This is a genomic window from Methylorubrum sp. POS3 (assembly GCF_043352485.1).
Lineage (GTDB): Bacteria > Pseudomonadota > Alphaproteobacteria > Rhizobiales > Beijerinckiaceae > Methylobacterium > Methylobacterium suomiense.
This window is the reverse complement of sequence record NZ_JAPRBT010000001.1, coordinates 2,653,296-2,883,981: the sequence shown is the minus strand read 5'-3', so window position 1 is coordinate 2,883,981 and position 230,686 is coordinate 2,653,296. Positions and strand designations below refer to the sequence as shown.

The following is a 230,686-nucleotide window of genomic DNA, read 5'->3' as shown; positions in this document are numbered from 1 at the left end:
CGGCGACGCCTGCGAAGGTCACCTGCAGGATCGGCTCGTGATACGGGATGTCCGCGAGCGTCAGGCGCCCGAAGAGAAGCTTCTGGAGGTCCGTGTCAGAGAACATGGGATCGTCTCGTTAGGGGACTTGGCGTCGCCGACGGATCAGTTGTTGAGCTGGTTGGGCGCGGGCGAGTTCTCGCCCTTGCCGTGAGGACCGTGGTCCTTGGATTCGGACGGCTTGTCGCTGCGCGGCGCGTGGTGCGAGGCGGGGCCGTTGGCACCCGGTGCCTCGTCGCCGCGCTCGGCGTGGCGGTTGTCGTATTGCAGCCGCTCGACGTTCTCGCGGCTGTCCTTGCCGGCACCGCCCTTGGCGTCGATGGCCATCATCTCGTGCATGCACATCTTCCCGGGGATGGCGCACATGCCGAGGATCGAGCCGAATAGGCCGTCGGCGACCGAGGAATAGTAGGTCACGGGCACCTGCTCGCTCGGGCGCTCCAGCTCGAGATAGGCATCGCGCGACAGGTCCTTGCCCTCGCTCTTCACCTTGGCGATCCACTTGTCGAAGCCATCGTTTTCGAGGCCGTGGAACTTGAAGGTCATCCGCGAGAAACCCGTGCCGCTATAGTGCGACGACAGGCCGTTATACTCGCCTTCCTTGTTGATCACCGAGTGCAGCTTGGTCTCCATGCCGGGCATGGCGTAGATCATGCCAGCGAGCGCGGGGATGTAGAACGCGTTCATGACCGAGGAGGCGGTGATCCTGAAGGTGATCGGCCGGTTCACCGGCGCCGCCGCCTCGTTGACGACCGCCACACCGTATTCTGGGTAGAAGAACAGCCATTTCCAATCGAGTGCGACGACCTGGACCTCGAGCGGCTTGGTCTCGGCCGGGACCGGCTTGCCGGGCTCCAGACGCGAGAGCGGCCGGAACGGATCGAGGGTGTGGGTGCTGATCCAGGTGAGAGCGCCCAGCGCGATGATGATCATCAGCGGCGCGGTCCAGATCACCACCTCGAGCGCGGTCGAGTGGTCCCAATCGGGATCGTGGCGGGCCGCCGTGTTCGAGGCGCGATAGCGCCACGCGAACAGCAGGGTCAGCGCGATCACCGGCAGGATGATGAGGAGCATCAGGCCGGTCGAGGCCACGACGAGATTGCGCTGCTGCATCGCCACGTCGCCCGAGGGGAACATGACCTGCAGGTTGCAGCCCGCGAGCAGCGGCAGCAGCGGCAGCAGCAGCAGGCCGCGCAGGAGCCGACGGGCGCCGCGTCCGGGGCGGCGGGAAGTCTGCATGGCCGAGGGTATCACCGAGGGTCCTGCCACGGGTCTTCGTTCCATCTCATGGGTCGCGCCGCGGCGACCGCGTTCGGTTCGTCCCGGCGCCAGGGCCGGGACGGGATCATCACATCTGCCGCATTTCGGAGCGGTCGAGGGACAGCGCCAGCAGCGTCGCGAGCGCGCCCGACAGCAGGTACACGCCGACGACGGCGAGGCCGTACTCGTTGGAGAGATACAGCACGACCAGGGGCGCGAAGCCCGCGCCGAACAGCCAGGCCAGATCGGAGGTCAGGGCCGCGCCGGTGTAGCGGTAGCGGGTGCCGAGCCGCGACGTCACGGCGCCCGCGGTCTGACCATAGGACAGGCCGAGCAGCATGAAGCCGATATTGACGTAGATGGTCTGGCCGATGGCGTTCTCGCCGAAGATCAGCGGCGCCAGGATCGAGCCGAAGGCGAAGGCGGCGATGAGGCCGGCGGTGATGATGAGGATGTTGCGCCGTCCGATCTGATCGGCGATCAGCCCCGAGGCAGCGACCGCGCCGGCGCAGATGATGGCGCCGGAGAACTGCACCATCAGGAAGTCGCCCGCCGAGCGATCGCTGTGCAGGGTGTTCCAGGCGATCGGGAAGATCGTCACGAGGTGGAACAGGGCGAAGCTCGCCAGCGGCACGAAGGCGCCGATCCACACATCGAGGGCATGGTGCCGGGCGAGATCGACGATGCCGACGGGCTGGAGATGGCCCTTGTCGAGGAGCCGCGTGAATTCGGGCGTCGCGATCAGGCGCAGGCGCGCGAACAGTGCCACGACGTTGATGGTGAAGGCGCAGAAGAACGGGAAGCGCCAGCCCCAGTCGAGGAAGTCGTCCGTCGTCAGGTTGACGACGAAGAAGGAGAACAGGGCGCTCGACACCATAAACCCGATCGGCGCGCCGAGCTGCGGGATCATGGCGTACCAGCCGCGCCGCTCGCGCGGGGCATTGAGGGCGAGCAGCGAGGCGAGCCCGTCCCAGGCGCCGCCCAGCGCCAGGCCCTGGAGGATGCGCAGGAAGGCCAGGAGTTCGATCGATACTTGGCCAATGGAGTTGTAGCTCGGCAGGAAGCTGACCGCCGCGGTCGAGCCGCCGAGCAGGAACAGGGCGCTGGTGAGCTTCACGCCGCGGCCGTAGCGGGCGTGGATCCTCATGAATAGGATCGAGCCGATCGGCCGGGTGATGAAGGCCAGCGAGAAGATGGCGAACGAATAGAGCGTGCCGGTGAGCGGGTCGGCGAAGGGGAAGAACACCTTCGGGAACACCAGCACCGAGGCGATGCCGAACACGAAGAAGTCGAAGTATTCGGAAGCGCGCCCGATCACCACGCCGAGCAACCGCGACCTGCTCTACGTGTCGAGCGCGCCGTTCTCCGAGGTGGCCAAGGTGCTCAGCGTCGTCTCCACCATCGCATCCCCCGTCGGATCCGCCGCCTCCATCTACACCGTCACGCGGTAATCGCCGTGTCGCCCCGAGCCGAGGCTGTCGTGCTCGCGGTGGCGGGCCTCGCGCGCGAGGCCCGCATCGCCGACGGACCGGGCGTCGAGGCGCTTCAGGCCGGCGGCCGGCCGGACCGGCTGCGGGCGCTCCTCGACGGACGTTCCGTCGACGGCGTGCGGGCCATCGTCAGTTTCGGTATCGCGGGCGGCCTCGACCCGGCTCTGGTGCCGGGCGATGTCGTCGTGGCGGCCGGCATATGGACGGAATCCGGGGCGGGGCCCCGGCGGTTGCCCGCCTCCGAGCCCATCATCGCCGGCTTTCGGGCACGGTTGTCCGGCCTCGGATCACGGGTGGTCGTGGCCGATCTCGCCGGTGTCGAGGCGGCGGTGATGACGCCGGAGGCCAAGGCCGCGCTGAGGGCCCGCACCGGGGCGGCGGCGGTCGATATGGAAAGCCAGGTGGCGGCGGCCTACGCGGCGGCCCACGAACTGCCCTTCGCGGCGCTCCGTGTGGTGTGCGATCCGGCGGAACGGGCCCTGCCGGCCTTCGCGGCCAAGGCCCTCAAGCCGAACGGCGATCCGGATATCGGGGCGGTGCTCGGCGCCCTTTTGCGGCGCGAGGCCGGGATCGGCGCCTTGGTCCGCCTCGCCCGGGATTCGGGCGAGGCGTTCCGGTCCTTAGGCCGCGCTCGCGCGCTTCTGGGTCTCGCGCTTGGTGTCGACGCCTGACGCTTTGATCTCGGACAGCTTCTGGGCGACGTTGCGGGAGAAGACGAATTCCGCCGGGCGCTGGTTCTCGAGGGAGATTTCCGGCGCCATGTCGCCTTCCGTCTTGATGCCGCGGATCGCGTGCACCAGCGGCTTCCAGGGCTTGCGGACGGAATCGACCACCGAGGACGCCTCGTAGCCCGAATGGACCATGCAATCGGCGCACTTCTCGTAGTTGCCGGTGCCGTAGGCGTCCCAATCGGTCTCTTCCATCAACTCCTTGAAGGTCGCCGCGTAGCCCTCGCCCAGCAGGTAGCAGGGCTTCTGCCAGCCGAACACGGTGCGGGTCGGGTTGCCCCAGGGCGTGCAATGGTAGCTCTGGTTCCCGGCCAGGAAGTCGAGGAACAGGCCCGATTGCTGGAAGGTCCACTTCTCGCGGCCCTTCTCCTTGCCGTGGCGGAACACGCCGCGGAACAGGTCCTTCGTCGCCTTGCGGTTGAGGAAGTGCTTCTGGTCCGGCGCGCGCTCGTAGGCGTAGCCCGGCGAGACGGTGATGCCGTCGATGCCCATGCGGGTCACCGAGTCGAAGAAATCGGCGATCTTGTCGGCGGAGGAGTTGTTGAAGAAGGTGCAGTTGATGGTGACCCGGAAGCCCATCTCCTTGGCCTTCTTGATCGCCGCCACGGCCTTGTCATAGACGCCGCGCTGGCAGACCGACTGGTCGTGCATCTCCTTGTCGCCGTCGAGATGGATCGACCACGTGAAGTAGGGCGACGGCTTGTAGTCCTTGATCTTCTTCTCAAGCAGCAGCGCGTTGGTGCAAACGATCGCGAACTTCTTCTGCGCGATGATGCCCTGGACGATCTGCGGCAGATCCTTGTGGAGAAGCGGCTCGCCGCCCGCGATCACCACCACGGGCGCGCCGCATTCGCGCACGGATTCGAGCGCGTCTTCGACGGGCAGGCGCTTGTTGAGGATCTCGTCGGGATAGTCGATCTTTCCGCAACCGGCACAGGCGAGATTGCAGCGGAACAGCGGCTCCATCATCATGACGAGCGGGTAGCGCTTCCGCCCGGTGAGGTGCTGCTTGAGGATGTAGCCGCCGATTTTCGCGACATACCGGATGGGGATTCCCAAGGCGCGGCTCCTTTGTTCTGGCCCCAGACTTTGCCGGGTTGCTTAGCGAAAGAAGAACTGGAATTCCAGTGATCTAGGCTGGAACCGTTCGGATTTGGCGCCACGCGGAACGTAAAAAACCTGACTGTGGCAAGCCGGTTTCTCCATCCTCCCATGCGTGAGGGGGAGGACGCCCGCGTGCAGTCTGCGGAACGAGGAAGACCTGCTGTTTTCGCGGCTCTGCGGCGGATGTTGGGCTGCTTGGCCGTTTCGAGGTCTTGTTTCATCCTCGACTTGGGGTGCGGTGCGGTATCGCACCGCATGGGGCGCCGGGCTCGCATCGTGGCGTGATTCTGCGCTCGCGTTGCATTCCGGGACCAGGGCCGGTACGAAGCGCCCCAAAGGCACGGATGTCCGGCGGCACGCCATCGGATCCCGTTCGTGTCCACCGGGTCCGCCCGGTCATTCCATTCCGAGGGCTCGTACGGAGCTCGCGAACCGAACTCGATCCGGAAACGCCGCCTGCCGGGAACGCAGGACGCTTCCCGCACCGTTACGGGAGGGGCGCGGCCCGGATCGTCAGGGCAGGCAGGGTTCTACGTGATCGAAGGTCTCGTCGCGTTTTCCGTCAGGCGTCGCTGGCTGGTCCTGATCACGGCGGCAATCCTCACGATCGTGGGCGTGGCGGCCGCGGCCCACCTGTTCCGCATCAACACCGATGTCGAGCGGCTGATCGATCCGAGCGTCTCCTGGCGCAAGGACGAGATCGCCTTCGAGAAGGCGTTCCCGCAGCGCACGAACCTCGTCGCTGCGGTGATCGACGGGCAGACGCCCGAGATCGCCGAGGAGGCGGCCGCGCGCTTCGCCGACGCCCTCAAGACCCACCGCTCGGAGATCGAGACGGTCTATCGCCCCGATGGCGGCCCGTTCTTCGACCGCAACGGCCTGCTGCTGATGTCGCAGCAGGAACTGGAGCAGACCACCGAGCGCCTCGTCCAGCAGCAGGGCCTGCTCGGGCCGCTCGCCGCCGACCCCTCCCTGCGCGGCGTGATGCGGGTGCTGAGCCTCGGCGTGAAGGGCGTGAAGAGCGGCGACGCCAAGATCGAGGATCTGGCGGAGCCGATGACCCAGATCGACGACACCCTGCGCAAGGTCCTGAATGGCGAGCGCGCCCGGATGTCGTGGCAGACGCTGCTGGCCGGCGGCAAGACTGAGGTCACGGACACCCGTAAGTTCGTGATGATCCAGCCGGTTCTCGACTACAACGCCCTGGAGCCGGGCCGCGAGGCGACCCAGCTGATCCGTCGGATCGCCGCCGAGCAGAACATCGATTCGGCCCACGGCCTGCGCATTCGCCTGACCGGCCCGGTGGCGGTGGCCGACGACGAGTTCGCGACGCTGGCCGACGACGCGTTCCTCAACTATTCGCTGACGACCGCCGCGATCGTGCTGTTCCTGGGGCTGGCCCTGCACTCGGCCCCCCTGGTGGTCGCCGTGCTGATCACGACCTTCGCCGGCCTCGTCGTCACCGCCGCGCTCGGCCTAGCGATGGTCGGCGAGCTGAATCCGATCTCGGTGGCCTTCGCCGCCCTGTTCGTCGGGCTGGGCATCGATTTCGGCATCCAGTTCGCCGTGCGCTACCGGGCCGATCGCTACGAGACCGGCGAGGTCGAGAGCGCGATCCGCGCCGCTTCCCGCGGGGTCGGCTGGTCGCTGACGCTCGCGGCGGTGTCGCTGCTCGCCGGCTTCTTCGCCTTCCTGCCCACCCAGTTCCGCGGCGTGTCCGAGCTCGGCCTGATCGCGGGCGTCGGCATGATCGTCGCCTACCTGTTCTCGCTGACGCTGCTGCCGGCGCTGATCGCGGTGTTCAACCCGCGCGGCGAGAAGCGCGCGGTCGAGACGACGTGGATGGCCGGCGTCGATCACTGGATCATCGAGCACCGCAAATGGGTGCTGATCGGCGTCGGGCTGCTGACGCTCGCGGGCATCCCGCTCCTGCTGAAGCTGCCCTTCGATTCCAACCCGATGCACCTGCGCAGCCCGAAGGTGGAGTCGATCGCGACCTATCTCGATCTGATCAAGGATCCGGCGACGAGCCCGAACACCATCGACGTGCTGGCCCCGGACGTTGCCGCCGTGCCGGCCCTGACCGACCGGCTGCTGAAGCTCGACACGGTGGCCAGGGTCCACTCCATCGACACCTTCGTGCCCCGCGATCAGGACCAGAAGCTCGCCACCATTCAGGAGACGGCACAGCTCCTGGCGCCCGCGCTCAATCCGGGACGCAAGCCGCCGCCGCCGACGGACGCCGACAACGTGAAGGCGATCCGCGAGACCGCCGCGGCCCTGAAGACCGTCGCCGGCGGCAACGAGCCGGGCAACAAGGCGGCGGACAAGCTCTCGGGCACCCTGGAAACCCTCGCTTCGGCTCCGGCCGAGAAGCGGGAGGCGGCGAGCGTGGCGCTGACCACCGATCTCAAGACGCTGATCAGCCGCCTCGGCGGCCTGCTCGACCCGAAGAAGATCACCCTCGACAACCTGCCCAAGCAGCTCAAGGCCGAATGGGTGACCGCCGACGGACGCGCCCGCATCGAGGTGCATCCGAAGGGCGATTCGAACAACGACGAGGTGCTGCGCCGCTTCGCCAAGGAGGTGCAGACGGTGGACCCGCATGCCACCGGTGCGCCCATCGCCACGACCGAATCGAGCTACACGATCCTCGGCGCCTTCGTGCAGGCGGGCATCACCGCCCTTGTCCTGATCTTCATCATCCTCTCGGTCGCGCTCCGCAAACCCTGGGACGTGGCGATGACCCTCGGGCCGCTGGTGCTGGCGACCCTGTGGACCTTGATGGCGCTCAAGATCATTGGCATGCCCCTCAACTTCGCCAACATCATCGCGCTGCCGCTGATGCTCGCGGTGGGCGTGGCCTTCCACATCTACTACGTGATCGCGTGGCGGGCGGGCGTGGTCGACATGCTGGCCTCCAGCCTGACGCGGGCGATCTTCTTCTCCGCGCTCACCACGGGCACGGCCTTCGGCTCCCTGATGCTGTCGAGCCATCCGGGTACGGCGAGCATGGGCGAGTTGCTCGCGCTGTCGCTGTTCTTCACCCTGATCGCGGCGTTCTTCGTGGTGCCGGCCTTCCTCGGGCCGCCGCCGAAGCGCCCCGATGCCAATCGCCCGGAAGGCGACCATGCGGCGCCCGCGACGGGTCACGTGGCGCGCGAAGCCGCGGCGGTGAAGTAGGCCGCTCGAACAGCGTCGCCCCGAAGCCGGACAGCCGGCCTCGGGGCGATGTTCAGGGCCGTGGGTCGTGTCGGCCGACCCGAGCGATGTGAGAGATCAGGAGGCCGACTTGGCCGGCGCCGGAACGGGCTGCGGCGCAGCGGCTGTGCCCGGATTGGACTTCATCCCGTCCATCGCCGCCGCCGGGTGGGATTGGGTGTCCTTGGTCGGAGCGACGCGGCCCGCCTCGGGCTTCGACGGTGTCGCCATCTGCGCCGTCGCCGCGGCCGTGTCCGGCACCATCGCGAGATCGGCCACATCGAAGCGCATCCGGTCCTCGGCCTGTTTCAGGACGGCGTTGGCCTCGTAGTACTTGCCCTGATCGATCAGACCGGCCGCGCGCTGCACATCCTCCGTCGTTTTCGCGAGCGGCAGGACCGCGACGGTGGTGTTCACGTTGATGCCCGCGAGCCGCAGGGTCTCGGTGGCGGCCTTCCGGTCGCCGCTCCGGAGGCTGTGATCGGCATCGGCGATGGCGGCGTTCTTCTCCGGCGTGGGCACGAAATCCTCGCCGAGGGTCAGCTGGCTGTCGACGGGCAGCCACGCGACGGCCTTCTCGGCGCTGTCCGATGTCGTGTCCCGCGTCTCAGTCCGCGCCTTGGCGTTCGCGGGCTGGTGCAGGGCGGCCTCGGCTCTGGTGAAGACGGCGTCGTCGGATTTGGCCTTGGCCAGGGCGGACTGCGCCCGTTCGATGAACGTCTTCGCCCGGCTCGGCTCGACCTCGAACAGGGCCAGGCGTGCGCTGCCCATATCGCGGTAGGCCGCCGCGCCATCGGCGGAGAGCTTGATGACATCCCGGTCGACCGACTTCTGAGCCGGAGATTCGGTGAGGGGCGCTTGCGCCGTCATGGGCGGGGCGGCGTGCTCGGCGGCGTAGGCCGCGCCGCCGAGGGCCGTCGTGGCGACGAGAATGCCGGCGAGGAGGGAATGACGTGTCATGACCGGATCTCCTGATGAGAGCCTGTCCGGCTTCGGCGGTCCCACTGCGTGATCGTCGGCCTCGGCTCTGACGAAAGAACAGTTCAGGAAGGACTGTGTTGCGTTACATTTCGGACATGATCCGGATAGCGACCGGACAGGATTGATGAGGCGCGACTTCGACCAGTCATCGCCCCGATACCATGATGTCGTCCGTCCTGGGCCCGGTTCAGGCCGAGAAGTCGGAGAAGCCGCCGCTCGACGCGCCGGAGCGTGCCAGCGCATCCCGTGTCGCCACGGCAACCAGCGCGTCGCGCTCGGCGGCGTAGGCGTAGCCCGGGGCTTCGCCGGGGAAGCCGCCCGCGGTGGCGGGATGGGTGTAGAGTTCGGTCAATCCCTCCGGCAGATGACACAGGAGGCCCGCGACGCGCTCCGGCGTCATCGCCCCGGACCAAGCCAGGCCGAGCGTCCGGTCGGGGATGAGGAGGCCGGCCTGGCGGGCGCGCACGGCGAGCAGCGCCGACCAGGGGGCGATATCGAGGGCGGGGCGCGGCCGGGTGCCGGGTTCGGCGCGACGCAGCAGGTCACGGGGCTCGCGGGGCACGCGCAGCGCCCTCATGCCGTAGCGGGCGCCGATGGCCAGCACCGCGCCCGCGATGAGCGGATGCACGTGGAAGTGCTTGTGCGCGTTGACGTGGTCGAGGGGCAGGCCCGTCGCCCGATAGGCCTCGAACTGCGCGGCGATCTCGGCGGCGAGCTGGCGGCGGGCGGCGGGCTTGGCGGCGAGATCGAAGCCGAGGCGACCCATATCGGCGCGCATCAGGCCGTTCGCATCGGTGAGGTCGGGCAAATCCGCTGCGGGCAGGGTCGGCCACGCCTCGACGAGCACGAGATGCAGTCCGACCCGCAGGGACGGCATCCGGCGCGCCCGCTCGACGGCGTCGGCGGCGGCGGGCGCGGAGACCATCAGGCTCGCGGCGGTGAGGATTCCGTCGCGATGGGTCTGCTCGACGGCCTCGTTGACCTCGCGGCTCAGGCCGAAATCGTCGGCGGTCACGACCAATCGTTTCAAGCGCCATCCCCCGTCATGGGTGTCGAGCGGGCAAGCCCTCTCGCGGGTCCAGGGCGGAGCCCTGAAAACGAAGAAGGCCGGGCTCGCGCCCGGCCGTCTTCGTCGCGCGAATGCCGCGCTGCAAGCGTTACGCGGCGGCCTTACGGTCGCGCAGGAAGTGCCAGAACTCGACGCCCTCGCGCAGGCGGCGCTTCATCATGTCGGGCGAGCGCACCATCTCGCTGACGATGGAGGCGATCTTCGGGGCGCGGAAGTAGAACTTCTTGTAGAACTCCTCGACCGCCGAGAAGATCTCCGAGTGCGACAGGTGCGGGTAGTGGAGCGGCGCGATCTGCACGCCGTTCTCGTCGACGAGCTCGGCGTTCTCGACGTCGAGCCAGCCGTTCTCGACCGCCTGCTTGTACAGGAAGGTGCCCGGATAGGGAGCGGCCAGCGACACCTGAATGGTGTGCGGGTTGATGCGCTTGGCGAAGGCGATCGTCTCCTGGATCGTCTCCTTGGTCTCGCCCGGCAGGCCGACGATGAAGGTGCCGTGGATGGCGATGCCGAGGTCGTGGCAATCCTTGGTGAACTTCTCGGCCACCTCGACGCGCATGCCCTTCTTGATGTTGTTCAGGATCTTCTGGTTGCCGGACTCGTAACCGACGAGAAGCAGGCGCAGACCATTCTCCTTGAGGACCTTCAGGGTCTCGCGCGGCACGTTGGCCTTGGCGTTGCACGACCAAGTCACGCCGAGCTTGCCGAGCTCGCGCGCGATCTCTTCGGCGCGCGGAAGGTTGTCCGTGAAGGTGTCGTCGTCGAAGAAGAATTCCTTCGTCTGCGGGAATTCCTTCAGGCAGTACTTGATCTCCTCGATCACGTGGGCGACCGAGCGAGTGCGGTAGGTATGGCCGCCGACCGTCTGCGGCCAGAGGCAGAAGGTGCAGCGGCTCTTGCAGCCACGACCGGAATAGAAGGAGATGTACGGGTGCTTGAGGTACCCGATGAAGTACTTCTCCATCTCGAGGTCGCGCTTGTAGACGCTCGTGACGAAGGGCAGCTGGTCCATGTCCGTCATGATCTCGCGGTCCTCGTTGTGGACCACGACACCGTTGGCATCACGATAGGACAGGCCCTTAATCTGGGCCATCGGCACGCCTTCGGCGACTTCCTTCACGGTGAAGTCGAACTCGTTGCGGGCGACGAAATCGACCACCGGCGCCTGCGCCATCGAGCCGGCGGCGTCGACCGCGACCTTGGCGCCGATCAGGCCGGCGATGAGCTTCGGGTTGGCGGCCTTCAGGGCCTCGATGCACTTCACGTCCGACTTGAAGGACGGAACCGAGGTGTGGAGCACCACGAGGTCGAAATCCTTGGCCTGCGCCACGACTTCGTCGAGCTTGATGTTGTGGGGCGGGGCGTCGATCAGCTTCGAATTCGGCACCAGGGCGGCCGGCTGGGCCAGCCAGGTCGGGTACCAGAACGACTTGATCTCGCGCTTGGCCTGGTAACGGGAGCCCGCGCCGCCATCGAAGCCGTCGAAGGTGGGGGCCTGCAGGAAGAGCGTGCGCATGGGGTTCAAGGCCTCAAGGCTCGGGCGGTTGAATCAGTAAAGGGGCGAATGGAGCGAAGCTCAGACCGAGGTCGCGCCGGTCTCGTGGCCGAGGCCGTGCTCCGGGATCAACGTACCGTCCGCAACCACACGGTAATCGTGACCTTTCCATGTCACCGCACCCGAGACGAAGCTCCAGGTGAAGTTGATGAAGGTCAGCATGTCGCGAATCGGCAACAGCCAGTAGGCGTGGGGCGCCAGGCCGAAGGCCCGCTCGATGCGCAGGCAGAGCAGGATGCGACAGGCGAGCGCGAGCGCGGCCACCGCGAGCGCCGCCGTTCCGGCGCCCGGCAACAGGGCGGCGATGAGCGCCAGCGGAAAGGCATGGGTGACGAAGGAGCCGGCATAGCCCGCCGGATCGACGTTGCGGATGGTGCGGTTCCACCGCAGCTCGTGCCGCCATAGGCCGGACAGCTCGGTATCCACGCAGGCATGCCCGATGGTGAAGGCCGGGATCGCGACGATCCCGCCATCCCGGCGCAGGGCCTCGCCGATCATGTAATCGTCGGCGAGATCGTCCTTGAAGGCGCGGAAACCGCCGATCCGCTCCAGCGATTCGCGGGTCATCGCGATGGTGGAGCCGAAGCAGGGCTTGGCGAGGCCGAGGCTGGTGCCGACCAGGACGTTGGGCATGAACTGCACGTCGATGGCCAAAGCCGAGAGCTGGGCGCACAGGCCCCGCTCTGCCGGCTCGCCGTGATAGAGGCAGGTCACGCCGGTCACGCCCGGGCGGGACAGCTCGGCGACGATCCGCTCCAGGTAGTCGGGCCGCACCGACATGTCGCTGTCGGCGAGCACCACCGTCTCGTGGGCGATGAGGCCCGACATGTTGATGAGGTTGGAGACCTTGCGGTTCGAGCCGTGCTGGCTCGCATCGATCACGAGGTCGAGGCGCAAGCCCGGATAGGCGGCCGCCAAGCGCTCGACCACGGCGATGGCCGGATCGGCCGCGTTCTGGACGCCGAACACCACCTGGATCGGCCCGGCATAGGTCTGGCGGCAGAAGGTCTCGAGGTTCTCGTACAGGTCCGGCTCGATGCCGCAGAGCGGCTTGAGGATGCTCACGCCGGGGCGGGGCGCGTCGGGCGCGAGCCGGGGCGGCGTGCGGGCGGCGAAGCGGCCGGCGAGGATGGCGGCCAGCACGGCATAGAGGCAGCCGGCGAGCGCCGGCACGAGGAAGAGCGACGAGATCCAGGCCGTCATCTCGGTCAGGTCCATGGCGCGCCGTCGCTCTTGTCGTTCGTTATGGGCCGCCGGAGCGGAGTTGTGTCGTGAGCCGCGAGGCCCGATTCTCGGCGGGTGCCTATTTGGAGCCCTTGGCCAGCATGCCGTCCGTGCGCTCGCGCATGAACTTCAGCAGGCCGTCGGCCCCGCCGGTCTTGAGCGGCTCGGCGAAGCCCGCCCGCAGGGAGGCGACTTCGCTGACATTGCCGTTGAGCAGCACGTCCTGCACGCGGTTCTCCGCGTTGACGACGTAGTCGACGTCCGAATCGTCGCCGTCCTTGTTGGAGACGCGGGTCGAGACCACGCGGTTGGGGCCCTTGACCTCGCTCTGTGGCTTGATCTCGAACTTGCCGCCCGCGGCCTGGGACAGGCGATTGGCGTAGAGCGTGACGAAGTACTGGCCGAACGCCTCCGTGAGGGCGGCCTGCTGCTCCGGCTTGAAGGTCTTCCATTTCGGGCCGACGGCGGTGGCCACCATGGCGGGCGTATCGAAGGTGGCCGCCAGGGTGTCGCCGACGGCGGCGAGCCGGGTCTTCAGGTCGCCCGCGCCGTTCTTCAGCGCATCCTCGAACTTGGCGTAGAGCTTGGTGATCGGCGCCACGGCCGGATCCTCGGCGGCCCGCACGTCGCGCGGAGATCCGGCGAGGGCGAGCACCGCGGCGGCGGCGAGGAGGGTGCGGCGGTTCAGGCGCACTTCTGGAACGCTCCAGGCTCGTTGTCGGGGGCGAGGGCGGCCGCGCGGCCACCGGGGAAGCCGTAGGCGGTCGCCAGCGGCGCAGCAAGGGGAGCCGAAATCGGTGCGGCGGCCGGCACGGATTGGTCCGTCCGCCGGCCAAGTCGGGCCCGGATCGCGCCGAGACCGGCGGCGACGGTGTCCGTGGCGGCGGGCGTGCCGCGCTCCATCCCATGCCACAGGGCGAGGCTGGGCAGGCCGACGGCGAGGTCGGCGACGCGCTTGACCAGGGAAAGCGCGAGCGCGGCCTCCGCCGGGATGCCGAACAGGGCGCAGAGCGCGATCAGGCCGCCCTCCTGCGCGCCGATGGCGCCGGGCACCACGAAGGCGGCACCGCGAACGGCCTGGGCGAGGCTCTCGATCACCAACGCCTCGACGAAGGTCACCGGGTGACCCATGGCGTTGAGCGCGATCCAGACCTCGAGCGTCCCGATGATCCAGCCGACGAGATGGATCAGGATGGCGGCACTCACCCGCGCCCGGTTGCCGTAGAGGCGGCGCAGGTTGTCGTAGAGCACGTCGATGGCGCCGAGCGCCCGCCACTCGCGGGCGGCGGCGAAGCGCGAGAGCGCCGCCTCGATCAGGCGATGGCCGCTCCTGCGCTGGATCACGTAGAAGGCGGCGAGCGCCGGGATCGCGATGATGACGCCGCCCGCCACCGTGCGCACCACCGGGCCGTCACCGGTGAAGTGGACGAGGAGCGCGAGGCCCGCCACCGTGAACAGGAGCTGGGTCAGCGCCTGCGTCATCAGGTCGACGAACATGCTGGCGCCGGCCATGCCGCCGGGCGTGCCGCGCCGCGTCAGCAGGCGCGCGCCGATCAGGTCGCCGCCGACCTGCGCCACGGGGAGCAGGGTATTGATGCCCTCGCGCACGAAGCGCAGCGAGATGCAGTCGCGCAGGGTCGGGCCGGCGCCGCGGGGGAAGACGACGTGCCAGCCGAAGCCCGCCCAGGCGACCGCGACGAAGCGGGCGACCACGACGGCGAGCGCGCCCCAGCCCGCGCCGACGAGGGCGCCGGCGACGTCCGTCACGCCGGAGGACAGGAACAGCGCCAGCGCCGTGACCAGTCCTACGATCGACGCCAATGTGGTGAGACGCTTCATCAGCCTCTTTCGACCTTCGCGATCTTCGTCGAGGGGCTTGTGTTGTCGAAATCCCACCGCGTCCGGACTTTGAAAGCGTGGCGGCAGCAGGAAGTGTCTCGGCAGGTTGCAGCTTTACCCTGCCCTGTCTATCACCCGATTGACACACCGGGGAGCAAAGCGGCGCCCGCGGTGGACGTGAGCGACGATTGTCGCCGGACGCCGCTTCTATGGAGCCGAGAATGGATCGCGAGCCGCAGATCACGGCGGAATCCGCCCTGATCGACGACCCGTCGACGCGGGGCTTTGACGGCCAGGGAACGGGCGGCGGCGCCCCCGCCCCGCGCAGCCCGGTGATGGCCTGGAACGAGTGGGACCCGCTGGAAGAGGTCATCGTCGGCTCGCTCGACGGCGCCACGATCCCGACCCACCACTTGACCGTGATCTTCAACCTGCCGCGGGCGGCCCAGCCGTTCTACCGCTTCGCCTCCGGCTGGAAATACCCGAAGTTCATGAAGAAGCTGGCCCAGCAGGAGCTGGACAACTTCATCTCGATCCTGGCGGGCGAGGGCGTGAAGGTCCGCCGCCCCGACACGGTCGATTTCTCCAAGAAGTTCAAGGCGCCGCGCTGGACCTCCCGCGGCTTCTGCGTCGCCTGTCCGCGCGACCCCTACCTCGTCATCGGCGACGAGATCATCGAGAGCCCGATGTGCTGGCGCTCGCGCTACTTCGAGGGCGACGCCTACCGCTCGCTGTTCAAGGAATATTTCCGCGCCGGCGCCCGCTGGACCTCGGCTCCGCGGCCGCAGCTGACCGACGATCTCTACAACTACGACTACCGGGTGCCGAACCTGAAGGCCGGCGAGCCGATGCAGTTCACGGTCAACGAGTTCGAGCCGGTCTTCGACGCGGCCGATTTCGTGCGCTGCGGCCGCGACCTGTTCGTGACCCGCTCCAACGTGACCAACCTGATGGGCATCGAGTGGCTGCGCCGCCATCTCGGCCCCGGCTTCCGCATTCACGAGATCGAGAGCCGCTGCCCGCAGCCGATGCACATCGATTCGTCGTTCATGCCGCTGGCGCCGGGCAAGGTGCTGGTCAATCCCGACTATATCGATGTCGAGAAGCTTCCGGCGGTGCTCAAGAAGTGGGACGTGCTGATTGCGCCACGCCCCGACCCAGTGACGGGCTTCATGAGCAAGATCTCGATGTGCTCGCCCTGGACCTCGATCAACGTGCTCGCCATCGACGAGAAGAAGATCGTCGTCGACCAGAGCCAGCCGACCCTGATCAAGGCTCTCAAGGATTGGGGCTTCGACCCGATCCCGGCGCCGTTCCTCAGCTACGGCCCGTTCGGCGGCTCGTTCCACTGCGCCACGCTCGACGTGCGCCGCCGCGGTGTCCTGAAGTCGTACTTCTGATCACCGGACGCGACTTTCCGCGCAAATCTCGAAGCGTGCCCTGGAGACGGGGCACGCTTTTTTCGTGCGGGTCCCCTGATGGCCGAAGCGAACCATCAAAGGTGACGGCGGTCAGCCGTCATATTCTGTGCGATAGTGCACAATCGCAGGACTTCGGCCCGGCACGCCTGTGATTGAGAGCCCGTGCGCTCCCGCCCGACGCAAGGAAGCGAGGCGCGCGATGCCGCGATACTACTTCCACATCCATGACGGCCACTCGATCATCGACAAGGACGGGATGGTGCTCGCCGACACGAGCGAAGCCCGTCGCAAGGCGATTCGCATCTCTGGGCAATATCTCGACAACGACGCGGATGTCGTCTCGCTCGGCGAGGAATGGCGCATGGAGGTCACGGACGAGCGCGGGCTGATCCTGTTCAGGCTCGATTTCGTCGTGACGGATGCTGCCTCGGTCGGCGGATCGTTCAAGGGGTAAGGATCGAGCGTTCGGCCGCCCACCTTCGTCGCATGGGACGGCGGTGCCGACCCTCGGCGCAGGATGGCGGGACGCATGCGAACTGCGTCAGGGAATCCAGATCCCGAGCCGAAGCCGCTCGACCCGCTTGCGCAGGGGCAGGTTGGCGCGGAACGAATCGGGGGAATGCGGGACGCCGTGCTGGTCCTCGATGCGGATGTCCGAGCATCCGTCCTCCGCCCAGTCGTCGGCGAGGCACATGGCGCTCGCCGGATTGCAACGGGTCGCCGTGCGGGGTTCGCCCCCGCAGGCGGCCGAGATTTTGTAGGGAATGGTGGAAGGAGACATTTCTGAACCTCACCGGTTCGTGAATGTCATAAGCCAACGTCCGAGGCCGTATCCCGTGCCGTCGAAATGTAAGGTTTCATTCATTTCACGCGGCGGGACCTGGGCTGCCACCGCCCGGAGCGCGAGACGCCACCGGGGCCTCGGCGCTGATCACATTATTCGCCCGTGACAGGCCGGTGCCGGATCGCCCGACGATAGGTGGCGCCGGCCACCATCAGGGCGCCGCCATATTGCAGAAACCCGCCCTCCGCGAGGCTGTCGGGCGCCAGATGCGCTTGCAGGGCCAAGCGGGTCAGGGCGTTGAGGGCGAGCAGCGCGAGGCAGAACAGGGCGGAAGCGAGGAGGGCGGCGACGAAATCGGGCATGGCGAAGCCTCCGACGGGAGCCGGCAAAGCTTAGCAAGGGGCGGACCAGATTCGCCGTTGCCGCCCTGACGCGCATCGGCCCGAAAGGTGAGTTCCGGTTTTTGGGCCGATGCGGCTCAGGATGGTCGAGGGCTGGGTCAGCCTGCCGGCGGGCGGGTCGCCACCATCGAGGGACGCTCGCCGATCCGGGCGAACCAGACGGCCAATTCCGGCGCGTCGTCGCGCCACGCGATGTCGGAGAAGCGGAGGTCGAGATAGCCGAGGGCGCAGGCGAGCGCGACCGTCCCGATATCGATGCGCTCGCCGAGATCTCCGGCCCGCTCCTCGAACCACGCCAGGGTGGTCTCGATCTTGGCGGTCTGTCCCTTGATCCAGGCGGCGGAGCGCTCGGCCTCCGGACGGGCGGTCAACTCGTAGCGGATCAGCAGGGCCGCATCGAGGATGCCGTCGGCCGCCGACTGCTCGTTGAGGGCGCGCCAGCGCGCGGCACCCTCCCGGGGAAACATCCCGCCGCCGGCCAGCGCATCGAGATATTCGCAGATCACCCGGCTGTCGGCCAGCGCCTGACCATCGGCGTCGATCAGAGTCGGCACCTGGGCGAGCGGGTGCTGCGCCAGCACCGTGCGGTCGCGCTCGACCGGATGCACCTTGCTCGGCAGCAGTGCGATGCGCTCGGCCAGCCCGAGTTCATGGGCGACGACCATCACCTTCCGGACGAAGGGCGAGGCGTGCGAGTGGAACAGCTTCATCGGCGACCGGGAACTCGTTTGCGAACGGGGGATGTATCAGCGCCGCGCGGCGGCATTGCCGGCGGCGTTGACGGGATTGCTTCCGGCCGCGGCGGGGCTCGCCGGGCTGTGCGCTTTCGGCACTTCGACGCCGAGGCGCTTCACCGGCCAGCCATCGCTCCAGCGCTGCATGTCGCTGAAGGCCGGGTTGGCCTTGAGGCTCGCCGCGTCCTTGCCGGTGAAGGCCGCGGCCGCCGCCATGTCGAAGCTGCGCCAATAGGCGAGGAAATCGAGGCTGTCGGTGCGGGCATTGTTGATCTGGGCGACCAACTGCGTCTGCTCGCCCGAGAGCGCCATGTCGGCCGACCAGCGGAACGGCGGCGGCTTCTCGCCGGGCGGGTCGGGCGGCAGCTTGATCGGCCCGGAATCGTAGGCTGCGTCGAGCCCCGCCGGAGAGGTCAGCGTGGCGGTGAGCGCCGGGAAGCCGTGATCGTCGGAGAGGGCGCGGACGAACAGCTTGCGCTCCGGTGGCACCGAACTCGCGTCGCGCAGGATCTTGCGCGCAGCGGCGTCGGCGGCGCGGGCATCCTTGTCGCCGATCATGGTGACGAGGAGCGTCCCGGCATCGATCGTCCCGAGCTCGCCGAGCGGGATGCCGCGGGACTTGGCGTCCTGGGCGATACCGCCCGGCATCACCGCAAAGACCAGTTTCGGCGCGGGCAGGCCGGTGCCGGCGGCGTCCGCGGCGATGTGGACCGCGAGCGGTGCGCCGGCCAAGTGCCCGATCAGGGCGGTGCGGCCGGTATCGGGCTTGGCGTCGGCATCGGCCGCGAGCTCGGCGAGCGCCGATTTGATCAGGCGCGCGGCGATGGCCGGAGCGTCGGAGGGCTTAGTGCGATTCACTTCCTGGAAGCGGGGGAACAGCACCAGCCAATCGTTGCGGACGAGGTGGTCGATCCAGGCGCCGTAGGCCTGCGGATTGGGCGCGCCCCAGGCATGAAGGAACACCGCCACCGGACGTCCGCCCGAGGGGGCCGGCCCGGCCTTGTGAAACAGGTAGGTCGGTGCGCTCGCCCGTCCGACCGCGCGCTTGACGATGGTCGCGGCCTTGTCGCCGACGCCGCCCGGACCTTCGGCGGGCTGCCCCGGCGGTGTGGCGGCGCGCACCGGCTCCGCGGCGGCAAGAGCGGCCAGCATGCCCAGAACGATGGGCATGGCGGCAAGGCCGGGACCGGGTTTCGGGCGCATCTCTCTCTCGAACGGCACGATCGGATCGGCCCCGCGGGGCCGTGACCGCCTGAATAGCAGATTCTGAGAGAGAGGCGACCGATAGACCCGCTACCGAGCCTCCTCATCCTGAGGTGCGGAGCGTCGCGGAGTCTGGGAGCTGGGCTCAAGGGATCGCGCGAGGGACACGGGACCCCTCCTTCGAGGCCCGCTCACGCAGGTGCCTCAGGATGAGGGGAGCGGGTGGGAGGAGGCGACGCGCGCCCCGCAACCGCTACGGCGCGTCCTTCACCCGCCGGCATTCCGTCTTGAGGTAGCTCGTCTTGCCGACCTCGTCGCGCAGATCCGTGCGGGCGATGATCTCCTGCCAGCCACTGGTGCAGCCGAGTTCGTTCGCCACCCGCACCTTGCGCACCTCGCTCGCCCGGTCGTCGGTGCAGGCCTCCTGCGGCACGGAATTGGCGCAGACGAGGACGACGGCGATGAAGACGCTCACGGGACGACCTCCGGGTTCTTGTCGTTGAAACCCGTCTTCGGCGGGTCGGACAGTTCTACGCGCGGAGGCGCATCCGGGTTTCAGCCGACCTCGGCGAAGAGGTCGTTCCGAAATGTTGTTCCCTCGACCGGATTGGCGATCCAGCGTGTGCGCCCGATCCGCATGTCGTGCCCGGCGTGGAAATGGCCCGAGAACCAGAGGTCGGGCCGCTCCGCGTCCGTGAGATCGTCGAGCACGGTGGTGGCGTAGAAGGCCGGCACCCACCACGGCACGCCGGGCGCATCGCGAAAGGCGTCGGCGGCGAGCGGGCTCGGGGGATGATGCGTCACCGCCACGGTCGGACCCGCATGGGGCTGTGCGAGCGCCGCGAGGAAGGCGGCCTTCTCGCTCGCATGCGCCGCCATGGCGTCCTCGGGCGACCATGCCGACCGGTCGGCCCGGCGGATCGAGCCGCGATATTCCCGCGAGCCGGTGACCGGATCGGTCATCCGCGCCGCCGCGTAGGCGACCGGGTCGGCGGGTCGGTCGGGCGTGTCGGCGGTGAGCCAGCGGCCGGCAAGGGACCAGTCGCTCCAGAGCGTAGTGCCGACGAAGCGCACGCCGTCGATCACGACCGCCTGTCCGCCTTGGAGCAGGTGGATGCGCGCGCCCTCCCCGTTGCGCCGGGCGACCGCCCGTTCGAGCGCCGCGAGCAGTTCCGGTGCCGTGCGCCCGTCGCCCGTCGGCGCGTAATGCTCGTGATTGCCCGGCACCAGCACGATGGGCCGCCCGTCGGCCAGCGACAGGAGAACATCCACCCCCTTTTCGGGATGGCCCTCGTGCAGGTCCCCGGCGCAGACCAGTATGTCGAAGGACCCTTCTGGGCGCGGGATCGCCTCGGGCCGGCGGCGTTCGAGATGCAGGTCGGAGAGGGGGAAGAGGCGCAACGCGAAAAGTCCGTCGAGGATGTCAGGCGCGGATCTCGGCCGCCGCCTGACGCTCGCGGCGGGCGGCCTTGAGGATGTCGAAGGCGGAATCGGCATTGATCACGGCGATGCCGAGGGCTGCGACGAGATCGGGCCAGGGCGAGAGGGTCGCGGCGGTGAGGAGGCCCGCAAGGATGATCGCCACGTTGGCGGCGACGTCGTTGCGGGCCGAGAGATAGGCGGCCCGCGTCAGGCTGCCGTGGCCATCGCGGTGGCGGGCGAGCATCAGGGCGCAGGTGAGATTGACGAGAAGCGCGCCGAGCCCCGTGACCGTCAGGGGAACCGGAGCGGGGGCGACGAAATCGGCGAACTTCTCGTAGGCCGCCCAGGCGGTGGCGAGGCCCGGCACGAGGATGATGAAGGCCAGCCCCGTGCCCAGCCGCGCCCGGTTGCGCAGGCTCCAGCCGAGCCCGGCGAAGATCAGCAGGTTGATCGCCGCGTCTTCCATGAAGTCGAGGCTGTCGGCGATGAGCGCCACCGAGCCGATGGCGAGCGCCACCGTGATTTCGACCCCGAAATAGCCGAGATTCAGCGCCGCCACGCGGGCGACGACCGGGCGAAGGGACGGGGCGGGAAGCGGACGAGGCACCGGGCGGCGTTTCCCTGGTCGGCGGCGACGGCGCTGATTGCCCCGCGGCTCGCGCGCTGTCGAGGGGCACCCCAGGGTTCCGGAGCGACGCCTCCGCCCAACGGGCATCTGGATTTGCGTGCGCGCCTGTGCAAGGCGAAAGCTTTGCCGCGCCGTCCGTCGCGCGGCGCTCCGGATCGTGGCCGGACCTTGAGGAGGCTCCAGATGTTGCCCGAACTGCGCGTGCTCTATTTCGAGGATCTCGAAGTCGGGCTGACCGAGATCCTGCTGAAGGAGATCTCCTCGTCCGACGTGGTGGGCTTCGCCGAGATCACCGGCGACCGGAATCCGATCCACCTCTCGGAGCATTTCGCGGCCCGCACGCCCTTCGGCACCCGCATCGCCCACGGTCTCTACACGGCCGGCCTGATTTCGGCGGTGCTGGGCACCCGCCTGCCGGGCCCCGGCGCGGTCTACATCTCGCAGACGCTGAACTTCCGCGCGCCGGTGCGCATCGGCGACACCGTCGAGGTGAAGGTCGAAGTTGCGGAGCTGATCCCCGAGCGCCGCCGCGCCCGCCTGAAATGCACCTGCTCCGTCGGCGCCGAAGTGGTGCTCGACGGCGAGGCCCTGGTGAAGGTGCCGAAGAAGGAGGAAGCGGATCCGCTCGCCATGCGCATGGGCGGCGGACGTCCGGCCTGAGGACTTGGCTGGGCCGCTCCTCCTCGACGACGCGGACGACCCGCGCCTCGCGCCCTACCGGGCGATGCGCGAGCGCGACCTCGTCGGGCGGCAGGGCCGCTTCATCGTCGAGGGCGAGGTGACCCTGCGCCTGCTGTTCTCGCGCGGCGCGCGCTTCCGCGCGGAATCGGTGCTGCTGGCGCCGGAGCGCTGGCCGGGGCTGAAGCCCTTCCTCCGGGGGACCGACCGAGACGACGCCCCGCCGGTCTATCTCGCCGGGAAGGACGTGATGTCCGCCGTGACGGGCTTTCCGATCCACCGCGGCGTGCTGGCGGTGGGGCTGCGCGGCGGGGATCCCGAGCCCGATGCGCTGATCCCGCCCGCGCCGGCCCCGGCGCTGGTCCTCGGCCTGGTCGGCCTGACCAACCACGACAATGTCGGAGGCCTGTTCCGCAACGCCGCCGCCTTCGGCGCCGACGCGGTGCTGCTCGATTCCGCCTGCTGCGACCCGCTCTACCGCAAGGCGATCCGGGTCTCGGCGGGCGCGGCACTGACGGTGCCCTTCGCCCGCACCGGGAGCGGCGCGGCCCTGCTCGACCTCGCCGAGCGCCACGCGCTGACCCCCTTCGCCCTCACCCCCGGCGGCGGCGAGGCGCTGGAGACGCTGCAGCCCCCTGCCCGCGCGCTGCTGCTGCTGGGCACCGAGGGGCCCGGCCTGCCGGAGGCCGTGATGGAACGGGCGCGCCGCGTCCGCATCGCCATGGCGCCGGGTTTCGACTCGCTCAACGTGGCGACCGCCGGGGCGATCGCCCTGCATCGGCTGGCGGGGGACCGGTTGGCTCGGACCTGACGCCCGCCTGTGGACGGCGGCGCTCTTCCGGCGACCGATCGTTCCGTCGGCGTGTTAAGGGAGCAGGACGCCGCCAGCGGGGAATGGGATGGGTTACGAGATCGACCTGGGGCGGGCCGGCGAGCGGCCGGCCATGATGGACCTCACCGAGCTGCTGGCGACCCGCCTCCTCGTCCAGGGCAATTCCGGCTCCGGCAAATCGCACCTGCTGCGCCGCCTCCTAGAGCAGAGCGCTGGCCTCGTGCAGCAGGCGATCATCGATCCGGAAGGCGATTTCGTCACCCTCGCCGAGCGCTACGGCCATGTCGTGGTCGAGGCCGACGGCAACGAGAGCGAGCTGCTGCGCATCGCCGCCCGCGTGCGCGAGCACCGCGTCTCGGTGGTGCTGTCGCTCGAAGGTCTCGACGCCGAGGACCAGATGCGCGCGGCCGCGGCCTTCCTCGGCGGGCTGTTCGATGCCGACCGCTCGCTCTGGTACCCGATGCTCGTCGTCGTGGACGAGGCGCAGCTCTTCGCCCCGGCCGCCGCGGGCGATGTTTCGGACGAGGCCCGCCGCCTCTCGCTCGGCGCCATGACCAACCTGATGTGCCGCGGCCGCAAGCGCGGACTGGCCGGCATCATCGCCACGCAGCGTCTGGCCAAGCTCGCCAAGAACGTCGCGGCGGAAGCCTCGAACTTCCTGATGGGCCGCACCTTCCTCGACATCGACATGGCCCGCGCCGCCGACCTTCTGGGCCTGGACCGCCGCCAGGCCGAGATGTTCCGCGACCTCCCCCGCGGCCACTTCGTCGGCCTCGGCCCCGCCCTCTCCAAGCGGCCGCTGCCGATCGCGGTGGGTGCGACCGAGACCGAGAGCCGCAACGCGGCCCCTGCCCTGCTGCCGCTGCCCGAGATGGGCGAGGCGGCCCGCGCCCTGATCCTCACCGCCGCCCCCGGCGAGGAGGACAGGCCCCTGCCCGCGCCGCGGCCCAAGCCCGCCCGACCGGCGAGCCCCGACGTGCTGGTCCAGCTCGCGAGCTATCGTCCGCCGGTGCGCGAGGATTTCTCCGAGCCCGAGCCCCTCGATCCGGCGGAGCGCGAGGCGGCGATGGCTGAGATCCTCGCCTCGGTCCTGGCCGATTCCGACGCCGCCGCCTGCACGCCGGCGACGCTCTATCAAGATTTCACGGTTCGCTGCCGCATCCGCCGGATCGGCGGCGAGGCGATGAGCCTGTCCGAGTTCAAGCGGCGGCTCGCGGTGGCGCGGGCCGGCGTCGGCGGTGCCACCGCCGAGGGGCCGGAATGGGAGCGGGCGCAGGCGATCGCGGCGACGCTTCCCGATGACCTTGCCGGCCTGTTCCTGCTCATCGCGCGAACCGCCATCGAGGGTGCCCCCTGCCCCTCCGACGCGTCGCTGGCCCAGGCCTACGGCACCTCCTCGGCGGGCCGCGCCCGGCGGATGCTCGCCTATCTCGAGGAGCGGGGCGCCATCGTGCTGCGCCGCGACCTGCGCGGGGCGCCGATCATCGCCGTGCCCGATCTCGACGCCGAGACCGGGCCGCAGATCGGCGCCGCCGCGGTGGTGCCGCTCCGGCGACGTTAAGGACGGCGCACGGCCGGACGGCGCGCGACAATCCGCACCCCTTGCCGGCTGGGCGGATAAGGCCAAGATTGCCGGCACGATACGGTGTATGGGAGCCGCAGGGCGTTGCTTCAGTCGCGGGATGGTTTGCGGGCGCTGACTGGGCGTCGCGTCGTCGTCGTCGGGGCCGGTCCCGGCGGTCTTGCCTCCGCCCTGTTGCTGGCGAAAGCAGGCCTGCATGTCACGGTGATCGAGCGTGATCCGGTGGTCGGCGGCCGGACGAAGACCGTCGAGGCGCCGGGCGGCTACCGCTTCGATATCGGCCCGACCTTCTTCCTCTATCCGCAGATCCTGGCCGACATCTTCGAGTCCTGCGGCGAGCGGCTGGAGGACCACGTCAAGCTCGAACGGCTCGACCCCCAATACCATCTCGTCTTCGAGGGCGAGAACGGCGTGTCCGGACAGATCCGCGCCACCGGCGACGTACCCCGGCTGAAGGAGGAGATCGCCCGTCTCGCGCCGGCCGATGCCGAGAACGTCGAGCGGTTCTTCGCCGAGAACCGGACCAAGCTCGACTATTTCAAGCCGGTTCTGGAGCAGCCCTTCGACAATTTCCTGTCGATGGCGAGCCCGGCGATGCTCGCCGCCCTGCCCCATCTCCATCCTGGCCGCAGCGTCGATCGCGACCTCCGGCGCTACTTCGCCGATCCGCGGGTGCGCCTCGCCTTCTCGTTCCAGACCAAATATCTCGGAATGAGCCCGTTCCGCTGCCCGAGCCTGTTCACCATCCTGTCGTTCCTCGAATACGAGCACGGGGTCTACCATCCGGTCGGTGGATGCGGGGCCGTCTCGGAGGCGATGGCGGGTCTGGCCCGCCGCATGGGCGTCGATATCCGCCTCAACACATCCGTCGAGCGGGTGCTCTACGAGGGCAAGCGCGCCTGCGGCGTGGTGGCAGGGGGCGAGACGCTCAAGGCCGATGCGGTGATGATCAACGGCGACTTCGCCAAGACCATCCGCGAGCTCGTCCCGGAAGAGCGACGCCCGCGCTGGCGCGACGCCAAGATCGACAAGGCCCGGCTCTCCTGCTCGACCTTCATGCTCTATCTCGGCATCGAGGGGAAAATGCCCGAGAGCCTCGGCCATCACACGATCCTGTTGTCCAAGGAATACGAGCGCAACATCAACGAGATCACCGGCGGCATCCTGCCGATGGAGCCGTCGATCTACGTCCAGCATGCGGGCTTCACCGATGGCGGGATGGCGCCTCCCGGCCACACCGCGCTCTACGTGCTGGTGCCCGTGCCGAACCTGAAATCGGGCATCGACTGGGAAAGCGTGGCGCCGACCTATCGCCGGCTGATTTTGGAGCGGCTGAAGCTGCTCGGTCTGCACGACATCGAGGACCGCATCCGCTACGAGCGCGTGATCGATCCCCGCGGCTGGCGCGACGACTTCGCGGTGCACGAGGGCGCGACCTTCAACCTCGCCCACGATCTGCTGCAGATGCTGTGGTTCCGGCCGCATAATCGCTTCGGGCCGGGCCTCTATCTCGTCGGCGGCGGCACCCATCCGGGATCCGGCTTGCCCGTGATCTACGAGGGTGCGCGCATCTCGGCGCGCCTGCTGATCGAGGATCTGGCCCGCGAGAAGGCACCCGCGATCCTGGCGGAATTGCCGACCACCTCGCCGCTCGCGACGCAGGGCGAGCCCCATTGATGCGTGCGCCCCTCCGCGCCGCATCCTTCGTCGTCGGGCTGGTGGCTCTGGCTGGATCGGCCCAGGCGGCAAATGTGGAAGTCGTCATCGAGGGGGCCGAGCCCGGCGCGGGTGCGGTCTACGTCACGCTCTGCCAGAACAATCTGACCGAGACCGGCTGTCGCCTCGGCCAGGACGCGCCGGCGCGCGGCGGCAGCCAGCGCTTCCTGTTCCGCGACGTGCCCCCCGGCGCCTGGGCCGTGGCGGCGTACCAGGATCTGGACGGCGACGGCCGGCTCGGGCGCACGCCGCTCGGACTGCCGCTGGAGCCCTACGGCTTTTCCGGCGCGGTCGGGCGTCGCGCCCGGCCCGAATTCCGCGAGGCAGGGTTCCTGCTCGCCGAGCCCGGCGCGACCGTGCGGGTACGCCTCGCCCGCGCCCTGCCCCGGCGCTGACCCGGTCCGTGAGCGCTCCACCGCCCCTCGTCCATGTCGAAGGGGCCGCCCTCGCCTTTCGCGGTCGGCCGGCCCTGCGCGGCCTCGACCTGACGGTCCAGGCGGGCACGACGCTCGCGCTGCTCGGTCCGAACGGGGCTGGCAAGTCCAGTCTGATCCGCCTGCTCGCCGGGCGCCTCGCCCCGGATGGCGGACGTGTCCGGGTGCTCGGCGGTGATCCGCATGCCGACAGGGCGGTGCGGAGCCGCATCGGCTACGTGCCCCAGGAGATCGCGCTCTACCCGCGACTGAGCGTGGCCGAGAACCTCGATGTCTTCGCCCGCCTCGCCGGGCTCGGGCGCGGCGCCCGCCGCGCGGCGGTCGAGGCGGTGGTCGGGCGCTGCGCCCTCGAAGAGGTCGCCCGGCGGCCGGTCGGCACGCTCTCGGGCGGCTACCAGCGCCGGGCCAACATCGCCGCGAGTCTGCTGGCCGCGCCGGACCTGATCCTGCTCGACGAGCCGACCCAGGGCGTGGATCTCGACGCCCGCGCCGCGATCCACACGGTGCTGGGAAGCCTGCGGGCGGCGGGCGCGGGCGTGATCGTCAGCACCCACGATTTCTCGGAGGCCGAGCGCTTGGCCGATCGCGTCGCCGTGCTGAGCGACGGCCGCCTGCGCCTCGCGGGGGATCTGGCCGCGCTGATGCGCCCGCTCGCCGCCGCCCCGCCGGAGCACGAGGCGGTGCTGGAGGGGGTTCCCGACCCGGAGGCGCAAGCGGCGCTCCGCGAAGCGGGCTTCGCGCCGGAGGCGGGCGATCCACGGCTCTGGCGGGCCGATCACGGCGCCGCGGGCGGGCTCGACGGTGCGGCGCTCCTCGCGACTCTGCGTGGACGAGGCGTGCCCGCGGGCGAGATCCGCGTGCGCCGTCCCGGCCTGGAGACGCTCTATCGCGACGCCCTCAACGGATCGGCGGGGGCCGCGGCGTGATCGCGGCGGCGTTCCGGGTGATGTGGCTCTCGCTCCTGCGCGACCGCGCGGCGCTGACCATGGCCTTCGTGCTGCCGACGGTGATTTTTTCGATCTTCGCCGCGATCTTTTCCGGCGCCCTGGGCGACCGTGTCCGCATCCATCTCGGGCTCGCCGACCTCGCCCGGACTGCCACGACCCAGCGCCTCGTCACTGCTTTGGAGGCGGAGCCCAGCCTGCGGGTCGAGCTGCTGCGCGTCGCCGATGTCGAGGGCGCGGTCGCCGCCGTCCGCCGCGGCGACGTCGATGTCGCGCTGGTGCTGCGGGGTGAACTCGCCGCGCAGACCGGCGCCGCGCCCGCCGACCAGCCGGTGGTGCTGGTCGAGAGCCCGGCCCGCGCCCTGGCCAGCCCGATCGCCCTCGGTCAACTCCAGCGCGCGCTGAACGGAGCCTTGCCCGACGTGGTGCTGTCGCGCATCGTCGCCGATGTCGAGCGCTCCGGAAAGATCGGCGCCGACGAGCGGGCGTTCCTCGACGAGGCCTTTGCTGAGCAGCGCGCGAAGAAGGAGCCGTTCTCCTTCGCCAACCTCGTCGAGACCCGCAGCGCGGCCTCGGGCCGGGGCAACGAGCGCATCAGCTACTATGCCGGCGCGATCGCCGCCGTGTTCCTGCTCTTCGCCGCGATGCAGGGCGCCCTCTCCCTGGTGGACGAGCGCGAGGGGGGGCTCGCCGACCGCCTCGCCGCCGGCCCCGGCGGCCTTCGGGTGATCGTGCTCGGCAAATTCCTGTTCCTGCTCCTGCAGGGCGTCGTGCAGGCCGGTCTGATCTTCACGGCGGCCGCTCTGCTCCACGGCGTCGACGTGTCGGGCCACTGGCTCGGCTGGCTCGTCACCTCGGCGCTGGTCTCGGCCATGGCGGCCGGGCTCGGCCTCGCCGCCTGTGCCCTGTCCTCCACCCGGCAGCAGGCGCATCTCGCCGCAACCTTCGGCGTGCTGCTTCTCTCGGCGGTGGGGGGCAGCATGGTGCCCCGCTTCCTCATGCCCCCCTGGCTGCAGCAGGCCGGATGGCTCACCCCCAACGCCTGGGCGATCGAGGCCTATCAGACCGCCCTCGGCGAGGGGGCCGCCGCCGCGCTCCCGGCCTGGGGCGTGCTTTTCGGGCTCGCCTTGGCGGGGCTTGGTGGAGCGCTGGCGCTGGTCGGGCGGCGGACGCGCTGAGGCGGCGGTCGCGCGTGAGGCGTATCGCCCTGCGGCGGCCCGCCCCCGCGACCGGGGCGGGAGGATCTGCCACAGCCGTCCGCCGAGCCCCTCCGCGCTCGGTCGAGCCGGATGACGAATGCGATGCCGCGCCTGCTGATCGCCGACGGGAACGACCGCGCCGGCCGCGACAAGCGCCGCGAGGCGCTGGGGCGGACCACCGCGCAAGCCTTCGCTGCCGTCGTGACCGCCCTGGCCCCCTCGGCGGAATGCGTGCTGATCGAGCCCGCCGATGCGGAGGGCGGCCTGCCCAAGGGTCTCGGGCTGCACGAAGCGGACGGGTTGCTCTTCACCGGCTCGACCCTCCGCCTGACCGAAGGTGGGCCCGCGGTCGAGCGCCAGCTCGACCTGATGCGCGCCGCCTTCGCGGCCGGGCTGCCGACCTTCGGATCCTGCTGGGGCATCCATGTCGCCGCCGCGGCGGCGGGTGGTCGGGTCGGGGCCAATCCCCGCGGCCCCGAATACGGCTTCGCCCGGCGCCTTGCCGCGACCTCCGAGGGTGCGGCCCATCCGTTGCTCGCCGGTCGCGGTCGAGCCTGGGATGCGCCCGCGATCCACACCGATTCGGTCTTGGAGCCGCCGCCCGGGGCGCGGGTGCTGGCGGCCAATTCGGTCCTCGACGTTCAGGCGATCGAGATCCGCCACGGGAACGGGCTGTTCTGGGGCACGCAGTATCATCCGGAGGTCGACCCCGACGAACTCGCCGCCATGCTGACGCTCAGCGCCGAGGGAGTCGTGGACGCGGGTCTGGCCGCGGACCGTGCCGAGGTCGAGGCCTATGCCGACGAGATCCGAGCCCTGGGTGAGACCGATCCGAACGCCCGTCAACGCCTCGCGTGGCGCCACGGTGTCGGCGCCGAATTGCTCGAGGCCGGCCAGCGGCGCCGAGAGATCGCGAATTTCCTGGCACACTTATCCACGCTTCGGCACACATTTGCGGGAGAGCGCGACGGGGTGGCACGTTGACCCGATGCGTGCTGCATCTAGCTTCGCCGTGAAGGCCGGCGCCTCAGCCCGGCGGAGATGCAGTTTCGATGAGCCAGGATTCCTCGGTCGCGGTGGTCGGCAGCGGGCTCGGCGGGCTGGCCGCCGCTTGCGTGGCGGCGGCCCGCGGGCATCGCGTCACCGTCTACGACAAGAACGCCTGGATGGGCGGCAAGGCAGCGGTGCTGCACGAGGGCGGCTTCCGCTTCGACATGGGGCCGACGATCCTCACGGTGCCCCGCGTCTTGGAGCGCGTCTTCAGCGAGGCCGGCAAGTCGGTCCATGACTACATGGATCTGCGCCGCCTCGATCCGCAGTGGCGCTGCTTCTTCGACGACGGCTCCCGCATCGACCTGATCGAGGATGTCGATGCCATGGCCACGGCCATGGACCGTTTCGCGCCCGGCCAAGGCGTCGGCGAGGGGTACAAGAAATTCATCGCGGTCTCCGAGCATCTGCACGGGGTCTCGGAACGCTTCTTCTTCTGGAAGGCCGTGCAGGACCTGTTCGACACGATCGACATTCGCGCCAACATGAATCCGGGCACCCTGCGCGACGTGTTGTCCCTGCGCATGCACGCCACCGTCGCGAGCACCATCCGCGGCAAGGTGAAGGATGCCCGCCTCGCGCAGATGCTCGACCACTTCGTCCAGTATGTCGGCTCCTCGCCCTACGGCGCCCCCGCCGTGCTCTGCGCCATCGCCCATATGCAGACCGCCGAGGGCGTCTGGTACCCGATGGGCGGCACCCGCGCGGTGGCGGAAGGGCTGATGAAGCTCGCGACCGAACTCGGTGCGATCCTCAAATCCTCCGACGAGGTGACCGGCCTCGACATCGCCGACGGCGCGATCCGCGGCGTGCGGACGGCGAGCGGCACCGACCGCTTCGATGCCGTGATCTCGAACATGGACGCGGTGCGCACCTACCGCGAACTCGTCGGCGGGGATGTCGGCAAGACCTACGACAAGAAGAGCTTCGAGCCGGCTTGTTCCGGCGTGGTCCTCTATCTCGGCCTCAACAAGCGCTACGAGCACCTCGCCCACCACGATTTCGTCTTCTCCCGCGATCCCGAGGAGGAGTTCGACTTCATCTACCGCAAGGGCGAGCCGGCCCCCGACCCGACCGCCTATCTCGCGGCGCCGTCCTCCACCGATCCGAGCGTCGCACCGGAGGGCGGCGAGGCGCTCTACGTCCTCGTCCACACGCCGTATCTGCGCCCGCACCACGATTGGTCGAAGATGTTTCCGGCCTATCGCCGGACCATTCTGGAGAAGTTGAAGCGTACCGGCGGCATGCCAGATCTCGAGGAGCGCATCGTCGTCGAGCGCCACCTCACCCCCCAGGACATCCACGACCGCTACAAGGTCCTCAACGGCGCGATCTACGGACTGGCCTCGCACGGGCGCATGATGGGCGCCTTCAAGCCGGGCAACCGCTCCCGCGAGGTGCGCGGCCTCTACCTCGCGGGCGGCGCCGCCCATCCCGGGCCCGGCATGCCGATGGTGATGATGTCGGGCTGGATCGCGGCGGACGCCCTCGATCAGGATGCCCGGAGCCGGGCCGCCCCGGAGCTGCGCGCGAGCGCGTGACGCCGCCCGAGATCGCCGTCGGCGAACCCTCCGGGCGTGATTCCGCGATGCGCGCGGGCAGGATCGCTCGGGCGATGCCGGCTTCCGTCTCGCCCTTGCGGGGCGAAGCCTACGGCCGGCGCCGGAGCGGACGCCCCGGCGGTGTCCCGACCCGCAACGCGATCGCTCCTCCCGAGGCGGAGGAAGCCCGCGCGCCCTCTCGCCCGGGCAGCGTCGCCCGGCGATCCGTGCCATTCAGAGCCGGCATCGGCCGGAAGGTCGCCCCGTGACGCCCGCACCCGTTCTCCCCGAGCGCTCGCCCTTCGTCTGGCGCTTCATGGCGCGCTATCTCGACCGCTTCGTGCGCCGCCATATGAACGCCCTGCGTCTCGCCCGCTGGGGCGTTCCGGCGCGGATCGAGGCGGGGACCCCGCTCGTTGTCTATTGCAATCATCCGGCTTGGTGGGACGCGGCGATCCTCATCGTGATCGGCGACCGTCTGTTCTCCGACAGAGCCTGCTACGCGCCGTTCGACGCGGCCATGCTGGAGCGTTACGGCATCTTCCGTCGCATCGGCGCCTTCCCGGTCGATCTGGAGAGCCGCCGGGGCGCGACGCAGTTCCTGGCCGCCTCGCGGGCCATCCTCGCAGGACCGGGCCGCGCCCTGTGGATCACCGCGCAGGGGCGCTTCAGCGATTCCCGTGCCCGCCCGCTCGGTCTCAAGCCCGGTATCGTCCGGCTGCCGGAGATCGCCCCGACGACGCTGTTCCTGCCGCTCGCTCTCGAATACGCCTTCTGGGAGGAGCGGGGGGCGGAAGCCTTCTGCGCCTTCGGCGCGCCGATCCCGGCCGCGGACCTCCTCGCCCTCCCGCGCCACGAGCGCCTCGCCCGGATGGAGACGGCGCTGACCGACACCCTCGACCGGCTCTCCGCCGACGTCATCAGTCGTGACGCCGGACGGTTCGAGACGCTGGTCTCGGGCCGGCGCGGCATCGGCGGGGTCTATGACGGTTGGCGGCGATTCGCGTCGATGCTGACCGGGCAGCGCTTCGAATCCGGACATCGCCCCGAACTGCAGCGCGCTTTGCCGCGCCAGGAGCCCGAGACGTGATGCTGGCGCTCGCCCTCCTCTGCTTGGCGCTGGCCCTGCTCCCGGCCTGCCTCGCGGCGGTCAATCTCGGGATCCTGCGGACCCCCGAGCCGGAGGCCGAGGAGCCCGGCCTCGTCTCGATCCTGATCCCGGCCCGCAACGAGGCCGCGGTGATCGAGGGGACGGTTCGGGCCGCCCTGGCGAGCGCCGGGATCGCCATCGAGGTGCTGGTCGGTGACGATCATTCCACCGACGACACCGCCGCCATCGTCCGTGGCATCGCCGCGGCCGATCCGCGTCTGCGCCTCGTGACCGTGCCCGACCTGCCGGAGGGCTGGACCGGTAAGAACCACACCTGCTCCGTGCTCGCCCGCGAGGCCCGCGGCGACCGGCTCCTCTTCCTCGACGCGGACGTCACGCTGGCGCCCAACGGCGCCGCCGGCCTCGCGGCCCATGCAAGGCGTTCGGGCGCCGATCTCGTCAGCGGCGTGCCGCGTCAGACGATGGGAACCCTCGGCGAGCGCCTGACCGTGCCGATGATCGATTTCCTGCTCATCGGCTATCTGCCCATGGCGCTGATGCGGCTCCTGCCCGATCCTTCGCTCGGCGCCGCCTGCGGTCAGATGATCCTGATGCGGGCCGAGAGCTACGCCGCCAGTGGCGGCCACGGGGCGATCCGCACCTCGCTCCATGACGGCGTGCGCCTGCCGCGTCTGTTCCGGGAGCAAGGTCTGCGCACCGATCTCGTCGCCGGCCACGCCCTGGCGACCTGCCGGATGTACCGCGATTTCCGGCAAAGCTGGGCCGGCTTCTCGAAGAACGCCCGCGAGGGCATGGCCACGTCTCGGGCCCTCCCGGTCTGGACGCTGCTCCTGTTCGGCGGCCACGTGCTGCCCTGGCTCCTGCTGGTTCTCGCCCTGCTCGTCGGCGACAGGCCGGCGGCCTGGGTCGCGGCGGGCGCGGCCCTGGTCTCGCTCGCCACGCGCGCCGCGATCACCCTCGTGGTCCGCGAACCGGCCGCGACCGTGCCGCTGCATCCGGCGACCATCTGCACCGCCCTGGCGATCCAGTGGAACGCGCTGCTGCGCCCGGACCGGGCCGGGGCATCGGTGTGGAAGGGGCGGCGCTATCCCCTCGCCCCGCCGGGCAGCCCGCCCCACCAGGGCTCGTGACGCGCGGGCCCACGTTCTCGGACGCCCGCCGAACTTGCGGCAAATCGTGCGGCGCCGACGATCGAGCCTTTGCAGTTGCCCGACAACGCCTGTAGCTTCGGTGCCACGATGGTCCGGCGTGTCGCCGCGACCGCGTGCGTTCAGGAAGCCCGGCAGCGTCCATGAGGGATGAGAGCGCCGCCGCCTTGTCGGCCCGCCCCGCCGCCGACCCGCATCCCCCGCGGGATGGCGCCCGCACGGTCACGGGCGGCCGATCGATCGAGCCTTATCCGGAGCGCTACGAGCCGGGCCGCGGCGGGCGTCGCGATGCCTATGCCGCCCTCGATCTCGGCACCAACAATTGCCGCCTGCTCGTCGCCGAGCCGACGCCCAACGGCTTCCGCGTCATCGACGCGTTCTCGCGGATCGTTCGCCTCGGCGAGGGCCTGGGCAATTCGAACCGCCTGACCGAGGCCGCCATCGAGCGCACGGTGGAGGCGCTGCGGATCTGCAAGGCCAAGATGAAGGCCCGGGGCGTGGCCCGCTCCAAGGTCATCGCCACGGAAGCCTGTCGGCTCGCCGTCAACGGCGCCGAGTTCGTCGCCCGCGTGCGGGCCGAGGTCGGCCTCGATCTCGAGATCGTCGACCGCCAGACCGAGGCCTATCTCGCGGTCACGGGCTGCGCGGCGCTCGCCGATCCGCGGGCGGAATCGGTGGTGATCTTCGATATCGGCGGCGGCTCCACCGAGATCGCGTGGCTCGACGGCGCGGCGGCCAACCCCTCGACCGACCCGACGCTCCGGATCCGCGCCTGGGATTCGCTGCCCGTCGGCGTGGTGACGCTGGCCGAGCGCCATGGCGGCACCGAGGTGACGCGGCTGACCTTCGAGGGCATGGTCGAGGAGGTCGGCGACCTTATTTCCCCCTTCGCCATCCGGGCGGCCGCCGCCGCGACCGCCCCCTCGTTCCACCTGCTCGGGACCTCCGGCACGGTGACGACGCTCGCCGCCATGCATCTGCGCCTCGCCCGCTACGAGCGGCGCCGGGTCGACGGTCTGTGGATGAGCGATTTCGAGGTCAGCGACGCCATCGAGGATCTGCTCGACACCCGCCTGGAGCAGCGGGCCGACAATCCCTGCATCGGCCGCGACCGGGCCGACCTCGTGCTCGCCGGCTGCGCCATCCTGGAGGCGATCCGCCGGGTCTTCCCGTCGGAGCGCCTGCGCATCGCTGATCGCGGCCTGCGCGAGGGGCTGCTGATGAACATGATGCGCGAGGACGGCGTCTGGCGCCGGGGACGCTCCCGCTGACGGCGCCCGTGTGGGGGCGCCGCCGATCACGGATCAGACCGCCTCGATCGCCTTCGAGGAATGGTGCCCGGTGATGAGCCAGCGCCCGCCGATCTCCTCGAAGGTGAAGAGGAAGCGGGCCGGCACCACCTCGTCCCGGCCGTCCTTGAGCATCGTGAAGGTGTAGAGCCCGCCGATCACGACGGTGCCGAGTTTCCGGCTCACCCGCTTCTTCTGGACGGTGATGCCGCAGCGGATGCGTTCGCTCGCCAGGAAGCTCTCGAAATAGGCCCGCCGGTCGTCCTCGCGCCCCCGCACGTCGTCCGACATGGTCGGGACCAGGATGGCGTCGGGAGCGTAGAGCGCCAGCACGGCATCGACGTCCCGGGTTCCGATCGTCTCGGCCCAGCGCAGGAGCACCTTTCCGGCCTCGGTCAGGCAGGACGCCGCGTCCCGCTCCGGCATCGTCTCAGCTTCGGTTTCGGAGCGCATCGTCGGAAGGTCGTCGAAGTTCATGCTCGCCTCTTTGAAAAGGAAGATGCCCGATCCCGTCAGCGCCGACCGCGGGCTGTCCTGGGGCCTGTCGGGCCGCATCGGATCGGGCGTTCAATAATGTTATAACGTTTCATTTGGATCCGTCATCCGCGTGTTGCGGCTGGTCCGCGTCCTGCGCGGCTTCACGGGCCTCGCGCGGCGGGTTAGAGCATCGTCATGCGAGAGGCGGGCCGGCCCTCGAAAAGACGACGCGAAAACAAGAGCCTGGACCATCGCCACCGAGGCGCTGCCCGTTCGATCGGGCCGGCGACGGGGCTTCGGGACGGGTCGAGAGAGGAACGGCGATGAGCGACCGGCGAGGCGGATCGGGCGGCCTGCGCGGCGACCTGAAGCAGCGGGTGAAGACCGGGCGCGGGCGCACGCTCTCGCAGAAGCGCTGGCTGGAGCGTCAGCTCAACGATCCCTACGTGGCCCGCGCCAAGCGCGAGGGCTACCGTTCACGGGCGGCCTTCAAGCTCGTGGAGATCGACGAACGCTTCAAGCTGCTCAAGCCGGGGCAGAAGGTGCTCGATCTCGGTGCCGCACCGGGGGGCTGGGCGCAGGTCGCGGTCAAGACGGTGGGCGAGACCGGCCGGGTCGTCGGCATCGATCTCCTCGACATCGAGCCGATGGCGGGCGCGACCTTCATCACCCTCGACTTCCTCGACCCGTCCGCGCCTGAGCGGCTGACCGAGTTGCTGGGCGGCCGGGCCGACCTCGTGCTGTCGGACATGGCCGCCAACACCACCGGCCACAAGAAGACCGACCACCTGCGCATCATCGGGTTGGCCGAGACCGCGGCGGCCTTCGCCCGCGAGATCCTGGCACCGGGCGGCGCCTATCTTGCCAAGGTCTTCCAGGGCGGCACCGAGGGCGGCCTGCTCGCCGACCTCAAGCGCGACTTCGCGACCGTGCGCCACGTGAAGCCCGCCGCGAGCCGGGCGGATTCGAGCGAGCTCTACGTTCTGGCCACCGGTTTCCGAGGCCAGACCGAGGCCGAGGACCCCGACGAGGAGGCGTAAGCCGCTCCGGCCCGTCCGAGGTTTCGAAAGGACGCGTCCTTTCGCGGGTCCAGGGCGGAGCCCTGGGAAGAAAGCGGGGCTCCGCCCCGCACCCCGCCAAAGGACTCGTCCTGTGGGATCCCGTCAGAAGAACAGCGTCGTGTTGAGGTAGCCGTAGAAGGTGTTGCCGGTGTCCGGCGCGTTGGGGGCGTTTCGCAAGAAGTCGCCCTTGATGAGGTAGGCGACGCCGGTATCGAGGATCATCGCGTCGGGGACGATCCAGTATCGGATCCGGCCCTCGATCTGCTGGCCGGCATAGCGGCCCGAGCGTCCGCTTCGGTCGCGGACCAGCGTCGCCCCGAAGCTGTCGGTGGGGCTCTCTAGGAAGAGCGGCCGATAGGCCACGAAGGCGTCCCAGATCGGGCTCGGGGTCACTTCGAGGCGCAGGCCCGGCGAGATCAGGTTGGCGCGCTGCACCGGTCCGTAGAGACCGGTCGGGCCGTAATCGAAGCGCCGGGCACCGAAGAGCGTGTCGAAGCGGTTGAAGCGGTTCGGATTGCGGCCGTCGCCGCTGGCATGGTCGTATTGCAGCGCGACCCGCGGCCGCCACGGCGCGTCGAAGGTGTAGCCGGCCTCCGCGTGGAGGAAATAGGCGGCCACGTTCAGGTCGGTCCGGTCGGTCTCGGCCGCCGTCTCGCGGGCGCGACCGGTCTGGTAGATGGCCTCGAGATCGTAATCGAACGCGCCGGTCTTCGGCGCCCGCGCCAGCCGGACGCCGGGGGTGAACAGGCGCCGGTCGCGGGTCTGGACCGAGCGCAGGCCGGTGCCGGAATCCCGCTCCATCAGGCCGTAGCCGTAGACCTCGAAGGTGCCGCCGAGCACGCCCGCCTTGGTGTAGGACGCGCCGAAGAGCTGCAGGTCGAGGCTCTCGCGGTCGAAGGCGATCGCGTTGTCGAGGATGCCCGGCGTGTCGTCGGGCAGCCGCGTGTGCGGCAGGGCCCAGAGAAGCGTGAGCCGGTCCTTCCCGGCATTCTGCCAGTCGTAGGACAGGCCGGTATAGGCGTTGATGGTGTTGCGGAACTGCTGGCGCGAGACGAGGCGGCGCGAGCCGATATTCTTGGTGAAGCGGCCGACGGTCAGGCTGCTCTTGGTGCCCTCCCCGGCCCCGTCGCCCAGGTCGAGGGCGAGATAGGCCTGCCCCGGCTCCAGGGCGTTGATCTCGGTGGTGAAGGCCGAGGAGTTGCGCTGCTGGAAATAGCCGCGACTGTCGAACAACTCGCCGCCGATCCGCAGGGGGCCGGTCTCGTACTCGACGAAAAGGGTGGTCAGGTACGCGTTGAGAATGTCGTTGCGGGCGAAGGTCTCGGGCCGGAACTGACCGGCGATCCCCTCGACGCGCGGCCGGAACGAGCCGCTGATGCGCAGGTTCGCCGGGCTGCCCAATGCTTCGTGGAGGAGGAAGCGCGGCTTGGTCGGCGCCGCGGAGAAGATCGGTCCGCTCTGCGCGATGGCGAGGCTGGGGATGACGGCGGCGAGCAGGCACGCCGGCAGCACGGATCGTTTCAAGACATCATCCTTGGCCTGATGCGGGATGGAACGATCAGGGTGAGACGAGGCCCGATCTTCTAAGCCAACGCTCAAGCAGGACGTGTTATTCCGTCAGATTTGATCAGGATCCGGTCTTGATCCCTCTCGATGCACATCGTTGCCTTGCTGGGACGATCGCTCGAGAAATATGCTTCCTTGTGCCGGCAGTAGGATTAAGGCGCGATCTGGTTCAGGGAGTTGCTGGCTCGATCGCGCAGGCTCGCGCCAGCCGCGAGAGGCTGGCGCCTCGCCCGATCACCGGCCGACGGATCGTTCGAAGCTCCGCCTTGCCATCACGGGCGAAAGTCCGACGGGATCAGGCGGGGGCGTCGGGCAGCGCCTGCACCAAGGCCCGGAACCGGTCGCCGCGGACCTCGAAATTCGGAAACTGGTCGTAGGAGGCGCAGGCTGGCGACAGCAGCACCACGGGCTCCGGCGCGGCGGAGGCGGCGGCCGCCTTCGCCGCCGCCTCGGTCGCGGCTTCGAGGGTTCCGCAGCGCGTGTACGGCACCCGCCCGTCCAGCATCTCGGCGAAGGCCTCGCTCGACGCGCCGATGAGATAGGCATGGGCGACCCGGTCGAACAGCGGGCTCAAGGGTTCGATGCCGCCCTCCTTGGCCTTGCCGCCGACGATCCAGTGGATGTCGCGGAAGGCGAGCAGCGCCTTCTCGGTCGAGTCGGCGTTGGTGGCCTTGGAATCGTTGACGAACAGCACCCGGCCCCGCCGGCCCAGGCCCTCCATCCGATGGGCGAGCCCCGGGAAGCTCGTCAGCCCCGCCGCGAGGGTCGCGCCGTCGATCCCGAGGGCGCGGGCCACCGCCACGGCCACCGCCGCGTTCTGCCCGTTATGGGCGCCGCGCAGGGAGCCGATGCCGGTCAGATCGGCGCGTTGGGCCCCGCCCGCCTCGACGATGCGGGCGCCCTGCACGATCAGGTCGCCCGCCGCCTCGCCGTGGCCCTCCACATGGATGCGCACCCGCGGTGCACCCCGCCGATCCGCGATGGCCGCGCAATAGGCGTCGTCCACGCCGATGACGGCGAGGCCGGCCCCCGAGACCACCCGTTCCTTGATGGCGGCGTAGTTCTCCATGCTGCCGTGGCGGTCGAGATGGTCCGGCGTCAGGTTGAGCAGGATGCCGATGCTGGGGGCCAGCGAGGGCGTGAGATCGATCTGGAAGGTCGAGAGCTCGATGACGTGGATGCGGCCCGGCGCGGGCGGCTCCAGCGAGAGGATGGCGGTGCCGATATTGCCGCCCATCTGCACGTCGCGGCCGGCTTCCCGCAGGACATGGGCGGTCAGCGCCGTCGTGGTCGACTTGCCGTTGGTGCCGGTGATGGCGACGAAGGGCGCGTCGGGCGCGAGCGCCGCGCGCTCGCGACAGAAAATCTCGATGTCGCCGATGATCGCGACGCCGGCGCCTTTCGCCAGCGGCACCGTCCAGTGGGGCTCGGGATGGGTGAGCGGCACGCCGGGGGCCAGCACCAGCGCGGAAAAGCCCGTCCAATCGGCCTCGCGCAGGTCGGCCACCGTGATGCCCTGTGCGCGCGCGCGGTCGCGGCTCGCCGCATTGTCGTCCCAGGCCAGCACGTCGGCCCCGCCCGCCAGCAGCGAGCGGACGGTGGCGAGCCCGGAGCCGCCGAGGCCGAACAGGGCGACCTTTTGACCGGCGAAAGTGGTGGCTGGGGTCATGGCGAACGGCCTTTCACGACGACGCGACGCTTGGCCCATCCATCTCCCTCATTCTGAGGTGTGAAGCGAAGCGGAGCCTCGAAGGAGGGCTCCAGGGATCGCAGTGCTCTCTGGAGCCCTCCTTCGAGGCCGCTTCGCGGCACCTCAGGATGAGGGGGATGGATCGGGACGAGGTTGCGACGCGCCTCCTAACACAGCTCAGCGCAGCTTGAGCGTGGCGAGCCCGACGAGGGCCAGGATGACGGCGATGATCCAGAAGCGGATCACGACCTGCGGCTCCTTCCAGCCCTTCTGCTCGAAATGGTGGTGGATCGGCGCCATGCGGAAGACGCGCTTGCCGGTCAGCTTGAACGAGGCGACCTGGATGATCACCGAGAGGATCTCCAGCACGAACAGGCCGCCGACGATGGCGAGGACGATCTCGTGCTTGGCGGCGACCGCGATGGTGCCGAGAAGGCCGCCCAACGCCAGAGAACCGGTGTCGCCCATGAAGATCTGCGCGGGCGGCGCGTTGAACCAGAGGAAGCCGAGTCCCGCCCCGATCACCGCGCCGCAGACCACGGCGAGTTCGCCGGTGTCGCGAACGTAGTTCACCTGCAGGTATCCGGCGGTGAAGGAATTGCCGACGAGGTAGGCGATGACGCCGAAGGTGCCGCAGGCGATCATGACCGGGACGATCGCGAGGCCGTCGAGCCCGTCGGTGATGTTGACCGCGTTGCCCGCCCCCACGATCACGAAGGCGGCGAACGGGACCCAGAACCAGCCGAGATTCAGGAGCGCGTCCTTGAAGACCGGGAAGGCCAGCTGGTTCTGGAGCGCGACCGGCGAGTAGATCGAGATCAGCAGGCAGGCCGAGCCCGCGATGGCGGCTTCCAGCAGAAGGCGGAACTTGCCCGAGAATCCCTTGTGCGACTGCTTCGTGACCTTGAGGTAGTCGTCGTAGAAGCCGATCGCGCCGAAGCCCAGGGTGACCGCGAGCGTCACCCAGACATAGTGGTTGCGCGGGTTCGCCCAGAGCAGCACCGAGACGACGGCGCCGGCGAGGATCATGAGCCCGCCCATGGTCGGCGTGCCGCGCTTGGTCAGGTGGGTGGCCGGGCCGTCCTCGCGGATCGGCTGGCCCTTGCCCTGACGGATGCGCAGGAGCGAGATGATCCAGGGGCCGAACCAGAACACGAAGAAGCCCGCCGTGAACAGCGCGCCGCCGGTGCGGAAGGTGATATAACGGAACACGTTGAGCGGCGTGAGAGTGCCGCTCAGTTCCGACAGGAGATAGAGCATCCGTTGGTCCGCCCGCGGCAAAATCTTCTTCGGCATCGGCCGCGTCGGGTGCGGCCGGTCTCACGTGGGGTGGGCGAGAAGCGGCCCGACCGTGACGACGCTCAGCGAACCGCCCTGAGCGAGGCGTCGCGCTGGTCCGGGGGCAGCGCGTAGCGGGCTTTGACCGCTTCGACAATCCGAACCATGCGCATGGAGTTCGAGCCCTTGACCATCACGGCGTCGCCCGGGCGCAGCACCGCGACCACGGCGTCGGTCAGCTCGTCGGCGCTCAGCGCCGCGACGCCGCGGCTCTCGATCGGCAGCGCCTCGAACAGGTGGCGCATCAGCGGCCCGGCGGTGAAGACGAGATCGATTCCGTTCGCACGCACGGCCTCGGCGAGGTCGCGATGCAGGCTCTCGCCCGCCTCGCCCAGCTCCTTCATGTCGCCGAGCACGGCGATGCGGCGGCCCTTCGCCCCGGTATCGATCCCCTTCAGCGTGGCGAGGGATGCCCGGATCGAGGCCGGGTTGGCGTTGTAGCTCTCGTCAACCAGGTAGGCGTCGCCGTCATCGATCCGCAGGGCCGTGCGCTCGCCGCGCCCGACCGGGGGCTTCAGCCCCGCCAGGGACAGGGCGGCGCGGGCGAGGTCGGCCCCGAGCGCGTGGATGCAGGCGAGCACCCCGAGCGAGTTCATGGCGACGTGCCGGCCCGGCGTCCCGAGCTGGTAGGTGACGGGCACGCCCATCACGGTCGCGTCCACCACGGACATGTCGGGGCGGGTCAGGATGCGGTGCGCCCGCACATCCGCGTCCTCGTGCTCGCCGAAGGTGATGACCCGACCGGCCTTCGAGGCCTGGGCATGGGCGAGGAGGCGGGGAAAATTCGGGTTGTCGCGGTTGATCACGGCCACCCCGCCGGGACTGAGCCCGGCAAAAATCTCGCCCTTGGCGTCGGCGATGGCCGAGAGCGAGGGGAAGTGCTCGATATGAACCGGCTCGACCGTGGTGATCAGCGCCACGTCCGGTCGTACCTGGGCGGTGAGCGGCAGGATCTCGGCGGCGTGGTTCATGCCGATCTCGAACACGCCGTAGCGGCTGGTGTCCGGCATCCGGGCGAGCGTCAGCGGCACGCCCCAGTGATTGTTGTAGGAAGCGACCGAGGCATGGGTCTCCCCCTGCGCACCGAGGACGTGGCGCAGGGCCTCCTTGGTGCCGGTCTTGCCGACGGAGCCTGTCACCGCGACGATGGCCGCCTTCGTGCGGGCGCGGGCGGCGGCGCCGATGCGGCGCATCGCGTCGAGGACGGGATCGTCGGAGCCCTCCGGCACCCCGAGAACCGGGCCGAAGGCGGAGAGTTCGTCGGCCCGCGATTGCGCGACCACGGCGGCTCCCGCGCCCTTCTCGAGGGCGGTGCGCACGAAGTCGTGGCCGTCGCGGGCCTCGCCCCGGATCGCGAAGAACAGGTCGCCCGGTTGGAGGGTGCGGGTGTCGATCGAGGCGCCCTCGATCGGGCGCGCCGCGCCGATGAGGCGTCCGCCGGTGGCGGCTTCGAGCTCGGCCTGGGTCCAGAGGGGGGCGGTCATCGGTTCACCTCAGCGATCGCGGCGCGCAGGGCCTCGTGATCCGAGAACGGGAGCACGCTTGTCCCCACGATCTGGCCGGTTTCATGGCCCTTGCCGGCCACCACCAGCACGTCGCCGGCGGCGAGGCCGCGCACGCCCGTGCGGATCGCCTCCGCGCGATCGCCGATCTCCTCCGCCCCCGGTGCGGCGGCCAGGATCGCGGCGCGGATCGCCGTCGCCGCCTCGGTGCGGGGATTGTCGTCGGTGACGATGACCCGGTCGGCCAAGCGTTGCGCGATGGCGCCCATGATCGGGCGCTTGCCTCGGTCGCGGTCGCCGCCGCAGCCGAACACCACGACGAGCCGCCCGGACGCGAAGGGCCGCAACGCCGTCAGCACGTGTTCGAGCGCCTCCGGCTTGTGGGCGTAATCGACGAGGCACAGGCCCCCCTTCGCCTCGCCGATCCGCTCCATCCGGCCGGGTACGCCCGTGAGATGGTCGAGGGCGGCGAAGACCGCGGCCGGGTCCTTCTCACCCGCCGGCGTGGAGAGCGCGAGGCCCGCCGCGACCAGAGCGTTCTCGACCTGGAAGCCGCCGACGAGCGGGAGCCGCACCGCGTATGTGTCGCGTCCGTGCACGAGCGTCAGAGCCTGCGAAAAGCCCTCCGTCCGGGCTTCGATCAGGCGGATGAAGTCGCCGTTGCGGCCGGTGGTGCGCAGCGCGTGACCGGCGGCGTCGGCGACGCCGATCACCCGCTCGGCATAGGCGCCGTCGGCATTGACGACGGCGGGGGATCCCTTCGGCAGCAGGGTGGTGAACAGGCGCAGCTTGGCGTCGAGATAATCCTCGATGGTCGGATGATAATCGAGATGATCGCGGCCGAGATTGGTGAAGGCCGCCGCCCGCAGGACGACGCCGTCGAGCCGGCGCTGCTCGATGCCGTGGGACGAGGCCTCCATGGCCAGATCCGTGATGCCCTCGTCGGCGAGGCGGGCCAGCGTCTGGTGCAGGGTGACCGGATCGGGCGTCGTCAGCGAGCCGTAGGCGGCGCCGCGATTCGTGACGATGCCCACCGTGCCGAGGCTCGCGGCGTCACAACCGATCCGCGACAGGATCTGGCGCACGAAATCGGCGACCGAACTCTTCCCGCTCGTGCCGGTGACGGCCACCACGGTCCCGGGCTGGCGACCCGACAGGCGGGCGGCGGCGAGCGCCAGGGCGCGGCGGGCGTCGGGCACGGCGATCCAGGCGGTGGCGTCCGGCAGATCGGCCGGGCGCTCGCCCTCGCCGACGACCGCGACCGCCCCGGCCTCGGACGCCTTCGCGGCGAACAGCCGTCCGTCGGCCACGGTGCCGGGCACGGCGACGAACACGCCGCCCGGCATGACCTTGCGGCTATCGGCGGTGAGGCCGGCGACGGGCTTTCCCGCGTGATCGGTTGCGGCGTCCCCGAAGAGGTGGCCGAGGGTGGGCTGGCTCATGCGAGGCTCCCGCTGCCTGTCGCGTCTCCATCCCTGGCCCTCACCCCGCGATGCCGCGCAGCGGCCTCGCAGGAGGGTCCGGTCCCGCAGGGCGAACGGGAGCCCTCCTTCGAGGCCTCCGCTGCGCTCCGGCACCTCAGGATGAGGGCATGGGTGGGATGAAGGGTTCCTGTGTTTCGGGCAAGGCCAGGGCTTACGGCCCGCCGACCTGCGTGGCGTGATACGCCCCGAGCTTGACCATCAGCGGGAACGGCTTGGCCGGCGCCTCGAATTTCGGCGGCAGGCCCAGCACCGGAGCCGTGCGTTCGATGATCTTGCCGGTGACCACGCCCGAGTTCCAGGCGGCGGTGGCGTAGCCGCCGCTCTCCGGCAGACCCTGCGGCTCGTCCATGATCGTGACGAAGAGGTATTTCGGCTTGTCCATCGGCGCGGCGGCGGTGAAGGTCGTGAACAGGCGGTTCTTGACGTAGCGCCCGTTGATGACCTTCTCGGCCGTGCCGGTCTTGCCGCCGACGTAGTAGAGCGGGATCGCCGACTTCTTGGCCGAACCCTCGACGGCGTTGAGGCGCATGATGAAGCGCATCGCCTCGCTGGTCTCGGGCTTGATCACCCGCGTCGCCTTGGCATGGGCCTCGGCTTCCGTGGTCTTGAGGAAGGTCGGCGTCATCAGCTCGCCGCCGTTGACGATGGCGGCCACCGCCGCCGCCGCCTGGAGCGGCGCGACCGCGAGGCCGTGGCCGAAGGCGATGGTGATCGTGTTGATCTCGGTCCAGCGCGGCGGGATAATCGGCATGGCCGATTCCGGCAGTTCCGTGCGCAGCCGGTCGAGCAGGCCCATCTTCTTGAGGAAGGCCTTGTGGCCGGGCACGCCGACGCCGAGCGCCATCTTGGCCGAGCCGATGTTGGAGGAGTGGGTGAACACCTCCGGCATGGTGATGACCCGGTTGGTGCCGTGGTATTCGTGGATCTTCTGCCGGCCCCAATGCAGCACGCCGCCGCGGGTGTCGAAGGTCGAGTTGACGTTGTACTTGCCGGAATCGAGCGCCATGGCGAGCGTCATCGCCTTGAAGGTCGATCCCATCTCGTAGACGCCGACATTCATCCGGTTAATGCGGTCGTCCGAGAGCGCGTCCTTGGGCTCGTTGGGATCGAAATCCGGGTAGGAGGCGAGCGCGACGATCTCGCCGGTGTTCACGTCCATGATCATCGACGCGCCGGCCTTGGCCTTGAAGTGCTCGACGCCCTTCACGAGCTCGTCGCGCACGGCGAATTGGGCGCGCAGGTCGATGGAGAGCTGGACCGGCTTCAGATCGGTCTGCTTGGTGGCCAGCCCGAACTCGTTGAGCGCCCGGTTGCCCTGCGTGTCGATGTATTTCTCGATGCCGGCGATGCCGACATTGTCGAGATTCGTCACGCCGAGGATGTGGGCCGCGGCGGTGCCGTTCGGGTAGACCCGCTTGTGATCGGGCAGGAAGCCGACGCCGGGGATGCCCAGGCGGTGGACTTCGAGCTGCTGCTTCGGCGTGATCTCGCGCTTGATCCAGACGAAGCCCTTCTTCGACGAGAGCTTGGCGCGCAATTCGGCGGCGTTGAGTTCCGGCAGCACGGCGGTGAGCAGCTCGACCGCCTCGTCCTTGTCGAAGGTGCGGGCCATCCGGGTCGGCTCGGCGAAGACCGAGACGGTGCGGATGTCGGTGGCCAGCATCTCGCCGTTGCGGTCGATGATGTCGGGCCGCACCGCCGTGGTCGCGGCGGCGGCCACCCGGTGATCGTCGCTGTTGTTGGCGGGCGTCGCCGCCACCACGATCAAGCGCAGGGAGATCGCCCCGAACACCGCGGCGAAGGCGAGGCCGACGATGGCGACGCGGGAATGCGAGCGCTCGATGGCGAGGCGCAGCATCGTCCGGGTGAAGCGGGTCAGCGCGGAGGCCGGCGGCTCGCTCGCGATCACCCGCTCGGGGCCGACACTCCCGGCCTGCGCCGATTCCGGCGAAGCCTCCGGCAATGCCTCTTGCACCGATCCCTGCAACGGCTCTTCCAAGGATTCCTGCGAAGACTCTCGCGACGACTCGTGCGACACGGGACGCTACCTCGAAGCCGGCGGGCGGGTGGAAACGGTGCGGGTGGCGACGGAGCCGGTCGTGCGCGGCTCGTCGCGGGCATTGAGCGGTTTGTCCTTGGGCGTCGCGGTCGGCGTCGCTGTCGAGGCGAGCAGCCGGCCGATCTCGTCGCCGCGGTCGGGCCGGGCCGGCAGGTCGGACAGGCGGGCGAGGTGCTCGTCGCCGATCAGCTCCAGGGCGAGATGGCGCTCGACCGCTGCCTGAAGCCGGTCGGGTCGGGTCAGGAGCTGCCACTCGGCCCGCAACACGGCGATGGCTTGCCGCTCCTTGTGGAGCGCGCTCTTGAGCTTCGACACCTGCCCCGCCTGATAGAGCGTGTCGTACTTGATCGAGTAGGCGTAGATCGCCGAGCCGATCAGGCCGACGATGGCCAGCACGTTGAGAAGCCGGATCACCGCCGCGTTCCCTTCTGCGCCGCCGGCAGGCTCGCCAGCGCCTGAATCGCCGAGAGCGGCGGGGGCGGAGCCGCCTCGGTCCGCTCGGCCGCCCGCAGCTTCGCCGAGCGGGCGCGCGGATTGCCCTCGGTCTCCGCCTCGGTGGGCAGGACCGGGCCCTTGGTGACGAGCCGGAAGCTCTTGGGCGTGGGCGCCTCGACGCCCGGCATGTGGCGCGAGCCCTGTGCCGCACGGCCGCTGCGGGCCGAGAAGAACTGCTTGACGATGCGATCCTCAAGGGAGTGGAACGTCACCACCCCGAGCCGCCCGCCGGGCTTCAGGAGCCGCTCGGCGGCGTGCAGGCCGCGCACCAGCTCGCCGAGTTCGTCGTTCACCGCGATCCGCAGGCCCTGGAAGGCGCGGGTCGCCGGATGGATCGGGCTGCCGGGCTCGGGCCGCACCACGCTCGCCACGAGGTCGGCGAGCTGCGCCGTGGTCTCGATCCGGCCGCGCCGGCGGGTCTCCAGGATCGCGCGGGCGACCGCGCGGGAGCGGCGCTCCTCGCCGAAATGATAGAGGATGTCGGCGAGCGTCGTCTCGTCCGCCTCGTTGACGAGATCGGCCGCCGACGGGCCGTCCCCGCCCATGCGCATGTCGAGGGGGCCGTCCTGGCGGAAGGAGAAGCCGCGCTCCGCCTGGTCGAGCTGCATCGACGACACGCCGATATCGAGGACCACCCAATCGGCTTGCGCCTCGCCGATTCCGGCGAGCAGCGCGTCCATATCGCCGAAGCGGCCGCTCACGAGGCGAAGCCGTCCCGCGGAGGTCCGCACCAGATCGCCTCCGGCGGCGATGGCGGTCGGATCGCGATCGATGGCGACGACCCGTAAGTCGGGCTGGGCGTCGAGCAGGGCGCGGGTATAGCCGCCGGCCCCGAAGGTGCCGTCCACGGCGAGGCCGGCGCGGCTCAGATCGAGCGAGGCAAGAACCTCGGCGAGGAGGACGGGGACGTGGCGGGCATGATCGCCCTGCGGCCGGCGTGGCGGACGGCTCATCGGCAGGCCTCCACGGAAAGGGTGAGTCGTGGTGCGCGGGGGCCGTGAGCGGCTCCGACGGTCTCCGGCTCGGGAGAATGCATGATGGCCTGCTGCGTGGACGGACCACACAGCCGCGGCCCGGACGATGTTGGCGTTGCCGGTTCGTCGGCCCAGGACACGCGCACGAACCCTCGTCAGGCAACCTGAGCGAGTGTCGGCCGATCCGGTATCGGGCATCAACGGGATGGCGCGGGGTAACATAGGCCCTCGAAACGCGTCAACGAGCTCGGCCTTGCGGGCGACCCGGATCAGACCTCAGCAAGGTTAACCGAGCGTCAATGACGGATGGAAAACCGGAGGCTCTCCGGGGCGGGCCCTGCGCCGCGCCGGTCGAGAGACGGTGCGAGAACGCGTCTTCCCGTTTCGGAGGGGTGGATCAGCCGGCCTGTAAGCCGGGTTCTGTAGAGCCCGAGCGACTCGAGGAGTCGCCCGGACGTGGCAGCCATTCCTCTGGGACGGTCGTTGCCGACCGCCTCGAGCAACCAACCCGGGCGACGGGCCTGGAGAGCGGGCCTGCCCTTCCCTAGCGGGAAAAGCGTGTCGCCCCTATTCGGTTTTGCTCCCGGTGGGGTTTGCCGTGCCGTCCACGTTGCCGCGTCCGCGGTGCGCTCTTACCGCACCCTTTCACCCTTACCTTGCGTGGGGTGAACCCCTGCAAGGCGGTCTGCTCTCTGTGGCACTGTCCCTGGGGTCGCCCCCGCCGGAGGTTATCCGGCACCGCCTCTCCATGGAGCCCGGACTTTCCTCCCCGCATGACGCGGAGCGGCTGCCCGGCCGGCTGATCCGGCGCCGGACTTGCGCCGGGCGGCGGCCGGGGTCAAGCCTGCGCCAGCATCCCCAGCCATTCGTCCTCCGACACCACCGTCACCCCGTGCCGTTCGGCGTCCTTGAGCTTCGAGCCGGCGCCGGGGCCGGCGACGACGAGATCGGTCTTGGCCGAGACCGAGCCCGAGACCTTGGCACCGAGGCGTTCGGCGGTGGCCTTGGCCTCGCTGCGGGTCATCTTTTCCAGCGTGCCGGTGAAGACCACGGTCTTTCCGGCGAAGGCCGCGGCCGAGGCGGCGGTTTCGAGCGGGGTGGTCTCGACCTGTTCGAGGAGCGCCAGCACCGCGTCCCGGTTGTGCTTCTCGGAGAAGAACTGAATCAGCGAATCCGTGGCGACGGGGCCGACCTCGCCGTCATCGGCGAAGACCCGGTAGGCCTCGCCCGGTTTCTGGCCTGAAGCCCGTTCGAGGGCGGCCTCCGCGTCCGCCTCGCTGCCGTAATGGGCGAGCACCGCCTCCCGCTGGGACGGCGTCAGCCGCGCCCGCAGGCGCGCACCGAGGCTGAGCCCCTCGATCTGCTCGCCGGGTGTCGGGTCGAGGGCCTCGAACAGCTTGTCGCGGGTGCCGGGACCGATCCGCGGCAGGGCCGAGAGTTCCAGCCAGTCGCGGCCGGCCTGGGCTTGGGCGCCGGCGTCGAGGGCCGCCATCAGGGCCTGCATGTCGGGGAAGCGCTTCGCCAGCGCCTTGGCCGTCGACTCGCCGATCTGCGGGATGCCGAGGGCGAACAGGAACCGGTTGAGCGCGATCTTCCGGCGCGCGTCGAGCGAGGCGAGGAGGTTGTGGATCGCCTTGTCCTCCTCCTCGCCCTTCTTCTTGGTGGCCTTTTTCGGGGCCTGCTCGCCCTCCGCGCGGCGCTGGGCCGACAGGGCCTCGCGCCGGGCGACGATCGCGGCCTTCAGCGGCTCGAATTCCAGCCGGAACAGGTCGGCGGGCTGTCTCACGAGACCGGCCTCGAACAGCACCTCGATATAGGTCTGCCCGAACCCTTCGAGATCGAAGCCGTTGCGCGAGACGAAGTGCTTGAGCCGCTCCAGCCCCTGCGCCGGGCAGATCAGCCCGCCGGTGCAGCGCCGGACCGCGTCGATCTTCTTGGTGCGCGGGTTCAGCTCCCGAACCGCCTTGCTGCCGCAGGCCGGGCAGGTCTCGGGGAAGACGTAAGGGACGGCGTCGGCCGGGCGCTTGTCGAGCACCACGTCCATGACCTTGGGGATCACGTCGCCGGCCCGCACGACGATCACCGTGTCGCCGACGCGGATGTCGCGGCCCTCGCGGATCGGCTCGCCGTCGCCGCCGACGCCCTGCACGTAGCCCTCGTTGTGGAGCGTGGCGTTCGACACCACGACGCCGCCGACGGTGACGGGCTTCAGGCGCGCCAGCGGGTTGAGCGAGCCGGTGCGCCCAACATTGATGTCGATGGCCAGCAACTGCGTGATCGCCTCCTGGGCGGCGAACTTGTGGGCGAGCGCCCAGCGCGGGGCGCGGGAGACGAAGCCCAAGCGCTTCTGCAAGCCGAGGTCGTCGACCTTGTAGACGACGCCGTCGATGTCGTAGCCGAGATCGGCGCGCTCGGCCTCGATCGCGCGGTAATGCGCGATCATGTCGGCGGCGCTTCGGCACAGCTTCGTGCGCGGGTTCACCGGCAGGCCCCAGCCCCGGAACCGCTCCAGCACCGCCGATTGCGTGTCGGCGAAGGGCTCCGACACCTCGCCCCAGGCATAGGCGAAGAAGCGCAGCGGACGCGAGGCGGTGATCGCGGCATCCTTCTGCCGCAGCGAGCCGGCGGCGGCGTTGCGCGGGTTGGCGAAGGTCGCGAGCCCCTCCGCCTCCTGCCGCGCGTTGATGGCGGCGAAGTCGGCGTGCGAGAGATAGACCTCCCCGCGCACCTCCAGCACCGCGGGCCAGCCGGAGCCGGACAAGGTTTCGGGAATGTCCTTCACGGTCAGGGCGTTGGCGGTGACCTTCTCGCCGACCTCGCCGTCGCCGCGGGTCGCGGCGGTGACGAGCCTGCCGTCCTCGTAGCGCAGCGACAGGGACAGCCCGTCGATCTTCGGCTCGGCGGTGAAGGCCACGGGCTCGTCGGCCCCGAGGTTGAGGAAGCGGCGCACGCGGGCGACGAATTCCTCCACCTCTTCGTCGGCGAAGGCATTGCCGAGGGAGAGCATCGGCACCGCGTGCCGGACCTTCTCGAAGCGGCTCGACGGCTTGGCGCCGACGGAGGCACTAGCCCGGCCCGTGCCGGCCAGCGCCGGGAAGCGGGCCTCGATCAGCTCCAATTCCCGACGCAGGGCGTCATATTCCGCATCCGAGATCTCGGGCGCATCCTCGCCGTGATAGAGCCGATCGGCCTCGGCAATCTCCTCCGAGAGGGCAGTGTGGCGGGCGCTGGCCGCCTCCTCGCTGAGGGCGTCGATGGTGGCGGGGATCGGGGAGCGCGACATGGGTCGCGTTCTAGCGCATGGCCAACCGGCCGACACCGGCATTTGCTGCCCATCCCCCTCATCCCGGCAATTCCCTCATCCCGAGGCGCCCGCGCGAGCGGGCCTCGAAGGAGGCCTCCTTCGAGACTTCGCTCCGCACCTCAGGATGAGGGGGACGGGTTGGGATTCGCAGGGGAAATACAGAAGCAGAACAAAGGCTTGGTGCCGCATCCTCGATCCAGGAATCGAAAACACGGCTCCAAGCCCCGGATCTGACCCGTTTCGTTAACGCGCGCCGCCAACCGCCTCGTGCGCAACTATTTTCGCTATTCCGCCGGCACCGAATGACCGTGACCCTGCACATGCGTCGCGCCCGGCGCGGCCTCCGCGTTCTCGCCCGCGGCGACCTCCTTCGATTTGAAGAGACGCATCACCACCACGAAGAAGACGGGCACGAAGAACACCGCCAGCACGGTGGCCGAGATCATGCCGCCCATCACGCCGGTGCCGATGGCCTGCTGGCTCTTCGAGGCGGCGCCGGTGGCGATGGCGAGCGGCACCACGCCGAAGATGAAGGCGAGCGAGGTCATGACGATCGGGCGGAAGCGGAGCGTCGCCGCCTGGAGCGTCGCGTGGACGATGTCGGTCCCGGGCTTCCAGAGATCCTTGGCGAATTCCACGATCAGGATCGCGTTCTTGGCCGAGAGACCGATGATCGTGATGAGTCCGATCTTGAAATAGACGTCGTTGGGCATCTCCCGCAGATAGACCGCCGCCACCGAGCCGATCACGCCGAGCGGGATCACGAGCAGCACCGAGAACGGGATCGACCAGCTCTCGTAGAGCGCGGCCAGGCACAGGAACACGATCAGCACCGAGAGCGCCAGCAGCAGCGAGGCCTGGCTTCCGGCCTGCTTCTCCTGCAGCGACTGGCCGGTCCAGACATGGCCGAAGCCCTTGGGCAGTTGCTGCATCAGCCGCTCCATCTCGGCGATGGCGTCGCCGGAGGTGTAGCCGGCCCGCGGTTCGCCGGTGAAGCGCACCGATTGATAGCCGTTGAAGCCGACGATCTGGCTCGGCCCCATGCTCCATCGCAGGTCGGCGAAGGAGGACATCGGCACCATGGTGCCCTGGCTGTTCTTCACGGCGTAGTTCAGCAGATCGGTCGCCTGCATGCGCTGGAACTGCTCGGCCTGAACGTAGACGCGCTGCATCTTGCCGCGGTTCGGGAAGTCGTTGGTGTAGACCGAGCCGAGATTGACTTGGATCGCGGCGTTGATGTCCTCGAACTTGACGCCGAGGGCGGCCGCCTTCTCGCGGTCGATGATGAGTTCGGCCTGGGGCGTGGGCGGCAGGCCCTCGATCTTCACCGCCTTCAGGATCGGACTCTGCTTGGCGAGCGCGAGCAACTGCGCCTCCGCTGCCGTGAGGGCCGAATAGCCCTTCTGGGCGCGGTCCTGCAGGCGGAACGAGAAGCCCGCTGCGTTGCCGAGATTGTCCACCGGCGGCGGTTCCTGGGCGTCGATCACCGCGTCGCGATAGCCGCCGAGCGCCGCGTTGGTGCCGGCCACCAGGGCGGCGGCGGAATTGGAGGCGTTGCGCTCGGACCAGGGCTTCAGGGTGACGAAGGCCTGGGCGAGGTTCGGGCCCTGACCGGAGAACGAGAAGCCGTTGAGCATCGTCACCGTGGCGACGCCTTCCTGCGCCATCAGATGCTCCTCGACCTTGCGCACGGCCCCCTGCGTCCGGTTGAACGAGGCGCCGGGCGGGGTCTGGATATCGACGGTGAAGAAGCCCTGATCCTCCACCGGCAGGAAGCCTTCCGGCAGACGCAGGAAGGCGAAGGCGGTGCCGGCGACCAGCGCGACGTAGATCATCATGACGCGACCGGACTTCTTGATGCACCACGCGGTGCCGCGTCCGTAGCGGGCGGTCTCCCGGTCGACGATCCGATTGAACCAGCCGAAGAAGCCCTTCTTGGCGTGGCCGTGACCCTTCTCGATGGGCTTCAGGAAGGTGGCGCAGAGAGCGGGCGTCAGCGACAGGGCGAGCAGCGCCGAGAAGCCGATCGAGGTCACCATCGCGATCGAGAACTGGCGATAGATGATGCCGACCGAGCCCGGGAAGAACGCCATCGGGATGAACACCGCGACCAGCACCAGCGTGATGCCGATGATCGCCCCGGTGATCTGACCCATCGCCTTGCGGGTGGCTTCCTTGGGCGGCAGCCCCTCCTCGGCCATGATGCGCTCGACGTTCTCGACCACGACGATGGCGTCGTCGACGAGGATGCCGATGGCGAGCACCATGCCGAACATGGTCAGCACGTTCACCGAGAAACCGGCGAGCAGCATCACCGTCACCGTGCCCATCAGGGCGATCGGCACGACGATAGTCGGGATGAGGGTGTAGCGGATGTTCTGCAGGAACAGGAACATCACGATGAACACCAGCACCACCGCCTCGACCAGGGTCATCATGACCTTCTTGATCGAGGCCTTCACGGCGGGGGTGATGTCGTAGGGGATGTCCCACTTGAGGCCCGGCGGGAAGAACTGGGACAGCTCCTCCATCTTGGCGCGGATGGCGCCCGCCGTCTCCAGCGCGTTGCCGTCGGGAGCCAGGGTGACCGAGATGCCGGCGGCCTCGCCGCCGTTCAGGCGGGTCGAGAATTGGTAGGCGTCGCCGCCGAGTTCGATCCGGGCGACGTCGCGCAGGCGCACGTTCGAGCCGTCGGAATTGGCGCGCAGCACGATGGCGCCGAAATCGTCCACGGTGCTGAGCTGGCCCTTGACGATGATCGGCGCGAAGGTCGCGTGATCGACCGGGCTCGGCTGGGCGCCGACGGCGCCGGAGGCGATCTGGATGTTCTGGTTGCGGATCGCGTCGGTCACGTCGTCGGGGGTGAGCGAGAGACCCCGCAGCTTGTCCGGATCGATCCAGACGCGCAGGGAGCGCTCGGTGGAGTAGAGCGTCGCGCGGCCGACGCCGGGGATGCGCCGGATCTCGTTCAGCACGTTGCGCATCAGGAAGTCGCCGAGCCCGATCTCGTCCATCTTCCCGTCGGTCGAGACCAGGGTGATGATGTTGAGGGTCGCGGCGGAGGCCTCCTCCACGAGGATGCCGTTCTGGCGGACCTCCGCGGGCAGGCGCGCCTCGACGCGCTTCAGGCGGTTCTGCACCTCGACGGAGGCCAGGGCCGGATCGGTGCCGGGCTGGAAGGTCGCGGTGATGTTGATCGAGCCGAACGAGTCGGTGGTCGACTCGAAGCTCATGATGTTGGCCGCGCCGTTCAGCTCGTCCTCGATGAGGCGGGTCGTGCCGGTATAGAGGCTCTCCACCGAGGCGCCGGGGAAGGCGGTCGACAGGGCGATCGAGGGCGGGGCGATCACCGGATACTGCGCCACCGGCAGCATCGGGATCGAGAGCGCGCCGCCCAGAATGATGAACAGCGCGACGACCCAGGCGAAGACCGGGCGATCGATGAAGAAGCGGGCCATGGGGCTCGGTGCGTCCTGTCGATTTTTTCCAGAGCGGCGGACCCGTGGGTCCGCCGAGGGCGCTCATTCCTCCATCCACTCCGCCTCATCCTGAGGTGCTGAGCGTCAGCTCAGCCTCGAAGGAGGGCTCCAGAAGTCGCAGCGATTCCTGGAGCCCTCCTTCGAGGGCGCCGCTTCGCGTCGCCACCTCAGGATGAGGGGAATGGGTGGGAGGTCATTGGACGAATAGCCGCGAAAGGGAATCAGTCCTGGAACTGATGGGCGACCGGCCGGGCGACCGATCCGGTGGCGGCCTCTTTGTCGCTCAGCTTTTCCTGGCCGTCGGTGTCGTGGCTGTCGGCATCGATCGGCTTGCCGGCGTCGGGCGAGGCCTCGGTCTTCCAGCGGACCTGCTTCACCTCGGTGCCGGCGACGATCTTCTGGAAGCCCTCGACCACGACCTTCTGGCCGGATTCGAGGCCCTCGCGGATCAGCCAGTTGCCGCCCACCACCGGGCCGACCTCGACCGGCTGGAGCATGACGCGGTTGTCGTCCTTGACCACCCAGACCTCGGGCTTGCCGTCGTTGGAGCGCTGGATCGCCTGCTGCGGCACCGCGATGGCGTCGGAATCGATGCCCTGCTTGATCCGCGCGCGGACATACATGCCGGGGAACAGCTCGTCGTGCGGGTTGGGGAACTGCACCCGCAGGGTGACCTGTCCGGTGCTCGGATCGGCGGTCACGTCGGAGAACAGCAGGCGACCGGCCGAGCCGTAGAGCGTACCGTCATCCATGATCAGATGGACGTTGGCGGTGTCGTGGGACAGCTTCGACAACTCGCCCGAGGCGATGTCGCGGCGCAGCTTGTTCAGCTCGCCGACCGACTGGGTGATGTCGACATAGATCGGATCGAGCTGCTGGATGGTGGCGAGAACGCCGGTCGAGCCGGACTCGATCAGCGTGCCCTCGGTGAGCAGCGCCCGGCCGATGCGGCCCGAGATCGGCGCCCGCACATCGGTCCAGGACAGGTTGAGCTTGGCCCGGTCGCGGGCGGCCCGGGCGCCGGCGACCTCCGCCTCGGCCTGCTTCTTGCCGGCGAAGGCGGTGTCGTACTGCGCCTGGCTCGCGGTGTTGCGGGCGAGCAGGGTCTCCAGGCGTTCGGCCTGCTGGTTGGCGAGCACCAGCGCCGCCTCGCGGTTGGCGAGCGTCGCCTCCTGGCTGGCGAGTTCGACCTGATAGGGGGCCGGATCGATCTTGTAGAGGATGTCGCCCTCGTTGACCTGGCTGCCCTGCTCGAACAGCCGTTTGACCACGAGGCCGGAGACGCGGGAGCGCACCTCGGCGATCCGCATCGGCGCGACGCGGCCCGGCAGATCGCGCACGTAGGGGATCGGCTGCGGCTTGACCGTGACGACGCTCACCTCGGGCGGCGGTGCAGGTACCGCGGCGGCGGTCTTCTGCTCGTTACAGGCCGAGACCGCGACCATCACGGCGCTGACCAGCAGGGTGGCCGGGATCGTCCAGCGGGAGCGGAGGCGTCCGGCCTCGTGCCCGGCGGGACCGGAGAGGAGTTCGGGCGTCTGGGGGGACGGCGTCACGATGGGGTCGCTCCTACGATACGCTCGACGCGCGCCGTCTCCCGCCGAACGGGAGGCGCCTCGTCTTAGGAATCACGGCCGGCCGCGAAGGGGGGCGGTCGGTCGTGGCAATCGCCGGGCCAAGGGGCGATCAAGGGGGGCGATCACGGGATGATCGCGCGAGGCGCATGCCTCGTGGCCCGTACGGATGGATGCCAAGGGGCATCCGTGAAAGACGGCCACCGATCGTAGCCGGTCACGGCCGAGGGCATCCTGAGGACGAAGTTTGGCATTCCCACGACGGGCGGGGAGGCCAAGGGTCCGAAAACGACGCCGCGCGGCGATCGCTCAGGCGCGAGGGGGACGCTCGAGGAGCGGATGGTCGGTCCCATCGGGCGAATGGTCGGAGCGCGGGCGACCGCCCGCGGACGACAGAGTCGGCACCGGGCTCGGAAGCGACGGACCGAACCGCAGATGCGTTTCCGACTCGTCGAGGTCGATCGCCGCGTGATCGATGCGCGAACCCGTCGACGGCTCGGCCGCGTTCGGCTGCTCGAAGGCGGTCTCGTAACGGTGACCTCCGACGCCGAAGGCCGCGTTGGCCGGCGATGCCAGGACGACGAGCAGGCCCAGGAGCCCGGCCAGAGCGGACAGGACGAGGCGTGTCGGAAGGCCTGCGGTCGCGCGGCCGGAACGGGCTGTGCTGTTGAAAAGCGTCACGGTGACCCGAGTGTGGGGGAGGATTCCGTTCCGTTCAATCGCCTGCGACATTCTGGCCGGAGTGGGTCGAGAGAGAAGCACCATCTCCGGAATGACATGGGAACGCATGAACTTGCCGGCTCAGCATCGCCGCAGCCGGTAAACGGAACGTCATCGTCCCCGCGCATGGCGGTGTCCCATTCGCGGCGGGTGTTGCCCGATTCCCACGCTTTCGCCTTCCTCCTGCCCCGTCCCGCGGCCCAGAACCGGGCATGGTCCCCCCTGAAGCGGGGTCGGACCGACCCTTCGAGGAGGATCGACTTGCCGAACCGTCATTCGCGACTGCCGCACCTCGCCGCGTTGCTGGCCCTGGGCGGCGCCGTCGCCGCCGCCATGCCGGCCCGCGCCAACCCGCTCGACAGCGGGCCGCTCGCCGACTTCATCAACGTCTTCAAGACCCAGGCCATTCCCCGGGAAACGGTCGCCTATGCCGGCAAGGAGAAGCCCGGCACCATCGTGGTCTCGACCTCGCAGCGACGGCTCTACTACGTGCTCGGCGGCGGCGCGGCGATCCGCTACGGCGTCGGTGTCGGGCGGCAGGGTTTCTCGTGGTCCGGCACCAAGACGGTGACGGGCAAGAAGGAATGGCCGGCTTGGCGCCCGCCGGCGCAGATGCTCGCCCGCCGCCCCGATCTGCCGCGCTACATGGCCGGCGGCCAGGACAACCCGCTCGGTGCGCGCGCCATGTATCTCGGCTCCTCGCTCTACCGGATCCACGGGTCCAACGAGCCGGAAACCATGGGCGCCGCCGTGTCCTCGGGCTGCATCCGGATGACCAACAAGGACGTGGTCGATCTCTATGATCGCGTCCGCGTCGGCACCAAGGTGGTCGTCAAGGACTGATCGTTCGGCGCCCGCGGACGATCCGGATCCGCGGGCGCACCATATCGGACCGCCCTGCCGGTCCTGTCGGCCGCGCGTCCTCCCTCGATTGTCCCCCGTCGCCCGAGTGGCGGGGAAGCGCTGCGCGTCACGCCACGGCACGAGCGATGATTGGTCCGAGGCATTCCTGCCGCGCCGTGCGGCCGATGGCGGGCGGTGTCCGCTGACGCGTTCTCATCCGGGCCATGCCGCCGCTGGCCGCGGCGATTTGAGGCTGTGGCGTCGTTGCCACAATCCCCCGCCTTCGCCCGTAAGTTTAGAACCAATAAAGTGTAATACAGGTCGAGTTTAAAATTATTATAATCAATCATCCGCGCCCTATTATGGCACAAGCTTGACGGTCGATCAGACTGCGTCGTAGCGGCCGTTCTCGTGACGTGCCGAGACGAGCGACTGCGGACATGATTTGTAAAAACAAGAAGAAAACAATCCAAAAATTTGGAAATTCAATACTTCTCTCGGTTGTGGTCGGTGGTGGAGCCGGCGTGTCGGGGACGGCGGCATTGGCCCAGCAGGCCGCGGATGCTAGCCAGGAAGTCCAGCTCGAAGAGCTCGCGGTCGCTGGCGATGGTCGCGGCGCGGGTGTCGGGGCCGGCAGCGGGGCGGGCGTTCCGCGGCTGAAGGCGGACGGCTACCTGGCGCGGGACAGCGTGAGCGCGACGCGCACGCAGACTCCTTTGCGCGAGGTTCCGCAGACGGTCGTCGTCGTGCCGGCGCAGACACTCACGGATGCGGCGGCGACGCGCATCGACAGCGCGCTCGACCTCGCCGGCGTGGGCCGGGCCAACAATTTCGGCGGTCTCGGCCTGTCGGAATTCACGATCCGCGGCCTCTCCACCGGCGAGTATTACCGCAACGGCTTCCCGATCAATCGTGGCTACGCGAACTCGCCCGACATCGTGTCGATCGAGCGCGTCGAGGTGCTCAAGGGCCCGTCCGCCTTCCTCTACGGCCGGGGCGATCCCGGCGGCACGTTCAACATCGTCACAAAGCAGCCGCTGCCCGAGCGCTCGCTGACGGTGGGCCAGCAGATCGGCAGCTTCAACAGCAAGCGCACCACCTTCGATGCCAGCACGGGCGCGCTCGACGCGAACGGGCAGGTGTTCGCCCGCATCACCGGCGCCTTCGAGGACAATGGCAGCTTCCGCGACTTCGTATCCAGCGACCGCTACTACATCGCCCCCGTCATCGCCTGGAAACCCAGCGCCGACACCACGATCACCCTGGAGGGCGAGTTCCTCAGCACCGCCCAGCCCCTCGACCGGGGCGTCGTGCCGATCAACCGCGACATCCGGGTTCTGCCGCGCAACCGCTTCATCGGCGAGCCGGCCATCGGGCCGAATTACAACGACAACGCCCTCGGCCAGCTGCGCGTCGAGCACAAGATCGACCCGAACTGGGTCGTCACCGCCGGGGCGCAGCTCCTCGGCGGCAACATTCGCGGCAACGCCGTCGGGACGCTCGGTGGGTTCCTGACCCAGCCTGTCGTCAACCGCGCCTACGAATTCCGTGACCTGACTTGGTCGGACATCAACCTGCAGCTCAACCTTGCGGGCAAGTTCGAGACCGGTCCGTTCCGCCACACCCTGCTCGCGGGTCTCGAATACGACCGCCTCCGCTATCGCGAAGTCTTCACACGGTCGAACGTGAACAACTTCCCGTTCAGGCTCAACCTGCTGTCGCCGAGCTACGGCCAGACCCTTCCGCCGATCACGAACACGGTCACCAACTTCCTCCAGCACACCGAGAGCTTCGCGGGCTACATCCAGGATCAGATCGACATCACGCCGCGCCTGCATGCGCTGGTCGGCGTGCGGGTCGAGGGGCTCGAGCTCTCCACCACCACCTACAACCCGCCCGCCACCCAGAGGACCAACCCGGCCAGCCGCGACGCAACGGTCGCGACACCGCGCTTCGGCCTCGTCTACGACGTGACCGAGGCCGTCTCGGTCTACGGCAATTACGCCCGCTCGTTCCGGCCCAACAACGGCGTCGACCGGAACGCGCAGCCCCTGCCCTTCCAAGGGGGCGAAGGCATCGAGGCGGGCGCCAAGGTCGCGCTTCTCGATGGGCGCCTGAACCTGAATGCGGCCGTGTTCGACATCCGGCGCACCAACGTTCAAGCCACCGACCCGACCAACACGAATTTCTCCGTCGCCGCAGGCGAGGTGCGCAGCCGCGGATTCGACCTGAGCGTCGCGGGCTATCTCGCGCCGGGCTGGCGGGTGATCGGCACCTACGCCTATGTCGATGCCGCCGTGACCCGCGACACCACGATCCCGGTCGGAACCCGGCTGGCGAACGTGCCGATGAACAGTCTCGGGCTGCAGAGCGTCTACGAGTTCCAGGGCGGCGCCCTGCGCGGGCTCGGGCTCGGCGGCGGTGTGACCTATGTCGGCGCCCGCAACGCCGCGACGGTGGCGTCGACCTTCCGGTTGCCCGAATACACGACGGTCAACCTGATCTCCTATTACTGGATCACGCCCGAGGTGAAGATCTACCTCAACGTCGAGAACCTGTTCGACAAGGTCTATTACGACCGCGCGTTCCAGAACCGCTACGCCACGCCGGGCACGCCTCGCGCGATCATGGGCGGCGTTTCGGCGCGGTTCTGAGGTCGCGATGCCGGCGGTGACGTGGCCCCACCCGGAGGGGAGCCTCGTCCGCCGCTTGAGCCGCCGCGTCGAGGCGTGTACGGCGCAAGCGTCATGCCTTCGCCTCATTCGAGGGGAAAGCAGGCCGCCCGCTCGTCCGGACGAGGATCGCGCCGGGCCCGCCTTGCGCGGCGCGGCGCAGTTCGGACAAGGGGCTCCGCGGGGTCCCGTCGCCGCGACGAGCCGGGCCGCATTTTCGTAAGACCGGTGCGCATCCTTCAAAAGGCGCTACGTCAACGTTCCAGGCGCCATCCGTCAAAGGGGTCATAACGCCGATGTTCCTTGCCAAGTCTTCCATGGCCAAGCCCTCCGCGCGCCCGCTTCGCGTGGCCGCCTTCCTCGCCATGGCGGGCCTCGGGGCCGGCTTCGGCGCGACGGCCTTCGCGCAGGCGCCTGCCAAGAAGCCAGCGGCCCCTGCCCCGACGCCGGCCCCCGCCCAGGCCCAGCCGGCGGCGCCCGCCGGGCAGCAGGCTCAGCAGACCGGCCCGCAGATCATCAACGTGAAGTCCGAGCCGAGCCAGGCCGACTGGACCAAGGTCTGCGGCAAGGACAACGGGTCGGGGACCGACGTCTGCTACACCACCCGCGACTTCGTGTCGGATTCGGGCCAGCCGGTGATGGCGGTCGCGCTCTACGACATGAAGAACGCGGCGGCGAAGCAGGAGGTGAAGGTCGTCCGCTTCCTCCTCCCGCTCGGCCTGATGCTCGCCCCGGGCATCCGCTTCAGCGTGGACGGCAAGGAGGCGACCGCCGGCAAGTTCGCCGTCTGCTTCCCCAATGGCTGCTTCGCCGAGGCCCCGAGCATCTCCCCCGAGCTGCTCGCCGCTTTCAAGAAGGGCACCACGCTCAACGTCTCGGTCCAGAACCAGACCCAGCGCGAGGTCGTGTTCGCCGTGCCGCTCGCCGGCTTCGGCAAGTCCTTCGACGGCCCGGCCATCGATCCGAAGGTGCTGGAGGAGCAGCAGAAGAAGCTGCAGGCCGAGATGGAGAAGCGCAGCGACGAGATGCGCAAGAAGCTGGAACAGCAGCAGGGTGGAGCCCCCGCTCCCGCCGCTCCGGCGCCCAGCGCCGCGCCGAAGTAAGCGCCGAGCCCGGCCCTTCGCTCTGGACATTCCCGTATCGCCCCGCCGCGGACCTCCGCGGCGGGGTTTTGCGTGTCTCGGGTCCGCCCCATCATCGCACGGACGATGCGGTCGGCCGGATCGCGTCCGTGGTGCGCGGATCAGCGGCAAGCCGCAGCGCCCTGGGGCGGTGGTGGTAGGTCCCGCCCGCTCCGGGCCGGCCCGCATCGAAGGGGGCGGTGCATCTCCACGCGGACGCTCGATCGCCCGTGGGTCCCCGCCTGATCCCGTTCGGCGGCGTGCAGGTGATGTCGGGGGCCACATCGCCCCCTGTGACGAGCTTGGCCACGGGGTTCCGTGGCCGACAGCGCCTCGAGCGGCCGGCCTATGACATCGCTGGTGCAAGCTTGGTTGCAGTTATCCGTCGGCCGTTCGGGAGTGGGCGGATGCCGAGACTCGGCGGACCCAGCGAGGCTGAGGGCCGCGTAGAGGCGGATGACAGGTTGGCTTCGGTCGCGTCGGCGAGCCGGCCTACTCCACGACCGTCGGTCCCGCCTCCGCCACCTCCACCACGGCGTCGGCACCGCGCACCACCTCGGCGGCGGCGGCCTCGGCGAGCAGGGCGTATCCGCCATCGGCCATGTGCAGGCCGTCCTTGGCGAAGAGTTCGGAGCGGGTGAGACGGCTCTGGGCGATCCAGCCGCGCATCAGGTCCGAGCGGCGGATCACCGGCACGCCGAGTTCCGCGCCGATGTCCCGCACGGCATCGCGAAACCGGTAGGCCCCCGGCGTCGCATCGAGCGTCGGGCACCATTGCGGTTCCATCAGCACCACGTCGATGCCGGCCGCGCGGATGCGGGCCACCGCCGCCTCCGTGGCCTCGCGGAAATGCGCCAGCGAGATCCCGCGCAGGGGATCGTTGCTGCCGGTCTGCCAGATCACCAGGTCGGGCGCGGGCGTGATCACGTCGCGGTCGAGGCGAGCCAGCATCTCGTCCACCGCCTCGCCACCGATACCGCGATTGTCGACGAGGATGTCGCCGGCGAGCTGCGGCAGGGCGCGGCGCAGCAGCGCCTCGAGGCGGGCCGGATAAGAGGCCGAGCGGGTGCTGGCGCCGATCCCCTCCGTCGAGGAAGAGCCGAAGGCGACGATCCGCAACGGCTCGCCCGCGGCGATGCGGCGGGCCACCCGCGGCAGGCTCCCCGGGGCGGGGGCGGGCTCGTCGTCGAACAGGCCGAGGTCGAGACCGGCCGGCAGCAGGTCGGCATAGGCGAGGACGGCGGTGGAGGACAGGCTGAGGGCGAGCCCGAAGATCGCCGCCCGCGTGAGCCGCTGGCCGGCGGGACGGCCCCGATTTCCGAAGAGCATCCGCATCACGGTCGCGACGTCCTGCACCCCACGGCGTCCGGTCAAAGACCTGGGCGACCGGCAGGCCGAGAGATGCGGAAGCCGATCTGCGCCTGCGGCAGGCCGGTCCGGGGCGATATCGCCCGGTTCTGGGGAGCGGGAAGATCGCGGCCGGCCCGGAGGGACCGTTGGAACCGGTGCCCACGACGCCGATCCCCTGCTCCGGTGGGGATTTAACGGAGGGCCCAAGATCCGGGCAAATGAAATAAATTGCGCAAAGGTTAACTGCCCCTAATGTGAATTGTGCGCAAAATGGGTGTTGCACCGGGCCGCCGGGGCGGAGCCCGCTCACCCCCGTGACCGCAGCGAGACCGAGCCGCTGCCGTGACGCTCGATCCAGCCCGACAGTTCGAGTTCCATGAGCAGGGACTGGACGACCCGCACCGGCAGTCCGGTGGCGCGGGCGAGCAGGTCGGTGCCGACGGGGGTTGGGCTCAGGGCCGCGAGAAGGCGTGCATGGGCATCGCCGGCTTCGGAGGGTCCAGATGCATCGAGGGCCGTCAAGGAGGGCGGCTCCTCGCACAGCGCGCCATGGGCGGGGCGACGGTCGCCGCCGTCGAGGTCGATCTCGTCCCAGTAATCCAGCGGTTCTGCCTCCGGTCGGTCGTTGACGCCGCCGCCCGGTACCGTACCGCCGGAGATCAGCGGTTCGATCACGGCCAGCACGTGCTCGACCTCCGCCACCAGCGTCGCGCCCTGGCGGATCAGATCGTTGGTGCCCTCCGCCCGCGGATCGAGGGGCGATCCGGGTACGGCGAACACCTCCCGCCCCTGTTCGAGGGCGAAGCGCGCGGTGATGAGCGAGCCGGAGCGCCGCGCCGCCTCGATCACGACGGTGCCGAGGCTGAGTCCCGAGATGATGCGGTTGCGCCGGGGGAAATCGCGCCCGCGCGGCACCCAGCCCATCGGCATCTCGGCGACGAGCGCCCCGCCCGCCCCGAGGATCTCCTCGACGAGACTCCTGTGGTTGTCGGGGTAGATCTTGTCGTGGCCGCCCGCCAGCGCCGCCACGGTGCCGCCGCCGAGGGAGGCACGGTGGGCGCTGGCATCGATGCCGCGGGCGAGACCGGACACGACGACGAGGCCCGCCTCGCTCAAGCCGCGGGCGAGCCGCTCGGTGAAGGCGAGGCCGGCGCTCGAGGCGTTGCGCGAGCCGACGAGGGCGACCGACGGTTTCAGGATCGCACCGACTTCGCCGCGCAGGGCGATCAGGGGCGGCGCCGTATCGGTGGCGTGCAGGCTCTTGGGATAGTCCGGTTCGCCCATGGCGAGGTAGCGCACGCCGAGCCGTGCGGCGGCGGCCATCTCCCGCTCGGCCAGGGTCTTCGAGGCCGGCACGGTCGGCTTGCCCGTGCGCCGGGTCAGGTCCGGCAGGGCATCGAGGGCGGCAGCGGCGCTGCCGAAGCGGTTGATGAGGCCGCGGAAGGTGCGCGGACCGACCCCCTCCGTGCGAATCAGACGCAGCCAATCGAGGCGCTGCGCGTCGGTGAGCTGCATCGCGTACCCCCATGTCCGGGAGTCGGTGTCAGCCCTTCTGCCCGATCCGCCCCTCGGTGCCCGCGGCGAGCCTGCGGATATTGGGAGCGTGCTTCCACCATAGCAAAGCCGCGAGAACGAGGAAGAGCGCTGCAACGTCTCCGTGTCCCAGGGCCCACAGGACCAGCGGCGTCGCGGCGGAGGCCGCGAGGGCGGCCAAGGAGGAATATTTCAGCGCGAAGGCGAGGCCGAGCCAGATCGCCGCGAAGGCGAGCAGAGTCGGCGGGCTGAGGGCGATGAGAATGCCGATGAAGGTCGCCACTCCCTTGCCGCCCTTGAAGCCGAGCCAGACCGGGAAGAGATGGCCGAGGAAGGCCCCGAGCCCGGCCGCCAAGGCCGGCCCCTCGCCCCATAAGCCTGCGATTAGCACCGCGGCGGTGCCCTTGAGGGCGTCGCCCAGTAGCGTCGCGGCGGCGAGTCCCTTACGGCCGGTGCGCAGGACGTTGGTCGCCCCGATATTGCCCGAGCCGATCGCCCGCACGTCGCCGAGCCCGGCGATCCTGGTGAAGATCAGCCCGAACGGGATCGAGCCGAGGAGATAGCCGAAGGCGAGCGCCGCGAGCAGCAGCGGCCAGCCGGCTTCGAGAAGAGCGTTCATGCGGCGACTTCGAACAGGTCGGAGCGATGGACGATCCGGCCGCCGACGACCGTCAGGACCGCCGCCCCCTGGAGCCGGGCCTCGTCGAACGGCGAGTTCTTGGAGCGCGATTTGAGCTGCCTCTTGTCGAGGACGTAGGGCAGATCGGGATCGATCAACACGAGGTCGGCGGGCGCGCCGGCTGCCAAGCGGCCGGCTTCGCGCCCGAGGAGCTTCGCGGGATTGGCCGAGAGCGCGGCCAGGAGCCGGGGCAGCGGAACGTCGCCGGTATGGAGGAGGCGGAACGCGGCGCCGAGCAGGGTCTCGATGCCGAGCGCGCCGTCGGCGGCTTCGGCGAAGGGCAGACGCTTGGTCTCCACGTCCTGGGGATTGTGATCGGAGACGATCACGTCGATCACGCCCTCGTTCAGCGCGGCGATCACCGCCTGCCGATCGTCCTCGCGGCGCAGCGGCGGGGAGAGCTTGCAGAAGGTGCGATAGTGGCCGATGTCGCCCTCGTTCAGCACGAGGTTGTTGACCGACACGCCGCAGGTGACCGGCAGGCCCGCCTCCTTCGCCCGCCGCACGATCTCGACGGAATCGGCACACGAGATCATCGCCGCGTGGTAGCGCCCGCCGGTCAGGCGCACGAGGCGGATGTCGCGCTCCAGCATGATCGTCTCGGCTTCCCGGGGCACGCCCAGCAGGCCGAGGCGGGAGGCCATTTCGCCCTCGTTCATGACGCCGTCCGCCGCGAGATCCGGCTCCTCGACATGCTGCATGAGGAGCGCGCCGAAATCGCGGGCATAGGTGAGCGCGCGGCGCATCACCTGGGCGTTGGTCACCGCCTTGAGCCCATCGGTGAAGGCGACGGCGCCGGCCTCCTGCAGCAGGCCGAACTCGGTCATCTCGCGGCCCGCCAGACCCTTGGTGATGGCGGCGGCCGGCAGGACGTTGACGCTCGCCGTGTCGCGGGCGCGGCGCAGCACGAAATCGACGATGGGCGGGCCATCGATGACCGGGTTGGTGTCCGGCATGCAGACCAGGGTGGTCACGCCTCCCGCGGCGGCGGCGGCGCTCGCCGAGGCCAGGGTCTCGCGGTGTTCCGCGCCGGGCTCGCCGACGAAGGCGCGCAGATCGATCAGGCCGGGGGTCAGCACGTGCCCGCCGCAATCGATCCGGGTCGCCTGATCCGGCGCGCCGGGGGCGGCGCCCCAGGCCACGTCGTCGATGCGGCCGTCGCGCACCAAGACGGCGCCGGGACCCGCGCGGCCCGTGGCCGGGTCGAGGAGCTGCGCGTTCGTGAGGAGGAGCGGAGCGACTGTCATCGGCCGAGTTCGACGATTCCCCATGCACCCGGCCGAGCCTGGGCCGGGCGCCGCGCATGTCGGTAAACCAGTGTCGAGGCCAGAACCAGAGCCTCCGCACCGGGCGCAGGAGCCCGAAGGCGGTTCGCCGGGGTTTCGCCGCCTGTACGTTGCGAGAAGCGCACGGGAGGTCCGCCGGCTCACCGGGAGGTCGCGGGCGCCCGGGAAAGCCGGGCGCGGTCCTGTCACCCTGGGGGCGACGCCTGCGGCAACGCGCGAGCCCCTTGCATTCATCCCGCGACACTCTGTAATGGTATCGACCCCATTCCCGAGTTGGCGCTTCGGCGGCCCTCGGGCGCGCCCGGGTCTCGTGACGGCGCCTGCCTCGCTCGAATTGCTTCAGCGTCAGTCGGCGCCTCCCGGCATCCGGGCGGGTGTCACGGCATTTGCGGCCTCCTCAAGGTTCAGGGGGCGCCGCACCCATGAAATCCCGAAGGGCCGCTTGCCGGCCTGCTCTTTTCGCGAGGCCGGTTCAAGGATGGGAGGACGCACAGCATCGGTTGCCGTTGCTCGTGCTCGTGGCGCGCGGTTTCCGCGTCGCCCCGCGTCTCCCTCCGTGCCGGCCCTGTTCAACCCCCAGCGCGCCGATGCCCGGCGCCTTACGGCGGTTGACGGCAATCCCCTCCCCGCATCTTCCGCGACCTCGGTGACGAGGCCGGCACGCGTCTTTCCCTTTCCGGCCCTGAGGCCGGGGGCGGCGCCGCCGGGACCAAGCGGCGCGAGCGCGAGGCGAACGACGTCGGCCGCCATGTCGAAAGCACGTCATGGCCAACAACAAGATGCTCATCGATGCGACGCACCCGGAGGAGACCCGGGTCGTCACGGTCCACGGCTCTAAGGTCGAGGAATTCGATTTCGAGGCCGCCAACCGCCGGCCTCTGCGGGGCAACATCTATCTCGCCAAGGTCACCCGCGTGGAGCCCTCGCTTCAGGCGGCCTTCGTCGAGTACGGCGGAAACCGCCACGGCTTCCTCGCCTTCAACGAGATTCACCCGGACTATTACCAGATCCCGATGGCCGATCGCCTCGCCCTGCTGGAGGCGGAGGCGCGCGAGGAGGAGGAGCACCGCGAGCGCGAGGAGCGCCGCACGCGGGGCCGCCGCGCGCGCGGGCGCCGGGCCGAGGCCCGGGGGGCCCGTTCCGACGAAACCGTCTCGGCCGAGGATTCGTTCGGCGAGGCCGTGAGCCCCGACGCCGCCATTCCCGGTGAGGGCCCGGCGGCCGATTCCGAATCGCCCGTGGCGATCGAGGCCGTGCGTGCCGCGATCGTCGAGGAGGATGGCGAGGGGGCCGTGTTCGGTGCTGCGCCGGAGGAGATTCCCGTGCCGGGCGGCGACGCCTCCGCGGCCCTGCCCGAATCGGCCCTGGAACCCGGCGCCGATGCGCCCGCCGCCGAGTCTGCCGAGCCGAAGGTCGAACCGTCCGACATCGCCGCGATCTCCGAGGCACCGAATCCGCCGGTCGAGGACGCCGGGTCCGCTTCCGAAATCGAACCCGCCGAGGCGACGCCGCAGCCGGTCGCGGCCTCCGCCCCCGTCACGGAGGAGGCGCGTGACGTCGCCCCCGATGCCGACGAGGATTCGGAAGAGGACGAGGACGACGAAGAGTCCGACGAGGACGATTCTGACGAGGACGACGAGGATTCGGACGATTCCGACGAGGACGAGGAATCGGACGACGACGAAAACGACGAGGATGGCGAGCCCAAGGTCGCCCAGGTCGGCGGCGCCGGTGACGCGCTCGCCGAGCTGCCCGAGCGTCCCCGCGCCTATCGCCGCCAGTACAAGATCCAGGAGGTGATCAAGCGCCGCCAGATCATCCTGGTGCAGGTCGTCAAGGAGGAGCGCGGCACCAAGGGCGCGGCGCTGACGACCTACCTGTCGCTCGCCGGCCGCTACTCGGTGCTGATGCCCAATACCGGCCGGGGCGGCGGCATCTCCCGCAAGATCACGAGCGCGGCCGACCGCAAGCGCCTGAAGGAGGTCGTCTCCGATCTCGACGTGCCGGAGGGGATGGGGATCATCCTGCGCACGGCCGGCGCCTCGCGCACCAAGCCCGAGATCAAGCGCGACTTCGAATACCTGATGCGCCTGTGGGAGAGCGTGCGCGAGCTGACCCTGTCCTCGACCGCCCCGGCGCTCGTCTACGAGGAAGGCTCGCTGATCAAGCGGGCGATCCGCGACCTCTACAACAAGGATCTCGACGAGGTTCTGGTCTCAGGCGAGGACGCCTATCGCGAGGCCAAGGACTTCATGCGGATGCTGATGCCCGGCCAGTCGAAGGTCGTGAAGCCTTACCGCGAAGTGGCGCCCCTCTTCGCCCGCTACGGTGTCGAGCAGCAGCTCGACGCGATGTTCTCGACCCATGTGGCCCTGCGCTCGGGCGGCTACCTCGTCATCAACCCGACCGAGGCGCTGGTTTCCATCGACGTGAATTCCGGCCGCGCGACGCGCGAGCACGACATCGAGGACACCGCGCTCAAGACGAACCTCGAAGCCGCGGAGGAAGTCGCCCGTCAGGTGCGCCTGCGCGATCTCGCCGGCCTCGTCGTGATCGACTTCATCGACATGGAGGAGAAGCGCAACAACCGCGCCGTCGAGAAGCGGCTCAACGAGGCGCTGAAGAACGACCGCGCCCGCATCCAGGTCGGCCGCATCTCGCCCTTCGGCTTGCTCGAGATGAGCCGCCAGCGGATTCGCACCGGCGTGCTCGAATCCTCCTCGATCCCCTGCCCGCATTGCGGCGGCTCGGGCTTCGTCCGCGCGACGTCGTCGGTGGCTTTGCACATCCTGCGCTCGCTGGAGGAGGCCCTGATCAAGTCCTCCTCGCACAACCTGATCCTGCGCACCCATACCGAGGTCGCGCTCTACATCCTCAATCAGAAGCGGGCCCATCTCTACGATCTGGAGATGCGTTTCTCCGTCGCCATCACGATCTCGGCCGACGAGCGTCTGGCCGCGACCTCCGCGTTCCAGCTCGACCGCGGCGACCTCGCCGCGAAGACGGCCGGGCCGGCCACCGGCGTGCGGGCCGTCGCGATCTCCCCGGTCTACGAGGCCGAGGAGTTCGAGGACGACGTCGTCGAGGACGAGGTCATCGAGGCCGAGGCGGAAGCCGAGGAGGCCCCCGCCGAGAGCCGTCCGGCCGCGGAGAGCAGCGAGGAGGGCGGCCGCCGCCGCCGCCGTCGCCGTCGCCGGGGTGGACGCGGCGGCGAGGGCGAATCCCGCGCCGGCGGCGAGGAGAACGAGCAGGACGGCGACCAGGACGGTGCGCCGGACGGCGGCGAGGAACCCGATGCGGTCGCCGCCCTCGAGCGCGGGGACGAAGCCGAGGACGCTGAGGTCGCCGAGGAGTCCGGCGAGGCCGTGCAGGCTTCCGCCGAGCGGGACGAGACCGCTTCGGAGGGTGACGCCAACGGCCGCCGCCGCCGCCGGGGTCGCCGTGGCGGCCGGGGCCGGGCCCGCGGTCGTGAGGATGGGCAGGACGCCGTTCAGGACGAGGCCGCCGACGCCGACGAGGTGCAGGCCGGTGCGACGGAGTCGGTCCGTGCCGAAGCGCCCGCCGAGGAGACGGCTGCCGACGCCCTGCCGGTCGGCCCGGAAGAGCCCGTGAGCGTCGCCGACGTGACCACCGTCGCCATCGATGCCCGCAACGGTGCCGCCGCCGCGCCGCCGCCGGTCGCCCCCGCGCCGGAGGCCGAACCGATCGCGGCGGACGCGCTGCCGCCGGCCGCCGCGCCGGTCGAGCCGGCGCCGGAGCCGGTGGCCGTGGTGCTCACGCCCCCCGATCCGAACCGTCCGAAGCGGGCCGGCTGGTGGTCGCGCACGAAGGCCGCGCTCAGCGGCGAGTAAGCCCAAGAATCGGGGCCGGGTTCTCCCGGCTCCGTTCGGCAACGGGTCCGCACGGCGGATTCTCCGCCATCGGGTTCCGTCCTGCTCTTCGAGTGCGTGCTGCTTTTCTACGGAAACAGCGGCACGCTCTATCTCTTCGTAGTCGCACGACGATTCCGGAAAACCGGATTCCACGTTTCCGCATCGTGTTCTAGGATCGACGGCAACGCCCGATGCCGGTCACGGATGGCGCGCGCAGTCCATCCGGCGGTCCCGGTATGACGACGGCGGACGAGGGCGCGAGCGAAGGTTCGGCCCGCTCCGGTCTCGATTCCCCGCTACCGCCCGAGCCATCCCTTGATCCGCGTCACCGCCTCGCGACACGCCGCCTCCGAGCCCGCGAAGGAGAAGCGGACGTGGTGGGCGCCCTCCCCCGGATCGAAATCGAGGCCGGGGGTCGCCGCCACCCCCGTCTCGTCGAGCATGCGCCGACAGAACGCGGTCGCGTCGTCCGTGTGCCGGGCGATGTCGGCGTAGAGGTAGAAGGCGCCGTCCACCGGGTGGATGCCGGTGAAGCCCAGCCCCGGCAAGGCGTCGAGCAGAATGGCCCTATTGCGGGCATAGCCGTCGCGAACGGCACCGATCTCGTCGAGCGCGTCGAAGGCCGCGAGTGCCGCGATCTGGGAGAGGTAGGGCGCCGAGATGTAGAGGTTCTGCGCCAGCCGCTCGATCGGCCGGACCAGGGCGTCGGGCACGACCATCCAGCCGATCCGCCAGCCGGTCATGCAGTAGAATTTCGAGAACGAGTTGATCACCACGGCATCCGGGTCGAACTGGAGGGCCGTCGCCGTCGGCACGCCGTAGCTGAGGCCGTGATAGATCTCATCGGAGATGAACGGTAGGCGCAGAGCCCGGGCGGTGGCGCAGAGATCGGCGAGGCGGTCGGGCTCGATCACCGTGCCGGACGGGTTGGCCGGGCTCATCACCAGCAATCCCGCCAGGGTCTCGGCCGCGTGGACCTCGCGCACCAGGGCGCTGGTGGGGGCGAAGCGGTCCTCGGCGCGCAGGATCAGCGGCTGCGGAATCAGGTCGAGCGCGCGCAGGATGCCGTGATAGGCCGGATAGCCGGGACACGGCACGCCGACCTTCGCACCCGCGTCGAACAGGGCCAGGAAGGCCAGGACGAAGCCCGCCGACGACCCCGTCGTCACCACGACCCGCTCCGGAGGAATCCGGACCCCGTAGGTTTCGGCGTAGTGGCGCACGATGCGCTCGCGCAGGCGCGGCATTCCCAGCGCCTCGGTATAGGGAATGCGCCCATCGGCGAGGGCGGTCTGCGCCGCGGCGATCACCGCCCGCGGCGCGGGGGCCGAGGGCTGTCCGACCTCCATATGGATCACGCTCTCCCCGCTCCGCTCCCGGATGCCGGCGGCGGCCATGACGTCCATGGCGAGGAAGGGGGCGACGGCCTGGACCCGACGCGAGAGCGACGGGTCGGGATCGATTCGCATGGGAGGCTCCGTGGGCGCGGGACGCGCCGCCCATAGCAGATTGAGATGGCGGAGCGAGGGGAAAGCCGATGTGAAACGGCCTGCCGAAGGTTGCGCCCGCTCGCGATAGGGAGATTCGGTCCAGGCTTCGACAATGCTACCTTGGATTGATAAGGGTGTTGCTGATTCTCTCTCAGAATGCAGCTTTATGGGCCGAGTCGAAAAGCGTCTCGAAGCGATCCGGAACAGCCCGCTCGGCGATTGGACCATTGCCGATGTCGAGGCCGTCTGCCGCGCCTTCGGGATCGCTTGCCACCCGCCGACCCGGGGCTCACATTACGATCTGTCGCATCCGAGCCAGACTGACATTTTGACCGTGCCGTTCAAGTGACCGATCCGCCCGGTCTACATCCGGCGGTTCGTTGCCTTCGTGGATCGCGTCAGGAACCTGTCCGATGTTCGTTCGTGACTATTACGTCAGACTGGACTGGCTTCCCGCCTCCGAAGGTGGCGGATGGTGCGCGACTGTGCCCGATCTTCCCGGCTGCATGTCGGACGGCGAGACGGTCGAGCAGGCTATGGCGAATGTCGAGGACGCCATCGAATGCTGGATTGCGGCGGCGCGTCGCTTGGGACGGGACGTTCCGAATCCAGCCGAAATCACCGCCCGTCGGGCCTAGCCAAGAAGTTACGGTGCAGTCTCGACGGCCTTGGCGAAGGCCTGGACGAGGCCGCCCTCCAGCCTGTTGTCCATGGCCGAGAGGATCGACAGGGCGTCGCGGGTCGACATCGGCTTCTTGTAGGGCCGCCGCTCGACCAGCGCGGCGTAGATGTCGCAGATCGTCAGCAGCCGCACCGGGTCGCTGATCTCGGAAGCCGAGAGGCCGTCGGGATAGCCGGAGCCGTCGAGCATCTCGTGGTGGTGACGGGTGACCGCGAGGGTCACGGCATCGCAGCCGCCGGAGGCGCTGAGGATCTCGTGACCGATCGGCGCGTGGGTCTGCATGACGGCCCGTTCGTCGTCGTCGAGGCGGCCCGGCTTGTTCAGGATGGCGTGGGGAATCCGCGATTTTCCCACATCGTGAACCAGTGCGGCGCGGGTGAGGAGCTGGCGGTCGGCCTGCGACAGCCGCAGGCTCAGGGCGAAGGCCGCCACCGTGCCGGAGACCAGCAGGCAATGCTGGAACGTCACGTCGTCGTAGGCCCAGACCTCGTCGAGCCAGCGCGACAGGCCGCCGTCGTGGATCGCATCGAGGACCGGATCGACACCGCCTTCCACCGCCGTCATGTCGATCAGGCCGGTCTCGGCGGTCTTCAGAAGGTTCGTCATCGTCGCCCCGGCCCGGGCGATCTCGCGGGTGACCACGAGGTCCGCCACCGACTTCTCGGGCCAGACCTCGCGCACGAGCGAACCCACCACCAGTCGCGGCTCGACATGGGCCGACAGGCACACTGTGGCACCGAGATTGCGCGCCTCGGTGAAGGCGGACTGGCTGTTGCTGCGGGTCAGGTAGATCAGCGGCATGCGCTGGCGTCCGGGCCGCCGCGCAAGGCGGCGCAGGCAGGTCTTGGCCTCGGGACGGCTCAGGGTGATGTCGGCCACCACGCCGCGGAACGGGCCGATCCGTTCCCAGGTCTCGTCGATGCCGACAACCCGGCATTCGGCGACCGCACTGATCGCATCGACGAGCGGTTTACTTCGATCGGGTCGGTCGCTGAGGACGACGATCATGCCGCGATCCATCCCGCCCTTTTCCTCCGCCGGCTCATCACGAACTTGTGGCGCCCGGAGCTTATGATTCCACTAATCGGGTCATCGCGCCTTGCCTGTAATCGTCATCAAAATTCGGTGCGACGCGGCGAGGGTGCGCCGCGAAAACGCCGCACGGGGCGGGCACGGGTTGGACGGAGCGGCGCGGAGGCGCCCGGAAACGTCGCATCGGCGAAGCCGCTCCCGCGTGCCATAATCGGCGCGCCGCCATGTCCAGGATCGCCTCCGCTGCCGGAGCGCGGCCCGCGTCAATCGAGGTATCGATGCAGCTGTTCCGCTCCGTTCCGGCCCTCGCGCTCGCCGGCATCTTCCTGCTCGGCCCGGCCGTTGCGGAAGAGGCCGCCCCCTTCACCGATGCCCAGCGCAAGGCGATCGAGGGGATCGTCAAGGATTACCTCGTCAAGAATCCGGACGTGCTGCAAGAAGCGATTGCCGAGGGCGAGCGCCGGGCCCAGGAGACGCAGCGCCTCGCCCAGGCCGCCGCGCTCAAGGACTCGCGCGAGGCCCTCGTCAACTCGCCGCACGGCATCGTGGCCGGCAACCCGGCGGGCGACATCACGGTGGTGGAGTTCTTCGACTACAATTGCGGCTATTGCCGCAAGGCGTTCGGCGATGTGCAGGCGCTCATCAAGTCCGACCCGAAGCTCCGGGTGGTGCTGAAGGATTTCCCCGTGCTCGGCGCCGAGTCGCTGGAGGCCAGCAAGGTGGCGCTCGCCGCCAAGCTCCAGCTGAAGCCCGAGAAGATGTTCGAGTTCCACGCCAAGCTCCTGGAGAGCAAGGGCCGCATCAACGCCGAGAAGGCGCTCGCGGTGGGCAAGGAACTCGGGGCCGATGTCGAGCGGCTGAAGAAGGACGCGCAGGGGCCGGAGGTGAAGGCGGCCCTCGCGGAGAATGTCGGCCTTGGCGACAAACTCAGCCTGTCGGGCACGCCCGCCTTCGTCATCGGCGACGAGATCCTGCCCGGCGCCGTCGGTGTGGACGCCATGCGCAAGACCATCAACGACGTCCGCCATTGCGGCCACGCGAGCTGCTGATGTGACACCTGCCCGCGCCATCGTCGGCGCGGGCTTGCCCAAGGTCAGTTTCGCGCGGCGAAGACGATCTTGACCTGTCCGCTCATGGCGTAGCCGTGGAGCCGCATGGTGGCGATCCCGCGTGAGCCGACCGTGGGATCGATGGCGATGCGTAGCTCGGTAGGCGAGGTCCAGCGGATTCTTTCTCCCCACTCGCCGACGAGGACGCCGCAGCCGCCGTTCACAACGAGATTGGCGTCGTCCCAGGCCTGTTCGTCCGGACGATCGCCCTTCGACACGTAGACTGAATCGAAGCAGTAGGGTGAGATTCCCCCGCCGCCGTTCTCGTTGAAGACGACGGCCTTGTATCGCCTGTCCGGAGCTGGAATGCTCTCGACGACCCAAGCGTCGGCCCACTGCGCCCCGCTCGGCGCATCGGATCTGCTAAGCATCCAGGCCGCGCCCGAGACGATTACGATCAGGCCAAGCACCGCCAGGGCCGTTCGGAAGAAGCGGAACGCCGCGGCGAGCCACCTTCCGAGGACCATTAGACTCTTCCCGAACACGGCGGCGTTCAAGCCGTCGGTGCGTCGCGCAACGCCCGCCGCAGCACCTTGCCGACATTGGTCTTGGGCAGTGCCTGCTGCACCACGAACTTGCGCGGCACCTTGTAGCCGGTGAGACCGGCACGGGCATGGGCCCGGAGGGCGTCGTGGCTGCAAGCGGCATCCCGCAGCACCACGTGGGCCACGACCATCTCGCCGCTCTCCTCGCAGGGCGCGCCCACCACGGCGCATTCCACCACCGCCGGATGGGTGGCGAGCACGTCCTCGACCTCGTTCGGGTAGACGTTGAAGCCCGAGACCAGGATCATGTCCTTCATCCGGTCGACGATGCGGATCTGCCCGTCCGGCGTCATCACGGCGACGTCGCCGGTACGGAAGAAGCCGTCCTCCGTCATCGCGGCCCTCGTCTCCTCCGGCCGGTTCCAGTAGCCGGCCATGACCTGGGGGCCGCGCACGCAGAGTTCGCCGGGTACGCCGTAGGGCAAGGTGGAGCCGTCCGCCCCGCGGATCGACACGTCGGTCGAGGGCAAGGGAAAGCCGATCGTGCCGGACCAATCCTTCAGGCCGAGGGGATTGGCGCTCACCACCGGTGAGGTCTCGGACAGTCCGTAACCCTCCAGGATAGTCTGGCCGGTGATCGCCTTCCAGCGGGCGGCGACGGACGATTGCACCGCCATGCCGCCGCCGACCACGTATGTCAGCCGAGACCAGTCCACGCTGGCGATCTTCGGATGGTTGTTCAGCGCGTTGAACAGCGTGTTGACGCCCGCCAAGTTGGTGAACCGCGTCCGGCTCAGGGTCTTCACGAAGCCGTCGATATCGCGCGGATTCGGGATCAGCAGACAGCAGCCTCCGATCCGGAAGAAGAAGAAGAAACAGGCGGTGAGCGCGAAGATGTGGTAGAGCGGCAGAGCCGTCACCGCGACCTTCGGATCCGGATCGTCCTCCGAGCCGCGGAACCAGACCCGGCCCTGCTCTACATTGGCCATGATATTGGCGTGGGTCAGCATCGCCGCCTTGGCGATGCCGGTGGTGCCGCCGGTATATTGCAGGAAGGCGAGATCGCCGGGTTCGACGGTGATTGCCGGCCGCTCGAGCCGGCGCCCGGCCTTCAGCACCGCCTCGAAGCGCATCATGCGCGCGGAGGGAAGGCTGAACGGCGGCACGGCCTTCTTCACCCGCCGCGACACGGTGTTGACGATCCGGCCCTTCAGGCCGAGGAGGTCCCCCGGTCCCGTCACGACGACCAGCTTGAGACTCGGCATCTCGGAGAGCGCCTTCTCGACGGTGTGACCGAAATTCTCCAGCACGAACAGGACGCGGGCGCCGGAATCGTTGAGCTGCGCGGCGAGCTCCCGCGGGGTGTAGAGCGGATTGACGTTGACGACCGTGCAGCCCGCCACGAGCACGCCGAGCAGCGTGACCGGACAGGCGGGAACGTTCGGCATCATGACCGCGATACGGTCGCCCCGGCCGAAGCCGTGTGCGGCGAGCCAGGCCGCCACGGCTTGGGCCGCCACGCCGACCTCCCGATAGCGCAGAGTCGCACCGAAGCAGGTCAGGGCCGGCCGCTCGGCGAAGCGCAGCACGCTGCGATCGAACAGATCGATGACCGTTCCGAGCGCATCTGTCTGAATGTCGTGGGGAATACCCGGCGGGTAGGCGGACAGCCAGGGCCGCTCCACGCTCCGGTTCTCCGCCATTCTCATCCTCCCGGCCCGTCACAGACGGTGCTTTCCCGGTCCGGGCTCGCGCCGGCTCCGGCTGTTCCGATGAGGCTTAAGCGTTTCCGGCGCGCGCGATCAACCCGCCGCTCGCTGCCGTGACGCCGTTGCGCCGCGGGGATCGAAGGCGGAACGCCACCAGCAGAACGTGCGGCAGGCTCGCGGCCACGATCAGGATCGCGGCGAGGGCGAGGTCGTGGCCGTCCAGCGGCCGGCGCGGCCAGGGACCGAGGCCCGCATCCCGCCCCGCGCCGATCAGCCCGGCGCCGATCCACAGCGCGAGGAAGGCGGCGAGCGCGCCGACGAGACCGAGCGTCAGCGCCCGCAGGCGGCCCTGCCGGACCGGGTATCCAGGGCGGCCGGTCAAGGTCGTACCGAGGCCCATCGCGGTTCCGAACAGGCCCGCCGCCGCTGCCGCGCCGAGGGCGTAGGACACGGGCATCGGCGTGCCGTTGAGGAAGGCGCCGCTGCCGGTGCCGAAGCCCGCTCGCAGCACCAATCCGCCGAAGGTCGGGTGCAGGCTGACGCCCAGCACCAAAGCAAGGCCGAGGGCGGCGCCGATCAGCCGGCGGACGATCGAGGCCCGTCCCGGCGCCAGGGCCACGGCGACGATGCGGGCGAGCCCGTAGACCAGGGCGAAGGCGAAGAGCGGGTAGCGATCGAGAAAGAAGCCGTAGAAGCGGCTGGCCACGTCCGGCGGCATCGCCGTCCGCTGGTCGAAGCCCGTCGCGTAGGCCGTGGCGAGCGCCAGCAGCGCCGCCGCGAGCGGCGCTGCTGCGACGATCCAGGCGGCGGGCATGGACATGGGCGAGCGCTCAGCGCTCGTAATTGTCGCGCACGAGTCGGTCGAGCAGGCGCACACCCCAGCCCGCGCCCCAGCTGCGATTGATCTCGGACGGGCTGGAGGACATGCCGACGCCCGCGATATCGAGATGGGCCCACGGCACGTCGTTCACGTAGCGCTTGAGGAAGGCCGCCGCCGTCGCCGCGCCGCCGTGGCGCCCGCCGGTGTTCTTCATGTCGGCGAATTTCGAATCGATCGCCTTGTCGTAGGCGGGGATGAGGGGCATCCGCCACACCTTCTCCCCCGCCGCCTCGCCGGCCGCCGTGATCTTGGCGGACAGGTCGTCGTCGTTGGAGAACAGGCCGGCGATGTCCTGGCCGAGCGCCACGATGATCGCCCCGGTAAGGGTCGCCAGATCGATCATGGCCTTGGGCTTGTAGGTCGCCTGGATGTGCCAGAGCACATCGGCCAGCACGAGGCGGCCTTCCGCATCGGTGTTGATGACCTCGATCGTCTGGCCCGAGAGCGAGGTGACGATGTCGGACGGGCGGTAGGCATTGCCGTCGGGCATGTTCTCGACGATGCCGATCGCGCCGATCACGTTCGCCTTGGCCTTGCGGCTGGCCAGCGCGTGCAGCGTGCCGACGACGGCGGCCGAGCCGCCCATGTCGCCCTTCATATCCTCCATGCCGCCGGCCGACTTGATCGACACGCCGCCGGAATCGAACACCACGCCCTTGCCGATCAGCGCCAGGGGCGGCTCGTTCGCCTCGCCGCCGTTCCAGCGCATGATCGCCACGCGCGGCTCGCGGGCCGAACCCTGCGCCACGGCCAGGAGCGCGCCCATGCCGATCTGCTTCATCTGCGCGACGTCGAGGATCTCGACCTCGACGCCGAGGCGCGTCAGCTCCGAGACGCGCTTGGCATATTCCTCGGGGTAGAGGACGTTCGGCGGCTCGTTGACGAGGTTGCGCGCCAGGATCACGCCCTCGGCCACCGCGGCGGCATCCTGGGCGGCATTCTGCGCCGCGGACGCGTCGGCGGTCAGCAAGGTCAGGGCGGCGGACGCCTCGTCCTCATCCTTCTTCTTGGTCTTGTAGCGGTCGAAGCTGTAGCTGCGCAGGCGGGCGCCGAGGCTGAAATCGGCCACGTCGCGGGCGCTGCCGCCATAGCCCGGCCAGTCGAGCAGGATACGGGCCTTCCGGGAGCCGACCTTGCCGGCGGTGAAGCCACCGAGCACCGTCCAGTCGAGCTTCGCCCGGTCCTTCTCGGATCCGAGCCCGATCACCACGAGCCGGTCGGCCTCGACACCGGCCGGGGCCGGCAGGCTCAGGGCCGATTGCGCCTTGCCCTTGAAGCGCTCGCTGGCAGCGGCGCGGGCCACGAGATCGGCGCCCTGGCGGCCCAGGGCTTCCGTCGCCGCTCCCGACAGGGCGAGGTCGTCGCCCACGAACACCACGAGGTCGCCCCCGCGACCCTGCGACGACAGCGGCTCAAAGGCGATTTCGATCCCACCGGCCATGATGCTCTTCGCTTTCCACCCGTCGTTCCGGCGGCCCTCGCGCCCCGCGCGTGAAGCCGGCGACCTGTGTAGCCGCTGAGGCGGAGAACGCAACGCGGGGCGGGGTGCGGCGATGAGACTGCCCGGCCAGTCGAAAACGGAATTGCCGTGCAATGTTGAGCGCCGTTCAGCGCCTGCAGCACCTCGACCGGCTCGAGCCCGAGGCGGTCGGGGATCGGGTCGCCGAAGACGCGGCGGCGGATGCCTGAGGGCTCGCAGCCTGGCTTGATGGGATGGGCGCGCGGCATCGCTGCAAGCCCGACGCATCACTGATCGCGTTCATCCGCGAAGCTTGCTGCTCACTCCCGTTTGTCGAGGTCGGCGAAGCCGCCGATGCGAACATGGGTGGCCGACCGCCGCTTTGGTGCGGACGACGATCACGGTTGCTCTTCGTCGACAAGGCCGAGCTTGTCTCGAACTCAAAGCTTCAGCGCATCTTTGAGCGTATGGAGACATGATATTGAAAGCGGCGTGGATTGCCGTTTTGATCAACATATTCGATCGTAAAAAAATCATCGGCATAGGCGTCGACGAATGGCTGATAATAAGTCATCAGCGAATTGGTACGGCGTGCATTGCACTGTGATCGAATATTGTTTTGTGGATAGTTTGAATAATTGAGGCCGCGCTTGAATGTGACGCGGCCATAACGAGGGGCTTGCAGGAGCGAGGCTGATGGAAGTGCGGTGGGACTGCAATCAGGATTGATCGAATTGATGTAGCCCAGGCGTTGGACCTGCCCAGCGAATGCGACTTTCTCAATCAAGCCTGTACTTTGTGCTTTAGCAATAGGTGTCAGGCCTACAAGCATCAGGACTGTTAGCCAATAAAAGCGCATCGGATCTCCCCAGATTGCCGTCTTGATAAAATCATTTATTTTCTTGGGCAGGGTCGAATACCAGGGTCATTTAGCACGATTCATCTTTTCGACCGGGCAATAACCTGAGTGCTGCCTTTATCCATACCTATTGTACTGCACGTCGAGCTGTCGTCCCTGCGGCGACATCGTAGAAAGCGTCTCTTCCTCGGATGATCGCGAAGAGCGCCCAGATGAAAGCAAGCCCGGCCAGCGCACTGCTACCGACGAGAATCAGCACAAATGACCCCTGGAGGAGGGCAAAGCTCGGATAAAGTCCGGCATAGAAGCTCAGCAACCAGCTTGGGGCGCCGGGTAGGGCGAAGACGAAGTAGCGCAGCGTCAGCTTTGCGCGTGGCGGCGGAACGTCGTCACCACCGGAGACTGCCAGAAGTCGCACCTTGCACAGACGACGCCCCGGACTGCCCTTGCGTCCGTCGGATAACAATCGCAGCAGAATAAACAGCGGGCCAAGTAAGATATCAAGGGAAAAGCCGCGAATGGGTAAGCCCTGATCGTCCGCGAAAACAGTCACTGATGCTGTTTTGGTGATAATTCCGTCACGCGTGAACCGACCCACCGTAATCGTGTGGGCCGTATCGAAGCCCAGAATATTCCAGCGGCAATCCTTTGAGAAATTGGCGCCGAAGTCGCTGGGGATTGCAATGCCGGGCGGCGGCGCCGTCAGGTTTCGACAGGAAACGCGCTCGATGCCCGACGAGGCTTGGATGCGAGCGTTCGAAAGCGGAAACGCGATGACCGCAACGCTCTGCAGCGCGAGGCCGACGATCAAACCGTCGATGACGAAGGCGATGGCACGTCGCCAGAAGCCCGCACGTTCCGGCATGGTTCTCGTTCGGCGGACATGTTGCTGCGTTGAGAGAGCATAGTTTGCGAATCAATTGGCCTTCAATCGCTCTGGTTGTGACTCTCGGCTATTTGAACGCGGTCGTGTCCGGCGGCAGGTCGAGGCTCGATGGTGTCGGTGGTTCTATCGAAGAAGCTTCTGACGGTGCCCGTCGCCGATGCGATGTCAAACGACTGCAAGCCCCTCACATTGGCCCTTCATAGGGGCAAGCAGATTGGGTTTTGATCGGAGCCCTCTCGGCGTCCGGTCATGCCACCCAGCCCCGAAACAGCCGTATTCCGGGCGCCTCCGAGCCGGCTGCGTGTGAGTGCTCGGCTTTCCTAGGCCGGGCGGTGGAGGTTATGGGCGAGTGACTTGCCCGAGCGGGCGGGGAACGGCGCGAGGGCGCGGCGAGGGCACGGGATGAGCCAGATCGAGCGCTACATATTCAGGATCGCGCTCGGAGCTTTCCTCGCCTGCCTGATCGGGCTCACCGGTACGATCTGGGTGACGCAGGCCCTGCGCGAGCTCGACCTCGTGACGGCCAAGGGCCAGACGCTGCTCGTCTTCCTGTTCATCACCGGGTTGTCGCTGCCGACGCTGATCACGGTGATCGCCCCGGTCGCACTGTTCATCGCCTGCGTCTACGCCCTGAACAAGCTCAACGGCGATTCCGAGCTGATCGTGATGTCGGCGGCCGGCATGGCGCCGCGCCGGCTGCTCAAGCCGTTCTTCTCGCTCGCCCTCGCCGTCAGCATCGTCGTCGCCTTCCTGACGATCCAGGTGATGCCGTCCTCCTTCCAGGAATTGCGCGACGTGCTGACCCGGGTGCGGGGCGATTTCGTCGCCAACGTCGTCAAGGAGGGCCAGTTCACCGCCCTCGACAGCGGCATCACCTTCCATTTCCGCGAGCGCGGTGCCGACGGTTCGCTGCAGGGCCTGTTCATTCAGGACAAGCGCGAGCCCGGAAAGGCGGTGGTCTACCTGGCCGAGCGCGGGCGCGTCGCCGAGGCGGACGGGCAAACCTACCTCGTGCTGGAGAAGGGCAGCATCCATCGGCAGCAGAAGGACAGCCGCGATTCCTCGATCGTGAGCTACGAGCGCTACGCCGTCGATCTCGCCGCCTTCACGCCGCCCGATGCCGAGGTGGTCTACAAGCCGCGCGAGCGCTCGACGACGGCGTTGCTCTTCCCCGATCATTCGGAGAACTACTACCAGTTCCAGAAGGGCCGCTTCCGCGCCGAACTGCATGACCGGCTCTCCGCCTGGCTCTACCCGCTGGCGCTGGCCTTCATCGCCTTCGCCGCGCTCGGCGATCCGCGCACCACGCGCCAGGGGCGCGGTCTCGCCGTGGCCTGCGCCGTGATCGCCGTCGTGGTGCTGCGCATCGCGGGCTTCGCGGCGAGCAGCGCCGCCGTGCGCAGTCCCGGGGCGGTGGTGGCGGTCTATGCCGCGCCGCTCCTGGCCATAGCCCTGTCCTGCCTCCTGATCTTCGGCGGCGCCCGGGTGCGCGGCGTCAACGAGCGGCTCGGCCGGCGCTGGCGCGCCATGACCGCGTCCCTGCGGCGGCGTCCGCAGGCCGGATCGGCCTGAGGGGAGCCGCCCCATGCTGATCGGGCCGACGCTCGGGCGCTACTTCGCGTGGCGATTCGCGCGCACCATCCTCGGCGTGTTCGTCACGGTGTTCGCGCTCGTCTACACCCTCGACTTCGTCGAATTGCTGCGCCGGGCGGGCGACACGCAGGGTGCCTCCGCGGGCCTGATGGCGCAGCTGGCCCTCTACCGCACGCCGGCGGTCGCCGAGAGCGTGCTGCCCTTCGCGATCCTGTTCGGCTCCATGACCGCCCTGCTCCAGCTCTCGCGCAAGCTGGAGCTGGTGGTGGCGCGCGCCGCCGGCATCTCCGCCTGGCAATTCCTCCAGCCCGGGGCCTTCGTGGCGCTGGCCATCGGCGTCATCGCCATCGGCGCCTACAATCCGCTCTCGGCGGCGCTCAAGCAGCGCTCCAGCGAGATCGAGGCGAAGATCTTCGCCAAGGCCACCAAGGCGGGCACCGGCAAGGATTTCTGGATCCGCCAGCGCAGCATCGACGGGCAGGCGATCCTGCGCGCCGAGACCGCAATCGAGGGGACGACCACGCTCGCGGGCGTCTCCGCCTTCCTGTTCGACGATTCCGGCGTCTTCACCGCCCAGATCGAGGCGGCGCGTGCGATTCTGCACGACGGGTGGTGGGAGCTGCAGGATGTGCGCGTCCTCACCAAGGATTCGCCCCCCGAGAGCCACGACAGCTACCTGATCGCCTCGACCCTCGATCTCAGCCAGCTCCGTCAGCGCTTCACCCCACCGGAATCTGTGCCCTTCTGGCAACTGCCGGAGACCATCGCGCGGCACGAGCGGGCCGGGCTGGATGCCACCCGCTACCGCCTCCGGTACGATGTCCTGCTCGCGACCCCCCTGCTCTACCTCGCGATGGTTCTCGTGGCGGCAACGGTTTCCTTAAGGTTCTTCCGGTTTGGTGGGGTCGGCAAGCTGGTGCTCGGTGGGGTGGCGGCGGGCTTCGTTCTGTACGTCGCGCGGCAGGTCATGGAGGGCCTGGGCGCGTCGGGGATGGTCGCGCCGACGGTGGCGGCGTGGTTCCCGGCCGTGGTAGGGAGTCTCCTCGGTACGCTCACGCTTCTCTACCAGGAGGACGGCTGATGTGCGGTTGTCCTGAGGGAGCGTCGGGTGGACGGGGTCGTCGTGCAGGGGGCTGCATGGGAGACGGGTGGCGCGTTGCGTAAGGTCGCCGACATCGCTGTCACGGTCTCGATGGCTGCGCTCATGACGGCGGGCCTCGGGCTCGCCGCGCCGCGCGTGCACGCCCAGGCCGGTCTGGAGCGCCTCGCCGGCCCGTCCGCGGGGGCGAAGGGCCAGAATTCCGGGGATCAGCGCCTGCTCGTCGAGGCGGACGAGCTGATCTACGACAACGACCGCAACACGGTGACGGCCCGTGGCAATGCCGAGCTGCATTACGGCGCCCGCACGCTCCAGGCCGACCGGGTCCGCTACGACCGGGGCTCCTCGCGGGTCTTCGCCGAGGGCAATGTGCGCCTGACCGACGAGACCGGGGCGCTGGTCACCGGCGACCGGATGGAGCTGACCGACGATTTCAAGAACGGCTTCGTCGATGCCCTGCGCATCCAGCAGACCGTCGAGCTGAAGGGCGAGGTGGTGCGCACCCGCATCTCCGCCCCGCGGGCGGAGCGAATCGCGGGCGAGCAATCGAGCTTCGACTACGCCACCTACACCGCCTGCGAGCCCTGCAAGGACAATCCGGCCAAGCCGCCCCTGTGGCAGATCAAGGCCGCCAAGATCATCCACAACAACGAGACCCACACGATCAGCTACGAGGATTCGACCCTCGAACTGGCCGGAATCCCGGTTGCCTACCTGCCCTATTTCGAGTCCGCCGACCCGACGGTGAAGCGCAAGACCGGCTTCCTCACGCCGCGCTTCATCACCTCGACGGCGCTCGGCTCCGGCCTGTCCACACCGTTCTTCATCAATCTCGATCCGAGCTACGACCTGACGCTCTCGCCAGCTTTCCTGACCCGCCAGGGCGTTCTGGGCCAGGCCGAGTATCGCCAGCGGCTCGACAACGGCGCGTACAATGTCCGTCTGTCGGGCATCTTCCAATCCACGCCCTCGGCCTTCCTGCCGGGGCCGCTCGGAGCGGCCGACCGCGAGTTCCGCGGCTCGATCGAGTCGCGCGGGCGCTTCTTCATCAACGAGCGCTGGCGCACCGGCTGGGATCTCGTCGGCGTGACCGACAAGTGGTTCCTCGACAATTACCGGATCCGCAACCAGAACATCACCACGGATTATTTCCGCGAGGCGGTCTCGACCGGCTACCTCATCGGCCAGGGCGATCGCTCGTGGTTCGAGGCGCGCGGCTACTACTTCAAGGCCCTGTCGAGCTTCGACTGGCAGAAGGAGCAGCCGATCGTCGCCCCGGTGATCGACTACGACAAGCGCATCGACGGTCCGGGCAAGCTCGGCGGCGAGGCGCGCTTCCAGGCCAACGTCACCAGCCTGACCCGCGAGGCGACCGATTATCAGGGGGTTCCGCGCTCCGGCACCTACCTTCTGACCCCGACCTATAACGGCGTGAGCTACCCGCTCTACGAGACCTGCACGACCTTCGTGCGGGAGCGGTGCGTCGTGCGGGGATTGGGCGGGACCACCACCCGCGTCTCGGCCCAGGCCTCCTGGCGGCGCAGCTTTATCGACGATGCCGGGCAGGTCATCACGCCGTTCGCTTATCTGCGCACCGACCTGTTCTCGCTCAATCCGAGCCTGTCCGGCTTCCAGAACCAGTTCGTGACGAACATCTCCAACGTCGATGACGGCCTCTCCGGCCGCGTCATGCCGGCGATCGGCATCGATTACCGCTATCCCTTCGTCGCCGATTTCGGCGCGCTCGGCGTCCACACCCTGGAGCCGATCGCCCAGGTGATCGCGCGGCCCTCCGAGACCCGGATCGGGCGCCTGCCCAACGAGGACGCGCAGAGCCTCGTCTTCGACGACACCTCCCTGTTCGAATGGGACAAGTTCTCCGGCTACGACCGGGTCGAGGGCGGCGTGCGGGCCAATCTCGGCGGCCAATACTCCGTCGTGACGCCGTCGGGTTGGTACGCGAACGTCATGTTCGGCGAATCGATCCAGGTGGCTGGCGTGAACTCGTTCCGCCGCGGCGACCTGGCCAATGTCGGACTCGATTCCGGCCTGGAGAACCGCCGCTCCGACTTCGTCGGCCGCGCCCAGGTCTCGCCCAATCAGAACATCAGCTTCATCAGCCGCTTCCGGCTCGGCCAGGGCGATCTCGGCGTCAACCGCTTCGAGACCGGCGTCACAGCGCGCTTCGCGCCGTTCCTGCCCCTCGAGGCATCGCTGTTCTACTCGTATTACCAGGCCCAGCCCGCCCTCGGCTTCGCCCATCGCCGCGAGGGCCTGACCGCCTCGGCGATCTACCGGATCACGCCGAACTGGTTCCTCACCGGCTCGGCGCTGGTCGATCTGACCCACTATCTCGACACGCGTCAGACCTTCGGCGACCTCTACAACGCCTATCTCGCCAACCCGGTCGGCGCCGCGCCGGTCTACCGCAATCCCGGCGCCGTCTACCTCTCCGGCATGAGCCTCGGCGGCGGTTACCAGGACGAGTGCACCACGGTCTCGCTCAACTACATCGTCTCGCCGATCGCCACCGCGATCGGCGTGCGCGAGCGCAACCAGACCTTCCTGCTCCGGCTGGAGCTGAAGACGCTGGGAGAGGCGGATCTGCGCCAGAATGTCGGCACGGTGACGACCGCGGACGGTATCGCGGCGGTGCGCTGAGGCCGTCTTCCTCAGCGGTCGTCTCCGGGTTCGAGGGGCTCCGGTTCGGCGGGCGGTGGCGGCCGTGACGGGCCGCCGCTCGACTTGATCGCCCGCCCCGCCGCGAGGCCGTCCGTTTCCTCCCCACCAGCATGCCGAGCGCGGATGCGAGGCGGCGGCGTCGGCAACCGGCGTCGATCTCTGTATAAGCCCCGCCATGCCGTCCGACGAACGCCCCCTCGCCCTCACCCTCGGCGATCCCTCCGGGATCGGCCCCGAACTCGCCCTCGCCGCGTGGCTGTTGCGGGGGGAGCGCGGCGTGCCGCCGTTCCAGCTGATCGGCGATCCCGACTTCCTGGAGCGCGTCGCCCACCGGCTCGGCCTGTTCGTCCCCGTGGCCGAAGTCGAGCCGGAGGACGCCGTCGAGGTGTTTCCGAAGGCCCTGCCGGTGCTGCCGCTGCCGGGCGGGACCCGCATCGCGGCAACGCCCGGCGCGCCGGATTCCGCCAATGCCGGGGCGATCATCGAATCGATCACTGCGGCGGTCGATCTGGTGCGGTCCGGCCGCGCCTCGGCTGTGGTGACCAATCCCATCGCCAAGTTCGTGCTGACCAAGGTCGGCTTCGCCCATCCCGGTCATACCGAGTTTCTGGCAGCCCTCGCCGCTGGGCCGGGGCGTGCCGCGCCCCTGCCGGTGATGCTGATCTGGAGCGAGACGCTCAGCGTGGTGCCGGTGACGATTCACGTGGCCCTGCGGCAGGTGCCGGACTTGCTGACGCAAGGTCTCGTAGAGCGCACCGCCCGCATCGTCGAGGCCGACTTGCGCGCCCGCTTCGGATACGAAAAGCCGCGCCTCGTCCTGTCGGGACTCAATCCCCATGCCGGGGAGGCGGGCACCATGGGGACCGAGGATCGCGACGTGCTGGCCCCTGCCGTCGCGGCCCTGCGCGCCGAGGGCATCGACATCCGGGGCCCGTTGCCCGCCGACACCCTGTTCCACGAGCGGGCGCGGGCGACCTACGACGTGGCCCTCTGCCCGACCCACGACCAAGCCCTGATCCCGATCAAGACGCTCGCCTTCGACGAGGGCGTGAACGTGACGCTGGGCCTGCCCTTCGTGCGCACCTCCCCCGATCACGGCACCGCCTTCGACATCGCCGGCCAGGGCGTGGCCCGGCCCGACAGCCTGATCGCGGCGCTCAGGCTGGCGCGGCGGCTGGCGGCGAGCAACGTCACCCCCTTTCCCGCCCGCGCCTGATCGTCCTGGGATATCGATGACGACCGAATCCGTCAGCGCCGATGGCCTGCCGCCCCTGCGGGAGGTCGTGCGCCGCCACGGCCTGGAGCCGAAGAAGGCGCTGGGCCAGAACTTCCTGTTCGATCTCAACCTCACCGGTCGGATCGCCCGCGGCGCCGGCTCGCTCGACGGCGTCACCGTGGTCGAGGTCGGCCCCGGGCCCGGCGGGCTGACCCGGGCGCTGCTGGCGGCGGGCGCCCGGCGCGTCATCGCCATCGAGCGCGACCCGCGGGCCCTGCCCGCGCTCGCCGAGATCGCCGCGCATTATCCCGGCCGCCTCGACGTGGTCGAGACGGACGCGCTCGGCTTCGATCCGCGGCCGCTGATCGGCGATGGACCGGCGCGGATCGTCGCGAACCTTCCCTACAATGTCGCGACGCCCCTGCTGACCGGCTGGCTCGGGGCCGACCATCACGACGAGGCGTGGCCGCCCTGGTGGGATTCGGCGGTGCTGATGTTCCAGCGCGAGGTGGCCGAGCGCATCGTCGCCGACGAGGGCGACCGGGCGAATTACGGGCGTCTCGGTGTGCTCTGCGGCTGGCGCACCCAGGCGACGATCCTGTTCGACGTGGCCCCCTCCGCCTTCGTGCCCCCGCCCAAGGTCACCTCCAGCGTGGTCCATCTGCGCCCGCGATCGGAGCCCCTGCCCTGCCGGATCGCCGATCTGGAGCGTGTGACCCGCGCGGCCTTCGGCCAGCGGCGCAAGATGCTGCGCCAGAGTCTCAAGGGCGCCACCGCTGATCCCGCCGCATTGCTGGCCGCCGTTGGCCTGCCGGAGACGGCGCGGGCGGAAGAGATCCCGGTCGAAGGCTTCGTCGCCCTCGCCCGCGCCCTCGCGGAACGTCCATAGGGCCCGGCGCCGGACGGCCTCTGCGCGTTAAAGCGCTCGTATATCTGTCTTTTTCCTAGGGTCTCGGCAGCTGTGCTGCGGGTCTGTGGTCGGAATCCGTATTCGCACGGGTTGCATCGGGCCGGCGCCTGCTTCGTCTATCCATCCGCAAGGATTCGATACCGGATCTGCATTTCTTCTTGAATATCGGTTCTGTTTCGGACGATGGTCGAGCGAGGACGCGCCAGACGTCTACGTTTCACAGGGGCCGATGTGATGATCATAGAAGGTTTCACGGACAATCCGATCGCGGGCGATACGATTGGCCTCGTGCCGACGTCTTAGGTCTGGAGTGTTTGCCTGGTGAGAGGGCGCACCCCTATGTCGCTGCTCAGTCTCTAGAGACGTGCGTGACCTGACCGTGTCGGGTCAGCGCCTTTAGGGTTCTGTTGTGTCGCGCATTTCTTCGATGAACCGACGATCGTCTCGTTGGAATGCGCAGCGGCGCGCGACCGTTGCTGACCAAGGGCGCGCCTGTTCGTACGGGACGTGATCGGCCGTGAGAGTGTTTGACGATATTCCGGCGCCGGCGTCCGGCTCGTCCTATGGCGGGCTGTTCTCCACGCGCGTCTACGAGGCCTCATCGGGCGGTACGCTCCGCCTCGACGATGCCGCCCTGCTGTTCAAGGGTGAGTTCACGCGCGTCGGCGCCGATCTCGTGATCGGTGACGGCTTCCACCGCGTGATCGTGCACGATTACTTCGCCGTCGAGCTGCGCCCGCGGTTGGAGGCGCCCAATGGCGCCGCTCTGAGCGAGACGGCGATCGCGGCCTTGAGCCTGCACCCGCACGGCGAGCAGGTGGCGCAGGCCGGTGCGCCGGAGCCCGCCGGGCCGATCGGCCGGGTCCAGACCTTGACCGGCACCGCGACCGTCATCCGCAACGGCGTCAGCGTCTCGCTCCGGGTCGGCGACCTCGTCTACAAGAACGACGCGCTCCAGACCGGCCGTGACTCCTCGCTCGCCGTGTCCTTCCTCGACGGCACCCTGTTCAATCTCGCCGCCGACGCACGGATGGTGCTGAACGGCATGGTCTATGCCGAGGGCGGCACCGGCAACTCGGCCCTGTTCGACCTCGTCCAGGGCACGATCTCGTTCGTGGCCGGCAAGGTCGCCAAGACCGGTGACATGAAGGTCGGCACGCCCGTGGCCACCATGGGCATTCGCGGCACCGCGGTGCATGTCCAGATCGAGGCGAATGGCGGCGATACCCGCTTCTCGGTGATGACCGAGCCCGATGGGACGGTCGGTCGCTTCGAGGTCTATGACCGCAACGATCCCTCCAAGATCCTGTTCACGGTCTCCGACCCGAGCGTCGCCACCACCGTCCATCCGGAAGGCGGGCGCGAGCCGCGGATCGAGACCGTGCAGAAGACCCTCGCGGAGATCGCCGAGGAGAAGGACCTCGTCCAGTCGCTGTTCAAGACCATTGCCGAATCGCCGCGACTGCCGGTGTTCCAGGGGCCGCCCGGTGGCGGGCCCGGTTCGGGCGTTCCGCCCAACACGTTGCCGGACGGGCCCGATGGCGGCCCGGACGCGACCGGGCCGCGCAACCCGCCCGACACGCTGCAGCCCAATCGCGGACCCTTCACGCCCGGCCCTGGCGGGAACGAGCCCCCCGGCAACGGAACGCCCGGCCAAGACGGGCCGGATCGCGATGGCCGCGGCCCGCCGCCGGGCGAGCCGGATCGCGAGACGCCGCCCTTGGCGGTGCTGCCGCAGACCGTGCCGGTGTTGCAGGACGCCGCCCTTACCGCGACCGATCCGGCCCGGGGCCTGCTCGGCTCGGGTTCCGTGTCCGGCTCCGCCGCGCTCAGCGTGCTCGCCGCCCGCGCCGGGACGGGGCCGGACGGAGCCGACACCCCGCTCTCCGGCGGCAGCCTGTCGCTCCGGGGTGCCTACGGCGATCTCGTCCTGCACGCGGACGGGACCTATTCCTACACCGCCGATCGGGCGGCCTTCCTCTCCGAGGGGCGGGTCGGCACCGACGCCTTCAGCGTCACCGTCGGCGGCCCGAACGGGGCGCTCCTGCACACCGTCTTCACGATCGATGTGACCGGGCGCAACGACGCGCCGACATCCGGCCGTCCGCTCGTGCTCGCCGAGAGCCGGGCGGGCGAGCCTCGCGCGATGAGCGCCGCCGATCTCCGCGCGGGCGCCACCGATCTCGACGGCGACACCCTCGGCATCGCCGATCTCGCCGTAGCGAGCGGCGGCGGGCGGATCGTCGATCTCGGCGACGGGCAATACCGCTACGAGTCGGATGCGCAGTCCCACGGCACGGTCACCCTGAGCTATCGCATCACCGACGGCCATGGGGGCTCCTGTGACCAGACCGCGACCTTCACGCTGATCGAGGTCGAGGCGCCCCCGGTCCTGATCCTACCGGGCGGAGAGGCGAGCTACCGGGAGGATGCCGCGCCGCTCCTCCTCGCCGAGGGTCTGACGATCCGGGACGCCGACGGCACCAGCCTGAGCTCCGCCACCATACGGATCACCGGGAATTTCCGGGCCGGCGAGGATGCGCTCGCCGTCAGCCTGACCGAGGGCGGCCCGATCCGCGCCGCGTACGATTCCTTCACCGGCGTTCTGACGCTCTCGGGCCAAGCGAGCCTTGCCGATTACGCGAAGGCGCTGGTCTCGCTCACCTACGCCAATGGCAGCGACGCTCCATCCGAGGCGCCGCGAACGGTCTCGATCACGGTGGTCGATACCGATGGGCTGACGAGCGTACCGGTGATCCGCGAGGTCGCGGTGGTGGCGCGCCCGGACGCGCCGGAGGCGCGCGACGACAACGCCTTCGTCGAGGCCGGCAACGCGGTCACGATCTCGGTGCTTGCCAACGATGCCGATCCCGACGGCGGCGCCGTCACCCTCGGCGCGGTCGGCGAGCCCGGTCACGGCGCGGCGGTGCTGAACCCCGACGGCACGGTCACCTATACGCCGAAGGCGGGCTTCACCGGCCCCGACAGCTTCACCTACACGATCCGCGACGCCGATGGCCTGACCGCGCAGGCGACCGTCGACGTGATCGTGGGCCGGGCCGGCCATCAGGCCATCGACGGAGATGTGTTCCTGCAGGGCGCCTATATGGAGATCGGCGTCGCCCAGCACGGTTCGCTCGGCTCGAAATCCGACGCACCGGAGGGGTTCCACCCTCAGGCGGGCGGTGGGCGGCAGCTGTCCTTCGTGATCGACGACGACGGCTGGGACACCGGTGCGGACACCACCTCCAACGACGTCACGATTCCCGGCACGCCCGAGGACGCCATCGTCATCGCCCATGACGGCCAGAGCTTCGCCAATTCCGAACGCACGAACAATATCCAGTTCGAGGCGACGACCACCGACACGTCGAGCGGCGGGCGGCTCCAGGCGACGACGATCGGCACCACCGCGGATGGCCTGAAGCTCACCCAGGTGATCGATCTCGACCCGAACGCCACCTATTTCCGCACCACGGTCACGCTCACGAACACCAGCGCCACGACGATGGCGGATGCCCGCTTCCTGCGCAGCTTCGATCCCGATCAGGACGCGATCCGTTACGGCGATTTCGCCACCGACAACGACGTCCTGTCGAACCCAACGGACCAGGGCGGCGTCGCGGTCGTCCAGGCCTACGGCCCGAATTCCGGCGTGTCGGTCAATCTCGTCGCCTTCGACAAGGCGGCGCGGGCGTCGAGCGATGGCTTCTACAACCACGACGCCTATCTCCCGAACGTCTACGACACGCCGCGGGACCCGAACGGCGCCCACGACGACGTCGGCATCTCGCTCACCATCAAGTTCGGCGACTTGGCCCCCGGCCAAGCCGCGACCCATAGCTTCTACACCTCGCTCAACGGGCGCCAGGGCGCCAACGATCTCGTGGTGGGCAGCGCGCGCGCCGAGACGCTGGACGGACGCGGCGGCGACGACATCATCCTCGGGCTCGGCGGCGGCGACACGCTCACCGGCGGCACCGGACGGGACACCTTCGTGTTCGATGCGCCGACCTTCGGGAAGACCAGCATCACCGACTTCACGGCGGGCGCCGACCTCCTCGAATTCGACCGCGCGGTCTTCGGCAGCGCCGAGGCCGTGCTCGGCCGCGCCGCGCAATCCGGCGGCGACGTGACCATCGCCTACGACCGGGACCATGTCCTGACCCTCAAGAACATGCTGCTGGCCGACCTTCACGCCAGCGATATCCACATTCTGTGACGGGCCGGCGCAGACCCGCCGGCCTCCACCTCTCCGCCCCGTCGAGGGCCCGAGCGTGTGCCTCGGGCCGACCGCGTCGATGCCGTCGCCTCAATGGGCGGGCAGCGAGGCTCCGGGCTTGTCGTGCCGGCCGAAGCGCTCGACCAGCGTCGCGCTGGCCTCGTTGAGGCCGATCACCTCGACGGTCATTCCCTGGCGGCGCGCCTTCATGACGACCCGGTCGAGGGCGCCCACCGCCGAGATGTCCCAGAAATGGGCCGCGTGCACATCGATGACGAGGTGATCCACCGGCTCGCGGGCGTCGAGCGCCTCGGTGAAGGCACCGGCCGAGGCGAAGAAAACCTGTCCGCTGACCCGGTAGGTCCGGGTGCGCCCGTCCGGCGCGAGTTCGGACGTGACGCGGGCCATCCGCGAGACCTTGCCGGCGAAGAACACCCCCGACAGCAGCACGCCCACCAGCACGCCGATCGCCAGATCCCGGGTCGCGACCACGACGGCCACGGTGGCCAGCATCACCAGGGAGGACGGCAGCGGGTTGGTGCGCAGTTCGAGGAGCGAGCGCCAGGAGAAGGTGTTGAGCGAGACCATGATCATCACCGCCGTCAGGGCCGCGACCGGCACGATGGCGAGCAGATCCTGCAACAGCACCAGCAGCACCAGCAGGAAGGCGCCAGCCACCAGCGTCGAGAGCCGGCCACGGGCCCCCGAGGAGACGTTGATGACCGATTGCCCGATCATGGCGCAGCCGCCCATGCCGCCGAACGCCGCCGAGGCCATGTTGGCGAGCCCCTGTCCGACGCATTCGCGGTTCTTGGAACTGCCGGTGTCGGTCATGTCGTCGACGATCTGCGCCGTGAGCAGGCTCTCCAGGAGGCCGACCGCCGCGAGCGTGAGCGCGTAGGGCAGGATGATCCGCAGGGTCTCGAAGGTGAGCGGCACGTCGGGCAGCGCGAAGGACGGCAGCGCCGTCGGCAGGGCGCCGAGATGGGCGACGGTGCGCACGTCGAGCCCGAGCCAGGCGGTGAGCCCGGTCAGGACCACGATCGCGACCAGCGGCGAGGGCACCGCGCGGGTGATCCGGGGGACGCCGTAGATGATGGCGAGCCCGAGCGCGATCAGCCCGTAGGTGGCCGGACTGACGCCGATCAGTTCCGGCCATTGCGCCAGGAAGATCAGGATCGCGAGCGCGTTGACGAAACCGGTCATCACCGAGCGCGAGACGAAGCGCATCAGCCGCCCGAGCCGCATCAGGCCGGCCGCGATCTGGATCACGCCCATCAGGAGCGTGGCGGCGAACAGGTAGGACACGCCGTGATCGCGCACGAGATCGACCATCACCACGGCGGTCGCGGCGGTGGCGGCCGAGATCATGGCCGGTCGCCCGCCCGCGAAGGCGATGACGATGGCGATGACGACGGAGGCGTAGAGGCCGACCTTCGGATCGACCCCGGCGATCACCGAGAAGCCGATTGCCTCCGGGATCAGGGCGAGGGCGACGACGATGCCCGACAGCGTGTCGGCCCAAGGCGAGCCGAGCCACGCGCGGGCGGCGTTCTTGACAGGGGACATGAGAAAATTCCGCAGGGGGACGCGGCGCCGCACAGGAGGCGGGGCGATGGAGGCGTCTCGAATGCGTGATCCGGCGGATCGGCGGCCGGAAGAGCCACCCGGGCTTGCACCGGGTCCAGGCGAGTTCCTCGCTTCTAGAACGTCAGGTGCTGCGGTGCAACACGGCGAAAACCGGTATGCGCCCCGGCCGGGATGTCCCAGGCTCGCCAATGGCGCGCCGCTGGAAAACCCTTTGCAAGGACCGGCATTCCGCATCCTTGTTATGGGTTTTTGCAAAAAGCCGGCCTATGGATCGATCGGTCCGGCCCTTGTGATGGGTTTTTCGTGAAGCGCGATCACCTCGTCCATGCCGTGAGAGAACGGCTCGTCCGCCTTCCACCCCCCCACGCCAGCCATTACGGCGTCGTTCCGGCGCGCCCGCCGGAGGCCGGGATCGCTCTGACGGAGGTGCTGTCCCGGCTCAGCCGGGCGAGCCAGGCAATCGGGCGCGTGCAGGCGCTGGCCGAGGACATGGAGGACCACTTCCAGATCAGCCGCATCCTCAAGCGCCAGGAAGCGATCAGTTCGTCCGCCATCGAGGGCACGAACAGTACCCTCGACGAACTCCTCGCGGTCGAGGACGCCGAGGACGAGGATGCGCGTTCACAGGTGAGGCAGGTGCGCGACTACGCTGTCCTGCTCGACCGCCTTGTTCCCGAGGCGCAGGCGCGCGGCCCCGCGATCTTCACGCTGGACATGATTCAGCGCCTCCATGCTGAAGCGATGCGATCGGATAGCGACTACAGAGATGTCCCCGGCAAACTCCGCCAGACGGTGGTCTGGATAGGCGGGGGCGGCCACATCGCCTACTCGACCTGGAATCCGCCCCCGCCCGACCGTGTCCGCGATTGCCTGCTCGATACGATCGATTACCTGCGCAACGAGGGTCTGCAGGCCGTCCACCAGAACCTTGTCACCCGAATGGCGGTGGCGCACGCTCATTTCGAAGCTGTACACCCGTTCCGCGACGGCAATGGGCGCGTCGGGCGCCTGCTGCTGCCGATCATGATGGCCGCGGACGGCACCGTGCCACTCTATCTCTCGTCCTATATCGACGCGCACAAGGACGAATATTACGCCGCCCTGAAGGGCGCGCAGCAACAGCTCGAATGGGCCGGAATCGTCGGCTTCCTCGCCGACGCCGTCATTGGCACCGTCGATGAACTCATGGTCACCCGCCGCGCCCTGAAGCGCCTCCAGGGCGAATGGATCGGACGGCGCAAGTTCCGGAAGAATGCGGCCTCGACGCGCGCGCTCGACGTGCTGACCAATCATCCGGTGCTGACGGTGAAGCGCCTCGGTCAGTTGCTTGACGTCTCCTCCGCCCAGGCGAGCCAAGCGGTCGATCAACTCGTCGCGGTCAACATTTTGCGCGAGCGGACCGGCTACCAGCGCAACCGCGTCTTCGTCGCGAGCGAGGTGCTGACCATCGTCAATCGCCCGTTCGGCGCGGAGCCGGCCTTACCGGAGCGGCCCAACGACGCGACGGCGTGAGGGCCGGCTCGGACACCCCGCCCCTATCGCAAAAAGCTCACCGCCACCGGCACCAGCACGGCGGTCAGGAAGGCGTTCAGTCCCATGGCGATGCCGGCGAAAGTGCCGGCGACCTCGCTGACCTGAAAAGCGCGGGCCGTGCCGAGGCCGTGGGCGGCGAGCCCCGCCGCGAAGCCGCGGGCGCGCATGTCCTCGATGTGGAGCAGGCGCATCAGCGGCGTGACGATCACGGCACCGGCCATACCGGTCATCATCACGAGCACGGCGGCGAGGGTCGGATCGCCGCCGAGCGCCTCGACGATGCCCATGGCGACGCCCGTCGTCACCGATTTCGGGGCCATGGCCAGCATCACCTCGTAGGGGATGCCGGCGAGGGTCGCGAAGACGAGGGCCGAGCCCATCGCCGTGACGCAGCCGACGACGAGGGCGGCCCCCATCGGCAGCAAGGCGCGCATCACCGTCTCGCGACGCTCGTAGAGCGGTACGGCGAGGGCGACGGTGGCGGGACTGAGCAGGAAATGGACGAACTGCGCGCCCTGAAAATAGGTCGGATAGGGCGTGCCGGTGGCGAGGAGCACCAGCGCGATCATCCAGACCGAGTGGATCACTGGGTTGGCGATGGGGTGGCGCCCGGCGGCCTGAAACAGCCGGTCGGCCACGGCATAGGCCAGCAGCGTCACCGTCAGCCACAGCAGCGGCGTGCGGCTGAGATAGACCCAGAGGGCGAAATCGCCGCTCATGGCGCTTCAGCCTTCCGCCGGGCCATCAGGCGCGAGACCGCGACGAAGGTCAGCACCGTGGTGACGAGCGTCAAAGTCACGGAGAGGCACAGCACGATGGCCAGTGCGATCCCGTGGCTCGCCAGGACGTCGAGCTTGCCGACGATGCCCACCGCGGCCGGCACGAACATGATCGAGAGATGGGCGAGCAGCCCCTTGGCCGTGTTCTCCAGCCCGCCATCGACCAAGGGCGGCGGCAACAGGCGATGGGAGGCCGGGCGCCACCGGTCGCGCAGAACCAGAAAGGCCAGCAGCAGCGCCATGCCGATGACCGGTCCCGGCACCGGCACGCCGACGGCGCGGGCGCAGGCCTCGCCGAGGAGCTGCGCCAGCAGGATCAGGGTCAGGCCGACGATCATCGCGCCCGCTCCCGGCGATGAGCCATGATCATCGTCGCCGGTCTCAGGCGAGGGCGGCCGCGCCGCCGCTCTGGGCGCGCCGCCGGGCGGCGTGGATGCCGTCCTCGTCGAAGCCCAGGAGCTTGCCGAGCCGCCAGACCAACGCCTCCTCGAATTCGTGCACCGTGCCGTCGGCGCCCGCGACCGACCAGGCCATGGCAAGCAGCCGCTCGCGCTGCTCGGGGGCGCCGTCCTCGCCGATCAGCTCGACGAGGCTCGTCAGGTCGCGGGTCTGCGCATCGAAGACGGAGGCGCGCTCGATCAGCGCCGCCGCCTCCGCGTCGCTGGCGGCGTAGCGCCCGCGCACGAGGCGGACCAGCCGCTCGAACTCGGCCGCGTCGAGCACCCCGTCGGCGCGGGCGACATGGACGAGGAGCGCGGTCGCGGCGAGGTGCTCCTCGCTGCCGTCCGGCGGCGGCTCGGTCTCGGGCGGCAGGCCGAAGGCGGCGGAGGCGTAGGCGAAAAGGCGGGACAACATGGCCATAACGGAATGCTCGTAGCCCATTCAAGCGCGCTGCGGGAGAGTTGCCGCGTCGGACCGCGGATCGATCCCGGATCGGCGTCAGATCTCGATGCGCCCGCCCGGGGCGCTCAGGCCGGGGGCGAGGCCCGCATCCAGGGCGACGCTCTTGACGATGGCGTGGACGGACCGGCCGACCGCGAGGTCGAGATCGCGGGCCGAGGCGCGGGTGAGCCGGGCGAGCAGGATCGCCTCCCCGCAGGCGACCTCGACGAGACAGGCGGCGCCCTCCTCCCGCAGGCCCGCGACGCGGCCGGGCAGCACGTTGCGGGCGCTCAAGGAGCGCGGTGCCTCGGTGGCCAGCAGGACGTCGCGGGCCGGCAGGCGCAGGTTCAGCCGCCGGCCCACGGGGAGCGCCAGGAGGGGCACGTCGAGCGTGCCGGCCGGGCCGACGAGCCGGGTCAGGCCGGCGTCGGGATCGTGCGTCGTCACCGTCATGGCGAGCACGCTGCCGGCCTCCGCGCCATCGGGGATCAGGTCGGACCGGCGCAGCACCGCATCGACCGATCCCTGGCCGACGACGCGGCCCCCCTCCAAGACTACCACCGTCGAGGCGAGGCGGGCGACTTCGGCGACCGAGTGGCTGACATAGACGATCGGCAGCCCAGCCTCGTCGCGCAGTCGCTCGATATAGGGCAGGATCTCGCGCTTGCGGGCCTCGTCGAGGGCCGAGAGCGGTTCGTCCATCAGCAGCAGCCGCGGGCGCGCCAGCAGGGCCCGGCCGATGGCGACGCGCTGGCGCTCGCCCCCCGACAGCCCGGCCGGGCGCCGCTCGAGCAGCGCCGCGATGCCGAGAAGCTCCGCCACCGCCTCCAGCGACGGGCCACCCTGTCCGCGGGAGAAGAGCCGGCCGAAGCGCAGATTCTGCCGAACGGAAAGATGCGGCAGCAGCCGCGCCTCCTGGAACACGCAGCCGATCCGGCGGCGATGCACCGGGACCCGCACGCCCCGATCCGTATCGAGCAGGACCGTACCGTCGACGACGATGCGCCCCCGCTGCGGTTGGGCGAGGCCGGCGATCAGGTCGATCACCGTGGTCTTGCCCGAGCCGGAGCGGCCGAACAGGGCGGTGAGCCCGGCGCCCGCCGTGAAGGCGACCTCCAGCGAGAAGGTGGCGCGATGGAGCGTGACGTCCACGTCGATCGTCACGGGCTAAGGGCTCCGCGGCGCGGTTGCGGCGTTGTCGGCGGGACACGAGGAGACCCGATGATCACCGTCCATCACTTGGAGAACAGCCGCTCGCAGCGGGTGCTGTGGCTGCTCGAAGAACTCGGGACCGCCTATACGGTGAAGCGCTACGAGCGGGACCCGGCGACGATGCGGGCTCCGCGGGAGCTGCGCGCCATCCATCCCCTGGGCAAGTCGCCCGTGATCGAGGCGGACGGCCGGATCGCCGCGGAGACCGGGGCGATCGTCGAATTCCTGACCGAACGGGCGGGCGGTGCCTTGGTGCCGGCGCAGGGCAGCGCGGAGCGCGCCCGCTACACCTACTATCTTCACTATGCTGAGGGCTCGGCGATGCCGCCGCTGCTCCTCAAACTCGTCTTCTCCCGGCTGGCTCCCGGTAGCCCCGCCCTGCTCCGTCCGCTGGTTCGGGCGATCGCCGGGAAGGTTACGGACGGTTTCGTCGATCCGGAGCTGCGTCGGCACGCAGCGTATTGGGAAACGGAGCTCGCCGAGCGCCCCTATTTCTGCGGGCCGGATTTCACCGCGGCCGACATCATGATGAGCTTCCCCCTCGAAGCCTTCGCCGCACGCGGCACCGGCGCGGGGCCGCGGGTGACGGATTGGCTTGCCCGCATCCATGCGCGCCCGGCCTATAGCCGCGCGCTCGCGCGGGGCGGAGCCTATGCCTACGCCTGATCGCGATGCGCGCCGCATCAGGCCGCCCCCAGCCGCCGGCTCATGCGCCGCGCCAGCCATTCGGACGCGACCAGGGCCAGCATCGAGACCGCCACGGAGACGAGGGTGAGACGGAGCGCGGCCCCCTCCCCGCCCGGCACCTGGGTCAGGGTGTAGATGGCCGAGGGCAGGGTTTGGGTCTCGCCGGGGATGTTCGAGACGAAGGTGATCGTCGCGCCGAACTCGCCCATCGCCTTGGCGAAGGCCAGCACCGCTCCGGCAAGGCAGCCGGGCAGGCTCAGCGGTAGGGTAACGAGCAGAAACACCAGCGGCGGTGACGCTCCCAGGGTGCCCGCCGCCTGTTCCAGCTTGCCGTCCACGGCCTCGATCGACAGCCGCATCGCCCGGACCATCAGCGGAAAGCCCATCACGGCGCAGGCGAGCGCCGCCCCGGTCCAGCGGAAGGAGAACACGATGCCGATCTCCGCGAGCCACGCGCCGAACACGCCCCTGCGCCCGAAGCCGAGCAGCAGCAGGTAGCCGGTCACGACCGGCGGGAGGATCAGCGGCAGATGCACCAGCCCGTCGAGCAGCGCGTGGCCGGGAAAGCGCCGGCGCGCCAGCAGCCACGCGACGAGAAGGCCGAGCGGCAGGCTGCACAGGGTCGCTACCGCCGCGACCTTGAGGGAGAGGAAGAGCGCCGTCACCTCGTCCGGGGTGAGACCGAGCCCGCTCAGCACGGCGCGGTCAGCCGTCGCGCGCTCAGGAACGCTTCTCCGTGCCGATCACGACGAAGCCCTGGCGCTCGAAGAACGGCCGGGCGGCCGGGCTGCGCAGATAGCTCAGGAAGGCCGCGCCGTCGGCGTTGCGGGAGTCCTTGGTGAGCGCCGCCGGATAGACGATGGGCGGATGGCTGCCCTCGGGAAACGTCGCCACCACATCAACGCTCGGATCACTCGCCGCGTCGGTGGCGTAGACGATGCCGAGCGGCGCCTCGCCGCGGGAGACGAGCAACAGGGCAGCGCGGACGTTCTCGGCCTGGGCGACCTGTGACTTCACGCCGTCCCACGCGCCGAGCTTTTCCAACGCCGCCTTCCCGTACTTGCCCGCCGGCACCGCTTCGACATTGCCCATGGCGAGCCGCCCGCCGGCCAGGGCCCTGGCGAGGTCGACGCCCGGCTCCAGGGCAATCTTGGTGTTCGCCCCCTTCGGCGCCACCAGCACGATCGCGTTGCGCAGGAGGTTGATGCGGGTCTCGGGGCGGATGGTGCCGTTCTTCTCGGCATAGTCCATCCAGGCCAGATCGGCCGAGAAGAACAGGTCGGCGGGTGCCCCCAACTCGATCTGCTTGGCCAGCGCATTGGAGCCCGCATAGGAGATCCGGCTGGTCTTGCCGGTCTCCTTGGTCCAGGCCGCACTGGCCTCGTCGAGGGCATTCTTCAGGCTGGCGGCGGCGAAGACGACCACGGGCTCCTCGGCCCGCGCCGGGAGGGCCGCCGACACTGTTCCCGCGGCGAGGGCGAGAGCGAGGCCGGCGATCCAGGCGCGGCGGGGGCGGGATACGGTCACGGCCATGATCTCCGAGCGCCGCCGTGGCGGCGACCCGCAAGCGCTATAGCCGAATGGGAACGACGCTGCCAGGGCCGAGCGGCAGCGCCCCGTATGTCAGCTGTTGTCCGGCCCGGTGGCGGAAGGCTCCGGCTCGCCGGCGGTGAAGCCCTCGAGCCAGTCCAGGCTCTGCTGCGAGCCGGCCTCGTAGGGGTTGGCGGAATCGGGCTTGCCTTGCGCCTTGGCGGCCCGGCCCTCGTCGTAGATCGTCCGCGACACCACAGCCATGAGTTCGTCCTTTCAAAGGGAGGGTCCGGCCGACAAGCCGGTTCGGCGCGGGGAGTTCCGTCGAACGACCGTCTCAGGCAGCGGAAGTCGGATCGTCCCCCAGCCGCGTCTCGGCCCGATGAAGTCGGCTGAGCAATACGAGCAACGAACCCGGCAACGGGGCCTCCAGGGCGCCGGTATCGAGGATCGGTGACCGCTCGGTGCGACGGCGGTCGGGCCGAGGCTCCTGCTTGACCACGATTGGCGGGCGGCGGCGGCGGGTGGGTTTGGGTGTCATGACGCGACCGGTACTCAGGACGCCTGTGTTGGAACGAGAGGCCGGTGGGAACGCGGTTTCACCGAACCGGTTCCGCGCTTTCCGGCTACAAATTAAACATGTTGCCTGCGGATTAGGCGGTTTATGCCTTGCCTGTGCTGCCGATACGACAGGTCTCCTCCTGGGGCGGCGGCGGTCCGATCCGCAAAACCCGTGGCCGGATGAAGCGGCCGGTGTTAGAGGGCGCTCCATGCTCGAAGGCCTGCCGCCGCACCGTCCGACCCACGTCCTGCGCCTGATCACGGACGAGCCGTCCGCGCGCGCCATGACCGAACTCCTCGGTGAGATGTTCGATCCCATGGAGACGGCGGTGGCCGCCTTCGAGGTCGAGGAGACCGGGGCTTGGCGCCTGGAGGCCTATTTCTCCGAGGAGCCGGACACGGAGATGATCCTCGACTTGATTCGCCCGTTGGTGGGCGATCAGGCGGATGCGGCGGTCTTCGAGACCATCGACCAGCAGGATTGGGTGAGAGCCTCGCTGGAGGGGTTGAAGCCCGTACGGGCCGGCCGCTTCCTCGTTCACGGCTCGCATGACCGCGAACATGTGCGTCCCAACGACCTCGCCATCGAGATCGAGGCGGCGCTGGCGTTCGGCACGGGTCACCACGGCACCACTCTGGGCTGCCTGCGGGCGCTGGTCGCCGAGCTGAAGCGCCGCCGTCCGGCCCGCGTGCTCGATGTCGGCACCGGCACCGGCATCCTGGGGTTTGCCGCCGCCCGCGCGCTGCACGTGCCGGTCGTCGCGGGCGATCTCGATCCGGAAGCGGTGGAAACGGCCCGGGGCAATGCCCGCCGCAACGGCCTCGGACCCCTGATGCGGCTCTACCAGGGCCCCGGCGTGCGTCACGCCCTGGCCGACCGCGCCCGCGGCTTCGATGTCGTCTTCGCCAACATCCTGGCCCGGCCCCTCAAGCGCCTCGCCCCTTCGCTGACGGCGGTGGTGGCCGATGACGGCGTCCTGATCCTGTCGGGCCTGATCGAGCGCGATGTGCCCGGCGTCCTCTCGACCTACCGCCATCGCGGTTTCCATCTCGCCCGCGCCGGGCTCATCGAGGGGTGGGCCACGCTGGTGCTCCGGCGCGGCGGTGCGGCGGCCCGGCCGCGCTGAGTTCCTCGCGGTCGAACTCGGCTTCGTTTCGCGTCGTCTCGACAAGCGTCGAACCGGGCGTCGGGAAACCGAACCCGCGCGGCTCGAAAGCGGTCCGCAGTCGCGGCATCACGATCCGTCCCGGCCTCACGCGGTCCCTCGACCGGCTCCCGACAAATCGCCCGCCGAACACGGAGGCAGCGATTGGAGTGGATGCCGGTTTCGAATGGCACTCTGCACAATGGTGATGCAGCGCCGAGTCGTCATGGGAGTGCGATTTCAGAGAGCCGGCATCCAAAACAAAACGTAAATACAAAATTAATGGTGCGGCGCTTCGCGTAATCGTGAACGGTGCGAATTCATCGATCGGAAAGAAACACTTTCTACCTGGCGCATGGAATGTATGGGTTCGTGCGGGGTTGGTGTGCTGAAAGTTGTTGGCTGCATCGTCGAGCAGCATGACCTCTTGCTTGTGGGCTTGGCCGCTCTCGTCTGTACGCTCGCAGCCGGAACCTGCATCGCGCTCCTGCGCCACGCTGATCGATCGAAGGGACGGCTGCATTACCTCTGGCTCGGCGTGGCGGCCGTGGCCGGTGGGTTCGGCATCTGGGCGACGCATTTCATCGCCATGCTCGCCTTCGAGCCGGGCCTGCCGAGCGGCTATCATCTCGGCCTCACGGCGCTCTCGCTCGTCTACGCCATCGTCTTGACCGGCCTCGGGTTGACCCTTGCCCAGCTGCGCTCCCTGCCGGCGGCCCCGGTTCTGGGCGGCATCGTTCTCGGCGGCGGGATCGCCGCCATGCATTACACCGGCATGGTGGCCTACGAGGTCGCCGGGCACGTGCAATGGGATCCAAGTCTGGTCGCGGCCTCTCTCGTCCTGGGGAGTCTGCTGGGGGCAGCCGGCCTCTCGGCGGCCCTCGCGGATCGCGGCAGGCGCGGCACCGTCCTCGGCGCCTTCCTGCTGCTGCTCGCGATTTGCAGCCATCATTTCACGGCCATGGGGGCCGTCACGATCCTGCCGGACCCGACCGTCGATATTTCGGACGGTGCCATACCGTCCCGCTGGCTCGCGGTCGGCGTCGCGTGCGCCAGCCTCGCGATCCTGTTCCTGGCCTGCGCTGCCCTGGCCCTCGACATCCGGGACCGCCGCCGCTTCAGCCTGGAGCGCGAGCGGCTGCACAGCCTCGCCAACGCGGCCGTGGAGGGCTTGGTCGTCTGTCAGGGGAATCGGATCGTCAACGCCAATGACAGCTTCGGCACGCTGGTCGGTCTGCCGGCCGGCGATCTGTCCGGTATCGAGCTGTCGCGGTTCCTGCCGGATGTCGTCGGCCCGCTGTCGAACGGGCAACCGGATCAGGCGGTGGAGACCGAACTCGTCTGCGTCGCGGGCGGCACCGTTCCGGTCGAACTGATCGTGCGGCCCGTCACCTACGGCAATCGTCCTCACTATGCCGTCGCCGTGCGCGACCTCCGGGCCCGTCGCCGCGCCGAAGGGCAGATCCAGTTCCTCGCCTATCACGACCCGCTGACCGGCCTCGCCAACCGCGCCAGCTTCCGCCAGCGACTCGACCAGGAGCTGAAGGTGGCGCAGGCCGCCAAGCGCAAGCTCGCGGTGCTCTGCCTGGATCTCGACCGCTTCAAGGAGGTCAACGACCTGTTCGGTCACCCCACCGGTGACGCTATGTTGGTCAACGTGGCGCGCTCCGTCACGGCCATCCTGAACGAAACGCAGATGATGGCGCGTCTGGGTGGCGACGAGTTCGCCATCCTGGTCCCTTGCGAGCATGCAGTGGAGGCCGGTCGCATCGCCGAGCAGGTCATCGAAGCGCTGCGCGCCGGCATCGGCGAGACCAACACGCCGACGATCGCCACCAGTGTCGGCATCGCCCTGTATCCCGACGATGCCGAGGAGCGCAGTCTGCTTCTGAGCTACGCCGATACCGCACTCTATAAGGCGAAGTCCGAAGGCCGGGGGACCTATCGCTTCTTCGAGGCGCGGCTGGGCATGCAGGTGCGCGACCGCCGCATGCTCGAGCACGATCTGCGACACGCCGTGGCGCGCGGCGAGATGCAACTCGTCTACCAGCCGCAGACCGATGTGCAGAGCGGCGCAGTCCTCGGATTCGAGGTCCTGCTGCGGTGGCATCATCCCGACCGCGGGGCCGTCCCTCCCTCCCTCTTCATCCCGATCGCCGAGGAGAGCGGCGCGATCCTGCAGATCGGGGAGTGGGTCCTGCGCGAGGCTTGCCGGGAGGCCGCGACTTGGACAAATCCGCTTTCCGTCGCCGTCAACGTGTCGGCGGTGCAGGTCCATGCCTCCCACTTCGTGCAGCTCGTCCACGAAGTTCTGTTCCAGACCGGTCTCAAGCCGGAGCGTCTCGAGATCGAGATCACGGAGACGGCGCTCATCCGTGATCCGGGGCGTGCGCAATCGACCCTGCGGCAGCTCAAGGCGCTGGGTCTACGGATCGCGATGGACGATTTTGGAACCGGTTACTCGTCCCTCTCGAATCTCCGCACCTATCCGTTCGACAAGATCAAGATCGACGGTTCCTTCGTCCGATCCGTCGATGAGAACGAACAGACCAAGGCGATCGTGCGATCGGTTCTCGGCCTCGGGCGCGGACTTGGCCTGCCCGTTCTGGCCGAGGGTGTCGAGACGGAGGCCGAACTCGCATTCCTGATGTCCGAGAGCTGTCAGTCCGCTCAAGGCTATCTGATGGGCAAGCCGGCACCGATCGACCAGTTCTCCGCCCATACGACCGGCGTGAACGCCACCATGCAAACAAGAGCGGTGGCCTAACGTCTCGACGTCAGCGTCCGCGGGCGACGCCGGGAAGCCGCTTCAAGCGGTTTGGCCCGGCTTGCGCGGCTCTTTGTTTATGTGACGGACATTTCTGAGAGTCACACCGGGCTTGTTCTCGCTCACTGCCACGATCACGACAGATCGAAGCGCCGCAGCATGGGAATGCCGCATGAACTGCACACCTCTTGGAATTTCAGGAGGCGTTCGATCGGAATCAGTGCATGATTCCAGGCCTGAGCGTCGAACAAGACTTCGCCGCCGTCATGAATCGCCATATCGGGCCGTAGGCGGAAATCGATGTAGGACATCTCACGCGCGAGATGTCGAATGCGATGTCTCTGCGCTTTGTCGAGCACCTCGATAAAGACGAAGGGGCGTTCCCGCTTGATGGTTTCGACGGCACCTTCCAAGAAAGCGTGCTCATGACCTTCGATATCGGCTTTGATCACGCTGATCGGTGATCGGATTTCGATGCTGTCGAGCGTTGCGACACCGATTTCGAGGCTGCTCCCCGACGGCGTGTGTCTCTTGAAATCGGCTTCTAGGGAGGCGCTGGTTTCGATCAGCCCGTGGCCTGGATCGGGGATGTGCAGCGTGGTTCTACCGATCTGGTTGCTCAGTGCGATTGTGTGAATGTCGACAGCGTTCCGGAGGTTGTTGAGGTCCAGATTGCGCTCAAACGCTTCGAGCGCCGAGGGAAACGGCTCGAAAGCAATGATGGGCCGACCCGGCGCGATGACGCCTGCCATCACGGAATACACACCCGTGTTCGCACCGACATCGATGAATGCACCCTCGATCCGAATGAGGCTTGCCATCATCAGCATCGGCAGCGGCGCTTCGTAACTGCCTTTTACAATATCGCGAGCGACCTGATCGGCGCCATTGGCCGTGTCAAGCTTGAAGGATCGACCTGCAAAATTGACATCAACGCAGTTATTTCTTCCCGCGCGGCTAGGCGAAGGGACCGATGATTGAGTGTCATCTACGCTGATCGCAGATGAAGGGCCTTTAACGTCCATGGCAGCCGGCCTTTATATTGATGTACTCGGTTGATTTGATTGGCGTGTATGATCAGGCTATTCGCGGCCAACACAGGTGAAATTTGGCTTGCAAGGCTCGCTGTCTCAGTAAAACAAGGTATGCAGAAAATCAAATTCGCGATATTCGACTCGTCTCCCGCAGTTTATGTAGGAAATATAGCCATTGAATGTATGTTTATATATTGTTAAATATGTTCGAATTTCGGATGATTGCAAGATTTCAGCCCTGCCCAAAATGAGATGCGGGTTCTAAATGAACCTCTTGTTGGTCTGGCAGGCATGAGCGCGTGCAAGCCCATCGGCCACGCAATCCCGTTGCGTCCACGCCACCTGTCGGGAAGCGTCCTGAACGGTTTCGCCCGTTTTCATGTCCGTGATGCGGTATGCCGTTTCGCCCCGGCACCGGGTGCTCCGCTTGGGCGCGTCGCAAATGGAGGGGCGATTTGTGAAACGCCCGACTACGCCGAGGGGGGCTTCACGACCACGGCTCGCCATCCGGCGGATCAGCCCACGGCCGACGCAGATATGCGGTCGGCCTCCGCCACCGCCTGGTCCATCCGGGGCACGCCCGTACGCCCCTCCCCCGAACCCCGTGCCATTGTCCCGGCTCCGCCTGCGGCGTAACCCTGACCCCATGACCCGCACGCGCTTTCAGACCTTCGACGATCCGAGCCACGCCAAGGGGCCCGAACGGATCGAGGCCCTGCGGGCGGCCCTGCGCGAGATCGGCGCCGACGGGTTCGTCGTGCCGCGGGCCGACGAGCATCAATCGGAATATGTCCCGGCCAATGCCGAGCGGCTCGCATGGCTCACCGGCTTCACCGGCTCGGCCGGCACGGCCATCGTGCTGGCCGACCGCGCCGCCCTGTTCGTCGACGGGCGCTACACCGTGCAGGCCCCCGCACAGGTGGACACTCGGACGATCACGGTGGTCCCGCTGGCCGAGACGAGCCCGGAAGCATGGCTCGGCACGCATCTGAAGGCCGGGCAGAGTCTGGCCTACGATCCGTGGCTGCACACGCCGGACGGGCTCGCCCGGTTGGAGCGGGCCGCGACCAAGGCCGGAGCCACGCTGCGCGCCGTCGAGACGAACTTGGTCGATGCGGTCTGGGCCGGGCGCCCGCGCCCGCCCGCGGGCCGGATCGCGGTGCATCCCGAGGCACTGGCCGGAGAGGGCGCCGCCGACAAGCTGGCGCGGATCCGCGCCGCGCTCCGCGAGGGCGGGCTCGACGGTCTCGTCGTCTCCGATCCGCACAATCTCGCTTGGGCGTTCAATCTGCGCGGGGCCGACATCGCCCACACGCCCCTGGCGCTGGGCTACGCCCTGATCCCGGTGGAGGATCGGGCCGTCCTCGCACTCACCTCGCCCGAATTCGATCCGGATCTGCGCGAAGCCCTCGCGCCCCTGGCCGATCTGCGCCCCCGGACGACGTTCCCCGGGGCGCTCGCCGCCCTCTGCGCCGGGGCCGCGCGGCTGCGCCTCGATGCGGCCACGGGTTCCGCGGCCTTGCGATCCCTCGTGGAAGCGGCGGGCGGCGTCGCCGATGTCGGGCCGGATCCGATCACCGCCATGAAGGCGGTCAAGAACGCCGCCGAAATCGCCGGCACCCGCGCCGCCCATCATCGCGACGGCCTTGCCGTGACGCGCTTCCTCGCATGGCTCGACCGGGCAGGCCCCGTGACCGAGATCGAGGCGGTGGAGGCGTTGGAGGATTTCCGGGCGGAGAGCGGGAATCTGCGCGACGTCTCCTTTCCGACGATCTCCGGCTCGGGCGCGAACGGCGCCATCGTGCATTATCGCGTCACCCGCGCCACCGACCGGCGGAGTGAGGCCGGCGAGCTGTTCCTGATCGATTCCGGCGCGCAATACGCCGACGGCACCACCGACATCACCCGAACAGTCGCCGTGGGGACGCCTTCGGACGAGATGCGGGCGCGCTTCACCCGCGTGCTGAAGGGCCATATCGCCATCGCCCGCGCGGTGTTTCCCGAGGGGACGACCGGGGCGCAGATCGACGCGCTGGCCCGACTCAGCCTGTGGGAGGCGGGGCTCGACTACGATCACGGCACCGGCCACGGCGTCGGCGCCTTCCTCTCGGTCCATGAGGGGCCGCAGCGCATCGCCAAGACCGGCACGGTGGCCCTGAAGCCCGGGATGATCCTCTCGAACGAGCCGGGCTACTACAAGGCCGGCGCCTACGGCATCCGCATCGAGAACCTCGTCCTCGTCGAGGAGCGCCCGATTCCCGGCGGAGAGCGAACGATGTTGGGCTTCGAGACCCTGACGCTCGCCCCGATCGACCGGCGCCTCGTCGTCCCGGACCTTCTCGGCGCCGCCGACGCCGCTTGGCTGGACGCCTACCATGCACGGGTGCGCGAGCGCTTGGCGCCCGATCTCGACGGGGAGACGCGGGCTTGGCTGGAGGCGGCGACGAGCCCGCTCGCCGGGGCCCTGGCGTGACGGCCCGCCCCGCCATCCTCTTCGTCTGCCTGGGCAATATCTGCCGCTCGCCCCTGGCCGAGGCCGCGTTCCGGCTCGCGGCGGAGCGGGCCGGTCTGGACGTCACGGTCGATTCCGCCGGGACCGGCGATTGGCATGTAGGCGAGCCGCCCGATCCGCGGGCGATCGCGGTGGCCCGCGCTCACGGCCTCGACATTGCCGGCTATCGCGGCCGACAGGTGAGCCCGGCGGATTTCGAGCGGTTCGATCATGTCGTCGCGCTCGATCACGCCAACCTGGAGCGTCTGCGCGCCCTGCGGCCCGAGGGTGCGCGGGCGAGCCTGAGCCTGCTCCTCGATCACGTGCCCGGCCGGGCGGGCGAGCCGGTCGCGGACCCCTATTACGGCGGGCCGGAGGGGTTTGCGACGACCTGGGACGACGTGACGAGCGGCGCCCGGGCCCTCGTCCGCCGGATTGCGGACGGCGCGTGAGCCCCGATGCGCTCGCCCGGCGCGCCGCCGCCCTGCTGGGCAGCGAACTGGCACAGTTCAGACGGCTGACCGGGGGTGACCTCTCCGATTGTCTCCTGATCCGCCTCACCGATGGGCGCGAGGCGGTGGCGAAGTCGGGCCCCGCCCCCAGCACGGAAGCCGAGATGCTGGCGGCGATCGCCGCGACCGGCGCCCCGGCGCCCGCAATCCTCGCCGTCGATGACACGGTTCTCGTCCTTCAGCGTCTCCCGGATCAAGGAGGCAGCGCGCCGGCCGAACTCGGCCGCGCCGTGGCCCGCCTCCATGCCGCGCGGGGGGGCCTCTATGGCTGGCGGACCGACTACGCCTTCGGCCCCGTGGCCATCGAGAATGCATGGTGCGAGGATTGGCCCGCCTTCTGGGGCGAGCGGCGCCTGCTATGCCACACACCCCATCTGCCGCCTGCCCTCGTCCAGCGCCTCCAGAAACTCGTCGACGATCTGCCGAACCGCCTGCCGGCGCGGCCCCGTCCCGCCCTGCTCCACGGCGACCTGTGGGGCGGCAACGTCGTCTATGACGGCGGGCGCGTCGCGGGCCTGATCGACCCGGCCTGCTATCACGGTCACGCCGAGGTCGATCTCGCCATGCTCGCCCTGTTCGGTCGGCCCGGCCCCGGCTTTCGCGAGGCCTACGGCGCTCCCGAACCGGGAGAGGTCGAGCGCGTCGCGATCTACCAGCTCTGGCCGGCTCTGGTGCATCTGCGCCTGTTCGGCGCCGGCTATCGCGGGCTGGTCGAGGGGCTGCTGAAGGTGGCCGGGGTCTGATCCGCGCGATCCGTCCGACTTGCGCAAACGCGCGCCCCTCTCCGTAGTGTCCGAAGAGGGGCGCGGAGACCGTGAACCTTACTCCGCCGGTGCCGCCAACGGGGCCCCGGCGCGGGGCTCGAACCGGCCCTCGCCCGCCGGCATCATCTCGATGCGGCGATCGTGGTGCTGGTGCAGGGTCGAGCGGTGACCGATCGAGACGATGGTCGTGCCGGGGAGCTTCTCGCGCAGCATCCGGTAGATCGACGCCTCGCTCGCCTCGTCGAGGGCGGCGGTGGATTCGTCGAGGAACAGCCAGTCGGGCTTGGCGAGGATCGCGCGGGCGATGGCGAGCCGCTGCTGCTCACCGCCCGACAGGCGCCGATCCCAGGAATCGACCTCGTCGAGCCGGTCGGCGAGCGCGGGCAATTGCGCGGCGATGAGAGCGTCGCGGATCGCCGCGTCGGAGAACTGCTCGCTGGTGGCGGGGTAGACCACCGCGCCCCGCAGGGTGCCCAGCGGAATGTAGGGCCGCTGCGGCAGGACCAGGGCCGATTGGCCCTCCGGCACGTCGACCCGGCCCTTGCCGAACGGCCAGATCCCGGCGATCGCCCGGAACAGGGTCGATTTGCCCGAGCCCGAGGGGCCGGTGAGCAGGGTCGCGCCGCCCTTCGGCAGGGTGAGGGAGGCCGCCCGCACGATCTCCCGCCCGTCGGGCAGCGCCAGCGTCAGGTCGCGGCCGGTGACGTCGCCCGAGCGCTCATGGCCTTGAGCCAGGCCGTAGCCGGCGCCTGCCAGCGCCTCGGCCTTGGTCATCGCCCGCTTGAAGGCGCTGAGACGGATGGTGTTCGCCTTGTAGGCCGCGAGCGTGGTGTAGGCGTTGATGAAGAAGGACAGCGAGTTCTGGACGTTGCTGAAGGCGTTCGAGGTCTGCTGCAGCGTGCCCAGCGTGATCTTCTTGGCGAAGAACGATGGCGCGGCGATGACGAGCGGGAAGATGGTGCTCGCCTGGCGGTAGCTGAAGGTGAAGGCGATCAGTTTGATGCGCCGGTAGATAATGCCGATGTAGTTGTCGATGATCGCGTGGAACAGCGTCGTCAGCCGTGTCGCCTCGGCCCGCTCGCCGCGCAGCAGCGCGATCTGTTCCGAGTAGATGCGGTTGCGCGCCAGGGCGAAGCGGAAGTCCGCCTCCACCTGCTCCTGCCGGAAGTCGAGGCCGATCAGCGGCTTGCCGATGATGTGGGTGAGCCACGTGCCGACCACCGCGTAGGCGATCACGAGCCAGACCAGGAAGCCCGGCACGACGGTGTCGGTGAAGGGCAGTACGAAGTCCCGCGAGAGCGTCCACAGGATGACGATGAAGGAGACGAGCTGCGCCGCCTGCGACAGGAGCCGGATCGACAGGCCCGCCGTCTGCAGGATGAAGTTGTTGACGTCCGACTGGATACGCTGGTCCGGATTGTCCGCCTCCTCGTCGGTGAAGGGGATGCGGTAATGCGTGCCCTGGCCGAGCCAGCGCTCGTAGAGGCTGTGGGTCAGCCATGTCCGCCAGCGGAGCTGGAGCGCCGAGTCGACGTAGAGGTCGAACATCCCGATGACGATGTTCAGCGCGGCCAGCGGCACGAAGATCCAGACGATCTGATACCAGAACGCCGGTGCATCGAGCGCCTGGAGCGAGTTGTACATGTCGCGATAGAAGAAGTTGAAGCCGAGCGTCAGCGCCACGTCGGCGAAGTTCACGAAGATCGACAGCCCGACGAGGTTGCGTCCGATCTCGCCCTCCGTCCGCCCGAACCAGCGGAACAGGCCGATCTCGCGCGCCGGCGCGTCCTGGTTGGCGAAATACGGATCGGCGATGAGGGTGATGTCGCGGATCGGCTTCCAGTGCGAGATGGCGAGCACGATGCCGGCGAAGACCACGGCCCCGGTCGCGGCGAAGTCGGGCGGCAGCAGCGCCGCGATGACGCCGGGCAGCGCGCCGAGGGCGGCGAGCGTCTTGGACCCGGCGAGCAGGAGGTAGCCGAGCCCGTAGACCGAGACGAAGATCTTCAGATAGGCCGAGATATTGCGGGAGGCGTAGAGCAGGCCCGCCATGGCGAAACCTGCGAGCGAGACGTAGAGCGGCGGCGAGGGCAGGCCCGGCATCGCGAGGAGCAGGAGCGCGACGAGCGCCGTGAGCGCGGCCTGAAGGCCGAGCCCACTCTTGAATGCGGCCACGCGGAATTCTCCCTCTCGCTTTGGCGGCCCAACCCCGTCACGGGCCGGACTGTCCCGGGCGGGACATCGCCGTCTTCGGCGGCCCCGGCTGATCGCCTGGGGCCTGGCGGCTGGTCTGGGCGAGATCGTGGCGCGGGCCCACCCCTGTCACGTGAAATTTCCGTCATGTCGGACCGCGAGAGGGCGCAGCACCTGTGGGCATCCGTCGAACTGCGACACCGTGGACCGGGCCGAGGACGGAGAATTCCGAGCGAAACCGCGTCGACGCGATCGGGTCGTCAGTCCGCGTTCCAGTTCCAATCGCCGTAATCCGGCTCGCGACAGCGGTAGCCGATCGGGCATTGTGGGTTGTCACGGGTCGGCACGAAGCGCAGTTCCGCGATTTCGGTGAGTTCGCACTGGCTGCGGTCGCGCACGAAACGCTCCGGTGCCCGGCCGCCGATGCCGAGGATCACCGAGCCTTCCGCTTTCACGAGGGCCATCGCCTCGGCGCAGGTCAATCGCACCGTCGGCGTGCGCGGCTGTGCGGCGGCCGGGAGCGACGGCAGGATCATGCCGAGGGTCGTGCCCAGGGTCGTACCGAGGACGGCGAGGGCGACGGGTTTCATGACGCGGGTTACGAGCGACGGCCGGGGAGCGGCCGCCAAGCTTGACCATGGCAGGTTCCATGAGCGTCGGGAAGGGGTTACGCTCAGCAATCGCGCCGAAAGCGAAGGCGTGGCCTTTCGGCTCCCGAATACGCATGCGAGAGCGTATTCGCTGGCCGAATCGATTCTCGCAACTTGCGCGGAATGCAGCGCGAAAGCTCAGCCGTGATCGCCATAGACTGGAGCAAGTCTAGCTCCAGAAACGGGAGGGAGACGATGGTTCCGACGCCTTGCCGCGCCGTTGCCGCAATCGCACCGTCTACCGTGGCGGCCGGGCCATGCTGGGCCCTTCCTCATGCGCCGCGCCGGACGTTTCGTCGGGCTGCGTGCCCTCGCAACGGGACAGACCGTGTTATGTCGGGCCTCTCGATCCTCAATGTCGATGCCGTGCGCGCCGCGCCGGTCTCTCGCGATCCCTACACCTACTTCCTCGGCAACAATGTCCTGAACGAGGGCGCGATCGCCGAGATCCGCCAGGACTTCCCGACCATTGCCAAGCCTGGCTACCTCACCGTGGACGAGGTCGCCCTGAAGGGCCGCTTCAAGGCCCTGATCGACGAACTGGAGAGCGACGAGTTCTCGCGCATCCTCGGCGAGAAGTTCGGCATCGACCTCGTGTCGTGCCCGCGGCTCACCACCATCATGAAGAAGAGCCAGCCGAAATACGGCTCGATCCACACCGATGGGCCGTCCAAAGTGATGACGCTCCTCGTCTATATGAACGATGCCTGGGATGCCCCCGCCGCAGGTCGCCTGCGGGTGCTCTACGACGGCAAGAACTACGAACCCTTCGCCGTCGAGGTGCCGCCGACCATGGGCACGATGTTCGCCTTCCTGCGGGCCGACAATTCCTGGCACGGCCACGAGCCGTTCGAGGGCGAGCGCCGCGTCGTGCAGGTCGCCTGGGTCAAGGATGCGGCGGAGCTGGAGCGCAAGAAGAAGCGCAACCGCACGGCCCAGTTCCTGAAAGGCATCTTCGGACGCTGAGGCGGAGCGCGGGAATGGCGGCGATGGCGGAGGATGGAGGGGAGACCGCACGGTCCGCTTCGACCCGGGAGCGACCCGTCTCCCGACGGCTCGCCATTCCCGTCATCCTCGCTGCGGGCTGGGGCGCCCTGTTCTCCTACACCCTGCTGGCGCTGACCGACGACGGACACGAGGCCACGGCTCGGCCAGCCCGCTACGCCACCGCCGATGGCGGCGGCATCGACGTGCCGGAAGTGCGCCTGCCCGAGCCCGAGCGGGTGCCGTCCCCTCCGTCTCAGGCCCGCCTCGTCCCGGTCGCCGCCGTCGCGCCCGTCCCCGAGGCGCTGGCCCCGCCCGAGCCGCCCCGGCCGGCTGCTCCGGTGCTGGAGCGCGCGGCCTATGTCGGCGTCTGGGGGCCGAGCCCTATCGCCTGTGCCCAGCGCCAGCGCCGCCGCGGTTTCCTCCCCGCCACCATCACCGAAGAGGGGGCGAAGGCTGGACGCACGGTCTGTCGGTTCCGCAACAACCGCCGCGACGGCGCGGCCTGGACGATGGCGGCCGATTGCAGCGAGCGCGGCCGGCGCTGGACCTCGCAGGTGCGTCTCGTGGTCGAGCAGGACCGGCTGACGTGGTCGAGCCCCAAGGGATTGGCGAGCTATATCCGGTGCGGCCGCAAGGCCGGGTGACCGCGTCGCGGATCACGCCGCTGCCGGACCGAACCGCAGGGGCAAAGCAGCACTGCGGAACACCGCGCGCTCCGGCATCACGCGCCACAGCCGCTCGGCACCGGCAAAGGTCGCGATCTCGGGCGAATCCAACACCAGCTCCGTTCGACCTGTGATCTGCAGCAGGTCGCCGGTCGCGACGTCCGGAATCGCGATGCCGGCGCGCGGCTGGGTCAGGAGGTTGCCCAGCGTGTTGAAGAAGCGGTTGCCGGCATAGTCCGGAACCGTGAGCGTGTCATCGGCCGCGACCCGTACGAAGCCCGCCGGTCCGCCGCGATGCGAGACATCGACCTGCCGGTGTCCCTCGCTCTCCGCATAGCTCGCCACGAACAGCGTGTCGGCCGCTGCCAGCAGCGCCCGCGCCCGGCCGTCGAGCCGGTCCGAGACGGCCGGGGCCGGCCTGCTCCCGGGGGGAGAGAGGTATTCGGACGGCCGGGGCCGGATATAGCGCGGGCAATTGCCGAAACTCTGCTCCACCGCGAGGGTGAAGCCGGTGTCGTCGTCCCGTTCCACCGTGCCGTTCAGGCGGTTGCGCCGCCGCGTGGCGAGTTCGATGCCGAGGAGGCCCACGGCCGCGCCGTCGGTCAGCCCGGCCTCGGCCGGATCGGCGGGCTCGGCGGCCGCCTCGACCCGCAGATGGAACGGGTCGGGGGCCTGGAGGAAGCCGGGCGGGCCGGCCCGCAGGGTCGCCCATGGGGCGCCGCCGGGATCGACCGTGCCGAGGACCACGAAGGGCAGCAGCGGATAGAACAGGGCGTGCTGCTCGATCAATCGGTCGCGGATCACCCGGGAGCCGATCTCGGCCATGCGCTCGGCGGACCCGACGCGCGTCTGGAGGGCGATCTCGCCCCGATGCCAGGGAGACGTGTCCACGGCGGCCCCCCTTCGGTTCAGGCGGCGCTGAGGCCGGCTTCGGTCCTCGGGAAGGGCAGGAAGCCGGGCAATTCCTCGATTCGGGAGAGCCAGGCCCGGATCGCCGGATAGGGCGCGAGATCGACGTTCCCCTCGGGCGCCGCCACGACGTAGCTGTAGAGCGCCACGTCCGCGATCGTCGGATGCGCGGCGGCGAGCCAGTCGCGCGCGGACAGTTCCGCCTCGATCAGGGCGAGGATCGCGTGGGCCCGGGCGATCACCTCGTCGAGGCGGAAGGGGGCGCCGAACACGGTCACGAGGCGCGCGGCGGCCGGACCGAAGGCGATCGGCCCAGCGGCGACCGAGAGCCAGCGCTGCACCCGGGCGGCCCCCTCCGGATCCTCGGGCAGCCAGTCGGTGCGGCCGAGCTTCTTCGCGACATAGATCAGGATCGCATTGGAATCGGGGATGATGGTCCCATCGTCGTCGAGGACCGGCACCTGCCCGAACGGATTGATCTTGAGGAAAGCCGGCGACTTGTGCTCGCCGCCCGCGAGATCGACCGGAACGGTCGCGTAATCCGCCCCCACCAGGGACAGGAACAGGCGGGCCCGATGGGCATGGCCCGACAGCGCCAGATCGTAGAGCTTCACGGATCTCTCCTCTGCACCCGGCCCTCGTCCGGCCGGTATCCCCATGAAATCCGTTTCTCCGGTTCGAGAGAACCGGCATTCTAGACAAGCGACTGTTGCGCGAAGTGGAATGATCGGAGGGCCGCCATGGACCGCTGGCAGGGGATGCGGGTGTTCGTCCGGGTGGCCGAGAGCGGCGGCTTTGCCGGCGCGGCCCGCGCTCTCGGTTTGAGCCCGCCGGCGGTGACGCGGGCGGTCGCGGCGTTGGAGGCGCGGATCGGTGCGCGCCTTCTCACGCGCACCACGCGACGGGTGGCGCTCACGGAGGCCGGGGCGCGCTACCTTGAGGATTGCCGCCGCATCCTGGCCGAGATCGAGGAAGCGGAGGCCGTAGCGGCCGGCGCCACGGCGACGCCGAGCGGCACGCTGACCGTGACGGCGCCGGTCCAGTTCGGGCGCCTCTACGTGCTTCCGGTGATCTCGGACTATCTCGACCGCTATCCCACGGTCGCGGTCCGTGCCCTGTTTCTCGATCGCGTGATCCATCTCGTCGAGGAGGGAGCGGACGTGGCCCTACGGATCGGGGCCCTGCCGGATTCAGGCCTCTCGGCGATTCGGGTCGGCAGCGTACGCCCGGTCGTCTGCGCCGCGCCGTCCTATCTGGAGCGGTACGGCACGCCCCTCGAACCGGGCGACCTGACGCGGCACGCGATCATCGGCCGGGCCGATCAGGCGACGGCGCACGAGTGGCGCTTCGGCTCGGATCGGCGCGTGGCCGTTCCCCTGTGCCCCCGCTTCTCGTGCAACACGATCGACGGGGCGCTCAGCGCCGCCCTGGACGGACGGGGGATCGTCCGGCTCCTGTCCTACCAAGTGGCTCCTGCCATCGCCGAGGGGCGTCTGCGTCCGCTGCTCGAAGCGCAGGAAGGTCCGCCGATGCCGATCCATGTGGTGAGCCCGGAGGGCCGCCGGGCGCCCGCCAAAGTCCGCGCCTTCATCGACCTGGCCGTGGAGCGACTGAGGGCGGATCCGCGGGTGAATCCGCAAGGGCTGCCAGCCGGATCATGAGCGGGTGGCGGGCTCCAGGGGGCAACCCTGAAGCGGTGTCATTTGTCCGCGTTCGCTCATCATCGCTTGGCGCAATGAAACGCGGCCCGCCGAAAGGCTCTCGGCGGGCCGCCATCCTTGTCCATGCGCCCTCCCCCGGCATAGCGCAGGAGGGCCTATTGCGGCTGTAAGGAATCAGTCCTTCAGATCGGCTGGGACCTTGCCGCCGTTCTCTTCCAGCTTCTTGATGACCTGCTTGTGCAGCCAGACGTTCATCGAGGCGGAGTCGTTCTTGTCGCCCGAGTAGTGCAGCTCGTCGGCGAGCTGCTGGCGGGCATGAAGGCTCGAATCGAGATCGAGCAGCTTCATCAGATCGACGATCGAGGTGCGCCAGTTCAGCTTCTGCGGGTTCTTCGACGCCATGTCGTTGAGCACGGCCTCGACATCGACGGGGCCGCCGGACGCCGCGCCGCCGCTCGTGGCAGTGGCGGCTGGGGCGTCGCCGCCGGAGGAGGGCTGCGCCTCGGTCGAGGCGGGCTTGTCGCCGCCGGCCTTGGACTCGGAGGCCTGGGCCTCGGAGGTGCCGAACGGGTGGAGAATCTTGCTGACGATGCTGCCGAGGAGGCTCATGGCGGTCAGGTCCTGTCGTCTCGCGCGGCCGGTGTGCCGCTACGGTTTCGTTAACATCGGGCAGGCACGCCCGTTCCGTCGCGGCATTCCGCCCTGCCCCGTTGCGACCGGTGATTGGAAGATCGCGCCCGCTGTGCCATGGGGCGGGGTCAAACCTGCCGGAACCCGCACGATGCGCATCCTATTCAAGGCCTTCGCCCTCATGGCGAGCCTCGCCGCCACAACCGTTTCCTGGCCCGCCGCCGCCCAGCAGGTCCCGGTGCGCATCGGCGTGATCCCGGTGATCGGCGCGGCGCCGGTCTTCGTCGCCAACGGCGAGGGCTGGCTCAAGGAAGCGGGGCTCGCGCCGGCCTTCACCACCTTCGAATCGGGCCCGAACATGATCCAGGCGCTGGCATCGGGCACCATCGACGTCTACGTCGCCGGCATCGCCCCCCTCGCCGTCGCCCGCACCAAGGGCATCGACGTGCGGGTCGTGGCCGCCACCGCCATCGAGGAGATGGTGTTCGTGGCCGCCCCCAAGCTCGCGCCCTACTTCGCCGGGGCGCCGAGCAAGGCGGAAGCCTTCAAGCAGTTCAAGGCCAAGGAGGGCCGGCCGGCGCGCCTCGCCACGCAGCCGCCGGGTTCGGTGCCGAACACCACCCTCCAGCACTGGCTCTGGCAGGTGGCCAAGGCCGACAAGGCCGATGTCGAGATCGTCGCCATGGGCATCGACGCGACCCAGCAGGCGCTGCTGGCCGGAGCCGTCGACGGCGCCTCGATCCGCGAACCGGCGCTCACCATCGTCCAGGGCCGCAACCCGAAGATCGCGCTGATCGCCACCGGGGCCGAGATGTTCCCCGACCAGCCCGGCACCGTGGTCGCCGTCTACGGCAAGTTCGCCGATGCCAATCCGGCGGCGGTCGAGGGGCTCGTCTTGGCCCTCGTCCGGGCGACGGACCTGCTCAAGTCCGATCCGGCCAAGGCCGCCGGGCCGGTTGAGGCGGCGCTCGGCAAGGGAATCACCGACGTGGCGACGATCCAGAAGGCCCTGTCCTCGCCGGCAGCGAAATTCGTCACCGATCCGCGCACGATCATCGAGGCGACGAAGGCGATGCAGGCCTACCAAGTCTCGATCGGCACCCTCGACAAGGAGGCGCCGACCGACGGCCTGTTCGATACCAAGCCCTTCGACAAGGTGAAGAAGCCCTGATCGTCACCCCATGACCGCTCTCCGCTCGGCCGGGCTCGCGGCCGTCGGGCTCGCCGCCTTCCTCGGTGTCTGGGAGGCGGCGCCCCGGCTCGATCTCGTCAATCCGGCCTTCCTGCCGCCACCCTCCTCGATCCCCGCCGCCTTCGGCCGTGAGATCGCCGGCGGCGCGTGGCCGAGGGCGGTCGCCGAGAGCCTGAGCCACTACGTCGTCGGTCTCGGGGTCGGTGCGGGGGCCGGGATCGCGCTCGGGCTCCTGTCGGGCATGTTCCGCTGGTTCGAGAGCCTGACGGCCTGGATCGTGCGGCTGCTGCGGCCGATTCCCGGCCTGGCCTGGGTGCCCTTCGCCATCATCTGGTTCGGCGTGCAGCCCTCGGCCGCCGTGTTCATCATCGCGATCGGCGTGTTCTGGATCGTGTTCTTCGCCACCCAAGGGGCCGTGCGCGGCGTCGACCGCGACCTGATCGAGGTGGCCCAGGCCTTCGGCTTCCGCGGGCCGTTCGCGCGGCTGACCAAGATCCTATTGCCGGCGGCCACGCCCGGCATCCTGGTCGGCGTGCGCACCGCGCTCGGGCAAGCCTGGATGGCCGTGGTCGCGGCGGAGATCTTCGGCGTACCGGGCATCGGTGCCCGGATGATGCAGGCGTCCTCGCTCCTCTCCACCGACATCGTCGTCGTCTACATGCTGACCATGGCCGCCCTCTACGGCCTGTTCGACACCGGCTTCGTCGCCCTCCAGGGCTGGCTCCTGCGGTGGCGCGCATGAGCCCGATCATCGAGATCCGCGGCCTGTCGCTCGCCTACGAGCGCGACGGGCGGCGCACCGAGATCCTCTCGGCCCTCGACCTAGCCGTGCCGCGGGGGCAATTCCTCGTCATCGTCGGCGAGTCCGGCGTCGGCAAGTCGACGCTGCTGCGGGTGCTGATCGATCTCGCCAAGCCCAGCACGGGCACGGTGGGTCTCCATACGGCGCCCGACACCCGCACGCCGATGGCGCTGGTGTTTCAGGACGCCCGGCTGCTGCCCTGGCGGCGGGTGATCGACAACGTCGCCCTCGGTCTGGAGCGCCACGGCCTGCCCAAGGCCGAGCGTCGCGACCGTGCGGCGGCGATGCTCAAGCTCGTCGGTCTGGCCGATCTCGCCGGGCGCTGGCCGCACCAGCTCTCCGGCGGCCAGCGGCAGCGCGTCGCCATCGCCCGCGCCCTCGCGGTCGAGCCCGAGGTGCTCCTGATGGACGAGCCGTTCTCGGCGCTCGACAGCTTCACCCGCGAGGGGCTGCAGGACGAGATCCAGCGCATCAAGGCGCAGACCGGCAAAACCGTGCTGTTCGTGACCCACGACATCGACGAGGCGGTCTACCTCGCCGACCGGGTCGTGGTGCTGGCCGGCAGCCCCGGACGGATCGCCGCCGACGTCTCGATCACCCTGCCCCGCCCGCGTCGGCGCCGGGACGCGGAGCTGGTCGAGGCGGCCCGCCACCTGCGCGCGGAGCTGTCGCGGCGCTCTTCGGACCTGTGATGCCCGCGATGCGGAACGCGAGCGTCGCTGTGCGGGTTCGTTGCTCGCGCGGACGACCTCCCGGAACACCTTGACGGTGGCGCTCCGCGCCGGGAACCATCGCGCGGTCCTTCGGGGTGCCGCCGGGAGAATCGGGATGGGTATATTTCAGGACGCGCTCGTCCGCTTGAACCGCGTGGTGATGTCGTATGCGGGCGATGCCGTCTTCATGCAGGCGGCGGTCTCGGCGGCGGCCAATGTCATCGTGGCCGACGGCGATACCGACGAGGAGGAGATCGAAGCCGCCCTCGTCAGCATGCGGGCCAACCCGATTCTCGAAAAATCCTACGACACGCTGACGCTGGAAAAGGCGCTGTTCGAGGCCCTGGCCCGGGCGGAGCTGCGTGCCGGGCGCCTCGAGAACCTTCAGCAGGTCGCCGCCGTCGCCGACCGTCCGGTCGAGCACCGCCAGTACATCTTCCTGATCGCGGCGGACGCCGCCGACAAGGGCGGCATCACCGAGAGCGAGCACAAGGTTCTCGACGAGCTGGCCGCCGCCCTCGCCGTCGACAAGGCGTCGCTCCTCGCCTGATCGGCAATCCGCCGAGGCGGCATCGCGCCGCCCACCACGCCCTCGCGGTCCTTCCGCGTCGGGCGTATGGTCGTCGCCGTTCGGGAGTTGGTATCACGATGTACAAGGTGACGGGGACGGACCCGGCGGGACGCGAGATGACCTTCGCCTGCGGCACCGACGAGCAGGCCCTGGAAAAGACCTGGGAACTCGCCCGCCGCGGTTTCCGCGATATCGCGGTGTCCGATCCGAAAGGGAAGCGCATGAGCGCGGGTGCGTTCGAGCGGGCGCTGGACTTCGACTATGAGTGAGCCGCCCCGACGGGCGAAGCAACCGTTGGCACCGAGCGTTTCCGAGGGCGACAGCTCGTCCAAGCCCTCCCCCTCATTCTGAGGGTCCCGGCGCGCGGGCTCCGCAGGATGAGGGGAATGGCTGGAAGGGGGGCGGCGCTCACGCCGCCCGCTTCTGATAATCCTTCACATCGGTGAACCGGATCTTCTCCCAGCGCTCCTCCTCGTAGCGCAGGGAGAAGGCGGTGGTGGCCATGAAGACCGGCGCGCCGTCGAGGTCCGAGGCCATGGACGAGCCGTGGGCATCGACGAACTTGTCGATCTCGGTCTCCGAATCCGACTCGATCCAGCGGCAGACCGAGAATCGGCTCGTCTCGAAATCGATCGGGAGCCCGTATTCCGCCTGAAGCCGCTCCTTCAGCACGTCGAGCTGGAGCGCGCCGACCACGCCGACGATGGCCGGTGAGCCGTCCTGCGGCACGAAGACCTGGACGACGCCCTCCTCGCCCATCTGCTGCAGCGCCTCCTTCAGCTTCTTGGCCTTCATCGCGTCGGTGAGCTTGATCCGGCGCATGATCTCGGGGGCGAAGCTCGGCACCCCGCGGAACACCAGTTCCTCGCCCTCCGTCAGCGTATCGCCGATGCGCAGGGTCCCGTGATTGGGGATGCCGACCACGTCGCCGGCATAGGCCTCGTCGGCGATGGCCCGGTCCTGGGCGAAGAAGAATTGCGGCGCCGAGAGCGACATCGGCTTGCCGGTGCGCACGAGCTTCGCCTTCATGCCCCGCCGCAGCATCCCCGAGCAGACGCGCATGAAGGCGATGCGGTCGCGATGGTTCGGGTCCATGTTCGCCTGGATCTTGAACACGAAGCCCGTCATCTTCGGCTCGGTCGGCTGGACCGCGCGCTTGTCGGCATCCTGGCCCCGGGGCGGGGGCGCGAAGCGGCTCAGACCGTCGATGAGGTCGCGCACGCCGAAGTTGCGCAGGGCCGAGCCGAAGAAGACCGGTGTCAGGTGCCCCTCGCGAAACGCCGCGAGATCGAAGGTCTTGAGCCCGCCCTCGGCCAGTTCCACCTCGTCGCGCCAAGCCTGGGCCGCGCCGTCCTCCGTGAGCAGCTCGTCGAAGAGCGGATCGTCGGCGCCGGAGACCGGGATCGTGCCGGCATCGTCCGCCGCATCGAGGCGGCGCACCCGGTTGCCGCCGAGCTCGTAGGTGCCGGCGAAGTTGCGCCCGAGTCCGATCGGCCACGTCACCGGGGCGACGTCGAGCGCCAGAGTCTTCTCGATCTCGTCGAGCAGCTCGAACGGGTCGCGCGCCTCGCGGTCGAGCTTGTTGACGAAGGTGACGATCGGAATGTCCCGCAGCCGGCATACCTCGAACAGCTTGCGCGTGCGCGCCTCGATGCCCTTGGCGGCGTCGATGACCATCACGGCCGAATCGACCGCCGTCAGCGTCCGGTAGGTATCCTCCGAGAAGTCCTCGTGGCCCGGGGTATCGAGCAGGTTGAAGACGCAATCGCCGTACTCGAAGGTCATCACCGAGGTGACCACCGAGATGCCGCGCTCCTTCTCGATGCCCATCCAGTCGGAGCGGGTCGAGACGCGATTGCGCTTGGCCTTCACCTCGCCCGCGAGCTGGATCGCGCCCCCGAAGAGCAGGAGCTTCTCCGTCAGCGTGGTCTTGCCCGCATCCGGGTGCGAGATGATCGCGAAGGTGCGCCGCCGCGCGACCGGGTCGGCCTTCGGGTCGGCGGGTTTGGGGTCGGTCTGCATCAGCATGGCGGGCACCGGCCGCGCCGCGGGCGGCCACTCGTGTCGAGGAATCCGGGATCGGGCTTCTCTACGCGTTCCGCGGCGCGGGCGCAAAGCCGATGCGGGGGGGCGAACGGGCGGTCGCCGTCAACCCCGTCCGACATAGGGCATGGCGGTGGCCATCACCGTCATGAACAGCACGTTGGCCGAGAGCGGCAGCCCCGCCATGTAGACGACCGCCTCCGCAACGTGACGCGCCTCCATGAACGGCTCGGGCCGGATGGTGCCATCGGCCTGCCGGGCGCCGCTGCCGAAGCTGTGGGTCATCTCGGTCTCGGCATTGCCGATATCGATCTGTCCGCAGGCGATGTCGAAGGCACGCCCATCGAGGGCGGTGGCGCGGGTGAGCCCGGTGATCGCGTGCTTGGTGGCGGCATAGGGCGCCGACATCGGTCGCGGCACGCTGGCCGAGATCGAGCCGTTGTTGATGATGCGCCCGCCGCGCGGATCCTGCCTCCGCATCATCCGGAAGGCCGCGCGGGAGCAGAGGAAGGCGCCGGTGAGATTGACGTTCACGCTCCGCAGCCAGTCCTCGACCGCAATCTCGTCGACCGTCGCGGCGGGGGTGAAGATGCCGGCATTGTTGAACAGCAGATCGATCCGCCCGTATCGCTCGGCGATGCGCGCGAACAGCGCCTCGACCGCCTGCGGATCGGACACGTCGGTCGGCACGCACGAAACCTCGCCCGGCAGGTCCCCCGCCACCGCCTCCAGCGCCGCCCCGCGCCGCCCGGCCAGCACCAGACGCCAACCGGCCTCGGACAGCCCCCGCGCCACCGCCCGCCCGATCCCCGACCCCGCCCCGGTCACCAGCGCCACGCCGCCGCTCATCCGCCCCTCCCCTCGCCGCCTCTCGATCCCCTATCGCAGCTCCACCTCCCCAGTTGCCAGCCCCGCGCGGCCCGTTTAGAGAACCGACGGCCCGAGGCCGATGGGGCGTCGCCAAGTGGTAAGGCAGCGGTTTTTGGTACCGCCATTCCCAGGTTCGAATCCTGGCGCCCCAGCCAAGCCTCAGCTAAGTCGTTGATCTGATTGCGATCCGCGCTCGGCCGCTCTGGCGGCTGCGCCGATTGTACGCAGAGCTGTTGCACGCGCTTGTCCACAGGGGCAGGCCGTTGACGATTTGTTCTAACGTGTACCGACGCGGTGCGGTATACTGGTGGCGTAGGCGATTCCGTTGCGATGAGCGGACGCGACCGCTTGGTGCCTCTGGTAAGGGGAATTCCACCACGGTCGCTCTGAGCCTGGGCACGACCGACCCATCCAGTGCGCGCACACTCGGCTGGGCGCTCAACGCGGAAAGCCTCCGCGTCCGGGACGATCCCGCCATGCGCACCACCAGCCAGATCCGAGACCACCTGCGCGCGTATGTCGACCGGGAGCGGGGCGCGCGGTTGACGCGTCTGCAGCGCGACCTCGATCCGCCGCGTGATCCGCTCGTCGGCGACTGGCCCGCACTGATGGAGAGACGCGCCCGGGAATACCGCATCTTCGGGCGCCTGCAGGCCCTGGCCGCCGAGGAAGGCTTCGAAGCCGGGTACGACAGCGAACTCGATGCTCGCCTAAAGCGGGAAGGCTTCAGCCTGACGGAACGCGGGGCGATCAGGCGACGCATCACGAATGGCTACCTGCGCGATCTCGGACGCCCGGACGAGACCGGGCGGCTCACGCCGCCCCGCGCCTATCTCGAGGCGATGCTGATGAGCATGGACGAGCCCGTCACCGAAGCGGGCCTGATCCGATGCCTACGCGGCCTCGCGGCTGTCTCCGGCCATGTCTCGCGCGAGTTCGCTGCAACTTATGCCGAGGCCCGTTGCGATCCGCGTGAGGCCTGGGCCAATCTCTCTGCCATGCGCGTCAGGGGCGAAATGCCACGCGACGAGCTAGGCTGGGCCTCGTCCGACTTCGATGGCGCCGACAGCTTCGAATGGGGCGACTTCGAGATCCACGCTCCGCCGATACTTCGGCAGACCGCGAGTGATGATGGTGGCGGTCCTCCCCCTCACCTATCCGAATCTGCCCGCTATCCCGTACCCGAGGAGGGTCCTGCACCGGCTAGGAAGCACCCGCCCGCTGCGCCAGCACCTGCGTCGTACCCTTCGGACACGGAGGCCGCCGCTCCAGAAGCGGTTCCAGATCAATCGCATATGCGGTCCGAGCTGGATGGCGAGGATGCCATTCAAGACACCGCCGACTGCGCTACTGAATACGAACAGCGAGTTCAGGACGATGCGAGCACGGGCGTGGAAGCCGTCTCCGAGCCCATCACGAACTCCCTGACGACAATGGTCGAAGAGCTCGTCATCCACAAAGGTGTCACCTGGGACGAGAAGACCCAGCGGCAGCATCGGGCCGTCGCCAGGATGCTGGGCGACATCGCCGGGACCGACGACCTGCGGCGGATCACGCACGCGCATCTCGCTGCCTACGTCCAGAACCTCTCGAACCTGCCCAAATCCTACGGCAAGAGTTCACGCGATGCGGATCTATCGATCGCAGATCTCATTGAGCGTGGACGAACGATGCGGGCCGCGGGTCAGGCTGAGAAGGTTGGGCTCAGCCCCGCGACGGTCAACCGGCATATCACGCAGCTCTCGACGATCGCGAAGTACTGCCGCGCCAAGCAGCGCCCGATCGGGCAGGTCGAACTTCTGAGCGACTTCCGGCTGATCGACCCGGAGCGGGATGGTGAGAAGCGACCGGCCTTCGAAGCTCACGAGGTAGAGAAGCTGTTCGCACATCCCGTTTGGACCTCGACGGCCTCGGAGCCGGAGATGCTGCGGATCGCGCGGAGGCAGCAGATCTTCGCAGCCGTCTACTGGCTGCCACTTCTCGGCTACTACTCCTGCGCGCGCTTGTCCGAGCTGGCCTATCTCGAACTCGGCGACATCGACGTGGAGCGGGGCACGCTCAAGATCCAACCGACACGCCGGCGGCGTCTCAAGAATGCGGTGTCTCGCCGGACGCTGCCGATCCATCCCGAGCTCATCCGCCTCGGCTTTCTGGATTTCGTGCGGACCAAAGCGGGCGGGCGACACGATCTGATTTTCTCGGAGATCGCACAGCTTGGCGAGAACACACCCCTGTCGAACCTGTTCGACAAGCGCTGGACAGTCGTTCTGGACGAAGCCGTGCCGTCGGCTCGGGAGGAGGGAAAGACGTTCCATTCCTTCCGGCATTTCGGCAATACGGAGATGATCAGGCGTTTGGTGCTCGATCCGATCCGCGAGTCGATGCTGGGCCATGAGGGCGCCACGGTGAACTCGCGCAACTACAAGAAGACGCTCAAACCCGAAGACTTGCTCACGGCCATTGCGGCCATACCCGAGGTCACGCGGGATCTACGGACGTATGATTGGGCGCTTCTTGGAACAGTGATCACGGACGGCTCGTCGAAGGAGTGCGTGATGGGGAGGCGACGGCGGTCAAGACGCCCGTCATCCTCTTCATCGACGCATCCATCCGCGCGTAAAGGCGACGCCGCGGGATCGGGACGGTCTCCGCCGACAACGGTATTCCGTTCACGGCCAGACCAGAAGTCGCTTCACGCGACTTGAAGCCTGATGCGGCAAGCCCCGATCCATACAGCCGACCCTCGCCGCTTCTCCGATGCGGGCGCTCAAGCAGCTCAGCTGGCGTTTCTCATTTGCGCCATGAGCGGACATCGGCGCACTGCCCGGAAGCGGACGACACCTGCAAGTATGCAACCTTCCGGCGTCGACCCTAATTGGGCCTTCAGACCATTACACGGGAACGTCAGAGCGAGCATTGGAGCGGGCAATCTATCGCTTCGCGAACCCCACGTCGGCAGCAATGCTATTCAACCGTTCTGGCGCGCGCTCCTTCCGCTCGCTGTAGCGGTTGACCAGGTAGTCGGCCCGCTCGCGGGTCAGGAGCGTGAACTTCATCAGCTCCTCGCACACGTCCACGACGCGCTCGTAGAGCGGCCCCGGCTTCATCCGACCGGCGTCGTCGAACTCCTTGTAAGCCATCGGCACCGACGACTGGTTTGGGATGGTGATCATCCGCATCCAGCGGCCGAGCAGGCGTAGGCTATTCACCGCGTTGAAGCTCTGCGAGCCGCCCGAGACCTGCATCACGGCAAGGGTTCGTCCCTGGGTCGGCCGGACGGAGCCCTCTGACAGGGGCAGCCAGTCGACCTGGCTCTTCATCACCCCGGTCATGTTGCCGTGCCGCTCGGGGCTGACCCAGACCTGCCCCTCGGACCAGATCGACAACTCCCGCAGTTCCTGCACTTTCGGGTGGTCGGCGGTGCTGTCGTCAGGCAGGGGCAGGCCGTGCGCGTCGTAGATCCACACCTCGCCGCCCATGGCTTCCAGCAGGCGCGCGGCCTCGTAGGCCAGGAAGCGGCTGAACGAGCGCTCTCGCAGCGAGCCGTACAGGATCAGGATCCGCGGCGCATGTGTAAACGGCGCGGTCGAATGCACGCGGTCGCGGGTCGGCACCTCGAAATGCGCCACGCTCAGGTTCGGCAGGCCGTCGGCGAAGGGCTGGGCGGGCTTGTCCAAGGATCAACTTTCTTGTACGTTCAAGCAATAATTTGAATATTGTATCGAAAATGGATGAACCGCAAGCCCTCGCTGCGTTCGCGGCCCTCGCTCAAGAACACCGCTTGCGCCTGGTGCGGGCGCTCGTGAGCGCCGGCCCGGACGGGCTGGCCTCCGGCGTGCTGGCTGAGGCGGTCGGAGTGTCCGCCGCCACCGTGTCCCATCACCTCAAGGAACTGAGCCACGCCGGGCTGGTCGCCTCACGGCGCGAGGGCCGCTCGATCATCTACAGCGCCGCCTACCCGGTGCTGTCCGACCTGATCGCCTTCCTCATGCGCGACTGCTGCCAGGGCCGCCCGGAGGTCTGCGCCCCGGCGATGGCTGCGCTGGCTACCTGCTGCCCCCCTTCCGGAGAGACCGCCCATGCCTGAGCCGTTCGATGTTGTGATCTACCACAACCCGGAATGCGGCACCTCGCGCAACACCCTGGCGATGATCCGCAACGCCGGCATCGAGCCGCACGTGGTCGAGTACGTCAAAACCCCGCCGACACGGGCGCTGCTGGTGCAACTCCTGCTTCGTGCCGGCCTGAGCGTCCGCGACGTGCTGCGGGATAAGGGCACCCCGTTCGCCGAACTGAACCTCGGCGATCCGGCACTGACCGACGCGCAACTGCTCGATGCGATCGAGGCGCACCCGATCCTCATCAACCGCCCGCTCGTCGTCACACCGAAGGGCGTGCGCCTGTGCCGGCCGTCCGAGGCCGTGCTGGATCTCCTGCCAGTGCAGCAGGGCGAGTTCGTCAGGGAGGACGGCGAGCGGGTAATGGACGAGCATGGCCGCCGCGTCGTTGCCGCCTGAGCCTCACGCCGATTAACGAGAAGAAAACGCTCGGATGCTCGCGCTCGCCATCTTTCTCGTCACCCTCGTGTTCGTCATTTGGCAGCCCAAGGGCCTGGGGATCGGGTGGAGCACCCTGGCCGGTGCGGGGATAGCCCTTGCCACGGGCGTGATCCACCCGGGCGACATCCCGGTGGTCTGGCAAATCGTCTGGGACGCCACCTTCACGTTCGTGGCGCTCATCATCATCTCGCTGCTGCTGGACGAGGCCGGGTTCTTCCACTGGGCCGCGCTTCACATCGCCCGCTGGGGCGGTGGCCGGGGCCGGCGGCTGTTCCCGCTCGTTGTCCTTCTCGGCGCGGCCATCGCGGCGGTGTTCGCCAACGACGGCGCCGCGCTGTTGCTGACCCCCATCGTGCTGGCGATCCTGCTCCGGCTGGACTTCGAGCCGGCGGCGTCCCTGGCCTTCATCGTCGCCTGCGGGTTCGTGGCGGACAGCACCTCCCTGCCGCTGGTGATCTCCAACCTCGTCAACATCGTCTCGGCGAACTTCTTCGACGTGACCTTCGGCCGGTACGCGGCCGTGATGGTGCCGGTGAACCTCGTCTCCCTGGCGGCGACCCTGCTGGTGCTGTGGGCCTACTTCCGGCGCGACGTGCCGGCGGCCTATCCCGTGGATGCGCTCGAACGCCCGAACGACGCGATCCGCGACCCGCTGGTGTTCCGGGCGGCGTTCCCGCTGCTCGGCGTGCTGCTGCTTGCCTACTTCGTCACCGCGCCGTTCGGCGTGCCGGTCTCGGTCGTGACCTTTGCCGGCGCTGCGGTGCTCCTGCTGCTCGCGAACCGAGGCGGGATCATCCCGATCCGCAAGGTGCTGACCGGCGCCCCCTGGCAGATCGTCCTGTTCAGCCTCGGCATGTATCTGGTGGTCTACGGCCTCCGGAGCGCCGGCCTGACCGACGAGCTGGCGAAGGGGCTGGTCTGGCTTGCCGGGCATGGACCGTGGGTCGCCACCGTCGGCACCGGTTTCGCCGCCGCGATCCTGTCGTCCGTCATGAACAACATGCCGAGCGTGCTGATCGGGGCGCTCTCGATCCAGCAGGCCCCGGACCTGTCGCCGCTGACCCGCGAGCTGATGGTCTACGCCAACGTGATCGGGTGCGACCTCGGTCCGAAGTTCACGCCCATCGGCAGCCTTGCCACCCTGCTCTGGCTGCACGTCCTGGATAGCAAGGGCCAAAGGATCACCTGGGGCCAGTACATGAAGGTCGGGCTGGTCATCACCCCGCCCGTGCTGCTGGTCACGCTGCTGGCGCTGGCGGCCTGGCTGCCGCTGCTCGGCGCTCGGTAGCCCGCCCGCGCCCGAGAACCGCCGGCTGGCCGGTGATCTCCGCCTTCGGCCGGCTCTACGGCGCGGAGGCTCGGCTGCCACACACTGTAAAACATGACCGGGCGACGTTTGAGAGCGTGGCAGAACGTTGCGCACCGCTTCGAGTGGCCCTGCGGCAATATCAGGCCTCCCACCATCCAAAATCATCGACACGGATGGCGCTGCTGTCTCCTCATGCGTCGTTATGATAAGGAGCACGGGGGGACGATACGTCAGGATGCGATCCATCGGCCAGCACCTCGTCGAAGCGTGGCCGCGCCTGTTCCGCTACGCCCTGACACTGACGCGGGAGCCTGACGCCGCGCGCGACCTGATGCAGCAGAGCGCCCTCAAGGCGCTCTCGACGGGGACGACGCCGAGCGAACCACGGGCGGCCCGCGCCTATCTGTTCCGGATCGTGCGCCACGCCTGGATCGACCGCATCCGCCGGAACCGATCCCGGCGCGAGGACGATCTCGTGGATTGGCCCGACGAAGGGTTCGACGACCGCCTGATCGAGGCCATCGCCGTGCGCCAGGCTTTCGCCGCCCTTGATGCGCCCTGCCGGACGGTCGTGACCTGCGTGGACGTCGAGGGCCTAAGCTACCGGGAAACCGCCGAACGGCTCGGCATTCCCGTCGGCACGGTCATGAGCCGTCTGCACCGGGCGAGGCGGATCATGCTGCACCGGATCGCCGGGCCGTCCGATGGGAGCGAGGGGCGGTGATGCGCTGGGAGACCCTAAATGCCTACGTCGATGGGGAACTCGACGCGCAGGACCGGCGCGCTGTCGCGGAGACGCTGGCCCGGGACCCGATCCTGGCCGCGCGGGTCGCGACCCTGACCCGGCTGAAGCAGGGGGTGAAGCAAGGGGTAACGGCGGCGGCCGTGCCGCCCCGGCGCGCGCCGATCGCCCGCGCCTACATCGGATGGGCGTGCGCCGCGGCCCTGGTCGTCCTCGTCGGCACCGGCTGGCTCGCCCTGTCGTCTCGCGCGCCGGCCGACTCCGCGCGCGCAGCCTTCACGGCCTGGAGCGCGGCGGGCTCACCCGCGAACGACGTACGGCTCGCGGGCGGCCCCCCTGGCTTCCCCCTCGATCTCGGGGCGGCCGGCTTCCGCTTGGTCTACCTGTCCCCGGACGATGGTTCGGTCGGTCGCCTCGCCGGTTACGAGGGGCGTCACGGCTGCCGGCTCGCCATCTGGAGCGGACCGTCGCGCGGACAGGCCGGTCTGGAGATCGCGCAAGGGAGCGGCGGCCTGCGTATGGCGCGCTGGGACAGCGAGGGGCGCCGCTACGTCCTCCTGTCCGAGATGGTGCCGACCGAGCGGTTCGCCCTGCTGGCCGAGGCAGCCGTGCTGCTCACCGAACCGAACAAGACGGACCGCCTGCGGCTCGCCCTGGACCGGGCCACCGGCCTCTCGGAGCGCCCCTGCACCGGCTGACCGGCGCGCGCCGCGGGATTTATTTCGACCCGCCGCGAATAGACCGGGGGCGACGTGCGTCTCCTCCTCCGCACGTCGCGGGCCCGGTCGCCGGAGCCTTGCGCGGATCGGGGAGGAATCGGATGCTCGACAGACGCGATCTCATCAGGCGGGCGGGCCTCACCGCCCTGGCGGGCCTGGGCGGCAGCAGCTTCGCGTCGTTGCGGGCGCTCGCGGGCGACACCGCCACGCTGCCCTTCGGCCACGGCGAGCGGCCCCTGGCGGCCTATCCGGGCAAGCGCCCGCTGCTTCAGATGACCGCGCGGCCGCCGCAGCTGGAGACCCCGTTCTCGGTGTTCGACGAGGGCGCCATCACGCCCAATGACGCGTTCTTCGTGCGCTATCATCTCGCCGACATCCCGACCGAGATCGATCCCGAGACCTACCGCGTCGCGATCAAGGGCCATGTCGAGCGGGAGGTCTCGCTCTCGCTCGCCGACCTGAAGGCGATGCCGACGACCGAGATCGTCGCGGTCAACCAGTGCTCGGGCAATTCCCGCGGCTTCTTTGAACCGCGCATGGCCGGGGGGCAGCTCGCCAACGGGGCGATGGGCTGCGCCCGCTGGACCGGCGTGCCGCTGAAGGCCGTGCTCGACAAGGCCGGGGTGAAGGCGGGCGCCGTGGAGGTCGCCTTTACCGGCCTCGACGGCCCGGTGATCCCGGAGACGCCGGACTTCGCCAAGTCGCTCAAGCTCGACCACGCCCGCGATGGGCAGGTGATGCTGGCCTGGGGCATGAACGGGCAGGACCTGCCCTGGCTCAACGGCTATCCCCTGCGCCTCGTCGTGCCGGGCTTCTACGGCACCTACTGGGTCAAGCATTTGGAGAGCATCAGCGTGCTCGACAAACCCTTCGACGGCTTCTGGATGCAAAAGGCCTACCGCATCCCCGACAACGACTGCGCCTGCACCGAACCCGGCAAGGCGGCGGACAAGACCGTGCCGATCAACCGCTTCACGGTGCGCTCCTTCCTGACCAACCTGACCGACGGGGCGGAGGTGAAGGCCGGGCGCACCCCCTTGCGCGGCATCGCCTTCGACGGCGGCTCCGGGATCAAGGCGGTGGCGGTCTCGACCGACGACGGCAAGACCTGGATGGAGGCGCGGCTCGGGCAGGATCTCGGCCCCTACGCCTTCCGGCCGTGGACCCTCGACGCGGAGCTATCGCCGGGGGCGCACGCGATCCGGGCGCGGGCAACCGCCAACGACGGGGCGAGCCAGCCGATGGAGCCACGCTGGAACCCGGCCGGGTACCTGCGCAACGTGGTCGAGACCACCCACGTGCGCGCGGCCTGAGGGAGTGACGACGATGACCCGTATCACCCTCGCCCTGGCGGCGGCCCTCGCCCTCGCCCTCGCGACCGGCGCGGCGCTCGCCGCGCCGAAATCCTACGAGGTGCCCGAACCGACCGCGACCCTGCGGGCGCCGAAGGCCGGCACGCACGCGGAAGGCTTCGAGGCGGCCCAGACGAACTGCCTCGTCTGCCATTCGGTGGACTACATCGCGATGCAGCCGCCCGGCAAAGGCGTGGCCTTCTGGGAGTCCGAGGTGACTAAGATGGTCAAGGTCTACCACGCGCCGATCGACGAGGCGCAGACCAAGGCCATCGCCGCCTATCTGGCGGAGACGTACTGAAGCGTTGCACGGGCAGTCCGCTCTCCGCGCGTGCGCACGCGCGGAGAGCGTGGCTTGACAGGCAACTCCGCGGCTGACACACCGCCAGCACGGCAATGGATTTCTGCCGGGCCATCGTGGCCGAACCGCCCTCGGGCTGATGATTCCTACCTTTTGCGATCTCGCAACAAGGGGGAATCGTGCGCGCCTCGTTCCAGAATCTTCTCTCTCAGCTCGACCTCATCGCCTTCCTGCGACTCAGGCGGGTCCACGCCCTGTCGGTCGTGCGCTGGCTGATCGCCCTCGTGCCGATGGCCGCGGCGGTCGGGACGCTCTGCGCCGCCTTTCTGTGGAGCCTCGACGCCGCGACTGCTGCGCGGTTCGCCCAGCCTTGGCTGCTGCTCGGACTGCCCCTCGGAGGCCTCGCCGTTGGCCTGCTCTACCACCGGCTCGGCCGGTCGGTAGAGGGCGGCAACAATCTCATTGTCGAGCAGATCCACGAGCCCGGCGGCGGCGTGCCGCTGCGCATGGCCCCGCTCATCTTCCTCGGTACCGTCGTCACGCACCTGTTCGGCGGCTCTGCCGGACGCGAGGGCACGGCCGTCCAGCTCGGTGGCTCCCTGGCGAGCGCCTGCGTCCGGCTGTTCCGCCTCGATGCCCAGAGCGCCCGGATCATGCTCATGGCCGGCATCGCGGCCGGGTTCGGTGCGGTGTTCGGCACCCCGCTGGCCGGTGCGGTCTTCGCTCTGGAGGTGCTGGCGATCGGTCGCGTCGAGTACGCAGCCCTCGTCCCCTGCCTGATCGCGGCGGTCGTGGGCGACTGGACGTGCCGTCTCTGGGGCATCCATCATGGCCTGTTCCGCATCGATGATCTCGCGGAGGGCGCGCACGGGGCCGGGCCGCTGCTTCTGGCCAAGGTGGCCCTCGCCGGCGTCGCCTTCGGGCTTGCCGGCCTGCTCTTCGCGGAGCTGAACCACTGGCTCGGCGGCTGGTGCAAGCGGCTCATCGCCTACGCCCCGCTGAGGCCCGTCGTCGGGGGCCTCGCCGTCATCGGCCTGGTCTCCGTGTGCGGCACCCGCGACTATCTCGGGTTGGGCGTGTGGTCGCCCGACCCGCACGCCCTGATCATCGCGAGCTTTTTCGGGCCGGACGTGCATCCCTGGAGCTGGGCGCTCAAGATCCTCTTCACCACTGTGACCCTCGCCACCGGCTTCAAGGGCGGCGAAGTCACACCGCTCTTCTTCATCGGGGCGGCCCTCGGCAACGCGCTCGCGGGGCTTCTGGGGGCACCCATCGACCTGATGGCGGGCCTCGGCTTCGTTGCGGTCTTCGCGGGGGCCGCCAACACGCCGCTCGCCTGCACTCTGATGGGCATCGAGCTGTTCGGTGCCACCCATGCCGTCCCAACCGCCATCGCCTGCTTCGTGGCCTATCTCTGCTCCGGGCATAGCGGCATCTACCTGTCGCAGCGCATCGCCGTTCCGAAGGTCGCCACCCAGGATGCGTCGATCCTCGGCGCCACCCTGCGGCAGGCCCGCACGGTCCGGACCGCTTCCCGTCGCACCGTCGCACCCGTGAAGGACTGAGGAGAGCCGATGCCGCAGGCACACACCGTGATTCCGGCCGAGGTCGGCATGCTGCGCGTTTATGTCAGACGGGCGGACAGGGCCGCATCGCGCGGGCGGCGCTCGTTCTGGCAGCTCGGAACGGGAGCAAAGCCCCTTTACCGGGAACTGATCCTGCGGGCCAAGACCGCAGGCCTGATGAACGCGGTCGCCCACCCGGCTCAGTACGGATTCAGCGACCACGGGCCGATCCGAGAAGACGGTTCGGAGCTTTCCGATCCTCAGCTCACCATCTGCGTCGAGTTGATCGGCCGGCGCGCCCAACTCGAACAATTCTGCCGTCAACAGGGCGATCTGTTGACCGACAAGATCGTCGTCTACAAGCCTCTGGAACACTGGTGCGTCGGGCCTACCGGGATCACGCAGGCCAATGCCCCTCAGGACGTGGCGGGGCTCGAGCCATGAAGGCCCTTCTGGCATCCTGGCAGATCTGGGCACTGCTCTCCGCCGCATTCGCGGCCTTGACGGCGATCTTCGCCAGGATCGGGATCGAGGCGGTCAATTCCGATTTCGCCACGCTGATCCGCACGGTCGTGATCGTCTGCGTCCTCAGCCTGATTCTGCTCGCCACCGGGCAATGGCAGCCGCTCGGGTCGATTTCGCGGAAGACCTACCTGTTCCTCGTCCTCTCGGGGCTCGCCACCGGCGGCTCGTGGCTCTGCTACTTCCGCGCCTTGAAGCTCGGCGATGCGGCCCGCGTTGCACCTCTGGACAAGCTCAGCGTCGTGCTGGTCGCGGTGTTCGGCGTCATGTTCCTGGGCGAGCGATTGGCTGCCCCAAACTGGTTGGGCATCGCCTTGATCGCCGCCGGCGCCGTGCTGGTCGCCTACAGGGCGTGAGGACAAGCCATCGGGATAGGACGCGAGGGGGCCGTCCGGCGACCGCCCCCCACGCGCGTCAGTGCGGTGCCTGGGTCTGGACCGTGGCGCCGGTCTCGCCAGGCTTGCCCTCGACGATGACGAGGCTGCGCCGCGCAGCCGCATCGGCGTTCTGCGTCACCTGCCTGATCGGGCCCACGGCGTTGACGATGGCCGCGCCCGCCGGGTTCGTCATGAAGGCGGCCAGCGGCTCCAGCGGCCCGGCGCCCTTCGGATCGGCCGAGAGGGCCAGCACGTAGGGCTTCTTCGGTGTGAGGTCCGTCACCGCCGCCTGCAGGGTCTGCAGCACCCCCTGGTCGAACAGCGTGACCTGCGTGGCCGCCTTGCCGTCCGGCCCGGCCAGCGTCAGCGTGCTCGACTGGCCCGCCGCGCCCAGCGGCTGGAGGTTCGGCGCGCCGGCCCCCTCCGGCACCGCGTCCGGGACGTAGGCCACCCCCTGCGGCCCTTGGCCGATCGGGATCGTGGCGATCACCGCGTTGCTGCCGGTGTCGATCACCGCGACCGCATCGGCGTTCTCCAGGCCGACATAGATCCGCGAACCGTCGCCTGAGGGCCAGAGGCCGTGCGGGAGCGCGCCGGTGGGAATCGTCGCGACCTGCGAGAAGTCGTCGGTGCGGAACACCTTCACCTGGTTCAGGCCGCCGACCGTCACGTAGGCGAACTGCCCGGCCTTCGTGCGCGCGATGTTGACGTGGTTGGTGATCGGTCCCGTCTCGATGGTCTTGAGCGCCTTGAACGGCGGCGTGGCCTCGAACACCTGGACGCGGCCGACGTCCTTGAGGGTGAACCAAACCTGCTTGCCGTCGGGCGTCGCCGCGATGTCGGGGCAGAACGGGCTCTCCTGCTTGATCCGCCCGACGATCTCGCGGCTCTTCACGTCGATGGCGACCGTCTCGGGGCTGAAGCTGGAGCAGACGTAGCCGTAACGCCCGTCGGGCGAGAAGATCGTCATGCCGGGCCCGTTCGGCACCGTGATCCGACCCGTCTCCTTGCCGGTCCCCGCGTCGAGGATCGCGACGTAGTCCTCGCCGCGCACGCTGACCCAGACCTCCCGCCCGTCCGGCGTGAAGAACGCCTCGTGCGGCGAGCGTCCGACATAGGTCGTGCGGCGCACCGTGTTGGTGGCGGTGTCGATGAAACTGACCGAGTTCGAGCCGATCGAGACGGCGAGCAGGGTCTTGCGGTCGGGCGAGAAGCCCATGCCGTGGACGAGGAGTTGGCCGCGATAGAGCGGGCTCAGGTTCGCGGGCGTCGTGTCGCCGAGGCGGATCACGCCGAGGAGCGTGTTGGCGGCGGGATCGATCACCGAGACCGTGTTGGAGAACTGGTCCGAGGTGTAGAAGCGGTCGCGGGGGCTGACGGGCACGTCTGGCGCCGAGGCGGGCCCCGGCGCCTGACCCGCAAGCGAGGTCCCGCCGAGGAGGGCGAGCAGCAGGGTCGCCGGAATGAGGTGTCGCATCGTGAAGGTCTCTTCGCGCTGATGGTCGGGACGGTGGGCGGCGATCCGCTCAGTGACGGTGATGGGCCGGCGGCTGCGTCGGCGGGGTCTGCGCAACCGGTCGCTCGGCGAGGGCGCGGCGCATGACCTCGATCTCCTGCGCCTGCTCGACGATGATGCCCTGCGCGAGCCGACGCAGGACCGGGTCGCGGCCGTAGGCGAGTTCGGCCTTCGCCATCTCGATCGCGCCCTGATGGTGCGGGATCATCATGGCGGCGAAGTCCCGGTCGGGGTCGCCGGACGGCGCCACCGCCATGTCGGCGTGCATTCGCGCCATCGATCGGGCCATCATCGCTTCGAAGCCGCCGGGGGCGGTCTCCGCATGCCCGGCGCGCATCATCATCCCGCCGCCCAGGACGCCTCCGGCCGTGAGTAGGGTGATGAGGATCGCCGTCGGTGCTCCGCGCATGGTCTCTCCCGCAGTGTCGAGGTCACGCGGGGAGAGATGCCGGCCGGGCCGGGGATATTCCCGGCCGCTCCCGACAAGCCGATCACCGATGCGTGATCGATTGGCCGGGGCGAGGCTTGGAATAGTTCGGCTGCTTCCGGCATCTCTGTTCCGAACGGCGGCGCGCGCGTGCCGTCGCCGTGATCCGGAGACCGCCCTTGGACGACCTCGCCGTCCTGATCGAACCGCAGATTCCGGCCTTGCGGCGCTACGCGACCGCGCTGCTGCGACAGCGCGAGGCGGCCGACGACCTCGTTCAGGACACGCTGGAACGGGCCATCCGCGCCTGGCCGCAACGCCGCGAGGGCGATCTGCGGGCGTGGCTGTTCGCCATCCTGCGCAACCGCTACCTCGAAGGCATCCGGCGCCGCCGGGGCATCGAGGTCGGCCCCGAGGCGCTGATGGAGATCGCGGAGGCCGGGGTCGATCCCGAGGCGGCCCTGGGGGCGCGGGACGTGCTCGACGGGATCGCCGCACTTCCCGAGGAACAGCGGTCCGTCCTGCTCCTCGTCGCGGTCGAGGACATGTCCTATGCCGAGGTCGCCGCCGTGCTCGCGGTCCCCATCGGCACCGTGATGTCGCGCCTCAGCCGGGCCCGCGGCCGGATGCGCGCTTTCCTCGATCAGGCCCCCACGATCGTCACCGGGCATCTGCGGAGGGTGAAATGACCGCGTCCGACCCGCGTCCCGTCGGCGAGGACGACCTGCACGCCTTTGTGGACGGACGGCTCGATCCGGGTCGCTGCGCCCGCGTCGAGGCGTGGCTGGCCGCGCACCCGGAGGCGGCCGCCCGGGTTGCTGCCGACCGGGCGATGCGGGACCGGCTGCGGGCGCGCCTCGCGCCCGTGGCGGACGAGCCGATCCCCGCCCGCCTGCGCATCGCGAACCTCGCGGGTCCGCGCAGGAGGCCCATCCTGCGCTGGTGGCCGAACGCCGCGGCAGCGGCGCTCCTGCTCACCCTCGGCGGCGCGGCCGGGTGGGTCGGGCGCGGCGCCGTGCCGAGCGCGGGCACTCCAGCCGAACCAATGACGCAGGCGGCCGTCTCCGCCTTCCGCACCTACGTGGTCGAGGCCGCCCATCCGGTCGAGGTCCGCGCCGACGGCTCGACCGACCTCGTGCGATGGCTCAGCGCGCGCCTGGGCCGGCCCGTCACCGTGCCGGACCTGCGGGCGCAGGGCTTCCGGTTGATGGGCGGTCGCCTGCTCCCCGCCGGAGACGAGCCGGCGGCGATGCTGATGTACGACGACGACCGGGGCACCCGCCTGACGCTCTACAGCCGGGCCGGGCCGACCGGCGGGCGCGGCGTGTTCCGCTACGCCCGCGCCGACGACGTCGCCGCCTTCTCGTGGATCGATGCTGGGATGTCCTACGTGGTGACCGCCCGCACGGACGAGGCGCGGCTGCTCCGGGTCGCCGAGGCGGTCGATGCGCAGGTCTCGGGCAAGCGCGCGGGCGCGCGGTGACGCTCGTGTCCGAACCCTGCCGTACCACGGCCCCCGCCGAGCCCGAGACGCTATGACACTCGACCAGTTGCGCATCTTCGTGGCGGTCGCCGAGCGCCAGCACGTCACCCGGGCGGCCGAGGCGCTGAACCTCGTCCAGTCGGCGGTCAGCACGGCGATCGCCAACATTGAGGGTCGGCACGCGACGAAACTCTTTCACCGGATCGGCCGCGGGATCGAGCTGACCGAGGCGGGGCGCGTGTTCCTCGTTGAGGCCCGCGCGGTGCTCGCCCGGGCGGAAGCCGCCGAACTGGTGCTCGCCGACCTCAGCGGCATGCGGCGCGGGACGCTGGCCCTCTACGCTAGCCAGACCATCGCCAGCGACTGGGTGCCACGCCACCTCGTCGCCTTCCGCCGGGCCTACCCTGAGATCGCTATAAGGTTGGCAGTGGGCAACACCACCGACGCCGCCGACGCGGTGCGCGCGGGGCAGGCCGAACTCGGGTTTGTCGAGGGGGCACTGGACGACCCGACGCTCGCAAGCACGACCATAGCGCATGACCAACTGGTCCTCGTGGTCGCCCCCGGCCATCCCTTCGCCGGGGCGACCGAACTCGAACCCGAAAACCTCGCCGGGGTCGATTGGGTGCTGCGCGAGGCGGGATCGGGAACCCGCTCGGCCTTTGAGGCGGCCCTGGGCACGGCTGGCCTCTCAGCCGCCCAGCTTCGGGTCACGCTTGAACTGCCCTCTAACGAGGCGGTCCGCGCTGCCGTCGAGGCCGGAGGCGGGGCCGCCGTACTGTCCGAGACCGTGGTAGCCGCCGCGCTTCGGGCCGGAACCCTGGTGCGGGCGGCGTTCGACTTACCGAGCCGGCCGTTCCGGGTGCTGCGCCACAAGGAGCGCTACCGCAGCCGGGCCGCCGACGCACTTCTCGACCTTATCGCGACGGCGAACATCAAATGAGCGAGCCCGCGAAACCCGTGCCCCCCGACGACCCGCGGGTGAGGCTCGCCGAGGACCGGACCGTGCTGGCGGCCGAGCGCACCTTCGTCGCGTGGCTTCGCACCGGGCTCGCCTTCCTCGGCGTCGGCCTTGCCGCGCAGCGCTTCCTGCGGGAAGTGCTGGCGGTCTGGCCGCTGAAGGTGCTGTCGCTGACGCTGATCGCCTGCGCGCTCGCCTCGTTCGCCGGCGCCGTGTGGCGGGACCGGGCGATCCGGGCGCGACTCGCCCATGCCGAGATCCCGATGATGCCGCGCCTCCTCACCATCGGAATCGCAGCCCTGCTGATCGCGATCTCGGGCCTCGCGGCCACCGCCCTGCTCTGGGCGTGAGGGTCAAGCTACAGTCACCCGCACCCGGTGCCAGGCGGCGCTGAGGTAGCCCTTGTAGTTCCAGGTATCGTCGGGGGCGGCCGGCTGGGTCTGGCCGGCGGAATCCCAAGCCCGCACTGCGAGTTCGTGCTCGCCCGTTGTCAACTCGCGCTCGATCTCCCAGAACGTCCAGGCGTAGGGCGCGTCGGCATCGCGCTCGATCCGGGCCTGCGCCCAGCTACGGCCGCCATCCGTCGAGACGTCGACGCGGGCGACCGCGCGGTCGCTGGCGATGGCGTAGCCGCGGATCGCGTGCCGGCCGACCGCCAGGCACGCGCCGCGGGCGGGCTCGCAGATCGCGCTGTTCAGCGGCATCGCCTCGATGGTGATGCCGTGGGCGGGGTCGGCGGTCTCGGCCGTCACGTCGGGCGGAAACAGCTTGTAGTCGTCGGCCTGCATCGGGTTGTCGGAGGGCCGGTCCTGCACCGTGATGCGGGCGAGCCATTTCGGGCTGCGGATGCCGGCAAATCCCGGCACCACCACGCGCAACGGATGGCCGTGCTCGGGGGCGAGCGGTTCGCCGTTCATCGCGAAGGCAAGCAGCGTCTCGGGGGCCAGCGCCTTAGCGCGCGGGATCGAGGCACCGAAGCGCGTGTCCGTGTCCGCGATCCGGTCGTGGCTCTCGAAGGCGACGTGGCGCTCATCCACCGCATCGATCCCGGCCGCGCGCAGGACATCGGCGAGGCGCACCCCGGTCCATTCCGCGTTGCCGATGGCGCCGGGCGCCCACGGGTCGCCGGAGACCGGGGCCACCGCCAGCATGTCGGCCCGGCGGTTGCCGGCGCATTGCATCACCGCCGTGACGGTCACGTGGGCGAAGCGCGTCTTGAGGTCGGCGAGGGAGAGATCGAGCGGCATGGCGACCATCCCGTCGACGGTCAAGCGGTAGCTGTCGGCGTCGAGGTCCGGGATGTCGCCGTGGCTGCGGACGTAGAAGTCGGCCTGATCGGTGAGGAAGGCCGCGCGCAGACGATCGAGCGGTGGCTCGGCGTTGTAGGGCGCCTCGCCGTGGACGATGAGGCGGTCCTTGCGCTGGAACAGGCCGAGCATGGGGTCTTTGTCCTGCGTTCGTGACGTGTCGTCGATGAGAACGCGCCGGGAGCCGGTAAGGCACCCGACGCGCGATCGGTCACGGCTTCATCGTCGAGACCACCGCGTTCTTGGCGCGATCCACCACGGCGACGCTGAGGTCGCGGTTGAGGACGTAGGCGTGGGCGTTGTCGGCGGAGAACGCGATCGCCTGGCGCGGCTCGTTCAGGCCGGTCACAGTGCCGACGACCTTGAGCGTGCCGGTGTCGATCACCGAAAGCGAATTGTCCTTGAGGTTGCCCGAATAGACGAAGCGCCCGTCCGGTGTCAGCGCGGCCCCGTAGGGATCCTTGCCCACCGCCACCTCGGAGGTGACCTTGCGGGCGGCGACGTCGACCACGCCGATGGTATTGCGGCCGCTGTTGGCAGCAAACAACGTCCTGCCGTCCTTGGTGATCGAGATGGCCCGCAGCTTGTCGAACCCGGCGATCTCGCCGGTGATCTTGTTGGTGACGGTGTCGACCAACGTGATCTTGTCGCCGAGGAAGTTCGTCACGAACACGGTCTTGCCGTCCGGAGACAGCTTCACGCCCTGGCGCGGCTGCGAAAAGCCGGGGATCACGGCGTCTGCCAGCAGGGTCTTGGTGTCGAACACGGTCAGCGTGCTCGCGGCTTCGTTGTTGACGTAGAGCTTGGTTCCGTCGGCCGAGAGCACCGTGCCGAAGGCCCCGGGGCCGGCGGCGAGAACGCCGGCCTCCTTGCCGGTGGCGGTCTCGTAGATCGTGATCCGGCCGGTGCCGCTGTCGGAGACGTAGAAGCGGGCGCCGTCCGGTGCGAACACGATGTTGCGCGGCGTCACGAAGCCGTCGAGGCGGCGCAGCACCGTGCCCTTGGCGACGTCGTAGACGATGACGGCGCTTTCCTCGCTGTTCGACACTGCGGCGACCGTGCCGGCGGCGTTCAGGGCCAGCGCGTTGTTCTTGATCGCGCCGTCGAAGCCGGCGGCGAACCCGGGCTGGCCCTGGACGAGGAGCAAGGCGGCTCCCGCAAGGAGGGCACGCAGGCTGGTGCGGATTTGGGTCATGAAGCGTGTCTTTCGGGCATGCGCGCTCGTTCGGCAGCCAGGGGCCGGCCGTGAGGGCGGGTTCGTAGTCGGTTTGCGTAGTGCGGGACCGGTCCGGCCGTACATCGCCTCAAGGAGATGCCAGCGAGGGTGGTCTATTCCCCGAGGCCGGCGAAAAAAGTGCGACGGCCTCGGGGTTCAGGGGGCTCAGGGTGTGGGCTTCAGCGCCGTGAGGTAATCGACGATGGTCTGCACGTCGGCCTGATCGACCGGCGCCTTGTAGACGTGGAGCATCTTGTTCACGGTCTCGGTCCACTGCGCCTTCGTGAGCTTGGGCTGGGTCAGCACCATCCCGGCCGAGTGGCAGGCGAGGCAGTTGTTGTTGACCGCCTCCGCCCCCGGCCCATCCGGAAAGATTCGGTCGGAAGTCGGCATCTCGATCGACTGCGAGGTGAATCGCATCGGCTCGGGAGCCGGGGCGGCGAGCGCCACCAGGGGCGACAGTATGAGCGCGGCGATCAAGGCCGCAGGGCGGATGTCAATCATGGCTGGTCTCCTCAAGCGGCCTGGAGAGATACGGTCTCGATGCCGTTCTGCATGAATCCGGCACCGTTCCAGACGCGGTCCATCGGTTGCGCGACGCCGTTGGCGTTGGTGCAGCGGACCCTCACCGTGTGGGTCCCGGCGGCCAGCGCCGGCAGGCTGCCGTCGAAGCGGCGGAAACTGTAGGGGCCCTCGTCCGCGCCGAGCTGCGCCGGAAACCACGTCGCTCCGCCGTCTCCGGAGAACTCGACCGTCTTCACCCCGCAATCGCCGCCGAAGGCGATGCCGCGGATGGCCACCGGCGTTCCGGCCGCCACTGTGGCGCCGTCCTGCAGGTTGGTGACAAACGAGCGCGGCACCATCCTGTTGATCGGCACCGTCTTGAAGCCGGTCTGGCCGGGCTTGATGTTGGCGCCCGGCACGTCCGGGATGCGGTAGGCGGTCTTCATCCAGTATTGCTCGTCGGGCTTGTCCAAGACCTCGATGTCGGACAGCATCTTGATCCAGTAGGTCGAGTACCAGCCCGGCACCACGAGGCGGAGCGGGAAGCCGTTGAGAAGCGGCAATTGCTCACCATTCATCGCGTAGGCGATCATCACCTCACCATTGTTGGCGTGGTCGAGATCGAGCGATTTCTTGAAGTCCGGCGCCTCGTCGACCACCGGTGCGTCGAGGCCGTTGAAGCGCACCTGCACGGCACCGGCCTTCACCCCGGCCTTTGCGAGCACATCTTTAAGGCGCACGCCGGTCCAGCGGGCATTGCCCATCGAGCCGTTGGCCCATTGCGCGCCGGGCACCCGCGGCTCGAACAGCCCACGCGAATTGCCCGAGCACTGGTTCACCGCGGCGATCTCGAAGCGCGGCAGACCGGCGATGGCGTCGAGGGAGAGGGAGAGCTCCTTCTCGACATGGCCGTGGACCTTTAGCCGAAAGGTACCAGCATCGACCTCGGTCGGGATCGAGGCCCAGTGCCAGCGCACGTAGAAGCGGTCGTTGGGGGTGAACACGCCCTCGTCGAACACCGAGAACGGCGTCTCCAACAGCGGCGGATGGGTGCGCTGGAGGATCATCTCGCCCTTGCCAGGAAAGGCCGTGGTCAGCGCCCGCTCGTCCGGGCCGCCGGGGAGCGGAAGCTTTACCGAGCCCGCGGCCCAAGCCGGCATCGCCGCGGCGAGGCTACCGAGGCCGAGGCCACCCAGGACGAGGCGGCGATTAAACGGTTCGTGCAGATGGCGCATGATGTCTTCCCAGACTCGTTTGTTGGGCCGCGTTGGCCAGTCGCCGGATCTCGGTGTCGACGGCCTTGGCGTCGGTCGGAACGGTCCGGTCTCGCCGCCGGAAACCCGTGTCGTCGATTCAGGGCTTCCCGGCGGAAAGGTGTTCCCCCGTGCAGGAGATGCTGCGGCGAGACGATTATTCCATCCAATGATCGTTCGAGATCTCAACGATCTCCCATTGCGATCATCCGAAGATTTCCGATCTCCGGTCAATGGCGGGCGGCCGGGTCAGATGAGCGTCAGCCAGGCGGTTCCGACGGCGACGACGGTCAGGGCGACTGTCCAGAACAGAACCCAGCGCATGTGACTGCTGGTTTCACCCTGCCGGGCCTCGTCGGTGGTCTCGATAGTGGGTCGGGTCATGATGGATCTCCCTGCCATTCGGATGGTCGAAGCCTTCACGCACCGCCGGACGGATGCCCGGCGGCCAAAGGGGGGCGCTCTCAGCGGCCGATCAGTTCCCGCGCCGGGCCGCCGGTCTCCTGGCCGCGGCCACGGGCGTAGGCCGGAAGCGCCGGGTTCTTGGCGTTGGCGCCATCGGTGTCGCCGTAGACCAGAGCAGATGGGTTGGTGAAGGAGCGGGTCTGCGGCGCGCGGAGGTCCTGGGCCTGCGAAAGGCCCGTCATGCCGACAAGGGCGGAGGCGGCAAGGACGACGGCGGCGATCGTACGGGTCATGGTCGATATCCTTCTGGTGGGGTCGTCACGTCCGTTCGTGATGACGAAAAGGTAGCGGCCTGAAACCATTCTTACTAATAGTTTGATCAGCTGATTCTAATCGGTGTTATCGATGCGATAGCGCCGCGTGCGAGCTGCTTTCTATCGCGGCGGCGCGTGATGCGGGGTCGTGCTAGAGCCTGTGCGTCGACCCTCCGAAGCCCAAGAGCGCCCCGTGTCCGAATCCAGTCTGCTGGCGATCAGCACAGGCCTGAAGCCGCTCTCGCGCCTCCAGCATCCCCGGGACGTGATCCGGCAATTCACGCCCAACTGGTTCACTGTGGTAATGGGCACAGGTGTGGTCGCCTTGGCCCTCGACCGACTGCCGGCGACGCATGACCTGCTGGTCCCGGTCCCGCTCGGTCTCTGGCTCGTCTCCGTCCTGCTCTTCGCCACCTTCTGCCTGGTCTACGGCGCGCGCTGGATCTTCTTCTTCGACGGGGCCCGGCGGATTTTCGGCCACTCGACGGTGTCGATGTTTTTCGGAGCGATCCCGATGGCGCTGGCGACGCTGCTGAACGGGCTGCTGATCTTCGGTCCACCGTATCTCGGCGCCGAGACCGTCCGCATCGCCCTGCCGCTGTGGTGGATCGACGTGGTGCTCGCCATGATCTGCGCCGTGGCGATCCCCTATCTCATGTTCACACGCCAGGAGCACCGCATCGACCAGATGACGGCCGTCTGGCTGCTGCCGGTGGTTACCGCCGAGGTCGTCGCCGTCTCCGGCGGCCTGCTCGCCCCGGCTCTGGTCGGCGAGAGCCAGCAGCTTGCCGTCATCGTCACGAGCTTCGTACTCTGGGGCGTCTCGGTCCCGCTGGCGCTGAGTATCCTGGCAATCCTGGTGCTACGCATGGCGCTCCACAACCTGCCGCCGCGGGAGATGGCCGCATCGAGCTGGCTTTCCCTCGGACCGCTTGGAACCGGGGCGCTCGGCCTGCTCGTGCTGGGGCAGGCCGGTGGCCCGATCCTCGCGGCGGGCGGCTTTCCCGCCGCGCCCGAGATCCTCCGGATCACGGGCCTGATCGGCGCGCTGATCCTCTGGGGCTACGGTGCCTGGTGGTTCCTGCTCTCGCTCGCCGTCACAGTGCGCTATCTGCGCGCCGGCGTTCCGTTCAACCTCGGCTGGTGGGGCTACATCTTCCCCCTCGGCGTCTATGCTCTGGCGACCCTCCGAATTGGCGAGGTGACGGAGCTGAGCGGCTTTGCCTGGCTCGGAGCGGGCCTCGTCGGCTTGCTGACGCTGCTCTGGCTGGTCGTGTCCGTGCGCACCCTACGCGGGGCCTATCGCGGCGAGCTCTTCGTCTCGCCGTGCCTCGCCAGTGCCTAACTTGGCCTCAGCGTAGCCGACCGGTTCAGGCTAGGCCGAGCACGCGGATCAGGCCGAGGCTGACGGCGCCGAGCGCGAGGAGCGAGGCGACCACCGCCAGGGTCACCCGCGCGCCGGCCTTGGCGACGCTGCGCACGTCGACGCCGAGGCCGAGCGCCGCCATTGAGATCACGGTCAGCACGTTGGCGGTCTCTGACATCGGCGCGAGGGCGACCTGCGGGATCAACCTGGCCGAGCGAAGGCCCGCGAGCGCCAGGAAGGCCAAGATGAACCACGGCACCAGGCGATGGATTGCGAGGCTGCCGCGTGTCGGGCGAACGCCGGCGGTGACGGCCTCGTCGGACTCCTCGCGCAGCCGGCTGGCACCGAGCGAGAGCGCCAGAACGACCGGGCCGAGCATCAGCACCCGGACGAGCTTCACCAGTGTCCCGAGCTGGACGCTGAGCGCCGCGACCGGCGCGGTCGCCGCCAGCACCTGCGGCACGGCGTAGACGGTAAGGCCGGCGAGCACCCCGTATTGCATCGGCGACAGGCCGAGCAGCGGCACCAGCAGCGGCAAGCCGAGCACCACCAGCACGCCGAGCACCGCGGTGAAGGCGATGGAGGCCGCGACGTCCTCGCCGTCAGCACCGATCACCGGTGCCGTAGCGGCGATCGCCGAGTTGCCGCAGATCGAGTTGCCGCAGGCGACGAGGATCGCCATGCGCGGATGCAGGCCGAGCGCCCGGCCGATGCCGTAGCTCGACAGGATCGCGACCACGACGACGCCCGCGATGCCGAAAAGCAGGCCCGGACCGGCGGCCAGGATCGTCGCGAGGCTGAGCGAGGCACCGAGCAGGACGACAGCGATTTCTAGGACGGTCTTAGCGCCGAATGCGATCCCGCGAACGAAGCGTCGACCAGGGTTCCAGGCCGTGCGGACAGCCGTGCCCAGGACAATGGCGAGGACCAGAGCCTCCAGCCACGCACGGCCGAAGACGTGTTCCTCGACCCTCTCCAGCCCGAGTGCGACGCCCGTCACCGCGAGGCAAAGGCTCAGGCCGGGCAGGATGGACGACAGGGCAAGCGCGCGTGATCGGAGAAAGGTTGCTACGGGCATGGTGCGTGCATCTCGTGGACTGGATCTGCCACGACCATGACCGCGTCCATTCGTTCGTTCCAACAGAACGTATCGATTGTTTTGATCGCTCGATGAGATGATTTGGTCGGCAACGACGGACGTCGTGCTTTGGCTCAAGCCAGCCTTGTCAATCGAGCAACCCGAGTTTGCGAGTTCGCCGACATAAGGGAGCGTTGTAGATTCCCGCTGACTGTTTCTCCGGAGACAGAAGCCGTTGAGGTCGGAGGCTAGGCGTCAGGTTGGTGAATGGGCGGATGCCTGAATGACGGCATGATCGATGTTCACCCGCTCCGCCCAGTCCTTGGCCGATGAGAACGGGCTTTCGGCCTTCCCACCTGAAGCTCACATTCCGCGACCGACACAACACAGTCATTCATGCGCGTGCCGTGCGGATCCTGAAACCGGACGTATGTTCCGTCGCTTCACAGGCAAAACAGTGACCGCTTGGGCAGATCGTGCTGGTCAGCCTTGCCAATGGCTGAATCGGTTGGGAGGGCATCCGCAACGGTCATTACGATCGTTCGGTCGCCCCGGGTCGTGCAGGCCTCGGCCGAAGAGCATCATCTCGCCCCTTGACCTTACAACGGTTGGAAGCTCCATATCGTTGTGACGTCATCTGAAGGAGAGCGTCATGGTCCGCTTCAAGATCGACAGGATGGGTTGCGGCGGCTGCGCCAAGTCGGTGACCCGCGCCGTCCTCTCCGTCGAGCCGAAAGCCAGGGTCGAAGTCGATCTGGGTGCCAAGCTGGTGACCGTGTCGGGTGCGAGAGGTCAGGCGGACCAGCTCGTCCTCGCCATCGCCGCGGCCGGCTTCCCCGCCGAAACGCTGTCCGCGGCGGCCTGAAACCGCGCGTCGGCAACCAAACCTGCATTTCTGCATTCACGTCCCACCCGTGGACATAGTCCCGCAACCGGAACCAGTGTAAGCCTGAATCCATGAGCCTCGACCGGCAAATCGTGCGCCTGATGGCGGCGATGATCCTCGCGATCATCGCCTATGTCGCGCCGTCTGCCGTCCAGGCCCACGGGGGCCATGCGCACCACGCCCACCACGTGGCCGTGTCCCAGCCCACAGCTGTCCCTGCGACGGCCGAGGCGGCGGTGCCCCCCCACGCCAAGCCGGCGATCCGGTCGGAGGCACTGACCTGGTCGAAGGTCGCGCTCCTGGCGGTCGAGCCGGCGCGCATCGACCCCACTCGGGACGATTGCTGCCGGCCCGGTTGCCAGACCCGCTGCTGCGGAACGATGGCCTGCTGCGCCACCGGTGTCCTGTCCGGCCCCTCGGTTCTGTCCCTGTCCCTGTTCCGGACCGTCACGCTGATCCCGCGCGACGTTGGCGGCCGTTCGGGCCCCGGCCCCGAGGCCCTGCCCAAGCCCCCACGAACCCTCGCGTGAAGTAGGGCGCGCCTGAGGCGCGCGACGCCCGGAGTGCGCCCGCGAACGGCGCCGTCCGGACTTCCCGACGCGAGGATTCCCGTTCATGCCGATCCGTATTGCCGCCGCCTATGGCGCGGTGGCGCTGCTTGCCGCCGTTCTGGCGGGGCCCGTGCACGCCCACGAGGGCCACGACCACGGCGCCGCCCCGCCGCCCGTCTCGAAGACCATCGCCCCGCGTGGCGAGGCGCTCTCGGACACGTTCGAGCTCGTCGCCATCCCGCGCAACGGCACCCTGACGCTGTTCCTCGACCGTTTCCGGACGAACGAGCCGGTGCCCGGCGCGACCATCGAGGTCGAGACGCCGGACGGTCCCAAGGTCGCGGCCGCAACGCCCGACGGCGGCTACGCGCTGCCGGCCCCGTGGCTGTCGAAGCCCGGCCGGCACGAGCTCGTCGCGACAGTCACCGCGGGCGAGGACGTCGACGTGCTCGCCGTCGCGGTCACCGAGCCCGACCCGAAGGCCGTGGCGCCCGCCAAGCCGGCTCCGGCGCAGGCCGCCCTGGCGCGCGTCTCCGAGGTGGCCCGCGGCGTCCAGGAGCGCCTGACCGCCAAGGACCCGACCCTCGTGGCTGCGGTCGCCCTCGCCTTCCTGCTCGGCGTGCTGGTGACGGCGCTCGCCCGCGGCCGACGGGGCGCTCCGGCCGTGGCGCTCATCGCCATCGGCCTCACTCTCGTCCTCGGCACCGCAGCCTTCGCGCACGGCGACGAGAACCACGATACGCCGGTTCTGGGTGCGGCGCTGATTGAGCCGCGGCAAGTGGATCCCGCGACTTCCGACTTGGCGCAGCGCCTGCCCGATGGCTCCGTCTTCGTGCCCAAGCCGACCCAGCGCCTATTGGTCCTGCGCACCACCATGACCGAGCAGGGCAGCTTCCACCGCTCGGTCGAGCTGCCCGGCCGCATCTTCCCGGACCCGAACGCCAGCGGCGTCGTGCAGTCCTCGGTCGGCGGCCGCCTCTCGCCGCCGCCGTCCGGCCTGTTTCCCCGCCTGGGCACCAAGGTGCGCAAGGGCGACGTGCTCGCCATGGTGACCCCGCCGGTCCAGGCTGTCGATGTCTCCGATATGCGCCAGCGCCAGGGCGAGCTCGATCAGCAGATCGCCATCGTCGAGCGCCGGGTCGAGCGCTACCGCAAGCTCGCCACGAGCGGCGCCGTCGCCCAAACGCAACTCGACGACGCGGTCGCGGAGGTCAACGGCCTGCATGACCGCCGCGTTGCCCTCGACAAGATCCGGCAGCAGCCCGAGACTTTGGTCGCACCTGTCGACGGCGTCGTGGCGCAGGCGACTGCGGTCGCGGGCCAGATGGCGGCGCCCGGCGCCATGGTCTTCCAGATCGTCGACCCGAACCGCCTCTGGGTCGAGGCGCTGAGCTTCGACGCCCTGACCGCGGCCCAGGACGCCACGGCGCGGTTCGCCGACGGGCGCACCCTGAAGCTCGCCTACCAGGGCACGGGGCTCGCCGACCGCAACCAGGCCATCCCGGTTCAGTTCGCGGTGCAAGGCGACGCCTCCGGCCTCCGGGTCGGCCAGTTCGTCACCGTGCTGGCCGGGACCGACACCGAGCAGTCCGGCCTGGCGCTGCCGCGCTCGGCTGTCGTGCGCACTGGCAACGGACAGGACGTCGTCTACGAGCACACCACCGCTGAGCGCTTCGAGGCCCGACCGGTCCGCGTGGAGCCGCTCGACGGTGGCCGCGTGCTGGTGGCGGAGGGGATCGGGCCCGGCAAGCGGGTGGTGACCCAGGGCGCCGAACTCCTCGACCAGGTCCGCTGAGGAGGCCGGCCCGATGTTCACTTTCCTCGTCAGCCAGTCGGTCCGCAACCGTCTGCTCGTCCTCGCCATGGCCTCGGTGCTGGTGCTCTTCGGCGCCCTCACCGCGACCAAGCTGCCGGTCGACGTCTTCCCCGACCTCAACAAGCCGACCGTCACCATCATGACCGAAGCTGAGGGCTACGCGCCCCAGGAGGTCGAGCAACTCGTCACCTATCCGATCGAGACCCGGATGAACGGCCTGCCAGGGGTGACCCGGGTGCGCTCGGTCTCGGGCGTGGGGCTGTCGATCACCTACGTCGAGTTCGACTGGGGCACGGACATCTACCGCAACCGCCAGCAGGTCGCCGAGCGGTTGGCGCTGGTGCAGGACCAGCTTCCCCGGGGCGTGACCCCGGTTATGGGGCCGGTCTCCTCGATCATGGGCCAGATCCTGCTGGTGGCGGTCACGAGCGACACCGCCAGCCCGATGCAGGTGCGCGAGATCGCGGACTTCACCATTCGGCCGCGGCTCCTGACTATCCCGGGCGTGGCGCAGGTCATCCCCATTGGCGGCGAGGTGCGCCAGTTCCGGGTCAGCCCGAACCCGGCCGCTATGCGCTCGCTCGGGGTGACGAACGCCGGGCTTGAGGCGGCGCTCGCCCAGTTCGGCACCAATGCCGGCGGCGGCTTCACCGACCAGCATTCCCGCGAGTACCTGATCCGGAGCATCGGCCGGACCATGAGCCTCGACGACCTGCGCAACCTCGTGGTCGCGACGGTCGCCGACACGCCGGTCCACCTTCGTCAGGTCGCCGAGGTGTCCTTCGCCGCGAAGGTAAAGCGGGGCGACGCCGGCTACATGGCCAAGCCCGCGGTCATCGTCTCGGTCGAGAAGCAGCCCGATGTCGACACGGTGCGGCTGACGCGCAGCATCGAGACTGCCCTTAAGGAGATGTCGCCGACCCTGCCGGCCAGCATCCGGGCCGACCAAGTCCTGTTCCGTCAGGCCGACTTCATCGAGACCTCGATCCGCAACGTCGAGCGCGTCCTCGTCGAGGCCGTGCTGGTGGTGGCGGTGGTGCTGTTCGCCTTCCTGCTGAACGTGCGCACCACGGCCATCTCGCTGCTCGCCATCCCGGTCTCGGTTCTGACGACCGCGGTGGTGTTCCACCTGTTCGGGCTGTCCATCAACACGATGACCCTCGGCGGCCTGGCCATCGCCATCGGCGAACTTGTCGACGACGCCGTCGTGGACGTGGAGAACATCTACCGACGCCTCGGCGAGAACCGGCGGGCGGGTAACCCGAAGAGCGTGTTGCAGGTGGTGGTCGAGGCCTCGAACGAGGTCCGCTCCGGCATCGTCTACGCGACGCTCATCATCATCCTGGTGTTCGTGCCGCTGTTCGCGCTGTCGGGCATCGAGGGCCGGCTCTTCGCCCCACTGGGGCAGGCCTACATCATTTCGATCCTGGCGAGCCTGCTCACCTCCATCACCCTGACCCCGGTGCTGGCATCCCTGCTGCTGCCCGGCATGAAGAACCTGGAGGAGCACGACAGCCGCTTCCTGAAGCTGTTGAAGCTCGGCAACGCCGCCCTGCTGCGGGCCGCCTTCCGGCACAAGGGCCTGCTGGTCGGCAGCGTCGCCGTGGCCGTGCTCACCGCGGGCGTAGCGGCCTGGAACCTGCCGCGGGCCTTCCTGCCGCCGTTCAACGAGGGATCGTTCACGGTCAACATGACCTTCAATCCGGGCATCTCGCTCGCCGAGAGCAACCGGGTCGGGTTGATCGCCGAGCGGCTCCTACTGGATATCCCGGGCGTGAAGGCGGTCGGCCGCCGCACCGGCCGGGCCGAACTCGACGAGCACGCAGAGGGCGTCCACTCCTCCGAGATCGAGGTCGCCCTCGACGACGGCGCCAAGCGTCCGAAGGAAGCGCTGGTCGCCGACATCCGCAGCCGCCTCGCCGCCCTGCCGGTGGCGGTGAACGTTGGCCAGCCCATCTCGCACCGGCTCGACCACATGCTCTCGGGCGTGCGGGCCGAGATCGCCCTCAAGGTGTTCGGCGAGGATCTCGACGCCCTGCGGCGGGTCGCCAACTCCCTGCGCGACCGGATGGCCGCGATCCCGGGCCTCGTCGACCTGCAGGTCGAGCGGCAGGTTCGCATCCCGCAGCTTGAGGTGCGCGTCGACTACACCCGGGCGGCCCTCTACGGCGTCCAGCCCGCGGCAGTCGTGGAGCAGATCAGCCGCCTCTCGAACGGGCGGGTGGTCTCGACCGTGGTCGACGGCGTACGCCGCTTCGACGTGGTCCTGCGCCTGTCGGAAAACCGCCGGACCACCGCGGGCCTCGGCGACCTGCTGCTGGAGACGCCCTCGGGCTGGGTGCCGGCGCGGCAGGTGGCCGACATCCGCGAGACCGACGGGCCGAACCAGATCCTGCGCGAGAACGCCCGCCGCCGCATCGTGGTGCAGGCCAACACCGACGGCGCGAGCGACATGGCGACCGTCGTGGCGGCCATCCGCGAGGCCGTGGCGAAGGAACCGCTGCCGCCCGGCTTCTTCACTAGCCTGGAGGGCACCTTCCAGGCGCAGGAAGAGGCCAGCCGGACCATCGCGGCGCTCTCGGCGCTGTCCTTGGCACTCGTCTTCGCCATCCTCTACAGCCGCTACCGTTCGGCCGCGCTCGCGCTCATCATCATGGGCAACGTGCCCCTGGCGCTGATCGGGTCGGTCGCTGCGCTGTGGCTCGTCGGGCAGCCGCTCTCGGTGGCGTCGATGATCGGCTTCATCACGCTGACCGGCATCGCGGCGCGCAACGGCATCCTCAAGATTAGCCACTACCTGAACCTCGCCATCTACGAGGGCGTGCCGTTTGGCCCCGACCTCGTGGTGCGCGGCAGCCTGGAGCGGCTGACCCCGGTGCTGATGACGGCTCTGTCGGCCGGGGTCGCGCTGGTGCCGCTGCTCTACGACGCCGCGAGCCCGGGCAAGGAGATCCTGCACCCGGTCGCGGTGACGATCTTCGGCGGCCTCGTCAGCGCGACGCTGCTCGACACCTTCCTGACCCCCGTCCTGTTCCTAAGCTTCGGACGCAAGCCGCTGGAGCGGCTGCGCGCCCTCCACGCCGAGGCGCCGGCCCTCCCATCCCCGGACGGAGCGCGCCCGCGCCCGGCCGAGGCCTACTGACCCACGAGAGGAGACGAGAGCGTGATCCTACCGAGACTGACCCTGGTCGCCGGCCTGCTCGCCGCGACGACCGTGTGCGCCCACGAGACCTCCGGCCAGCACGGCGGCCGGGTGGCGGACGCCGGTAAGTTCCACGTCGAGCTCGTCGCCAAGGGCGACACCGTCGACGTGTTCCTGTCCGACGAGGGCCAGAAGGCGGTCCCGGCCGCGGGCTTCAAGGGAACGGCCATCCTCGTCGTCGACGGCAAGCCGGCCCGCGTGCCGCTTGAGCCGGCCGATGGCAACCGCCTGACCGGCAAGGCCGCGATCGCCCTCGGCGCGAACCCGAAGGGCGCCGTGCAGCTCACCGGCCCCGACGGCGCGACCACCAGCGGCAAGTTCAACTGATCCCCACCGAGAGAGGAAGACCTTTGACACACCTTCGCACCCTCGCCGTCCTCGCCCTCCTGTCAGCCGGCCTCGCCGGCCCCGCCGCCGCCCAGGGCACGCACGACCACAGCTCCATGTCAGGCAAGGACATGGGCTCGATGAGCTCGATGAAGCCGGACCCGAAGGACAACGCCTCGACCAAGGAGTTCAAGGCCGCCGACATGGCGATGATGAAGGACATGGACGTCCCCTACACCGGCGACCCGGACATCGACTTTCGCACGCACATGATCCCGCACCACAAAGGCGCGGTCGCCATGGCCCACATCGCGCTGAAGCACGCCAAGGACCCGGCCACCAAGGCAATGGCCCAGAAGATCATCGACGATCAGGAGAAGGAGATCTCCGACATGGAGGCTTGGCTGAAGCGGCACGGGAAGTAGCCGCCGATCCCGGGGCCGCTCGTCAGTGTGGTCCCGGCCCGCCTCCCCGATGTACCCCCGCCAGGAGAGCGTTATGCAAGCCGCCCGCAAGGCCGTCCTCTATCGGATGGTCACCCCCGAACACACCTGCCCCTACGGCCTGAAGGCCAAGGACCTCCTCGAACGCCAGGGCTTCGAGGTCGAGGACCACCTCCTGACCGACCGGGCGGAGACCGACCGGTTCAAGGCCGAGCACCACGTCAAGTCGACGCCGCAGACCTTCATCAACGGCGAGCGCGTCGGCGGCTTCGACGACCTGCAGCGCCACTTCGGCAAGGCCGCCAACGACCCGAATGCCACGACCTACATGCCCGTCATCGCGGTGTTCTCGATGACCGCGCTGATGGCTCTGGCGGCAAGCCATGCCGTGTACGGCACGCCGTTGACGATGCGCGCGGCCGAGTGGTTCATCGCCTTCAGCATGTGCGTGCTCGCCTTGCTGAAGCTGCAGGACGTCGAGAGCTTCTCCTCGATGTACCTGGGCTACGACCTGCTGGGACAACGCTGGGTGCGCTACGCCTACGCCTATCCGTTCCTGGAGGGCATCGCCGGCGTCCTGATGGTGGCGGGCGCCCTGAACTGGATCTCGATCCCGGTGGCGCTGTTCATCGGCACGGTCGGCGCGGTGTCGGTGTTCAAAGCGGTCTACGTCGACAAACGCGACATCAAGTGCGCCTGCGTCGGCGGGTCGAGCAAGGTGCCGCTCGGCTTTGTCTCGCTGACCGAGAACGTGATGATGGTCGCCATGGCCGTCTGGATGCTGGCGGTGCACCAGTGAGCGCCGCCTTCGCCGCCCTGGGCTGGCTCCATGCCCTCTCCGTCGCGTGCCTTCTGCTCGGGGCCGCCTGCTCGATCCTGCTGTCGGTGCAGGTGATCCGGCACCCGCAGCACATGACGGTGATGAACGTCGTCTGGCCGGTCTGCGCCCTGTTCGGTACGCTCGCCGTGGTCTGGGCGTACTTCCGCTACGGGCGGCTCGCCACGATGGAGGCGCACCACCACGCGATGGAGCGGGACGAGAAGCCCCCGAACATGACGCAAACGCCGTTCTCGGTCATGGTGGGCAAGGGCGCGCTCCATTGTGGCAGCGGCTGCATGCTGGGCGACGTCGCCGCCGAGTGGCTGGCTTTCCTGGTGCCGGCTGTAGCGGTGTGGTTCGGCTGGCACTCTCTGTTCGAGGAGAAGATGTACGCGGTCTGGGGGCTGGACTTCGTCTTCGCCTACGCGCTCGGCATCGTGTTCCAGTACTACGCTATCGTGCCGATGCGGGGCCTTTCGCCGGGCAAGGGCCTGTTCGCGGCGGTGAAGGCGGACACCCTGTCGCTGATTTCATGGCAGGTCGGCATGTACGGGTTCATGGCGCTCGCCCAGTTCTACCTGTTCCCGCACCTCACGGGGGACCGGGCGCCAGTGAACTCGTCCGAGTTTTGGGCCGCCATGCAGGTAGCGATGGTAGCGGGCTTCCTGACCAGCTACCCAATCAACTGGTGGCTGGTGCGCTCTGGCATCAAGGAGCGGATGTAGGTTGGACGCTCACTTTGTGTGTTCGACGCTCGAAAGCCGACTGGCAGAAAACCACTGAGGCTGTGTGAGAACGTGGTTGGGTGTGTCGGCGCGGATTGGTGACGGGGTGCGAGGTGCCGCGTGCCCTCACGCCCGCAGGGCGGTGAGGAGAGGTCCGGTTCCGAGGATCGCCAAGACCCGCTTCAGATTGTAGGCCAGGACCTGCAGGCTCATCTCGGTGGCCACGTTTCTCAACCGTCGCATCCGGAAGTGCGTCGCCCCTATCCAGCCTTTGAGCGTCCCGAACACGTGCTCGACCGTCTGGCGCCGCGTGCGCATCGCATGAGGATCCGCGTCGAGCCGGCGCTGTACGGCTTCCAAGACAGCCTCGTGCTCCCACCGCGTCACCCGCCGCTCCTTGGCCGGCGTGCAGCGTGCCTTGATCGCGCAGTCGTGGCAGGCCGTCGTCCAGTAGCGGCGTAGCGTCAGTCCGCCCTCCACGTTCGTGTAACGGTAGGAGAGCCGCTCGCCGGCCGGACACCGGTAGGCGTCCGCCTCTGGCTCGTAGACGAAGTCTTGTTTGCCGAAGCGCCCCTCCGCCTTGGCGCCCGAGGTCAGCGGCTTGGGCAGCGTCACCGCGATGCCGGCCTGCTCGCAGGCCAGGATCTCCTTGCCCGAGAAGTAGCCCCGGTCGGCCAGCACGCTGAGCCCTTCATGCCCGGTCGCCACCTGGCCTTGGCGGCTCATGTGCGCCAGCTGGGTGCGGTCGTGACCGACGTTGGTCACCTCATGCGTGACGATCAGATGATGCTCGGTGTCGACGACCGCCTGCACGTTATAGCCGACCATCCCCGTGCCCTTACCGCTCGTGGCCATCGCCCGCGCGTCCGGGTCTGTCAGCGAGATCTGCCGGTCGGGGGCAGCCTCGACGAGCGTCTCCATCGCCTGCAACTCGCGCATTCGCGTCCGCAGGGCGTCCAGACGCTCGGCGATGCGCACCTTGCGCACGCGCGCGACCTCGTCTTCCTGGCGGTCGGCGGTGTCGAGGGCGGCGAGATAGCGTGCGATGCTCGCCTCGACCTGCTCGATGCGGCGCCGGACCGCGGCTGGGGTGAAGTTGCGATCACGGGCGTTCACCGCTTTGAAGCGGCTGCCGTCCAGCGCCACGACACCACCGGCCAGGAGGCCGAGTTGGCGACACAGCACCACGAACTGGCGGCAGGCGGCTTGGATCGCAGGACCAGTGTCGCGCCGGAAGTCGGCGATGGTCTTGAAGTCCGGGGCGAGGCGGCCGGTCAGCCACATCAGCTCGACGTTGCGGCCGGCCTCGCGCTCCAGGCGGCGGCTGGAGGCGACTTGGTGGAGATAGCCGTAGAGGTAGATCTTCAGCAGCGTCGCGGGATGGTAGCCGGGCCGGCCCGTCGTGGCCGGCACCACGCCGTCAAAACCCAGAGCCGCGAGATCGAGTGCGTCGACGAATGCATCGACGACGCGCACCGGATTGTCCTCGGATACGTAATCGTCTAGCCGGTTCGGCAGAAACGTGACTTGATGGCGATCAGCACCACAAACAAAACGCGCCATAGCCGCCTCCGCCGTCCCGCAGAGACTATCAGAACAGCAGCGTTTTCACACAGCCTCCACTCAACCCGGCCGCTGGCCTCTGTCCTTGGCAGCATAGAAGCGGACCTTCCAAGGGTCTGCAATGGGTCACGAGGAGCCCATCAACTGAGCTTTACTGAACGGCCGCCTGTTTCTTTGCCAAGCTTTGAGGACGGACCACGATTGGCCAGGAGGTGCAGAAATCGACAGCTAGCCTCGCGATTTTCCGCTTCGGATCATGTGTCTGTCGATGCCGATCTGATGATTCGTCCAGAGCGGTTAGCGCTTCCGGGGTTTTGGACCGTGCTCATGCCTATGTAGCAGGGCTCCCCGAGCTGACCTCTCAGTATGTCAAAGCACAACCGCCGCCGATGAATCCTCATCGGCGGTGGTTGTGCTGTATATTACGCGCTGCGGCGACGTAGCTCGTAGATCCGCTCGTTCAGTACGGCGCGTAGCTCTTGCACCTCGGTATAGGCAGCCTCAGCCTTCTCGAAGGCGGCCAGCCCATCGCGGCGGATCTCTTGGGTCAGCGCTTCGATGCGCTTGACCGCTGCCAGGAAGCTCAGTGTTTCGGGGGAATGGGGCATGGTATCGGTGTCCTTGTTGAGTGTTCAGTGAGTGGTTGAAGACAAGGGTTCGACCCGGACGGGTACGGCGCCGTCCGGGAATTGCAGCAGCAGCGGCAGGCCCGCTGAGAGATCCTGGACGCGGGTGACGATGAAGCCTGTGTCGGTCGCGATCACCAGCGCCAGGGCTTTGCTTAGGAGGACGTCGTCCTCGGTGTCATCGAGAGGCCCCACCTCGACGGGATCGGCATCCGGCTCTTTCCGCACGATCCCACCAACTGCCACGCTCAATCCCTGCAGCAGGCTCTGCTCGACAGCCCGATCGAGCTGTCGCAGGCGTGCTTCGGCCGCAGTGACGAGATCCTGCAGCGCCGCGTCGAAAGCGGTCGTGGCTCGTGCCAGGGCGATGCGGCCGGCCGCCCCAAGATCCTCCTCGATCGCAGCGTCAAAGGCGGCGAGTGCGCGCTCGGCCCAGAGCCCGGTGCGCTCGACGAGGTGGCGCACAAGCATCGCGGCCGCCGTCGGGGTCGGCTCGGAGCACGCTGCCACCGCATCGAGGGCAGTGCGTGGCGTGCCAGCATGTCCGAGGCCGACGATCAGGTTCGGCAGCCGATCAGCTGTCGCGGCACGAGAAACCGTGTACGCGTTGAGCGCACGGAATGCTTCGATCGGCCCACCGCCGCGGCAGACCAGGGTCGCCGACAGGCCGTACTCGGCGTGCAGGCTCGTAACGCGGGCCAATGCCTCGGCCAGGGAGCGTTCGGCCCCTGCCCCCTCGAAGCTGGCGGAGATCCGGTGGAGGCGGAGGAGGCCGGCCGCTTCGAGCGGCTGCAGCACATGCTCGACGTCGCGCCGCGCCTCGCCATGTTCTGAGACGACGAGCGCGATGTGATGGGGATCCTCCGGCTCGATCCAGCTGTCCGGCCCGAAACGGGCCCCCTCGAGCCTCAACCGCTGCAGCGTGCGCTCGCGCTCGAGTTCCGCTTCGAGCGGGATTTGCCCGAGCGAGAGCAGGGCCATGAGCTTGGCCTGCACGCCGGCTCCGCGGCCGAATCGCTGACGCAGGCCGGTGCGCAACTGAACCTCGACGGTGCGGTTGACGAGGTCGGCCGGATCGAAGTCAACGCCATGCTCCGCTCGGATTAGGGCGAGCTCGGGGGCATCGAGACGGACCTTCAGGCGCGGTGGATCGTAGCTCAGGCTTGCCTGCGCTTCGCCGAGCAAGAGGAGATAGCTGTCGGGACCGGCGGCCTCGACCGTGAGGATGCAGGCCCGCACGCAGTGTTCGCCGCGCAGCCGCTGGCGCAGCCAGCCAATCAGGTCGCGCAGTTCGTGCACGTCGTCGGCGGCTCGGGCGGGTTCGAGCGCGCTGCCGCGTTCGTGACGGGCGCCCGGTGGCGCGTCGCCGCCGGGATGAGGCTGGTGTGGCGGCGTGTCCCGCCAGGCGGGGAATCGGTGATGTCGCATCGTGTCCGTTCGTGTGTCGTCGTGTGAATGGCGGGGGCGAGCGACCCGGCGGCCGTCATGCGGTCGCCGGGACTGTGGGCGGGAGCGCGTCAGTCGAAGAGCGCTGCCCCGTCGGCCGGCCGGTCCTCGGCCATCGGTGCCGGTTCGAGTTCGCGAGCGATCGCCTCGAGGCGGGGCCGGTCGGCCTCACGCAGTTCTCGATGCAGGATCTCGATCAGCAGCGCGGCGAGGTCGGGTGCGGTGTCGAAGCTGCGGAAAGCGAGCCCGTCGAGCAGCGTCTCGGGCCGGGTCCGACGCGCCAGGATCGGCACCGGGAATGTGCATAGCCGCTCTGCCAGGCCTGCGTCCGACAGGGCGCGGAAAGCGAAGCCGGTACCCGGTTCGACGATCACAGCGTCGAGCGTGCCCCACTCATATTGATCGTGGGCGGCATCGAGAGCGCGGTGGAGCGCCGCCACCGAACCCGGCTCCTCGAACGCGAGCGGGTGGCGGATCAGGGCGATCATCCCGAGTTCGTGCCAGCGAGCGAGACCGTCCGCGATCGCGTGCGGCGCGCCGTCATCTGGCTCGATCAGGAACACCCGGCGTAGCCGGCGCGGCATCGGCAGCTCGCGCTGTCGCTCCCACAGGCCGTTGGCGTCGAGCGCCTCCCGCACGCTCGCGTCGCGCTCGGCCCAGACCCTTAGCATCAGCCCGCGATCCAAACCGATGATCCGCCCGGTCAAGCCGAGCAGCGGATCGACGGTGAGCGTCAGCAGAACGGTGTGATCGCCGACGAGATCTTCTTCGTGCAGCATGATGCCCGAAGCTTGTTCGACCTGCTGGGTGAAGTTAGCGGACATGAAGGCGGTAAGCCGACCGCTGCGCGTCGGATCGAGCGCTTGGAGGTCGAACAACCAGCCGTCGTGGTGACGCCGTGGCCGGCTCGCCGTGGCCCGCACCCAGAGGCCGGTGGGCTCGAGCGGGCAAGCGGCCGCGTCCGCACCGGCGGGCATGTCGTGATGTGTCATTTGGGGAGATCCATTGTCGGAGAAGAGATCGAAGGAGCCTCGCCGATGCGAAGCGGACGCTGTCCCAGCGCCGCCCTGCCTCACCCGTCCTTTCCGGGATTTTCAGCGAAGGTGCCTTCGCCCTTTCCCCTTCAATCCCTGCTCTCCCAGCACCCGAGCAACGGCTTGGGTGCGCGGGTTCTTCCCGTTTTTCGTGATATCCAACGCAGGCGCGCGCATACTGTCGGGGGCCTGTGTCCAAGGCATCGCGGCGCCGAGTGACGAACGCTGTTGCGCTCCGCCTCGATCCGGCCCTGCCTCGGGTGCAGCGCGTCCACAGTCTCCCTGAGCGCCGATCTCACCGCTCCCCCGGGCCGTCCGGATCACCACGGCCGTTCCTCGATCTCCTGCGTGTCGTACCCAACTTGGCTTCGTTCTTCGGCGGGAGAGGCACCGGTCCGGCGAACGGCGGCACAGGTAAGGGTGAAGGCTTGGGCTTATCCGGCCGCGCGCGTGCCTTCACGGCCTGTTCCAGCTCGGCCCACATCGCCGGTGTCGCTCGGTCGAACGCCCAGCAGCTGTCGGCCTCGTCGCGGAAGGCATGGGCCGCCGCGCGCCGGCCGTAGCCGGTCCAGACATGACGGCCGATGCGTGGCACCCCCGGCGCACAGGCGGTGACGAGGGCAGCAACCGCGGCTTCGCTGTGCCCGGTGCTGCGTAGGCGGCGGGCAATCAGCGCATCGACCCGCGAGGGATCGGGCCAGCGACCCTGCCAGCGCGCGAGCAGGTCGGCGCGGTGAGCCCAGTACAGCGCCGCGTCGGCGTGCGGCGTGCCATCGTCCGGGTCCGCGCCGCGGCCCAGGCGCGAGCCCGGACCGAGCCCGAAACGCCGGGCGAACACAGCGATGAAGTGCGAGATGAGACGGCCCAGCCGCTCGCAGGTCGCCCCCGTCGCGGTCACGATCTGCGCGTAGATCCGGGGGGCGGGACGCTCGTCACCGGGCAGAGCGGTGCCTGGGCGATCGGCCGCGTCGATGCGCAGGCCAAAGCGTGTGCGGCCGAGGCCGAGGCTGAGCCGGAGATGCTCACGCGCCTCGGCCAGCGCGGCCCCTTCGTAGGGCCGGTTCCGGTTCGGTGCGGTGAGCACGACCTCGTGGCGCCCGTCCCGCCGGTCCAGCACCAGGGTTGGGGCGAAGCCCGCCGCCTGCAATCGGCCGACATCCTCGATTTGCAGCCCTGAGAGCACGACGTGGTGCCGCTCGTCCGAGAAGGGCGTCAGATAAATGGCACTGTCCCGCCCGGCCGCCTGTTCGAGCGCCAACCGGCCGGCGGCGATCCCGACCATCGGTCGCGGCGTCAGTTGCACCAGCCGGTCGGGAGCCGGTCGATGCCGTCCGTCCTGATCGGAGGAGGCCGGTGGGCGGGTGCGCTCGGCCACGGCTCGGTAGCGCTCGGCTTGCAGTCCGGCGTGGTAGAGCGCGAGTAGGCCGGACAGGTTCGAGCCGCTTGCTTCCGGCTGTCGCAGCGGAGCGAGGCGCGGCAGCGGCTTGCCGATCCGCTGCGCCAGCGTGCGGGCGCTCGGGGTGGCGCGCGGGGCCGGGCCGACGACAGCGGCCTTCAGTAGAGGCGCGATGTTCAGTTCCGGATAGGTCGCGTCGTACGCCTCACGCGCCGCACTTGCCGCACTCTGCGCCTGTCGGGCGACGGCGAACAGCGCCGCATCGATGCCGGGGGCGGCCCGCGGCGACGGGACCGCCGGTGCTCGGCGATGGCCCTGCGGCAGTGGCGCACCGTCACCTGCCGGGCCCGGCTGGAACGGGCCGAGGCGCGCCTCCAACTTGGCTCGACTGGCCGCGCGGCAGGTCGAGGCCTTCAGCACGATCCCGTCCACGATGAACACCGCGCCCGAACCCTTTGCAGCGTACGCGATGCCGTGTTCGGCGAGGCTCGTGTGCAGGTCGGCCCACGATCGGGACCGCGTCACGATCGGACCGGCGATCTCGATCACCCGCCGCGCGGCACTTTCCTCGCCGCGGTACACTTCGGCTCTCGCCGCTCCCGCCGGCAGAGCATCGCTCGGCTCCACGCTGCGCGCGAGCAGCGGCGCGGACGCTGCTGCGCGGTGGGCTTGCCGGGCGCTGACCGCCGCGACGAGGCGGGCGCGGGCCGCTTCCGGTGTCGGTGCCGAGACCGCGCGCAGCCGTTCGATGACCTGCTCGGCCCTGACCACGTCCGGATCGGCACCGGGATCGAGCTGCCGTGCCGCGGCGGCCCGAACACGCGCGGCGTGGCTCAGGCGGGCTTCGGCGAGTCGGCGGACTGCGCGGGCCTTGTCGTTGCCCGCACCAGCCTGTCGTAGGTTTCGTCGCACCGCGTCTGCAGCCTCTGCACCTGCGTCCCCAGCGTCTGCATCTCCAGACGCAGGGCCTGCATCTCCAGGCCATGCCCGTCCTGTCCGGTCCGGATCTCGCCGACGACCGCGAGCACCGTCCGGAGCAGATCGAGCACCTTCGCCTGCCGCTCGATCGTCAGCAGTTGCCCCTCCGAGATCGCCGCGAGCGGGTCCGCTTCCTCGTCGCGTTCCCGCAGCATCTTCAGGATCTCGCCCGTGTCCTGATGCGCCCCCGCGGCCTCGCAATGCGCGCCGAGCGCCTCCCGCGCCGCTCGCTCGACCCAGGGCATCGTCGGTGCCCCGCCCGCCGTGTGTCCGGTACCGGATGACATGCTGCTCTCCTGTTCGTTCCTCGAGGACCTCGAAGTGCGCGTAGGGCTCCCGTTGCCAGCCCTGTACGTGCTCAATCCGAGCGACGGCGCGCCCGATCGCGTTGTGGAAGAAAGCGACCCGCGTCGGCCTGTCCGCATCCGGTGCGACGCGCGAGATCAGCGCGTGCAGGTGTTGGTTGCCGGATCCGCCGAGATGCAGGGTCCAAATCACTTGGTGTCCGCGCAGGCCGGTCTCCTCGAGTATGATCGCGAGTGCCTGTTCGATTTGGCGGACCGTCGGCTGCTCACCGGCCCGCCAGGACAGCACGAGGTGCTCGATCGCGCCCCGGGCGCGGGGGGCGCCCATCGCGGTGGCGATCATCTCAGCGACCTGTCCCGTGCGTGTGTCGGCGATGAGATGGAGCTGGCCCTGGGCCAGGATATCGCCGCGCTCCGCTCCGCCCGTGCCACCGTCGATGTATGCGGCCAGCTGAGCTACTTGCCGAGCGACCGGCGCGCCATCAAGGCGCTTGGGCATGCGCTTGCCGATCACGACGGCGGCTCGGCCAGATGCGCGATGGCCGAGCGGATGTCGGCGAGCGCGAGGCGTCCCGCTTCCGCCATTCCCGGCGTGCGAATGGCGAGCTTCGCGAGCCCTCCCAGCCGGCGCAGCTCCCGGATCAGTTCGCCATCGACCTGCGCGGTGATGTGCAAGCCGAGCAGCCGCTTTCGGGTGAGCGTGGCGAGCGTGAGGCCGGCGGCATGGGCCTCTCCGACGAGGTGCTCGAACTGCTCGGGCGTGAGCCGGATCCCGACCTGTTGAGTGAGCTTCCGCGTCTCTGATCCGCGTTGGCCGGGCATCGGCGTCCTCTCTGGGAGTACTTCAGGGAACGGGGTCCAGGGGCTCGCCCCGGCAGGCTGGAGGGGAAGGTGAGAAGCGTCAGCGCCGAACGGCCCCGTCTCGTTGCTGCCCGCGCCCGGCTTGGCCGGCGCGGATAGCAAAGAGCATCCTGCCCGCCTCTTTCTCCCTGGGACCGTCCTTCCGGGTAGACCCGGTGAGCGATAGCGATGACCGGCCCATCCGTGCACGGACAGCGACGGCCCGGCCCGCGCACCCGTGGCCCTGCTCCGGCACCATCGACCCACCTGGGGCGCGTACATCGGCATCTACGTAGATCGACACAGACTCAACTCCGCAGCTTCGACCGCCTCGCGCCCGCCCTTCAGGCACAGCGCAGGTTCAGGTGCAGGATAAGCGCAAGGAAAAGTTTGATGTCAAATATGCTCGATTCGCGAATAGCGATTCGCAAGTTCCGAGATGATGGTGAGACCAAAATTTATCGACCGAATCGTTGCGGACACGTTGCCAAAGCTTGCAACAAGCGTGACCATACGCGTGTCGGGTCAGCAGCCAAGCGGTCCGACCGGCCCCACCACCAACCCGTGAGACATGCGATGACCAAAGCCCGAACCCGACCGATGCCGATCCTGCTGAGCGAGATGGACGCCAACCGCGCGGCCCTCGCCGGGCTGAAGCGGGAGACACCGCTGCCGCCACCGGAGCGGATGACAACGGCCAAAGCGGTGGCCGAACTCGCGCCCGAGATCCGGGCGCTGCTCAAGGCGGGGCATTCGCTCGACGAGATCGCCAAGCGCCTGATCTTCGGCGGGCGCTCGCTGAGCGCGCGGCAACTGCAGCGCTACCTCACCGAAGCTCAATCGCACGCGGCGAAGAAGAAGGGTCACACGGCCAAGAACCCGACGCCGCCCGCGAACCGGGGTGCGACAGGCGCCGGGTCACAGGATAGGCCGATCGTCGTCCCATCGACACGGCCCACCGGCGCGCAGCCGGATCTGCCGCCACGCGGCGCGGCCACGCCCGTGACGGCAGCGCCGGTCAGCCCCAGCTTGGAGGCTCAGGCTCGGGGAATAGCAGGTCCACTGTCAGCCCCGCTGCTCAACACCCCGGGGAGCGTCGCGCCGACCGGTCCGGCCGCCCACATGGCGAACCCGGCGACGGCTGCCGGTCCGGCCCTGGCGAAGCCGCAAAGCACGGCCTCGCCGGCGATCGACGGCCTTTCCGTGTCGGAGGCACAGAGACGGTCGATCGACATGCTGACGCGAACCGCACCTGCTAACGCGAAGGTCGATCGTCCGCGCGAGACGAACATCACCTGGAGCGGGATCGGTACGACGACACCGTCGCGAGACGATGCTCAGGCCCATGTGCGGCCCGAGCCCGGCACGCTGCTCTGAACGATCATATTACCATCGCTCTGCCCGCGGCGCGATCCGCCCTGGGCAGAGCTGCCATCAATGCCTCCCGCTGCTGACGCCGATGAAGCAACGGCCCTGGCCTCACGGCAGCGGACATGAGGCAACGCGGCCAAGACGTTCCTAGCCGCGACATCCTGCGATCTCGAGTGGCGCTCCTTTCCAGGCGCGCCACCGAATGTCATCCCAAGCGGACGAGTCTACCGTTGTCGTTCGGCAGGCTCGTTCGCAATCACGATAGCTCTCCCGACACTGCGGCTCCCGTTAGGCGAACCATCCGTGTCTGATATCCCTACTCACCCGTGTCTTGCTATTCTCACGGGCGATCGCCCGACCGGACCGCTGCATCTCGGCCAGTTCTGCGGCAGCCAGCGCGATCGCGTCATCCTCCAGCACGCCACGATTATTTCGTGCTGATCGCCGACGCGCAGGCGCTCACCGAAAACGCCGACGATCCCAAGCGCGTCACCCGCCACGTCATCGACCTCGCCCGCGACGATCCCGCCGTGGCATCGATCCGAGCCTCACCACGATCTACGATCAGGCGGCCCTGCCAGCACTGTACACCGACCCCGACCATTTGCGCGTCGCTGATCCTGGGGGGCCAGGGGGTGATGTGGTGTTCCCGACCTCGACGCGTTCGGTCCTGATCGCGACCCGGTCACCGAGCCGGAGGTGCGCGATCACCGCGGCGGTCACGGCGACATCGCGGTGAGGCAGCGTTTGGAGGCCGTCCTGCTCGATCTGCTCGCGACGCCTGGGCCGAACGACCGGACGACGTCCACGACATCCTGCGGAATGAGACCCGTCGCGCCCGTGGCGTGACATCGGCAAGGCGCGACACCATCGAGGACGTCCTCGGCCTGTACCACGTCGCCGCGTAGCGAATGCCCATCCTTCGGCCTATGGCAGGTGCGAGCCGCGGGTGCGACGGGGCAACCGATCGCGCCCGTTTCGCGTGCCTCATCGACCCTACAGCCAGGCGAGGCTGCTTGTTGCCGACCCGCGACGGTCAGCGGGCAGGACGACAGCGATCATCCGGTCGGGTGCGAGCGCGTGACGATATCGTCACGAAACTTCGGTGTCGGCCGCAGCGCCGGAACCCGAGATCTGTCACGCATTGCATCACGAAAAGGGTCGGCGGCAGCCCTGGCGCCCCGTCACGGAATCGGTCACAAAAGATGGGCGACGCTCGCTTTTAGGGAGACAGGCCATCTTGTCTGGCACGATAAAGCCGTTCCGGTGCGATGCGGTGACGAAGAACGGGCTGGAGAGCCTTTGTGACGAAATGCGATCGGAGTACGCGCGCCACCTGAAGGAGCGGATCGACCCGATCTGCGAACGATACAGGCGAGCCGTGGCCAACCGGCTCAGGAAGAGAGCGTCGATCCTCCAGAGGGATGAAGACTCAGCTTCGGCCCCTCCCGGCATAGAGAGCGTCACGGTCACAGCCAACATCGCGACTTATCGCGAGCGACAGCGCTGGCCGTTCGTCGTCGTCTATCATCGGCGTGCCTACCGGGAGTACGGCCTCACCGGCGTGTTGTGGCTGATGCGGAGCCTGAGCCGTGATACGAAGGCTCCGAAGCTCTCGGCCGTGGTGCTGCTGATGATGACGCGGCCGGACGATTTGACGCCCGGCGTAATCATGCGTTGGATCAGACAACTGGAGGGCGAGGGCCTTCCCGTTGCGCCGACGATGAAAAGACCGGGGCGTCGGGCGCTCGGGGCGACCGCGATGACGCCCGCGGAGCGGCAACGCCGGCATCGAGTACGGAAGCGGGCGGCGTCCGACAAGTAGACTCGGATCGCTCAGAACCCGCGGCCGGACTGATCGAGCGGCCATGCCGACCGCGCGATGCTCGGCATGACTCAGCCCACGTTCCCGCCGCGCGGCCTCCGAAGGGTGCGACGGAGCGCGGTTCTTCGGCAAAAGCGCTACCACATCCGGGCGGCGATCTCGCGTTCCTCGGCTCCCAGCACGTCGGCGTAGATCGCGGTGGTCGATAGACTCGCATGTCCGAGCCAGCGCTGCAGCAGGGTGAGCGGCACACCGGAGCGCAGCGCGTGGACGCCAAACGCGTGGCGCAGGCCTTTCGGCGAGGCGGCCGAGGCGGCGACACCGGCCTCTCGCATCACCGCCTTGACCCGCTGCCAGGCGGTACTGCGGCTGATCGGCCAGAGCCGCTGCTCTATCGGTCCGATGTCGTGCACGAAGTCGAGGATAGCCATCACGCCATCGGGCACTGGCACGTCACGCATGACGCCCGTTCGACGCTTCTTCAAGCAGTGCAGGCTGACGATGCAGCCGGCTTGGTCGAGATCGGCGTGGGTGAGAGCCAGGGCCTCGGAGATGCGGCAGCCAGTCCATGCCAAAATCAGGCAGAGGGTGAGGGTCTCGGGCTGCTGACGGGATGCGGCTGCGAGGAAGCGGGCCCGCTCGTCGGGGGTGAGATACTTGCGCCGACCCTGCTCGGTGTGAAGCGACATGCGGGCGGGACCGGGGCAGCGGGTGGAGCGGTCCCTCTCCGCGATTCCAGTGGGATTGGCGACGCGGTGGGAAACAGTCCGGCTGGGTGGCCGATCATGGAGCCGTGACGGTCGGCCCGACAAGCCGGATGGAGCTGATGTGTGGGCCATGGCGGCGCGTCCTCGCACGCGGCAGTGCAGCCCGTGCTTGTGTGACCAGAATTGCCAATTTTGTTCGGCGCCGCCCTGGGAAGCGCCTGGCGCGCTCTGTGGTGGGATGCAACAGCCGCGCTTATACCGCAGTCTGCTCGGCCTTTGCAAGCTGAAAAGACGTTATGGATCAAAGTACGACAGAATTGGCAATTCTGTTCGGCGTATTGATGCTTGTGTAGCGCCGGTCAGAGGCTGCGTAAAGATCCATGTGTGCCATCACACGCGATTCGATACTTTCTGAGACTGTCTCTGATCGCTGCGCCGCCGCGCTCGCCGAGCCGCGCGTGATATCCAACGCAGCGCTAAGGCGTTGACGGGCATGCGGTATTCGACGCGAGAAGATATCCAACGCACCTGCCAGTGCAGTCTTCTCCCGTGCGAAGCTGCTTCCTCGCGTTGGATATCACCGCGACACGGATGGTGATGTCCATCGCGGGCCACCGACATCGCACGACGCTCTCGTGGGATGACCGCTCCGGGGCCGCAGCTGAGGTCGGTGTCGATGAGCCTCCGTTGGAGCGGCTGGCGCCGCGATGAGGCGAGAGCCGACCCCTGAAAGCTTCGCCGTCTGCGTCGCCCTCGTCCTGGTCACTTACCTGTTCGTCCTGATGGTCGGTGGCTGGCTCGGCTGATCCCTGTCGTACCCCTGAAACTGCAGATCCCAGGTCATGTCCGAGAGCCGTCGCTCCTCTTCGCACCCTCGCCGGTTCTCGCAGCGGCTGCGTCGCACAGCCGATTTGCTCCTGCCGGGTGAGCGCCTGTCGGACCTCGCTGCCTGGGCCGTGTTGATGCTGCTGGCTGCCTTGCTGCTGCTGTTCGTGGTGCGTGAGATCCGCGACAGCGCGTTCACCGGCTGCCCCGGATACGATGGCGTCACGCACAAGCGAGAGGCTGAAGCGCTCTGTGCGGAGCCCTAATGTAACCGGCACCACTCTGAGAACTTGGGAATATGTGTCCTGCTCGCTGAACGCGGGAGCTATGCGGGGTTTTGGGTGACGGAGGGTGTCAGGCGGCGCGGTGATCTGGGCGCGCGATGACCTCGGTCCCGTCGCGGAAGATGACGCCAGCGACGACCTTGGGCAACTGGTTTTCACCTTTCAGCCGTCGCCAGGTCTTCGCGGCCGCCATGACGAGCTTGAACACCATCAGCTTGGCGGTGATCGGCGAGAGGGCGCCTTTCGTCCGCACGGTTCGGTGGCGCACCGTGGCGAACACGCTCTCAATCGGGTTGGTCGTCCGGAGGTGGTCCCAGTGCTCGGCGGGCATGTCGAAGAACGCCAGCAGCGCCTCCCGGTCCTTGATCAGGCCGTCGGCGGCGCGGGCGTACTTGGCGCCGTACTTCTCGACGAAGTCGGTGATCGCCGTCTCGGTCGGCGCGGCGTGGATCTCGCGCAGGTCCGCCTTCATCGTGCCCTGCACGGATTTCGGCACCCTGTTGAGCACGTTGGCGGTCTTGTGGACCCAGCAGCGCTGATGGCGCGTGCCGGGGAAGACCTCGTCGAGCGCCCGCCAGAAGCCGAGCGCGCCGTCGCCGACCGCGATCTCCGGCGCGATGGACAGCCCGCGCCGCTTCACGTCCACCAGCAGTTCCCGCCAGCTCTGGGCGCTCTCGCGCACACCGACCTGGAAGCCGACCAGTTCCTTCCTGCCCTCGGGCGTCGCCCCGATCAGCACGAGCATGCACTCGGCCTGATCCTCCATCCGAGCCTGCAGGTAGACCCCGTCCGCCCAGACGTAGACGTATCTGCGCGCCGAGAGGTCGCGGCCCTGCCAACGGGCGTACTCGTCCGCCCAGGTCGCCGTGAGCCGCGTCACGACCGCGGGCGAGAGGTTCGGAGCATCCTTGCCGAGCAGCGCGGCCAGCGCCTCCTGGAAGTCGCCGGTGGAGACGCCACGCAGGTACAAGATCGGCAGCAGCGCATCGAGGCTGCGCGTCCGCCGCGCCCACTTCGGCAGGATCGTCGAGGTGAACCGGACCCGGTCCTCGGCGCCCGTCGCGCCGCGATCCCGGACGCGCACCCGTGCCATCGGCACCGGCCCGATCCCGGTTTGGATCTCACGCTCCGGCCCGTGGCCGTGCCGAACCAGCCGGGCACGCCCGTCCGGCAGCCGACGGTCCTGCATCGCCGTCAGGAAGGCTTCCGCCTCCATCTCCACGGCCTGCGCCAGCAGGCGCCGGGCCCCGGCCCGCAGCACTTCGGTCAGGGGATCGTCGATGTCCTCGGGCTGACGAAGCCGCACGATGTTGGTAGGGCTGTCCATAGGCGTATCGCTCTCGATGAGAGGTTCTGGCAGGCTCGACACCCGCCTCGATACGCCACCTTCACACCCGCCGCGTCACCCAATCTCCCGCATAGCTCTGAACGCGGTCGAGCATGCCCCCGTGCCCCCCCAGCAACGGCTTCGAAGCTCATTGGAAGCAGGGCGGGGGCTACTGACCCCAAGCTGACGCTCCGCGCAATGCCATCTAAGGTCCGCTTCAATCTCGATAGTGGACGTGACCTCGGCGCTTGACTGACCCACCGGCCGATGCGCTGACAGGAAGGCTAAGCCGTTCGCTACCCGACTGTCGTATGAAGCTCCCCTTCCACATCACCTGCCAGCAGCCTTACCTCGTCACGGCGTTTCACGAAGCTCAGACTCTGCTGAGCTGGGCGATGATTCGACCCGGCTTCCAAGGTGGTCGCAAGGTTGCCTGGTTGGAGGTGCGTGACGCGGACCTACCGCAAGACCTCGACCCCTTCGCCTTTCTGGAAAAACGGATGGCGGCGGCAGGGCACGGCGACGCAATTGCCCTGATGACGTCGCGCGACGTTCGACGTCATCACCTTGCTCAGGCAGAGGTCGGGACTGTATCGGCGACCTGCCTCACAACGATCGGTCTCGGGAATGCAACGCGCGTCGGCTGCTCGCAGGCATCGACGCCTCCTCTCTTCGGCACGATCAACATACTCGTGCACGTATCCTGCGCCCTTTCGCAGGCGGCATTGATCGAGACGATTTCGATTGTCACGTAGGCGCGAACGGCCGCCGTTCTCGCATTAGATTACCGGCCACACGGAGAGGTCGTGTCGGGTACCGGCACAGACTGCATCGTCGTCGCCGCTCCTCAAGCCGGTGAACCCGCCTGGTTCGCCGGCCTTCATACCCCGATCGGCGAGGCTGTCGGAGCAGCCGTTTTCGCAGCTGTCTCGGAAGGTGGTGCAGCTTGGTGCAAGGAGAGGAATGCGAGCCGTCCTCGCGCTTCTGCGTGATCAACGTACCGCCACGGCGACGCGTAGCGAAAGCGGTGCTGGTGGTGCAGCGTTCCGGCAATAGGCGCCTGATGCCTGCTTCCGCGTGATTGACTGTGCCCGGCTGCGATGGGATGGAGGACGGGACGGTTCCCTTCGGGGATCAAAAGGGAACGCGGTGAAGGCGCAAGCTCGATGCCGCGGCTGCCCCCGCAACTGTAAGCGGCGAGCCTTCCGCCACCATGTCACTGGGCAGCCTCGCCCGGGAAGACGGTGAGAGGGCAGCGACCCGCGAGCCAGGAGACCTGCCGTCAGTCGTGGTCACACGCGAAACGCGTCGGGCGGGGTGTCCTGGCGGGTGTCGAGGGTCCGCCAATCCTGCGAGGAGGCGGTTCCCGAGGCCTCGTTCGCGGTGACGTGCCACAGCCGTTGCCCCGAGGCCTGTCTCCCGTGACCCATCCCCTTCGTTCCGCTCTCCGGAGCGTGCTGGCGCTGTCCTGCGCCGGCCCGGCCCTGCTCGCCACGCCCGCAGCCCATGCCCAGCAGGTCGCCGCGCCCTTCGCAGACGTGCCGCGCGGCGGCGAGGCCGCCGTCTCGCTCGCCGAGATCTCGGTCTCGGCCACCGGCGTGCCGACGCCGGTCACCCAGACGGGGTCCAGCGTCACGGTGCTGACCTCGGACCTTCTCCAGGCCCAGCAGGTCCGCACCGTGCCGGACGCCCTGCAGCAGGTGCCCGGCCTCAACGTGGTTCGCACCGGCGGCGCGGGCGGCCAGACTTCGGTCTTCATCCGCGGCACCAACTCGAACCACGTGAAGGTCCAGATCGACGGCATCGACGTCAACGACCCCTCGACCCCGAACCGCGCCTTCGACTTCAGCCAGCTGCTGACCGAGGATTTGTCCCGCATCGAGGTGCTGCGCGGGCCCCAGAGCGGCCTCTACGGCGCGGATGCCATCGGCGGCGTGATCTCCTTCGTGACGAAGCGCGGCGAGGGACCGGCCAGGGCCACCGCGTTCGTCGAGGGCGGATCCTACGGCACCGCCAATCAGGGCGGCCGCATCTCCGGTTCGGAGGGAATCTTCGACTACTCGGTCAGCGTCCAGCACCTGCGCCAGGCCGCGCTGCCGGTGACACCATTCGAGCTCCTGCCAGTTGGCGTGCCGCTCCGGACCGCCTTCACTGACACCAAGACCGTCTCAACAAAGCTCGGCGCGCAGCTCAGCGACACCTTCCGTCTGAACTACGTGCTGCGCTTCTCCGACAGCGCCTATCTCGACCAGGCGGACGGCGGCTTCCCCTACCGGCCGTTGCCGTACCGGAACCTCAACGACCAGCAGCAGCTCCTCATGCGCGGCGAGGCCGAGTGGACGCCGGTGCCGGGCTTCCACAACGTGTTCGGGGCCAACTACGCCAGCTTCGACCGCCTCTTCGCCGGGCCCCTCGATCCGCTCTCGGTGCCGACGCCGACCACGTATTTCGGCGAGCGCACCCGCTTCGACTACCGCGGCGACGTGCAACTCGCGCCAGGCAACCTCCTGCTGTTCGGGGCGCAACGCGAGGACGAGCGCATCGAGACGACCGGCCTGAACCGCGCGAACGGCAACACCGGCGGCTTCGCCGAACTCCAGTCTGCCATCACCGACCGCGCCTTCCTCGTGGCCAACATCCGCCACGACGCGAACGACCAGTTCGGCGGCGCCACCACCTTTCGGGTCGCGCCGAGCTACATCCTTCCGGGCACCGAGACACGTTTGAAGGGCAGCGTCGGCACCGGCTTCAAGCCGCCGACCCTGAGCCAGCTCTACCAGGACTATCCGGGCTTCCGCTTCTTCGGAAACCCGAGCCTGCGGCCGGAGGAAAGCTTCGGGTTCGATGGTGGCTTCGAGCAGCCGCTCGGCGAGAGGGTGCTGGTTGGTGCGACCTACTTCGAAACCGACTTCCGCAACCTGATCCAGACGGCCTACTTCCCGACCTACTCGACCAACGTGAACGTCGGCCGGGCGGTGGCCTACGGCGCGGAGAGCTTCGTCTCGGTCAAGCTCACCGACAGCCTCAGCGCCCGGGTCGACTACACGAACACGGTGACGAAGGACGAGGTCGCCAACCAGGAGCTGCTCCGGCGCCCCCGCCATAAGGTCAGTCTCACCGGTATCTGGACGCCGCTGCCGAACCTGACGCTCACCGGCACGCTGATCTCCATCGGCTCCTTCGTCGACGGGAATCGGGATTTCTCCATCACGCGGCTGAAGAACCCGGGCTTCACGCTGGTCAACCTCTCGGCCAACTACGTCTTGTCGGAGACGACGACGCTGTTCGCGCGCATCGATAACCTGTTCGACCAGCGCTACCAGAACCCGACCGGGTTCCTGGGGCCCGGCCTCGCCGTCTACGGCGGCGTGCGCTTGACCACGTTCTGAGGTGACGATGCCGTCGCGGGTTATCCTCGCTCTCTCGGCCCTCCTGGCCGCCGTGCCCGTGGCCCATGCCGCGGGCACGTCCGAGGCGCCCGTGCGCGTGGTCTCGATGAACCTGTGCGCGGACGAGCTCGTCCTGCGGCTGGCCGACCGCGACCAGGTGCTGGCGATCACCTATCTCGCCCGCGATCCACGAGGATCGACGGTCGCGACCGAGGCTGCCGGACTGCCGGTGACGCGCGGCCTCACCGAGGAGGTCGTCGCGCTCCGACCCGACCTCGTCATCGCCGGCGCCTTCACCACGCGCGCTACGGTCGGCATGCTCAAGCGCGTCGGCTCGCCGGTGCTCGAACTCGGCGTGCCGGTCGATCTCGACGGCGTGCGCACCCAGATCCGGCAGGTGGCGGGAGCGCTCGGGCACCCCGAGCGGGGCGAGGCTTTGGTTGCTGACCTCGACGCCAGGCTCGCCTCCGTCACCCCGGCCACCCGTCCCTTGCGGGCCCTCGTCATGCGCCCGAACGCCTTCACGGTCGCGCCCGGCGGCCTCGGCGACGCGCTCATCCGCGCAGCCGGCCTCGTCAACGTGGCGGCCGAGATCGGACGCGACCGGTTCGGACAGGTGCCGCTCGAAGCCGCAGCGCTCGCCAACGCCGACCTGATTGTGGTGGACGAGGGTGCGCCGGGCCTTCCCTCGCTCGCCGACACGCTCCTGCACCATCCCGTCTTCCGGGCGCTCGCGCGCGGGCATCGGACGGTCGCCATCCCGAACCGCTTCTGGACATGCCCGGGGCCCCAGGTCGCCGAGGTCGTGGCGCGCCTCGCGGCCGCCGCGAACGGGCGGGAGCCCTGGCCATGAACGCGCCCGTTCGGACCATCGCCAGCCCTGCCGCGCGGCTCCTCGGCACGCCGAGCGCCCGCCGTGTCGTCATCGCTGTCCTCGGCCTCGCCGCCCTCGCCTTGACGCTTGCCTCGGTCGCGATCGGCTACGCGCCCTTCGACGTGCCGGCCGCGTTCGCGGATCTCGTCGCGGGCCGGACCACGCTGCCTGCCATGGTGCTGTGGGAGTTGCGCGTCCCGCGGGCACTGCTGGGCGGGCTCGTCGGGTTCAGTCTCGGCCTGACCGGCGCGGCGATGCAGGGCTACCTGCGCAACCCGCTGGCCGATCCCGGCATCCTCGGCATCTCCTCGGCCGCGGCGCTCGGCGCCGTGCTCGTCTTCTATGGTGGCCTCGCTGCTTCCTTAAGCCTCGCCCTGCCGCTCGGCGGCATCGCCGGCGCGGGCGTGGCGGCGTTGCTCCTCAACGCACTCGCAGCGCGCGGCAGCAGCACGCTGGGGCTGATCCTGGCCGGCGTCGGCCTGTCGAGCCTCGCCAGCGCCCTGACCGCGCTGGCGCTCAACCTGTCCCCGAACCCCTACGCGGCCCTGGAGATCGTGTTCTGGCTGATGGGTTCTCTGGCCGACCGCAGCCTGGACCACGTCGTCTTGTGCCTGCCGTTGATGGTGATCGGCTGGGGCCTGATGCTTTCGATCGGTTCCGCCCTCGATGCGCTGACCCTTGGCGAGGACACCGCGGCGAGCCTTGGGGTCGGTCTCGTCTCGGTGCGGCTGCGTCTCGTCACCGGCGCGGCGCTTGCCGTCGGCAGCGGAGTGGCGGTCTCCGGTGCCATCGGCTTCGTCGGCCTCGTCGTGCCGCACCTGATGCGTCCGCTCGTCGGGGCCCGCCCCAGCGCCGGCCTGTTATCGAGCGGGCTCGCCGGCGCGGTCCTGGTCTTGGCGGCGGACATCGGCGTGCGCCTGCTCGCCACCCGGCCGGAACTCAAGCTTGGCGTGGTGACCGCCCTGGTGGGCGCGCCGTTCCTGATCATGCTGCTCCTGCGGAACCGCGGGAGGGGGGCATGAGCCTCGACCTCAGCGACGTCCGAGTGACGCTGGATGGCCGGACGATCCTCAAGGACATCGACCTCGCCCTGGAGCGCGGCCGCTTCGTCGGGCTCGTCGGTCCGAACGGCGCTGGCAAGACCACGCTCCTGCGTGTCCTGACTGCGTTGGTCGCGCCGAGCCGGGGCCAGGTCACCCTGGAAGGCCAAGCGCTGTCCGGCATGAGCCGCGAAGCACGGGCCCGCCGCATCGCCGCCCTTTTCCAGGGCGCTGGCGTCGGCTGGCCAATCACGGTGCGCCAGATCGTGGCGCTCGGCCGGCTGCCCCACAGGCGCACCTTCGCGGGATTCTCGGAAGCCGATGAGGCCGCGGTAGCGCGTGCGATGGCACGCACCGATATCGGACATCTTGCCGGCAGGACCGAGCCGACCCTGTCCTCGGGCGAGCGCATGCGCGCGCTGCTCGCCCGGGCGCTCGCGGTCGAGGCCGAGTGGCTCCTCGCCGACGAACCGATCACGGCCCTCGACCCCGCCCATCAGCTCGACGCCATGGCGCTGCTACGCGCGGCGTCGCGCGATGGTGCCGGCGTGGTCGCCGTCCTGCACGACCTCGCGCTCGCGGCCCGGTTCTGCGACCGTATCGTCGTGCTGTTCGACGGTCGCCTCATCGCGGACGCCTCACCCGAAGAAGCCCTAACGGATGCCTTGCTGGCCCGCGTGTTCGGCGTGACGGCCGAGCGGGGCGAGGCCGCGGACGGAACCCGGTACATCCTGCCCTGGGCGCGTTCCGGGGACACGAAGGAGGAAAGCGATGGCGTCATCGTCAAACGCTGAGGCAGTCACGGACCTGCTGCGCGAAGCCCTGGCCGACCCCGGCACCGCCTGGAGCCTTGGCAGCTTCGGAGCCATCGCTGAGTTCATGCGCGACCCGGACGAGGCGGTGATGGGGCTACCGGACGAGCGCCTGGGCATGGCGACCGAGCGCGGCGCCATCGCCCTGACCGCCCGTCCTGACCTGCGCCCGGTGGCCTACGAGACCTCGGTCGCGTCCGGCTGGAACCACGCCGTCGCCCTGTGCCTACCGGAAGGCGCCTGCGCCATGAGCCAGCGCGGCGTGGTGATCGAACTCGGCCCGGACCGAGATGCCGCTCGCGAACAGGACCGGGATGCCATCTTGTTTGACCTCGGACTCGACCTGCTCGCGGTCGACGCCTGCGTGCGCACGAGCGACCCAGAGGCCATCGCCTGCCTCCGGTTAGGTGTCGGACAACCCCTGTTCGATCACGCGAACCCCATCGGTCGGCAACTCGTCGCCATGAGCCCGCATCGTGTGTTTCTCGCTCGGATCGGTCGGGTCGAAGTCTACGCCCCGATCCCGGGACCGGGCGGCACGAGCCCCGAGGGCCCGCACACCCACGTCCTGCCGAAACTCCTGCGGAGCGGGCGCACGCACGCCGCGACGACGCCGATCCCGGCGGGCTGGGTGCCGTGCGTCGGCCTGCACCCAGCCCACCCCTACAAGGACATGATGGGCCAGCGGATCGCCTTCGACGCTGCCCGGTACGAAGCCTTTCAAGTCCTGCTTGACCGTTGGGGCGATCCAGATCTGCTCGCGGTTAAGCGGGGTGGCGAGCATCGCCCGGACAGCCCAGTGTCGAGCCGTCACGCTCAAGCGGCACGCCGCGTGGCCGAGGTACAAGCCCGGTACCTCCGGGGTGAGGTCGTCGAGACCGATCCTAAGGCCGACGAGGACGAGGCTGTCCCCGACCATGCCTGATCCTCGCCGTCAGCGCGTGGTCGGGCTGATCGGCTGCCCCGGGGCGGGCAAGACGACCTACGCACGTCGGTTCGACCCGCTGGATGGATGGGTCCACCTGACCCTCGACGACCTCCGGCAAGCCCTCTGGCCGCCGGATCGACAGGTTTACTGGGAGGTTCGCCGCCAGGGGTGGGACACGCACGCCCGCCGGCTCCTTCATGCCGTGAAGGTAGCCGCTCTCGACGCCGCCCTAGCCCAGGGCTTCAGCGTCGTGATGGCCGACACTCACCTGACTCGTGCCGTGTTCGAGGGTGAGCTTGAGGTCGTCGGTCGGTACGGGCTCGCCGTGGAGTGGAAGGTGTTCGACGTACCCTGGGAGGTGCTCTGGACCCGCAACGAGCAGCGCGGTGTCCTCGACCCCTCTCACCGGCAGCCCGAGACCGTGCTCAGGTTTGCATACGACGCCTTCCATGCACCGGATGCTTGGTGGCGCGTGCTGCCGCGGGACGCAGTCGAGGTCATCGCGTCGTAGGATCGCCGCCACGGCCGACCAGTGTCGCGTCCCGGGCACAGGCGGCGGATATACCGAGCCGGTCCGTTGACGTCGGATTAGGTCGGCATGCTAACCGTATCCGCGACGGTTCCCCTCGGGGATTAAACGGGAACGCGGTGAGGGTTTGCGGGCCGAAGGTCTGCCTCGATGCCGCGGCTGCCCCCGCAACTGTAAGCGGTGAGACCTCCGCCACCATGTCACTGGGCCGCCTCGCCCGGGAAGACGGTGAGAGGGCAGCGACCCGCGAGCCAGGAGACCTGCCGTCCATCGTGGTCACACGCGGAGCGTGCCGGACGGGGTGTGTCGGCAGGTGTTGGTGATGGCGCGCGGTTTGCGGCGTGCCCTCATCGGCCTCGTTCGCGGTGACGTGCCACTGCCGTTGCCCCGAGGCCCCGATGTCCGACCATCAGCCTCCGCCAGTCCCGCGCGGCCTCGCGGCGAGCGCCCTGGCCGCCGCCCTCTGTATCGCCCCGACCTGTGCCGGCGCGCAGGCCGCTCGCGCGGACGAGGTCACGCTATCGGAGATCTCGGTGAGCGCCGTGGCCGTGCCGACTGCCGCTGCTGCCGGTCCGGCCTCGGCCAGCGCCGGCTACGTCGGTGGGGTGTCAGGCATCGGCGGCGCGCTCCGTCCGGTCGATGCAGCAAGTGGCGGGATTATCTCGGGCGCGCAGCTCAACAGCCGTCCGATCACCCGGCCCGGCGAGGTGCTGGAGGAGGTGCCGGGCCTCATCGTCACGCAGCACTCCGGCGAGGGCAAGGCCAACCAGTTCTTCCTGCGCGGCTTCAACCTCGACCACGGCACCGACATCGCCCTGTTCGTGGACGGCATGCCGGTCAACATGCGCACCCACGCCCACGGCCAGGGCTACGCCGACCTCAACTTCCTGATCCCCGAACTCGTCGGCGCGGTGGAGTTCCACAAGGGGCCGTACTTCGTGCGCGACGGCGACTTCGCCTCTGCCGGCTCGGTGCGGATCGACTACCTCGACACGGTCGCGCAGAACGTCGCGCTCACCTCGATCGGCTCCTTCGGCTACAAGCGCGCGCTCTCCATCGCCACCGCGCCGCTCGGCGCCGGCAACCTTCTGGTGGCCGGCGAGGCGCAGACCTATGACGGGCCCTGGGATGTGCCCGATCGCTTGAGGAAGCTCAACGGCGTCATCCGCTACAGCCAGGGCACCGCCACCGACGGGTTCTCGGTCACCGGCATGGCCTACTGGGCGAGGTGGAACGCCACCAACCAGATCCCGGAGCGCGCGGTCGCGGACAGGATCATCGGCCGCTACGGCAGCCTCAACCCGACGGATGGCGGCGATACCGGCCGCTTCTCGCTCTCGGGTCGCTGGAGCCAGACGGACGAGACCGGCATCACGCGCGCGAATGCCTACGTCATCCGCTACCGGATGAACCTGTTCAACGACTTCACCTACTTCCTGAACGACCCCGTCAACGGCGACCAGTTCCGCCAGCTCGACGACCGGGTGCTCGGTGGCGGCGAGGTTGCCCACGTCTTCCAGGGTGACCTCGCCGGGTTGCCGATGGAGAACGAGATCGGGGTGCAGACCCGCACCGATTCCATGCGCGTCGGGCTCTTCAACACCCAGAACCGCCAGTTCCGCTCCACGGTGCTCGACGACCGGGTCGTGGAGGCGAGCGCGGCCTTCTACTACGAGAACCGCCTGCGCTGGACCGACTGGCTGCGCACCAGCGTCGGCTTTCGCGCCGACGCCTACTACGCCGACGTCCGCTCCGACACGCCGGCCAATTCAGGGCGCGCCCGCGACGGCATCGTCAACCCGAAGCTCGGCCTCGTGCTCGGGCCCTGGGCCGAGACGGAACTCTACCTGAACTACGGCGGCGGCTTCCACTCGAACGACGTGCGCGGCGTGACGGCCACGGTCGATCCGGCGAGCCCGCTCTTCAACGTCGCCCGCTCGCCCTTCCTGGTGCCCTCGACCGGCTACGAGGTCGGCATACGCAACCGCTCGATTGCCAGGCTGGAGACTGCGGTCGCGCTGTTCCGGCTCGACTTCGCCTCCGAGAACCTGTTCCAGGGCGATACCGGCACCACCGAGCCGAGCCGGCCGACCCGGCGCCTCGGCATCGAGTGGACGAACCGCTACGCGCTCACCCCCTGGCTGCATTTGGAGGGCGACCTCACCGTCACCAACGCCCGGTTCGCCGACCGTGACCCGTCCGGCAGCCGCGTGCCGGACGCGCCGACCACCATCGCGTCGGCCGGCGTGACCTTCGGCGAGGGGCTGGGCTGGTTCGGCTCCCTGCGCTTCCGCTACTTCGGCCCGCGCCCGCTGGTCGAGGACAACACGCTGCGCTCGCGGCCCACCGCCCTGCTGAACGGCCGCGTCGGCTACAATTTCGAGAACGGGATGAGCCTGTCGCTGGACATCCTGAACCTGACGAATGCCCGGGCCGACCAGATCACCTACTTCTACCAGTCTCGCCTGCCCGGCGAGCTGGCGGAGGGTGTCGCCGACCGGCACTTCCACCCAGTCGAGCCCACCGCCGTGCGCCTGACGCTCGCCGGCCGCTTCTAGCGATTGCCGAGCGAGCATCGTCGTCCGCCGCAGCAGGTCCGCTCACCGTTGACGACCGGACCTGCTGCGGCGTGGGGACGAACGTCAGCTTGTGGCGCCTTGTCGACTTTCAACATGCTTCAGAGCGACCTGAGTGAGCAAGAGGGCGATGCCTTGCAGCCGCCTGTGGATGGCGAGAGGGTGCCCTTGGCAGTGAGCGCAGGATCGTATCCACTGCGTGTGCACACGAAGCTAAGGCGCCTGCAATTGCAATAACTTAGCTGATGCGTTCTGCTGAGGTTATGCTAGGTTCGAATCCTGGCGCCCCAGCCAATTTCCCCTAGGGAAATGGCTACTTAGCACCTCCGACTGTTCGGACAGAAAAGAGTAAACTGAGGTCGGAGCCGGCGCGAAAGTCGGCACAGTCCAAGACACCGCCTCAGCGCTCTTTCCGCTCGCCGGAGGGCTCAGCGCATGATCGACGAGACCCTGATCGCGCCGCTCGGCTATCGGCTCACCGATCTTTTCACACGCCGTCCGACGGCCTTCGGCGCCCGCACCTCGTGGCAGATGGCTGACGCCATGCGGCAGTCCATGCTGGCTGGCGGCATCTCGCCTCCGATCTGCCGCGTTCCGGCCAAGCATCTGGCCGAGGCAATGCTTCAGTGCCCCGAAGACCATTCGCGCGAGTCGGCCGAGCATCGGCAGATGAAGCGCGCTTGCCTGCTCCAGATGCGCGCCCTCGGAAGTAAGAGCGTCTAATAGAACCGCCTGATCTGGTTGAGGGTGATGAGGCTTGCCGCGAGACTAGTGGAGGCCTCGTCGCTGTCGGCGCGGCGCTCGTAGCGGATCGGCAGGCGGCGGAAGCGATTGAGCCAAGCATGGATCCGTAGCTCATCTCGGCGGGCAGCATCTCCCAGGGCAGACCTGAGCGCAGCACGAACAGGATCCCGGTCAGCGCCGCCCGGTTCTCAATCGGGCGCCGTCCGCCCTTCGGACGTGGCCGGGGCGGTGGCAGAAGCGGGGCCATCTCAAGCCAGAGATCGTCGGGCAGAAGCCGACGAGCCACCCCAGCCAACGCACGCCCAGCCGATCCGTGCCCGTTCTGTTAGACGCTCTTAGTCATTTGGGCTCGGCTTTATTTGGAGCCGATAAAATTAGATGTCGAAGTCGTCGTGGATAGCGGCGGCGCCTTGGCGCCAATAGCCGTGAGCGCGCACATAGCGACGGTCGGCGCCACGCTCGTCGATCAGCACGGTGCGCAGGCTCTTGGCGACGGCGGATTCCGCGGCGATCCAGGCGTAGCAATAGCCCGGCGGAAAGGTCAGGCCGCGCAGGGCGGCGACGATCGCCGCCCCGTGTCCTTCGCCGCGGCGCACCCAGACGATCTCGGCCCCGACGGGATGCGCCAGCGCCACGAAGGGCTCGCCGTCGTGGGTCTCGATCAGCGCCACCGCCCGGCTCATAGCCGGCAACTCCTCGAGCCGGCGCGCCAGGGCCGGCAGGCCGGTCTCGTCGGCCACGAGGAGATGCCAGTCGAAGTCGAAGGGCACCAGGAAGGAACCGCGCGGTCCGGCGATCCAGGCGGGATCCCCCGGCCGGGCCTCGGCCGCCCAGCGGCTGGCCGGGCCCTCGTGCAGCAGCGCGAAATCGATATCGAGCTCTCGCGCCTCGGGATCGTAGCGGCGCGGCGTGAAATCACGTCCCAGCGGTTGGGGGCCGGTCTCAGGAAAGACGAGCCCGTCCGGTCCGGTCTCCGGCAGCACCGGCCTGTCATGGCCGGGAGCGGCGAAGAACATCTTGACGTGATCGTCGAAGCCCGGGCTCGCGAAACCATTGAGGTCCGAGCCGGTGAGGGTGATGCGCCGCATCGCCGGGCCGAGGGGCGCGGTGCGCAGGACTGACAGCTGCCGCAGCACGACCGGGTGGCGCTGGCGCCGCGTCATCCGTTCGCGCTGCCCTTCCGGGCTGTCCGTGCTCATCGTCATAAAACCTCTTTCCGGTCTCCGGCGACAGGCGCCGCGGAGAGCCGCCGTACGGCAGCAATCGGGGGGCTGGCGGCCGCGCGAACGGACCACGCGTCCAGTTCGTTTTGGTTCGAGGAGAAGCCGGGATCGGACCGGCTGACCCAAGCTAAAGAAATCGAAAGATCCTACAATCACAATGCCTTGGATCGAGGCCTACTCGAGTTCTACGGCCCTTAAGCCGTGCCCAGTCGGTATCGATCGGACACGGCTTGAAGATCTCGCTTCGGCGGGACCGCAGCCACATCAGAACCTGACCTCGACGCCGCCGCCGATCTCGCGGGGGAGCACCAGGGTGCCCTCATAGTAGTTCGAGGGCCGGGCGCGGGTCAGGCGCTGGTAGGTGACGGAGCGGTCATCGAGCAGGTTGTTGCAGAACACGAACAGCCGGGCGTTCTCGCTGGCCACGTAGGTGATCCGCGCATCGGCGACCGTGTAGCTCTTGATCTTGGCGAGGGGGTTGTTGGCATCCTCGGAGAAGTAATCATCAGTGTAGCGGACCACGCCGCCCAGCGTTACCTTCGGCATGAACTCCCAGTCGAAGCCGACCTTGAGGTTCATGGCCGGGGCGCGGGCGAACTGCTTGCCCTGGAACACCGCCCGGGTGTTGAGATCGCGGGTGATGTGGGTGTTGAGCAGGCCGATGCCGCCCTTCACGCGCAGGTTATCCAGCACGAGGTAATCCGCACCGATCTCGGCGCCATAGGAGCGTGAGGCGTCGACGTTGACGGTGAAGGACGAGAACACGCCGGGGGCGAGGTTCTGATCGATGTAGTGCTGGCCGTTTTTGAAGTTGGTGTAGAACAGGTTGGTGGTCAGGAACATGCGGTCGTCAAGAAGACGCGCCCGCGCGAACAATTCGTAATTGCGCGCCGACTCCTCTTTGAAGGAGATGTAGCGGCCGGTGGTCAGGTTCAGCGAGACGCCGCCGGGATTGTAGCCCTCGCTGTAGAGGGCGCCGACCGTCACGTCGCGGGTGATGTCGTAGGACAGGGTGACCTTTGGCAGGACAACGCTGAAGGCACGGCTGTAATTCAGGAACTCGCGTGCATAGGGCGAGGTGCCGGCCCGGCTGAGGTCGTCGTACTGGTAGCGCAGGCTGCCGGACAACGTCCACTTTTCGAGGAAACGATAGTTCAGCTCGCCGAAGACGCCGAGACTGTCGCGATGGTCGCTGTAGCGGGTCAGTCCGATCAAGTTCAGCGAGTCGATGGAATCGGTTGAATAGTAATAATATCCGACCATACCACTGAGGCCTTCGACCAGTGGGTCTCCGAAAGTGACGCGGGACTCGTTCGAGATATTTTTGGGATGGATCGTCGCCGATCCGTTGTTGACCGGCGCGGTGTACCGCTTAGTCAGTACGTCCGAATACTGAAATTGGTTGACGATCTTGACGCCATTCCCGAAGTCGTAGCCGAGATCGAAAATGCCGACATTGGCGATGTTGGCATAGGTCGGGGACGAGGTGACGATGCTGTTGCGCTGCGAGAACGGCCGGGTCGCGGCCTCGAAGGTCGGCCGATTGTTGAATGTGCGCGAATAGGTGACCTTCGCCTCAAGCCCCGGCAGTTCCTTCGGCCGGTACAGCACCTTGAAGCGGACATTGGCCGTTTCCAGGTCGAGATCGGTACCCGTGCCGTTGAAGGCCGGGTTGATGTAGTTGATGAAATTGTCCCGCCCGTAATAATCCACGGCAAGACGAGCAGCGACCTCGTCCGAGATCGGCATGTTCAGCATGGCTGCGGTGCGCTTGAGGTCGCGGCTGCCGTAGAGGGCCTGGAACCGGGCCTCGGGGACGAAGGTGGGGTCGTTGGTGCGGATCACGATCGCGCCGGCGATGCTGTTGGCACCCTGCGAGATCGTCTGTGGTCCGCGGAAGACCTCGATAGAATTCGTATCCCACAACGGTACGCTGCCGAAGACAAGCTCGTTGTAGGTGAGATTGTGGCCGTCGATGTTGACGATGGTCCGCGGCACGGTGCCGCCGAAGAACGCGGTCGCACCGGAATTCGGACCCTCGCTGTCCTGGCCGCGGATGGTCGGAGCGCCCCCGAGACCGCCCGTCGTGGGGAGATTGACGTTGGGCGTCCCGAGCAGCGCGTCTGCCGCCGAGTTGCGGTTCACGTCCTTCTCGATCTCCTCGCGGGTCACCACCGTCACCGACGAGGCCGTCTGCTGGAGCGGGCGCGTGATCTTCTCGCCGGAGACGGAGATCTCCTCGAGCTGTACCGCGTTTGCTTGCGCGATGTCGGTGGCTTTCTGCGCCAGGGCGGCACTCCCCAGCATGGATAGAAGTGCGGCGCTGCTGACACTGCGCAGCCACCGTTGGACAGAGGTCGTCGGCATCGGGGTCTCGTGACCGTTCGTAGAGAGTTGGGTGGCGTGGGATCGACGATCGCGCATCGAATCCAGAGTACCATCATTCCACAATCCGATATGCGTTCCGCGAGTCAACATGGCGCGCTCAAGCGTGGCCGTTTGATCGCGCGGCGTTGCAAACGCGCCACGTGCCTGATTTATTTCAGAATTTTTCAAAACTAGCGTTGCTCCGCCGGAGCAAATACGGGTAGGCGGGCCAGTCCGTCCGGGGGGCCGCGCGGCCTGCCTGCGCCGGATCTGCTGGGTCCCGCAGGAGGGCGCTGCGCCACCCTGCGCTCGAAGACGGGACGGTGGCATGAAAGCGCCTCGACAGGGCAAGGCCGGAGACTTTGCTGCAAAGCGGTCAGCGACGATCCAGTCGGTCGCGATGGCGTTCCGGTTCCTCGACCTGCTCTCAGAGGCGGAGGGGCCCCTGGTCCTTGGCGAGATCGCCCGGCGCGGCCGCACCGGCGCCTCGACCGCCCACCGCTACATGCGCAGCCTCGTCCAGGAAGGGCTCGCCGCGCAGGATGAGCTCGGGCGCTATGATCTCGGCCCCGCCGCCCTACGCATCGGCGTCCGCGCCCTGCGCCGGATCGAGCCTGTCGAGATCGCCGCCCGATCGATGCAGATCATGGCAGCAGGGCATGCGGCGAGCTGCGGAGTGGCGATCTGGACCGAGCGCGGCCCGACCATCGTGCGCTGGTACCGCAGCGCCGGGTTCACGATCAGCACAGTGACGCTTGGCGACGTGCTGCCGCTCGACAGCACGGCATGCGGGCTGGTGTTCCAGGCCTACCTGCCTGCCGACATGATCGCCTCGGCGCGGCGCCGCCAGCCCGCAGCTTTCCGGGGTAGCGCGCCCAGGTCCGATGAACTGGTCGCCATTCGCGAAGCGGGGATAGCCGAGCTTGACGAGCGTCTGTTCCGCCAGCTCACCGGCAAGGCAGCGCCGGTCTTCAATGCCCTCGGCGAGATCGCCTGCGTGGTCGCGACGGTGTCACATGTCGAAGTGGCAGAGAAGGAGGGGCACCGTGCCGCCCTGTGCGAGGCGGCGCGGCGAAGCAGCCGCGAGGCGGGTGGTCCCTGATGACTCGGCGGCCCACGCCTCAGAGCTTTCGGCTTCGTGCCAGGAGCCAGAGCAGGTAGAGGTCGCCTACCAGCCCGGTCGTCAAGCCAATCGGCATGGTCACACCGAAGGGAAGGCGCTGGCTGAGGAGGTCTGAGGCCAGGAGCAGCACCGCGCCCATCGCCGCCGCCGACAGCAGCGGCAGGTCGGCCGAGCCGACGAGCCGCCGCGCCAGCTGCGGTGCAGCCAGGGCGATGAAGGCGATCGGCCCGGCGGCGGCGGTGGCCGTGGCGGTGAGCGCGACGGCCGTCATCACTGCGACGAGGCGCATCCGCTCCACTGGCACGCCGAGCTGGCGTGCCGCGTCGTCACCCATCTCCATCAGGGCAAGGGGGCGGGCGCTAGCGAGCGCCAGGGGCACGATCGCCGCCAGGGCCAGGGCGGCCGGGATGGCGTGCGACCAGGTTCGGGCGGTCAGCGAGCCGGCGAGCCAGACCTGCGCCGCCACCGCCCGGTCGAGATCGCTCTCGACCAGCAGGACCGTGTTGAGGCCGGCGAGTGTCGCGCCGACGCCAATCCCCACCAGCACCAGCCGATTGCCGCCGCCCGGCCGCCCTTTCAGCGCCAGCAGGAACACGATGGCGGCGGTGGCCATGCCGGAGGCGACCGCCGCCAGGGATACGGCCAGCGGCCCGGCATCGGCGAGGATGATCTGGACGATGGCGCCGGTGGCCGCCCCAGTGGTAAAGCCGACGATGTCCGGGGAGCCCAAGGGATTGCGCGACAGCGATTGGAAGATCGCGCCGGCCATGCCCAGCGAGACCCCGACGCAGAGGGCGGTCAGCACCCGTGGCAGCCGCAGGCCGAGGACGATCCGCTCCGCGACGGGGTTGCCGCTTCGTCCGGTCAGTACGGCCAGAACCTCGCCCGGTGGGAAGGCGAGCGTGCCGGTGCCGAGCAGCGCCAGCCCGAGGGCGAAGCAGAGCCCGGCCAGCACCGCGCACAGCAGGAGGCTGCGCGGGCGCCAGCGCAGCGAGGCCCGGCCGAGCCGAATGACGCGGGCGGATGCGCTCATCGCCCGCCCACCCGGAAGCGGCGGACGGCGGCGACGAAGAACGGGCCGCCGAGCAGGGCGGTGACGATGCCGGCCGGGACCTCGGAGGGCGCGGCGATCACACGCCCGGCCATGTCCGCGCCGAGCAGCAGGGCGGCGGCGAAGAGAGCGGAGAAGGCGAGGATCCGGCGCTGGTCCGGCCCGGCGACCGCGCGGGCGAGATGCGGTGCGATCAGCCCGACGAAGCCGATCGGCCCCGCCGCCGCGGTCGCCGCACCCGCCAGGATCATCACGCTGAGGCAGGAGAGCAGCCATACCCGCCGCGGATCGGCACCCAGGGCCTGGCCGAGGTCGTCGCCGAGGGCCAGCGCGTTGAGGCTGTCAACATGTGCCAGGACGACCGCGAGGCCGGCGGACACTGCCACGACCAGCACCACGGCGGCCTCGAAGCCCGATCGTTCCAGCGACCCGGCCATCCAGGTGCGGAACCCCTCGAACACCGTCGGCGGCGCATTGAGTACGACGAGGCCGGTCACCGCCGCGAGCGTCACAGAGATCCCGGCCTCGGCCAGGAGCAGGCGCACGGGGTTGATGCCAGTCTCACCGGCCCGGCCAAGGGCGAAGACGGCGACACCCGCGAGCCCCGCACCGACGGCCGCGCACAGCACGTAATGTGAGACATGAGCAAGGTGGAACAGGCTGACGCCGAGCACCACCGCCGTCGCCGCGCCGCCGTTGATGCCGAGCAGGCCCGGCTCGGCCAGGGGATTACGCGTCAGCGCCTGCATCACCGCGCCGGCCATCCCCAGGGCCGCTCCGGCCAGCACGGCGACGATCATCCGCGGCAGGCGCACCTCGCGCACGATCAGGTGGAGATCGTCGGCGCGGTCGTAGGCGACCAGTGCCGCGGCCACATTGCGGAGGCCGATGGGCCGCGAGCCGATGGCGAGGCTCGCCAGGGCCAGCGCGGCGACCACCAGGAATCCGAGCATCAGGATCCCGAGCGTTGGCCCGCCCCGCCGCCGCGGCCGCGCAGCCGGCGCGGCAGCGTCGGTCGCCGTCGGCTCGGCACTCATGGCTTGCTGAAGGCCGCGCGTAGGGCGTCGGCGACCTGTCGGCCCGAATAGGGATCAATCCGGAAGGAGGTCGGCCCGAGCGGGTAGACCCTGCGGTGAACGATGGCGGGATGATTGGCGAGCACCGGCTCGGCCAGAAAGGCCTCCACATCCCTGGCCGTAGCCCGCAGCAGGAAAACATTGTCGCCGGTGATGGCGGCGGACAGATTTTCTCGTGAGAAGAACACGAAGTCCGAGGCCCGGGTGCTGTTCGGCTTCAGACTGGGCGGCACGCTCACGACGGTGAATCCCAGGGCATCGAGCAGTTGCGCGACGGGGCTGGTGTGCCGCGCCACGGAGTAGCTGCCAGCGATGTCGTAGCCGACCACGCTGACTTTCGCTCCCCGCGGATCAATGGCACGCGCCGCCTCCGCCATATCCTCATTGAAGCGGCGGATGGCGGCTTGGGCCTGCGCCTCTAGCCCGGTGGCACGGCCGAGTTCGACAGCCAGCTCCTGCCAGGACCGGCTCGAATAATCGACGACCACGCTTCTGATCCCAAGGGCCTCCAACTCCGCCTGATGCGGCGCCGCGCTGTCCCGACCGGTGGCGGAGACGACGACCAAGTCCGGCTTGGCGCCGACCACGGCCTCGATGTCGAAGGCGACGTTGGGATAGAGCACCGCCACGCCCCGGTGGTCGGCCTCCGCCGCCCATTGCGAGAAAAAGCCTTTCGCGTCGGTGATCGAACTCGGCGTCGTCGCGGCGCTGGCGACCACGGGGGCATCGATCGCGAGGAGGATGCCGGTGATGCTGGGCGAGGTCGAGACGATGCGCCGCGGCGTGTCCGACGCGGCCCGCGCCGGAGACAGTCCGGTCCGGAGCGCCAGGCCGGCGCCGAGCAGCATGAGAGCGGTGTGGCGTCTCGCCAGCAGCATCGTCACGTGGGTCCTGCGGCAATCGTGTGGAAGGGAGCGGCCGGCCGATCGAGGGGAACCGGGGGGACGGCGCATTCCTTATGGCGTATCACGTTCCGCAATGCGACAAGGCTCGGTGACATAACCGGTATCTGCCGGGACCCCGAGGCTCCCGGACGGCGCCGATCTCGACAGGGAGACCGCGGGCGTGACCCTCGCGATCGCTCCACTTCCCGCAACGGCCGGCGCGCTGCTGCCCCAGATCCGGGGGCTCCGCCCGTGACGCATCGCCTGCATGCGGATGGCGTGACGCTCTGCTACGAGGCACGCACGATCGCGACGGACCTGTCGCTGGCGATCCCCGACGGCGCGTTCACGGTGATCGTCGGCCCCAACGCCTGCGGCAAGTCCACCCTGCTGCGCGCCCTGGCTCGGCTGCTCGCTCCCCGGCGCGGGCAGGTGATCCTCGACGGCAAGCCGATCGCCGAGCGCTCGGCCAAGGAGGTTGCCCGCCGGCTTGGCCTGCTGCCGCAGACGGCGACGGCCCCGGATGGGATCACCGTCGCCGACCTCGTGGCGCGGGGGCGCTATCCGCATCAGTCGTTCCTACGACAATGGTCGCGGGCAGATGCGCAAGCCGTCGCGGAGGCCATGGCAGCGACGGGGGTGGCGGGCCTCGCCGACCGGCCCGTGGACGAACTGTCCGGCGGCCAGCGCCAGCGGGTCTGGATCGCCATGGTGCTGGCGCAGGAGACGCCGCTGCTGCTGCTCGACGAGCCGACGACCTTCCTCGACATCGCCCACCAGATCGACCTCCTCGACCTGCTCGCGGCGCTGAACGCCGGGGGGCGTACGGTCGTTGCGGTGCTGCACGACCTTAACCAAGCCTGCCGTTACGCCTCGCACCTCGTGGCGATGAGAAGCGGGGCAATCCTCGCGCAGGGCAGTCCGTCGCGGATCGTGACGCCCGACTTGGTCGAGCGGGTCTTCGGCCTGCCCTGCGTGGTGATCGACGATCCCGTATCGGGTACGCCGCTGATCGTCCCCCGCGGCCGCAAGGATGCCCGCCCGCAGGAGGTCGTCCCATGAGCCGGCGCCAGCTCCATATCGGTCTCAGCCTCACGCCGACGTGGATGAGGGGTGCAGCGGCGTGGGGTTCAGGGGCGCCGGAGGACCGCGATCCGGTGGCGTTCCACCTGCGGCTCGCCCGCGCTGCGGAGCGGGCCTGCCTCGATTTCGTATTCAAGCCGGACACTTTGGCGATGCCGCCGGCGCGGGCCGCGATGCCCCGCGCGCTGGCCGGGCTCGACCCCACCCTCCTCCTCGCCGCCCTCGCCCGCGAGACCGAAGCCATCGGGCTGGTAACGACATTGTCGAGCAGCTTCGTCCCGCCTTACCTCGCGGCACGGCAGATCCAGTCGCTGCAATGGCTCAGCGGCGGCAGAGCCGGGGTGAACATCGTCACCTCGATCGAGGGGGCGGAGAATTTCGGGGCTGACCCGATGCCGCCCCCGGACCTGCGCTACCGCAAGGCGGCCGAGTTCGCGCAGGTTCTGAGGGCCTTGTGGAAGAGCTACCCCGCGCAGGCTCTCGACGAGGCTGGCGCCTGCGCGCCGATCGACCATCGCGGCGAGTTCTTCGAGGTGGGCGGCCCGCTCAACGTTCCGACGCACGAGGCCGGACCGCCGGCCTTATTCCAGGCAGGCGCCTCCGAGACCGGCCGCGATTTCGCCGCCTCGGTTGCCGATGCCACCTTCGCCGCCACGCCGGACCGGGAGGCGGGGCTGGCGCTCCGCACCGACCTGCGCCGCCGGGCGGCGGCACACGGACGCGATCCCGATTCGGTGCGGGTGCTGCCGGGCCTGTACGTCTTTCTGGCACGAACCCGTGAGCAGGCTTTTGCGGAGCATCGCCGCGCTCACGCCCACCTCAGCGAGGACGCCCGCCGCGCGGCGGTGAGGACGATCCTCGGGCTCGACCTCGGCGCCCTCCCCGCCGAAACCAGAATCGGCCCCGAGATGCTGCCGCCGGACGATGCACCCGTGCGCAGCCGGACCCATGCCGACCTACTTCGCCGCTATATCGTGGTGCACCGACCTCGGGTGGACGAGTTGCTCGCTCGATCGGAGGTTGTCGGTTCGGCGCATTGGGTCTCGGTAGGGACCGTCGACGATGTCCTTCGCGACGTCTTCGACTGGTTCGAGGCGGGGGCGCTGGACGGCTTCATCGCTTTGCCTGGCGGTTCGGAGGGGTCGCTGCATCTGTTCCTAGAGGAACTCATCCCCGCTCTGGCCGCGGCAGGGCTGTTCCGCCGTACATACGACGGTACGACGCTGAGGCAGCATCTGCGTCTCGGCTGACGCAGGGACTGCTCTGTTTTAGTACTGCTTGCGAATCCATACGTGCTTGACCTGATCGGATTTTAGACCGGCCTGAGTGAGAAATTACTGAATGACGGCGGTCATGGGTAGCCGGAAGGTAAAATGTATGTAGATGACAGGCGCCGGCGGCCGATAGCCCGGCGTGGCCCGAAGGCACGGAAAGAAACGTCCAAGAAGGTCACAATGCTTATTGTGGCGGTGCTGCAGCGCGCTAGGGCGTGTCATCGGTTGAGCCAATCGATGGCGGCCGCGAGGCAGATGACACCGGTGAAGCTGGCGGTGGTCTTCTCGTAGTGGGTAGCGATAGCCCGCCACTCCTTAAACCTGGCCCAGAGGCGCTCGACCTGGTTGCGGTTGTTGTCGATCCAGCATGGGCAGGCGACGGCCGCCTCATGGCGCTGGGGCGGGATCGCGGGCCGTGCGCCCATGGTCCAGATGTGCTCACGAAAGGTGTGGCTGGTGTAGCCACTGTCACCCACGACCCACTTGGGCACGCCGGGCAACCCGTCGAGCCGCGAAATCGCATGGGGCAGTTCATGGGCCTGACCGGGCGCCAGCCGGAAGGCGATGGTGCGGCCTCGCCCGTCGGCGATCACGCAAGCCTTGGTGCCATAGCCGCCACGCGAGCGGCCAAGTGCTTCACGATGATCTCGCTCGGCCGCAGATCCCCCCTTTTGGCGGCCCCGGCCGCCTTCTGATGAGCCCGCACGTTCGTTCCGTCGAGGAACACCAGCCCGAGTTGACAGCCGCGCTGTTGCACCAGGGTGAGCAGCCGCTCCCAGACACCGGCCCGGGACCAGCGGATGAAGTTCTGGGCGGCCCGCCACCATGGACCCATTCCCTCCGGGATCGCCCGCCATTTGGCCCCGTTCTGATGCCGCCAGAGGATCGCCGAGAGGGTGCGTTGCAGATCCTGGGGCGGCGTCTTGGCCTTGGGCCACCAGGCCTCGACCAGGGGCTCCAGTTCAGACCATTGCGCGTCACTTAGCATTATCCCTCCCGCAATCAGAGAGACGAAAACGCAAAACAAGCCAGTCCGTTCAAGCAACGACAAATCCTAGGTATTATCAGACCGTCGATCGCCATTGAGACGTCGGAAGGAAATGATTTCGCCAAGGCGATGCTCGCCATAAGTACGGAATACTTCGGTTTCTAATTTACCGGCATTTCCATTTTGCATTGTGATACCTTTATCAGCAGTATGGATAAGGATAATGCAACTTTTGATACGTGAACCAATGAGTCTTCTCATGCTGGCAACGCGACCACCCGAATGGTTTGGGGCTGACAGGGCCCTTATGGTGGGGCTGAGGTGGCAACGGTTTCGCTGCCATGGCATACCGTCCATATGTCGATCGATGCACCCCACCCCTACTCCATCACGATAGAGCCGCTGAAGAAGCCCGAGGGGCACTTCGGCTGGGCTCTTCGGAAGCACGGCAAACTGACTGAGCGGTCTGACCGTGCTTTCACCAGCGAGGCCAAAGCGCATGAGAGCGCGCTGAAGGCCATCGAGCGCGAGCAGACCGGCTTCGGAAGCCGTTAACATACCGAGCGTCGAGCCCACTCTGCTCATGGGCTCGGGGATACGGATCACCGACGTTGAGCCGCTCGTGGCTCAACGTCGGGTTCTGCTTTGTTCATACAGGCAAAACCGGCTCGACGCGGTGGGATCGGCGGTCTTCGGAGCTTTAAGGGCTGGCCGCTCCTATCGCGCATTCGAGCGAGCGGCCCAATATGATCAAGCAAAGAGGATGTTGTCGATCACGTCAGCGAATTTCGCTCCGACCAGAGTGATCGAAGCATCATCGCCGACTTCTATGACGGTGTTTTGGCCCTGCATCGATAGTGAGACGTGCTCCGGGTTGATGCCGATGAGCTTGATGACATCGGATAGCTCGCCGGTCGCGTGAAAGTTGCGAATCGTATCATTTCCCCCGCCGCTGAAGACAAAGGTGTCCTGTCCGAAGCTTGTGAAAAGGTCGTTCGCATCCGTGTCGGCGACGGTGATGCCCTTTTGAAATGCAACGGCTGTTTTCGATCCATTTGATTTCAAGATTTCGGTCAGGGCAAGGGCGCCATCCTTGTACGTATTGGTGTACAGTCCATCGGGTTTGTCGAAGATTTTCGTCTTCGTACCATCGACGGAAACATTAGTGGTCGATGTAATTTTTCCTCCAGATCCATATTCATGCGCGATCGACGAACCATCTTCGAAAATGGTGTTGTCGCTCGACGGAATATAGCCCCCGCTTTTATAGTGCGTAGTTGTCCGACTCCCGTCGGAATTGAAATTTAATTCGAAATAGAGGTGGCCATTAGAGTCGTAACGGGTTTCTTCGACCAGCTTGCCGTTGGCATCCGAAAGCAGGTGCCGCTCCGCCGCTTTCGCTCCCGAGTAGTCGTATCGCACATCCAGAAAGCCGCCGTCGTCTTCCGGGAGATTCATCTTGACGATTCTGGAAGATGAATCGAGCTGGTAGGTCGCCGTGTTGAAAACAGCTGCATGGGGTGTTTGGGGCGTGACGGAAAATGTTCCAGGAGCGTAGACCTGCGTACGGATCTCCGGGGGGGACTCATAGGTATCGGTCCAGGTCTCTATGCCCGAACCATCGATATTTACGGACAGACTATGAGATATATTGCTCTGTTGAGAGGAATATTTCGAATAAGAGCCGTCCCGCTCATAAGTAGAGGTGGCGACATTGTTGGCATCGCCTGACGTGTTCCTGATGAGGTACCCATCATCATCATAATAATTCCTCTCAAACGAAGCGCTGTATAACCCCTTCCCCGATTCTGAGAGGTGCCCGTTTTTAAAATTCCAGTATTGTCCGCCCTCGTAATTGGTAGTATTGATGCGGGTATTGATCTTGAAGTTGCCATTGCTGCCTCCGCTGAGAGCGGCAGAAAAACTTGTGTGAGGGTAGAACATCGAATCATCCCTAAGATCCTGATTGCTATCAGCGCTGGGATTTATCAACGAAAGGTTTCAAGGGGTGGCTCAAATAACGCGTTAACCATGGATGGGCCCATTCATCGCGAATGGTCACTCCCTTCTGCAAGCGTTGCTGCCTCATTAGTTTGAGCTGGCCTATGGTCGGCGCCGCCCCGCTCGAGAACCACATCGAGCGTATCGAGCGGCTCAAAGGCGAGTCGGTCGGGGTCATCGGTGAGATTGGATGACGAGATCGACGGTGCGGTGATGAAGTCGTCAATATCGACGGTGCGGTGATGAAGTCGTCAATTCCGTATTGCGTGCGGCGCGCCGGGCGTTTTGCTGTCGATCCGGACATCGGCCGCCGACCGGAAAATTTCGAGCCGGGAGACGCGGGTAGCCGTTCAGGCGACAGGGCGTCCGGTATCATTCGCAGAACAAGGACGCCCATTGTTGCCGACGCCGAGCGAAACATTCCCTGCACACCACCTGCTGCTTGCGGCAGACTCTGTTGGGCGGGGCAACCGACCGGCCCAATCCATGATGAGGAATCGATGCAGCTATTCGGCTGCGCTGCGAATGTCGCGGCCGACCGGGATTCCGGCGATGACGAGGCTCGGAAGCCGGACAACCTTCGACATGTCGAAAGCGAAGTCCTGAAATGTGTCGTAAGAGATGATGTTGTGCTTGCGAACTTCCGTATCCGGGAAACCCGTGAGGAGAAAAATCGGCCCTCCGTTCTCATCTTGAATGAGACACGTTCCGTCATTGAGATCCGGGCCCCTGAGAATTTGATCTACGCTTTCGAGCTCGATGATACCCTCGCCTGAGGAAAAAAGAGCTTGGTAGACAGCTGGGCTGACAATGTGGCGGCGCATCCCATGATAGATCAACCAGATTTCGGGTGTGTTGGGCACCTGAATCCGAGCGCCGTTAAGGGCAGATGCGGCAGAAGCGTTCATCAGCGTGACTCTAATCCATTGCAAATGACATCAACGGCGCGCGGGATCTTTTTCTCGCAATGACATAATCCGCGTATGGCCGTCTGAGCTGCCTTCACCGCAACGGGTCTACGACCTGATGCGGAACCCACTCCTACTCACGTCGCTTGAACGGGTGGCTCAGGCGCCAACTCAACGAAGCGTGGATCGCTCGAAGTTCGGCCGTTTTTGCCGCGAGCTCTGCAGCCATCGCAGCCATTTCCTGTCGGCCCTGCTCCGTCTCCGATCGTGCGTGGTCGAGACTGACTGCCAGTTCGGCAACCGATTGCTGCAGCTCTTCGACCTTTGCATCCGAACGCCGCTTGCTCAGCCGTTCTTGCCAGCGCAGTTCGGCAATGGTGGTGATCAAGCTACCCCGCGCTGTTTTCAAGGACGCTGCAGCGTCCTCTCTCATGTGCTCGTTCAGCTCGTGTGCTTGTGCCAACGCAGCCTTCGCCGTCGTCAACTCGGTTGCGATTGATTGCTGTTCGCCCTGCAATTGCTGATGCGATCGGCGATTCTGTTCCCGCTCCATCTCAAGGCTGTAGCGTTCGGCGGCCAACAGGACGCGCAGCTGTTGGGCGGCCTGCCGCAAAGCCTCGTCCGCCTCGACGCGCAAGGTCGTCCGCAATTGTTCGATTTCCAGCGCTGCGGCCGCCTGCTCGGCACGGAGCCCGACGAGATTCTTCTCTGCCGAAGCGCAGGTCGTTGCGAGCGCCGCAGCCTGCTCCCGCCACCGCGTCGCTTCCGTCGTCAGGGCAGCGATGCGTCCATCCCTCTCCGCTGCGACTTCCTCATACCGTTGCACCCGCCTCTCGAAGACTTCGGTGCTTTCGCGCTGCCGTTGTTCATGCGCGACCGCTGCCGCGCGCGCGGCCTCAAGAGCCGGTCCGAACAGGGCGGCGGCCTGCCGGTACGCACGACCGACCTTATCGAGCGTCGTTTGCGCCGCCTGGTTGCGACTGTCCGTGGCCAATGTCGTTACGGCTGCCCAAGCCTGTCGGCAGAGATCCGCCAGAGCGCCCGAACTCTTGTCCGCACGCTCCTTCGTCGTAGACGATGGAATGTCGGAGGCCTGAACGTCGGGCCGGCCCGTCAAACCGAAGTGATCGCATATCCTGTCGAGCACAGTGTGAGGATCTTGCAGGACCTCGTGGTGCATCACGACCACCCGTGCGATGCCGCGCGTTTCGCGTTCGGCATCCAGAACGTAGCGCAGCCAGAGCATGAGCCCTTCCTGCAAGGACAGGTCGTCGTAGGCAGCAAGGGAGGCCGCGACCTCGTCCGGGTGACGGACGACCAGAATGCAGGCGATGCGGCACCGCAGGCTCGAGAGAGCCTCCATCCAAACCGGAAGCAGGAGGCCGACACTCGGCTCCTCGATGAGAAGCCGACGATGTTCCAAGATCGGGTTGACGAGACGTCGGAGCTCGGCGGCGAAGGCGATGCGCTTCAGCGGCGTTGCCCGTTCCGGTCCCGTCGGCAGGGGGTCGTTCCGGCTTGTCCCGAGCTCCGCTAAAAACCTGTCGTGCAGCGGCAGCAACGCGGCACTGCATCCACCCTCGTCCGGCGAATCTTCCGGGGAGGCAAAAGGTCGGCCACCATCCAGCCTGCGGAGCGACGACGCCAGGATGGATGCAGCACCGTGCGGCACGCTAACCAGCAGGACGGAGGCGCGTTCACCCCAGCCGGTCGGCTGAACCGCCGGCGCGTGGATGGTGGGCGAAGACGATGCGGTCAAACGACGGCGAACCTTTGCTGAATCCGCTCAGATCCAATTGTAGTCAAAGTTTTCATGGATCCTGGTCAGATTGGGTGAGTAATACGGGTCGCGATGCAGGCGGTTTCCCCACTTCCGCGTCATGATCTCCGTTTCGGTGCGAAGCCGCGCCAGTTGTGCCGCGGTGACATCGCGGCCGCGCGAGCTGCTCTCGTGATGGATCAGAGGGTGGAACGGACATACGATATTGCGGTAGCCCGCAGCGTCGACCTTGAGGCAGAAATCGACGTCGTTGAAGAGCACCGGCAATGATTCGTCCAGACCACCGACGGCCTCGTACAGCGATCGCCGGATAAGAAGGCACGCTGCGGTGACTGCCGAAACGTTGTGGACGAGCGCCAGCCTGCGTCCATAACCGATCGCGTCTCCCTCGGAAAACTTGTGTGAGTGCGCTGCAACGCCGCCGACGCCGACAATTACGCCGCCGTGCTGGACGCGTCTATCGGGAAACAGCAATTTGCTTCCCACGCAGCCGATGCCCGGATGCAGCGCCCAAAGGGCCATATCCGTGAGCCAGTCTGAAGAGTTGATCTCCACGTCGTTGTTGATCAAGCCGACCACTTCACCGTGGCAGAGATCGACCGCCCGGTTGTTGAGCAGCGCGAAGTTGAACGGGCCGGGCTGGTCGACGACGCGGATCCGCGGGTCGCTGCGCCAGCTCTCGAACAGCTCCAGCGTCTCGGGCTCACGCGAATCGTTGTTGACGACGATCACTTCGTAATCGTCGTAGGCCGTGTGCGTGATGATCGAGCGGACGCACAGGCCAAGCAAGTCGGCTCGATCACGCGTCGGTACGATCAGCGATACCGTTGGAGCCGGTCTCGTCGGGCGGTGGCGCAGGTGCAGGCCGACGCCCGGCACCGGATCGACACGCATTTCTATTCGTGTCCGAGCCAAATGCTCGCGAAGGATCGTCGCGAGGCCGGGTGTGCCGTGAACGGCATCCGTACCGCATCCGGCGTGAAGCAGGACACGGGAGAGATGCCCGATGGCCGCGGGGGCGAGCCGGCTGGTGATCCTGAGCGTGAGATCGTACCCCACGCCCTCGGCTGCCACCTCGCGCCAGCCGCCGACGGCGCGGACATCGTCGACGCGCATGAAGGCTGGCCGTTCAACGTAATCGAAACCGAGCAGTGCTTCCGGAGAGAAGTCAGGTTTGAAAGTTGGATCTTTACGAAGCCCTTCGGCATCGAGCCGGTCATGGTCGGCGTAGACGAAGCGTAGATCTGGTTTCCCGCCGAGATGGGCCGCGACTTCGGCGAGTGCATCGGCCGCGAGGAGGTCACCGGGTAGCAGGCAGGCGAGCCAGTCCCCGGTTGCCCCAGCGAGCGCGAGGTTGAAGGCGGCCGCCCACGTGCTGTTCGGCGGCCGGTGCAGCAACGTCACGCGCTCGCAATCTTCGATAACCGAGGCGAGCGAGCCTACCGCTTCATCGGGACATGCCCCGATGAGAACGACCTTCACGGTCCAGAAGGGGTAGGTCTGACACTGGAGACTCGCGAGCGTCGCCCGCGCGCTCGACAGCTGTGAGGGTTCAACCCTCATCACCAGATCGAAACCGGGAGACCGGCCACTCGGATCGTGGCGGGCTGCGGCGTGAGATCCTGCCGTCCAGGCGAGCCAATCCTCATAGCCTCGCTTGCCAATCACATGACCGCCAAGATCGCGGCTCAACCGACGCGATAGGCGAAAGGTTTGGGCTTCGGGATCGCCGGGACGCAAAGTCGGCAGAGTGTGATCGTCGAGCCAGCCTGTCGCGCGCGCGCCGACGATCGGCCTCAGCATGTCCTCGACGGCATTCCTCGATAACGGTCTCGCTTTCAGAAGGAGCGGCCTCGCGAGTTGGCCCGGTGCCGTCAGCTCCCATCGTACATGCCGGATGCGATCCGGTGCCGCCAGAAAGACTGGGTAGCGCCGCCGCCCTCTCGGGGCCAGCCGCAGCACATGCGCGTCGCTGAACCCTTCGCCATAGTCCACGGCGAGACTTGCGCTCCCCTCCCCGCCATCGATCGCCATTCCCAGGTCGAGATGGCAGAATGCCGATGGGCCCGCCTGCGGGAGACGGAACAGCACGGAGCCTCCCGTTGCTGCGAGACGGACCTCGCCGGTGGCGTCGCCGGTCGTGATGCCCGCGAGGTCAAGGATCTCGAGGCCATCCGCAACCCGTGCAAAGGTCTGCAGCGGGTCGAGATCTCTCTCTGCCAAAGGAGCCTCGCCGGCAAAGCTCTGAAGCGCGTGTGACAGGGCGCCGGCCGACCACGGCGTCTCCGCGCAAATTCGGTGCGTCGCGACCATCTGGCTTCCGAGGACGCGGGCGAGGACGGTCAGTCGCGGCTGCTGCGGCGCTGTCTCCAGCGAGAAGGTCTGCTCGGCCCAGCTCTGTAAATCTGGATCGCAGAGATCGATCGGCGCATCGAAGCAGCCGTCCAGCAATGGCTCCGCCGTCGATACGGCGAACTCCCGTGATCCCAGAAGATCCACGATCAACTGATCCGGCGGGGTCCCCTCGCCGCCATCATAGGGGCGCGGCAGGCGTCCCAGGACGAGCAGGTAGAGCCTGCTTCGAGCGGCACTTGTCACGATGCGGCCGCCCCTCGGCTGGCATTTCGACGGCATCGCCTCAGGTATCGGCACGAACGGTACAACGTCTGACTCAATCGACCACGCTAACTTTCGGAAGTGGCCACGGACATCTTTCGGCACCGTAGCGATCGGGATGCGCTCGCTCGCAACGAAGCCGGCCCAACCGGATGACGGGCGAACTCATGCGGAAACGCTATTGTACGCACGACGGCGGTTGTTCCGGCGATTTGCCCGAGAGACCGGCACCCGGCGAGGATCCACCGGTTGTTGCTGTACTCGGTAACGCCATGATCGATATGCGGAAATCTGCGAGGATCGAGAACTCGAAGCACGGCCGTCCCCACAACATCGATCGGGTTGCAGGCAGCGGAGCGTTCCGCGCAACGTCGATACGGGTTCGATCACGAGAGCGCGTCGCAAAAAGAGAACAGGCACGTGCATTTCGTGCAATCCCTGCCTTGGCGAATACGGCGGCTGTCGTGATCGTGGCCGGACGGCACCGCAGAAGACACGCTGTCGCGAGTCGCCCGATTGATCATGCGAAGTCTGCGCTTTTTGAGTGAATTCATGGTACGATTGCAAGTTTTAGATGTGTCGAGCAAAGCAGGCTCTTTGGGACCGAACCCCCCGGATAAGACGAACGTCGTCCGATCACAAACGCGGACCGAATCCGCTCGGCTGACCGAACACAATGGGTTGTTTGGAGTCTTCGTTCGGTTGAAACTTCCTGCCTTGCGGTTTAGGGAGGCCGCAGGCTCTGGCGCTTGAATTCCGATGCCGCCGCTCACTCTTCTGCCTTAAAGCGTTGCATGATGCGTGACGTCGAGGGCTGCCCCAAGTGACGCTAACGCAAACGGGCAGGTCGGAACGATCGATCGGATGCCCAAGCCGCAAAGAAGTTTCTAATGCGATCTGTTGTGGCACAGCACCCCACTGCGTTTGCGCAGTCTGAGGAAGAGTTGATCCGCTTGTCGGTGCAACGCTCCTTCAAAATCGGCGTGTCTGCATTGCATGAACTCCAGTATGCCTGGGACCGCGGGCTCTCGGCTCAGTTCGAGGCGGCCACGAAGGCGATCCTGGCCGTGACGGGACGTCTCATCATCTGCGGTGTCGGCAAGAGCGGCCATATCGGCCGTAAGATCGCCGCAACCATGGCCTCGACCGGAACCCCGGCCTTCTTCGTCCATCCGACCGAAGCGAGCCACGGCGACCTCGGCATGGTGACGTCTGCCGACGCTATCTTGGCGCTTTCCTGGTCGGGCGAAACGGCCGAATTGGCGGACTTGATCCACTATACGCGTCGCTTCCAGATCCCCCTGATCGCCATGACCTGGAACGAGCAGAGTACCTTGGCGCGCGCGGCGGACATCGTCCTGACGCTGCCAAAGGTGCGGGAAAGCTGCCCACACGATCTCGCACCGACGTCATCGTGCCTCGTTCAGCTCGCGGTCGGCGACGCTTTGGCGGTAGCGCTCCTCGATTGCCGCGGCTTCACGGCGTCGAGCTTCAAAATTTTTCACCCCGGGGGCAAGCTCGCGGCGAAGCTGAAACTTGTGCAGCAGCTCATGCACGGCGGCGAAGAGATGCCGCTGGTCCGCACCGGAACCCTGATGTCGGACGTGCTTCTGGCCATCGCCGGACGCAAGTTCGGCTGTGTGGGCGTGCTGGAGGATGATGGCAGGCTCTCAGGTATCGTCACGGACGGTGACTTACGCCGGCACATGGGCGATGCGCTTCTCCGCATGCCCGTTGACGATGTGATGACGCGGCAGCCGATCACCGTTCAGCCCGATCTGCTCGCCAGTTCGGCCCTCGACATGATGAACGCACGCCGGGTCACGGCCGTGTTCGTCGTCGACGCCGAAGGCTGCCCGATCGGCATTCTGCACGTCCACGACCTGATCCGTGCCGGGGTGATTTAACTGCCCCGCAGCGCCCGATCGCACCCGTTTTCGCTTCCCACGCAGAAAGGCCTCGCGCTGATGCCCGCCGCCCTCAAGATCTATGTCGGCTACGACACCCGGGAGGATATCGCTTGGCAGGTATGTCGGCACTCGCTGCGCCGTCATTCCAAGATCGATCTCGAAATCTATCCCCTCAAGCAGGCCACGGTACGGGAACTCGGCCTATACACGAGGCCTTCCGACAAGGGCGCGGCCACGGAATTCTCCCTGACGCGCTTCCTCGTACCCTACATTGCTGCCAGCGACGACTGGTCGATCTTCGTCGATTGCGACTTCCTCTTCACAGCCGACCTTGGGGCGATGATCGATCAGCTCGATCGAAACAAGGCGGTCTACGTGGTTCAGCACGAATACGTCCCGCGTACCGCCAACAAAATGGACGGACAGGTTCAAACGACTTACCCGCGCAAAAATTGGTCGTCGTTCATGGTGTTCAACGGGGCGCATCCCACCGTCAAAGCCCTCGTGCCCGATGTCGTGAATACGCAGAGCCCGGCGTTTCTGCATCGCCTCTCATGGACCGATGATGAGGCAATCGGAAGCCTGCCCCTCGGCTGGAACTTCCTCGAAGGCGAGTACGACAAGCCGGCAAGCCCGCCGGAGGCGATCCATTACACCAATGGCGGCCCCTGGTTCGAAAACTGTCAGGATGTCGATTTCGGCGATCTGTGGATCCGCGAGCGTGATCTGTACCAGCAATCCGCGACGGCGTGACGGAGTTGCGGAGCGATCCTGAGCAGGATCGACCCGCCCCAATACGATCGGTTCGGGCGCCCTGCGACTCATGATAGGAGCCGCAGGGCGATGAATATGGTGAAGGCGATCCCCTCTTTTGGATCGCTCTCCGTCGTGCGTCTCGCTTGACGGTGCCGTTACGGTCCGCGATGCGAAGGTTCTGGCATCGAACCTGGAAGCTAGCGATCCCGTACGTCGGTAGAGGTAGAACGTGGCCCTGATCTCGGACACCTATCGCCACCTCCAACAGGAGCTGCACGGACGCTTCAATTACGGCATCGGGGGGCATCGCTGGGTCGAGGGCGTCAAGCTCCTCATGGATGCATTCGTCTGTGAAAGCATCCTCGATTATGGCTGTGGTAGAGGGCTGCTCACGAAGGGCCTTCTCGCGAAGGGCATCGACGTCGTCACGTCCGAATATGATCCTGCGGTTGCCGGCAAGGATCTGCCGCCCGAGCCGGCAGACCTCGTGGTCTGCACCGATGTCCTCGAGCATATCGAACCGGATTGCCTTGACGACGTGCTTTCCGATTTGGCGCGCCTCACGAAGAAGGTGCTGCTCGTCAACATCTCGACACGGCCGGCTGTCAAAGTCCTTGCCGACGGTCGCAACGCCCACATTCTCCTGATGTCGCCCGATCAATGGCTCGTGCTGCTGACCGGCCGCTTCGGTGTGCGGCGCTGGGAGGTCGGCATCGACGAGGTGATTGCCATCCTGGTACCGCGCGCAGGGGATGCCGGACAGGATGCGCGGTCAGAGAACGGCCATGACGCGGTTCACAAGCTTGATCCCGTCAGGCAGGTCTTGAGCTTTCTCAAGCCATTCGATGTGGCGGCGAAGGAAGCCGAGGCACTCCAGGCCATCTCCCTCGAGGGCGATCAGGCTCGTCCAGACGACAAGGAACCCGTCAAAGCCGGGCTTGCCGGAAAGGCCGCGCCGAAGAACGCCTCACCCCCGCAGGGGTCTCTCGCCGGTGAACAACGGACCGCGCAAGACGCGCTGCGGAGGCAGGCGACGAGGCGCAAGCGGGCCGCGGCGACATTGTTGAGGCTCAGGGCCGAGCGAATGTCGAACAGGCGGAGCGAGGAGCATCACCGTTCCGTGGCGGATGCCGCTGCTCTCGAACTGGCCGCCCGGACCGCGGATCTCAAAGGCGCCAAGGATTCACTCGACCGGTTGCAGCGGCAGTTGAGGATCGCGGAAACGGCGGCCAGTGATGCTCGATCCGAAGCTGATCGCCTACGATCTCAAGGGGACGACCACCTCGCCCGACTCGCGGCAAGCGAAATCGTCAACGAGAGCCTTTCAGCCGAACTGGCGAAAGCGCGCGAAATGGCGTCGCTCGTCGCTGTTCCCGAGCAAGACGCTGCTGAGCCGGCCGAAGATGCCTTGGCCGAGCATCCGGCTGACGAGCCCGCCCCCGTTGAGCCGGTGCCCGTCGCGGGACCCCGCGGCGCTTGGCTCACCCTTGCCAACGATACGCTGCTGGGCTGGGCGATCCACCGCGACGCGTCGCCGGTGGCAGCCCTCGTCGAGGTCGAGATCGAGGATCAGTTCACCACGGTGGTCATTGCCAATCATGCGATGGGCGCTGGCCTTGTCGGCCCGCCCGAGGCCGCGGGTTGTGGCTTCGAAGTGCCACTCGCGCATCTGGTGAAGGGTGATGCGCCGCAGACGATCCGATTGCGCTTGGCCGAGACAGGGGAAACGCTTGCCGGGACACCGATTACGGTCAAGAGAGGCGGGCAGGGTCTTGAGATCGTCGACGATGCGGCGCTCCTCGCCGCGACGGTGACACCGACGAAGCCCCCGGAAGAGCCGTCGCTGAACGAACTCAAGGCCGCGGCGAAGAAGGGCGATTACAGAGTCTGGCATAGGCTCTACGGCGAGGCCGCGCCCGACATGATCACCCGTCGAGCCGACGAAGCCGAGGTGAACGCGATCCGTATCAGCGTCATCGTGCTCGGCCTGCCGGATCATGCCGCCGCGATGGAACGCACCCTGGCCTCGTTGACGGCTCAGGCATACGGCCACTTCGAGATCGTTCTCGCCGGCCCTGTCCCCACGGCGTTTGCGCGCTCGCCCATCGTGGTGCGCGCGAGCGACGGCGACCTCGGCACACTGCTCGCTCAGGCTAAGGGCGAGTACGCGACCTTCGTCATGGCTGGTGACGTCCTTGCGCCCCACGCGCTCGTCACCGGCGCTGCCTTCATCCGGGCGAATCCGGATGCGGGCCTCGTCTACTCCGACGAGGACCACATCGATGCAGGCGGGATCCGGAGTGATCCCTACTTCAAAGGCGGATGGGACCCGGATCTCGCCGCCGCTCAGGACTATTTCTGCCGCGCGGCGTTCGTGCGGGTCGCCGAGGCCCTCGACTGCGCCGGCACTGAGGCTGCCAATCATTTCGGCCTCTATCGCACGCTGTTGCGCCACCGGACCGTGTACCGACAGCCCGTCGTGCGCTGCCCCTTCGTCCTCTACCATCGTGCGGTCGGGGCGACAGCGCACGACGACGACGAGATGCTGACGGCGCGCGTCGTCGGCGATCTGCTGACGATGGACGGCTCCGAAGTCTGCCCATCCGTTTCACGGATCGGTCGCTCCATGCGACGCGTCGTCTTTCCCGCTCCCTCCACACCACCTCTCGTATCGGTCGTGATACCGACGCGGGACGGCGCCACCCTGTTGCGATCCTGCGTCATGGGATTGCTGCACCGGACCCGCTATCCCGCGATCGAAGTCGTGATCGTCGATAACGGCAGCGTCGAGCCGGAGACTTTCGCTCTCTTCGATGAATTGCGTCAACTTTCGCGGGTGAAGATCGTCCTCTTCCCAGGCCCATTCAATTATTCGGCGATCAACAATTTCGGCGTAGAGCAATCGTCCGGATCGATGATCGTGCTGATGAATAACGATATCGAGATCAGCGACGAAAACTGGCTCGATGCCATGGTTGCTCAGGGCGTACGATCCGATGTCGGTGCGGTGGGGGCCAAGCTTCTCTACGCAGACGGCACCATTCAGCACGCGGGCATCGTTCTCGGGGTCGGCGGAATCGCGTCCCATATCTTCAAACGCATGCAGGATGGCGTCGGCGGGTACCATCACAGGCTGACCGTGACGCAGGAATATTCCGCTGTCACCGCCGCCTGCATGTTGATGCGACGCCAGGTCTGGGACGAGGTCGGGGGGCTGAGCTTGGATTTCCCGGTCGCCTTCAACGACGTTGATCTTTGCTTGCGGATCCGTGCCGCCGGTTATCGCATCATCTGGACGCCCCAAGCCTCACTGTATCACTTGGAATCGGCGTCGCGGGGCCGCGAAGACAATCCGGACAAGCAGAGACGGTTCGCCGACGACAAAGCGAAGATGATGCAGCGCTGGCGACCCGTGATCGTGGACGACCCATTCTTCAATCCCAACCTCGCTTTGACCAGCACCGCCTGCCTGCCGGCATTCCCACCTCGCACGGATCTGTCGTGGTACCTATGACCGAGATCGATGACGCGGGGATTGCCGAACCCCTGACGGCTATGGCCTTGCCTCACGATCCACCGGATTCGGGATGGCTCTCGGTCGATGCGGACGAGGATCGCCTGCTCTGCAGACTGACGACTGCGGGTAGGATCGGTAACGACGCCGCGCCGGCCTTGTCGGTTCAGATCGGAAGGCAACGTCTCGGAGTTGTTCGTTGCCAGCCCGTGCTGGACGGTGACGCCCTTTTCGCGATTCCCTCGGCGGCACTGAGGTCCTTCGTTCGGCTTTCCGAACATGTCGGGCCGCCCAGCGTGCGGCTTTCGCTCGACGGTCAACCGGACTTGTCCGCATCGGTCCCAGTGGACACTTTGTGCGAGACCGATGGTCGGCGTCCAGCGGCCTTCTATGAGTCGGGGGGCAGCGGCCTCAAGCTCGCCGATCTGTGGCTTGCATCGGATGCGCAGCTTCGCCTCAGGTTCGAGGGTTCGGCCAGCGACACAGGTGACGAGACCTTGAATCTCGCAGCCTACCAGATCGTCGGCCGAACTGCTGCGGTGAGGGAGGTTGGCCGGGGCGACGTCACGTCAGGAAGCGGCCTGGGGATCTGCACGATCGGCCTCGCCAATCCGCTCGGGCCGGTGCTGCTCGTGGCGACGGACGCCGAGCTGACCATCCGCTCCCTCAACATCATCCCGTTCCCCTCGCTGCTCAGGGGAGGGTTGCACCATTGGGAGCTTCGCGCGGCAGCGGTCGCGGCCGACGATATGCGGGACGTTGCGAACGTATCGGCAGCGTATCTCAGTGCCTTCCTACGCTCGCGGCATCACCAAGCACGGCGCATCGACGCGATTCAGATCGACGCGCGCGATGCGGCCGGCAACGAAAGCATCTTCACCGGTGCGGTCCTCGACTGGCTCACAGGCCTGATGGGGGTGGCGGTGCGCCTCGACCGGGAACCCGCCGATGACGAGTTGGCCGAGCACATCGCTTCCCTCTTGCCTCATACGGGGGAGGAGGAGCGGAAGCCCGGCAGTTCCCTCTCACTGCCGGCCGATGCGATTCCGACCCTCCACGCGCTGGTCTCGGCACTCGATGACGATTCTCCGAAGGAGATGCCATCGCGCGTCGATTCGGGGGCCTGCGCATACATCGTGCAGCCGCGATTCAGTAAGGGGGCGGTCTGGTCGGTATGCATGCCGTGGCGTCCAGGCGTCATGGAGGCTGCGCAGCCCATCGGGCATGCCTGCGGCATCCCCCGTCTTAACACGGGGAGAGCGATCCCGTCCGGACGGACCATTGTCCGCACCCGGTCCATGGCAATTCGGCAAATTGACCTGCTGACGATGGCTGACCCGGCCAGATTGTTTCCGATGGGAGCAGCATCGCCGTCGGTGTTGACCGGACAAAGCGAACCGTTTTCCGAGTCGATATCGGTCTGTATCGCCCTCGACAGCATCACCGACAACGTAGCCCCCCTTATCGATTCGCTCAGATTTCAATCGGCGCGTCCCACGGAAATCGTCTTGGTAGGCACGGCATCGAGTCTCGACGAATTGCCGCCGACCACGCAACACGCCTTGCGTTCGGCGTTCCCAAAGGAGGTTCGCTATCGAGTCTGCGATCCATCCGCGACCCGGGGGACCGCTCTCTCGGATGCCGCCGAGCAAGCCTCGGGCGAGGTGCTCGTATTCGTCTCACCCAGCACGGTGCTCACAGACCGCCGAACACTGGATGCTCTTGCGTCGCTGACGACGATGGAGGGTATCGCGAGCGCAAGCGCCATGTTGCTGCGAGCGTTGGGCGACCGGCTCGGTTTCTGCGGTGCGGGATATTTCCTCGCTGGTCTCTCCTTTTCTACGTCGCCAGCTTTAGCCTACGAAGCACTGCCGACAGACGAAGTGCTCGCCATGGCAACTTATCCAGTCGCGGCGAATACGAGTCTTCTGATGGCATCGCGCAAGCGAGTTTTCCAAGAAGTCGGTGCGTTCTCATCTGAATATCAATCAACTTCGAACACCGACATCGATTTTGGATTGCGGGCCATCCAAGCCGGCTACCTCAACCTATGCAGCACCGCGCTGACGGCCATTGCGGGTGAAACGGCGCTGCCCGGAACACTCGATATCGATCTGCTTGGACGCTTCCCACGACTCGACCTCGATCGCCTCGTTGAATCCACGACCATTCTGCGCAGGTTGAAGTGACCACGATCTGCATCGTCATCCAGTCGCCGGAATTCGTGTCCTCGGCAGGCATGCGGATCCGTTATCTGCGCTTGGCTTCCGCCGCCCCGCTTGGCACGACAATCACCTACGCACCGATTGCGGAGCTTTTACAAACGAAGACATTCGACGCAGAAATCTACATTTTTTCGAAGACTTTCATGTCTGAAGCTCTCATTCTTGCGTGTCATCTGAAGAAAATCGGCAAGCTTGTCGGTCAGGATTTTTTCGATGATTACTTTAGTCAGATGGACGACGCGCGCCTCGCGCGTTTCCAATGCTGGGTTCGGGAGATGGAACCGTTCACGGATTTCGTGCTCGGAACGACGGAACGCCTGACCTCGGTCATCGCCGAGTACATGCCCAGTGCCCCGATCACGATCGTCCCCGATCCGATCGAGGCATTCGATCGAAGCGATCTGGCACATCGTGTGTCCGATAAGATCCGGACGGCGAGCGCGTCGCGTCGGCTGTCGATCTATTGGTTCGGGATCGGCGATAATCCCTTCTTCTCCGTCGGCGTCCGCGACCTTGTCGCCTACGGCGGAGATCTGGCGCGGTTCAAGGCGCTCGGCTGGGACGCGACCTTGACGGTTCTGACAAATACCAGGGCGCTGTCGAGTGAAGGGCTCGCCCTGCTGCGGACGCTGCCGATCGATTTCCGCATCATGGAATGGACGGAGGCGCGCGAGGACGAGAGCCTCAAGGCCGCTGATGTCGCCTTCATTCCCGTCGGTGGGCAGGGCTTCAGCCGCGCCAAGTCGCTGAACCGTTGCCTGACTGCGTTGCTTCGCGGCTGCCAGGTTCTCTCGCGAGGCTACCCTCTGTACCGAAGCCTCGGTGAATTTGTTTATCGGTCGGCCGATGATCTGGTTGCCGATCTCGAGCTCGGCCAAGTCAAGCTCCGAGGATCGCAACTCCCGCGCCTCTACGAATTGCTCGACGCCCATGCAAGCCCGGCGGAGGCTGCGGCAACTTTCGGAAGCGCTGCCACCTCGCTACCCATGCGCCCGTCGGAGAAGGACTCCTCGCGCCGCGCAGGACCGCCGCTCTGTCTGATCCATGGCAGAAACTCCGATACGTCGATTCATAAACTGGCAGCGCGTTTCGGTGGCCTTTCTGTCCGCAGCCCTTTTCATGAAAAGACGCTGAATTATCAGCTTCGGTTCGATTCTATCGGTGGCGAACTCCGTTGCCGGATTGAGAAATCGCGGATGAAGTTTCTGGATCCCGACCTTGCCACGGCGGCAATCGACGTCGGTCGCATCATGGACCTTGAGTTCTGCGATCTACCTTTGAGCCGTATCATGGGATGGAACGATCCGTTTCCGCTCGCAATGGGAAGCGATCGGTTCAGCTGGCTCGCAGTCTATCCGAGCGTCATGGGAGTGATCCGCACGGCCTGCCAACGCCTGTTCCCATCGGCGTCGGTCATCGTGAGCGAGCAGCATCAATTGGCGTTGGCCACGATGCATGGCGACGCCTATCCGCGTGCGACGACCGCGATCCGGAGCGGTGTCGCATGAGGGCGCCGCCTTCCATCGTCTTTCACGTTCACCTCGTGCAGGACGTGGCGATTCTCCAGCCCTTGATGAAGCTGGCTCGGTCGCTTCCGGGATCGCGATGCGAGGTGCTCGTCTCGGCAGAATTCGCCAAACTCGACGCGACCGGACGCTGGGCGACCGAACTGAGCAGGTTGTGCGCGGAGCTCGACGTACCCCAGACGCATTACGCGTCGGAGTACGAGGCCTACCGCCATCTCCAGAATAAGCGTGGGCTCATCATTGCCGGCAGCGAGTCGAATCTGCCCAATCATGCGGTCACCCACCGCCTGTTTGCCTCCGCTCCGAGCTCGTTCACCACCGTCACGTTGCAGCACGGGTTCGAGTGTGTCGGCTTCCTGCACAACGTAGCGCACGATGCTTCGGCAGGACTTGCTGTGCGCTTTGCCGCTGATGTGATCGTCGGCTGGTTTGCGCCGGCGCGCCTGAGTTCGATCACAGCCTCGGAACGGGCCAAGCTCTACGTTGCGGGTCCGCCGGCCATGATCGAGATGAGGCCGCGCACGCGCCGAAGCGCCATGACAGACGGCTTCGATCCCGACGCCTATGAAGGCATGGTCTGCGAGAATCTCCACTCCGTGCGGTTCAAGTCGGCAACGACACGATCTGGGTTTCTCGAGGAATTCACTCAGTTCGAGCGGCGTGTGAAGGCGCTCGGCACGCGGGTCCATCTCCGCTCACATCCAGCCGGCCAGTTCACCGAGAAGAACGCGATTGCCCTCGAAGCCTGCACCGTGCGCAGCACGCAGCCGCTCTACCAGATCGATCTCACCCGTTTCGCCTACGCAATCTCAGCACCGTCCTCCATTCTGTTCGATTTCATGCTTGCCGGCGTGCCGGTCGCTGTCTGGCACGACGGCGACAACGCCATCGACCTTCGCAACTTCGCCTCCTTTGCCCGCGTCTCAACCGCCGAGAATTGGTGGCGCTTCGCCGTGGCAGCATCCGCCGATCCCGGCCGGTTCGTATCCCGGCAAGATCGCTTCATCAGGGGACTGCTGATCCCCGACGATGTACACCAGCGCTACGCCGCACTGCTGTCCGCAGCTTAGAAGAGGCACATTTGTTCGGGCGGAGGGAGACGGAAGGGCTTGGAGATCGACCCCGACCGGACACAAGAACAGCTGGAGCCACGGCACGACCTCCGGGCCCGGCGCAACGTCCACCCGGCGCGCATCGTGGAGGCGCTCTTCGCCCCGGTGCATCGAGGTTCTATGATGCACGAGAGGAGTATCAATCCGTGAATCTGTTCGACATCGTAAACCGGAAGGATCGCGCCCTCAAGGTCGAGGCCGGACAGGTCGAGACGACGCGTGGAAGCGGATCACGCGCCTTTCTGGGCATTGCGCTGGGTGCCGGTGCCCGATTCCGCTTACTCGACGCGCACGAGTTCACCGCCCTGCATCGGTATCCGCGCGTGCCGAACTGGGCGGTCTACGCAGCCGGCGATCCAGCGCAGAAGCCGGATCTGATCGTGAAGCTCGAAGCGTCCGACGGGCGATCACACCTGTTGTACCCCTCACCCGGCACGACATGGCCTGACAACGCGATCAGCCTGGACTGGCCAGCTTGGATCGGGTTCGCGCCCGGGTTTGACCTCGTGATCGAGAATCGCGGTGGCACAGCCTGCGAGCTAGCGACAACCCGACTTTTCAATCCTCGCCTCAACCTGCGACCATTGCTGCAGGGCGATGGGATTGAGGTCGGACCCGGCACCAACCCCTTCGTCAAGACCGATGCGAACACCTCAGTCCGATATGTCGAGGCGGCGCCGATCGAGACGTGGGTCAGCAACTACGGCAAGTCATTGGATGCCGAAAATCTTAAAGATCTATGGGCATCTTACATCATTGGCGATGCCGTTACGCTTGACATCATATCGGATGGCTCCCTCGATTTTATCTTCTCTAGCCATGTGTTCGAGCATCTCAATAACCCCATTCAGGTTCTCGAGAACTGGTCCGGCAAGCTGAAAGCCGGAGGCTTCGTCGCGGCCGTCATTCCCGATCTCAGGTACTGCTTCGATCTGCGCCAGCCGCCCAGCGATCCGAGTGACTGGATCGAAGAGTACGCCTCACAGGCAGACGAACTTTCGCTGGCCAAGTATGAGAAATGGTGTCGATACACTGCTCCCTACGCAACGCCGGATAGCCTAATCGAGAGAAATTACTCAATTCATGCGCATTATTATACATCAGATACAATCATTGAGCTTGCGAAGGTCGTGCAGAAGCGCGGGTGGTATGATCGTATGTTCCTGAACGCGTCACCGAACAACAAGGACTTCGGTATCGCGCTGCGGCGGAGCGCCCAGTAAAGGAACGAGGCTACCCGACGTGGCCGGTGCCGGGATCTGCGCGAGCTGGGCATGTCTAAGGCGACCAACAGTCCGCTTGGGCCCCGCCGGTCCCCCCCCCCATTGCGGAGGAATGCTGCTGGTGGTTTTGGCAACGACGCCTTTTGTCAGTGCGCCTTGATCGCTTTGAGGGTCGCGGACATCGGCGTACCGTTGAACGGCGGGGCGAGCGATGGCCGACGATAATCGCCGCTGATCTGTGCCGAGTTCGCGGTATTGCCGGTACCGACGCCGGCCCAATAATAGGCCGCCGTGGCCTTCTCCCCGCCCGAGGCCACGTTCCGTACAAAAGTGTTGTTGTTGGAGGGGTGGGCCAAGCCGTTGTCGGCCGCACCGAAGGCCCATGTCGTGTTTCGATCGTATTCGCCGAGGCAGTTGACCTCGGTGACGCTGTTGCCGACCACCATGTTGTCGGCGCTGGCCTTCGCGGAGCCGCCCCACACCGTGATGCCACCGATCCCGGGGCAGGTCACAGCGTTGCTCGACACGGTGTTGTTCGACGCCCCGTGGATCAGCTTGATCCCGAATTGATAGGATACGCGGACGGTGTTGCCCGCAATCTTTCCGCCGCTGGCCTGGAAGTCGATCCCCTCGCCCACACCGATGACGGTGTTGTCGGTTACCGCCACGTCGATCGCTGAAGGCAGCACCGTGATGCCATCGCTCTGGTAACCATAGGATGCACGGAAGGCCGCCGTCACGAGCAGGTTTCGAATCGTGTTGCCCGTGATCTGGACGCGACGGGACGCCACCCCACTCACCAGATTATCGTCGATCGCGATACCGGTCAGTTGTGAGGTCGAACCGGATCGGTCGAGGAGCCCGTCCCGGATCACATTGTCTTGAACCCGTGCGTCGGTGCTGCTGTCGATTTCGATCAGATTGCCAGCGTTGAAGCCTGATAGGTCCAAGCGCTCAACCAGAATTCCCGACGCGCGCGTCACCGCGACTGCCCGGGTGAACGAGTCCGGGGCCGAGGTAAACGCGACACCGAACCCCCGGAGTACGATGTTACGGCCCTGATCGGACCGGATGAGGGTATCGGAGGCGTTGGACGCCAGCACGGTGGCGGAAAAGTCGGTCGCGTTGGCAACGAAGCGCCCGGTCCCGTCGCCGATGATGCCACCGGTGACGGCCAGCGTCAGGCGCGCGCGCAGGGTGCAGATACGGCCGGAGGGGAAGGTGACCAGGCGTCCGGTGGCGAGTGCCGACTGCCACGCCACCGTGTCAATGTCCTGGTTGAGCGCGGTGACCAGCGTTGCGCCGTAGACAGATTGCGCGGCTGCGAGTGTGGTGTAGCGCGTCGACAGGGGACGGGCTGTCCCATCGCAGATCGCCCCATAATTCATGGGTGACTTGGTGTCAGGGTCGATCAGAAACGGATGATCTGACAGGCCGGCACCGGCAATCCGGGTCGTGCCGATCGTGTCCCGGTTAGCGGTCGGGCGGCGGATCGCGGGCGCATCGACCGGGATCATTCGACCGAGAGGTCCAAGGCTTGTGCTGTCCGACGGCGTTCCAATGAGCAGCGCTTGGTCAGCACGGGCGGGCGTGGTGATGATTATGGGAGCCGTCGCAGTGAGCGCAACGAGACAGCACAGCGAAGCCATGCGTAAGTTTCCGATTTCCCATACCATGTCGGACGCCGCACTTCGGGTGTGAACAGGCCGGATTGCGCACCCTCGCCGACGCGATGCTCTCATTGGAACAAGGCGCAACCGTGAACGCGATAGGGTGCATCGCTGACAAGCGGAGTCGCCAGCTACGACCATGATCCGTGGGGTATTCATCCCGCACCAGGAGGGATGCATCGAAGGGGAAACGTTGGGGCTGGTGCGTCCAGCCTAGTCGGCTGAACCCGAATGGATGATTGCCCCGCAGGGCCCTAAGTCGGCGGGCAACGTCACAAAGCTCGACGAGGAACTGCAGATAATAGCGCCGCTCGCCATCATGGTCGCATCATCCGACGCTCTCGCCGATCGTGATGCACTGACCGTCGAGCTCGGTGGCAGCGAAGGAGGCTTACACTCCGACAGATACACGCCCTGCCTCGACGAAATGCTCGCCAATCCGGCGGAACGGGCGGTCGTTGCGCCAGCAGCTGGACCGGACGCTGGCCGTGTAGCTTGCCGATGGGTACGTGAGAGCCGCCGCCACATGATGCCCTCAGGCAGCAGGTTGCAGAATCCGTCAGGGGCGTCCTGCAATTTCGAGAGCTGTAGATAGCTGCAACGCGACGACGAAGGCACCGCCTGTTCGACGCCAGCCCATTCCCCACACCTCCAATAGGCCTCGAGAGGTAGACCCGAACGCTGCCGTTAGGCAATCGAGAGCTCGACAGTGACTTCATTGCCTTCAAACAGCGTTCATCTACAATTAATGCGATTTAAGGTGAATGACACAAGTGAGAGCAAAGTGTTGGGGATCGTCGGATAAATCTCAACCGCCTCTTAAGACCTAGTAACGGCATTCTCGCATAAACCGCGAAGCCGAAGCGTAGCAAGTGCGAGGGTCTCTATGTTGCCGATCATGTTCACTGCGATCATCGCTTGCGCCGCTACGGCTGCAATGACCGCTCCCTACAGCCAGCTTCTTGCGTTGCTGGCCGGACCTATCATGGGCAGCTTCGCTGGCCTCTGTGTTGCCCTCTTTCAGGCATGGCAGCGTGGTCCCGAGTGGAGCGCTGAAAAAGATCTTGATCGGCAGACGGACGCCATGGTGAGCGCGCTTCGACAGCTTGCTGAGCAGGGAAGCGCGATCGATACCGCCTCAAGCGCGAAACATAGCAAATCTCTGCAAGCGATCACGGAACCGAATTCAACAAGTTCAGGCACTATGCCAAAACGCGCCGCTGGGTAAAACCTACTGGAGCAGCGTTCGTTTTTTGGTTGATTAATCATTGAGTTGGGGCAGGCTCCTTGCGCAAAATTACGACCCGTCGATCTGGGCTGATGGATTTGTTTGCTGAAGGATGAGTTGCTGATTTCTGGGGAGGCAATGGTTTTCCTCAGTATGTAGGGAGCTATCGGCGATTATCTTTATAAGCTATTTTTATTTCCGCAATCATAGTGTGGTGCTAGCCCGGCTTGAAAATTGCTTGCGCTAATTTTTGCGCAGGTCGACAGGGGCTTGTAGTGTCGCCCCAGCAACGGCGAGTCCTTCCTTTCGCCGCATGATTATAAATCGTCTGTTGCCAAAATCGGCAACCAGCATATTGCTGCCAATATCTCGTACGACTATCGGATACAGATCTTTGCTGGCCTGATCTCCAATATGACCTCGTACACGCTTTGCGTCGATGATTGCGACGATTCCACTGCCTGTCCAGCGCCCGTTGATATCTCTGAGAAATGACGCCGCCGCAGCATTCAAATTCGGCAGTATCGGCTTTTGCACCTGTGGTTTGGTGAAAGCATCTGACGTGATCGGAGCTGCTTCGAGCCACCGGCTTGGCTGGAGATCTCGAATCGTCGATGGAGGCGCAGGTGGTGGTACTGGCAGAACGACGCTGTCTGGCTTGATGTAAGATCCCAGGCGCCAAACTACACCCAAGGTGAGCAGCCCCAGAGTCGCCGCTGTTGCATAAGCGCGGTAGCTAGCGGACATTGCTGAAATAATCGCTAATTATATCACTTTAGTCACGATAGAAATAGTGTCTGTGTTTGGCGCAAATTTGATTTGTGTCGTCGCGGTAGTATTCCGTTGCATTCATTTCATTCTATCCTTAGGCAGTTGGATATGTCAGCGGTACGCTTCAGTGACCTCGATCGGTGCCTGTGGCCTGCCCCCATTCACGGCTCCCAGATGGCGCGGAATGGGACCTGGCGTGACAATGATGTCCTCAACCCCATTCCCAGCTGCTCGATATGTCCGATAGGCAGGCGTGTTAAGCAATGCGGTGGGCTGCATTTTTGCTGGAGCGGCCAGGCGCACGCAACTGCGACCTAAGAGACGCATCCAATCGCGACATCGTCCTCGCCGGAGTACTGTGCTGCAGCATGAGCTTATTGTAAAGCGATAAGCAGTGAAATATGGTTAATAGGCCGTGGAAATTGTGTTTTTTTATAAAAATAGACAATGCAACTCGGAGATATCTTATGCTGTATTTATGAATACCAACTTTTAATTCTCAGACCCGTTTGTGGGTAAGTTCAGGTCGTGTGAGGGTGATATTGTGTTAAAATTGATACATAGCATCTATTTATGAGTAATTAAGACTTGGTCCATGCGTTAACAATAAGCTATATCATATCTCATATTTATCATAACGCCGCTCGATATGAGTAGTTTCTATTGAACGCGTCTTCTAAATGTCTCGATCGTCGATTGAGTCGGGGAAAATTGGCGTTCCGAGGAATCTACACTCAAACTTAACGATCCTTGGAGACCAAATCGTCATCAAGCGTATCTACGGTGAACCTAATTCGGGAGTGCTATGATGCAGATATGGCTTACGTACGAAGAAGCCGGGAGGTTCATGAGCCTTGATGCCGACTCTGCGCGGAATGCGATTGCTGCGCAGGGATGGTCAAGGCGGCGCTGCAGCGACGGCCTGACCCGTACGAAGCTCCCTCCGGGCGCGGCGTCGGCCTTTCTTTTGAACGCGGCCAGCGAGGAGGCAAAGGCGGCAATTCATGCGATGCAATCGCTGCTTGCGGACGCGCAAGTCGCCGTGCTGAAATCCCAACTAGGCTTCTCGTCTCCGTTGCCTTCAACGAATATTGCACCAAACGAAAGCCCAACTTTAGACTTGAGCATGGGGGCGTCGCGACGCCTCGTTGGTTAAAGCGTATTATGCCCTCCTCGTTAAATTTCGTCTTGCTCAAGCATAAGGCAAACAAAAGTAACCGCGTGTAGACCCACCAATGTGTTGGCGTTGTGCTCGTGATCGTCGATCAGTCGTCTTCGGTGAGCGGCCAAGGCGAAGGAGCGCTCCGCCTCCCCCAATCGATGTACCAATAAAGCAAAGTCGCGCTTGGCCTTGGGCGTCTTTACCGCCCTCAATTTGATGCTGGCGGCCCGCGCGGCCGCCGCCGACTCCGACCATTATAGCCTCGATCGAAGCAGGCCGATTTGGAATTGGAGGCGAACCGCTTTGGTGGAGATGTGGAACGCTTGCGGGTCAGCAGTTGGCAGCATCTCCTGTTCGTAGTGTTCCAGTGAGCGATAGCCGAGCGAAACATCCGGGCGCACGTGGATGTAGAAGCCTCCAATGAAGGCAAAGAATGCCATGGCGGTCTGCGCTCAACGGGTGAAACGCCACCGCTCAGGCAACTGATGCTTTAGCACCGCGCAGAAACTATCGCATAGCGTGTTGTCATAGGTGTCGCCGACCCAGCCTATGGAACGTCGCACGTCCGCCTTGCGGCAGCGGCGCCGAAGGTCCGCGACGTCTATCGCGATTCCTGGTCGGAGTGCTGGATCAAGTCGCACGGTTGGCGTTCGATGACGGCGGTCTCCACCACATCGAACACGCGTTCGGTCCAGAGGTCATTGGCGAACGACCAACCCACGACGCGCCGGCTCCTAATACCGATCACCACGGCAAGATAGGGGAAGTTCAAGGCGGCCGGCCCGAAGGTTATGTTGCCCGCCCAAATCTGGTTGGAGGCCTCTGCGGGAGATTGTGATCCGCCAAATCGCGTGCGGGGCGAGCCGCTCGCTAGCGCCGGGTGGCCAAGGTGCCTCTACGCCGCTGGCTGAGGCCGATGAGACTGGCCTCTGCATCAGTCACGCGATGCGCTTGCGTCGACGTTCTTGGACGCGCGATGGCCGTTTTCGCGGTCGCTTTGGGCTATCTAGTTAACGACGGCTTGGATGGAGGACTCGAACTCAAGCGACAGGTCGATTGGGTCGTCTTTATCGCGGACCAGCCCAACCAATTGTTTGCAACTCTGGAGCTAAATGATAAGATGGGTGCGACTTGGAGTGAGCCTTGTTTAGGTTGCTCGCAGGACTCCACGAGATTGGATGATCGTCAGTTACAGCAATTTGTTGCCTCTTGTTTCCTGAAAAATTTTTCGTTGGACTTTCAATCTATCTGAATTTTGTGCCGGCGTGAAATGCGCTGTGAGGACGCCGTGGCCTCGCAATCGCCGTGAACGGTGTCCAATATCTCAAGATAGTTTATCTAAATCTCTGCTTGCTTTATCCTTATGAAGGCAATGTGAATAGCATCGTTTACATTACGTATGGCGAACAATAATTTTCATCATCGAATCTATACATTGTGTGTTCGATGGGGCGCCGAGACGTGGCAGCTCTTTGTATTTCGATGAGCTAACGCCTGATCTGCTGGAGAGCGACGCGCTTCGGTGGAGTGGCGTCGTTGCTGGAAGCGGGAGCCGCTACCTTAACTGTGAAGGTCGGAACCGGCGATCAACTTAAAGTAACAATTAATCGGAGATCGCCTATAGGTAGTTTTTTGTCCCCAGATCCTGCGTCATCATTGCAGCCGGTGCCGGAACTTTTCAGTATTGACGTCGGTTAACGGCGACGAAAAAGCAACACCAGTTGAAACTCGAACGGCCGGCATTAACCAACGATGCATCTCTATGTGGGCTGGCCATTGAAGCGAGTTTAAGGATTTGATAACTAGGTTTAATAAATCAGCTCTAGGGTGGGTAGCGTGTCTGTGATGAAAGGGCTCTCCGTCAGTGTCATGATGCTGTCCATCATGGCGTGTACGCCTGCCCTGGCGGCTTCATGCAATTCGGCGTTCGGCATGGCCTCTGTCGCCGATATGGACGCGTTCAAGGCGGATCCGCTGTCGCTACTCAACAGCAATCCCAATGGCGGCGGTGCACTCGCTCGGTCCGCGCGCGCTTTGGTTCTGGCTGATACCGAATTTTCCGACGTGATGCTTTCGCTCGGGGTGGCCGCGAACGCTGATCAACGTTCAGCGATCGGGGCAGGCCTCGGCCAAGCTGCGTTGGCCTGCGCGCGGACGCAGCCTGAGGCAGTGCAGCGGATGCAGGCCGCTCTGATCTCGCGTGGTAGCCCGGAAATCGCGCAGGCCTTCAAGGCCGTGACAGGCGACATTCCGACCACTGCCGTCAGTGTGCCAGCGACCCCCTCGACCCCGATTGGCGGAACGGATGCGAGCCTCATCGGCGGTGGACAGAACGAAGTGCCCCAAGGCGTTGCGCAGAGGTCGGTTCCCACGACCCTAGGGTTCTTCAATTCGGCGGCAATTGCTCGTACGGCCCAAGCAGCGCGACTTTCGCCAATTATCATCGTCGGTGGTAACGGTAGCACCGGCGGTGGGGGCACTGTTGGCGGCGGTGGAACCATTGGTGGCGGCGGCAGCATCGGCGGTGGCAGTGGCGGTGGCGGTACCCCCGTCCCGACTGTTCCCGGTCCCGTGGTTGGGGTCGGACTACCCGCCCTCCTTTTCTCTCTTGTGTCTGGGTTGATCTATCGTCGCCGCCGCAACCGCGTCTCTGTGGCATAAAGTGGTCGGCGGCTTTTATAGTTTGCAAAGATGAGTTCAGATGGGCCGGTGAAATTGCAGTTGAATTAGTCGTATAGCTGCCTTCCGCATCTTAAAATAAGGCGCTCTATAGTTTCTAGTAGGTGGTCGGCCGAGTCATAATGAGCGGCGGCGAAGAAGTCGGCGCACTCATCGGGGTGATGGCCTCGATGAGCCGTTGTATGGCCAGCCATAACCCGTTGACGGTTCGCCCGGCGACTGTGCGCAGCAGCGCCTTGAGCTTTGAGAAAGCCCCGTCATCCTGCGCTTTTCAAAGAATCGATCGTATTAAAGTCCGGCGAGTAGGGCGGGAGGAGCAGCAGCTACGCGCCCGCCATCCTCGATGGCGGCCTGTACCGCCGAACCGTTGTAGCTTTTGAGATTGTCCATCATGAGGATGTCGCGAGGGATGAGTTCGGGCCCGAGAACGTCCCCGGCGTAAGCCTGGGAGGCATCGCGATAAATCGGTCCGTCCAGCGCGAACGACACAGCGATCCCGGACGGGCGTAGTCCCGTCACGAAGGTAGGTGTCTTCTAGCGGCCGTACGGCACACCTGAGCGTAGTCGTTCCTCAGGCGAGGCGCGTCCGAGAGTGCGGGTCATTGGTCGCGGTCACACCTGGTCGAGGAACGAGAAGCGCGAAGGTCGAGGTCGGGCTGGCCTTCGAATCGGGCTTGGCGGGTCGCCTTTTCAGCCGAGCAATTCTACTCCGCGGCGTGGGCTATCTTTCTCTGTACGTCAGGCCGGCCGCATCGAGGAAGTACCACAGAGTCCCAAGCCCAACCGTGAGAGTGCGCCCCTCCCGCAAGCAGATCCGCATCTCCTTTAAGGTGATGTCGTGGCGCTCAGCGATCAGATGGCGCCGGAACGCCTTCGTGCAGGTCGAGCTTCGAGCCGGCTTGCCCGCTTGCTAATCAGCCGCAACCGTCCCGGGCGTGGCCAGTCCCGTCATCCGGCGGACCGCCGTCGCGGCACCGATCCCGAAGCGCTCGGTCGACTACCGACGCGAAGCCGCGCCTGCCGCATCCATCACGCGTTCACGCGGATCTTGGCTGTAACGGTCTGCCCATGCCCGGCTCCAAATCTGGAGCGCCATGAGCCAGCCCGACAGTCTTACAGAACCCAACCATCCGATACGGATCAAACCGAAAACGCCTTAGCATCCATCCGGTCAACGGATCCGCCGGCCATTCGCACCCGAGCGGCGATGCTCAGCCGCTTTGAACCCGCCATGTGGCTCTATGCGAAGCCAATCAGCCGAATCCTCCCGAACAGCGCGGCTGTTCAAGGAGTAGATTTGGGCCGCCCCGATGTCGGCAGGGAAGGTATGAAACTCACCAACCCCTGCTGAGCGCTTGCCAGTGAGCCAGGATGGCACTCTGAGAAGCAGCTCCTATCTACCGCTCCGGGCGGTTGAACTCGATTCAGTCAGTCACGATGCCTGCAAGAATATGCGGGGTAGCGGTTTTAGATCGCCTTGGGGCTTTTGGAGGATAATAAATGATCCGTTTGATTCTCGTGCCGATCGTGGCGGTGCTTTCAACGGGATTCGCCTGGGGGCAGACGCGCCAGCCGATCCCATCCGGATCGCCCTGCATACCCGGTGACCCCGTTCGCCGCGACTGTCGCTCCAGCCCGCTCTACAATTCAACGCCGGGCTCTCTGAACTCCATCAACCAAGCGCCAAACTTCTCAGGCGGTGGCGCTTTCGGAACGTCCCGGCGACCGTCCAATGATTTCCGGGAAGGAGTTCCGCAACGCTGAGCCTTTCGGCTTAGCGCAAGGTGTTGAAGTTGGAGCGGGCGATATTGCCCTCATTGAGTGTCGCGACCCCGACGCGCAGCAGCGTCAGCACTTTCAGGAACTCAACGGCAGGGGCATTCGACACATAGAGAATGTCCTTGTCGCGAATGAGGAACTGACGAAGCGTGAAGAGCCCATCTTCGGCGCGCAGGTCAAACTGATAGATGACCGGAATATGGTCTTTAGGCCATACTTTCACGTCGATGCCGAGATCTGCCGCGACCCGGCGGGACTCCATCCTGTAGACGAACACGGTGGTCGGGTTCGCTCGCTCGTCGAGGAGGCCGCCACCGCGACCGAGAGCCTCGGACACCGTCGTCTGTTCTGCTTCGAAGTTATACTTTCCGTTGAGTCCCGTGGCGCCGAGCACAACGAACGAGCGGTTCTCGGTATAGACGTAAATCACGTCGCCCGGCTGGACGAACACGTTGTTGGACGGTTCTCTGACGAGCTTGTTGAAATACACCGTGCGCTTGCGAGAGCCGCGCTGAAGCGTCACGAAGCTTTGGTACCCCGTGCCCTTCGGGCCGCCTGCGCGGGCAATCACATCCAGCACGCGTTCGCCTGACGGATTGATGGCGAGCCGGGATGGCAGGTTGACCTCGCCAAGGACGCTGACCTGGGTAGCCTTCTGGTCAATGATTGAGACAACAGCCTGCGGTTCGATCGCCCGATTTCGCAGGCGCTGCTCGATCTCGGCTTGCACTTCCGGAGCTCGGCGGCCAACGGCGGGAATCAGTCCGGCATAGGGCACCGAAATCGTGCCACTGCGATCAACCTGTTGGTTCGGGAGCGTGACGAAGTTGCCCGCCCTTGCCCCGGCTTGGTCGGGAATGAAGAGGCCTCCAGCCGCCGCTTCGAAGATGGTCACGCCAATGGTATCGCCGATGCCAAGGCGGACTTCCGCGGCCCGCCCCTGCGAGACAAACGAGCCCAACGTGCCCTCGCCCGTCGCGTCCCGCGCTGTGACGTCGGCCACATGAGGCGTGGCGTTGATCAGAGTGTGCGGAAGCAATTCCTGAGGATCGGTGGGGATGGATGGATCCCCCGACACCTTCGGACCGGATGTCGGGAACGCACCTGAACACCCGCTCAGGATTGCGGCCAAGCCGGCAACCCTGGCAAGAATGCTAAGTCTGCGACCTACGACCACGACGCCGTTATCCTCTCAACCAACTCCACGCTGGTTATGAGCGAGATCGTGAAAAGGTCTAGTTGAGGTGCCTCAAATTTTCTATATTTGGGCAGCATGTGACGCCGGGGCAACAGTCATGATTCACAATTCATGGTTAACGCGTACGTTGAAAAATAAACTATTCATAGCTACCAAATAATTGCCGCGAAGAGAATCGTATTATTTTGAGGCGGGAAACCTGCGACATGGACCGTCCTATAGCTACGGCGATGTTCGAGCCGTCGAGGGCTTTCGGCTGAAAGCCGTCATGTGAGCCCAGAGGAACCGCAATGCGCGCAGGCGTATCAGAACACCCATCGCCGCGATTCTGTCGATCGGGCGCCGAAGCCGCCGGGTGAACAACACCTGAAAGAGATGGACGCTGGTCGATAGCAGCGTGATGTAGGCGCGAACCAGCCACCGCACCCGGCCGAATGGTTGACGCGTGGTCAGTGCGAAAGCCTCGGCGTTGAGTCGGCGCCACTTACGCACCAGTTGGTCCCATTCGTGCCGTGCCGGATGACCCACGACAGCCTTCGGCGCAAAGCCGAGTGTTCGGCCCTTCGCCGCAGCCCGGTGACACCACTCCACGTCTTCGGACACATCGTTGCCAAAAGGACCGACAGCCTCGAACGTCTCCCGACTGACCAGAAGGGCCGCGGTGACCGAAAAGCCCTTCTTTTTGATGTATTGTTCGTTTTGGAAGGCGAAGACCAACTCGAACGCCTCGGAGGGGGTCGGTCGTCCCGGTTTTTCGACATCGACGCGGATCGCCCCGCCCACGACGTCGAAGTGGTCGAGCATCCGCACCCCCTCCTCCAAGAAGGCCGGATCCGGACGGCAGTCGCTGTCGACAAAAGCCAGGATGCGTCCGTGTGAGGCGGCGACGCCGACATTGCGGGTCGGACCAGCCCCCTTTTCCCGCGATAAGACGACCCTTGCGCGACCCGCCACGGTCGCCTCGACCGCGGCCAGTCCGACCGGCGAAGCGTTGTCTGAGACGACGATCTCGAAGGCATCACGCCCGATGGTCTGCGTCTCCAGATGGGTCAGGCATCGGTCGAGGTTCTCGAGATCCTGATAATTCGGAATGATCACGGATACGCGGACGACGGTCTCGGCATTATGGTCACAGGTCGATACGGCCAGATTGTCGGTGCGTTCAAGCATGATAGGCCGCAGCGTTCACGACTGAGGTTTCGCCAAGTTCGATCAAGCGCTTGATGTCAGCTCGGTTGAGCAGACCGCCGATCACCTTCTCACGAACCTTCGGATTGTTGCGCATGGCATCCTCAAGGACGTAGCTGGGGGTTTCGTTCCAACGGGCTACTATGAGGAACCCGTCGACGATGTCGGTGACGGCTTCCGCATCGGATACCGGCCCAATTGCTGGCAAGTCCACGATGATGTAGCGATATTGAGTTTTCAGGCTCTCCATTAAACTTCTAAGATTGAGGGCAGAGAGCATCTGTCCCGGTTGTTCGGGTCGGACCGTGCCAAAACAAGGCAGGAAGAAGAGGTTCGGTTCACGGAGGGGGCGTATCGCGGTCGGAAGCGTGTTCGGTTGATCGACGACCTCCACCAAACCCGCTTCGCGGCTTGGGGCCAGGAGGTTCGACAGCGATGGCCGACGGGCATTCGCATCGATCAAGAGCGTGCGGGAGCCGGTCTCTGCGCAGAGTTGGGCGAGCGTGCTTGCCGTCACGCTCTTGCCCTCACCGATCCCTGCCGAGATCACGCCGATGACCACAGGCTTATCGACCCGACGTAGGTCGATGCTGACTTTAATGCTTCGCAGCGTCTCTTCGCCAAAGCTTCCGACTGCCGAGCGGAGCCCTCGGTGGGCAGGAGCCGCCGGCTGAGATCGGTCGATCTCAGGGAGAAAGCCCAGGCTCGGGGCGCCGAGGGATTCTTCAATTTGACGGCGGAAGCGGATTCGGCGCGAGAATGCTTCCCGTGCGACTGCCAACAGGCAGCCGGCACCGAAGCCGAGCAACAGGCCGCCCCCAAGCGCCTTGATGGGCGTCGGGAAAGATCGCTCCGTTGGGACCTGCGCAGCGGTGATGATGCGGGCTTCCGTCATCGGAAAGCTTTGCTTTTGAATTCCGTCGACATAGCGCGACATGAACGTGTCGCGAATCGACTTCACCGTCTCCGCAGCGCTCTCCAATTGCATGAGCTGGACTCGTCTTTCACGGGCTTGGGTCGACCGTTCGGAGAGTTCCGCCAATTCCTTCTGCAGACGTTGTTCTTTGATCTGGGCGACCGTGAGTTCGGTGCGGGCACTTTCCAAAATCCGACGGATCTCGTCATTGATCGAGTTCTGCAACTCGCTCATCTTGGCACGAGCCTTGATGACCGCCTCATGGGTCGTGCCGTACCGGACCGACAGATCCGCTACCTGTCGCTTGGCGTCGAAGTAAGCGTTTCGCAGGGTCGTGATGACTTCGTTCGTGAACTCCTCTGAAAGCGCGCTCTGGAGTCCGCCCGTCTTCGCGATCTCGTCGATCTGCGCGACCTTCGCCGCTGCGCCGGCCCGTGCGAAGCTCGCGCTCACGACGCTTTGACTCAGGTCGAGGATCTGTTGCTCCTCGATGAAGCGCCCATCGATCGTGACAATATTGTTTTGTATCCGATACTCAATGACGGCACGATCAGCCTTGCTGACTCTGTCCTGAAGCTCAGCGATGCGCTCGGAGAACCAATCGCTCGCTTTCTGAGAAGCAATTCGTTTGGCCTCAAGCTGATCGTCGATGTAGGCTTGAGCCAATGCGTTGGCGAGACGTGCCGCCTTTTCCGCATTACGGGCGGTCACGGTGATGCCGATGGCGTAGGAAAGATCGACGCGCTCGGTCGAGGTGGCCTTGCGAAGCGCTTCGATCGCGATCCGGCGGCGTTCTTCCTGCGACTCGGTCGTCGGGTCGTCCGCCAATCCGAGTGTAGCGAGAAGCCTTTTGAGGCTGGACGCGGACCCGATGAATTGCGGATCTTCATCGAGCTTTTCGGAAAGTACGACCCGGCTCAACACACCCAATGATTTGAGAAGCTCGATCTGACTCAAGACGACCGAGCTATCGATCCGGCCTGTTGGGGTGGAGAAATTTTCATCGACGACGGACAGCCGCTTGAAATCGACCAAGACGGTCGACGAAGCCTTGTAGGATGAAGGCGCGAACAGCAGAACGAGGAGGCCGAGAATAAGGGCGGCTAAGGTCGTCCGCACGATCAGCCGCCGTTGGCGGCGCAGAACGCCGAGAATGAACGCGACGTCGCCCGGATCCGCTGCGGCCCTGGACCCTATCGGGGCCGCTCCAATCGTTGTGCGCGGGTCGGGCGCAAACGAAGACATTCGGTTGTGAAGATTCATGGTTGTGCGGCCTGACCTTCAAGGCGCATCCGGCCACGCCGGCGGCTGACCGGATCTGTATCTTACCGTATCAACCGCCATTCTGCGATCAGTTCAGCGGCCGTAGTCAGACACTTTTTTCAGCGTCGTCTATCAACCTCCGCGATAAAGGCTGAAATACGCCCAACGAGTTGTGAGCCGGCATGCGAGGAGATGCCTGCGGAACGACCCAGGGTTTCGATCCTGTCGAGGTAGTCGACGAGTTCGTCCTCATCCTGCGCGACAGTCACGATGTTTTGTTCCGCCATGAGCCGAGCGGTGGACATCTGATGATCGTTGCGATGCTCGCCGAGGGCAGCGCGGCGCGGCATGATCAGGATCGGTTTGCCGAGTTCCAATGCCGTGATGATGGAGCCCATGCCTGCATGGGCGACGACAGCCGTAGCCTCCGTAACGCATCGCTTGAACTCGGTCGGCGTCATGGTCGCCTGACAGCGAATATGCTTCGGGACGTATTTGGAGGCGCCGATTTGCGCAACCACGTCGGATCGATCGCGGGTGCCCGCCCAGGTATCGACGGCACCCACCAGGCGATCGAAAGGTAGCTGAACCCCAACCGTTACGAAGATCATATGACCGAACCCTCGTAATGCGGACCGTCCGGCTTCGCGAGATGCTTCCACTGGGTCAGCCAGAGGTCCGCGAACCGCCCCGCCAATCGCCCGGACATCGAAAGGGTGTCGACGTTGGCGAAGCTATCCAGCCAGATCGTTTTCGCGCCGATCAAGCGGCCGAACAGCAGGGCGATACAGCCAGGAGCCGCGCCGGTCGAAATGACGATCGCGGGTCGCTCACGCACCATGATGCCGAGAACGGTGAGGCTCATCCGAATCACGGCGAGTTTGTTCCAGCGATTTGCATCAGGCACGCGGTAGAAACGATGGCCGCCGACTTGATCGCCAGCGTCCAGCGTACAGACAAAGGCGCAGTCGCAGTCTCCGAACGCGGGCGCGATCCGTAGCAGCTGGATCCAATGGCCACCGCCGGATGCAACGGCCAAAAGGCGCGGTCGTTTTTGTCGGTTCGCCATCGTCACCCCGATCCCAAGGACGGCGCGAGTAATGATGCAAGGCCCCTGCCGGATCAACCACGTGCCGAAAGAATCGGCTGCGTTTACAAATCCCCTTCGGAACCGTATGGCTAAGCCTAGCGTTCTTGTGGGAAACGCCTTAGGTTCCGTCAATGCGCCTGTTGCTGCTTCCCTTCATCGCGGTTACCCTGCCCTACGGGGCTGAGGCTGCGGATTATTCGCAGCGTCGCGGGGATGGGGCTGCGGGTGAACGTACATACGTTGAAGCCGCTCCGGAATATTTTGCGCCACCGCCGGCGAGAAGCTGCGGCAATTATTCTCCGGAAGGCCTCCTCCTCCACGCTGATCCGCGGCCTCGCTTCCGTGGATATGCGATTTGCAAGTACGCCGATGGGCCGCGCTACGGTTACACAACCATTGATACGTATACGCGTCGCGTCACGCAGTATCGTGAAGTGCGGTCTCGGACATTTTGGTAGTCAACTACACATCGTTAGGCACTAGCCGCAAGTAAGTTGATGCTGAGTGATATAGATGGGCTGTTCTAAGATATTTGAATAAAACGGTGTATTCACATTGTCGATAATCATTCTTCGGAATAATCAATTAGGTAAATTACTAAGGGGAATAATAATATCATATAACTCAATGTGTATGCTGGTTGCTTTCTTAAGTCCTTTTCATCAGATGCTAAATCATCCTGCGTAACTACGTATATCGATTCAGGCGGCTACAAACTTAGACGATTTGTGGCCTGAATTGAGTCGTTAATGAGCGAAAGAAATACGTAATTGATATAGAAGTTGATATTTCGATGAGAATGCCGAGTTTTATCTCAAAGCGTCTTCAATCAGCAAAAAGCGACATATCTCGTTCGGCGTATATCCCAGTGGGGCAACGCCTCTATGTCGTTGGTGACATCCACGGTCGAGCCGACCTCCTTGCTGCGATGCAGGCGCAGATCGACAATGACGTGAAAGCAAGGCCGTGCGCTGAGCCGATTGAGGTTTACCTCGGCGATCTGATCGACCGTGGTCCTGGCTCAGCGTCTGTCTTGGGTGAACTCATCAAAAGACAGACGACGCATAGGATCATCGTTCTTTCCGGTAATCACGAGCGGATGCTCCTAGAAGCGCTCGATGACGACCAGATGCTGGCGCTATGGCTCAAGCACGGAGGTCGTGAGACACTGAGCTCATACGGGTTGCACGGGACTGAGGTTGGCCTCGCCGATATGGCTGCAGGCGATGTCCGCAGGCTCATCACGACAACGATCCCGAGCAACCATTTCTCATTTCTGGAAGCTTTGCCGTATTCCTACGTAAGCGGCGACTATTTTTTTGCCCATGCCGGGATACGACCGAAGGTGCCGCTTCATGCGCAAAATCCAAACGACTTGATATGGATCAGGGAGCCGTTCCTGAGCTCCAGTTCCAATCATGGCTTGATTGTTGTGCACGGACACACGCCCGTTATTAAGCCCGAGTTTCTACCTAATAGAATTAACATTGACACCGGCGCCTATCTGACTGGCAAGTTGACCTGTCTCGTGCTCGAGGCCGATAAGTTGAGTATGTTAGGAGCAACATAATTTGATAGACTAAATCATTGTCTTAGCGTGGCTGTACGAGAGGGCTGTTTGTGCCTGGGTCAGTGATTGCCGCGAGAGCCGCTGTGATACTTCGTCGTGCAACGATTATGACTCGGGTAGCACTCTACGAGCCCCAGCGTAATATGCTGGTGTACGAGCATTGAAGCATTGATCCGATTTAGGACCGATCTATTCCGGATCAGGCAAGGTAGAGTTGATAATGATACTACAATAGTATTCAACAGAATTTTTAGATTTGCGCCCATGCCATCTTGCGCAGACTTGGGTGGCGTAGATGCCGGCAGATCCAGCGAAAGTATGCCTGTCTTCAACCAGAACGATAGTTAGCTGCCAACAAAGTATCCTCAAGCCTGTAAGGCTCAGTACTCTATTACACGCACATTTGACTAGTCGAACAGCATGATCATGTTAGTAAGCATTTCTGGTTTTTGCGAGTTGTACAAACGTGCCCGAAATAATTCGAATATCGAGCGCCACTGAGCAATTGTCTACATACCATATATCGTGTTCGACACGTCGTGCCATATCTTCGACGGCCCGCGTCTCACCGCGGTAGCCCTTGAGTTGCGCCCAGCCGGTCAGGCCTGGCTTCACGTGATGGCGCCACGCATAATTCGCGATAAGATTGTCGTAAAATGTATCGTGCGTGACGGCATGCGGGCGGGGACCGACGATCGACATCTCCCCTCTGAGGACGTTGATCAATTGCGGCAGCTCATCGATGCTCGACCGCCTCAGCCAGCTACCGACCATCGTGACGCGCGGATCATTCCGCGTGGCCTGTCGTACGACGCCGCTATCTTCCTGAACCCGCATGCTGCGGAATTTCAAAATTTTGAATTTTCTGCCGTTGAATCCGTTCCGTGTCTGCCGGAACAGGACGGGTCCCGGACTATCCAGCTTGATGGCAACACAAACCAGAACCATCAGCGGGAGAAGGGCAACGAGCGCGCTGGCCGCGACGGCAATGTCGAGGAAGCGCTTCGCTCGTCGCTCTCCGATTGATAGCGGTCCGCGTTGTACCTCGACCAGCGTCACGTTACCTGTCGACAGAGACGGCCGGCGAACGAGTTCGGCTACGTTGGGATCGGGGATCAGCCTGACGGGCAACGGTTGATTTCTCAGGAGATCACGGACTGCGATCCAGATCCGCACATCCGCAGCGATCACGACTTCTTCCACGTCCGAACCGCGGATCGACTCGAGCAGCCTTTTGGTTGCCTCCCTGGCGCCCGCTTCCTCGACATCCTGAGAATGCCCGGTGTCCCAATCGAAGGTTTGGGTCACGCCCAATCCGAGCGAAACAAGGCTTTTCCGGATGTCGCGCTGCGAGGCCAGCGTGCGGGGGGCGAGGAAATACACCGGGCGATGACGCACCGCATCATTGGCTTCCGCCCGGCGGACTGACGCGCTCATAAACATGCGCGCACCGGAAACGGCGGCCAACCCAACCGCGGCGAAGACCAAAACGAATCCGCGCGAGAAATCCGCGCCGATTTTCAGCCCGAATGCGACGGCTGTAAGGAAAAGAAAGGTAAGTGCCCAAACCACGGATATCTTCCGCAGCTGTCTCCCAATCTTTCGATTTCCATCGAATTGGTAGACGCCGCATTGATTTCCGAGCAGTACGAAAACGGCCGCAACCGTAATTGAAACTGCAAGATAGCTAATGCGATCTCCGTCGCGCCCTGGCATGAAAAAGCTGTAACCGAAATCGGATATCAAGCCGCACAACAGGATAACGCCTGCGTCGACCAGCTTGATGACATCAGGATCGATTACGGCCGCAAAGAAGCGTTTCCGCTGCGGCAGTTGGCTATCGACATGAGCGCTTGTGGTTTGCACGTGCCAACTCACTTTAATATGTCGTTAGGCAAGCCATCGCACACAATGATGCGATGCACAACCGTTGGCGCGCGGCCCGCTCCCCCTCCACGCGCAGAGCTTCAACTTCGCTGTTCGCAGTGCCAATACCCCGAACGCGTTTCAGCAACTTGGCCGCTACTGCCGCCAAACGCTTCAAGCGTCGATGTGGCGCTGGACTGGACGTATTGCTCGGCAACCTTCTCGATCGTTGCCTTGATTTGCAGTTTAAACTTCAACGTCCGAATTCGGCAGGCCACGGTCGCCCCCTCACCATCATGAGCATGTGAACGGTGCGCTTCCGTATCCGGTGGCGTTGATCGTACGCGAGATCCCCGGTGCTTTCCCTTCGGACGCATCGGGTTTTTTTTAAACGATGAAGAAGTCCTGAGCGTGGAGGTTGGCGGGGGTGGCGAAGGTCGCCACCGTCACGGCCGCGTCGCCGCCCGTCCCGTCCGCGTCCCACAGAAGCTGCTTGTGCGCCACGTCGTGCACGAACTGGCCGTGGCCGCTCACCGTAGGACCTGTTCTACTTCAACGCCGGCTTCACCTCGCCCCTCTTCGCCGTCTGGGGCGCCAACGCCGCCTACCAGTTCTCGCCCACCAGCTACATCCAGGCCGGCGCCTTCACCGTGAACCCCAACACCAACGTCCTGTCGGGCTACGATTTCGGCTACGAGCGCATCGCCGGGGCGCTGGTCATGACCGAGATCGGCACCAAGACCGACTATTCCATCACCGCCTATCCCGGCCGCGTCTCGCTCACCGGCTTCGTCAACACCGCCGACCACGACGACAACTTCAAGACCATCTT

195 protein-coding genes, 1 tRNA gene, 1 other RNA gene, 6 pseudogenes, 3 riboswitches and 1 other annotated feature (1 of these 207 running past the window's edge) are annotated in these 230,686 nt (G+C 67.3%); of the genes and pseudogenes, 101 read left to right on the top strand and 102 right to left on the bottom strand.

The genetic code is table 11. The features are described 5' to 3' along the window. From cyoB to OWC43_RS13430, 3 genes and pseudogenes are all read right to left on the bottom strand, one after another. A protein-coding gene (gene cyoB, locus OWC43_RS13440) for a cytochrome o ubiquinol oxidase subunit I (RefSeq protein WP_393957011.1) crosses the window boundary here: on the bottom strand, positions 1-106 show its start. 1,904 nt of this gene lie to the left of the window's left edge; 106 of the gene's 2,010 nt are visible here — the first part of the coding sequence; the start codon lies at positions 104-106; the stop codon falls past the left edge of the window. Positions 107-144: 38 nt separating this feature from the next. After that, positions 145-1,278, bottom strand: a complete 1,134-nt coding sequence (gene cyoA, locus OWC43_RS13435) for a ubiquinol oxidase subunit II (protein WP_393957010.1) — start codon at positions 1,276-1,278, stop codon at positions 145-147. Positions 1,279-1,387: 109 nt separating this feature from the next. Then, positions 1,388-2,626: pseudogene (locus tag OWC43_RS13430) on the bottom strand (MFS transporter); the annotation flags it as partial. On the opposite strand from OWC43_RS13430, the gene OWC43_RS13425 reads away from it, so the two are divergent. Then, positions 2,571-2,750 (top strand): hypothetical protein, encoded by a 180-nt coding sequence (locus tag OWC43_RS13425; protein ID WP_393958628.1) that lies wholly within the window; start codon positions 2,571-2,573, stop codon positions 2,748-2,750. The pseudogene OWC43_RS13430 and the gene OWC43_RS13425 sit on opposite strands and share 56 nt — an antisense overlap. Positions 2,751-2,755: 5 nt before the next feature. Next, complete coding sequence (locus tag OWC43_RS13420; RefSeq protein ID WP_393957009.1) at positions 2,756-3,460, top strand: phosphorylase; 705 nt, start codon at positions 2,756-2,758, stop codon at positions 3,458-3,460. On the opposite strand, the gene hpnH is transcribed toward OWC43_RS13420, so the two are convergent. After that, entirely contained in the window at positions 3,410-4,576 is a 1,167-nt protein-coding gene (gene hpnH / locus OWC43_RS13415) for an adenosyl-hopene transferase HpnH (RefSeq protein ID WP_137829237.1), read from the bottom strand. The genes OWC43_RS13420 and hpnH overlap by 51 nt on opposite strands. A gap of 579 nt (positions 4,577-5,155) precedes the next feature. Here hpnH and OWC43_RS13410 point away from each other — a divergent pair. Continuing rightward, entirely contained in the window at positions 5,156-7,804 is a 2,649-nt protein-coding gene (locus tag OWC43_RS13410; protein ID WP_137829236.1) for an MMPL family transporter, read from the top strand. A 96-nt stretch (positions 7,805-7,900) separates the two neighbouring features. Here OWC43_RS13410 and OWC43_RS13405 read toward each other — a convergent pair whose 3' ends face one another. The 6 genes from OWC43_RS13405 to OWC43_RS13380 form a co-directional block, all read right to left on the bottom strand. After that, positions 7,901-8,782, bottom strand: a complete 882-nt coding sequence (locus tag OWC43_RS13405; protein ID WP_393957008.1) for a YfdX family protein — start codon at positions 8,780-8,782, stop codon at positions 7,901-7,903. Between the two features lie 208 nt (positions 8,783-8,990). Next, positions 8,991-9,833, bottom strand: a complete 843-nt coding sequence (gene hpnK / locus OWC43_RS13400) for a hopanoid biosynthesis-associated protein HpnK (RefSeq protein WP_393957007.1) — start codon at positions 9,831-9,833, stop codon at positions 8,991-8,993. A gap of 127 nt (positions 9,834-9,960) precedes the next feature. Continuing rightward, positions 9,961-11,385 carry a hopanoid biosynthesis associated radical SAM protein HpnJ gene (gene hpnJ / locus OWC43_RS13395; RefSeq protein ID WP_137829233.1) on the bottom strand — a complete coding sequence of 475 codons (1,425 nt, stop codon included), beginning with the start codon at positions 11,383-11,385 and terminating at the stop codon, positions 9,961-9,963. Between the two features lie 60 nt (positions 11,386-11,445). Continuing rightward, complete coding sequence (hpnI, locus tag OWC43_RS13390; RefSeq protein WP_393957006.1) at positions 11,446-12,642, bottom strand: bacteriohopanetetrol glucosamine biosynthesis glycosyltransferase HpnI; 1,197 nt, start codon at positions 12,640-12,642, stop codon at positions 11,446-11,448. Positions 12,643-12,727: 85 nt separating this feature from the next. Further along, positions 12,728-13,342 (bottom strand): phospholipid-binding protein MlaC, encoded by a 615-nt coding sequence (locus OWC43_RS13385; RefSeq protein ID WP_137829231.1) that lies wholly within the window; start codon positions 13,340-13,342, stop codon positions 12,728-12,730. Continuing rightward, a complete protein-coding gene (locus OWC43_RS13380; RefSeq protein ID WP_137829230.1) occupies positions 13,333-14,487 on the bottom strand; it encodes an HpnL family protein in 1,155 nt (384 codons plus the stop codon). Before OWC43_RS13380 ends, OWC43_RS13385 begins: the two co-directional genes overlap by 10 nt. 221 nt (positions 14,488-14,708) lie before the next feature. On the opposite strand from OWC43_RS13380, the gene OWC43_RS13375 reads away from it, so the two are divergent. Both OWC43_RS13375 and OWC43_RS13370 read left to right on the top strand, forming a co-directional pair. Beyond that, a complete protein-coding gene (locus OWC43_RS13375) occupies positions 14,709-15,887 on the top strand; it encodes an amidinotransferase (protein WP_137829229.1) in 1,179 nt (392 codons plus the stop codon). Between the two features lie 220 nt (positions 15,888-16,107). Beyond that, positions 16,108-16,362, top strand: a complete 255-nt coding sequence (locus OWC43_RS13370; RefSeq protein ID WP_137829228.1) for a DUF6894 family protein — start codon at positions 16,108-16,110, stop codon at positions 16,360-16,362. Positions 16,363-16,449: 87 nt separating this feature from the next. Here the strand turns inward: OWC43_RS13370 and OWC43_RS13365 are convergent, their stop codons facing one another. The 7 genes from OWC43_RS13365 to OWC43_RS13335 form a co-directional block, all read right to left on the bottom strand. Then, on the bottom strand, positions 16,450-16,689 hold the full coding sequence (locus tag OWC43_RS13365) for a hypothetical protein (protein ID WP_393957005.1): 240 nt from the start codon (positions 16,687-16,689) through the stop codon (positions 16,450-16,452). A gap of 155 nt (positions 16,690-16,844) precedes the next feature. Beyond that, entirely contained in the window at positions 16,845-17,054 is a 210-nt protein-coding gene (locus tag OWC43_RS13360) for a hypothetical protein (RefSeq protein WP_393957004.1), read from the bottom strand. Between the two features lie 137 nt (positions 17,055-17,191). Beyond that, positions 17,192-17,803, bottom strand: a complete 612-nt coding sequence (locus OWC43_RS13355) for a glutathione S-transferase (protein ID WP_137829225.1) — start codon at positions 17,801-17,803, stop codon at positions 17,192-17,194. Positions 17,804-17,839: 36 nt separating this feature from the next. Continuing rightward, positions 17,840-19,030, bottom strand: a complete 1,191-nt coding sequence (locus tag OWC43_RS13350) for an alpha/beta hydrolase (protein ID WP_393957003.1) — start codon at positions 19,028-19,030, stop codon at positions 17,840-17,842. Between the two features lie 253 nt (positions 19,031-19,283). Then, positions 19,284-19,505 (bottom strand): hypothetical protein, encoded by a 222-nt coding sequence (locus OWC43_RS13345; RefSeq protein WP_393957002.1) that lies wholly within the window; start codon positions 19,503-19,505, stop codon positions 19,284-19,286. An 80-nt stretch (positions 19,506-19,585) separates the two neighbouring features. After that, positions 19,586-20,431 (bottom strand): metallophosphoesterase, encoded by an 846-nt coding sequence (locus tag OWC43_RS13340; RefSeq protein ID WP_238308274.1) that lies wholly within the window; start codon positions 20,429-20,431, stop codon positions 19,586-19,588. A gap of 22 nt (positions 20,432-20,453) precedes the next feature. Next, complete coding sequence (locus OWC43_RS13335) at positions 20,454-21,059, bottom strand: cation transporter (protein ID WP_393957001.1); 606 nt, start codon at positions 21,057-21,059, stop codon at positions 20,454-20,456. Between the two features lie 204 nt (positions 21,060-21,263). Between OWC43_RS13335 and croR the strand changes: the two genes are divergently transcribed. The 12 genes from croR (at position 21,264) to OWC43_RS13275 (ending at position 34,586) form a co-directional block, all read left to right on the top strand. After that, positions 21,264-21,740 (top strand): 3-hydroxybutyryl-CoA dehydratase, encoded by a 477-nt coding sequence (croR, locus tag OWC43_RS13330; RefSeq protein WP_137829221.1) that lies wholly within the window; start codon positions 21,264-21,266, stop codon positions 21,738-21,740. A gap of 64 nt (positions 21,741-21,804) precedes the next feature. Continuing rightward, complete coding sequence (locus OWC43_RS13325; protein ID WP_393958560.1) at positions 21,805-22,569, top strand: TrmH family RNA methyltransferase; 765 nt, start codon at positions 21,805-21,807, stop codon at positions 22,567-22,569. A gap of 88 nt (positions 22,570-22,657) precedes the next feature. Beyond that, on the top strand, positions 22,658-24,151 hold the full coding sequence (locus OWC43_RS13320; protein WP_137829219.1) for an ATP-binding protein: 1,494 nt from the start codon (positions 22,658-22,660) through the stop codon (positions 24,149-24,151). Between the two features lie 105 nt (positions 24,152-24,256). Beyond that, complete coding sequence (crtI, locus tag OWC43_RS13315; RefSeq protein ID WP_393957000.1) at positions 24,257-25,849, top strand: phytoene desaturase family protein; 1,593 nt, start codon at positions 24,257-24,259, stop codon at positions 25,847-25,849. Further along, positions 25,849-26,283, top strand: coding sequence for a DUF2141 domain-containing protein (locus OWC43_RS13310; RefSeq protein WP_137829217.1), 435 nt, complete (start codon positions 25,849-25,851; stop codon positions 26,281-26,283). Before crtI ends, OWC43_RS13310 begins: the two co-directional genes overlap by 1 nt. An 8-nt stretch (positions 26,284-26,291) precedes the next feature. Continuing rightward, a complete protein-coding gene (locus tag OWC43_RS13305; RefSeq protein WP_393956999.1) occupies positions 26,292-27,248 on the top strand; it encodes an ABC transporter ATP-binding protein in 957 nt (318 codons plus the stop codon). Continuing rightward, positions 27,245-28,444, top strand: a complete 1,200-nt coding sequence (locus OWC43_RS13300; RefSeq protein ID WP_393956998.1) for an ABC transporter permease — start codon at positions 27,245-27,247, stop codon at positions 28,442-28,444. The genes OWC43_RS13305 and OWC43_RS13300 overlap by 4 nt, the downstream gene beginning before the upstream one ends. A 111-nt stretch (positions 28,445-28,555) precedes the next feature. Then, positions 28,556-29,449, top strand: coding sequence for a type 1 glutamine amidotransferase (locus tag OWC43_RS13295; protein ID WP_393956997.1), 894 nt, complete (start codon positions 28,556-28,558; stop codon positions 29,447-29,449). Between the two features lie 68 nt (positions 29,450-29,517). After that, positions 29,518-31,056 (top strand): phytoene desaturase family protein, encoded by a 1,539-nt coding sequence (locus OWC43_RS13290; RefSeq protein WP_393956996.1) that lies wholly within the window; start codon positions 29,518-29,520, stop codon positions 31,054-31,056. A gap of 316 nt (positions 31,057-31,372) precedes the next feature. Further along, positions 31,373-32,146 carry a lysophospholipid acyltransferase family protein gene (locus OWC43_RS13285; protein WP_393958559.1) on the top strand — a complete coding sequence of 258 codons (774 nt, stop codon included), beginning with the start codon at positions 31,373-31,375 and terminating at the stop codon, positions 32,144-32,146. Further along, complete coding sequence (locus tag OWC43_RS13280; RefSeq protein WP_393958558.1) at positions 32,146-33,297, top strand: glycosyltransferase family 2 protein; 1,152 nt, start codon at positions 32,146-32,148, stop codon at positions 33,295-33,297. Before OWC43_RS13285 ends, OWC43_RS13280 begins: the two co-directional genes overlap by 1 nt. Before the next feature lie 161 nt (positions 33,298-33,458). Beyond that, positions 33,459-34,586, top strand: a complete 1,128-nt coding sequence (locus tag OWC43_RS13275; RefSeq protein ID WP_238308276.1) for a Ppx/GppA phosphatase family protein — start codon at positions 33,459-33,461, stop codon at positions 34,584-34,586. A 33-nt stretch (positions 34,587-34,619) separates the two neighbouring features. On the opposite strand, the gene OWC43_RS13270 is transcribed toward OWC43_RS13275, so the two are convergent. Then, positions 34,620-35,081, bottom strand: a complete 462-nt coding sequence (locus OWC43_RS13270) for a DUF4440 domain-containing protein (RefSeq protein ID WP_393956995.1) — start codon at positions 35,079-35,081, stop codon at positions 34,620-34,622. A gap of 323 nt (positions 35,082-35,404) precedes the next feature. On the opposite strand from OWC43_RS13270, the gene OWC43_RS13265 reads away from it, so the two are divergent. Further along, a complete protein-coding gene (locus OWC43_RS13265; RefSeq protein WP_137829211.1) occupies positions 35,405-36,121 on the top strand; it encodes an RlmE family RNA methyltransferase in 717 nt (238 codons plus the stop codon). 123 nt (positions 36,122-36,244) lie between these two features. On the opposite strand, the gene OWC43_RS13260 is transcribed toward OWC43_RS13265, so the two are convergent. The 13 genes from OWC43_RS13260 to OWC43_RS13200 all read right to left on the bottom strand — a co-directional run bounded on the left by OWC43_RS13260 (position 36,245) and on the right by OWC43_RS13200 (position 56,288). Further along, positions 36,245-37,654, bottom strand: coding sequence for an alginate export family protein (locus OWC43_RS13260; RefSeq protein WP_393958557.1), 1,410 nt, complete (start codon positions 37,652-37,654; stop codon positions 36,245-36,247). 349 nt (positions 37,655-38,003) lie between these two features. After that, entirely contained in the window at positions 38,004-39,377 is a 1,374-nt protein-coding gene (gene murD / locus OWC43_RS13255; protein ID WP_393956994.1) for a UDP-N-acetylmuramoyl-L-alanine--D-glutamate ligase, read from the bottom strand. A gap of 198 nt (positions 39,378-39,575) precedes the next feature. Beyond that, a complete protein-coding gene (gene mraY, locus OWC43_RS13250; RefSeq protein WP_137829246.1) occupies positions 39,576-40,658 on the bottom strand; it encodes a phospho-N-acetylmuramoyl-pentapeptide-transferase in 1,083 nt (360 codons plus the stop codon). Positions 40,659-40,759: 101 nt separating this feature from the next. After that, positions 40,760-42,220, bottom strand: coding sequence for a UDP-N-acetylmuramoylalanyl-D-glutamyl-2,6-diaminopimelate--D-alanyl-D-alanine ligase (locus OWC43_RS13245; RefSeq protein WP_393956993.1), 1,461 nt, complete (start codon positions 42,218-42,220; stop codon positions 40,760-40,762). Beyond that, a complete protein-coding gene (locus OWC43_RS13240) occupies positions 42,217-43,680 on the bottom strand; it encodes a UDP-N-acetylmuramoyl-L-alanyl-D-glutamate--2,6-diaminopimelate ligase (protein WP_393956992.1) in 1,464 nt (487 codons plus the stop codon). The genes OWC43_RS13245 and OWC43_RS13240 overlap by 4 nt, the downstream gene beginning before the upstream one ends. Before the next feature lie 193 nt (positions 43,681-43,873). Further along, positions 43,874-45,697 carry a peptidoglycan D,D-transpeptidase FtsI family protein gene (locus OWC43_RS13235; RefSeq protein ID WP_393958556.1) on the bottom strand — a complete coding sequence of 608 codons (1,824 nt, stop codon included), beginning with the start codon at positions 45,695-45,697 and terminating at the stop codon, positions 43,874-43,876. 69 nt (positions 45,698-45,766) lie between these two features. Then, the gene (locus OWC43_RS13230) at positions 45,767-46,195 is read right to left on the bottom strand and encodes a hypothetical protein (RefSeq protein WP_137829205.1); all 429 of its coding nucleotides are present in this window, start codon (positions 46,193-46,195) and stop codon (positions 45,767-45,769) included. Continuing rightward, on the bottom strand, positions 46,192-47,229 hold the full coding sequence (rsmH, locus tag OWC43_RS13225) for a 16S rRNA (cytosine(1402)-N(4))-methyltransferase RsmH (protein ID WP_137829204.1): 1,038 nt from the start codon (positions 47,227-47,229) through the stop codon (positions 46,192-46,194). The genes OWC43_RS13230 and rsmH overlap by 4 nt, the downstream gene beginning before the upstream one ends. A 414-nt stretch (positions 47,230-47,643) precedes the next feature. Next, an RNA gene (gene rnpB / locus OWC43_RS13220) (RNase P RNA component class A) lies at positions 47,644-48,053 on the bottom strand. A 35-nt stretch (positions 48,054-48,088) separates the two neighbouring features. Next, on the bottom strand, positions 48,089-50,533 hold the full coding sequence (gene ligA / locus OWC43_RS13215) for an NAD-dependent DNA ligase LigA (RefSeq protein ID WP_137829203.1): 2,445 nt from the start codon (positions 50,531-50,533) through the stop codon (positions 48,089-48,091). Positions 50,534-50,838: 305 nt separating this feature from the next. Beyond that, positions 50,839-54,012 (bottom strand): multidrug efflux RND transporter permease subunit, encoded by a 3,174-nt coding sequence (locus OWC43_RS13210; protein WP_393956991.1) that lies wholly within the window; start codon positions 54,010-54,012, stop codon positions 50,839-50,841. Positions 54,013-54,254: 242 nt separating this feature from the next. Next, complete coding sequence (locus tag OWC43_RS13205; protein ID WP_137829201.1) at positions 54,255-55,589, bottom strand: efflux RND transporter periplasmic adaptor subunit; 1,335 nt, start codon at positions 55,587-55,589, stop codon at positions 54,255-54,257. A 327-nt stretch (positions 55,590-55,916) separates the two neighbouring features. Next, complete coding sequence (locus OWC43_RS13200; protein WP_393956990.1) at positions 55,917-56,288, bottom strand: hypothetical protein; 372 nt, start codon at positions 56,286-56,288, stop codon at positions 55,917-55,919. A gap of 372 nt (positions 56,289-56,660) precedes the next feature. On the opposite strand from OWC43_RS13200, the gene OWC43_RS13195 reads away from it, so the two are divergent. The 3 genes from OWC43_RS13195 to OWC43_RS13185 all read left to right on the top strand — a co-directional run bounded on the left by OWC43_RS13195 (position 56,661) and on the right by OWC43_RS13185 (position 60,945). After that, the gene (locus tag OWC43_RS13195) at positions 56,661-57,170 is read left to right on the top strand and encodes a L,D-transpeptidase (RefSeq protein WP_238308295.1); all 510 of its coding nucleotides are present in this window, start codon (positions 56,661-56,663) and stop codon (positions 57,168-57,170) included. A 440-nt stretch (positions 57,171-57,610) separates the two neighbouring features. Next, positions 57,611-59,824: a TonB-dependent siderophore receptor gene (locus OWC43_RS13190; protein ID WP_393956989.1), complete on the top strand. Its 2,214-nt coding sequence runs from the start codon at positions 57,611-57,613 to the stop codon at positions 59,822-59,824. 314 nt (positions 59,825-60,138) lie between these two features. Beyond that, positions 60,139-60,945 carry an invasion associated locus B family protein gene (locus OWC43_RS13185; protein WP_393956988.1) on the top strand — a complete coding sequence of 269 codons (807 nt, stop codon included), beginning with the start codon at positions 60,139-60,141 and terminating at the stop codon, positions 60,943-60,945. A gap of 510 nt (positions 60,946-61,455) precedes the next feature. On the opposite strand, the gene OWC43_RS13180 is transcribed toward OWC43_RS13185, so the two are convergent. From OWC43_RS13180 to OWC43_RS13165, 4 genes are all read right to left on the bottom strand, one after another. Continuing rightward, positions 61,456-62,292: an SGNH/GDSL hydrolase family protein gene (locus OWC43_RS13180; RefSeq protein WP_393958555.1), complete on the bottom strand. Its 837-nt coding sequence runs from the start codon at positions 62,290-62,292 to the stop codon at positions 61,456-61,458. A gap of 327 nt (positions 62,293-62,619) precedes the next feature. Then, the gene (dprA, locus tag OWC43_RS13175) at positions 62,620-63,828 is read right to left on the bottom strand and encodes a DNA-processing protein DprA (protein WP_393956987.1); all 1,209 of its coding nucleotides are present in this window, start codon (positions 63,826-63,828) and stop codon (positions 62,620-62,622) included. A gap of 28 nt (positions 63,829-63,856) precedes the next feature. Then, positions 63,857-64,465, bottom strand: coding sequence for a glycerol-3-phosphate 1-O-acyltransferase PlsY (plsY, locus tag OWC43_RS13170; RefSeq protein ID WP_393956986.1), 609 nt, complete (start codon positions 64,463-64,465; stop codon positions 63,857-63,859). Then, positions 64,462-65,772 (bottom strand): dihydroorotase, encoded by a 1,311-nt coding sequence (locus OWC43_RS13165; RefSeq protein ID WP_393956985.1) that lies wholly within the window; start codon positions 65,770-65,772, stop codon positions 64,462-64,464. Before OWC43_RS13165 ends, plsY begins: the two co-directional genes overlap by 4 nt. 803 nt (positions 65,773-66,575) lie before the next feature. Here OWC43_RS13165 and OWC43_RS13160 point away from each other — a divergent pair. After that, positions 66,576-69,662, top strand: a complete 3,087-nt coding sequence (locus tag OWC43_RS13160) for an Rne/Rng family ribonuclease (protein ID WP_393956984.1) — start codon at positions 66,576-66,578, stop codon at positions 69,660-69,662. Positions 69,663-69,979: 317 nt separating this feature from the next. On the opposite strand, the gene OWC43_RS13155 is transcribed toward OWC43_RS13160, so the two are convergent. After that, positions 69,980-71,146, bottom strand: coding sequence for a pyridoxal phosphate-dependent aminotransferase (locus OWC43_RS13155; protein ID WP_393958554.1), 1,167 nt, complete (start codon positions 71,144-71,146; stop codon positions 69,980-69,982). 193 nt (positions 71,147-71,339) lie between these two features. On the opposite strand from OWC43_RS13155, the gene OWC43_RS13150 reads away from it, so the two are divergent. Both OWC43_RS13150 and OWC43_RS13145 read left to right on the top strand, forming a co-directional pair. Then, positions 71,340-71,522, top strand: a complete 183-nt coding sequence (locus tag OWC43_RS13150) for a type II toxin-antitoxin system HicA family toxin (RefSeq protein ID WP_393956983.1) — start codon at positions 71,340-71,342, stop codon at positions 71,520-71,522. Positions 71,523-71,586: 64 nt separating this feature from the next. Continuing rightward, a complete protein-coding gene (locus tag OWC43_RS13145; protein ID WP_137829193.1) occupies positions 71,587-71,811 on the top strand; it encodes a type II toxin-antitoxin system HicB family antitoxin in 225 nt (74 codons plus the stop codon). 8 nt (positions 71,812-71,819) lie between these two features. Here OWC43_RS13145 and OWC43_RS13140 read toward each other — a convergent pair whose 3' ends face one another. Then, the gene (locus tag OWC43_RS13140) at positions 71,820-72,863 is read right to left on the bottom strand and encodes an HD domain-containing phosphohydrolase (protein WP_137829192.1); all 1,044 of its coding nucleotides are present in this window, start codon (positions 72,861-72,863) and stop codon (positions 71,820-71,822) included. Between the two features lie 302 nt (positions 72,864-73,165). On the opposite strand from OWC43_RS13140, the gene OWC43_RS13135 reads away from it, so the two are divergent. Continuing rightward, entirely contained in the window at positions 73,166-73,936 is a 771-nt protein-coding gene (locus tag OWC43_RS13135) for a DsbA family protein (protein ID WP_393956982.1), read from the top strand. A 44-nt stretch (positions 73,937-73,980) separates the two neighbouring features. Here OWC43_RS13135 and OWC43_RS13130 read toward each other — a convergent pair whose 3' ends face one another. From OWC43_RS13130 to OWC43_RS13105, 6 genes are all read right to left on the bottom strand, one after another. After that, the gene (locus tag OWC43_RS13130) at positions 73,981-74,463 is read right to left on the bottom strand and encodes a hypothetical protein (RefSeq protein ID WP_393956981.1); all 483 of its coding nucleotides are present in this window, start codon (positions 74,461-74,463) and stop codon (positions 73,981-73,983) included. Between the two features lie 26 nt (positions 74,464-74,489). Beyond that, the gene (locus tag OWC43_RS13125) at positions 74,490-76,184 is read right to left on the bottom strand and encodes an AMP-binding protein (RefSeq protein ID WP_393956980.1); all 1,695 of its coding nucleotides are present in this window, start codon (positions 76,182-76,184) and stop codon (positions 74,490-74,492) included. A gap of 76 nt (positions 76,185-76,260) precedes the next feature. Then, positions 76,261-77,010 (bottom strand): hypothetical protein, encoded by a 750-nt coding sequence (locus OWC43_RS13120; RefSeq protein ID WP_393956979.1) that lies wholly within the window; start codon positions 77,008-77,010, stop codon positions 76,261-76,263. 10 nt (positions 77,011-77,020) lie between these two features. Then, positions 77,021-78,511, bottom strand: coding sequence for a leucyl aminopeptidase (locus OWC43_RS13115; RefSeq protein WP_393956978.1), 1,491 nt, complete (start codon positions 78,509-78,511; stop codon positions 77,021-77,023). A 466-nt stretch (positions 78,512-78,977) separates the two neighbouring features. Then, positions 78,978-79,388 (bottom strand): hypothetical protein, encoded by a 411-nt coding sequence (locus tag OWC43_RS13110; protein WP_393956977.1) that lies wholly within the window; start codon positions 79,386-79,388, stop codon positions 78,978-78,980. Positions 79,389-79,515: 127 nt separating this feature from the next. Next, entirely contained in the window at positions 79,516-80,253 is a 738-nt protein-coding gene (locus OWC43_RS13105) for an RDD family protein (protein WP_393956976.1), read from the bottom strand. Between the two features lie 423 nt (positions 80,254-80,676). On the opposite strand from OWC43_RS13105, the gene lptF reads away from it, so the two are divergent. The 6 genes from lptF to OWC43_RS13075 all read left to right on the top strand — a co-directional run bounded on the left by lptF (position 80,677) and on the right by OWC43_RS13075 (position 91,996). After that, positions 80,677-81,846 (top strand): LPS export ABC transporter permease LptF, encoded by a 1,170-nt coding sequence (lptF, locus tag OWC43_RS13100; protein WP_393956975.1) that lies wholly within the window; start codon positions 80,677-80,679, stop codon positions 81,844-81,846. Positions 81,847-81,859: 13 nt separating this feature from the next. Beyond that, positions 81,860-82,948 carry an LPS export ABC transporter permease LptG gene (lptG, locus tag OWC43_RS13095; RefSeq protein ID WP_137829185.1) on the top strand — a complete coding sequence of 363 codons (1,089 nt, stop codon included), beginning with the start codon at positions 81,860-81,862 and terminating at the stop codon, positions 82,946-82,948. A gap of 75 nt (positions 82,949-83,023) precedes the next feature. Next, positions 83,024-85,627 (top strand): LPS-assembly protein LptD, encoded by a 2,604-nt coding sequence (locus OWC43_RS13090; protein WP_393958553.1) that lies wholly within the window; start codon positions 83,024-83,026, stop codon positions 85,625-85,627. Between the two features lie 196 nt (positions 85,628-85,823). Further along, positions 85,824-86,864, top strand: coding sequence for a 4-hydroxythreonine-4-phosphate dehydrogenase PdxA (gene pdxA, locus OWC43_RS13085; protein ID WP_137829184.1), 1,041 nt, complete (start codon positions 85,824-85,826; stop codon positions 86,862-86,864). Between the two features lie 16 nt (positions 86,865-86,880). Next, positions 86,881-87,753, top strand: a complete 873-nt coding sequence (gene rsmA, locus OWC43_RS13080) for a 16S rRNA (adenine(1518)-N(6)/adenine(1519)-N(6))-dimethyltransferase RsmA (RefSeq protein ID WP_393956974.1) — start codon at positions 86,881-86,883, stop codon at positions 87,751-87,753. A gap of 538 nt (positions 87,754-88,291) precedes the next feature. Next, the gene (locus tag OWC43_RS13075) at positions 88,292-91,996 is read left to right on the top strand and encodes a cadherin-like domain-containing protein (protein WP_393956973.1); all 3,705 of its coding nucleotides are present in this window, start codon (positions 88,292-88,294) and stop codon (positions 91,994-91,996) included. A 90-nt stretch (positions 91,997-92,086) separates the two neighbouring features. On the opposite strand, the gene OWC43_RS13070 is transcribed toward OWC43_RS13075, so the two are convergent. Next, positions 92,087-93,565, bottom strand: a complete 1,479-nt coding sequence (locus tag OWC43_RS13070) for a SulP family inorganic anion transporter (RefSeq protein WP_137829181.1) — start codon at positions 93,563-93,565, stop codon at positions 92,087-92,089. Between the two features lie 64 nt (positions 93,566-93,629). Then, positions 93,630-93,685 (bottom strand) — a sequence feature (sul1 is cis-regulatory element that is thought to sense ions involved in sulfur or methionine metabolism; They are found in Alphaproteobacteria). Positions 93,686-93,889: 204 nt separating this feature from the next. Between OWC43_RS13070 and OWC43_RS13065 the strand changes: the two genes are divergently transcribed. Continuing rightward, positions 93,890-95,098, top strand: coding sequence for a Fic family protein (locus OWC43_RS13065; protein ID WP_393956972.1), 1,209 nt, complete (start codon positions 93,890-93,892; stop codon positions 95,096-95,098). Between the two features lie 23 nt (positions 95,099-95,121). Here OWC43_RS13065 and OWC43_RS13060 read toward each other — a convergent pair whose 3' ends face one another. From OWC43_RS13060 to modC, 4 genes are all read right to left on the bottom strand, one after another. Beyond that, complete coding sequence (locus tag OWC43_RS13060; protein ID WP_393956971.1) at positions 95,122-95,838, bottom strand: LrgB family protein; 717 nt, start codon at positions 95,836-95,838, stop codon at positions 95,122-95,124. After that, positions 95,835-96,236 (bottom strand): CidA/LrgA family protein, encoded by a 402-nt coding sequence (locus tag OWC43_RS13055; protein ID WP_393956970.1) that lies wholly within the window; start codon positions 96,234-96,236, stop codon positions 95,835-95,837. Before OWC43_RS13055 ends, OWC43_RS13060 begins: the two co-directional genes overlap by 4 nt. Before the next feature lie 43 nt (positions 96,237-96,279). Beyond that, on the bottom strand, positions 96,280-96,759 hold the full coding sequence (locus tag OWC43_RS13050; RefSeq protein ID WP_137829178.1) for a TerB family tellurite resistance protein: 480 nt from the start codon (positions 96,757-96,759) through the stop codon (positions 96,280-96,282). Between the two features lie 78 nt (positions 96,760-96,837). Beyond that, positions 96,838-97,944 (bottom strand): molybdenum ABC transporter ATP-binding protein, encoded by a 1,107-nt coding sequence (gene modC, locus OWC43_RS13045; protein ID WP_393956969.1) that lies wholly within the window; start codon positions 97,942-97,944, stop codon positions 96,838-96,840. 57 nt (positions 97,945-98,001) lie between these two features. Between modC and OWC43_RS13040 the strand changes: the two genes are divergently transcribed. Next, positions 98,002-98,658, top strand: a complete 657-nt coding sequence (locus OWC43_RS13040) for a glutathione S-transferase (protein WP_393956968.1) — start codon at positions 98,002-98,004, stop codon at positions 98,656-98,658. A 17-nt stretch (positions 98,659-98,675) separates the two neighbouring features. Here OWC43_RS13040 and modB read toward each other — a convergent pair whose 3' ends face one another. The 3 genes from modB to OWC43_RS13025 form a co-directional block, all read right to left on the bottom strand. After that, on the bottom strand, positions 98,676-99,377 hold the full coding sequence (gene modB / locus OWC43_RS13035; protein WP_393956967.1) for a molybdate ABC transporter permease subunit: 702 nt from the start codon (positions 99,375-99,377) through the stop codon (positions 98,676-98,678). A gap of 22 nt (positions 99,378-99,399) precedes the next feature. Further along, a complete protein-coding gene (modA, locus tag OWC43_RS13030) occupies positions 99,400-100,206 on the bottom strand; it encodes a molybdate ABC transporter substrate-binding protein (RefSeq protein ID WP_393956966.1) in 807 nt (268 codons plus the stop codon). 96 nt (positions 100,207-100,302) lie between these two features. Beyond that, positions 100,303-100,473: a hypothetical protein gene (locus OWC43_RS13025; protein ID WP_171015456.1), complete on the bottom strand. Its 171-nt coding sequence runs from the start codon at positions 100,471-100,473 to the stop codon at positions 100,303-100,305. Positions 100,474-100,979: 506 nt separating this feature from the next. Between OWC43_RS13025 and OWC43_RS13020 the strand changes: the two genes are divergently transcribed. Together OWC43_RS13020 and OWC43_RS13015 are read left to right on the top strand one after the other, a co-directional pair. Next, a complete protein-coding gene (locus tag OWC43_RS13020) occupies positions 100,980-101,897 on the top strand; it encodes a 50S ribosomal protein L11 methyltransferase (RefSeq protein ID WP_393956965.1) in 918 nt (305 codons plus the stop codon). Positions 101,898-102,300: 403 nt separating this feature from the next. Further along, complete coding sequence (locus tag OWC43_RS13015; protein WP_393956964.1) at positions 102,301-104,682, top strand: EAL domain-containing protein; 2,382 nt, start codon at positions 102,301-102,303, stop codon at positions 104,680-104,682. Positions 104,683-104,816: 134 nt separating this feature from the next. On the opposite strand, the gene OWC43_RS13010 is transcribed toward OWC43_RS13015, so the two are convergent. After that, a complete protein-coding gene (locus tag OWC43_RS13010; protein WP_393956963.1) occupies positions 104,817-105,707 on the bottom strand; it encodes an FkbM family methyltransferase in 891 nt (296 codons plus the stop codon). A gap of 655 nt (positions 105,708-106,362) precedes the next feature. Here OWC43_RS13010 and OWC43_RS13005 point away from each other — a divergent pair. From OWC43_RS13005 to OWC43_RS12995, 3 genes are read left to right on the top strand one after another with little or no spacing between them, the layout of a single operon-like run. Beyond that, entirely contained in the window at positions 106,363-108,189 is a 1,827-nt protein-coding gene (locus OWC43_RS13005) for an aminopeptidase P family protein (protein ID WP_393956962.1), read from the top strand. Then, complete coding sequence (locus OWC43_RS13000; RefSeq protein WP_393956961.1) at positions 108,186-108,659, top strand: low molecular weight protein-tyrosine-phosphatase; 474 nt, start codon at positions 108,186-108,188, stop codon at positions 108,657-108,659. The genes OWC43_RS13005 and OWC43_RS13000 overlap by 4 nt, the downstream gene beginning before the upstream one ends. Continuing rightward, positions 108,656-109,462 (top strand): fructosamine kinase family protein, encoded by an 807-nt coding sequence (locus OWC43_RS12995; protein ID WP_393956960.1) that lies wholly within the window; start codon positions 108,656-108,658, stop codon positions 109,460-109,462. Before OWC43_RS13000 ends, OWC43_RS12995 begins: the two co-directional genes overlap by 4 nt. A 78-nt stretch (positions 109,463-109,540) precedes the next feature. Here the strand turns inward: OWC43_RS12995 and OWC43_RS12990 are convergent, their stop codons facing one another. Both OWC43_RS12990 and OWC43_RS12985 read right to left on the bottom strand, forming a co-directional pair. Next, positions 109,541-111,658 carry an ABC transporter ATP-binding protein/permease gene (locus OWC43_RS12990; protein WP_137829168.1) on the bottom strand — a complete coding sequence of 706 codons (2,118 nt, stop codon included), beginning with the start codon at positions 111,656-111,658 and terminating at the stop codon, positions 109,541-109,543. Between the two features lie 278 nt (positions 111,659-111,936). Further along, positions 111,937-112,266 (bottom strand): hypothetical protein, encoded by a 330-nt coding sequence (locus OWC43_RS12985; RefSeq protein ID WP_137829167.1) that lies wholly within the window; start codon positions 112,264-112,266, stop codon positions 111,937-111,939. 393 nt (positions 112,267-112,659) lie between these two features. Between OWC43_RS12985 and OWC43_RS12980 the strand changes: the two genes are divergently transcribed. Together OWC43_RS12980 and OWC43_RS12975 are read left to right on the top strand one after the other, a co-directional pair. Continuing rightward, entirely contained in the window at positions 112,660-113,292 is a 633-nt protein-coding gene (locus OWC43_RS12980) for a 2OG-Fe(II) oxygenase (RefSeq protein WP_137829166.1), read from the top strand. 23 nt (positions 113,293-113,315) lie between these two features. Then, positions 113,316-113,957, top strand: a complete 642-nt coding sequence (locus tag OWC43_RS12975) for a hypothetical protein (RefSeq protein WP_393958552.1) — start codon at positions 113,316-113,318, stop codon at positions 113,955-113,957. A gap of 12 nt (positions 113,958-113,969) precedes the next feature. On the opposite strand, the gene OWC43_RS12970 is transcribed toward OWC43_RS12975, so the two are convergent. Next, positions 113,970-114,890, bottom strand: coding sequence for a pyridoxamine 5'-phosphate oxidase family protein (locus tag OWC43_RS12970; protein WP_393958551.1), 921 nt, complete (start codon positions 114,888-114,890; stop codon positions 113,970-113,972). Beyond that, a complete protein-coding gene (locus OWC43_RS12965; RefSeq protein ID WP_393956959.1) occupies positions 114,887-115,501 on the bottom strand; it encodes a glutathione S-transferase family protein in 615 nt (204 codons plus the stop codon). The genes OWC43_RS12970 and OWC43_RS12965 overlap by 4 nt, the downstream gene beginning before the upstream one ends. A gap of 126 nt (positions 115,502-115,627) precedes the next feature. On the opposite strand from OWC43_RS12965, the gene OWC43_RS12960 reads away from it, so the two are divergent. Beyond that, positions 115,628-116,548, top strand: a complete 921-nt coding sequence (locus tag OWC43_RS12960) for a LysR family transcriptional regulator (protein WP_393956958.1) — start codon at positions 115,628-115,630, stop codon at positions 116,546-116,548. Between the two features lie 174 nt (positions 116,549-116,722). Here the strand turns inward: OWC43_RS12960 and OWC43_RS12955 are convergent, their stop codons facing one another. After that, the gene (locus OWC43_RS12955; protein ID WP_137829163.1) at positions 116,723-117,157 is read right to left on the bottom strand and encodes a DUF3597 domain-containing protein; all 435 of its coding nucleotides are present in this window, start codon (positions 117,155-117,157) and stop codon (positions 116,723-116,725) included. A gap of 172 nt (positions 117,158-117,329) precedes the next feature. Between OWC43_RS12955 and OWC43_RS12950 the strand changes: the two genes are divergently transcribed. The 5 genes from OWC43_RS12950 to OWC43_RS12930 all read left to right on the top strand — a co-directional run bounded on the left by OWC43_RS12950 (position 117,330) and on the right by OWC43_RS12930 (position 120,725). Next, positions 117,330-118,349: an ABC transporter substrate-binding protein gene (locus tag OWC43_RS12950; protein WP_393956957.1), complete on the top strand. Its 1,020-nt coding sequence runs from the start codon at positions 117,330-117,332 to the stop codon at positions 118,347-118,349. A gap of 10 nt (positions 118,350-118,359) precedes the next feature. Next, positions 118,360-119,112 (top strand): ABC transporter permease, encoded by a 753-nt coding sequence (locus OWC43_RS12945; RefSeq protein WP_137829161.1) that lies wholly within the window; start codon positions 118,360-118,362, stop codon positions 119,110-119,112. Beyond that, positions 119,109-119,864, top strand: a complete 756-nt coding sequence (locus OWC43_RS12940; RefSeq protein ID WP_393956956.1) for an ABC transporter ATP-binding protein — start codon at positions 119,109-119,111, stop codon at positions 119,862-119,864. The genes OWC43_RS12945 and OWC43_RS12940 overlap by 4 nt, the downstream gene beginning before the upstream one ends. Positions 119,865-120,000: 136 nt before the next feature. Beyond that, the gene (locus tag OWC43_RS12935; protein ID WP_137829159.1) at positions 120,001-120,435 is read left to right on the top strand and encodes a tellurite resistance TerB family protein; all 435 of its coding nucleotides are present in this window, start codon (positions 120,001-120,003) and stop codon (positions 120,433-120,435) included. A 98-nt stretch (positions 120,436-120,533) separates the two neighbouring features. Next, the gene (locus OWC43_RS12930; protein ID WP_137829158.1) at positions 120,534-120,725 is read left to right on the top strand and encodes a hypothetical protein; all 192 of its coding nucleotides are present in this window, start codon (positions 120,534-120,536) and stop codon (positions 120,723-120,725) included. 139 nt (positions 120,726-120,864) lie between these two features. Here OWC43_RS12930 and OWC43_RS12925 read toward each other — a convergent pair whose 3' ends face one another. Beyond that, positions 120,865-122,484: a peptide chain release factor 3 gene (locus tag OWC43_RS12925; protein ID WP_393956955.1), complete on the bottom strand. Its 1,620-nt coding sequence runs from the start codon at positions 122,482-122,484 to the stop codon at positions 120,865-120,867. A 120-nt stretch (positions 122,485-122,604) separates the two neighbouring features. Continuing rightward, the gene (locus OWC43_RS12920) at positions 122,605-123,348 is read right to left on the bottom strand and encodes an SDR family oxidoreductase (protein WP_238308287.1); all 744 of its coding nucleotides are present in this window, start codon (positions 123,346-123,348) and stop codon (positions 122,605-122,607) included. 101 nt (positions 123,349-123,449) lie between these two features. Between OWC43_RS12920 and OWC43_RS12915 the strand changes: the two genes are divergently transcribed. Together OWC43_RS12915 and OWC43_RS12910 are read left to right on the top strand one after the other, a co-directional pair. Continuing rightward, a tRNA-Gln gene (locus OWC43_RS12915) sits at positions 123,450-123,524 on the top strand. Positions 123,525-123,845: 321 nt separating this feature from the next. Further along, a complete protein-coding gene (locus OWC43_RS12910; RefSeq protein WP_393956954.1) occupies positions 123,846-126,074 on the top strand; it encodes a tyrosine-type recombinase/integrase in 2,229 nt (742 codons plus the stop codon). 225 nt (positions 126,075-126,299) lie between these two features. Here OWC43_RS12910 and arsH read toward each other — a convergent pair whose 3' ends face one another. Continuing rightward, a complete protein-coding gene (gene arsH, locus OWC43_RS12905) occupies positions 126,300-127,046 on the bottom strand; it encodes an arsenical resistance protein ArsH (RefSeq protein WP_342148143.1) in 747 nt (248 codons plus the stop codon). Between the two features lie 50 nt (positions 127,047-127,096). On the opposite strand from arsH, the gene OWC43_RS12900 reads away from it, so the two are divergent. The 10 genes from OWC43_RS12900 (at position 127,097) to OWC43_RS12855 (ending at position 134,794) form a co-directional block, all read left to right on the top strand. Next, entirely contained in the window at positions 127,097-127,456 is a 360-nt protein-coding gene (locus tag OWC43_RS12900; protein ID WP_342148141.1) for a metalloregulator ArsR/SmtB family transcription factor, read from the top strand. Next, positions 127,449-127,886 (top strand): arsenate reductase (glutaredoxin), encoded by a 438-nt coding sequence (arsC, locus tag OWC43_RS12895; protein ID WP_342148140.1) that lies wholly within the window; start codon positions 127,449-127,451, stop codon positions 127,884-127,886. The genes OWC43_RS12900 and arsC overlap by 8 nt, the downstream gene beginning before the upstream one ends. Before the next feature lie 34 nt (positions 127,887-127,920). Then, entirely contained in the window at positions 127,921-129,216 is a 1,296-nt protein-coding gene (locus tag OWC43_RS12890; RefSeq protein ID WP_342148139.1) for an arsenic transporter, read from the top strand. 256 nt (positions 129,217-129,472) lie between these two features. Then, positions 129,473-129,961 carry an RNA polymerase sigma factor gene (locus tag OWC43_RS12885; RefSeq protein WP_393956953.1) on the top strand — a complete coding sequence of 163 codons (489 nt, stop codon included), beginning with the start codon at positions 129,473-129,475 and terminating at the stop codon, positions 129,959-129,961. After that, entirely contained in the window at positions 129,961-130,677 is a 717-nt protein-coding gene (locus OWC43_RS12880) for an anti-sigma factor (RefSeq protein ID WP_342148137.1), read from the top strand. The genes OWC43_RS12885 and OWC43_RS12880 overlap by 1 nt, the downstream gene beginning before the upstream one ends. Positions 130,678-130,799: 122 nt before the next feature. Further along, positions 130,800-132,011, top strand: a complete 1,212-nt coding sequence (locus OWC43_RS12875) for a molybdopterin-dependent oxidoreductase (RefSeq protein WP_342148136.1) — start codon at positions 130,800-130,802, stop codon at positions 132,009-132,011. A 13-nt stretch (positions 132,012-132,024) separates the two neighbouring features. Beyond that, positions 132,025-132,351 carry a cytochrome c gene (locus tag OWC43_RS12870; protein WP_342148135.1) on the top strand — a complete coding sequence of 109 codons (327 nt, stop codon included), beginning with the start codon at positions 132,025-132,027 and terminating at the stop codon, positions 132,349-132,351. 82 nt (positions 132,352-132,433) lie between these two features. Further along, a riboswitch (Fluoride riboswitch) is annotated at positions 132,434-132,507 on the top strand. Positions 132,508-132,530: 23 nt separating this feature from the next. Beyond that, on the top strand, positions 132,531-133,916 hold the full coding sequence (locus OWC43_RS12865; protein WP_342148134.1) for a voltage-gated chloride channel family protein: 1,386 nt from the start codon (positions 132,531-132,533) through the stop codon (positions 133,914-133,916). A gap of 9 nt (positions 133,917-133,925) precedes the next feature. Further along, positions 133,926-134,360 carry a DUF190 domain-containing protein gene (locus tag OWC43_RS12860; protein ID WP_342148133.1) on the top strand — a complete coding sequence of 145 codons (435 nt, stop codon included), beginning with the start codon at positions 133,926-133,928 and terminating at the stop codon, positions 134,358-134,360. Then, positions 134,357-134,794 (top strand): EamA family transporter, encoded by a 438-nt coding sequence (locus tag OWC43_RS12855; protein WP_393956952.1) that lies wholly within the window; start codon positions 134,357-134,359, stop codon positions 134,792-134,794. Before OWC43_RS12860 ends, OWC43_RS12855 begins: the two co-directional genes overlap by 4 nt. Before the next feature lie 58 nt (positions 134,795-134,852). On the opposite strand, the gene OWC43_RS12850 is transcribed toward OWC43_RS12855, so the two are convergent. Together OWC43_RS12850 and OWC43_RS12845 are read right to left on the bottom strand one after the other, a co-directional pair. Next, entirely contained in the window at positions 134,853-136,292 is a 1,440-nt protein-coding gene (locus OWC43_RS12850; RefSeq protein ID WP_342148131.1) for a YncE family protein, read from the bottom strand. Between the two features lie 49 nt (positions 136,293-136,341). Then, positions 136,342-136,740, bottom strand: coding sequence for a DUF305 domain-containing protein (locus tag OWC43_RS12845; protein ID WP_342148130.1), 399 nt, complete (start codon positions 136,738-136,740; stop codon positions 136,342-136,344). Positions 136,741-136,937: 197 nt separating this feature from the next. On the opposite strand from OWC43_RS12845, the gene OWC43_RS12840 reads away from it, so the two are divergent. Genes OWC43_RS12840 through OWC43_RS12825 form a run of 4 tightly spaced genes read left to right on the top strand, consistent with a single transcriptional unit; the run spans position 136,938 to position 139,552 of the window. After that, the gene (locus OWC43_RS12840; protein ID WP_342148129.1) at positions 136,938-137,447 is read left to right on the top strand and encodes a sigma-70 family RNA polymerase sigma factor; all 510 of its coding nucleotides are present in this window, start codon (positions 136,938-136,940) and stop codon (positions 137,445-137,447) included. Then, a complete protein-coding gene (locus OWC43_RS12835) occupies positions 137,444-138,241 on the top strand; it encodes an anti-sigma factor (RefSeq protein ID WP_342148128.1) in 798 nt (265 codons plus the stop codon). Before OWC43_RS12840 ends, OWC43_RS12835 begins: the two co-directional genes overlap by 4 nt. Before the next feature lie 52 nt (positions 138,242-138,293). After that, positions 138,294-139,184 (top strand): LysR family transcriptional regulator, encoded by an 891-nt coding sequence (locus OWC43_RS12830; protein WP_342148127.1) that lies wholly within the window; start codon positions 138,294-138,296, stop codon positions 139,182-139,184. Next, positions 139,181-139,552, top strand: a complete 372-nt coding sequence (locus OWC43_RS12825) for a DUF202 domain-containing protein (RefSeq protein WP_342148126.1) — start codon at positions 139,181-139,183, stop codon at positions 139,550-139,552. The genes OWC43_RS12830 and OWC43_RS12825 overlap by 4 nt, the downstream gene beginning before the upstream one ends. Before the next feature lie 3 nt (positions 139,553-139,555). Here the strand turns inward: OWC43_RS12825 and OWC43_RS12820 are convergent, their stop codons facing one another. From OWC43_RS12820 to OWC43_RS12795, 6 genes are all read right to left on the bottom strand, one after another. Then, entirely contained in the window at positions 139,556-140,641 is a 1,086-nt protein-coding gene (locus OWC43_RS12820; protein WP_342148125.1) for a molybdopterin-dependent oxidoreductase, read from the bottom strand. Positions 140,642-140,720: 79 nt separating this feature from the next. Continuing rightward, complete coding sequence (locus OWC43_RS12815) at positions 140,721-141,704, bottom strand: beta-propeller fold lactonase family protein (RefSeq protein WP_342148123.1); 984 nt, start codon at positions 141,702-141,704, stop codon at positions 140,721-140,723. A gap of 186 nt (positions 141,705-141,890) precedes the next feature. After that, the gene (locus OWC43_RS12810; protein ID WP_342148121.1) at positions 141,891-142,229 is read right to left on the bottom strand and encodes a cytochrome c; all 339 of its coding nucleotides are present in this window, start codon (positions 142,227-142,229) and stop codon (positions 141,891-141,893) included. Positions 142,230-142,240: 11 nt separating this feature from the next. Next, on the bottom strand, positions 142,241-143,464 hold the full coding sequence (locus tag OWC43_RS12805) for a molybdopterin-dependent oxidoreductase (protein ID WP_342148120.1): 1,224 nt from the start codon (positions 143,462-143,464) through the stop codon (positions 142,241-142,243). A 267-nt stretch (positions 143,465-143,731) separates the two neighbouring features. Continuing rightward, on the bottom strand, positions 143,732-143,866 hold the full coding sequence (locus OWC43_RS12800; protein ID WP_280142586.1) for a hypothetical protein: 135 nt from the start codon (positions 143,864-143,866) through the stop codon (positions 143,732-143,734). Between the two features lie 80 nt (positions 143,867-143,946). Next, positions 143,947-144,180, bottom strand: coding sequence for a hypothetical protein (locus OWC43_RS12795; protein WP_342148119.1), 234 nt, complete (start codon positions 144,178-144,180; stop codon positions 143,947-143,949). Positions 144,181-144,394: 214 nt separating this feature from the next. Here OWC43_RS12795 and OWC43_RS12790 point away from each other — a divergent pair, with 214 nt between their 5' ends. After that, the gene (locus OWC43_RS12790; RefSeq protein WP_342148118.1) at positions 144,395-145,546 is read left to right on the top strand and encodes a TDT family transporter; all 1,152 of its coding nucleotides are present in this window, start codon (positions 144,395-144,397) and stop codon (positions 145,544-145,546) included. A gap of 25 nt (positions 145,547-145,571) precedes the next feature. Here OWC43_RS12790 and OWC43_RS12785 read toward each other — a convergent pair whose 3' ends face one another. Beyond that, positions 145,572-146,645, bottom strand: a complete 1,074-nt coding sequence (locus OWC43_RS12785; RefSeq protein ID WP_342148116.1) for a putative sulfate exporter family transporter — start codon at positions 146,643-146,645, stop codon at positions 145,572-145,574. A gap of 652 nt (positions 146,646-147,297) precedes the next feature. On the opposite strand from OWC43_RS12785, the gene OWC43_RS12780 reads away from it, so the two are divergent. From OWC43_RS12780 to OWC43_RS12745, 8 genes are all read left to right on the top strand, one after another. Further along, positions 147,298-147,510 carry a heavy-metal-associated domain-containing protein gene (locus OWC43_RS12780; RefSeq protein ID WP_141953071.1) on the top strand — a complete coding sequence of 71 codons (213 nt, stop codon included), beginning with the start codon at positions 147,298-147,300 and terminating at the stop codon, positions 147,508-147,510. Positions 147,511-147,602: 92 nt separating this feature from the next. Then, positions 147,603-148,061 (top strand): hypothetical protein, encoded by a 459-nt coding sequence (locus OWC43_RS12775; RefSeq protein ID WP_342148115.1) that lies wholly within the window; start codon positions 147,603-147,605, stop codon positions 148,059-148,061. Positions 148,062-148,146: 85 nt separating this feature from the next. Further along, positions 148,147-149,877 carry an efflux RND transporter periplasmic adaptor subunit gene (locus OWC43_RS12770; RefSeq protein WP_393956951.1) on the top strand — a complete coding sequence of 577 codons (1,731 nt, stop codon included), beginning with the start codon at positions 148,147-148,149 and terminating at the stop codon, positions 149,875-149,877. A 13-nt stretch (positions 149,878-149,890) separates the two neighbouring features. Further along, positions 149,891-153,040 (top strand): efflux RND transporter permease subunit, encoded by a 3,150-nt coding sequence (locus OWC43_RS12765; protein WP_393956950.1) that lies wholly within the window; start codon positions 149,891-149,893, stop codon positions 153,038-153,040. Positions 153,041-153,061: 21 nt separating this feature from the next. Next, the gene (locus tag OWC43_RS12760; RefSeq protein ID WP_342148112.1) at positions 153,062-153,427 is read left to right on the top strand and encodes a hypothetical protein; all 366 of its coding nucleotides are present in this window, start codon (positions 153,062-153,064) and stop codon (positions 153,425-153,427) included. Positions 153,428-153,450: 23 nt separating this feature from the next. After that, positions 153,451-153,852, top strand: a complete 402-nt coding sequence (locus OWC43_RS12755; RefSeq protein ID WP_342148111.1) for a DUF305 domain-containing protein — start codon at positions 153,451-153,453, stop codon at positions 153,850-153,852. A gap of 73 nt (positions 153,853-153,925) precedes the next feature. Continuing rightward, positions 153,926-154,669: a glutaredoxin gene (locus OWC43_RS12750; RefSeq protein WP_342148110.1), complete on the top strand. Its 744-nt coding sequence runs from the start codon at positions 153,926-153,928 to the stop codon at positions 154,667-154,669. Then, complete coding sequence (locus OWC43_RS12745; RefSeq protein WP_393956949.1) at positions 154,666-155,415, top strand: DUF4396 domain-containing protein; 750 nt, start codon at positions 154,666-154,668, stop codon at positions 155,413-155,415. The genes OWC43_RS12750 and OWC43_RS12745 overlap by 4 nt, the downstream gene beginning before the upstream one ends. Before the next feature lie 126 nt (positions 155,416-155,541). Here OWC43_RS12745 and OWC43_RS12740 read toward each other — a convergent pair whose 3' ends face one another. From OWC43_RS12740 to OWC43_RS12705, 8 genes and pseudogenes are all read right to left on the bottom strand, one after another. Then, positions 155,542-156,978 (bottom strand): IS1182 family transposase, encoded by a 1,437-nt coding sequence (locus tag OWC43_RS12740; RefSeq protein ID WP_342148108.1) that lies wholly within the window; start codon positions 156,976-156,978, stop codon positions 155,542-155,544. 422 nt (positions 156,979-157,400) lie between these two features. Beyond that, positions 157,401-157,586: a hypothetical protein gene (locus OWC43_RS12735; protein WP_342148107.1), complete on the bottom strand. Its 186-nt coding sequence runs from the start codon at positions 157,584-157,586 to the stop codon at positions 157,401-157,403. A gap of 24 nt (positions 157,587-157,610) precedes the next feature. After that, complete coding sequence (locus OWC43_RS12730) at positions 157,611-159,032, bottom strand: exodeoxyribonuclease VII large subunit (RefSeq protein WP_393956948.1); 1,422 nt, start codon at positions 159,030-159,032, stop codon at positions 157,611-157,613. Positions 159,033-159,121: 89 nt separating this feature from the next. Continuing rightward, positions 159,122-160,042 carry a hypothetical protein gene (locus OWC43_RS12725; RefSeq protein ID WP_393956947.1) on the bottom strand — a complete coding sequence of 307 codons (921 nt, stop codon included), beginning with the start codon at positions 160,040-160,042 and terminating at the stop codon, positions 159,122-159,124. A gap of 337 nt (positions 160,043-160,379) precedes the next feature. Continuing rightward, positions 160,380-162,251 (bottom strand): hypothetical protein, encoded by a 1,872-nt coding sequence (locus tag OWC43_RS12720; RefSeq protein ID WP_393958550.1) that lies wholly within the window; start codon positions 162,249-162,251, stop codon positions 160,380-160,382. Between the two features lie 62 nt (positions 162,252-162,313). Continuing rightward, on the bottom strand, positions 162,314-162,745 hold the full coding sequence (locus OWC43_RS12715) for a hypothetical protein (protein WP_342148103.1): 432 nt from the start codon (positions 162,743-162,745) through the stop codon (positions 162,314-162,316). Positions 162,746-162,812: 67 nt separating this feature from the next. Further along, positions 162,813-163,262: pseudogene (locus OWC43_RS12710) on the bottom strand (relaxase/mobilization nuclease domain-containing protein); the annotation flags it as partial. Between the two features lie 11 nt (positions 163,263-163,273). Next, positions 163,274-163,585, bottom strand: coding sequence for a plasmid mobilization protein (locus OWC43_RS12705; RefSeq protein WP_060771608.1), 312 nt, complete (start codon positions 163,583-163,585; stop codon positions 163,274-163,276). Between the two features lie 618 nt (positions 163,586-164,203). Between OWC43_RS12705 and OWC43_RS12700 the strand changes: the two genes are divergently transcribed. The 3 genes from OWC43_RS12700 (at position 164,204) to OWC43_RS12690 (ending at position 166,799) form a co-directional block, all read left to right on the top strand. Beyond that, positions 164,204-164,980 (top strand): hypothetical protein, encoded by a 777-nt coding sequence (locus tag OWC43_RS12700; protein WP_393956946.1) that lies wholly within the window; start codon positions 164,204-164,206, stop codon positions 164,978-164,980. 428 nt (positions 164,981-165,408) lie between these two features. Then, positions 165,409-165,648 carry a hypothetical protein gene (locus OWC43_RS12695; RefSeq protein ID WP_245517645.1) on the top strand — a complete coding sequence of 80 codons (240 nt, stop codon included), beginning with the start codon at positions 165,409-165,411 and terminating at the stop codon, positions 165,646-165,648. Positions 165,649-166,214: 566 nt separating this feature from the next. Continuing rightward, positions 166,215-166,799, top strand: coding sequence for a hypothetical protein (locus tag OWC43_RS12690; RefSeq protein WP_342148097.1), 585 nt, complete (start codon positions 166,215-166,217; stop codon positions 166,797-166,799). A gap of 137 nt (positions 166,800-166,936) precedes the next feature. On the opposite strand, the gene OWC43_RS12685 is transcribed toward OWC43_RS12690, so the two are convergent. Further along, on the bottom strand, positions 166,937-167,488 hold the full coding sequence (locus OWC43_RS12685; protein WP_342148095.1) for a site-specific integrase: 552 nt from the start codon (positions 167,486-167,488) through the stop codon (positions 166,937-166,939). Between the two features lie 860 nt (positions 167,489-168,348). Here OWC43_RS12685 and OWC43_RS12680 point away from each other — a divergent pair. Beyond that, complete coding sequence (locus tag OWC43_RS12680; RefSeq protein WP_393956945.1) at positions 168,349-168,597, top strand: hypothetical protein; 249 nt, start codon at positions 168,349-168,351, stop codon at positions 168,595-168,597. Between the two features lie 88 nt (positions 168,598-168,685). Here the strand turns inward: OWC43_RS12680 and OWC43_RS12675 are convergent, their stop codons facing one another. Continuing rightward, positions 168,686-169,942, bottom strand: a complete 1,257-nt coding sequence (locus OWC43_RS12675) for an IS256 family transposase (RefSeq protein WP_393956944.1) — start codon at positions 169,940-169,942, stop codon at positions 168,686-168,688. Positions 169,943-170,253: 311 nt separating this feature from the next. Between OWC43_RS12675 and OWC43_RS12670 the strand changes: the two are divergent. After that, positions 170,254-170,934 (top strand): annotated as a pseudogene (locus tag OWC43_RS12670) (adenosylcobinamide amidohydrolase). A gap of 109 nt (positions 170,935-171,043) precedes the next feature. Further along, positions 171,044-171,241, top strand: a riboswitch (cobalamin riboswitch). Here OWC43_RS12670 and OWC43_RS12665 read toward each other — a convergent pair. Beyond that, complete coding sequence (locus tag OWC43_RS12665) at positions 171,235-171,372, bottom strand: hypothetical protein (protein ID WP_393956943.1); 138 nt, start codon at positions 171,370-171,372, stop codon at positions 171,235-171,237. Its footprint overlaps the riboswitch before it by 7 nt. Here OWC43_RS12665 and OWC43_RS12660 point away from each other — a divergent pair. From OWC43_RS12660 to OWC43_RS12625, 8 genes are all read left to right on the top strand, one after another. Continuing rightward, entirely contained in the window at positions 171,364-173,331 is a 1,968-nt protein-coding gene (locus tag OWC43_RS12660) for a TonB-dependent receptor plug domain-containing protein (RefSeq protein WP_393956942.1), read from the top strand. The two genes, OWC43_RS12665 and OWC43_RS12660, sit on opposite strands and share 9 nt — an antisense overlap. A gap of 7 nt (positions 173,332-173,338) precedes the next feature. After that, the gene (locus OWC43_RS12655; protein ID WP_393956941.1) at positions 173,339-174,184 is read left to right on the top strand and encodes an ABC transporter substrate-binding protein; all 846 of its coding nucleotides are present in this window, start codon (positions 173,339-173,341) and stop codon (positions 174,182-174,184) included. Beyond that, on the top strand, positions 174,181-175,227 hold the full coding sequence (locus OWC43_RS12650; protein ID WP_287741836.1) for an iron ABC transporter permease: 1,047 nt from the start codon (positions 174,181-174,183) through the stop codon (positions 175,225-175,227). Before OWC43_RS12655 ends, OWC43_RS12650 begins: the two co-directional genes overlap by 4 nt. Continuing rightward, complete coding sequence (locus OWC43_RS12645) at positions 175,224-176,039, top strand: ABC transporter ATP-binding protein (RefSeq protein WP_393956940.1); 816 nt, start codon at positions 175,224-175,226, stop codon at positions 176,037-176,039. The genes OWC43_RS12650 and OWC43_RS12645 overlap by 4 nt, the downstream gene beginning before the upstream one ends. Next, positions 176,017-176,982: a DUF6925 family protein gene (locus OWC43_RS12640; protein ID WP_393956939.1), complete on the top strand. Its 966-nt coding sequence runs from the start codon at positions 176,017-176,019 to the stop codon at positions 176,980-176,982. Before OWC43_RS12645 ends, OWC43_RS12640 begins: the two co-directional genes overlap by 23 nt. Continuing rightward, a complete protein-coding gene (locus OWC43_RS12635; RefSeq protein WP_287741832.1) occupies positions 176,975-177,496 on the top strand; it encodes an AAA family ATPase in 522 nt (173 codons plus the stop codon). The genes OWC43_RS12640 and OWC43_RS12635 overlap by 8 nt, the downstream gene beginning before the upstream one ends. Before the next feature lie 89 nt (positions 177,497-177,585). Continuing rightward, a riboswitch (cobalamin riboswitch) is annotated at positions 177,586-177,797 on the top strand. Positions 177,798-177,912: 115 nt separating this feature from the next. After that, the gene (locus tag OWC43_RS12630; protein WP_393956938.1) at positions 177,913-180,072 is read left to right on the top strand and encodes a TonB-dependent receptor; all 2,160 of its coding nucleotides are present in this window, start codon (positions 177,913-177,915) and stop codon (positions 180,070-180,072) included. Between the two features lie 453 nt (positions 180,073-180,525). Next, on the top strand, positions 180,526-180,813 hold the full coding sequence (locus tag OWC43_RS12625) for a hypothetical protein (protein WP_393958627.1): 288 nt from the start codon (positions 180,526-180,528) through the stop codon (positions 180,811-180,813). Positions 180,814-180,937: 124 nt separating this feature from the next. Here the strand turns inward: OWC43_RS12625 and OWC43_RS12620 are convergent. The 3 genes and pseudogenes from OWC43_RS12620 to OWC43_RS12610 all read right to left on the bottom strand — a co-directional run. After that, positions 180,938-181,120: pseudogene (locus OWC43_RS12620) on the bottom strand (transposase); the annotation flags it as partial. Between the two features lie 88 nt (positions 181,121-181,208). Further along, positions 181,209-182,033 (bottom strand): siderophore-interacting protein, encoded by an 825-nt coding sequence (locus tag OWC43_RS12615; RefSeq protein WP_393956937.1) that lies wholly within the window; start codon positions 182,031-182,033, stop codon positions 181,209-181,211. A 288-nt stretch (positions 182,034-182,321) separates the two neighbouring features. Then, entirely contained in the window at positions 182,322-184,613 is a 2,292-nt protein-coding gene (locus tag OWC43_RS12610) for a TonB-dependent receptor (RefSeq protein WP_393956936.1), read from the bottom strand. Positions 184,614-184,752: 139 nt separating this feature from the next. On the opposite strand from OWC43_RS12610, the gene OWC43_RS12605 reads away from it, so the two are divergent. After that, on the top strand, positions 184,753-185,526 hold the full coding sequence (locus tag OWC43_RS12605) for an IclR family transcriptional regulator (RefSeq protein ID WP_393956935.1): 774 nt from the start codon (positions 184,753-184,755) through the stop codon (positions 185,524-185,526). 19 nt (positions 185,527-185,545) lie between these two features. On the opposite strand, the gene OWC43_RS12600 is transcribed toward OWC43_RS12605, so the two are convergent. From OWC43_RS12600 to fepB, 3 genes are all read right to left on the bottom strand, one after another. Further along, the gene (locus tag OWC43_RS12600; protein WP_393956934.1) at positions 185,546-186,580 is read right to left on the bottom strand and encodes a FecCD family ABC transporter permease; all 1,035 of its coding nucleotides are present in this window, start codon (positions 186,578-186,580) and stop codon (positions 185,546-185,548) included. Beyond that, positions 186,577-187,551, bottom strand: a complete 975-nt coding sequence (locus tag OWC43_RS12595; protein ID WP_393956933.1) for a FecCD family ABC transporter permease — start codon at positions 187,549-187,551, stop codon at positions 186,577-186,579. Before OWC43_RS12595 ends, OWC43_RS12600 begins: the two co-directional genes overlap by 4 nt. Before the next feature lie 80 nt (positions 187,552-187,631). Then, complete coding sequence (fepB, locus tag OWC43_RS12590) at positions 187,632-188,522, bottom strand: Fe2+-enterobactin ABC transporter substrate-binding protein (RefSeq protein WP_393956932.1); 891 nt, start codon at positions 188,520-188,522, stop codon at positions 187,632-187,634. 288 nt (positions 188,523-188,810) lie between these two features. Here fepB and OWC43_RS12585 point away from each other — a divergent pair, with 288 nt between their 5' ends. Beyond that, complete coding sequence (locus OWC43_RS12585) at positions 188,811-189,620, top strand: ABC transporter ATP-binding protein (RefSeq protein ID WP_393956931.1); 810 nt, start codon at positions 188,811-188,813, stop codon at positions 189,618-189,620. Then, the gene (locus OWC43_RS12580) at positions 189,617-190,891 is read left to right on the top strand and encodes an NtaA/DmoA family FMN-dependent monooxygenase (protein WP_393956930.1); all 1,275 of its coding nucleotides are present in this window, start codon (positions 189,617-189,619) and stop codon (positions 190,889-190,891) included. The genes OWC43_RS12585 and OWC43_RS12580 overlap by 4 nt, the downstream gene beginning before the upstream one ends. 242 nt (positions 190,892-191,133) lie before the next feature. On the opposite strand, the gene OWC43_RS12575 is transcribed toward OWC43_RS12580, so the two are convergent. After that, positions 191,134-191,903, bottom strand: a protein-coding gene (locus OWC43_RS12575) for an IS5 family transposase (protein ID WP_393956929.1) whose coding sequence is annotated in 2 segments (ribosomal slippage) — positions 191,134-191,588 and positions 191,588-191,903 — 771 coding nt in all. Because the reading frame shifts where the segments join, the coding sequence is not laid out codon by codon here. A gap of 357 nt (positions 191,904-192,260) precedes the next feature. Here OWC43_RS12575 and OWC43_RS12570 point away from each other — a divergent pair. Then, positions 192,261-192,458 (top strand): hypothetical protein, encoded by a 198-nt coding sequence (locus OWC43_RS12570; RefSeq protein WP_137830822.1) that lies wholly within the window; start codon positions 192,261-192,263, stop codon positions 192,456-192,458. A gap of 195 nt (positions 192,459-192,653) precedes the next feature. Here the strand turns inward: OWC43_RS12570 and OWC43_RS12565 are convergent, their stop codons facing one another. The 4 genes from OWC43_RS12565 to OWC43_RS12550 form a co-directional block, all read right to left on the bottom strand. Next, entirely contained in the window at positions 192,654-193,847 is a 1,194-nt protein-coding gene (locus OWC43_RS12565) for a hypothetical protein (RefSeq protein WP_393956928.1), read from the bottom strand. Positions 193,848-194,410: 563 nt separating this feature from the next. Then, on the bottom strand, positions 194,411-194,812 hold the full coding sequence (locus OWC43_RS12560) for a hypothetical protein (protein ID WP_137830825.1): 402 nt from the start codon (positions 194,810-194,812) through the stop codon (positions 194,411-194,413). 133 nt (positions 194,813-194,945) lie between these two features. Next, positions 194,946-196,571, bottom strand: coding sequence for a hypothetical protein (locus OWC43_RS12555; RefSeq protein WP_393956927.1), 1,626 nt, complete (start codon positions 196,569-196,571; stop codon positions 194,946-194,948). Between the two features lie 27 nt (positions 196,572-196,598). Next, the gene (locus OWC43_RS12550; protein ID WP_393956926.1) at positions 196,599-199,226 is read right to left on the bottom strand and encodes a glycosyltransferase; all 2,628 of its coding nucleotides are present in this window, start codon (positions 199,224-199,226) and stop codon (positions 196,599-196,601) included. An 884-nt stretch (positions 199,227-200,110) separates the two neighbouring features. Between OWC43_RS12550 and OWC43_RS12545 the strand changes: the two genes are divergently transcribed. The 7 genes from OWC43_RS12545 (at position 200,111) to OWC43_RS12515 (ending at position 211,474) form a co-directional block, all read left to right on the top strand. Further along, positions 200,111-201,115: an SIS domain-containing protein gene (locus OWC43_RS12545; protein ID WP_393956925.1), complete on the top strand. Its 1,005-nt coding sequence runs from the start codon at positions 200,111-200,113 to the stop codon at positions 201,113-201,115. 60 nt (positions 201,116-201,175) lie between these two features. After that, on the top strand, positions 201,176-201,871 hold the full coding sequence (locus OWC43_RS12540) for a glycosyltransferase (RefSeq protein WP_210236221.1): 696 nt from the start codon (positions 201,176-201,178) through the stop codon (positions 201,869-201,871). Between the two features lie 232 nt (positions 201,872-202,103). Further along, positions 202,104-205,388: a glycosyltransferase gene (locus tag OWC43_RS12535; RefSeq protein ID WP_393956924.1), complete on the top strand. Its 3,285-nt coding sequence runs from the start codon at positions 202,104-202,106 to the stop codon at positions 205,386-205,388. Next, positions 205,385-207,577 carry a glycosyltransferase family 2 protein gene (locus OWC43_RS12530; protein ID WP_393956923.1) on the top strand — a complete coding sequence of 731 codons (2,193 nt, stop codon included), beginning with the start codon at positions 205,385-205,387 and terminating at the stop codon, positions 207,575-207,577. The genes OWC43_RS12535 and OWC43_RS12530 overlap by 4 nt, the downstream gene beginning before the upstream one ends. Next, positions 207,574-209,121, top strand: coding sequence for a hypothetical protein (locus OWC43_RS12525; protein WP_393956922.1), 1,548 nt, complete (start codon positions 207,574-207,576; stop codon positions 209,119-209,121). Before OWC43_RS12530 ends, OWC43_RS12525 begins: the two co-directional genes overlap by 4 nt. Then, a complete protein-coding gene (locus OWC43_RS12520; RefSeq protein WP_393956921.1) occupies positions 209,118-210,209 on the top strand; it encodes a hypothetical protein in 1,092 nt (363 codons plus the stop codon). The genes OWC43_RS12525 and OWC43_RS12520 overlap by 4 nt, the downstream gene beginning before the upstream one ends. 188 nt (positions 210,210-210,397) lie before the next feature. Then, complete coding sequence (locus OWC43_RS12515; protein ID WP_137830833.1) at positions 210,398-211,474, top strand: methyltransferase domain-containing protein; 1,077 nt, start codon at positions 210,398-210,400, stop codon at positions 211,472-211,474. A gap of 146 nt (positions 211,475-211,620) precedes the next feature. Here the strand turns inward: OWC43_RS12515 and OWC43_RS12510 are convergent, their stop codons facing one another. After that, positions 211,621-213,123 carry a right-handed parallel beta-helix repeat-containing protein gene (locus OWC43_RS12510; protein ID WP_171015535.1) on the bottom strand — a complete coding sequence of 501 codons (1,503 nt, stop codon included), beginning with the start codon at positions 213,121-213,123 and terminating at the stop codon, positions 211,621-211,623. 907 nt (positions 213,124-214,030) lie between these two features. On the opposite strand from OWC43_RS12510, the gene OWC43_RS12505 reads away from it, so the two are divergent. After that, a complete protein-coding gene (locus tag OWC43_RS12505) occupies positions 214,031-214,372 on the top strand; it encodes a hypothetical protein (protein WP_393956920.1) in 342 nt (113 codons plus the stop codon). Between the two features lie 243 nt (positions 214,373-214,615). On the opposite strand, the gene OWC43_RS12500 is transcribed toward OWC43_RS12505, so the two are convergent. Beyond that, positions 214,616-215,119 (bottom strand): hypothetical protein, encoded by a 504-nt coding sequence (locus tag OWC43_RS12500; RefSeq protein ID WP_393956919.1) that lies wholly within the window; start codon positions 215,117-215,119, stop codon positions 214,616-214,618. An 871-nt stretch (positions 215,120-215,990) separates the two neighbouring features. On the opposite strand from OWC43_RS12500, the gene OWC43_RS12495 reads away from it, so the two are divergent. Next, a complete protein-coding gene (locus tag OWC43_RS12495) occupies positions 215,991-216,299 on the top strand; it encodes a hypothetical protein (RefSeq protein ID WP_393956918.1) in 309 nt (102 codons plus the stop codon). A 607-nt stretch (positions 216,300-216,906) separates the two neighbouring features. Here the strand turns inward: OWC43_RS12495 and OWC43_RS12490 are convergent. Continuing rightward, positions 216,907-217,116: pseudogene (locus OWC43_RS12490) on the bottom strand (IS3 family transposase); the annotation flags it as partial. Positions 217,117-217,281: 165 nt separating this feature from the next. Here OWC43_RS12490 and OWC43_RS12485 point away from each other — a divergent pair. Both OWC43_RS12485 and OWC43_RS12480 read left to right on the top strand, forming a co-directional pair. Continuing rightward, positions 217,282-217,557, top strand: a complete 276-nt coding sequence (locus tag OWC43_RS12485) for a hypothetical protein (RefSeq protein WP_393956917.1) — start codon at positions 217,282-217,284, stop codon at positions 217,555-217,557. Positions 217,558-218,174: 617 nt separating this feature from the next. Then, positions 218,175-218,966 carry a hypothetical protein gene (locus OWC43_RS12480; RefSeq protein WP_393956916.1) on the top strand — a complete coding sequence of 264 codons (792 nt, stop codon included), beginning with the start codon at positions 218,175-218,177 and terminating at the stop codon, positions 218,964-218,966. Positions 218,967-219,100: 134 nt separating this feature from the next. Here the strand turns inward: OWC43_RS12480 and OWC43_RS12475 are convergent. The 6 genes and pseudogenes from OWC43_RS12475 to OWC43_RS12450 all read right to left on the bottom strand — a co-directional run. Then, positions 219,101-220,054 (bottom strand): annotated as a pseudogene (locus OWC43_RS12475) (transposase); the annotation flags it as partial. Positions 220,055-220,758: 704 nt separating this feature from the next. Then, a complete protein-coding gene (locus OWC43_RS12470; protein WP_210236234.1) occupies positions 220,759-221,895 on the bottom strand; it encodes a polysaccharide biosynthesis/export family protein in 1,137 nt (378 codons plus the stop codon). Positions 221,896-222,183: 288 nt separating this feature from the next. Continuing rightward, positions 222,184-223,131, bottom strand: a complete 948-nt coding sequence (locus tag OWC43_RS12465; RefSeq protein WP_393956915.1) for a glycosyltransferase family 2 protein — start codon at positions 223,129-223,131, stop codon at positions 222,184-222,186. After that, positions 223,124-225,328: a Wzz/FepE/Etk N-terminal domain-containing protein gene (locus OWC43_RS12460; RefSeq protein WP_393956914.1), complete on the bottom strand. Its 2,205-nt coding sequence runs from the start codon at positions 225,326-225,328 to the stop codon at positions 223,124-223,126. Before OWC43_RS12460 ends, OWC43_RS12465 begins: the two co-directional genes overlap by 8 nt. A gap of 119 nt (positions 225,329-225,447) precedes the next feature. Then, positions 225,448-225,939 (bottom strand): glycosyltransferase, encoded by a 492-nt coding sequence (locus OWC43_RS12455; RefSeq protein WP_137831696.1) that lies wholly within the window; start codon positions 225,937-225,939, stop codon positions 225,448-225,450. Then, positions 225,936-226,397, bottom strand: a complete 462-nt coding sequence (locus tag OWC43_RS12450) for a UDP-N-acetylglucosamine--LPS N-acetylglucosamine transferase (RefSeq protein WP_137831695.1) — start codon at positions 226,395-226,397, stop codon at positions 225,936-225,938. Before OWC43_RS12450 ends, OWC43_RS12455 begins: the two co-directional genes overlap by 4 nt. 820 nt (positions 226,398-227,217) lie before the next feature. On the opposite strand from OWC43_RS12450, the gene OWC43_RS12445 reads away from it, so the two are divergent. Next, positions 227,218-227,988, top strand: a complete 771-nt coding sequence (locus tag OWC43_RS12445; protein WP_393956913.1) for a metallophosphoesterase — start codon at positions 227,218-227,220, stop codon at positions 227,986-227,988. A gap of 429 nt (positions 227,989-228,417) precedes the next feature. On the opposite strand, the gene OWC43_RS12440 is transcribed toward OWC43_RS12445, so the two are convergent. Next, a complete protein-coding gene (locus OWC43_RS12440; RefSeq protein ID WP_171015612.1) occupies positions 228,418-229,866 on the bottom strand; it encodes an undecaprenyl-phosphate glucose phosphotransferase in 1,449 nt (482 codons plus the stop codon). Positions 229,867-230,241: 375 nt separating this feature from the next. Beyond that, positions 230,242-230,388 carry a hypothetical protein gene (locus OWC43_RS12435; RefSeq protein ID WP_393956912.1) on the bottom strand — a complete coding sequence of 49 codons (147 nt, stop codon included), beginning with the start codon at positions 230,386-230,388 and terminating at the stop codon, positions 230,242-230,244. 8 nt (positions 230,389-230,396) lie between these two features. On the opposite strand from OWC43_RS12435, the gene OWC43_RS12430 reads away from it, so the two are divergent. Further along, positions 230,397-230,686 (top strand): carbohydrate porin (locus OWC43_RS12430; RefSeq protein ID WP_393958549.1); only part of this gene is annotated, 290 nt, incomplete at its 3' end.

Bases quoted from the DNA above. Each gene is read 5' to 3' on its own strand.
- cyoA (WP_393957010.1), bottom strand. From the start codon at position 1,278: ATGCAGACTTCCCGCCGCCCCGGACGCGGCGCCCGTCGGCTCCTGCGC.
- OWC43_RS13425 (WP_393958628.1), top strand. From the start codon at position 2,571: ATGCCGAACACGAAGAAGTCGAAGTATTCGGAAGCGCGCCCGATCACC.
- OWC43_RS13405 (WP_393957008.1), bottom strand. From the start codon at position 8,782: ATGACACGTCATTCCCTCCTCGCCGGCATTCTCGTCGCCACGACGGCC.
- hpnJ (WP_137829233.1), bottom strand. From the start codon at position 11,385: ATGCGCACGCTCTTCCTGCAGGCCCCCACCTTCGACGGCTTCGATGGC.
- hpnI (WP_393957006.1), bottom strand. From the start codon at position 12,642: ATGGACCTGACCGAGATGACGGCCTGGATCTCGTCGCTCTTCCTCGTG.
- OWC43_RS13380 (WP_137829230.1), bottom strand. From the start codon at position 14,487: ATGAAGCGTCTCACCACATTGGCGTCGATCGTAGGACTGGTCACGGCG.
- OWC43_RS13375 (WP_137829229.1), top strand. From the start codon at position 14,709: ATGGATCGCGAGCCGCAGATCACGGCGGAATCCGCCCTGATCGACGAC.
- OWC43_RS13370 (WP_137829228.1), top strand. From the start codon at position 16,108: ATGCCGCGATACTACTTCCACATCCATGACGGCCACTCGATCATCGAC.
- OWC43_RS13365 (WP_393957005.1), bottom strand. From the start codon at position 16,689: ATGTCTCCTTCCACCATTCCCTACAAAATCTCGGCCGCCTGCGGGGGC.
- OWC43_RS13360 (WP_393957004.1), bottom strand. From the start codon at position 17,054: ATGCCCGATTTCGTCGCCGCCCTCCTCGCTTCCGCCCTGTTCTGCCTC.
- OWC43_RS13355 (WP_137829225.1), bottom strand. From the start codon at position 17,803: ATGAAGCTGTTCCACTCGCACGCCTCGCCCTTCGTCCGGAAGGTGATG.
- OWC43_RS13350 (WP_393957003.1), bottom strand. From the start codon at position 19,030: ATGCGCCCGAAACCCGGTCCCGGCCTTGCCGCCATGCCCATCGTTCTG.
- croR (WP_137829221.1), top strand. From the start codon at position 21,264: ATGTTGCCCGAACTGCGCGTGCTCTATTTCGAGGATCTCGAAGTCGGG.
- OWC43_RS13325 (WP_393958560.1), top strand. From the start codon at position 21,805: ATGCGCGAGCGCGACCTCGTCGGGCGGCAGGGCCGCTTCATCGTCGAG.
- OWC43_RS13320 (WP_137829219.1), top strand. From the start codon at position 22,658: ATGGGTTACGAGATCGACCTGGGGCGGGCCGGCGAGCGGCCGGCCATG.
- OWC43_RS13310 (WP_137829217.1), top strand. From the start codon at position 25,849: ATGCGTGCGCCCCTCCGCGCCGCATCCTTCGTCGTCGGGCTGGTGGCT.
- OWC43_RS13295 (WP_393956997.1), top strand. From the start codon at position 28,556: ATGACGAATGCGATGCCGCGCCTGCTGATCGCCGACGGGAACGACCGC.
- OWC43_RS13290 (WP_393956996.1), top strand. From the start codon at position 29,518: ATGAGCCAGGATTCCTCGGTCGCGGTGGTCGGCAGCGGGCTCGGCGGG.
- OWC43_RS13285 (WP_393958559.1), top strand. From the start codon at position 31,373: ATGGCGCGCTATCTCGACCGCTTCGTGCGCCGCCATATGAACGCCCTG.
- OWC43_RS13280 (WP_393958558.1), top strand. From the start codon at position 32,146: ATGCTGGCGCTCGCCCTCCTCTGCTTGGCGCTGGCCCTGCTCCCGGCC.
- OWC43_RS13275 (WP_238308276.1), top strand. From the start codon at position 33,459: ATGAGGGATGAGAGCGCCGCCGCCTTGTCGGCCCGCCCCGCCGCCGAC.
- OWC43_RS13270 (WP_393956995.1), bottom strand. From the start codon at position 35,081: ATGAACTTCGACGACCTTCCGACGATGCGCTCCGAAACCGAAGCTGAG.
- OWC43_RS13265 (WP_137829211.1), top strand. From the start codon at position 35,405: ATGAGCGACCGGCGAGGCGGATCGGGCGGCCTGCGCGGCGACCTGAAG.
- murD (WP_393956994.1), bottom strand. From the start codon at position 39,377: ATGACCCCAGCCACCACTTTCGCCGGTCAAAAGGTCGCCCTGTTCGGC.
- mraY (WP_137829246.1), bottom strand. From the start codon at position 40,658: ATGCTCTATCTCCTGTCGGAACTGAGCGGCACTCTCACGCCGCTCAAC.
- OWC43_RS13245 (WP_393956993.1), bottom strand. From the start codon at position 42,220: ATGACCGCCCCCCTCTGGACCCAGGCCGAGCTCGAAGCCGCCACCGGC.
- OWC43_RS13240 (WP_393956992.1), bottom strand. From the start codon at position 43,680: ATGAGCCAGCCCACCCTCGGCCACCTCTTCGGGGACGCCGCAACCGAT.
- rsmH (WP_137829204.1), bottom strand. From the start codon at position 47,229: ATGAGCCGTCCGCCACGCCGGCCGCAGGGCGATCATGCCCGCCACGTC.
- ligA (WP_137829203.1), bottom strand. From the start codon at position 50,533: ATGTCGCGCTCCCCGATCCCCGCCACCATCGACGCCCTCAGCGAGGAG.
- OWC43_RS13210 (WP_393956991.1), bottom strand. From the start codon at position 54,012: ATGGCCCGCTTCTTCATCGATCGCCCGGTCTTCGCCTGGGTCGTCGCG.
- OWC43_RS13195 (WP_238308295.1), top strand. From the start codon at position 56,661: ATGCCGGCCCGCGCCAACCCGCTCGACAGCGGGCCGCTCGCCGACTTC.
- OWC43_RS13190 (WP_393956989.1), top strand. From the start codon at position 57,611: ATGATTTGTAAAAACAAGAAGAAAACAATCCAAAAATTTGGAAATTCA.
- OWC43_RS13185 (WP_393956988.1), top strand. From the start codon at position 60,139: ATGTTCCTTGCCAAGTCTTCCATGGCCAAGCCCTCCGCGCGCCCGCTT.
- OWC43_RS13180 (WP_393958555.1), bottom strand. From the start codon at position 62,292: ATGCTCTTCGGAAATCGGGGCCGTCCCGCCGGCCAGCGGCTCACGCGG.
- dprA (WP_393956987.1), bottom strand. From the start codon at position 63,828: ATGCAGCTCACCGACGCGCAGCGCCTCGATTGGCTGCGTCTGATTCGC.
- plsY (WP_393956986.1), bottom strand. From the start codon at position 64,465: ATGAACGCTCTTCTCGAAGCCGGCTGGCCGCTGCTGCTCGCGGCGCTC.
- OWC43_RS13165 (WP_393956985.1), bottom strand. From the start codon at position 65,772: ATGACAGTCGCTCCGCTCCTCCTCACGAACGCGCAGCTCCTCGACCCG.
- OWC43_RS13160 (WP_393956984.1), top strand. From the start codon at position 66,576: ATGGCCAACAACAAGATGCTCATCGATGCGACGCACCCGGAGGAGACC.
- OWC43_RS13150 (WP_393956983.1), top strand. From the start codon at position 71,340: ATGGGCCGAGTCGAAAAGCGTCTCGAAGCGATCCGGAACAGCCCGCTC.
- OWC43_RS13145 (WP_137829193.1), top strand. From the start codon at position 71,587: ATGTTCGTTCGTGACTATTACGTCAGACTGGACTGGCTTCCCGCCTCC.
- OWC43_RS13140 (WP_137829192.1), bottom strand. From the start codon at position 72,863: ATGATCGTCGTCCTCAGCGACCGACCCGATCGAAGTAAACCGCTCGTC.
- OWC43_RS13135 (WP_393956982.1), top strand. From the start codon at position 73,166: ATGCAGCTGTTCCGCTCCGTTCCGGCCCTCGCGCTCGCCGGCATCTTC.
- OWC43_RS13130 (WP_393956981.1), bottom strand. From the start codon at position 74,463: ATGGTCCTCGGAAGGTGGCTCGCCGCGGCGTTCCGCTTCTTCCGAACG.
- OWC43_RS13125 (WP_393956980.1), bottom strand. From the start codon at position 76,184: ATGGCGGAGAACCGGAGCGTGGAGCGGCCCTGGCTGTCCGCCTACCCG.
- OWC43_RS13120 (WP_393956979.1), bottom strand. From the start codon at position 77,010: ATGTCCATGCCCGCCGCCTGGATCGTCGCAGCAGCGCCGCTCGCGGCG.
- OWC43_RS13115 (WP_393956978.1), bottom strand. From the start codon at position 78,511: ATGGCCGGTGGGATCGAAATCGCCTTTGAGCCGCTGTCGTCGCAGGGT.
- OWC43_RS13110 (WP_393956977.1), bottom strand. From the start codon at position 79,388: ATGCGCTTTTATTGGCTAACAGTCCTGATGCTTGTAGGCCTGACACCT.
- OWC43_RS13105 (WP_393956976.1), bottom strand. From the start codon at position 80,253: ATGCCGGAACGTGCGGGCTTCTGGCGACGTGCCATCGCCTTCGTCATC.
- lptF (WP_393956975.1), top strand. From the start codon at position 80,677: ATGAGCCAGATCGAGCGCTACATATTCAGGATCGCGCTCGGAGCTTTC.
- lptG (WP_137829185.1), top strand. From the start codon at position 81,860: ATGCTGATCGGGCCGACGCTCGGGCGCTACTTCGCGTGGCGATTCGCG.
- pdxA (WP_137829184.1), top strand. From the start codon at position 85,824: ATGCCGTCCGACGAACGCCCCCTCGCCCTCACCCTCGGCGATCCCTCC.
- rsmA (WP_393956974.1), top strand. From the start codon at position 86,881: ATGACGACCGAATCCGTCAGCGCCGATGGCCTGCCGCCCCTGCGGGAG.
- OWC43_RS13070 (WP_137829181.1), bottom strand. From the start codon at position 93,565: ATGTCCCCTGTCAAGAACGCCGCCCGCGCGTGGCTCGGCTCGCCTTGG.
- OWC43_RS13060 (WP_393956971.1), bottom strand. From the start codon at position 95,838: ATGAGCGGCGATTTCGCCCTCTGGGTCTATCTCAGCCGCACGCCGCTG.
- OWC43_RS13055 (WP_393956970.1), bottom strand. From the start codon at position 96,236: ATGATCGTCGGCCTGACCCTGATCCTGCTGGCGCAGCTCCTCGGCGAG.
- OWC43_RS13050 (WP_137829178.1), bottom strand. From the start codon at position 96,759: ATGGCCATGTTGTCCCGCCTTTTCGCCTACGCCTCCGCCGCCTTCGGC.
- OWC43_RS13040 (WP_393956968.1), top strand. From the start codon at position 98,002: ATGATCACCGTCCATCACTTGGAGAACAGCCGCTCGCAGCGGGTGCTG.
- OWC43_RS13025 (WP_171015456.1), bottom strand. From the start codon at position 100,473: ATGGCTGTGGTGTCGCGGACGATCTACGACGAGGGCCGGGCCGCCAAG.
- OWC43_RS13020 (WP_393956965.1), top strand. From the start codon at position 100,980: ATGCTCGAAGGCCTGCCGCCGCACCGTCCGACCCACGTCCTGCGCCTG.
- OWC43_RS13010 (WP_393956963.1), bottom strand. From the start codon at position 105,707: ATGGACGTTAAAGGCCCTTCATCTGCGATCAGCGTAGATGACACTCAA.
- OWC43_RS13005 (WP_393956962.1), top strand. From the start codon at position 106,363: ATGACCCGCACGCGCTTTCAGACCTTCGACGATCCGAGCCACGCCAAG.
- OWC43_RS12985 (WP_137829167.1), bottom strand. From the start codon at position 112,266: ATGAAACCCGTCGCCCTCGCCGTCCTCGGTACGACCCTGGGCACGACC.
- OWC43_RS12980 (WP_137829166.1), top strand. From the start codon at position 112,660: ATGTCGGGCCTCTCGATCCTCAATGTCGATGCCGTGCGCGCCGCGCCG.
- OWC43_RS12975 (WP_393958552.1), top strand. From the start codon at position 113,316: ATGGCGGAGGATGGAGGGGAGACCGCACGGTCCGCTTCGACCCGGGAG.
- OWC43_RS12960 (WP_393956958.1), top strand. From the start codon at position 115,628: ATGGACCGCTGGCAGGGGATGCGGGTGTTCGTCCGGGTGGCCGAGAGC.
- OWC43_RS12955 (WP_137829163.1), bottom strand. From the start codon at position 117,157: ATGAGCCTCCTCGGCAGCATCGTCAGCAAGATTCTCCACCCGTTCGGC.
- OWC43_RS12950 (WP_393956957.1), top strand. From the start codon at position 117,330: ATGCGCATCCTATTCAAGGCCTTCGCCCTCATGGCGAGCCTCGCCGCC.
- OWC43_RS12945 (WP_137829161.1), top strand. From the start codon at position 118,360: ATGACCGCTCTCCGCTCGGCCGGGCTCGCGGCCGTCGGGCTCGCCGCC.
- OWC43_RS12940 (WP_393956956.1), top strand. From the start codon at position 119,109: ATGAGCCCGATCATCGAGATCCGCGGCCTGTCGCTCGCCTACGAGCGC.
- OWC43_RS12935 (WP_137829159.1), top strand. From the start codon at position 120,001: ATGGGTATATTTCAGGACGCGCTCGTCCGCTTGAACCGCGTGGTGATG.
- OWC43_RS12930 (WP_137829158.1), top strand. From the start codon at position 120,534: ATGTACAAGGTGACGGGGACGGACCCGGCGGGACGCGAGATGACCTTC.
- OWC43_RS12925 (WP_393956955.1), bottom strand. From the start codon at position 122,484: ATGCTGATGCAGACCGACCCCAAACCCGCCGACCCGAAGGCCGACCCG.
- OWC43_RS12920 (WP_238308287.1), bottom strand. From the start codon at position 123,348: ATGAGCGGCGGCGTGGCGCTGGTGACCGGGGCGGGGTCGGGGATCGGG.
- OWC43_RS12910 (WP_393956954.1), top strand. From the start codon at position 123,846: ATGCGCACCACCAGCCAGATCCGAGACCACCTGCGCGCGTATGTCGAC.
- OWC43_RS12900 (WP_342148141.1), top strand. From the start codon at position 127,097: ATGGATGAACCGCAAGCCCTCGCTGCGTTCGCGGCCCTCGCTCAAGAA.
- arsC (WP_342148140.1), top strand. From the start codon at position 127,449: ATGCCTGAGCCGTTCGATGTTGTGATCTACCACAACCCGGAATGCGGC.
- OWC43_RS12890 (WP_342148139.1), top strand. From the start codon at position 127,921: ATGCTCGCGCTCGCCATCTTTCTCGTCACCCTCGTGTTCGTCATTTGG.
- OWC43_RS12885 (WP_393956953.1), top strand. From the start codon at position 129,473: ATGCGATCCATCGGCCAGCACCTCGTCGAAGCGTGGCCGCGCCTGTTC.
- OWC43_RS12880 (WP_342148137.1), top strand. From the start codon at position 129,961: ATGCGCTGGGAGACCCTAAATGCCTACGTCGATGGGGAACTCGACGCG.
- OWC43_RS12875 (WP_342148136.1), top strand. From the start codon at position 130,800: ATGCTCGACAGACGCGATCTCATCAGGCGGGCGGGCCTCACCGCCCTG.
- OWC43_RS12870 (WP_342148135.1), top strand. From the start codon at position 132,025: ATGACCCGTATCACCCTCGCCCTGGCGGCGGCCCTCGCCCTCGCCCTC.
- OWC43_RS12860 (WP_342148133.1), top strand. From the start codon at position 133,926: ATGCCGCAGGCACACACCGTGATTCCGGCCGAGGTCGGCATGCTGCGC.
- OWC43_RS12855 (WP_393956952.1), top strand. From the start codon at position 134,357: ATGAAGGCCCTTCTGGCATCCTGGCAGATCTGGGCACTGCTCTCCGCC.
- OWC43_RS12850 (WP_342148131.1), bottom strand. From the start codon at position 136,292: ATGCGACACCTCATTCCGGCGACCCTGCTGCTCGCCCTCCTCGGCGGG.
- OWC43_RS12845 (WP_342148130.1), bottom strand. From the start codon at position 136,740: ATGCGCGGAGCACCGACGGCGATCCTCATCACCCTACTCACGGCCGGA.
- OWC43_RS12835 (WP_342148128.1), top strand. From the start codon at position 137,444: ATGACCGCGTCCGACCCGCGTCCCGTCGGCGAGGACGACCTGCACGCC.
- OWC43_RS12830 (WP_342148127.1), top strand. From the start codon at position 138,294: ATGACACTCGACCAGTTGCGCATCTTCGTGGCGGTCGCCGAGCGCCAG.
- OWC43_RS12825 (WP_342148126.1), top strand. From the start codon at position 139,181: ATGAGCGAGCCCGCGAAACCCGTGCCCCCCGACGACCCGCGGGTGAGG.
- OWC43_RS12820 (WP_342148125.1), bottom strand. From the start codon at position 140,641: ATGCTCGGCCTGTTCCAGCGCAAGGACCGCCTCATCGTCCACGGCGAG.
- OWC43_RS12815 (WP_342148123.1), bottom strand. From the start codon at position 141,704: ATGACCCAAATCCGCACCAGCCTGCGTGCCCTCCTTGCGGGAGCCGCC.
- OWC43_RS12810 (WP_342148121.1), bottom strand. From the start codon at position 142,229: ATGATTGACATCCGCCCTGCGGCCTTGATCGCCGCGCTCATACTGTCG.
- OWC43_RS12805 (WP_342148120.1), bottom strand. From the start codon at position 143,464: ATGCGCCATCTGCACGAACCGTTTAATCGCCGCCTCGTCCTGGGTGGC.
- OWC43_RS12800 (WP_280142586.1), bottom strand. From the start codon at position 143,866: ATGACCCGACCCACTATCGAGACCACCGACGAGGCCCGGCAGGGTGAA.
- OWC43_RS12795 (WP_342148119.1), bottom strand. From the start codon at position 144,180: ATGACCCGTACGATCGCCGCCGTCGTCCTTGCCGCCTCCGCCCTTGTC.
- OWC43_RS12785 (WP_342148116.1), bottom strand. From the start codon at position 146,645: ATGCCCGTAGCAACCTTTCTCCGATCACGCGCGCTTGCCCTGTCGTCC.
- OWC43_RS12780 (WP_141953071.1), top strand. From the start codon at position 147,298: ATGGTCCGCTTCAAGATCGACAGGATGGGTTGCGGCGGCTGCGCCAAG.
- OWC43_RS12775 (WP_342148115.1), top strand. From the start codon at position 147,603: ATGAGCCTCGACCGGCAAATCGTGCGCCTGATGGCGGCGATGATCCTC.
- OWC43_RS12770 (WP_393956951.1), top strand. From the start codon at position 148,147: ATGCCGATCCGTATTGCCGCCGCCTATGGCGCGGTGGCGCTGCTTGCC.
- OWC43_RS12765 (WP_393956950.1), top strand. From the start codon at position 149,891: ATGTTCACTTTCCTCGTCAGCCAGTCGGTCCGCAACCGTCTGCTCGTC.
- OWC43_RS12750 (WP_342148110.1), top strand. From the start codon at position 153,926: ATGCAAGCCGCCCGCAAGGCCGTCCTCTATCGGATGGTCACCCCCGAA.
- OWC43_RS12740 (WP_342148108.1), bottom strand. From the start codon at position 156,978: ATGGCGCGTTTTGTTTGTGGTGCTGATCGCCATCAAGTCACGTTTCTG.
- OWC43_RS12735 (WP_342148107.1), bottom strand. From the start codon at position 157,586: ATGCCCCATTCCCCCGAAACACTGAGCTTCCTGGCAGCGGTCAAGCGC.
- OWC43_RS12730 (WP_393956948.1), bottom strand. From the start codon at position 159,032: ATGCGACATCACCGATTCCCCGCCTGGCGGGACACGCCGCCACACCAG.
- OWC43_RS12725 (WP_393956947.1), bottom strand. From the start codon at position 160,042: ATGACACATCACGACATGCCCGCCGGTGCGGACGCGGCCGCTTGCCCG.
- OWC43_RS12715 (WP_342148103.1), bottom strand. From the start codon at position 162,745: ATGTCATCCGGTACCGGACACACGGCGGGCGGGGCACCGACGATGCCC.
- OWC43_RS12705 (WP_060771608.1), bottom strand. From the start codon at position 163,585: ATGCCCGGCCAACGCGGATCAGAGACGCGGAAGCTCACTCAACAGGTC.
- OWC43_RS12700 (WP_393956946.1), top strand. From the start codon at position 164,204: ATGCCGATCCTGCTGAGCGAGATGGACGCCAACCGCGCGGCCCTCGCC.
- OWC43_RS12685 (WP_342148095.1), bottom strand. From the start codon at position 167,488: ATGTCGCTTCACACCGAGCAGGGTCGGCGCAAGTATCTCACCCCCGAC.
- OWC43_RS12680 (WP_393956945.1), top strand. From the start codon at position 168,349: ATGTCCGAGAGCCGTCGCTCCTCTTCGCACCCTCGCCGGTTCTCGCAG.
- OWC43_RS12675 (WP_393956944.1), bottom strand. From the start codon at position 169,942: ATGGACAGCCCTACCAACATCGTGCGGCTTCGTCAGCCCGAGGACATC.
- OWC43_RS12665 (WP_393956943.1), bottom strand. From the start codon at position 171,372: ATGGGTCACGGGAGACAGGCCTCGGGGCAACGGCTGTGGCACGTCACC.
- OWC43_RS12655 (WP_393956941.1), top strand. From the start codon at position 173,339: ATGCCGTCGCGGGTTATCCTCGCTCTCTCGGCCCTCCTGGCCGCCGTG.
- OWC43_RS12650 (WP_287741836.1), top strand. From the start codon at position 174,181: ATGAACGCGCCCGTTCGGACCATCGCCAGCCCTGCCGCGCGGCTCCTC.
- OWC43_RS12645 (WP_393956940.1), top strand. From the start codon at position 175,224: ATGAGCCTCGACCTCAGCGACGTCCGAGTGACGCTGGATGGCCGGACG.
- OWC43_RS12640 (WP_393956939.1), top strand. From the start codon at position 176,017: ATGGCGTCATCGTCAAACGCTGAGGCAGTCACGGACCTGCTGCGCGAA.
- OWC43_RS12635 (WP_287741832.1), top strand. From the start codon at position 176,975: ATGCCTGATCCTCGCCGTCAGCGCGTGGTCGGGCTGATCGGCTGCCCC.
- OWC43_RS12630 (WP_393956938.1), top strand. From the start codon at position 177,913: ATGTCCGACCATCAGCCTCCGCCAGTCCCGCGCGGCCTCGCGGCGAGC.
- OWC43_RS12625 (WP_393958627.1), top strand. From the start codon at position 180,526: ATGATCGACGAGACCCTGATCGCGCCGCTCGGCTATCGGCTCACCGAT.
- OWC43_RS12615 (WP_393956937.1), bottom strand. From the start codon at position 182,033: ATGAGCACGGACAGCCCGGAAGGGCAGCGCGAACGGATGACGCGGCGC.
- OWC43_RS12605 (WP_393956935.1), top strand. From the start codon at position 184,753: ATGAAAGCGCCTCGACAGGGCAAGGCCGGAGACTTTGCTGCAAAGCGG.
- OWC43_RS12600 (WP_393956934.1), bottom strand. From the start codon at position 186,580: ATGAGCGCATCCGCCCGCGTCATTCGGCTCGGCCGGGCCTCGCTGCGC.
- OWC43_RS12595 (WP_393956933.1), bottom strand. From the start codon at position 187,551: ATGCTCGGATTCCTGGTGGTCGCCGCGCTGGCCCTGGCGAGCCTCGCC.
- fepB (WP_393956932.1), bottom strand. From the start codon at position 188,522: ATGCTGCTCGGCGCCGGCCTGGCGCTCCGGACCGGACTGTCTCCGGCG.
- OWC43_RS12580 (WP_393956930.1), top strand. From the start codon at position 189,617: ATGAGCCGGCGCCAGCTCCATATCGGTCTCAGCCTCACGCCGACGTGG.
- OWC43_RS12570 (WP_137830822.1), top strand. From the start codon at position 192,261: ATGTCGATCGATGCACCCCACCCCTACTCCATCACGATAGAGCCGCTG.
- OWC43_RS12565 (WP_393956928.1), bottom strand. From the start codon at position 193,847: ATGTTCTACCCTCACACAAGTTTTTCTGCCGCTCTCAGCGGAGGCAGC.
- OWC43_RS12560 (WP_137830825.1), bottom strand. From the start codon at position 194,812: ATGAACGCTTCTGCCGCATCTGCCCTTAACGGCGCTCGGATTCAGGTG.
- OWC43_RS12550 (WP_393956926.1), bottom strand. From the start codon at position 199,226: ATGCCGTCGAAATGCCAGCCGAGGGGCGGCCGCATCGTGACAAGTGCC.
- OWC43_RS12540 (WP_210236221.1), top strand. From the start codon at position 201,176: ATGCCCGCCGCCCTCAAGATCTATGTCGGCTACGACACCCGGGAGGAT.
- OWC43_RS12530 (WP_393956923.1), top strand. From the start codon at position 205,385: ATGACCGAGATCGATGACGCGGGGATTGCCGAACCCCTGACGGCTATG.
- OWC43_RS12520 (WP_393956921.1), top strand. From the start codon at position 209,118: ATGAGGGCGCCGCCTTCCATCGTCTTTCACGTTCACCTCGTGCAGGAC.
- OWC43_RS12510 (WP_171015535.1), bottom strand. From the start codon at position 213,123: ATGGCTTCGCTGTGCTGTCTCGTTGCGCTCACTGCGACGGCTCCCATA.
- OWC43_RS12505 (WP_393956920.1), top strand. From the start codon at position 214,031: ATGTTGCCGATCATGTTCACTGCGATCATCGCTTGCGCCGCTACGGCT.
- OWC43_RS12500 (WP_393956919.1), bottom strand. From the start codon at position 215,119: ATGTCCGCTAGCTACCGCGCTTATGCAACAGCGGCGACTCTGGGGCTG.
- OWC43_RS12495 (WP_393956918.1), top strand. From the start codon at position 215,991: ATGAGCCTTGATGCCGACTCTGCGCGGAATGCGATTGCTGCGCAGGGA.
- OWC43_RS12485 (WP_393956917.1), top strand. From the start codon at position 217,282: ATGGCCGTTTTCGCGGTCGCTTTGGGCTATCTAGTTAACGACGGCTTG.
- OWC43_RS12480 (WP_393956916.1), top strand. From the start codon at position 218,175: ATGATGCTGTCCATCATGGCGTGTACGCCTGCCCTGGCGGCTTCATGC.
- OWC43_RS12465 (WP_393956915.1), bottom strand. From the start codon at position 223,131: ATGCTTGAACGCACCGACAATCTGGCCGTATCGACCTGTGACCATAAT.
- OWC43_RS12460 (WP_393956914.1), bottom strand. From the start codon at position 225,328: ATGAATCTTCACAACCGAATGTCTTCGTTTGCGCCCGACCCGCGCACA.
- OWC43_RS12455 (WP_137831696.1), bottom strand. From the start codon at position 225,939: ATGATCTTCGTAACGGTTGGGGTTCAGCTACCTTTCGATCGCCTGGTG.
- OWC43_RS12450 (WP_137831695.1), bottom strand. From the start codon at position 226,397: ATGGCGAACCGACAAAAACGACCGCGCCTTTTGGCCGTTGCATCCGGC.
- OWC43_RS12445 (WP_393956913.1), top strand. From the start codon at position 227,218: ATGCCGAGTTTTATCTCAAAGCGTCTTCAATCAGCAAAAAGCGACATA.